Here is a 230686-nt window from a genome sequence, read left to right as displayed (position 1 = left end):
CGTACCGGCCTGCCTTGCCGACTGTGCGGAGCATGCCGTCCGTGTCGCGTTGCCGAGCCGCGCCAGGACGTGCTGGCGCCGTGCCGGTTTTGGGCAGCGGCTGCGCCTGCCTGCCGGCGGCGCCCCAGCCTTGCCAGCCGCTCTACGTCAGCACCGGACTGCGCAGGCCCCACACGCCCGCACCTGCCTTGCAATACGCGTCGATAAACGCCTGCTGCGACGGCATCTGCTCCACCGCGTGCCGGATCGGCTGGGCGATGCCGTCCAGCAGGCGACGCAGGTCGCGATCGGACAGCGCACGCGCCAGTGGGTGATGCTGCTCGGGCAGGATGCCCTGCCCTATCAGCACATGGGTCCAGGAGTCGACGCGGAACAGTTCATCGGCCGCTTGCCAGGCGTGTGCGCGTTCGCGCCAGGCGCGCAGGCGCAGCGCCAGCGATTCGGGCAGCTCCATCGCGCGGCATTGCCGCCATAGCGGTTCCTCGCGCTGGGTGGCGTGGTAATGCAGGATGATGAAGTCGCGCACATGTTCCATTTCGGCGCGGCTGATGTCGTTGAACAGCTCCACCTGCGAGGGCGCAATGCCATCGGCCGGGAACAAGCTGATCAGGCGCACCACGGCGGCGATGGTGAGATGGATGCTGGTAGATTCCAGCGGCTCGATAAAGCCGCTGGCCAGGCCCAGCGACACCACGTTTTTGTTCCAGGCCTTGAGGCGGCGGCCGGTGCGGAACGGCACCAGCCAGGGGTCTTTCAGCGCAGGCGCGGCCACATCGCGTAGCAACTTGGCATGCGCCTCGTCGTCGGACAGGTGTTTGCTGGAAAAGACCAGACCATTCCCGACGCGATGCTGCAGCGGGATATGCCAGCGCCATCCGGCTTCGTGCGCGATGGCGCGGGTGTACGGCACCGGCGGGCCAAGCGCGTCGGTCTGCACCGCAACGGCGCGATCGCACGGCAACCAATGGCTCCAGTCTTCGTAACCGGTGTGCAACGCCTGCTCGATCAGCAGGCCGCGAAAACCGCTGCAATCGATGAACAGGTCGCCCTCGAGCACCTGCCCGTCTTCCAGCAGCAGGCTGGCGACATCGCCACTGTCCGGCTGCAATGTCACCTGCTGGATCCTGCCCTCGATACGCCTGACGCCACAGGCTTCGCTGCGCGTGCGCAGGAACCTGGCATACAGCGCGGCATCCAGGTGATAGGCATAGTTGACCACAGGCTCGCGCAGCAAGGCGAAACGGTCGACGCGCGAAGCCACGGTTTCCAGGCAGTAATCGCCAAAGCTGCCCGGCATGCCGCGGCGCTGGCTCTCCAGCCACAGATGGTGGAAGGCGCACACCAGCGTGCTTTGCCCGGTGATGCCGAACGGATGGATATAGCGCTCGCCCTGGCGGCGCCAATGCTCGAAGGAGATCGACAACTTGAAGGTGCCGGCCACCGCGCGCAGGAACTCCTGCTCGTCGATCTGCAGAAAGCGATGGAAGCTGCGGATCGGCGGCACGGTGGATTCGCCCACACCCACGGTACCGATCTGCTCGGACTCGACCAGGGTGATCTCCAGCAGCTCGCGAAATTGATGCGACAGTGCGCAGGCGGCGATCCAGCCAGCGGTGCCGCCGCCGGCGATGACGATCTTGCGAATCGGGGCCTGGCTCACTGCGCGCTCCTGGGTGATGGATCCGGGGTGAGGTCTTGATCGATCGTCTGGACAACGCGGGTGGCCCGCAGGGAGCGGAACGCGCGCGTGGCGCCTGCCAATGCCGCACATCGGCCCTGCCCACCCGGCAGCTGCGCAGTTGTCCGGCCAGTGGCCTTGGAGCCGATCGCGCGCATCAGCGGTTGAGCCTGCCGAGCAACAGCGCGCGCAGCTGTCGCGCCAGCGTGGGGTCGATCGGGCCCAGCGCATGCCGTGCCTGCTCGGGCAGGTGCTCGCCCGCGCGCTCGGCAGGGCCGAACACGTAGTAGTCGAACAGGGCGCGCCAGGCCTCCTTCTCCGCTGCCGGGCGGTCGCGGATGGCCCACAGCGCGTGATACAGCGCGGGCATCGGCGACGGCAGATGCGCGGGCACACTGCTCCACCAGTAGTTGACCAGCACGTTGAATGGCTGCAGCGATTGCACGTGATGCCACCACATGCCGGGAATGAACACTGCATCGCCCGGCTCCAGCACAACGGTGCGCGCCTGCGCCAGCGCCTGGGCAAAGCGTGGATACCGCAGCAGATCCGGATTGGCGATATCCACCATGCTCACGACCTGCCCGCCCGGCGTGGGATCCAGCGGGCCGGGATACAGGTTGGCCACCTGCTCGGGCGGAAACAGCGTGAAGCGACGTTGCCCCACCGCGCAGCAGGCCAGGTTGTTGGGCGCATCGTAATGGCAGGAAGCAATGACGCGATTACCGATCCAGATACTCGGCTGCACCGCGATGCCGCTGGCGGCGAAATCCAGATCATTGCCTGCGCGCAAGCCCGGGAGATTATCGTCAATAGGCAACGACGCCAGATAATAGGTAGGCGGCTGCGGGTCGTCGCGATGCGTCACGATCGCCTCCAGCAAGCTGCTCAGGCTACCGCGCTGCACCTCGAAATTCAGCGCACTGCAATCGTCGGTATAGAACGGCCGGCCGGCGATCTCCGGGCCGCCGCGGGAATACTGCAGGGGGCGTCCACTATCGTGCGCGCGCAGCAGCGCCATCGCCTCCTCGGGGCTGCGCAGCCCGGCCTGCACCAGCGACCAGTCGCGTGCGACGCCACGCAGCACCACCGGCTCGGCGGCATCGCACAGCGCGGCAAGCGGCAGTGCGTCGGGGTGGCAATCGCTGCGCTCGGCGACGGCCGCGAGTGAGGAGAAGGCTGCGCCGGTCGTCATGCGCTCAGGCGAACGCAGCAGTCGCAGACGCAGTGTGCGCCTGCTGCAGGCGGCGCTGCTTCTCGGCCATCAGCCGACGCACGTTGTGCAGCGAGGCCAGCATCAGGAACGCAGCCTCCAGATAGCCGGCCCGATGCAGTTGCTGCAACGAGGACGCATCGAGTGCGGCAAGCCGCTCGCGGTCGATGGCGAACAGGCCTTCCAGCTTGGTGGCGTGGGTGGCATCCAGCGTGACATCCAGCTGCACCGGCTGGATCAGCCCCAACGCATCCAGTGCGGCCGCCATCGCCTGGCCGGCATCCACACCGTCGCGGATGCCGCGCAATACACCGATGATGTGCTCCAGGTACGGGCTATGGCCGCCCTGCGGAAGAAAGACCGCCTCGCCTTCGTGACGGCTGATGCGCGGGTGCTCCAGATCGACGTGGATCACCGGCTCCTGCACCAAGGCGCCCTCGATGCGCTGCTCCTGGAAGCCGATCAGAAACGGGCCCTTGGCGACGATGCCGGGCAGATAGCTGGCAGTCCAACGGCCGTCCTGCAGAAACAGATTCTCGTCCTGTGCAAAGCCCAGCAGCGCCACCGACTGGTAGCCGCCGGTGGCTGGATCCTTGCGAAAGAACAGCGGGTACTCGCGCTGCAGCTCGGCGTATTCGGTGACGAATGCCGGCACCAGGCCGAGCGCATCGCCGAACTCGGCACCGAAGCGCAGCACGACGCGTAGATCGTGATGCGCCACATTGTTGAGCACTGCGTATCGCGTCATCTGAAACTCCAACGGTGCTCCGCCACGGAGTACCGCATTGCGTGGAATGCGTCGATCGCGCGGCCAGGTACCGCACTTGCTGGTGGCGAGCATTGCCAAAAAGCGGCAGACCGGCAAGCGGCACAGCAGCATCGGGACCAGGCCTGCAGCAACCTACATCGCCGGGGTGACCCGGCGGCGGCCGTGTGTGGGTGCAAGCAAGCGCCGCGTGTGCCGGCGACACCAAGGGATGCGCGGCGGCATCCAGCTCGCGCCTGCGGTTGCGGCCGCCGGACCGGTGCCACGCAGGCTGACGACTCGATGCGGCCACGTGGCGCAGCCAGCGAACGCTCGCCGGCCGCCTTCGAAAAAGCGCGCGACTGGCCCGCACCAGCCCGCACGTCGGCATCGGCCCCACCAGGCACCGGCTGCGCTCACCGGGAGGGAAGTGAGCGCAGCCGGTGGGTCAGAACGCGTAACGCACACCCAGCGTGTAGCGTGGCTGCTGGTCGATCAGGCGGATGATCTGCTTGTCCGAGCGCCCATGCCAACGCACGTCTTCGCCGGTGAGGTTGATCGCCTCAAAGCCCACGGAAAGTTGCTTGCTGAAGCTGTAGCTGACGCTGAGGTCCCACTGCTGATACGCCTCGACGTAGTACGGATTGCGGTTGGCATTGTCCTGGTTGGCGGCGATCAGATACTCGTCGCGCCAGTTCCAGGCCAGGCGCGCGCTCCAGCCGTATTTTTCGTACATCAGCATCACGTTGGCGGTGTCGCTGAGGCCAAGCAGCGCGAACTGGTCGCGATCGATCACCGTGTTGTCGAAGCCCACATCGCCTTCGACGATGGTGTAGTTGGCGTAGATGCCGAAGCCGGTGCTGTCGAAGAAGTACTGCCCGCCCAATTCCCAGCCGTGGATGTTGGCCTTGTTCTGGTTGACCGGGCGCGACACGTCGAACTGATACAGCGGATCGGAGGCATTGCCGACGATGTCGTAGGCGTTCTCCAGTGCCAGGCTCTGCGCCGAGCTGCCGTTGTAGGCGGCCAGCCCGCCGGTGGCAGCGGCATTGCGCAGCAGCGCCATCGCCGCAAACAGTGAGGTGTCGTTGGCCGAGCACGCCGCCGCGACGTCGTTGCCGGAGGCGCCCACCTGCGCCGCACAGGCGCCGCTCTGCAGGAACGCCAGCGCGGCCTGCGCGTCAGGACCGGAGGTGGGATCGCTCAGCCCGTACAGGGATTCGCGCGAGACCGTGTTGCCGATGAAGTTGCTGACGCGCTTGTTCCAGAACGTGGCCGACACGTAGCTGGCATCGGCGAAGTACCACTCCAGCGCCAGATCGAGGTTGTCCGATTCCAGCGGGTCCAGTTGCGGGTTCTGCGAGCTGCCGCCGGCGCGGTTGGAGGGGTTGATCAGGATCGAGCCATTGGGCGTATTCGGCGTCGGGCCGGCGATCAGGTTGTTGTAGGGCGCGCGTGCGATGGTCTGGCCGAACGAGGCGCGCCCCTTCAGCTGATCGGAGATGTCGATGCTGAAGTCCAGATTGGGCAGGATGTAGTTGTAGCTGGTCTTCTCGCTGAAGGGCTGCTGCTCGGTGGAGCGCAACAGCTGGAAGTCGTTGTTGGCTTGCCACAACAACGCCGTGGGCGTGGCCACCTGCGAGGTGGATTCCACATCGGTGCGCTCGTAGCGCAAGCCCAGCCGCGTATTGGTGGTCATGCCGGAGATGTCGCCCTTCAGTTCCAGCTGCACGTAGGCGGCACGGGTCTTCTCTTCCACCTGGTTGTCGGCGCTGTATTGGGGGTTGTAGCGGGTGGTGGCGCCGTACTGGCTGCCACCCCACAGCGCCAGCTGATCGGCATCGCCGCGCCATGCATTGGGCGCGGCGCCATTGGCGTTGAAGTCCTTGAACATGCCGGTGATGCTCACCGGCCGCAGCAGCGCCTGCATGCCGGGCTCGTTGCCGGCGTTGGCCACGCCCCAGTCACCCAGCGTGGAATTGGTGTCGCTGGTAAGCCGGTTCATGGTGGTATTGGCGGTACTCACGCCGAACTGGAAGCGCCCGTCCTCGAAATCGAAGGTGCCGTCCATGCGGCCTTCCTTGATCTCGGTGACCTGCGATTGATAGAAGATGCGCAGGACCTGCGAGCCAAGCTCGGCGGGGGTGAAGTCCGGGTTGAGCACGCCGTTGGTGCCAGCCAGGGAATCGGCCGCGGTGGGATACCAGGTGCGTGCGCCGATCGGCAGGCCATTGTTGAAGCGCAGCTCCTGCCCCCATTGACCGCCGCAGGACGGGCCGTTGCTGCAGTTGTTGGTGCCGGCGAAACTGAAGTACGTGGCGCTGCCGCCGGTGACCGGGTCGTTGGGCAGGCTCTTGGTCTTGGAGTTGTGCGCATCGAAGGACAGCTGGAAGCGGTCGCTCACCTGCCAGTCGGCATTGAAGCCGAGCGAGCCGAGCGTGTACTTCTGCTCGTTGCGCTGCTGCTCCATGCCGAAGTCCTTGGCGCCGTTGGGCACGTCGCGCAGATACACCGGGGTGGCCACCGCCTGGCCGGTGTCGAAGGTCAGATCGGTGAAGCTGTTGGCGCGCTGCAGCCAGATGCCCTGCTCGCCGCGCTCTTCGCGGATTTCGTTGGACGAATAGGTGTAGTCCAGGGTCAGGGTCAGGCTGTCGCTGGGCGCGAACTGCATCACCGCCTGGCCATTGGTGCGCTCGCGCTGGAAGTCGGCAAAGGCATAGCGCAGATCGTTGGGCATGCCGTATAGCTGACCGATCGCCGGTGCGTTGGTCACCACCGCATCCGGGCGCAGGGCCGGGTCGGTGCCGGTCCAGCGCTGGATGTTCCAGGTGTTTTCGGTGGCCTGCACCGAGCCGCCGTGGCGCTTCTGGTAACTACCGCTCAGGCCGATGCCGAAGGTCTTGTCGGGATTGGTATAGCTGAAGATGCCGGAGACTTCAGGAGTGAGCGAATCGCCGAACGGCTGCGAACGATCCGACACCATCTTGGCGCCGGCATTGGCCACCACGCCTTCGTGATTGAACGGCTTGTCGGTCTGGATGTTGATGGTGGCGCCGATGCCGCCGCTGGGCGCGGTGGCACGGCTGGTCTTGAACACCTCGATGCCGGTGATGGCTTCGGAGGCGAGCTGGGCGAAGTTGAACGCGCGCGTGCCCACATCCACACCACCGATCGGAGTCTGGCCCGGCGCACCGAACGCATCGGCACCGGGAATCAGGCGGCCGTTGAGGGTGACGGTATTGAACTGCGGGCCGAAGCCGCGCGCGGTGACCTGCGCGCCTTCGCCATCGCGGCGCTCGATCGAGATACCGGTGATGCGTTGCAGCGACTCGGCCAGATTGGTATCGGGAAATTTGCCGATGTCTTCGGCGCTGATCGCATCCACCACGCCGGCAGCATCGCGCTTGATGCCCATCGACTGATCCAGGCTGCTGCGGATGCCGGTGACATTGACCGCATCCAGGGTGGTGGCGGTTTGGGCGCCGGACTGCGGTGGCGGCACCTGCTGCGCGGCAACGTCCTGCGCAAAGGCGGGGTTGATCACCAGGATGCCACCGACGAAGGTAAACATGGCCTTCGACTTGAACTTGCTCAACGTACGACGCATCGATCTATCCTCGGGTCTGGAGTCCAACACCCACGGCCGTGGTCGCGGAATGCGACGCGGCGCTTGCCTGACCACGCGCCTGGACGGCACGCGACATACATCCCTGCACAGCACTTGCTCTGATCCGCCGCCTCGACTGCCGGCGCATCCCCCCTGATGCAAGCCATGTGCGTGCCACGTCCTCACGGACGCGCCGTGCACCTGGCGCTCTACCGCACCTGCGACTGCCTTCCCAACCAGTACGCTTGCACCACGTGTCTCGCCCTGCGCCTCTGCATGCAACCGCGTACCAGCGGGCAATGCAGGACTGATAGCGCTAACACGGGACGCAGCCTAGTCACGCGTGGCGGGGCTTGTCACCGTGCGTTGCAGCAAACACACCAAGCCACATGCAGGCACAAAACACCGCGTGCGCTTGAGTCCGTAGCGCGAAAGTAGGCGCAGCGTGGCTGTAAGCGTTACCAGCCAGTGGTGGCGATAACTACGCCGCAACGGCGCAGTTGCATGCCGTCGCCTGGCCGCAGCAACACCATACGAAGCAGTTGCGCAAAGCAGCGCGAGAATCGCAGCGCGGCCGCCTTCAACGGCGATGTACTGAGGCGCACACGCGTGGCAGTGGACGCCGATGCGAGCACGTCATTGCGCGCTTGCGCGCGACATCGGACTGCAGGGCGCAACGAAAAAACGGCGCAATCGCTGCAATCGATTGCGCCGTTGGTGACGGTAAGTCGCGTGTACTGAAGGCCCGCAGCATCTACGCCATTGCAGCGCAGATGCCTGCATCGACAGCCGCTAGCCGATCGTATCGACCTGGTTGTCGCCACGCTGGGCATCGGGCAATGCATGGTCCGGATCCAGCGTCACGTGCAGCACTTTCTGCGTGGTCGGCAGCGTCAGCGTGGGCGCGGTGTTCTGCAGCCAGGTTTCCACCGGCACGCGGCGGTCCAGATGGCTGCCGTCGGCCAGGTCCACCCGCACGGTGACCGGCATCACCAGTTTCTGGCGGCTGCGCAGCGTGAGTTGCAGGCCCTTGGCGGGATCGTGATCGACGTAATGGGCCTCGCTGATCCCCATGTCCAGCTGCCAGTTGTTGAGATACCAGCCGCGCCACCACCAGGCCAGATTCTCGCCGCTCTCGCTTTCCATCAGCCGGAAGAAATCCGACGGCGTCGGGTGCTTGTAGGCCCAGGTCGCGATGTACTTGCGGAAGGCCGGGTCGAAGCGCTCCGGCCCCAGGATCTGCTCGCGCAACAGCACCAACCCCAACGCACCCTTGAAATAGGTCAGCGAATGCCGGTAGGTCTCGCTGGTGGAATCGGCGTTGTCCATCAATGTCGGCGCACCGGCATCGGCCAGCAGCGGCAGGATTTCGTCGACCGGGTTGCCGCCCTTGGGCGCATATTCCGAATCGCGCTTGGGCGCGTACTCGCCCTTGTTGAAGGCATCGGATGCATAGACGTCGATGAAGGTGTTGAAGCCTTCGTCCATGAACGCGTGGCGGCGCTCGTTGGAGCCGACGATCATCGGGAACCAGGTGTGTCCGATCTCGTGCGCGGTGATCCAGAACAACTCCTTGCCGCTGTCTTCGAAACCGTCGAAGACGATGCCCGGATACTCCATGCCCGCACCGTACCCGCCCAGGTTGATCGCGGCCGGCCACGGATACGGGTACCACTGCGAGAAATGTTCGATCGCGCCCTTGACGTATTCGGTGGAGCGGTTCCACTTGTCCGCGCCCACGCCCTCCAGCGGATACACCGACATCGCCAGCGACTGCTTGCCGCCCGGCAGCTTGATGCGCGCGGCATCCCACACGAACGCAGGCGAGGCGGCAAACGCGACATCGCGGGTGTTGTCCATATGGAAGCGCCAGGTGCGCGTGGCGTTTCCCGCAGGTTTGGCAGCGCGCGCGCTTACTTCCTCGGGCGTGCGGATCAGCACCGTACGATCGCTGCTGCGTGCCTGCTGCAGGCGTTGCTGCTCGCTGCGGCTGAGCACCTCGGCCGGATTGGTCAGCGCGCCCGAACCGGCGACCAGGAAGCCCTCCGGCACGGTCACCGCGTAGTCGAAGTCGCCGTACTCCAGATAGAACTCCGAGCCCAGATACGGCTGCGTGTCCCAGCCGCGCAGATCGTCGTAGACGGCCATGCGCGGATACCACTGTGCAATCTCGTAGATCTCGCCCTGCTTGCTGGCACTGACCGCAGTGCGCCCGCCCCAGGTGCCCGGAATCGTGTAGCGGTAGCGGACATGCACGGTCAGCGCCTTGCCCTGCCCGGCCAACGGCTGCGGCAGGTCCACCCGCATGCGGGTGTCGTCGACGACGAAATGCGCAGGCTGGCGACGCCCTCCATCGTCGATCTCGACACTGGCGATCTGCATGCCGTCGGTGAACTGGGTGCGGCGCGACGGCCGGCTGGCGGCAGCGCGCGCATCGGCGCGGTAGATGTTCTGGTCCAGCTGCAGCCACAGCACGTCCAGCGTGTCCGGGCTGCGGTTGGTGTAGTGGATCGCCGCCTCGCCCGTGAGCGTGTGGGTCGCCGGGTCGATGCTGGCGTTGAGGCTGTAGTCGGCACGGTTCTGCCAGAACAGCGGGCCGGGGACGCCGCTGCCGCTGCGGTAGGCGTTGGGTGCGTCGGGCAATTGCAGCGGTGCGAACAAGGCCAGCGGATCGAAGACGCTTGCCGGCGCGGCGGCACTGGCGGCGGGCGCGGCATGCGCGGACGAGGTGATGCATGCCAGCGACAGCGCAACGGCGAGCGATCGGCGCAAGGTGGGGAACATGCGTGAAATCCTGCGGCGGAGGGGATCCCCATCCTACGGTCGCCCTTGCCCGGCACGGCACTGCCATTGGTCCCGGTTGCGGCATCGAACTTCTCGACGGTGACAGGCTGTCCGGGGCGCAGAGGCCGCGGCCCGCGCGCGATCTGCAGATGCCGATCGCACCAGCCCTGCCCTGGCGGCGGCTAGCCCGCGCTTGCCACCTCAGTCGGCAGCAAGCCGCGACAAGCGCAACGCGCCATCCCCACCCTCGGCCAGCGCATCGCCCGGGTTGCTCAACCGGCAGCGGCGCAGCGACAGACAGCCGCAACCGATGCAGTCGGTGAGCTGGTCGCGCAGGGCCTGCAGCTCGGCGATGCGCGCATCCAGTTGCGCGCGCCAACGTGCCGACATGCGTGCCCATTCCGCACGCGTGGGCGTGCGCTGGTCCGGCAGCACCGAGAACGCATCCAGCACCTGCTGCAACGGCACGCCGAGCCGTTGCGCCACGCGAATCACGGCGATGCGCCGCAGCACGTCGCGCGCATAGCGGCGTTGATTTCCGGCAGTGCGCAGGCTGCGGATCAGCCCCTTGCGCTCGTAGAAATGCAAAGCCGACACCGCCACGCCACTGCGCTTGGCCACCTCGCCCACGGACAACTCACGCTGCATTGCCTTGACCTCAACCTTGGTTGAGGCAGGATGCTGCGCGGCCATGACCGGTGCAAGCCCCGTGGTCATGGCTCTACACATTTCAGTTTCTGGATGCTCGATGCCCGCCGATACCGCCCTGCCCGCCACGCCACTCAATGCGGCCCAACCCACTTCCATCCTGGCCGCGCCGTATCGCGCCGCAACGCTGGGCATGGTGGCACTGGTATCGCTCAATGCCTTCGAATCGCTGGCGGTGGCCGCCGCCATGCCGACCGTCGCGCGCGAATTGAATGGCTTGCCGCTGTATGCGCTGGCGTTCGGCGGCACCCTGGCGACCAGCGTGGTCGGCATGACCGCCGCCGGGCGCTGGAGCGACCGGCGTGGCCCCGGCGGCGCGCTGGCTTACGGCCTGCTGTGCTTCGTGATCGGCCTGCTGGTGGCAGGGCTGGCGCCGAGCATGCCGGTGCTGATTGCCGGCCGCCTGCTGCAGGGCCTGGGGGCCGGCGCGTATTCGGTGGCGCTGTACGTGATCGTCGGGCGTCTGTATCCGGAAGCCTTGCGGCCCCGCGTGTTTGCTGCGTTTTCGGCCGGCTGGGTGGTGCCGTCGTTGATCGGGCCGGGCATCAGCGGATTGATCGTGCAGCACGTGGGCTGGCGCTGGGTGTTCCTGTCGGTGCCGCTGCTGGCGATACCGGCCGGGCTGATGCTGTGGCCGGCGATCCGCGGGCGCACCTGGTCCAGCGACACAGCCGGCGCGTCGCGTTCCGCGTTGCGCTGGGCGGTGGGTGCGGCCTTGGGTGTGCTCGGCGTGTATCTGGGCGGGCAGCTGCACGGCACGAGCGCGTTGCTGGCGATGCTGCCGGCACTGGCGCTCACCGGGTACTGCGCCTGGCAGCTGTTGCCTGCCGGCACGCTACGGCTTGCGCGCGGGCTGCCCAGGGTGATCGCGCTGCGCGGCATCGCGGCGGCGGCCTTCTTCGGCTTCGAGGCGTTCCTGCCGTTGCTGCTGTCGCGCGAACGCGGCCTGTCGCCGCTGCTGGCCGGCGTGGCGCTGAGCGTCGGCGCGCTGGGCTGGTTCAGTGGCTCCTGGTACCAGGGCCATAGCCGCGCCGGCTGGTCGCGCCCACGCCTGCTCAAGACCGGTGCGTGCTTCATGTCGCTGGGCATCGTGATCAGCGCGGGAGCGGTGTGGCCGGTCATCCCGGTGCCGGTGGCGATTGCCGGCTGGGCGCTGACCGGCCTGGGCATGGGCCTGCTGTATCCGAGCCTGTCGGTGTTGACGTTGTCGCTGTCGCCGCCGGCGCAGCAAGGCGCCAACAGTTCGGCGCTGCAGTTGAGCGAGGCGATTGCGGTGGCCGGCATGCTGGCGCTGGCCGGCGCCTTGTTCGCCGCGCTGCTGGCCTCGGCGACTGCGGCCGCCTACCTGAGCGTGTTCGCCCTGGCATGGCTGCTGGCGGTGGCGGGCCTGTTGGTGGCGCGGCGGGTGTAATGGGTGAGCGGTGTGCGCGGTGTATCGAAGCAAGAGAACACTGATCGCGAGGCTGACGTGTCGCGCTCAGTCGATGTGTATCGCCCGCATCGCATGCAGCGCGCGTACGGTCTGCACGATTTGCTGGATCCGCCTGCTCGGCACGTCGCGTTGGCATGACGCAAACCCGGCACATCTCATCGCCCACAGCGCAACCGACTTTGCCGATCCTGTCGAGATCGCTGCGATCGGGACCGGAAAAACGTATCCGCGAGCGGCTGGTCATTTTTTCGCCACCCATCTTGACAGCGTTGCAGGCCGGGGCCTGCACCCACTTGTCCACAGCCTTGTGCAAGTTCCATCCACAGGGGGTGTGGAAAACCTGCGCTGCGCGGCAGGCAGCGCAGGGCTTGCGCGTCACTGCAGCATGTGTCACGCAATACGGGGCAACAGCTGCCTCATACAGCGCGGGCCGTTACGTACAACCCGGCCATGCGGAAGCAGCGCTTTACTCACGACCACATGCAAGGGCGATCACGCCACACGGCAGCGCCGCGTTGCAGCGGCGCTGCCTCACCCGCTGCTGCATCAGTTCACGATCACGTGCGGCACGAAGCGCGAGGTGTCGCGGGTGATCGGACCATCGTCGTCGCGCATGCCCAGCCCGGCCGGACGATCGGCCACCACCCAGCTGCCGACCAGCGCATGCCGGCCATCGAACACCGGCAATGGATGATGCGCCTGCAGGATCGCCGGCCCGTCCACATACGGGCCATCGGTCTGCGCAGCGTCGCCCTGTGCGCTGACCAGGGAAATATTGGCGCCCTCGCGCGACAGCAGCGGCTTGCGTACCCAGCCTGCCGTGGGCGCTTCGCCGGCTTGCGCAAAGCGCGCCGGCAGCAGGTTGGGATGGCCCTGATGCCGCTCCCACAACAGCGGCAGGATGCCCTTGTTGCTCAGCACCGATTTCCACGCCGGCTCGATCAAGCGCACGCGGTTGGCGCACAATGCCGGGCCGAAGCGCTCTTCCATCATGAATTCCAGCGGATACAGCTTGAACAGCGTGTGGATCACCCGGTCCTGCTCATCGGTAAACCAGCCATCGGCGCTGAGGCCGATGTCTTCGATGGCCACTTCCTCGGTGCTGATGCCCACCTGATGCGCGCAGTCGCGCAGGTAGCGCACCGTGGCGCGGTCTTCCAGCGAATCGCGCACCGCGGAGAAATGCATCTGCGCACCGATCGCGCCATCCACCGCCAGCGCGCCCAGGGTTTCGCACAGCAGGTCCTGGATCAGGTTGTACTGATCGGTGCCCTTGGGCAGCGCACCGGCGGCGATCTGCTGTTCCAGCCACAGCCACTGGAAATATGCCGATTCGTACAGCGAGGTCGGCGTGTCGTAGTTGAGCTCATACAACTTGGCCGGGCCGTTGCCGGCATAGGCCAGGTCCATGCGGCCGTATAGATGCGGGTCGCGGTTCTTCCATGAGGTGGCGATCCAGTCCCAGTAGAACGGCGGGATCGCCAGCTGCATCATCAGCTGCTCCGAGCCCACCACCTCGTCCACCAACTGCATCGCCATGTCGTGCAGTTCCTGCGTGGGCGCCTCGATGTGGTCTTCGATCTGCTGCAGCGTAAACGCGTAATACGCGCTTTCGTCCCAGTACCGCTCGCCGTCGATGGTGTGGAAATGGAAGCCGAGCGACTCGGCCTGCTCGCGCCAGTCCGGGCGCTCGGCAATTGCGATCCGTTGCATGTCAGCCGCCGTATCCGGAGCTGCGCCCGCCGCTGCCGAACGAACTGCGCGCCGCCGCACTGGAGCCGAAACCCGAGCGCGACACGGTGATCGCCCGCGACGGCATGTCGATGGCGCCGCTGCGCCCGCGGACGGTGCCGACGCGGTTGCTGGCCAGATCGCCGTTGGGCTTGTAGTACCCGCCGCTGCGGTAATCGCGGTACAGCGGAATCGAGCCGCCATAGCGGTAGCCGCCACCACCGGTCATGTTGCCCAACGCGTAGCCCAGCAGGAACCCGCCCATCGGCGGGATCCAGCTCTGCTGGCCCTGCGCCGTCTGCACCGCCGTGCAACTGCCGAACTGCTCGTCGCACTCGTAGCGCGTACTGAAGCGCGGCGCGGCCTGTTGGTGCTTGGTCACCGCCTCGTCGTAGGCCTTGAGGCATTGCTGGATGTCGGTCTGTTCCTGCTTGATCTGGTAGCAGTCGGAGGCCGACTGCAGTACCACGCCGGTTTCCGGTTCGGAGCCGCAGCCGGTGACGAGGGCGGCCGGCAATGCGGCCATCAGGGTGAGCTTGAGATTGCGTGATCGCTTCATGCCTGCGCTCCGTTACGGCGTGATCGCCGCGGCATTGATCAGCCCGACCGCGATCGACACGCCGGCCGAAAAGATGCCGGCGGCGGTGACGTTGTCGGTGATCTGCCGCGAGATGCGCCCGGCCACCAGGTTGGCCAGCAGATACGCAACGACCTGGATGCCGCAGGCGACCGCGCCCCAGATCAGCGCATCGACCAGGCTCACCGAATGGGTGATGGCCGAATGCAGCGGCAATGCCACACCGATCAGGTTGCCGGCCAAGGCGGTGGCCGCAGCCACGTTGCCCTGCCGCAGCAGGGTGAAATCCTTGTGCGGGGTGACCAGGGTCACCAGTACCACCGCCACGATCAACACGCCCAGGCCGGTGCCGAAGTAGGAAAGAAACGCGAGAAAACTCTGCAGGTTGATCGGGTTCATGACAGGACCAGGGTAAGTGGAGGACGAGCGCGCACGCTCAGGTGATATCCAGATCGGCGACGGTGACATCGATGCCGACCGCATAGGTGACGCAGAACTCGTTGGGGCCGGAATCCTCGCCGGTGACCAGCAGGAATTCCTCGCGCTGCAGCTCCGGTACATCGCGGCTGTAGAGCATGGCGTAGTGGGTCAGATCGCCATCGCGGCGCGGCGGCTGATAGCGGTACAGCACCTCGTCGTAGGCAATCGGCGGGATGCGCGCGGCATCGTCGGTGGACTGCGTGGCGCGTTGCCAGCGCTTGCCGGCGTACTCGATCTGCGCCGCACCCAGATGCGGATGCTGCATCACGAACTCCTGAAACGCCTGCTTGCTGGGCGGATTGACCGTCTCGCAATACACGAAGGCTTTCATCGCCTCCAGATCGCCGCCAACCGTGGTGACCTGCAGGAACGCGTCGTCGTCCAGATAGAAACGATGCAGGGCATAGCCATCGCCCAGATTGACGTGGCCGTAGCACGGAATGCCTTGATGCCCGCCCGGCAACTCGGCGGTCATGGCCTCCGGTGCCATGCGGTACAGCGTGGTATCGATCTCCAGCTGCCCACCCACGCGCAAGCCCAGCGGCAGCGCATGACCGATGGCGCCAGTGCCGGAGTTGGGCAACGGCGGTGGTTGTGGTTGACCGAACAACTTGCTGAAAAAACTCATCGTCATGCACCTTGTGGCGATGGGGAACGGGACACCGGCTCAGCGCGCAGGGCCTGCCAGGCGATGGCAGGCACGGGAACGCGCTGTTGGGCCAGGTAATACAGCATGGCACCGGCCGGCACCGCGGTGTGTGCGGGCGGGTTCAAGCGCAGCGCGCCATCGGGCGCGCGCAGGCCCAGCAACAGGGCGCCGCGCTGGCCGAAATCGGCGGCCAGCAGGCGGTAATCCAGCGGGTCGACATCGGCAGGAACCGCCAGGCTGAACTGGGTCGGGCCATCGTCCACCGACAGCAGTTCGGCCGTGATCGCCGCGCTGCCCGGATCCTGCGCCGCGCGGGCCAGGATCTCGGCGGTCATCGGCCGCGTGCATTCGATCGCCGGATAGTGGCAATTGACCAGCCGCGCGGCGCTGCCCGAGTCGAAGTGCGCCACGACGTGCGCACGCGGCGCATGCGCCATCAGCGCGAACACCGCCGCCAGGGTCTGGTCGTCCGAGGGCGGGTTGACGATCACCCGCGCCGCACCGGCGATGCCGGCACGCAGGTAGACCTCGGTATGCGTGTACGACTCGGCGGCGATGAAGCGCATATGGTCGGGCATCGGGTTCTCGGCCACGCCCTCGGCGATCAGCACCACGCCTTCGTCGTCGGTAGCGGTATCGGACAGCAGTAGTTCCAGCAAGCGTGTGGACGCGGCGCCCTGCCAGCCGATCAGGATGGTGTGCCCGCGCAGATCGGCGTAAGCCATCTTGCCCATGTGGTGGCGCCTCCAGAAGGTGATGAGCACGCCGCTGGTCTTGGCCAGCACCGTGGCGAACAGCGCCACCGCGCCCGGCATCAGCACGAACGCGGCGATATAGCGCCCGGCCACCGAACCCGGCGACAGGTCGCCGTAGCCGATGGTGGTGGCGGTGGTCATGTAGTAGTACGGAAACGCGTCCAGGCCAACGAGCTTTTGCTCGCCGGCCAGCAGCAGCAACACCCAGCTCAGCCCCATGTGCGCCAGCAATGCCAGCGCCACCATGCCCCAGCTGACGCGGCGCACGTGGCGCCGCACTATCCGCAACAGCTTTCCGACGATGATCATGGCGCGTCCTGTGCCGTGCGGCGGATCAGCTGTCGCTGCGCGGAACCTGCTGCACGTCGCGCACCTGGCCGATCAGCGGCGCGCTGCCGCCGGCGGTATCGTGGCCGAGCTGGGCCGGCTTCTTGAAGCGTGCCAGCACTGCGGCGGCGTTGGACTCGCCTTCCATCAGGCCGGCCGCAGCCAGACGCCGATTCAGATCGCCGTCGCCACTGGCTGCCTCCAGCTCTTCGGCCGATTCGATGCGTGCGGAGGTCTCGGCCTGACGCGCCTTGATCCGCTCCAGCGATTCCAGTGCCGAGCCCATCTTGCTGCTGGCACCGGAATGGCGCGCGGCAATCGCCGCCTGCGCCTTCTGCACCGCATCGGTGGCCTTGACGGTGTCGATCTGCTGGCGCATGCCGCGCAGCTGGTTCTCGGTCTTCTGGATGGTGGCCTTAAGCGTCACCACCGACTGGTCCAGCGAGCTCTTGGAGGCCTTGTCGCCGGCGTCCTCGCTTTCCAGCGCCGCCAGCTTGACCGCCACGTCGTGCGCCAGTGCCTCGTCGTTCTTGGCCAGCGCACCTTCGATATAACGCGTGTATTCGGCCATCTTGCCGGCGCGCGCGTCGATCTTCTGCTGGGCGAGCTTGCTCTGCGCCATCAGCTTGGTCAGCTCCTCGCGCGAGCGCGTGAGCTGGGCGCCGGCATCGCGCATTTCCTGGTCCAGGATGCGCAGCGCGTTGGCGTCGACCGCCTTCTGGCCGGTTTCGTGTGCAGTGCCACGCAGCAGCGTGATCAGCTTTGAAAAGATACTCATGACAACACGCCTTTAGGAAAAGAACGGCTTGAGAGATTCGGCGGCATCCAGCGTATTGGCCGCCAGGGTCTGGATTTCCTCGTCAATCTGGTCGAGCGTGGACGACGCCGACAGTTCGCCGAAGACCACATAACTATCCTTGCCGTCGACCTGCACCAGGCCCAGGTTGGACAGAGGATTGAGCGGGTTGAGGCGCAGGCAGGCGTCGTTGAACGCCGCGCGGTCGCTGACCTGGTCGGCATTGGCCAGCAGGGTGGAAACGAACACCTGCGAGCCGGAGGCGGCGACCTGGATCTGCATGTCGCCGTGGTCGGCCAGGGTGAGGTTGATGGCCGGCTCCAGCCCGTCGATCAGCTCGACCTCGATCGGCTGGTCGCGGTAGCGCTCGGCCAGCAGGCCGTGCAATTCGACAGTGGTGTACTGCGTCATACGATGTCCTGTCCTTTGGTCATGCAGCGGTGGTGATGCAGTTGCCGCTGCGGTGATGCAGCAGCGGCCGTGCAATGGGCGGACATACTACAGACTGTCCGCGACCGGCAGAAAGGGCCAGAAGTCAGCCGGTCAGGCCAGCTGCAGGCGGTAGTAGACCACCCGTTCAGTTGGCTCGAAGCCGCATGCCGCATGCGCCGCCTGGGCGCCGCTGTCGTCCAGCCGCGCATCGGAGGCCAGCTCCGCGCAGCCCTGCTCCCGCGTCCACGCCACTGCCGCGGCCACCAGCGCGCGACCGAGCCCGCGGCCGCGCCAGGCCGGACTCACATACCAGCCTTCCAGAAAGCCCACCGGCGTGCTCTCGGTGCCATTGACGTAGTCGTGGCGCACCGACACCTCGGCAAACCCCAGCGCCGCATCCGCGTCGTCCACCGCCAGCAGGTGGCTGGCGTCTGCCTGCGCCAGCGCGGCCTGCAGCTCGGCGAGGCCATCGTCGGCATCGGGCCACAATGCCAGGCGCAGGGCCAGCAAGGCCTGCGCATCTGCGCCCACCGCCGCGCGCACCCGCCAGCCGGCCTGTGTGCTCACGGATACAGCATCCGCTTGCTCCAGTGGCTGGCCGCATCGGCCTCGTAACGCCAGCGCTCGTGCAGGCGGAACTTGGCGCCGTACCAGAACTCGAATGCCTGCGGCACCACCCGGAACCCGCCCCAGCCCTCCGGGCGCGGCACCGCGCGGCCTTCGAAGGTGGCTTCGACCTTGGCGATGGCCGCGTCGAACTCCTCACGCGAGCCCAGCGTCTGCGACTGCAGCGAGGCCCAGGCGCCGATCTGGCTCATGCGCGGGCGCGAGGCGAAGTAGGCATCCGATTCCTCCGCGCCGACCAGTTGCACGCCGCCCTCGATGCGCACCTGGATGCCGGCCTCGCGCAGGCTACGCCACAGGAACAGCAGGGCGGCCTGCGGATGGGTCTGCAGGTCGCGGCCCTTCGCGCTGTCCAGGTGGGTATAGAACACGAACCCGCGCGCATCGAAGGCCTTGAGCAGCACGGTGCGCGCGCTCGGCCGGCCGTCCACGTTAGCAGTGGCCACGGTCATTGCGCTGGCTTCGAGTTCGGCGCCGGCCTGCGCCTCGGCGTACAGCGCGGTAAAGGTGGCAAGGGCTTCTGCGTACAGATCGGTCATGACGGTGCGAGGGCAGCAAGATTGACGCCTATTGTGGGCGCATCGGGCCTGCTTCGCCTATGCGCAGCGGTCGACAGGCCTGCGCCGCTGCCAGGACCTGCGGCTGATGCCTGAAAAGCAGGTCGCGCGCATGCTCTTCGGCGTCTTCGCGTCACTGACGCTGGCTGCCAAGCACTCGCCACGGGTTGCGTGCAGCCACTCCATCTTCAGCGGTCGTCCCAGCCGTTGTCCGCGCAGCGTGGGTGTCGATGCTGCTGCGCGCAGCCGGCGGTCGCCGCGCCGGAATGGTTTCAGTCCATGCCGATCGGCCCGATGCGCGGGCCCGAATGCTACGATCCCTGCGCATGAACCCCGCTTCCAATCTCGTGATGGTCGGCCCGATGGGCGCCGGAAAAAGCTGCATCGGCCGCCGTCTGGCCGAGCGCTTCGGGCTGGAGTTCGTCGACGTGGACCAGGCCATCGTCGAGCAGGTCGGCAGCAGCATCCCGGCCATTTTCGAACAGCACGGCGAAGCGCGGTTCCGGCAGCACGAGGTCCAGACCCTGCAGACGCTGCTGGAGCAGGACAACAAGCTGATTTCCACCGGCGGTGGCGCGGTGCTGGATCCGCTCAACCGCCAGCGCATCCGCGCGCGCGGCTTTGTGGTGTACCTGCACGTCAGCGTGCCGGCCCAGCTCACCCGGCTGGCGCGCGACCGCAACCGGCCGCTGTTGCAACGCGCCGACCGCGAGCAGGTGCTGCATGCGATGGCCGCGCAACGCACCCCGCTGTACCAGGAGGTCGCCGACCTCAGTCTGGAAACCGATCACTTCTCCCCCGCCGAGGCCACCGCGCAGCTGGTGCTGCGCCTGGCCGCGCAATGGCGCATGTCGAGTCCCCCCGCATGACACTTCCCCGTTCCTCGCGCAGCGTCGATGTCGACGGTGCGCAGCCGTACACCATCACCATTGCGCCCGGCCTGCTGGCCGATGGCGCGCGCCTGGCCAGCCATGTGCGCGGCCGCCACGTATTGCTGCTCAGCGACTCGCAGGTGGCCCCGCAGTATGCCGCCGGCGTGCGCAAGGCGCTGCTGCAGGCGCGCCCGGACCTGCAACTGGGCGAGCTGGTGATCGCCGCCGGCGAAGCCTCCAAGACGCTGGACAATTTCGGCGCCGCGATCACGGCATTGGCCGAGCTGGGCGCCACCCGCGACGCCTGCGTGTTCGCACTCGGCGGCGGCGTGGTCGGCGACCTGGCCGGATTCGCGGCGGCGTGCTGGATGCGCGGGGTGGACTGCGTGCAACTGCCCACCAGCCTGCTGGCGATGGTGGACTCCTCGGTCGGCGGCAAGACCGCGGTGGACATCCCGCAGGGCAAGAACCTGGTCGGCGCGTTCCGTCCGCCACGCGCGGTGATCGCCGATACCGACACCTTGCACACCCTGCCCGCGCGCGAGCTGCGCGCCGGGCTGGCCGAGGTGATCAAGTACGGCGCCATCCGCGACCCGCTGTTCTTCCAGTGGCTGCATGCCGAACGCCGCGCGCTGCTGGAGCGCGACGCCGACGCGCTGGCGCAGGCGATAGCGCGCAGCTGCGAGCACAAGGCCGACATCGTCGCGCGCGACCCACTGGAAAAGGGCGAGCGTGCGCTGCTCAACCTGGGCCACACCTTCGGCCATGCGATCGAGACCGAACAGGGCTACGGCGCGCCCGGCAACGACAACCTCAACCATGGCGAAGCGGTCGCGGTGGGCATGGTGCTGGCCGCGCGGCTGTCGGCCGCGCTGGGCATGAGCGATGCGCAGGACACCGACGCGCTGCGCGCGCTGCTGCATGACTTCGACCTGCCCACCGACATTCCGCCCGGCCTGTCCCCGCAGGCCCTGCTGGGGCGCATGCGACTGGACAAGAAGAACATCGCCGGCCGCCTGCGGCTGGTGTTGTGGCGCGGCATCGGCAAGGCCGAGGTGGTACCCGATGTCGACGAGGCGGCAGTGCTGGAGATCCTGGCGGGCTGAGCAACGCCGCTTGTCTCCGGCACATTCGTAGGAGCGCCCCCGGGCGCGACAGGGCTTGCCGGTAAATCCCCGTCGCGCCCAGGTGCGCTCCTACGCCATCCCTGCTTGCCAACGCTGCCTTCGCAAGCGGAGCAACCCGGCGCGCCCATTGCCCCCAGCCTTCAGCACCGCCCGGCTACAATCGGCGCCATGCGCATCCACTTGCAACACGATCCTGGCGGCAACGCGCCGCTCCGCTACGTCCAGCTGACCCTGCAACCGGATCTGTTCGGCGGCTGGGAGCTGCTGCGCGAAAGCGGCGAGATCGGTGGACGCTCGCAGTTGCGACGCGACCAATACCTGCTGCAGGACGAAGCGGACCGGGCCTTCGACAAGGCGCGCGACACCCACCTCAAACGCGGCTTCCAACTCATCACCGGCGGCGCCGACGCGCCGCGCTGAGGACACACCTCCCATGCTCAAGAACGATCGCCTGCTGCGCGCACTGAACCGTCAGCCTGTGGACCGCACCCCCGTGTGGCTGATGCGCCAGGCCGGCCGCTATCTGCCGGAATACCGCGCCACCCGCGCGCGCGCCGGCAGCTTCCTCGGCATGGCCAAGAATCCCGAAATCGCCTGCGAAGTGACGCTGCAGCCGCTGCAACGCTTTCCGCTGGACGCGGCGATCCTGTTCTCCGACATCCTGACCATTCCCGATGCGATGGGCCTGGAGCTGTATTTCGTCGAAGGCGAAGGCCCCAAGTTCCGCCACCCGGTGCGCGATGCCGCCGCGATCCATCGGCTGGGCGTGCCGGACATGGAGACCGAGCTGCGTTACGTGATGGATGCGGTGCGCCTGATCCGCCGTGAGCTGGATGGCGCGGTGCCGCTGATCGGCTTCTCCGGCAGCCCGTGGACACTGGCCTGCTACATGATCGAAGGCGGCGGCAGCAAGGAATACGCGCGCATCAAGGCCATGGCCTTCAACGCGCCGGAGGTGCTGCATCACCTGCTCGGCACCGTCACCGATGCGGTGATCGCCTACCTGTCCGCGCAACGCGCGGCCGGTGCACAGGCGTTGCAGGTGTTCGACACCTGGGGCGGCGTGTTGTCGCCGGCGATGTACCGCGAATTCTCGCTACCCTACCTCACCCGTATCGCGCGCGAGCTGGAACGCGGCGACGGCGCCGAGCGTACCCCGCTGGTGTTGTTCGGCAAGGGCAACGGGGCCTACGTGAGCGAGCTGGCCGCCAGCGGCGCCGAAGCGGTAGGCGTGGACTGGACCATCGCGCTGGCCGACGCCGCCCAGCGCGCCGGCGGCCGCGTCGCGCTGCAAGGCAACCTGGACCCGGCCACCCTGTACGGCTCGCCCGACGCGATCCGCGCCGAGGTCGGCAAGACCCTGGACAGCTACGCCCAGGGCAACGGCGGCTCGCGCGAAGGCCATGTCTTCAACCTCGGCCATGGCATGTCGCCCGACATGAATCCCGACCATGTGGGCGTGCTGGTGGAAGCGGTGCAGACGCTGAGCAAGCGGTAATCCAAGGCATGGGTCGACAGCGCACCGGTGTGCTGTCGACCGCCGCTCAGCGCGCGCGCCCGGGGAGTGCACGCTGAGCGTGATGACGGGCGGTGGCTGCATCAGCAATAGATCGGCAGCACCGCCGATACGTATGGGATGCTGCCAGGCCGCGCCAGGCACGCGGCACAGTGACGAAGGCAGTCTTCAGCGATAGCAAGACCAGCCTCCATGCCGTCACCCGGATCACGTCTGCATCCGCTCCAAACACGGCCCTCCCGCCTCGTTCCGTTGAACATGATCTCGCCACTCCAGTGATGTGCGCAGTGAGCGCCCTGCCGACGTCACTGCGACGTGATGCGCGCCGAGCTCAGCCGCAACGCGGTCAATCATCGATGCGCGTGGGCTCCGGTTTCGCAGGGCACCGACAGCGTACCGGCCGGCCATTGACTTGCCGCAGAGAGTCGCCAAGCGGACGCGAGCTTTGCTGCCTTGCGTCAGCAGCAGCCTGTGCTCGCCTGTTCTGCATGGTCCTTCTGTTACTCCCTTTGCGATTCACCACGACATTCCCCGCACGCGGTTCCAAAACGCGTCATTACATCGCATGCCGCCCTAAAGCGGATCGGCTTCACGTCGATAAGCCCGGCATTGCCGTCGTTTAAACCAATTTTCCCGGAGCAAGGAGATTTACTGTTTCTCCACGGTGATGCGGTGCCACTGAAACACATCTCCGGACAGGCAGGCCGCCTGCCGAACCTCGACATCGTCACGTTTGTTCAAACGCTCCACTCATTCGAGAACAGGGAGAAACGCATGGCATTTCCAACCGCCGTCAACGACCAGATCACCGACTCCGTCACACAAGCCAATACCAAGGTGCTGGGCGATGCCCCCGCCATCGCCATGGGCAATCTGTACCAGGCCACCGCGCAGGCACTGGCCAATGCCGCCCATAACGCGACCAATGCGCAGCAGCAGAGTTATGTCACTGCGCAGTCGGCCACCACCATGGGCGTGGCCACCCTCTATTCCATCGACACCGCCACCACCGGGGTTGCGACCAAGCAGGTTCTGAGCACCGGCATAAAGGGCCTGGGCTAAGCCGACCGTGATTTCTGGCACATAAGGAGCAAGCAATGGCATTTCCGACCGCAGTCAATAATCAGATCACCGATTCCGTCACCCAGGTAAATACCAAGGTCCTGGGCGACGCACCGGCGATCGCGATGGGCAATCTGTATCAGGCAACCGCGCAAGCGCTGGCCAATGCCGCCCACAACGCCACCAACGCGCAGCAGCAGAGCTACGTCACTGCGCAGTCGGCTACCACGATGGGCGTGGCGACGCTGTACTCCATCGACACCGCCACCACCGGCGTCGTCAGCAAGCAGATCCTGGGCGTCTGACGGCCCGGCTAACGCCAAGGACATTCGCCAATGGCATTTCCCACCGCCGTCAACGACCAGATCACCGACTCGGTTACCCAGGCCAATCTGCAGGTATTGGGAAGCGCTCCAGCCGCAGCCATGGGCAATCTGTACCAGGCCACCGCGCAGGCGCTGGCCAACGCGGCCCACAACGCAACCCTCGCGCAACAGCAGATGTATGTCACCGCACAGGCAGCAACCACGATGGGCGTTTCGCTGCTGTATTCGCTCGATACCGGCACCACGGGTGCCGCCACCAGGAAGATCCTCGGCTAACCGCTAACGCCGCAGCGTCTTCGTTGTTTCCCTACCTCAAGGAGCTATCACCATGGCCTTTCCGACCGCCGTCAACAGCCAGATCACCGATTCCGTTTCCCAGGTCAACACCAAGGTCCTCGGCGATGCGCCGGCGATTGCAATGGGCAACCTGTTTGTTGCCACCAGCCAGGCGCTGTCCAATGCCGCCCACAACGCCACCAACAACCAGCAGCAGTCCTACGTGACGATGCAGGCGTCGACGACCCAGGGCGTGTCCACGCTGTATTCGATCGATACCGCGTCCGATGGCGTCGCCACCCGGGAAATCCTGAGCGCCGGTCTCCGGTAATCGGCAGCCAGGCGCCGCTGTCACAGCGAGAGCGGCGCCTGGTTCGATACGCGAAGCCTTTGCAACCACCACGCAGTTCGCTGGCCGAATCGAGAAAGGACGCCTCATGCTGCAACTACGTCATATCCCTACGTCCAACACCCTGGATGTTGTCGTCAGACTGATCCGGGGCCGCACCATCGTGGCGACATTCGCGCCGCATCAAAAGGCGGTGATCAACGTCGAGTTCGACGGCATCCTGCCTGTGATTCCCGGAGCGCAGCCGTTGGTCTATCGCCGGAAGCTGGACAGCGTGATCAACGTGCCGCAGGGCAATTTTGCATTCCTGGAACGCGTGCCCGATGGCGTGGCCTTGCAGTACGCGTGCAGACACGAACCACAGAACACCGTGCTGTTCTCGGCGTCGGCTGGCGTTGAACAGCGCAGGCCGTCGTTGGCCTAGGACACTGATGCCAGTGCCCCGTCATGGAGCCAAGCGCGCAGGCTGCAAGCGTCGCCAACCTGATCGGTACCGCCGCTACAGGTGCGGCGATGGCGATCGGCCAGGCGCCGGCCCTCGCGATGGGGGCGACCTATCTGGCGCTGTCGGATTCCATCGCCCTCGCAATGGAAAACGCAGTCGCCAACCAGCAGCGCGGACAGGTGCTTGCCGATGCAGCCCTTACTCAAATCCTTGCCTTAATCATCCAGAAGGGAGCGACTTCGTCATGATCGACGACAGTAGCGTGAACAGCCAGGTCGTCGATTCGGTGAGCAGCATCGTGACGCTGACCACCGGTCAGGCGCCCGCACAGGCGCTCGGCATGCTCGATGCCGTGATGCTGGAGACGCTGGGCATGGCGATGCACAACGCCGTCAACCGGCAGCAAGGCGCCGGCATGATCAATGCAGCAGCGATCACCGCCGCCTGCGCCAAGATGATCTCGGCACCGTTCCCGGTTGCGCCGCCACCACCGCCTGCACCACCCGGACCACCACCGATGGTCGCGCCGTTGCCCGGCCCGCCCCCCGTACCGCCCCCGCCTGCAGCGCTCATCGCCGCCGCAGCGGCGGAAGCCAAGGTGGCCGTCGACGTGCTGAAAACGCAAGCGCAAGGCGCCTCGGCAGATGCCGCGACCGCAACCGCCGACCTCTTGGAAGTGCATGCGCTGAGCGTACCGCCGCCCCTGCCCGCTACTCCCCCCGCCTCCGGTGCCGGCCCCGATGATGCTGCCACTTCTGATGCTCCTGCTGCTGCAGCCGCAACTTCACCCGCAGCTGCAGCTACAGGCACACCCCCTGTCGTTGCTGCATCTGCATCTGCTGCTCCTGTTGCACCTGCATCTGCATCTATCCCTGCACCTGCACCTGCGCCGCCTGCTCAGTCATAGGGCGTCCGCAGAGATGAGGTCAGCCCCCCCCTACCACTAGGCCTCATTGAAAGGCGGCCGATCATTCCATGGGAATCAAGATGGAACCGACAAAGGTCAATGCGCAGGTCATCGATGTCATCAACCAGGTGCAGCTGGCGACCATGAGCCCGCAGGTCGTGCTGACCAGCGGAGCCGGCAAAGCCTACCAATCGGTGGCGCAGTCCACTGCCATTGCGGTGCAGGACGCCACCGACGCGTTGCGCAATGTCTCCACGATCGCCACCACGGCCGTTGGCGTCGCGATGGCGCAGTACCTGGCCACCGGCGATGACAAGTACGTCACTGCACTTAGCAAGGCGCAGGAGCTGATGCAGGGCGCCACCGACGACTTCGCCAGGATCGGTTCGGCGGCCGGGCTGGTGCTGAAGAATTTCCCCGCTGGTTAAACTCACAAGGAGTCATGCAATGTCCGTTTCAATCGCAGGCCGCCTGATCTCGATGCCGACGATGCTCTCGACGCTGGGCAGGCAGTGCCTGGCCTTCATCGATGGAGGCACCCAGTGGCTGGCATGGGCGATCCAATCGCCCGGTGTGCGCTACGATTTTCCCGACGAGAGCAGCCTGCTCGACGAAGTGCAGCAAGGCCTGCACGGCTCGCGCCTGGCCTTGTTGCCGCAGCTGGAGCTGAAGGTCAGCCCGGTCAAGCTGATGACCTTGAGTCTGACCGACCTTGGCACGCTGGCGCAGGCCGAAGCAGGCGACACCGGCTCGGTGGTCAAGGCGCAGCTGCAGCGCATCTTTCGCGACAACGCCCTGTACACCGCAAGCGACCTGGCCGCAGGCCGCAGCCTGCTGACCCAGTTGAAGGTCGATGGCGCCGGCGTGTTCCAGTCGCTGGACCTTGAAGAAAGCCTGGCGCTACGCCAACTGGCCGCCGAAGCGCCGCCAGCCGACGTCACGCCAGCACTGCAGCAGGAGGCAGCAGCATTCGCCATCGAGCAGGCGCGCACGCCGCTGGAATTCTGCGATTACTACCGCTTCTATCTGGCCTGCACTTCCACGATCACAGCTGTGGACGAACGTGCGCATGCGGCGGCCTCGGCACTGCAGACGCTGTTGCCGCAGCTGTTCACCACCCTGGATTGCCCACAGGTGCAGGGGCTGCCTTCGCCCAACGAGGTCGAGCGCAGCGTTGCCGAATGGCTGGCACGCGGTCGCCAGATCGGCTTCGCGCGGCTATCGCTGGCGGCCCAGCAGATCGTCCAGCACACCCGCTACCGAGGCGACGGCGACGACCAGGCGGCGAGCGATGCGATCCGCCTCTACCTGCAGTCGGCGCAGGCCTTCCTGGCGGCCAACCGGCCCAGCCGCGGGGTGCTGGGCCAGGATGGCAGCAGCTGCGTGTTCACCATGCAGAACGACGCCCTGGCTGCACTGCTGCAGGTCAACGGCGGCATCATCTCGCTGCGCGACTTCGGTGCCGCACCTGCGTCACCCACCACCTCGCAAGACACGGATGCGGAGGTCACGCAGTGAGCACACCGCCCCCGCCTGCTGCGGCCGGCGACCAGGCCCCGCTTGCGACCAGCGCCGCCGACGCGGCGCGCGAAGCGGTGCATGCAGGTCGCGCCGCTGCCCTAGCGGCCGCACGCCTGGGCATGGCGCAGGCCGAAAACGCACTGGGTGAGAGGCTGCGCGCGCTTGCAGCGCAGCGCCCAACCGAAACCGCACCACTCGCCGCGCCGATGCGACCATCGCGTGCCGATGCCGTCACCCCGCTCCATTCCGCGTCCACTTCAGGAGATACCAGCATGTCCGACTATACTCAGCCCACGCCCCCATACCAGACACCAGCCTCCATTGCGCAATCGTCAGGATCCTCGCAGATCGAAGCGGCGCTGAAAGCGGCGCAAGCCCAGATCGATCAGGCGATGGCGGCCAGCGATAGGGCAGTACGGGCGGCCATGCAGGCCGCAACCGCCGCGACCACCGCAGCTGGCAATGACCAGGCGATCGATAGCGCAAACCAGGCACTTCAGCAGGCCGAACAGGCCGCCGCTGCGGCGGTGACCGCCGCGCAGCAGCAGACCGAGCAGGCAATGGCGGCGACGTCGCCGGCCACTCCGAACGCCGACGACGGAATAGCCAGCTGACGGAGCGATGCGTTTCGGCGTTGCGATGAAGCCGGTCTCGCGATGAACCCGTCCGGCCTCATTGGCGCCGGTCTGCCGGCTCCCCGCCGCCACGTTGATCCAGCAGCGCAGCCCCACTTGCCGCGGCCATCTAGCCCCGGCCCAGCCAACGCCCGATCCGAAGGAATTCCGACATGACCTTCTACACAGGCTTCGACACCGATCAATTCCCCGGATTGCCCGCCCTTGACTGGCTCAAGACCCAGGCCGAGCTGGCGTGGTGCGGCTACTACCTGGCACCGGCGCCAAGCCATGCCGACACCGGCTGGATGGGCCAACGCGCTGCGTTGATCGCACAAGGCTGGGGCCTGGCGCCCGTCTACCTTGGTCAGCAGACGATCGGCCCCGGTTCGCACGACGTCACCGCCCGGCAGGGCAGCCTCGATGGTGCACAGGCCGCAGCGCTGGCACGCGCCGAAGGCTTTCCCGATGGCGCGGTGGTCTATCTCGACTGGGAAGATGGCGGCAGCCCGCCACAGGCAGCCATCGACTACATCCGTATGTGGATCGCCGCGCTGTTGGGCAATGGTTTTTCGCCCGGCCTGTACTGCTCGCACGCGCGCGCAGTGGAACTGCTGTCGCGGATAGGCCCCTGCCCCTCCCCGCGCGTCTGGGCCTGGCGGGTCTCCACGGCAGGGCGTCACCTCTACGCCGGCGACATCCGGCACGTCCAGCCCTCCGATCCGGCCGGCTGCGGCTATTCCCAGGCCATGCTCTGGCAATACGAACAGGATGCGGTGCTGTCGCTTCCTGGTACGCCGTGCGATGGACTGGAAGTTGACCTCAGTTATTCGAGTTTAGCCGATCCGAGCTCGGCGTGATTGCGCGTATTTCCTGCATCGGGAAAAAGCAGGAACCCATAAACTCCAGCAATGCATGAAGATCCCTTGCAACCAACCCGACACTCCCTGCATCGATAGACGACACCACGCGTCACCCCACTTTCCCCCGCACTGATTCAATGCATTAAACGACCGGATAAGCGCATCACCTGCGTCAATCAATCCGCCAACGCACTCGTCGAAACCAGGCCAAAGCCGAATCCGGATCAACGCCTGGTGCGGACCTAGCTCCATGGAATCACATCAATATTCCATAGCAACCCTCGCCCAAAGGGACCTGCAACGATTGGCTAGCGCCCTCGGAAAGAATAATAACTGTGATTTTCCCCAATAAATTATAGCTAAATCGGCGGTATTAAAAAACGCTCCGACACCCCTGTCCAAGAGCCCACGTCTGTATCGAGCGTGCATGCGCGTATCCCCGCAGACCGGGATCATGCCGATCTCACCGCATAAAACCTAGCGCCTGCAGCAGCCAGCCCACGAGTACGCATTACCGCAGCGGCAAGAGAACTCCGCCATCAGGTCGCTCGATCTCGGTACGGCATATGCCGGCCTGCACCTTCTGCCTCGAAAGGAGATGTGAAATGACAGTAATAGTTGATTTGATGTCAGAACAAACCAATTCCGTCGGCATCGCAGGCATCTCACGACACCAAGGACGTTGGAGGCACCGGCCAGACATGCGCTATGAAGTCGACCCCGACCCGACCTTGATCGCTTGGACCGAGCAAAACATGGGAATCGGATCCTCAAGATTATCGCGCTCCCCCCTGTTACAGCAATTTACAGGTCATACGGCCGTTCTGTCTCGTCTTCGCGGGCGGGTCCAGTTCGTCAGGGGACTGGTACCGAATGTGTCGGGTTATCCATGGGCGTTCTTTGGCCAAGGCGGTGGAGGCCACTGGCAAGATGATAGCGCCATGCTTGACGACCCGACCTGCGTCAGTTTCGAGATACCTGTAACAGAGGAGGATGCCGGAAATTTCCCGCGATGGTTCCGTGCTGTGGCTCCGGAAATCAATGTCTTCGCACTGAAGAATGGTGACGGATTCAATAGCTTCAATTGCGTCCTAGCCTCTCTCACGCTGCTCATCAACTACCTTCTCGAGTCGGAGAACGACTATTCCTCCTATGTCATCCAACTGACAAAAGTACGCGACTCGCTTCAAGGCCATTTGATGCAAAACATCATGGGTGGATTTATATAAATCCACCACATGACACGCCCGCCGCAATCACAACCCCGGTCAACAGCAGTGCATTGAATAATCACGCAACTCGACTACAGCGAAAGTTTAGCAGCAAAAGCCACATTTCACTCCGCGAATGCATCAAGAGTCCACCCTCATACCACCGTAGTGCACGAGCCCCGTAATCCACACATAGATTAATACAGCGACCCAACCACCCGAGATTCTGGAGACATCAAGAATGTCAACATTCACAGTATTTTTTTGCGGGACAGGATCGAACAGCCTGGATTACGACAGTGCAAACTACAGCGAAGGACAGCTTATCTCCACATTGGCACGCAACCATCTCGGGGTGGAGTTCGATGATTGGCTCATAGCGGATGGACCGGGCAGCGGGAATCAACAAGAAAACGATAAATGGACACTCCCGGGGAACTACACTGATGCTCGGGGTACTACTTTTGGCTCGGGCTGGGAGGAGAACGTCAAGCACGCGATTGCGGTGATCAAGAAGGACCCCAGCCATATGAGGACCTTAATGACAGATGCGGAAATACGCATCCTACAAAGGGAAAAGGCAGCTGCCGAAGCAGCTGGACTTGAGCCGCAGAACACTTTTGGTGGCTGGACCCCTGCCAATAAGCACCGAAAAATCGTTCCCCAAGCCTTACAAAAGGCGCGAGCAAAAGTCCTGCGAACACCACTGCCTGACCGCGTCAACCTCATTGGCTGGAGCCGTGGCGCAGTTACCTGCCACATGATGGCCAATGCAATGTATGCCGACCCGCAGCTCCGCCACATCTGCGTCAACATTTTTGCGATAGACCCGGTACCCGGTCCTTTGAATTTCCAGTTAAACAGGACAACACTGAATACCAACGTGCTGGAATACCGCGCCGTATACGCACGCGATGAGAGGGCGCGCGGCTTTACTCCGATCATCCCGGACGTAAAAGTAAAGAAGGAACTAATCCTCATGCCTGGTGCCCATGCGACCCTTGTCGGAAACGCATCCAAGAATGGCAAGGGCGGCGGCAACCAGATCTTTCCGGAACCAGGACAAATGGTGCGGCATCTTGCGGAGACATTCCTGCGGGATAATGGGACGCAGCTCGGCTCATGCCTGAATCTGAAGGATACCGGCTTATTGGAACTCTACGAACAAATTCTCAAGGACGATAGAAGCTACATCGCAATGCGGCAACTGGGCTACGGCATGGGATGTGTGGAAACGGAAAGCGGAGACCGATGGGCAGCCGTGGGTTCCGGTGCGGTTGTTGCGGGCCTGACATCGCTACCGATGCTGCACCCCGATCCGATCTTTGTAAATTGGCACCATCGCAGTGTTTACATCAAGCACTATGCCGATCTGACAGGAAGGCCGGAGGCCATTGAAAGGGACTTGCTGGCTCAGTGGTTCCCGGTAACCACAGGGCGGTTTATTAGTCGTCCCTGAAAGACGTCACTCGCCCGACCGCCCCAATGCGTTACAGGCAGCCCAACCGTGCCACAACTGCGCTTTTTCGCTACGCTGGACCTGATCGCTAGCAATCCGGGACCATCCTTGCACTGCCGTACCCGTGGCGGAATGATGCCAGCTCGTTGTCGGCAGCGCAGGAGTGAAGCGGGATTGGACGGATTGCTGACGCACGCGATCGATGCCGCGCATGTAGTAGAGGTAGAGACAGCCGATGGGCACGACCCGGCGCGGGCGATCTTTTCGGGCGCCGCAAGTCGGCCACCCCAACCAATCGGTGCTTGAATAGAATTTTTTCTGAGAGGCGGCGCATTTGTAAGCAACCGCATGCTGGGCCCAGCCGATGAACCCAGCACGAAGTTGGGGCCTCATATCTGACGGTCAATCCTGGCCATAGACCCTACGGAACTCACGCGGACTCACCCCAACCAGCCGTCGGAAGCTCTTTTCGAAATGGCTCAGGTCGCCGAAACCGACCTTCAGCGCCACTTCGGTAATGCGCAGCTTGCGCTGCTGATGCAAAAGCTCCTTGGCCTTTTCGATCCGTAGCTGCTGCAGCATCGGTTTGAACGGGGTGCCGAGTTCGTCGCGGAACAGAAAGCCCAGATGCGACTGGCTAACGTGCGCCTGCCGGGCCAGATCGCCCAGGGTCAGCGGCTCGGCATAGTGCTCGCCCAGATGCACCAATGCGCGCCGCAGTGCGTCGTGCAGGGTGGCGAGACGTTGCCCGGGGCGATGCGGAAGGCCGTCGATCCAGTCGACAGGCGTTCCCGGCGGCGTGGGCTCAGTCGGAAGATCGGCCGGTTGCGACATCGTCGCGCATGCATCGCGCTGCGCTCCCTGCACCCGGCCTTCCAACAGACGCGGTGCGTGGCGCTGGATGTCGGCGCTGCCGATCGGCCTGCCGGCTGTCATGACCGCCAGGCGCAGCACCACCCGCTCCAGCTCCTGGAGGTTTTCCGGCCATGGGTAGTGGGTCAGGGCGTCCATCAACACCTCGGTGACCACCTGACCGTGATCCAGGCCATGCCGATCCAGCACATGCTCGACGTGAAAGCCGATATCTGTCCGTCGCTTGCGCAACGGGGTAAGTTCGATCGACAGGACATCCAGTTGCGACAGCAGCGCCCGCGAGAAGCGTCCGGCACGTACGCGGCGCGACAGATCAGCGGTCGTGGAGGCGACCACGCGTGGCGAGTCCTCGCCGTCCACGGCGGACCATGGCCCGCCGAGGCCACAAAGCTGCCCTGCCAACTGGCGCTGTAGCGCGTCGTCGAGCTCGTCCACGCTCTGCAGAAATAGCGTTCCCCCGGCCCCGCGCTTGAACCATGCCGCCGGTGCGTCGCCGGGAGCGGCGCAGTCGATCGCAACGAACGGCCCCTCCCGCCAGGGTGCAGCTGCATGCAGCAAAACGGCCACCGTTTCCTTCTCGGTTCCGAACTCGCCGCGAACGATGACCGGCAAGCGACTGTATGCGCCGTGCTCGACAAATTCGTCGATCGTCAAGACCTCTTCGCTCACGCCCACGATCGACAGCGCGCGACCAAACCGGTCTTGCGCGAACGCCCGCGCGGCATCGCGCTTGATCAGGTACGCACAATACTTTGCGATCTGCTGGCACAGCGTCATCGCCTCCGGGGTCATTCGTTCTTGAGCCGGCGTGACATTCAGTGTGCCGAGCACTTGCCGGCCGTGCTGGACGGGAAAACACTGCGTGGGCGGGGGCTGGATTTCTGCCAGAACCGGGCCCGGTGGACCGTGATGCTCCACCGCGACAAACTTACATGCCGCGCCGCTCGTGATCGCGCTCTGCGACAGTTGTGCAGCGATCTTTCCCAGCATTTTCTTCAAGGGATCGCCTGGGAAATAGGCGTGCTGCACTACATCAAAGACTTGCTTTTCCATGGATGCTTTCGACCTGATCTACTGGCGCGCTCGGAAGGCGGCCAGACCCAAGTCGCGCCATCCCTGACCAGACCGTCGGCAAAGCTCCAAGCGTGCATTCCGCTTTTTCTACGAACGCTCCCCTCGCCCGCCCTCGGTCGATCCACCCTGATGTGAGACAACGCTCGCTTGCGGTGACTGGACGGTGGCAGGCGCAAAACGATTCGCCAGCAAAGCAACCGCTTGGTGCAAGCCAGATCTGGCATTAGCACGCCGCCACAGCCCGTTCCCGACGATTCGTAGCATCGGGCTTGTCCGCAATTGGATTGGGTGCGGCGCGTCTCACTCGTTGCCGCTGCGGCGATGCGACGCTGCGACGGGCTCAAGCAATGGCGTCGTATATAGTGTTGCGACGTTCTGCACGCGCGCGCAGGGATAATGCGCTGTCTTCCCGATGGCGATGCTCATGTCCCAACCCGTGCCCACCTTGCGCGCCTACGACACCATCAAGCCGCTGCTGTGGCTGGTGTCGCTGGCGATCTTCATGCAGATGCTGGATGCGACCATCGTCAATACGGCGCTGCCGTCGATGGCGCGCAGCCTGCACGAAAGCCCGCTGCAGATGCAGTCGGTGGTCTTCAGTTATGCACTGGCGGTGGCGATGTTCATCCCTGCATCGGGCTGGATTGCCGACCGCTTCGGCACCCGGCGCACCTTCCTGGCGGCGATCATCGTGTTCACGCTGGGCTCGCTGCTGTGCGCCGCCGCGCAGCAGCTGCCGCAGCTGGTGGCGGCGCGCGTGGTGCAAGGCATTGGCGGGGCGATGCTGCTGCCGGTGGGCCGGCTGGCAGTGCTCAAGACCGTGGCGCGCGCCGACTTCCTGCGCGCGATGAGTTTCATCGCGATTCCCGCATTGATCGGCCCACTCGTCGGCCCCACGCTGGGCGGCTGGCTGGTGGAAGTCGCCTCGTGGCACTGGGTGTTCCTGATCAACCTGCCGATCGGCGTGATCGGGTTCATCGCCGCGCTAAAGATCATGCCCGACCACTACGGCGATGCACGCCAGCGCTTCGATTTGATCGGCTATCTGATGCTGGCGTTCGGTATGGTGGCACTGTCGCTGGCGCTGGACGGCATCTCCGAGCTCGGCCTGCGCCATGCCTTTGTCATGCTGCTGGCCATCGGCGGGCTGGCCGCGTTGGCCGGTTACTGGCTGCATGCGGCCAGCACGCCGGCGGCGTTGTTTCCACTGGCCTTGTTCAAGGTGGCCAGTTATCGCATCGGCATCCTGGGCAACCTGTTTGCGCGGGTGGGCAGCGGCTCGATGCCGTTCCTGATTCCACTGTTGTTGCAGGTTGGCCTGGGCATGAGCCCGATGAATGCCGGGCTGATGATGGTGCCGGTGGCGCTGGCCGGCATGGCGGCCAAACGTGCTGCGGTGAAGCTGGTCGGTCGCTTCGGCTATCGCCGCGTATTGATGCTCAATACCGTGCTGGTGGGCCTGGCGATGGCGAGCTTCGCGCTGGTCGATGTCGGCCAGCCGCTATGGCTGCGGCTGGTGCAGCTGGCCTGCTTCGGCGCGGTGAACTCGCTGCAGTTCACCGTCATGAACACCGTGACCTTGCGCGACCTGGATCGTGAGCAGGCCAGCCCCGGCAACAGCCTGCTATCGATGGTGATGATGTTGGCCACCGGGTTCGGCGCGGCGGCAGCGGGCAGTCTGCTGGCCGCCTTCAACACACATCTGGGCGACAGCCACGGCGCCACTGCCGCATTGCATGCGACCTTCCTGTGCGTCGGTGGCATCACCTTGTCGTCGACGCTGATCTTCTGGCAGTTGGCCGAGACGCGGCCACATCCCAAGCAGGTGGAAGAAGTCGCCGAATGACGCGGCCGCTGCGCCATTGACCAGCGCCGCGCGCCAGCGCAGCGCCGTGTGCGATTTCAACTGCGGTGCACGGCTCTAGATTTGCTCGCGCGGGCGGCCGCGCCGCAATGCCTCGGCGATGGTGTCAGCCAGCATGTCGCCGGTGAGCGGCTTACGCAGGAAACTGTCGAACCCGGCTTCCTGCGCGGTGGGCTCTGCCTCTTCGTCCGAGCGTGCGGTCACCGCCACCAGCGGCATGTCGTAACCGAACACGCGCAGCTGCCGCGCCAGGGCGAAGCCGTCCAGCCCGGGTAGGTCCAGATCCAGCAAGGCCAGGTCGAAAGGGTTGTCGGCCGCTTCGGTCAGCGCGGCCAGCCCGTGCGGCGCATGCACCACCGAGTGCCCTTGCGAACGCAGCAGGCCAACGATGACCTCGGCGACGGTGGGGTCGTCTTCCACCAGCAGGATACGCTGCGGGGCGACCGTGCCGCCGGTGCGCGCCACCTCGCCACCGAGCGTGGCGTTGGAAGCGACCCAGCGCAGCGGCAGATCCACCACGAAGCGCGTGCCCGCGCCGAGCCGGCTGATCACTTCGATATGCCCGCCCATCGCCATCGCCAGTTCCTGGCAGATGGCCAGGCCCAGGCCGCTGCCGCCATAGCGCGAAGTGGTCTTGGCGCCGTCACCCTGTTCGAAGCGCTGGAACAGGCGCGCTTTCTGGTCGGCGTTGATGCCCGGGCCGGTATCGGCCACTTCGAAACGCAGCCCCTGATACGAGCCCAGCGTGGTCAGCTTGAGCCCGACCACGCCGCGCTCGGTGAACTTGATCGCATTGCTGAGCAGGTTGAGCAGAATCTGGCGAATGCGGGTGACATCGCCACTGGCGGTGATGTCGCCAAGCAGCCCTACTTCCAGGCTGAAACGCAGGCCACGCTCCTGCGCCAGGGGCGCCATCAGGCCTTCCACCTCGGCCACCAGCTGGCGTACCGAGAACGGCTCCAGATCCAGTTCCAGACGGCCGGATTCGATCCGCGCCAGGTCCAGCGCATCGTTGACCAGGCGCAGCAGATGCGCGCCGGCACGACGGATCGATTCGGTATAGCTGCGCTGCTTGTTGTCCAGCGAGGTCTTGAGCAACAGCTCGCTCATGCCCAGCACGCCGGTCATCGGGGTACGTACCTCGTGGCCGAGCGTGGCCAGAAAGCGCGTCTTGGCCAGCGACGCCTGCTCGGCCAGCTCCTGCTTGTGCACGGCCAGCTGCCAGGCGTTCAAACGCCGCAGGCGGCGGCGATACAGCAACACCGCCGCGGCGATGGCGCAGAGCGCGAGCACGCCCAGAAACACCAGTCCCCATGGCGACAACCACCAGGGCGGCAGCACCTGAAAACGTAGCGTCTGGCTGGCCGACCAGATGCCGTCGGCGGTGCGCCCCTGCACTTCCAGCGTGTAATGCCCCGCAGGCAGCCGCGAGAACTGCCGCTCGCCGCTGGGACCGACATCGATCCAGTCCGGATCGTAGCCACTCAACCGAAATCGGTAGCTGTTGGATTCGGAATCGGCCAGGCTGAGCAGGCGCGCGACGATATGCAGATCGCGGTCGCCATCCTGCATCGTCAGCGGCTCTTGCCCGGTGATATCCAGACCACGCTCCCCGCGCCGCAGGCCCACGCGTTCGATGATCAACGGCGGCCTGCGGGTGCTGGGGCGCATCGTGGCCGGGTCGAACACCACCACGCCGTCGGGCGATGCGGCGACGATGCGCCCGCTGCCGGCCTGCACCAGCGTGTTGATCTGCAACTGCTGGTTGGGCAGCCCATCGTGCACGCCGTACACCCGCACCAACCTGCTGCCGGGATCGATCCGGATCAGCCCGCGTTGACTGGACACCCACGCCACGCCCCTAGCGTCGACCACCAGGCCGTTGGGTGCCACCAACGGAAACTCCTGCTCCTTTCCGACCGTGTCCAGGTGCTTGAGCCGCTTTCCGTCCCACAGATACCGCCGGATCTCGCCGGCCAACCCGGTCCAGACCACGCCCCCCTCTCCCAGCCGGAACAGATAGGTCGGCAGGGACGGTGTACCGTCGACGGGGACAAATCGGTCGGCGGCGGGGTCCCAGCGCCGCAGGCCGGCGTTATTGCTCAGCCATATCTGACCATCCGGGCCGAGGCGTAGGTCCAGGATGGTCAACACCTCCAGTCCATGACTGCCATTGACGATGGTCCGCAGCAGTTGCCCCTCCTGGTTGCGGATTTGCAGGCCATATTCCAGCACTGTCACCCACAGGCGGCCCTGCGCGTCCTCAGCCATCCAGCCCGGACGGTCCGCCGCACCATCCGGATCAGGCTCGACGTCCTCACGTAGCTGCAAGCGTTTGACCTGCCCGCTCTGCGGGTCATACCGGACCAGTTTTCCTTCGACGCCGATCCAGACCAACCCGCGCCGGCTTTCGAGCATGGAGTCGGGCGGACGGGCATCGATTTGCGTCAGATGCGTCTGCAATTGGCCGGTCGCCGCATCGAGATAATCCAGCGCATGCCGCGAGCCAGCCAGCCAGACACCGCCCGCAGCCGAAGACGCCGTCGCCAGCACCGACGGATTGGTCAGCGACTGTGGATCAGCACCGTGGTGGGCCAGTACCGCAAAGGTGTCCCAATGCGGAGGCAGGTGCCACAGGCCACCTTCAAGCGCCGCAAACCACAGCCCGCCCTCCCGATCCTCGTAAGCGGTAATCCAGTTGCGCCTGACCAGGCCATGCGCCGACAGGCTGTAGACCGGCACGCTGCTGATGTCGGTTCCTGCGGTGGACAGGCCCAGGCCGCTCTCGGTGTCCAGCCAATAGCGCCCGCTGCGGTCGTGCAGCAACACTCCCATCACCCGCCGCTTGCTCACGGCCTTCTGCCACGGCTGGGGCCGCGCCTGGCCGTCGGCGTCCACGCGAAACGCATCGCCGACCACATCCGAGACCCATAAGGTGTTGCCGCTGCGCTCCATGTGCAGCCGGTTGACCGCCTGCGTTGTTCCGGGCAACGACACCCGCTGAAAATGCGCGCCGTCCCAGCGCGCGAGCCCGCCATGGGTCCCGATCCACAATGTTCCGTCGGGCGCGACCTCGAACCCGATCACGCTGTCGGACGGCAGGCTGGTCGGGTCGCTGGGCACGTTGGAAAAGCGCTGCATGCTGCCGTCGGGACGTCGCCGATACAGCCCGTGGGCCGCAGTACCAAGCCAGATATCGCCGTTCGGGGTGTAGGCCAGCGCCCACACCGTGATTTCGCGCAGCTCCGGAAACTGCGGGTTCTCCAGCCGCCTGAACGCGCGCGTCTTGGGCTCCAGAAAACCGGCTCCGCCGTTCTCGAATCCCATCCACACCCGATTGTCGCGATCGACGCAGATGGTCCAGATCGCGTTGCTGGTCAAGCCGTCTTCCATCCGCCAGATGCGGTAGTTGCGCCCATCGAATCTGGCCAGGCCGTCATCGCTGGCGATCCAGAGATAGCCCTGCTGATCTTCGGCCAGCTCACTGACGGTGTCCGAGGGCAGCCCGTCGGCGACCGTGACCTGGCTGGGCACCGGCGTGAGCAGCGCGCCCGTGGCCGCCCGCGCAGGTGGCACCGTGACGTACACACACAGCGACACCGCTGCGATCAACCAGTAGGAAAAACACGAAAAAAGGCGCACGGGACAGGTTTCACGACAAGTCGCCGCATAGTGCGGGCCGCACGCGGTGCGAGCAAGCCCGAGCGGGCTTGTCGCGTCGCTCGTCCGTTTTCACCTCCCGTCCCGAACCAGCGCATGCAGGGGGGCCTCGATCCGGTTCAACGCTGTTGCATCGGCGCCAGGCGGCAACCGTACGACCGGGCAAGCGATGACAGCTCAGCCGACGGCCGGGACGTCATGCGCAGCGGCGGCGTCGGCCAGCACACCTGCCAGTGCCTGTGCCAGCAACTCGCCGGTGACCGGCTTGCGCAGGAAGCCATTGCAGCCGGCGGCCATCGCCTGCGGTTCTGCGTCGGCATCGGCACGTGCGGTAACCGCGACGATCGGAAAGCGCACGCCGCGCGCGCGCAACTGCGCCACCAGCGCCGCACCGTCGATGCCCGGAAGGTCCAGATCGCACAGCCCCGCGTCGAAGCGGCGCGTACTCACCTCGGCCAACGCCGCCAGACCATGCAGGACATGGGTGACCTGATGGCCACGCGTCTGCAACAGGCCAACGATCACCTGCGCCACGGTCGGGTCGTCTTCGACCAGCAGCAACTGCAATGGCGCCTGTGCCTGCGGCGAGCTTGCCCGTGCAGGCGCAGGCACTGCGGGGAGCGCGCTCACCCAGCGCAGCGGCAGCTCCACCACAAAACACGCCCCTTGCCCCAGTTCGCTGCTGACCGTCACCGCACCGCCCATCGCCGCTGCCAGTTCGCGGCAGATCGCCAGGCCCAGGCCGCTGCCGCCATGCCGGGCCAGCGTCACGGCGCCTTCGGCCTGCTCGAAGCGCTGGAACAGGCGCCCGCGCTGTTCTGCACTCATGCCCGGGCCGGTGTCGCACACTTCGATCCGGATGCCTTGCCCGTGGCTTTGCGGCACCACCCCCACACGCAGGCTGACGCTGCCACGCTCGGTGAACTTGACCGCGTTGAACAACAGGTTGAGCAGGATCTGTTGCACCCGGCTGGCATCGCCATGCAATGCAGGCGGCAGCGCGTCATCCAGCTCGCAGGCGAAGGCCAGCCGCTTCTGCTCGGCGCTCGGGCGCACCAGCTCGGCCACCTGCCCGATCAGCTGACGCAGATCGAAGTCGCGGTAATCCAGCGGCAGCTTGCCGGCCTCGATCCGCGCCAGATCCAATGCATCGTTGACCAGCCGCAGCAGATGCTTGCCGGCCAGCTGGATCGCGCTGGCATAACCCTGCTGGCGTCCGTCCAAGGGCGTCTGCAGCAGCAACTCGCTCATGCCCAACACACCGGTCATCGGCGTTCGCACTTCGTGCCCCAGGGTCGCAAGAAAGCGTGTCTTGGCCAACGATGCCTGCTCGGCCAGCTCGCGTTTGTGCTGGGCCAGCTGCCACTGCGCGCGCATGCGCACACGGCGGCGGTAGGCTGCCGCAAGCAATGCGCCCAGCAGCAGCACAAGCAGGCAAATGAGCGCGATGCCTGCGTCACTGCGCCACCACGGTGGATTGACCGAGAACCGCAGCGAGCGCATCTGTGAGCGATTGCCCAGCGGATCCACCCCCTGCAGCGTGAGTTCGTAGCTACCGGCAGGCAAGCTGGCGAATTCCCGGATTCCCGCGTTGCCCGAGGTCTGCCATTCGGTGTCGAAGCCTTTCAAGAAACTGCGATAACGATTGGACAGCGGGTCGCTGTACGACAGCAGACGGCTGACGATCTGCAGCTGCCGATCTCCAGGGCCAAGCTGAAACGGGCGATCCATTGGCAGCGCGACGCGTGCACCATTGCGTAGCACACTGACATGTTCCAGCTGCAGTGCCGGAACAAACGGTGCGATATCGGGCATTGCGGTATCCAGCAGCACGGTGGAGCCATCGCTGGTCGCCCCGATCAGGCTATCGCCCGCCATCAGCAGACAATGCTGAATGAACTCCTGGCTGGTCAATCCATCGCGTGTACCGATATTGCGTAGGCGTGCCGGCGTCACCGAAGGGTCGATCCGCCATAGCCCGCGCAAGCTGGAAATCCAGACCCTGCCACGCGGGTCGATCCGCATTGCGGACGCATCGAACCCGGTCAGGCCATCCACCTGGCCCACCTGACGCACGCGCACCCAACGTGTTGCGGTTTTTTTCCATTGTTCTGCACCGACGGCCCGATACACCCACACCATCTCCGGCGATTGGCTGGCAAACGCCTGGATCTGCGTCCCTTCCAACCCTGGGACCGGCACGAACTGGTGTGACGCTTCGTCCCAGGCAAACATGCCGCCTTCGCCTGCAACCCAGACGCGCCCGTCCGGGCCCTGTTCCAGCTGCTGTACGGCGATATCGCGCAAACCGTGCAAGTCCTGCTGCGTGATGCGCTGCAAGACACGACCGCTACGCAGATCGCGCTGCTGCAGCATGTCAATGAAGGCCATCCACACCGTATCGCCATGCTCGATGATCCAGTCAGGCGCCGATAGCGCCGACGCCGGTTCGGGGCCATCGGACGGCCAGTGGATGAATTCACCGGTCCGCAGGTCCATGCGGGAAAGGCCAAAGCTCAAATTGCCTAGCCAGACACGTTGCAGGCGATCCTCCAGCGCCGACACCAACTCCATGTCCTTGAGTTGCGACGACTGCAACCCTGTCTGAAACGTGTCGCCAGTGCTTGGATCGACGCGCAACAAGCGACCTTCCGCATCGACTTGCCACAGACCACCGGAACGTGTGGCAGGGGCCAGGTTGCAATAGATGGCATCACCCGTCGGCACCGCGGGTTTGAGCACGGCAGTGCGCTTCCAGTCTGCCGGCAAGTACCCAAGGCCGGTGCCATGCATCGGAACCCATAGCCCGCCATCAGCGGCTCCAAGCAGGCCAATGACATTCCGGCGTGACAAAGCCCCCTCTCCGCTGAAGGCAGGGACCGGTGGACGCTCGCCGCGGGTCCGCCACAGACCGCGTCCGCTTCCCAACCAGAATTCGCCGTCCGGGGCAGCCACTGCACCCCAGAATTCGTTGCCGGTGCCGAACATCGTCCCCCAGGGAAGCGGCTGCCATCGATCGTCGGATCCCATGACGTGCAACCCCGACTCGCTGCCCAGCCACAGACGGTCGCCCGCCCATTGCAGACCGAAGATGGCAGACTGCCGGTTGGGCTCGTCCGGGACATAGACGCGATGCAGACGTTTTCCGTCGTAATACGCCAGTCCACTGGTGGTTCCGATCCACAGCCGCTGCCGGTTGTCTGCCGCAAGATTCATGACCATGGCCTGGTCAAGGTCGCCATCGAGCGTACCCAGATCCACCGACGACATCACGCCGGAAGTATCGAGGCGAATCAGCGCGCCGGTCGTGGTTCCGGCCCAGATATCGCCGTCGAACGCAGTGATGCTGTAGATCTCGCCGTCCTTCATCGACGGATAGTCAACCGCGCGGTAGTGCCGAAAATGGCCTCGTCCGGCATCCATGACGCTCAGCGTCTTGCCGCAGCCGATCCATATCCTGTCAAGCGCGTCGATGTGCAGCGCCTGGATCGCGTTGCAGGGCAACGATGTCGGGTCGGAAGGATCATGTCGCCAGGTCCTGAATCCTGCGCCGTCGTACCGCACCAAACCATCCAGGGTGCCAAGCCACAGATAGCCAGCGCGATCCTGGTGGATCGCAACCACCATGGTCGATGGGAGTCCGTCGCTGGGACCCACGATCCGGAAACGCGGAATCTCCGGAATCTTCGCCACACAGGGCATTGCGCCCAGCAGCAAGACCAACAAAACAGCAAGCGCACGCATGTGGGCATCCTTTCCACGTCCAGCCCGCATGCTCGCAACGGATCGTTGCGAGCGCAAGCCAAGCGCGGTGCAGCGGGATATGTCTAGAATCCGCCCATGACAACCCTCGCCCGCCTGTTGCTGCTTCCCGCCCTGGTCGTGACCAGCCTTGCCGCGACCGCCGCGCCGGTGCGTTACGCGCTGGATCCGGTGCACACGCGGGTGCTGTTCGCGGTCGAACATGCCGGCTTTTCCAAGGCGTTGGGCACCGTTTCCGGAACCAGCGGCACGCTGGTGTTCGACCCGGACGACTGGGCCTCGGCACGGCTGGACGTGACCGTGCCGCTGCACCGCACCGACCTGGGCGATGCCAAGTGGAACGAGGCCACCCTGGCACGCAACCTACTCGACGCCGAGCACTTTCCCGACGCGCATTTCGTCTCCACGCAGGTGGAAGCCAGCGGCGAGAACCACGCCAAGGTCACCGGCAACCTGACCCTGCACTGGGTCACCCGCCCGGTCACCCTGGACGTCACCCTCAATGCGCTCAAACGCCATCCATTGCCGCCGTTCCGCCGCACCGCCGGGTTTTCCGCCACTGCCACGCTGAGCCGTGCGGAGTTCGGCATCGACGCGTGGAAATCGATGATCGGCGATACGGTGGAACTGCGCATCGAAGCCGAAGCCGTGCGCGAAGGCCGCGCCGACGACGACACGCCGCAACCCCAAAACGCACCCGCCGCCCCTGACGCTGCGCCCAGCCCGGAATCCTGAGCATGACCCTGAAGAACATCGAACGCTGGGGCGGTGTCAGCCAGACCCTGCACTGGCTGATCGCACTGCTGATCCTGGTGCTGGGCATCGTCGGCCTGACCATGGGCGAATTGCCCAAGACACCGAAATACTTCTGGGTCTACACCGCGCACAAGTCGGTGGGCCTGACCGTGTTGGCACTGGTGATCGTCCGGCTGGGCTGGCGCCTCTATGCGGGCGCGCCGCCGCCGGTGGCCGGCACCCCACGCTGGCAGGAACGCATCGCCGGGCTGACCCACTGGCTGCTGTACGCGATGATCTTTGCGATGCCGCTGTCGGGCTGGTTGTACGACTCCACCAGCGGCCTGCGCCCGTTCCGCTGGTTTGGCCTGTTTGCCGTGCCCAAGCTCAGCCCGCCGGACGAACAATTGCGTGCGGTTGCGCACTTCATCCACGAGTGGGGCTTCTGGCTGTTGATTGCCGTGGTGCTGGCGCATGCCGGCGCTGCGCTCTACCACCACCTGTTCCAGCGTGACGCCACCTTGGTGCGGATGTTGCCGCGTGGCTGGCTCTCTTCCAAACCCTAAAGGATTCCCCATGTCGTCCAGGTTGTTCGCCTCTCCCCTGCTGGTCGCCGCCTCGCTGGTGGCCACGTTCGCCACCGCCCCGGTCCTCGCTGCCGACTACGTGCAGGCGCCCGGCTCGTCGCTGGTGTTTGCCAGCAAGTACGACGGCGAAGTGTTTACCGGCAAGTTCCCCGGTTTCGACACCACGCTGAGTTTCGACCCGGCCAATCTTGCCGGCGCCAAGCTCGATGTGCGCATCCCGCTGGCCAGTGCCCTCAGCGGCAACAACGACCGTGACTCGACCCTGCAGGGGCCGGACTTCTTCAATGTCGCCAAGTTCGCCACCGCGCGCTACCGCGCCGACAAGTTCCGTGCACTCGGCGGCAACCAGTACGCGGCCGACGGCACGCTGGAACTGCGCGGCGTCAGCAAGCCGGTCACGCTGACATTCACATGGACACCCGGCACGCAGCCGGTGCTGGCCGGCAAGGCGCTGGTCAAGCGCCTGGACTTCGGCGTCGGCGGCGGCGACTGGGCCGATACCAAGACTATTCCCAACGAAACCGCGATCAGCACCAAGGTCGTGTTCAAGGCGAAGTAACGCCACCGGCCGCAACCGGACGCGGCCATTGAACGGCGGACTACCTCGTCGGGTCCGCCGTTTTTTTGTGCCTGGCGGCCGGATGATACCGCGCGACAGCTAGACTCGGCATCCATCCCAGGGACGCCGCCGATGCGCACGCATGGAACCTTGACCCGCTGGAATACCGATCGCGGCTTCGGCTTCATCACGCCGGCGCAGCCGGGGGATGATTTGTTCGTGCACATTTCAGCGTTTCCACGCAGCGCGGACGCACCACGCATCGGCGAGCTGATTTCCTTCGAGATCGAACCGGGCAAGGATGGGCGACGGCAGGCAGTGCGCGTGATGCGCGGCGGCCAGCATGCAGCCGGACGTGGCGCACGCCGGCAGCATGCGGCAGCGCGATCACCATTGCCCCATCGCTCGCTCGGGCTGGGCAAGGTCATGTTGCTGCTGCTTGTGGCAGGTGCTGGCGGCTATGCATACCTCAATCGGGACGCACTGCTGCCAGCCCCTGCACCCACTGAAACTCCGTCTGCAGCTCCGGCGCGGGCGCCCGCAAACAGGACGCAGCCAGGCCGCGCAACGCTCCAGAGCTTACCCGCACGAACGGCAGCTGCAGCAGCAGGCACAACATCGGCCACACCCGCACCCACGCCGCACCACAGCTGCGGCGGCCGCAAACACTGCTCGCAGATGACCTCCTGCGACGATGCCACCTGGGTGTTGCGCAACTGCCCCGACACAACGATGGACGGCGACCACGATGGCGTGCCCTGCGAGCAGCAGTGGTGCCATTGAATCAATACGGCTGACACCTTGAACGGGCGGCCGACACGATTCGTTTGTTAGCCCCATCATGTTGGATGCAGTCAAAAGCCGAGGTTAAACGCTGAGTCGGTCGAAGGCGCGGTGCCCTCACCAGACAGATGCCGGTTGTGTTGTTGAAAACCATACACACCGACCAGCTCGACGGGTCCTTGTCCGCCCACCGTCACGGCAACTTACGCGGCATGGGTGCCGCGTAAGCGCCTACACGGACGTACTTGCGGCGTGTCCCGCGAGGGTGAGCGGGCAAGCGCCCTGCAGCCAAGCAGCAGGTCGGCCGCCTTACAGCGAAGGCCCAGATCATCTGCACCAGACCGGCACGAAGCCGTTTTCAGCCAGTCCAGATCCAAAATCTGGCGCGTACCGGAGGCGAACACGCCGCTTCATCGCGTGCCGGCATTCAACCACTCGCGCAACCGCCGGCTGTCGAATGGCCAATCCAGCTCGCGCCCGTGCGCATCGCCCACCACCGGCACGCGCTCCCCGTAAGCGGCCTCAAGCGCCGCATCGCCGTCGATGAAGACGCTGCCGAACTCGCCTGCGCGTGCCTGCGCCAGCACTTCCACGGCCTGGTCGCACAGGTGGCAATCGTCGCGCTGGTACAGGATCAAGGCCATCGGGAGCTCCCATGCTGCGCTGCAGCCGTGCTGCAAGCGCCGAGCGACTAGAATAGCCGCCTTTACGCTCACCTCTCCGGCAAGCATGGCTGTCAGCACGTTCGACCTGTTCAAGATCGGCATCGGTCCGAGTTCCTCCCACACCGTGGGGCCGATGCGCGCGGCCGAGCGCTTCGTGCATCGTTGGCTGCTGGATGCCGGCCGCCTGCAGGATGTGGTGCGCATCCGCGCCGAGGTCTTTGGCTCGCTGGCCCTGACCGGCCGCGGCCACGGCACCGACAAGGCCGTGCTGCTCGGCCTGGAAGGCCACCGCCCCAACCTGATCGACCCGGACATCATCCCGGCCACGCTGGAGCGCATCCGCACCAGCAAGCGCATCAGCCTGATGGGCCAGCACGTCGTCGCTTTCGACGAAAAGCGCGACCTGCCGATGAACAAGCGGCAGAAGCTGCCCTACCACACCAACGGCATGCGCTTCACCGCCTACGATGCCGATGAAGCGGTGATCGCCACGCGCGACTACTACTCGGTCGGTGGCGGCTTCGTGGTCAACCAGGACGATGCCGCCGACGACCGCATCGTGGCCGACGAAACGCCGCTGCCCTACCCCTTCCTCAGCGGCGACGAATTGCTCGCGCAATGCGCACGCAGCGGCCTGAGCATCGCCGCGCTGATGTTCGAAAACGAAAAGAGCTGGCGCAGTGAGGACGAGATTCGCGCAGGCTTGCGCGAGCTGTGGGCGGCAATGCAATCCTGTGTGGAGCGCGGTATCCGCCAGGAAGGCACGCTGCCGGGTGGCCTGAACGTCTCGCGGCGCGCACCGGCGTTGTACCGCGAGCTGTCGTCCAAACCGGAGGCGGCAATGCGCGATCCGCTGACCACACTGGACTGGGTCAATCTCTACGCACTGGCCGTCAACGAGGAAAACGCGGCCGGTGGTCGCGTGGTCACTGCACCCACCAATGGCGCGGCCGGCATCATTCCGGCGGTGCTGCATTACTTCGACCGCTTCTGCCCCGGCGCATCCGAGCAGCGTATCTTCGACTTCCTGCTCACCGCTGCGGCCATTGGCATCCTCTACAAGGAAAACGCCTCCATTTCCGGCGCCGAGGTCGGCTGCCAGGGCGAAGTGGGCGTGGCTTGTTCGATGGCCGCCGGCGGTCTGGTCGCCGCGCTGGGCGGCAATCCGGGGCAGATCGAAAACGCCGCGGAAATCGGCATGGAGCACAACCTGGGCCTGACCTGCGACCCGATCGGCGGCCTGGTGCAGATCCCCTGCATCGAACGCAATGCAATGGGCGCGGTCAAGGCGATCAACGCCAGCCGCATGGCCATGCGCGGCGACGGCAAGCACAAGGTGTCGCTGGACAAGGTCATCAAGACCATGCGCGACACCGGCCGCGACATGCAGGACAAGTACAAAGAAACCAGCCGCGGCGGCCTGGCGGTCAACGTTATCGAATGCTGAGCCGGGCGCGGCCCCGGGCCGCGCCATGTATTGCAGTCACTCTCCAGGCATCGCGAAACTGGGCAATGCGTCCAACGGCAGCGGCCGCCGATGCAGTCGCATGCCAGCGCTGTACGTCCCCACCACATGCCGCCATGTACCGTCTGACGCTGGATTCCGACGGAGATCGCGATGCGACAGCTTGCCTGCACTCTCGCCCTGGCCCTGGCCTGCGGCCCTCTGATGGCACAGGAAGCCAGCTACGGCCCGCGCCTGGAAGGCTTCGACTACCCCTATCCGGTCGAGACCTTTGCGTTCACCTCGCAACGGCAGCCGCTGGAAATGGCGTACCTGGATGTCGCGCCCACCGGCAAACCCAACGGGCACACCGCCGTGCTGCTGCATGGCAAGAACTTCTGCGCCGCCACCTGGGAACAGACCATTGCCGCGTTGAGTACCGCCGGCTACCGCGTCATTGCGCCTGACCAGGTGGGCTTCTGCAAATCCAGCAAGCCGGCCGCCTATCAGTTTTCCTTCGCGCAACTGGCCGACAACACCCAGGCGCTGCTGAAGAAGCTGGGTATCGAACGTGCGGTGGTGGTCGGCCATTCGATGGGCGGCATGCTCGCCATCCGTTACGCGCTGATGTATCCGCAGGCCACCGAGCACCTGGCCTTGGTCGACCCGATCGGCCTGGAAGACTGGAAGGCCGAAGGCATTCCGTGGCGCAGCGTCGATGCCTGGTACGACAACGAACTGAAGATCAGCTTCGAGCGCATCAAGAAGTATCAGATGGAGGTCTATTACGCCGGCCAGTGGAAGCCCGAGTTCGAGCGCTGGGCCCGCATGCAGGCCGGCATGTCGCTGGGCAACGGCAGGCAGGCAGTTGCCTGGAACCAGGCGCTGACCTACGACATGGTGTTCAACCAACCGGTGGTCTACGAACTACCCAAACTCAGCGTGCCGACCACGCTGTTCATTGGCCTCAAGGACCGCACCGCGATCGGCAAGGACACCGCACCGCCCGAGGTCAAGGCGCGTGTCGGCGATTACACCAAGCTGGGCAAGCATGCGGCCGCGGCGATTCCGAACGCGAAGCTCGTCGAGTTCGCCGACCTCGGACATTCTCCCCAGGTGCAGGACCCGACACGGTTCAATGCCGCATTACTGAAGGCGATTGCGCCGTAAGCAATGCCAGCGGCGGTGCGATTGGCATGACCAACGCAGCCCAGGAAGCTGCAGCTTGCGCAAGGGCGAGCTGCAGCTGAGCCGTTTGCAAGGTGCAGAACACCCGGCAGGCCATCAACACGCGGGCGATCCAATCGACAGCGCGCGCACCCACAGCCGCGCTCAAAGAGCGCCGGCGCCTCTCCATGTCCTTAACCGGCTACCCAGCCACAATCCGCAACACATCATCCAGCAACGCCGCCGCCGTGACCTCGGCACCCGCGCCCGGCCCCTGGATCAGCAATGGCTGCTGGCGATAGCGATCGCTGCTGATGGCGACACGGTTATCGGTGCCGGCGCCGCCGGCCAGCGGGTGATCCAGCGCCAACTCGCGCAAGCCGACGCTGGCACCATGTGCGTCCACACGGCCGACGAAGCGCAGGCAACGCCCCGCGGCACGTGCCTGCTGCCAGCGCGCGCCGACCACCGCATCCAGCGCGCCCAGTTGCGCATCCAAGGCGTCAAGCGGCAACCGCGCAATGCTTGCGGGCACCAGCGATTCCACATGCACCTGTTCGGCTTCCAGCTGCCAGCCCGCCGCGCGCGCCAGGATCAGCAACTTGCGCCGCACGTCCTCGCCCGACAGATCGATGCGCGGATCCGGCTCGGTATAGCCAGCCGCCATCGCCTCACGCACGCAATCGGAAAATGCGCCGGTACCGTCGTAGCGATGAAACAGCCACGCCAGCGATCCGGACAACACCCCTTCGATCGAATGGATATGGTCGCCACCTGCCACCAGTGCGCGCACGCTGCTCAGCACCGGCAGCCCCGCCCCCACGGTGGCGCTGTCGCCGTAGTGCGCACCGCTGGCGTGACGCGCCGCGTGCACGGCCTGCGCGCGCGACAACGCGGTGCCCTGGCCTAGCTTGTTGGCAGTGACCACGTGTACGCCACGCAGCAGCCATTCCGCATGCCAGTCGGCAACGACCTCGCTGGCGGTCGCATCCACCAGCACATCGCCGGCACGCAAGGCCGTGGTTTCCGCCCACGGCTGCAGCACGGCCTGGCCCCGCGGCGCGGCATTGGCCTGGTGCAGGGCCTGTGCGGCGCTGGTGCCGCAATCGTGGGCAATACGCGAGTTGGCCAACCAGTCAAAGCGCGGCAACTGCAGCTGGCGCTCCTGCAGCGCGGTGTAGCGCGCCACGAACGCGCGCCCCACCGTCCCGGTGCCCAGCAAGGCCAGCCGTGGTGTCGGCGTCACCGCTGCCGCCGAAGCGCGGCGCGAAACAGGCAGCACGGTGCTCACGCGTCGACCTGTTTGCGGCTTGCGCTGGTCAGCGTCGCTTCGGCACGCGCCAGGCCGGCGCGCAGATCGATCAACAGGTCTTCTGCCGATTCGATACCGATCGACAGCCGCAGCAGGCCATCGGAAATCCCGGCGGCAGCGCGGGCTTCGGCGGTCATCGCCGCATGCGTCATCGAGGCCGGATGCGCGATCAGGCTTTCCACACCGCCCAGCGACTCGGCCAGGGTGAAATAACGCAGACCATCGACAAACGCGCGCACCGCAGCCTCGCCACCGTCGAGCTCGAAACTCATCATCGCGCCAAAGCCCTTCTGCTGGCGCGCAGCCAGTGCATGACCCGGGTGCGACGCCAGGCCGGGAAAATACACCTGGTTGACCACCGCATGCCCGTCCAGCAGCTCGGCGATGGCGTCGGCGTTTTCCTGATGCACGCGCAGGCGCGCATCCAGCGTGCGCAGACCGCGCAAGGTGAGGAAGGCATCGAACGGCGAACCGGTCAGGCCCAGCGCATTGGCCCACCACACCAGCTGCTGATGCAGTTCGGCATCGCGCGCGACCACCGCACCGCCCACCACATCGCTGTGGCCGTTGATGTACTTGGTGGTGGAGTGCAGCACCAGGTCCGCCCCGAACTCCAGCGGCTTCTGCAGCGCCGGCGACAGGAAGGTGTTGTCCACCACGGTCAACGCGCCAGCCTTCTTCGCCGCCTCGATGACAAAGCGCAGATCGGTGATGCGCAACAGCGGGTTGGACGGGGTTTCGATCAGCACCAGCTTGGGCGACTGCGCCAAAGCATCGGCCAGCGAACGCGGGTCGGTGAGGTCGGCGGTGATCAACGCGAAGTGGCCCTTCTTGGCCAGCGCGTTAAACAGGCGCCAGCTGCCGCCGTAGGCATCGTGCGGCACCACCAGGGTGTCGCCCGGCTGCAGCAACGCATTGAGCACCAGGTTGATCGCGCCCATGCCGGTGGAGGTGATCACCCCGCCCGCACCGCCTTCCAGCTCGGCCAGCGCTTCGCCGAGCAGATCGCGGGTCGGGTTGCCGCTGCGCGTGTAGTCGTACTGGCGCTTGTTGCCGAAACCATCGAAGGAGAAGTTGGACGACAGCACGATCGGCGGCGTCACCGCACCATAGGCAGTGTCGCGATCGATACCGGCGCGGACGGCGGCGGTGGCGGCGGTACAGGGGGCGTCGGCGGGGTCACGAAAGCTCATGCGGTTTCTCCGGTGATGCGAAGGGCAGTGGCGAGGATCGCGTCGATGCGATCGATTTCTTTCAGGAAGGCGTCGTGGCCATACGGCGAGCGCAGCACGCGCAGACTGCCGCGCGGCCCCAACCCTTCGACCAGGCTGACCAGGTCGGCCAGCGGCACCAGGCGATCGCCCTCCACCGCAACGACGACGGTGGGCACGCGCACCTGGGCCGGGTCGATGCGGTGCAGGTCGATGGATTCGGACAGCCGCAAGTAGGCGGTCACCGGCGTGCGCGCGACGTACTGCGCGCCGGCGGCATCCAGGTAGTCTTCGGCGGCCACGCGCACGCGGCCATTGATCACTTCCGGCGGCGCGTCGAAGCGCTCGCTGAATTCTTCCGGGGTGCGGTAGCTGAGCATGGCGAACTGCCGTGCCAGCGCCAGCCCATGGTTTTCGGCACATTGCAGCTGGCCCAGCGCCACCGCGCGGCGCTGCAGTGCACGCCAGGCGGCGGCATAGGGATGGGCGCGATGCGCGCCACTGACCGCAACCAAGGTACCGACACGAGCGGCATGGCGGGTCGCGAACTGCAAACCGACCAGCGCGCCGTACGAGTAGCCGACAAAGCCATGCAAACGCGCGATACCCAGCGCATCCAGCAGGGCGGCGATCGCATCGGCCTGGTCGGCGGTATCGATCGGCGCATCCAGCGTGCCGTCGGCACCGAGAAAGTCGAACGCCAGCAGGCGGCGCGATGCCGGATCCAGCGCGCGGCCGGCGCCCACCAGGCCATCCACCCAGCCCTTCTCGGGGAACAGGTCGCTGGCGGCCAGATGGCGATGCGCGGAAATCCCGCCGGCCACGAACACCACCGGCGCATTGGCGGCGCCGATCAGTTCATAGCGCAGCCGCAGCTCGCGCATGCCGGCATGGCGCATCGGCAAGGCAATGACACGCTCGCCGCGTACGGCAATCAAGCCGTCATCGGTGGTGGCGGGTGTCTCGGCGTAATCGGTCGGTGATGGCGATGCTGTATTCACGAGGCTCATGGCGATATCCGGGGTGGATCGGCCATCGAGCTTCGCGGGAGCTCGCGTTCGACGTGCGCAAGGCACGATTCGAACCATCTTTCGGCGGACGCGGAGGTCCCCGCAGGATTTGGCACCAAACGCGGGCGCTTACGCGCTCCGCTGGCTGCCCCGGCATCAAAGGGCCTGTCCCTCCGCCGGTCTCGATGGTGAAGCCAAGATGCCACCACTTTTTTGCGGTGTCAATCTCTTCATGCGGATGGAAAGATATATTTTCATCCGATACCACTGCGACCTGTGATGGACCGCATACTTGAGGCTCCTTCGTTCGAGCCGATCGCGTGCCCGACCACGTGTCTCGCAGCGCCCTGCCCGCCCTCGCCCGGCCTTTCTTGCTCGCGGTTCTGGCGTGTGCCGCACCCGCCAACGCGCAGCAACGCTGGCATTGGCCCGGTGCCGCAAACACGGCTGCGAGCTCGCCATCAGTCGCAGCGGCACAGACGGCGCCCGCATCGCCCGGCACCGGCCCCTCATTGCAACTGGAATGGCAGGCGCCGGCCTACCTGGCCTGGGTCAGCAACCCGCTGGGCGGGCCCGCACAGGTGCAACTGAGCGCACCGCCCAGCGAGGATTACCGCGCCGTGCCGCAGTTGCCGCTGACGGTGCAACTGGCTGCGCACGAGCGACGCCTGCTCGCCCGGCTGTATCCGGTCAGTAACCAGCGCAGCCTGGGTGGGCTTGGACTCAAGCTCGACCTGGTGCCCGGCGATCCGCAGGCCCGCCCGCAGCAGCAAGTGCGCTACCAGCTCCCGTTCCGCGATGCGCCGATCCAAGTGGACCAGGGCTTTGGCGGGACCTTCAGCGATACCGATACGCCCAACTGGTACGCGGTGGACTTCGCGCTGCCGCAGGGCACGCCGGTGCTGGCGGCGCGCGCGGGCACGGTCATGGAGGTGCGGCGCGATGTGAGCGAAGGCGGCCCGCATGACCAGGCCGCCGGCGCCGGCAACCTGGTGCGGGTGCTGCACACCGACGGCAGCATGGCCATCTATGCCCACCTGGCGCCCGATGGCGTGGCAGTACGCCCGGGCCAGGTGGTGCGTATCGGCGAGCGCCTGGGCACCTCGGGCAGTACCGGCTTCAGCACGGCCCCGCACCTGCATTTTTCGCTCCAGCGCAACGCGGACATGCGCCTGATCTCGTTGCCATTCCGGATGCTGGGCCCGCAGGGCGAGTTGCAGTTCCCCTCGCCGGCACCGTAAGTGGCGGCACCCGGGAGCGCCAACCTGCCGCCCGGAGAGCCCCTGACCGGCGCTACAGAGGCCGGCTGCGGCGAAGCCGCTATAATCTCCGGCTTCCTCAGTTTCCGCAGGCGTCCGACCGGGCGCGCTCAGCCCATGTCCGACGTCTCCAACGAAGCCGCGCGCCGCCGCACCTTCGCCATCATCTCCCACCCCGATGCGGGCAAGACCACGCTGACCGAAAAGCTGCTGCTGTTCGGCGGTGCGATCCAGATGGCCGGCTCGGTGAAGGGCCGCAAGGCCGCCCGTCACGCCACCTCGGACTGGATGGCGCTGGAAAAGGAACGCGGCATCTCGGTCACCTCCTCGGTGATGCAGTTCCCGTACGAGGGCAAGATCGTCAACCTGCTCGACACCCCCGGCCACGCTGACTTCGGCGAGGACACCTATCGGGTGCTGACCGCGGTGGACTCGGCGCTGATGGTCATCGACGTCGCCAAGGGCGTGGAAGAACGCACCATCAAGCTGATGGAGGTCTGCCGCCTGCGCGACACCCCCATCATGACCTTCATCAACAAGCTCGATCGCGAGGGCAAGAACCCGATCGATCTGCTGGATGAAGTCGAGACCGTGCTCGGCATCCAGTGCGCGCCGGTGACCTGGCCGATCGGCATGGGCCAGCGCCTGAAGGGCGTGGTGCACCTGATCACCGGCGAGGTACACCTGTACGAACAGGGCCGCAACTTCACCCGCCAGGATTCGACCATCTTCCCGTCGCTGGATGCGCCCGGCCTTGCCGAAAAGATCGGCGCGCAGATGCTGGCCGAGCTGCGCGACGAGCTGGAACTGGTGCAGGGTGCCAGCAATCCATTCGATCTGGACGCCTATCGCGCCGGCCAGCAGACCCCGGTGTTCTTCGGCTCGGGCGTCAACAACTTCGGCGTGCAACCGCTGCTGGATTTCTTCGTCGAGCACGCACCGCCGCCGCAGGCGCGCGACACCACCGGCCGCCGGGTCGAGGCGACCGAAGCCAAGCTCAGTGGCTTCGTCTTCAAGATCCAGGCCAACATGGACCCGCAGCATCGCGACCGCGTGGCCTTCATGCGCGTGTGCTCGGGCAAGTTCACCGCCGGCATGAAGGCCCTGCATGTGCGCAGCGGCAAGGACGTCAAGCTGGCCAACGCGCTGACCTTCATGGCCTCCGACCGCGAAATCGCCGCCGAAGCCTGGCCGGGCGACGTGATCGGTATCCACAACCACGGCACCATCTCCATCGGCGACACCTTCACCGAAGGCGAATCGCTGTCGTTCACCGGCATTCCCAACTTCGCACCGGAGCTTTTCCGTCGGGCACGCCTGCGCGACCCGCTCAAGCTCAAGCAGTTGCAAAAGGGCCTGGCGCAGCTGTCCGAAGAAGGCGCCACGCAGTTCTTCCGCCCGTTGATGAGCAACGATCTGATCCTCGGCGCGGTAGGCGTGCTGCAGTTCGACGTGGTGGCCTACCGACTCAAGGACGAATACGGCGTGGATGCGATCTTCGAGCCGGTCAGCGTCACCACCGCACGCTGGGTACATTGCGACAACGCCAGGAAGCTGGAGGAGTTCCGCGAGAAAAACGCCGGCAACCTGGGCATCGACGCGGCCGGCCAGCTGGTGTATCTCGCACCCACGCGTGTGAATCTGCAGCTGGCGCAGGAACGTGCGCCGGACGTGCGCTTCTCTGCCACGCGCGAACACGCGCATGCCAAGGCGATCGATTGACCGCGGCTTGAACCGGCGCCTGCGACCGCACTTGCCGGCGATGCGAATTGCTCGCAATTGCGGTACCTTTTTGGCATGAACGCAGACGCCTCCCCCTCGACCGACCTGCGCGACGAGATAGCCAGCGCCGTGACCCACGGCCTGGGTGCCATTGCCGCACTGGCCGGTGGCTCGGTGCTGATCACGCTGGCCGCCGTCTATGGCGACGGCTGGCAACTGGCCACCTCGATCGTGTTCAGCGCCACCCTGGTGTTGCTATACGTCGCCTCCACGCTGTTTCATGCCATCCCGCACCCGGGCGCCAAGGCGCGCCTGCAGGTGCTCGATCACTGCGCGATCTATCTGTTGATCGCCGGTACCTACACCCCGTTTACGCTGATCAATCTGCGCGACTCCTGGGGCTGGGGATTGTTCGCCGCGATCTGGGCGATCGCCGCCGCCGGAGTGGTCTTCAAGCTGTTCTTCACCGGTCGTTTCCGCCTGCTGTCGACGGTGCTGTATCTGGCGATGGGCTGGCTGATCGTGGTGGCGATCCAGCCCTTGCTGCGCTCGGTCGATACCTGGTCTCTGTGCTGGCTGCTGGCCGGCGGACTCTTCTATACCCTTGGCACGTATTTCTACCAACGCGACACCCAGCGCTATTTCCACGCGATCTGGCACCTGTTCGTACTGGCCGGCAGTGCCTGTCACTTCGTTGCGGTGATTGCGCAGGTGATGTGAGACGCGATCTGCGGTGCGTTCGCGCGCCGTGCACGAGGCATCGCCAACCATGGCCCGCGTGAACAACGTGACCGACACCTCAGCTACACCATCGCCCCCCACCCCACGTCGTCGACGCTGGCTGGTCGGGCTTGCCATCGTCGCTGCCGCCGTGGTGATCTTCGTGCTGCTGTTCCAGTGGAACTGGCTGCGCGGTCCGGTCGAGCGCGTGGTCAGCGCCAAGACCGGTCGCCAGTTCCATCTCGGCTATCTGGACGTGAAGCTGGGCCGCACGACCACCGTGCGCGGCAATCGGCTGAGCCTGGCCAACGCAGCATGGTCCAAGCGCGGGCCGATGGCCGAGCTCAACTCGGCCGAGATCGATGTCGAGTTGTGGCCACTGCTGCGCGGCAAGGTGCGTCTACCGGAAATCCGCCTGGATCACCCAACCCTCTTGCTGGAAGCCGGCGACGACACCCATCCCGGCAACTGGGTATTCGATCAGGACAGTGGCGATGGCACCATGCCGCGCCTTGGCCGCCTGCTGGTGAACAACGGGCGCCTGCAGTACATCGATGCAGCCAATCGCTCGAACGTGGATGTAGCGATCAACAGCCTCGCACCACCGAGCAGCGACCAACGTGCAGCGCCGATCGGCATCGACGGCAAGGGCCGCTGGAAGGGCTATCCCTTTACGCTCAAGGGCAATACTGCCTCGCCGCTGGAACTGAGCCAGAGCGAGCACCCATTCCGCATCGATCTGCGCGGCAGCGCCGGCGCCACCCGCACCCACGTGCGCGGCACCTTGACCAACCCGTTCCAGTTCCAGGTCTTCGATCTGCAAATGGCGCTCAGCGGCCAGGACATGCAGGACCTGTATCCGCTGACCGGCGTGGCCATGCCGTCGACGCCGCCATACAAGCTAGACGGTCATTTGCGCCGCAACGGCCAGCTCTGGCGCTACGAAAAGTTCACCGGTACCGCCGGCGACAGCGATCTGTCGGGCACTGCAGAAGTGGACCTGCGCAACAAGCGTCCGTTCCTGCGTGCCGATCTGGCGTCCAAACGCCTGGACTTCGACGACCTGGCAGGGTTCATCGGCGCACCACCGAAGACCGGCGCGGACGAGTCGGCAAATGCCGAACAGAAAAAACAGGCGGCACGGCTCGCGGCCAGTGCACGCGTGCTCCCCAGCACCCCGTACGACTTGTCGAAGCTACGCGCGATGGATGCGCAGGTACGCTGGCGCGCGCAGCGCATCAATGCGCCATCGTGGCCGCTGGACGACATGGATGCCTCGCTGACATTGAAGGACGGCTTGCTGCAGCTGGACCCGTTGAACTTCGGCGTTGCCGGTGGCGATATCCGCTCCATCATCCGCATGGATGCGCGCAACGAGGTGATCACCACGCACCTCAAGGCAGGTCTTCGCGGCATTCGGCTGGATCAGCTCTTCCCCGATACCGCCCTCGCCAAGCAGGCCTCGGGTGCCATCGGTGGCGAATTCGATCTGCGTGGACGCGGCAACTCGATCGGCGCGATGCTCGGTACCGCCGACGGCACGATCGGCGTGGGCATGGGCCGCGGCCATGTCGGCAATCTGATCATGGAGCTGGCCGGGCTGGATATCGCCGAGTCGCTCAAGTATCTGGTCACCAAGGACCGACAGATTCCGGTGCGCTGCATCTTCGGCGACTTCGGCGTACAGGACGGCCTGATGCAATCGCGTGCGCTGGCCTTCGACAGCACCGACACCATCATCATTGGCGAAGGCAGCATCAGCTTGAAGGACGAGACGCTGGACCTGCTGCTGCGCCCACGCCCGAAAGATCGCAGCATCCTGAGCCTGCGCTCGCCATTGCGGATTGGCGGCAGCTTCAAGGACCCGACCTTCCGTCCGGACTTCAAGGCATTGGGTCTGCGCGGCGCGCTTGCGGTCGGCCTGGGCATGATCGCTCCACCCGCCGCCTTGCTCGCAACCTTCGAACCGGGCCCCGGCAAGGACAGCGACTGCGGCGGCAAGTTCGCAAAGTAAGTTCACTGCACGACCTTGCGCCGTTAGCAAACCTGTCGACCGCTGTAGCGATAAAGGCAAGATGTCGATTGCATGCAAGTGCATTGTCGGATGCAGTGATCCCGAAACCTGCAGTGATGGCCGGATCAACAGGAACTGATCAGACCGCAGTCCTCGAACGACCGCACGGCCTGCACTGCTTGCACCATGCAGACCGACCTTCTCGACGGGTCCTTGCCCGCCCACCATCGCGGGACCTTAGGCGGCATGGATGCCGCGTAAGAGCCTACAAGGACGTACTTGCGGCGTGTCCTGCGATGGTGGGCGGGCAAGGGCCTTGCAGCAAACTCCTAGCGTCGAAAACACCGCACCAGAGAGTTTGCTGACTGTTTTATCGAGAGCGATGCACCCCGACCATCTCAACTGACCCTTGCGACCAGGCCGCAGATCGAACGCTCCAAAGCTGATCTATCTGCTCGCCACACTTCTCGAGCTATGTCGATCAACAGCGTTCAGGACAAGACGCAGGGAACTTAGCCGGCACGGCACTAGCTGGCGATGTAACGCTGCAACTGATCGATATCGCGCTGCTGGTTCTCGATCACCGCCTTGACCAGATCGCCGATGGAAATCACGCCCTGCACGCGGCCGTTGTCGACCACCGGCAGATGCCGGAAGCGTCCGTCGGTCATCAACTGCATGCAGCGCTCCACCGTGTCCGACGGCGACACTGTCACCACCTGAGTGCTCATGATGTCGGCAACGCTGGTGGTCGATGAGGCGCGATCGCGCAGCACCACCTTGCGCGCGTAATCGCGCTCGGACACGATGCCGACCAGGCGTGGCCCGTCCATCACCAACACCGCGCCGATGCCTTTGTCGGCCATCAGGCGGATCGCCTCGATCACTGCAGCGTCTGCCGCTACCGCGAATACCTCAACCTGTTTGGTCCCCAACAGCTGTCGTACGGTCTGCATGGCCCGCTCCGCGCTTGGTCTGGTGGTCGCAGCCTACTCCCACCGCGCCGCAGTGGGTATCGACCAAGTAGAGCGGACGCTGCTTGGCCTCGTCGTACAAGCGGCCCAGGTATTCGCCGATCAGGCCCAGGGCGATCAGCTGGATGCCGCCCAAGAACAGGATCACCGACATCATGGTCGGCCAGCCGGCCACCGGGTCGCCCATCAGCGCCGCCTTGATCACCACCCAGCCACCGAACAGGAATGCCACCAGCGCGGTGAGCAAGCCCAGATAGGTCGCCACGCGCAGCGGCACGGTGGAAAAGCTGGTGATGCCATCCAGCGCGAAGTTCCACAGCCGCCACACGGTGAATTTGCTGCGCCCCGACAGCCGTGGCGCACGCCGGTACGGCAATGCCACCTGGCGAAACCCGACCCAACCGAACAGCCCCTTCATGAAACGGTGGCGCTCGCGCAGCTGCTGCAAGGCTTCCACCACCCGCGGCGACAACAGCCTGAAATCCCCCGTGTCGGCCGGAATCGGCGTGCGCGACAACTGCCGGATCACCCGGTAGAACGCATGCGCCGCACTGCGCTTCAGCCAGCTCTCGCCCTCGCGAAAAATCCGCGTGCCGAAGATGTTGTCGTAACCGGCGCGCCACAGCGCAACGAACTCGGGGATCAACTCCGGCGGGTCCTGTCCATCGGCATCGAGCAGCACCACCGCACCGGGCAGCACATGGTCCAGGCCTGCAGAAATCGCGACCTCCTTGCCGAAGTTACGCGACAGCCGCACCGCACTCACCTGCGCATCGGCATCAGCAAGTGCCTGCAACACGCTCCAGGTGCCATCGCTGCTGCCATCGTCGACATACAGCACATGCGTCTGCACCCCACTCAGGCCCGCCAGCACTGCGCACAGGCGCGGGTGCAGCTGTGGAATGCTGGTCTCCTCGTTATAGGCTGCAATCACCACCGTCAGGCGGTCTCCTGCCACCGGCAGCTGCACGGGTCCGGACGTGCGCATGCTCACGGCGCCTGCAGATACGCAGGGCCACCCAGCTGGCGCGCCTGCCGCTGGATCCATGCCGTCCGCCGTTGCACATAAGCGCCGGGACGACGTGCGTCATAGCGGCGTGGCGAGGGCAGCACCGCCGCCAGGCGCGCCGACTCGGTCGGTGACAACCCAGCCGCATCCTTGCCCCAGAACTGCCGGGCAGCGGCCTGCGCGCCATACACCCCGTCACCGAACTCGGCCACGTTGAGATACATCTCCAGAATGCGCTGCTTCGGCCACAGCAACTCGATCAGCACCGTGTACCATGCCTCCAGACCCTTGCGTACCCAACTGCGGCCCTGCCACAGGAACACGTTCTTGGCGACCTGCTGACTGATCGTGCTGGCCCCGCGCACGCGTCCACCGCGCGCATTGTGATCGCGCGCCTTTTCGATCGCCTGCAGGTCGAAGCCGTGATGCACCGGAAACTGCTGATCCTCCGCGGCCACCACCGAAATCGGCAGGCTGGCGGCGATCCCGTCGTAGTCGCGCCATTGCTGGTGCAGCGAAAAATCCCAATCGCCCTCGCCCCAGGCTTCCAGATAGCGCCCGATCATCATGCTGCTGATCGGCGGATCGACCACCCGCAGCACCAGCACCTGCAGCACGCTCGCGGCGGCAAACAGCAGCGGCGCTGCCAACAGCCAACGCAGCCAGCGACCCGCGCGCCGCGGTGGCGCCACCTGCTTGCCATCCAATGCATCCGTCCCCATTGTTCGCTACGACCTTTCATCCCGATGCTCGTTGCATTATCCGGCAACCGGCGTCCCTTACGTCCGATGTTCCCATGACCGATCACGATCAGCTTTCCCGTTTCCTGCTGCCTGCTGCCGGCGTGCGCGGCGTCCATGTCCGCCTGACCCAGGCCTGGCACGACATCCAGGGGGCCGCCGACTACCCGCCCGCCGCACGCCAGTTGCTCGGCGAGGCGGCGGTGGCCGCCGCCCTGTTCACCGGCCACACCAAGGTCGACGGGCGTCTGTCGGTGCAGCTGCGCGGCAACCAGACGCTGCGCACCCTGTTCGCCGAATGCACCGCGGCCGGCACCTTGCGCGGCATCGTGCAGCTGGCCGACGGCGCCGATGCGCCCGCCGACCTGCGCGAACTGGGCGAGGCCGCGCTGCTGGCCATCACCATCGAGAATCCCGGCCTGGACCCGCGCGAACCGCAGCGCTACCAGAGCCTGGTCGGCATGCAGGCGCCGGATCTGGCCGAAGCGTTCGAAACTTATTTCCAGCAGTCCGAGCAACTGCCGACCCGCCTGCTGCTGGCCGCCGGCCCGGATCAGGCCGCTGGCCTGTTGCTGCAAAAGCTGCCCGGCGACGAGGGCGACACCGATGGCTGGACCCGCATCGGCGCGCTGTTCGACACCCTGGGCGCACCGGAATTGCTCTCGGTCGCCAGCGAGGACCTGCTGCACCGGTTGTTCCACGAGGAAGACACCCAATTGCTGGGCAGCAAGCCGCTCAGCTTCGGCTGCTCGTGCTCGCGCGAGCGGGTCGCCTCGATGCTGCAGTCCCTGGGCGAAGACGAGGCCCGTGCCGCTGCCGAGGCGACCGGCGAGGTCGAGGTCCGCTGCGAGTTCTGTGGGCGTGAGTATCACTTTCCGTTGACCGCACTGGACGTACTTTTCAGCGAGGCGCGCCCCCTGCAGGAGGCGCCGGAACGGTTGCAGTAGAAAGGTTTGACAGGTGCGATCCGGGGATCGTGAGTACTTGTTAAATAATCATAAACACCCTAGCATTCCGACTGCCCGCTTCCGGGAACTTAACAACTGCCGCTGGGTCTGAACTCTGGTATGCGACACCTACTGCGCCTTCCGCTTGCTCTGATGGTTGCCCTTGCGGCGGCTACGGGCGCGCATGCGCAGTCGACCCAGCAAGTACGTGAAAGCACCATCCTGCCGGTGTGGAACAAGGGCAGCGGCAAGGTCGAAGCCTTTCTGTACCTGGAGCCCACCGGCGAGCAGAGGGCCGGTGCACGCTGGCACTTCGGCCGCAACTCGCTGGACGCGGCGTTCGGCCTGACCTCCGGCGATTCGCTGGGCCTGATCTGCAACAGCAGCCGCGGGACCAACATCAACGGACTCGCCAGCCACTGCCTGCTCGCAGGCATCGGCGATGACGAAGAAGACAGCGCCGCCGCATCGCGCCGCGTGTCGGCAACCCTGGGCTTCAACCGTGGCGGCGCACGCGCCGGCGTCACTGCCGGTACCGGCCGCGATACCCTGCCGGCCTGGTTGATCGGCGCCGGCAAGGCACCGCTGACCCGCGTCGAACAGAACGACCTGACCGTGTTCGGGCAGAAGAACATCGGCCGCGAAGGCTTCGTTTCGATCGGCGGCACCTATGCGCGCGCGCGCCTGGTACCGCTGGCCGACGTTTCGCCGGCGATCGCCGACCAGTGGGACAGCAAGACCCTGAGCGTCGGAGGCGGCTACGGTGCCTTCAGCGCCAACGTCATCGGCCGCGTCGTCGACGTCCCCGGCCAGCCGGAAAAGTGGGAAGGTCTGGGCCTGGGTCTGACCTGGCGCACCCCCTGGAGCGGCCAGCTGACCGTCGGCGCAGAGAACGTCATCTCCCGCGGCAAGAACCCGTTTGCGCCGAGCAACGAGAGCAACAGCGACGGCACGATCCCGTACGTCCGGTACGAGCAAGACCTCTAAGTAATTGATTTTAAATTATTTTACCTAACGCCACCGGTTTGCAGCCGGTGGCGTTTTGCGTTCCAGCACTCTGCCTGCGGCAGCCTTTCACGTCTTTCTTCTTTTTCGTTAACGGGACTTTAATTTCTCGCATAACGCATATACCATCGGTTCACCCTGACGTTTTGGATCCGCTTCTTTCGGACCCCCGACAGGCAAACAACCCTTGGCAGTACCCAAGATCACTTGGAGAGAGAGCTAATGAATTGCAAGTCCAACAAGCTGCGCGATGCAGTCGTCCTCGCGCTTGTCGTGGGCGTCGGCGGTACCGGTACCGCCATCGCTCAGGAAGCCGGCACCACCAACCTCGACAAGATCGAAGTGACCGGTTCGCGCATCAAGAGCGCAGACGTTGAAACGTCGCAGCCCGTTCTGACGCTGACCCGTCAGGACATCGGCAAGCAGGGCGTCACCTCTGTTGCCGATGTGTTGCAGCGCGTGGCAGCCAACGGCGCGGCGCTGAACCGCACCTTCAATAACGGCGGCGACGGCAGCTCAGGCATCGCGCTGCGCAACCTCGGCAGCGCACGTACCCTGGTGCTGGTCAACGGCCGCCGCTGGACCACGGGTCTGGATGGCAGCGTCGACCTCAACACCATTCCGACTGCGATGGTTGAGCGCATCGACATCCTGAAGGATGGCGCGTCGACGATTTACGGCTCCGATGCCATTGCCGGCGTGGTGAATATCATCACCCGCAAGAACTTCGACGGTGCCGAGGCAGGCGTCAACGTTGGCCAGTACAGCGATGGCGATGGCCAGCGCCAGGCCTATGACTTCACGATCGGCACCACCACCGATCGCGCAAGCCTGCTGCTGGGCGCTTCGTACGTGCAGGAAGAGTCCGTCATGGCGGGCGATCGGCAGATCTCCGCTGGCGGTCCTCCGTTCTTCAGCGGCCAGAGCGGCACCGGATTTCCGGGTTCGTATGTGCGCAACGGTGCACGCCGCATCCTGATCAATGGTGTCGAAACGCCTTACGTGGCCAATGTCCACGGTTACAACACCGCGCCGGACAACTACCTGCTGACCCCGCAGGAACGCACCTCGCTGTTCGCTCAAGGTACTTTCAACTTCACCGACAACGTGACGTTCCGCACCGAGGCGATGTACAACGAGCGCAAGTCGGAGCAGTTGCTGGCGGCAATGCCGGTCACCGGCCTGACCTTGAGCGCCGACAGCCTCTACAACCCCTTCGACCAGAACCTGACCAGCGTCAACCGCCGCTTTATCGAAACCGGTGGCCGCTCGTTCAATCAGAACGTCAAGAACTGGCACTTCTACGGTGGCCTGGAAGGTTTCTTCGAATTTGCCGACCATAGCTTCGACTGGGATGTGGGCTATCGCTACGACAAGTCCGATCAGAACGATCTGACCTACGGCCTGTTCAACCTTGCCAACCTCAACAACGCCTACGGCCCCTCCGAGCTGCGTGGCGGCGTGCCGGTCTGCGTCACCGCACCCGGTGGCGACGTGATTCCCGGATGCGTCCCGGTCAATCCGCTGGGCCCGCGCGGCTCGATCAGCCAGGCGGCGCTGGATTACACCGGTTTCACCGCGCACGACTCGTCCTCGGTTGAATCCAAGGGCTACACCGCAAATCTCAGCGGCGACATCGTCGACCTGCCGGCTGGCCCGCTGGCCTTCGCGGCCGGCTACGAATACCGCAAGGAAAGCGGCCAGTTCGATCCGGACGCCTTCATTGCGGCGGGCCTCAGCACCGGCAACGGCGCACGCCCGACTGCAGGCTCCTACAGCCTGGACGAGTTCTATCTGGAACTGTCGGTCCCGGTGCTGGCCGATCTGCCGGGCGCCCAGCTGCTGGACTTCAGCCTCGCGACGCGTTACTCGGACTACAGCAACTTCGGCGACACCGTGAACAACAAGTTCGGCTTCCGCTGGAAGCCCATTCAGGACTTGATGATCCGCGGCAACTACAGCGAAGGCTTCCGCGCGCCCAGCATCAACAACCTGTTTGCCGGTAACGCCGACTCGTTCGAAACCTACGCCGATCCCTGCTCGATCCAGGCTGGTCAGCTCAGCAACCCGGTCGTGGCACAGAACTGCACCGCAGCCGGCGTGCCTGCCAATTTTGTGCAGCCCGGTGCAGGCACCGGCGCCAAGCAGACGCTGGAGCCGTTCACCTACACCTCCAACGAGCAGTTGCAGCCGGAAACCTCGACCAGCCGCACCCTGGGCCTGGTGTTCAGCCCCGGCTTCGCGCAGGGCTTGAATGTCACCTTGGACTGGTGGCAGATCGAGATCGAAAACGCGATCACGCGTCCGGAAGCACAGTTCATTCTGGACAAGTGCTATGGCGGCAGCGCCGGCGAGCAGGCTGAATATTGCGGTCTGATTACCCGTGACCCCAACTACAGCGATGGTGCCTATACCGTCACCAACATCAATATGCCGCTGTTGAATCTGGCGTCGTACAAGGTGGAAGGCTGGGATCTGGGTATCAACTACCGCTTGCCGGAGACGGCGTTCGGCCAGTTCACCATCAGCTGGGATTCGACCTACCTGTCGAGCTGGGAAACCAAGGCGACTGCCGATTCCGAACTGGAGCAGTTCCAGGGCCGTTACCTGAATCAGGATCCGTACTGGCGCATTCGTTCCAATCTTTATGTCGATTGGTCCCTCGGCGATTTCGGCATCAACTGGGGCATTCGCTACAAGTCCGGCATGGAAGAAGTCTGCCCCCTGTCTGCAGCGCTGGCCCAGGCGTATTGCTCGGAGCCTGATCGCGTCACCGCCGACGGCGCATCGCCGCGTAACCACATCGGCGCGACGACGTATCACGACATCCAGGTGCGTTACAACACGCCTTGGAATGCAACCGTGTCGGTCGGCCTGAACAACGCGTTCGACAAGGATCCGCCGGTCGCGTACAGCACGTCCTACAACATGTTCGATCCGCAATACGATCTGCCGGGCCGCTACATGTACATGCAGTACCGCCAGCGCTTCTGATAGAGCCTGCGGCGTAAAACAACTACGGCCCCGAATGGGGCCGTAGTTGCGTCTGGAGTTTAAAAACCGGGAACCGGACGCGGCATCCAACGCGTGCCGGTCACCCCGGAATCAAGGTCTGGATCACATGCTCGACATAGGCCTCGAAGTCTTCGCGGGCCTGCTTGGGTTGCTGCAGTTGCAGCGAGAGCTGCAGGAAACCGACGTAGGCAGCGTAGGCCAGCCGGGCGCGGTGCTGGGCATCGGTGCGGCTCAGGCCGGCCTGGCGGAACGAGGCGATCAGGTAGTCGAGACGGCGCTGCGAGACGCGGTCGATGACCGGGCGCACGGCCGGGTGGTCGAGTGCCTTGAGCAGTTCGCTGTAGATGACGTGCGGCTTGACTTCGTGCGCGACCAGTTGAAACAGCGCGCGCAGGCGTGCGCTGGGGTCGGGCACGTCCTCCAGGCTGCCGAACACTTCCTTCTGTTCGAAGATTTCCCAGCGTTCCAGGGCTGCCTGCAGCAAGGCATCGCGCGAGGGAAAATGCCAGTAGAAGCTGCCCTTGGTCACCCCGAGACGGCGTGCCAGTGGCTCCACCGCGACGGCACCCACCCCTTGTTCGGCGATCAGGTCCAGTGCGGCCTGCGCCCAATCGTCCGCGCTGAGGCGGTTGCCGCGACCGGACGTGGCGCGGGGCGTGGTGAGGCTTGGGTCGGTGATGTCATTCATTGCCGCGATTTAACCATACGCTTGAGTCAGTTGCAGTATGCATCACAAAAAGGACATACAACTGCCACGATTCAATGGCTTAACCGTCCATACGAAGGAGTATTGACAGCCGCATAGGCAGATCCATACCATGAGGTATGGTCACCTCTTCTCCTAGCCTCGCCCAACGTGTGTCTACCTCGCGCATCGACGCTGGCGAGACATCGCTTGCGGTGTCGGTGCGGGGCGCGGACCACACGCCGACGGTGCTGCTGGCACATGGCTTTGGACAAACCCGGCACGCGTGGGAAAGCACTGCGGCCCGACTGGCCGAAGCTGGCTACCGGGCGCTGGCCTACGATGCGCGCGGCCATGGCGATTCCGGTTTCAACGACGCAGACCTGCCCTACTCGGCCACGCAGTTCACCGATGACCTGATCGTGCTGGCAGGCGAGCAGGCCGAGCCACCGGTGCTGGTTGCCGCATCGATGGGCGGCTTGTTCGGCCTGCTTGCCGAGGCGCGCTGGCCAGGTCTGTTTCGCGCGATCGTGCTGGTCGACATCACGCCGCGCTGGGACACCGCGGGCGTGGAGCGCATCCTGCGTTTCATGACCGCACATCCGGATGGCTTTGCATCGCTGGATGCCGCCGCAGATGCGATTGCCGCCTATTTGCCACAGCGCCCACGCAAGACGGCCGAACAGTTGCAGGCCTTGCTGAGGCAGCGCGCAGACGGGCGCTGGCACTGGCACTGGGATCCGCGGCTGGTCGATGAACTGGCGGGACAGGATCCGCACGCACAACAACAGACCTTGCTGGACGCCGCCGCGCGGGCGCGTTGCCCGATGTTGCTGATCAGCGGCGGTCGCAGCGACCTGGTCACGCCGGACACCATCAAGGAATTCCTGTCGATCGCGCCGCATGCGCAGCACGTGCATCTGCCCGATGCCACGCACATGCTGGCCGGCGACGACAACACCACGTTTACCGCAACCGTGTTGCATTATCTGGACGCACTGCCCCCGGTTGGCACCATCGCAGCGTCCAACATTACCGAGCATGTCACTGGAGCAAGACCATGAGCATCGTTGCACCGTTTCTCCTCGTCATCCTGGCGGCGGGCATCGCTGCCTATCACCGCATGCGCCTTGCCACCTGGGTCGCGCTGAGCGCCTGTGTGCTGGTGGCCTGCTGGTTGCTGGGTGCCAATCTCACCGCAACCATCGTCGCTGCCGTGCTGGTGGTGCTGGTTTCCGCACCGGTGCTGTTGCCGTTCCTGCGCAAGCCGCTGCTGACCACGCCGCTGATGGGCTTCTTCCGCAAGGTGCTGCCGCCGCTGTCGCAGACCGAGCGCATCGCGCTGGAAACCGGCTCGGTGGGCTTTGAAGGCGAACTGTTCACCGGCGACCCGGATTGGCAGAAGCTGCTCAACTATCCCAAGCCGCAACTGAGCGCCGAAGAGCAGGCCTTCCTGGATGGCCCGGTCGAAGAGCTGTGCAGGATGGTCAACGACTGGGAGATCACCCACGTCCACGCCGACCTGCCGCCGGAGCTGTGGGAATACATCAAGAAGAACAAGTTCTTCGGCATGATCATTCCCAAGCAGTACGGCGGGCTGGGCTTCAGCGCGCTGGCGCATCACAAGGTGATCCAGAAGCTGTCCTCGATCTCCAGCGTGGTTAGCTCCACCGTCGGCGTGCCCAACTCGCTCGGGCCGGGCGAGCTGCTGCTGCATTACGGCACGCCGGAACAGAAGGATTACTACCTGCCGCGCCTGGCGGTCGGCGCAGAAGTGCCGTGCTTCGGCCTGACCGGTCCGTTCGCCGGTTCCGATGCGACCTCGATCCCCGACTACGGCATCGTCTGCAAGGGCGAGTGGAATGGTGCCAACGTGCTCGGCGTCAAGCTGACCTTCGACAAGCGCTACATTACCCTGGCGCCGGTGGCCTCGCTGATCGGCCTGGCATTCCGCGCCTACGATCCGGATGGCCTGATCGGCGACAAGAAGGACATCGGCATCACCCTGGCCCTGTTGCCGCGCGAGACCCCCGGCGTGGAAATCGGCCGTCGCCATTTCCCGCTCAATTCGCCGTTCCAGAATGGCCCGATCCACGGCGAGGAAGTGTTCATCCCGCTGAGCCAGCTGATCGGCGGCGTGGAGATGGTCGGTAAGGGCTGGAACATGCTCAACGAGTGCCTGGCGGTGGGCCGTTCGATCACCCTGCCCTCCACGGCCAGCGGTGGCAGCAAGTATGCCGCCGTGGTCACCGGCGCGTATGCGCGTATTCGCAAGCAGTTTGGCCTGTCGGTCGGACGCTTCGAGGGCGTCGAAGAAGCGCTCGCGCGGATCGGCGGCAAGGCCTATGCCATCAGCGCGTTGTCGCAGGCCACCGCTGCGGCGGTGGACCGTGGTGATGTGCCATCGGTGCCGTCGGCGATCGCCAAGTATCACTGCACCACCATGGGCCGCGAAGTGGTCAGCGACATGATGGATGTGATCGGCGGCAAAGGCATCATCCTGGGGCCGCGCAACTTCGCCGGCCGTGCCTGGCAGGCGGCACCGATCGGCGTGACCGTGGAAGGCGCCAACATCATGACCCGCAGCCTGCTGATCTTCGGGCAGGGCGCAATCCTGTGCCATCCGTGGGTGATGAAGGAAATGCAGGCGGCGCAGGATCCGGACACGCGTCGTGGCCTGGAAGAGTTCGACCAGAGTCTGTTCGGGCATATCCGCTTCGGCATCTCCAATGCGGTGCGTTCGTTCTGGTTCGGGCTGACCGGTGCGCGCATCGGGGCAGCGCCGGGCGATGCGTACACGCGGCGCTTCTTCCGCAAGCTGGATCGTTATTCCGCCAACCTGGCGCTGATGGCCGACGTGTCGATGCTGATGCTCGGCGGCAAGCTCAAGTTCAAGGAATCGCTGTCCGGACGTCTGGGCGACGTGCTGAGCCACATCTACCTGACCAGCGCGATGCTCAAGCGCTATCACGACGAAGGCGCGCCGGCGACCGATCAGCCGCTGCTGGCCTGGGCGTTCCATGACAGCGTGCACAAGATCGAAACCGCGCTGTCTGCGGCGCTGCGCAACTTCCCGATCCGTCCGGTGGGCTGGCTGATGTGGGTGCTGATCTTCCCGCTGGGCCGTCGTGCCGAAGCACCGGGCGACCGGCTGGGACACCGCGTGGCATCGATCCTGATGACACCGAACGAAGCGCGTGACCGTCTGGGCCAGGGCGTGTTTCTGACCCCCTGCGCCAACAATCCGGGCGGACGTATCGCCAGCTATCTGGCCAAGGCCGTGCTGGCCGAGCCGGTGGAGCGCAAGTTCCTCAAGGCGCTCAAGACCAAGGGCATCGAGGCGCTGGATTTCACCGCGCAGCTGGACGAAGCCGTGGCCGAAGGCGTGATCACCGGCGACGAGCGCAGGCAGCTGGAAGAGTTGCGCGAGATGATGATGGACACCATCACCGTGGACGATTTCGACCCGCACGAACTGCGTGCGGCCAGCTACTACGACAAGCCGCAGGCCCAGCAGCCGCGCGAAGCGGCGTAGGTCTCAGGCCGAGGTGACAAGCAGACAGCGGCGGGCTTCGGCCCGCCGTTGTCGTTTGTGGAGATTGGCTACTGTAGAGACCGACCATCTCGCAGTTGCATTGGCTGTCGCCGTCACCTTCAACCAGTTCGCGACACCTGCAATTCCAGCGAGCCGCCTGGTAGGAGCGGGCTTGCCCGCGATGAAGCTCTACCGGTAACGCCCCATCGCGGGCAGGCCCGCTCCTACAGGAAGCGAGCACACTGCCTCAGCGCGGCAACAACAGCAACGCCAGGGCAATCAGCGCGGGCAAGGCCTGCACGAAAAAAATGCGGCGGTTGACGCTGTAGGCGCCATAGCAGCCTGCCACGACGACACAGCCCAGAAAGAAGCCCAGCACGTCGGTGCGAGCCTGCAACGCGCCCCAGAACAGGCCCGCTGCCAGGAAGCCGTTGTACAGGCCCTGATTGGCCGCGAGCACGCGCGTGGCCTGCGCCTTCTCGGGAGTATTGCGGAAGGTCTTCAGGCCCAGCGGCCGCGTCCACAACGCCATCTCCAAGACCAGAATGTAGACGTGCAGCAGAGCGACGCACAGGCCGGCAACGATGGCGAACAGGGACATGGCGGATCGGCGTGATGGATGTGGCGACCAGCATAGCTGCGATTGCGGCCCTGCTGCTCGGAACAGGCGACGGAACCCGGCGCGCCGGCAAGAGACGGGGGATGTGCAGGACCTGCATGCATGATCGGAGCGTCGCGATTGCGGACATCGGCGGCGTGTCCTGCAATGGCCTGATCTATCTGCTCGCCACGCTCTCCCAAAGGCAAAAGCGGCTAGTTCAAACAGCGGCATCGCTAATGCATGTCATGCCCTGCTTGCCTGTGCACACCGACCATCTCGACCGGTCCTTGCCCGCCAACCGTCGCGGGACCTTACGCGGCATGGATGCCGCGTAGGGTCCTATAAGGACGTACTTGCGGCGTGTCCCGCGAGGGTGGGCGGGCAAGGGCCCTGCAACCAGGCCATTTGTTGACCGCTCCTAGTCGGAGACCTGATTGCCAGTCTCCGCATCGCGCTCTGCCGGCAGTTTGCGCGCCTCGCGCAGCAGGCCGAACGCGCCCAGGGTCATGCCCGATGCCACCAGCAGACCGACGCCGAACACTGCGCTGGAGCCGAATGCCGACACCAGCTTGTGCACCCAGACGAAGGTGAGATCGCCACCGCGGTAGATCACGGTATCGATCGCCGCGCCGGCCTTGTAACGCCATTCCCGATCCACCCGCGTGTACAAGGTCTCGCGCGCCGGCTTGGCCAGTGCGAACTCGCTGGAGCGGGTGATCACCTGCACGATCGCAAGCATCATCGGCAGCGGCGAGGCCGTCAGCACGGCGTAGCCCAGCGTGATCGCCACGCCCGGAATCAGCAGCGCCGGAGCGATGCCGAAACGCGACAGTAGCGCGCGCGTCACCAGCAGCTGCAACACCAGGGTAAGCGCGTTGATCGCCAGGTCGATGCTGGCGTAATAAGCGGTGGCCGCCGCTGCGTCCGTGTAAAGCCGGCGTACCAGCGCTGCCTGCTCGTTGTAGAGCAAGGTGCCGACGCCCACTCCGAACAGCACCATGAAGGCCAGCCAGCGCAGCAACGGCTCGCGCACGATCAGCTTGAGCCCGCCCAGTACATCGCCGCCCATCGGCACCTCGCCGGAGCCCAGCTGTCGCTCCTGCTCGCGCGCAACCGCCCACAGGCGCAGACGCAGCACGCAGACCACGCACACGGTCAGAAACCCGGCCGACACCAGCATCAAATGTGCGATGCCGATGCGCTCGACCAGCGTGCGGGTGAGGATCGGCCCGAGAAACGCGCCCAGCGTGCCGGCCGCACCGATGTAACCGTAGTAATTGCGCGCTTCGGCATTGCTGAAGACGTCGGCCATGAAGCTCCAGAACACCGCTACCGCAAACAGGTTGAAGACGGTCACCCACAGGAAGAACGCCAGGCCGCGCCCGGGCACGCCGCTGTCGAACAATACGTAGAACAGCAACAGGGTCGCGATGAAGAAGCCATACACCGCCGGCAGGAACACCCGGCGCGGGTAGCGGCTGACCAGCGCGCCGTAGACCGGCTGCAGCAACACCATGATCAAGAAGGTGCAGGTAAACAGCACCTGCAGGGTGAAATCCTTGAGCGGTATGCCGTGCGTGGCAAAGAAGGCGATCATGCCGGTGGGGAAAATCGCTTCCACATCCGCCGACGCACTCATCGCCTCGCGCACCGGGCGCAGCACGTAGTAGCCGCTGAGCAGGCAGAAGAAATACAGGAACGACCACGCCAGCGGCGGCGAGCTGCGCAATGCCACGCTCAGACGGCCAGCCGCAGAGCGCGGCGAAGACAGGCTGGTCATCGGGTAAGGCTCGCTCGCATCGACGAGCGCGACAGCAGGGACATGGCAGCGGCAACACCCGCGAAACAAGCGCGCAAGTTAGCCGATGCCGCGCTGCATCACCAGCAGCAGCGGGCGGCACCGACTAAATCGATTGCCTGCGGAGACGGCACGCCGCTTGCAGCTGTCTCCGCACAGGCTCCCGATCGCGTTGTACTGGGTCCTGGCAGTTCGATTTATGAACCTAAAATCATCAATAGGATCAACACGATGCCCATTCATCTTCCGGCAGTTTGTGCTATTGCAAAGCGCGGCGCTAGAATCGTCGGAGGCAGTGGAACAGGCGGGACAACCATGACTCAAATGCGCAGGCGCCGACGGTTCCGACCGTTGGCCATCGGGCTGCTCGGGGCGTTATTGCCTCTGGCCCTCTCTTCCACCGCGCAGACACCCGCGCCGGCTGCTTCTGCGCTGCAGCCGGCCACCGTCGTGCAGTCGCCCACCGCCCCGCTGCAATACCGTGCATCGCTTCCGGCCAGCCAGGTGCTGGCCCCGGCGGCCGGGTTCGATGTGGCCGCGTTCGAATCGATGGCCAACCAGTTGACCTACGGCAATCGCCTGCCCGGCATGGCGATGGCGATCGTGCAGGGCGGCAAGGTGCTGAGCGCGCGCGGCTATGGTGTCACCGACGTCAATCACCCGCAGCCGGTCGATGCGCATACCGTGTTCCGTCTGGCATCGCTGTCCAAGGCCTTCGCCGGCACCATGGCCGGGTTGCTGGTCAACGACGGCGTGCTGCGTTGGGACAGCAAGGTGGTGGACTACGTGCCCGGGTTCCAGCTCAGCAATGACGTCGCCACCCGGCAGCTCACCGTCGCCGAGGTGCTGAGCCACCGCGTCGGGCTGACCCGCAACGCCTACGACAACGATATCGAATCCAACGTCGACTACTACTCGCTCAGCCACAAGCTTGCCGCCGCACCGTTGCGCTGCGCGCCCGGCGATTGCTATGCGTACCAGAACGTGGCTTTCAGCCTTGTCGGCGATGTGGTGTTCGCTGCGTCCGGCAGCTTCTACGAGCAATCGGTGGAGCGCCGCATCTTCAAGCCGCTGGGCATGAACGATGCGAGCATGGGTCTGGCCGGTATCCAGGCCAGCCCGCGCTGGGCGCGCCCGCATGTGCGCAGCCGCAATGGCTGGGTGTCGCTGACGCCCAAGCCGACCTACTACCGTCTGGCCCCCGCTGCCGGCGTCAATGCCAGCGCCAGCGACATGGCGCAGTGGCTGCTCGCGCACACCGGCCACCGCACCGACGTGCTGCCTGCGCCGCTGCTGGCGACGCTGCACGCGCCGCTGATCTCCACGCCAGGGGAGATGCGCTCGGGTTGGCGCCACGAGCGTGTTGACGCTGCCAGCTACGCGCTGGGCTGGCGCGTGTTCGACTACGCCGGCCATCAGGTCGTCTTCCATGCCGGCGCAGTGCAAGGCTATCGCGGCCTGGTCGCGCTGCTGCCCGAACGTGATCTCGGCATCGCGATCATGTGGAACGGCGAGAGCGGCCTGCCCTCCGGCATGCTGCCGACCATTCTGGATCGGGCGCTGGGTCTGCCCGCCAAGCGTTGGCTGGATATCGATGTGGATGGCGACTTCGGCAGCGAGAACATGCTGGCCGAGCGCCCCGATCCTGCCGGCAAGGGCGCCTCGTCGGGCAAGTCGGTGGCATCGCCGCGCTGAGTTGGCGTTGCGGCGACCTCGCACACAGGCGGCTTCGGCCGCTTGTGTCGTTTCCGGCCTGCAGGATCGAGTCGGGCGTGTCGACATCGGTGGCCGGAAGCCGGGCATCGCTCCATGCCATGCGATGACGATCATGGCAGGCGCAGATCTGAGTCACCTTGTCGGGTAAGCGCGTCAGACCTGACTGAAAAGCGAGAGCGTGGCTGCCCACGATGCGGCCCAATGCATCTACTCCCGCTTGGCACGACCAACACACCGCACCGCTACGCCAATCGATGGCGGCACGACCGATCGGGACAGACGATGGTCAGTTGGGCGGGCGGCGCAGCGGCCCAGCCCACTGCTAGCGTTGGACCGGAGAAAGCGGGTGGCGGGTGGCAAGCGGCGATAGTGCGGCGATAGCTACAACGTCCCGGCCTGACATCCCGTCACGCATAGCGCAGCGCATCCGGCGGCGATAGCTTCGGCTGCCTGCGTGCGACCGGGACTTCCTCGATCACGGACGCCCTGGGCACGTCAATAAAAAAGCTCCCTCCCCGCTGGGCGTCGGGGAGAGAGCTCGATGTTTACGGCGATCGGGTGGTGCGGATCAGATCAGCGGCGCCGGGGTTGCGGGCAGCGCGACCGGAGCGGCCTTCTTCTTGCGAACGGCCGGCTTCTTTTTGGCGACCTTCTTCACAGCAGGCTTCTTGGCGGCAGTCTTCTTGGTGGCGGACTTCTTGGTCGCCTTCTTGGCAACTGCCTTCTTGGCGGTCTTCTTTACCGCTTTCTTGGCGGTCTTCTTGACGGCCTTCTTGGCGGCGGTCTTCTTGGTCGCCTTCTTTGCAGTCTTCTTCACTGCCTTCTTGGCGGCAGTCTTCTTGGTTGCCTTCTTTGCAGTCTTCTTCACTGCCTTCTTGGCGGTTGCCTTCTTTGCAGTCTTCTTGACGGCCTTCTTCGCAGCAGTCTTCTTCACTGCCTTCTTGGCGGTTGCCTTTTTGGCGACCTTCTTGACTGCCTTCTTGGCGGCAGTCTTCTTCACTGCCTTCTTGGCAGTGGGTTTCTTTTTCGCAGCTTTTGCAGTGGCCATGTAATTGGCTCCTCGTCAGTGAACTATGGAGGTGAAACGCCCAGTTGAAGCAAACCCCGCAACGGCACGCCGTCGTCGGGAACCGTCCGCAGGTAATGCGCGACGGGACGGATACAGAAACACCCGCATCGAACAGCGACGCGGGTGCGTGATCGGAGCGACTGCTGCTTTTTCGGAGAGAAGCGGACCCAACTCCACCGTGGATAGCGCTTCGGTGGACATCGGGAACAAGCGTGTCGGCTTGATGTCGATTCTGCTCACTCTCTTTCGCAGCAACGTCTGCTGGGCGAAACCTAATCACGCTTTTTTTTACTGTCAACACTCTTTTGCATTTTTTTTTCAACGCCTCGTCGCGGCGCGTCCCGTCGAGCGTGTCCAAAGACGCCGTGCGATGGCGCGCGCCGCTGACCTTGGCATGCAGCGGCGCAACGACGTTTTCAAAAAAGCACTTCTTTTGTGCTGTTTTTTTTTTGCGATGCAGACGCGCACGCTGTTGCCCACTGCACCGACGTAGCAGCGCACGCCTGCTCGCCGCGGTACGCGCCGCCTGTCCGCCAGCTGAAAATTTTTTATCGACCAAGCTTGCCCAAGGCCTCGCACAAGCAAAAATGCGCAAACTTATTGCGCATTTTTCGACCCACGCGTGCATCCGCGTGCACTGCCAACGGCATGCATTGCGCACCGTGTCCAAGGTTGGATGCAGGCGACGCTGCAAATATTTTTCACCGGCTGCACGCCATCTCCTCACGACCGGCTCACGTCGGAAATCCGACACCACGACGGTCGCAACGCAGTCGACGATGTCGCGCGCGCATGCCGCTGGCGAGTGCACGGTCGTCGAACATCGGCAAAGGCTTCGACTGCGAGCGACAGCCGGCACCGGCCAGACGCGTGCAGCGCGGCAGGACGCACGCCATCGGCAGGCGGGATCGGCGCGCGGCCATCGCCACGCAGACAAAAAAATGGCCGCTCCAACGAGCGGCCATCCGGGTGTGCGACGGGCGAGGCGCGGTTAGTGCGCGTCGTCTTCCAGCAGCTCGGCGTAGTCGTCCGGCGACAGCAGGTCGTTGAGCTCTTCCTTGTCGTCGAGTTCGACCACGAAGATCCAGCCTTCGCCGTAGGCGTCTTCGTTGATGGTTTCCGGCTTGTCGCTGAGTGCGCTGTTGACCTCAACGACGGTGCCGCTGACCGGGCTGTACACGTCGGAGGCGGCCTTGACCGACTCCACCACCGCCGCGCCGGTACCGACCTGCACGGTGTCGCCGACGCCGGGCAGTTCGACGTAGACCAAGTCGCCCAGCAAGCCCTGCGCGTGGTCGGAGATGCCGACGGTCACGCGGCCGCTGCTTTCGACGCGGGCCCACTCGTGGGATTTGAGGAACTTGAGGTCGCCAGGGATCTCGCTCATGGGTGTGCTCCGGGGAAACTGTTGGGTTGGGGACAGGTGGCTAGTTTAGACCGCACGACAACACAGGTGCACGCGCGTATCGGCCGGCGGGTGGCGATGGATGTCGCACGCTGCCGGACGTTTGCACGCCCGGCAGAGGTCTGACTCATTCGCCAAGGACGCCGGGCTGCGCCTGGCCGTCGCGCACGAACGGAAACTTCACCGCGCGCAACGGCACCTGCTTGCCACGGATGTCCACGCGCAACGCGTCGATGCTGCCGGCCGGCACGCGCGCGAACGCGATCGCCTTGCCGAGCGTGGGCGAGAAGGTGCCGGACAGGATCTCGCCTTCGCCGCTGGCGCTGAGCACGGTCTGGCCATGCCGCAGCACGCCCTTCTCGTCCATCACCACACCGATCAGCTGACGCGGTGCGCCCTGCGCCTTTTGCGACTCGAGCACGGCGCGACCGATGAAGTCGCGACCGTCGTCCAGGGCGATCGTCCAGGCCAGCGCGGCCTCGTACGGACTGACCGTGTCGTCCATGTCCTGACCGTAGAGATTCATGCCGGCTTCCAGACGCAAGGTGTCGCGTGCGCCCAGACCGGCCGGCTTGACGCCCTGCGCGAGCAGCGCGTTCCAGAACGCCACTGCTGCCTCCTGCGGCAACACGATTTCGAAACCGTCTTCGCCGGTGTAGCCGGTGCGCGCAAGGAACAGTTCCACGCCATCGCGCGAACGCGTCTGCAGCGCAGCGAAACGGCCGAGCTTGCTCGCCGCTACGGTATCGGCCGGATCCACCAGTTCGATCACCTTGGCGCGCGCGTTGGGGCCTTGCACGGCGATCATCGCAAAGTCGCCGCGCTCTTCCACGCGCACCTGGAAGGCTGCGGCCTGTTCGCCGATCCACTGCAGGTCCTTTTCGCGGGTGGCGGCGTTGACCACCAGGCGGAAGAAGTCCTCGCGCAGGAAGTAGACGATCAGATCATCGATCACCCCGCCCTGCGGGTTGAGCATGCAGGTGTACAGCGCCTTGCCGGAGACCTTGAGCTTGTCCACCGAGTTGGCCAGCAGGTAGCGCAGGAACTCGCGCACGCGTGCACCGTGCAGGTCGACCACGGTCATGTGACTGACATCGAACATGCCGGCGTCGCGACGCACCTGGTGGTGCTCGTCCAGCTGCGAGCCGTAATGGATCGGCATGTCCCAACCGCCGAAGTCGACCATCTTGGCGCCGAGCGCACGATGGGTGTCGTTGAGGATGGTCTTCTGGGTCATGCGCACCGGTCCAAGGGAAAGAGCACCATTATCGCCGCCCGGCCGTGCTTGGGGGAAACGGCGCAGGCGCTGCGGCAGCGCGCCGCCGACCGCCGGACCTGGCCGCGCTCTATCGCGCCGCGCTGCAGCATCGCTGCATGGGCACGATGCGCGTGCCCTGCCCGATCAACCGGCCGCCTGCACCTGCAAGGTCATGCCATCGACACCGACAATACGCACCGGCGCGCCGGCCGGAAGGTCCGGGCCGCTGACCACCCAGAACGCATCGTCGACCTTGGCACGGCCGCGTCCCTCGTGGATCGCCTGGTCGAGCACCACGCAGCGACCGATCAACTGCTCGGCACGTCGGTTGAGCAGGGGCCGATCACTCTGCCGGCCCTTGCCGCGAAACCAGCTGCGATACACCTGCACCGATACGAAACTCAGCAGCACGAAGGCAACGATCTGCAGCAGCAGCGACATGCCCGGCAACGCGAGCACCAGCACGCACACCGCTGCGGCGGCAATGCCCATCCACAGCAGGAACGCGCCGGGCACCAGCGTCTCGGCAGCAATCAACAGCAACGCCAGCACCGCCCAGGCCACCACGTCCCAACGCATGGCTCAGCCTCCCACGCGCGGGGGCATCGGCGGCACGCGCACATGGCTCGCGTCGGGTTTGTTCAGCGCTTCCTTGGCCAGCTCGGCGATGCCGGCGATCGAGCCGATGACGCCGCTGGATTCCATCGGCATCAGCACGAACTTCTGGTTGGGCGCGGTGGCCAGCGCCTTGAACGCCTCCACATACTTCTGCGCGACGAAGTAATTGATCGCCTGCACGCTGCCATTGGCGATCGCATCGGAGACCATCTGGGTGGCCTTGGCTTCGGCCTCGGCCAGTCGCTCGCGCGCCTCGGCGTCGCGGAACGCGGCTTCCTTGCGGCCTTCGGCTTCGAGCACGGCGGCCTGCTTCTCGCCTTCGGCGCGCAGGATTTCCGACTGGCGCGAGCCCTCGGCTTCGAGGATCTGCGCGCGCTTCTCGCGCTCGGCCTTCATCTGCCGCGCCATCGAGTCGATCAGGTCGCGCGGCGGCTGGATGTCGCGGATCTCGATGCGCGTGACCTTGATGCCCCAGGGATTGGTGGCCTGGTCGACCACGCTGAGCAGCTGCGCATTGATGGTCTCGCGCTGGCTCAGCGATTCGTCCAGATCCATCGAGCCGATCACGGTGCGGATGTTGGTCTGCACCAGCGCGATCGAGGCGATCTCCAGGTTGGAGACCTCATAGGCGGCCTTGGCGGCATCCAGCACCTGGAAGAACACCACGCCATCCACGCGCACCACCGCGTTGTCCTTGGTGATGACGTCCTGGCTGGGGACGTCGAGCACCTGCTCCATCATGTTGATCTTGCGCCCCACGCCGTAGACCACCGGCACCAGAAAGTGCAGACCCGGACTCATGGTGTGGGTGTAGCGGCCGAAGCGCTCCACCGTCCACTGGAAGCCCTGCGGCACCATGCGCACGGTCTTGAACAACACGATGACGCCAGCGACCAGAACGGCGATGGCCAAGAAAGAAGTCGGAAACATGAGCAGCCCCTTGCGATGACGAGTCGATCCTTGGCTGGAGTATGCCCTAGCCACCGGTCCGCACTGCGCGCCCTAGCTTCGGCGACGGCGGCCGCGACCCTGCATGCGGCGCTGTGGCTGACCACCTCGGGCAGCGTGTCGGCGTTGCGCAGCTCGCCGCAACGCGCAGGCGACCGTGCTTTGTAAAGTGCAGACGTTGCTGCGAGCGCGCGCTCAGGCGCCGCGCGGCGAGAACATGATGATCGCCATGCCGAGCAGGCAGCAGGCTGCGCCCAGCAGATCCCAACGCGTCGGCGTCACCCCGTCCACCCACCACAGCCACAGCAGCGCACTGGCGATATAGACCCCGCCATAGGCGGCATACACCCGGCCGCTGGCATCGGGATGCAGGCTCAACAACCAGACGAAGACGGCCAGGCTCAGCGCCGTCGGCAGCAGCAACCAGATGCTGCCGCCCTTGCGCAGCCACAGATACGGCAGGTAGCAGCCGACCAGCTCGGCGACGGCGGTGGCCGCGAACAGCAACAGCGTGGTCGGTGCAGCAGTCATGCGCGGCCGGGCTTGTCGACGCCTTGCTTGCCAACGTCGGCCTGCTGCAGCTCCGCAGTGTCGCGCACCTGATCACCGGCCGCGGGCGCGTCAGTGACAGGCGTCGCGGCAGCTTGCCCCAGAGCGGACGGATCACCGCCGCGTTCGCCGCGCTTGACCCGTTGCCACAGCGCCTCCTGCTGCTGCAGCGACAGCGCGGCCAGGGAGGTGCCGTCCGCCTGCGCCTGCGCCTCCATCGCGCGAAAGCGGCGCTCGAACTTGAGATTGGCATGACGCAGCGCCGCACCCACGTCGACCCTGGCATGGCGCGCCAGGTTGGCGCAAACGAACAACACATCGCCGACCTCGTCTTCCAGCCGCGCCTGGTTGTCGGCGACCGGGCCACGCGCGAACTCCACGCGCAGTTCCTCGATTTCTTCCTGCAGCTTTTCCAGCACCGGGGCCGGGCCGGGCCAATCGAAGCCGACCCGCGCCGCACGCGCCTGCAGTTTGGTGGAGCGTTGCCATTCCGGCAGGCCGCGTGCGATGCCGGCAAGTGCGGAGTCGTCTTGATGGCCGGCCGCGCGACGTTCGTCGCGCTTGATCTGCTCCCAGTTGGCGCTTACCGCCTGCGCATCGTCGGCGCGTTGCTCGGCAAACACGTGCGGGTGGCGACGCACCAGCTTGTCGCTGAGCGTGGCGACCACGTCGGCGAATCCGAACGCGCCCTGCTCGGCGGCCATCTGCGCATGGAAGACCACCTGCAGGAGAAGGTCGCCCAGCTCGTCGCGCAGAGCCGGCAGGTCGTTGCGATCGATGGCGTCGGCAACTTCGTAGGCTTCTTCGATGGTGTACGGCGCGATGCTGGCGAAGGTCTGCTCCACATCCCACGGACAGCCGTGCTCACGATCGCGCAGGCGCGCCATCAGCTGCAGCAGGCGCTGGAGGTCGCCGGTCGGCGGGGACTGAGACATGGTGTGTTCCTGGCAGGTGTGGTGCAGTGGAGTGGCGTGCCCGGGCGATGCCGCAGGTACGTGCCGCGTCACCTGGCGGCAGACGATGCGCAGGGACCGCATTGGACGTGACTGCATCGGGATTGCGCGCAGCCGCAGGATCCAACCGGCGAGCGCGCAAGCGGCGGTCGGCCGTGCTCACACCAGCCAGCTGCGCCACGGCAGATTGGGATCGCCCAGCGCGATGAAGTCGCCATTGAGCAAGGTGTCGCGGCGGTTGTAACGGAACGGTTTGCCGGTGCCGCCGGCCAGCAGCACGCCGCCGGCGGCGTGCAGCACGCACTGGCCGGCTGCGGTGTCCCACTCGGAGGTGGGGCCGAAGCGCGGATACACGTCCAGGTCGCCTTCGGCGATGCGGCAGAACTTCAACGACGAGCCTTGCGCGACCACATCGATCTCGCCCATGCGCTCCAGCGCGGCGGCGGTGCGCGCGTCGCGATGCGAGCGACTGGCCGCGACCCGCAGCGGCGTGGCCGCCGGAGTGCGCGTGTGCAGCATTTCGTCGCGGTCGCCATCGCGGCGGTAGGCGTTCTCGCCCCGTGCGGCGTACCAGACCCGCCCATCGACCGGCGCCTGCACCACGCCGAGCACCGGTGCGCCCATATGGATCAGGGCGATGTTGACGCTGAACTCGCCGTTGCGCTTGACGAACTCGCGGGTACCGTCGAGCGGGTCGACCAGCCAGTAGCTGGTCCAGAACTGGCGGTCTTCCCAGGCCACGTGCGCGGATTCTTCCGACAGCACCGGCACGTCCGGGGTGACCCGGCGCAAGCCTTCGACGATGACACGGTTGGCGGCAAGGTCGGCCTGGGTCAGCGGGCTGGCGTCGTCCTTGATCTCCACCGCGAAATCCTGCGCATAGACATCCATGATCGCCGCCCCCGCCTCGCGGGCGATGGCGATCACGGTTTCGCGCAGTTCCATCGGGATGCGGATCATGGGTTGCGCTCCAGCCACTCGCGCGCAATGAACAAGGCGGCCAGCGAGCGGCCTTCGGAAAAATCTTCGCGCAGCATCAATTCGTCCAGACGGGCGATCGGCCAGGGCACCACCTCCATCTCTTCCGGCTCGTCGCCCACCAGGCGCTCGGGATAGATGTCACGTGCCAGCACCAACCAGGATTGGTGACTCATATAAGTAGGAGCGAGCGTCATCGCACGCAGCACCTGTACCTGGCGCGCGCCGTAACCGGCTTCTTCCTTGAGCTCGCGGTCGGCCGCCTGCTCCGGCGTTTCGCCGGCATCGATGCGGCCCTTGACCAGACCCAGCTCGTAGCGATGCACGCCGGCGGCATACTCGCGCACCAGCAGCACGGTCTGCGCGTCGAGCATCGGCACCACCACCACCGCGCCGTGGCCCTGGCTGAGCTGGCGCTCGTAAAGGCGACGCTCGCCGTTGGAAAATTCCAGATCCAGCTGCTGGCGACGGAACGGCCCGTCGCCCAGATCGGTGATCTTGTGGATGGTCGGCAGGCGCGGGCTCATGCGTCGCACGCAGCGGCGGGGCCGACCGATAGAATAGGCGTATGCATCGACATGTTCATGAGCCCGAAATCCTAGCAGACCCGGCAGCCTCCCAAGCTGACGAACATTGGCGGCAACGCGATCTTGCCGTGCTGTGGCACCCCTGCACGCAGATGCGCGAGCACCCGCACACACTTCCGCTGGTACCGATCGCGCGTGGCGACGGTGCGTGGCTGATCGGCCACGACGGTCGCCACTACCTGGACGCGGTCAGCAGTTGGTGGACCAACCTGTTCGGCCATAGCGAACCGCGCATCGGCGCGGCCATCGCGCGCCAGGCTGGCGAACTGGAGCAGGTGATGCTGGCCGGCTTCACCCATGCGCCCGCCGTGCAGCTGGCCGAGCGCCTGTTGGCGATCGCGCCGCGCCAGGCCGGCCGCGCGCCGTTGTCCAAGGTGTTCTATGCCGACAATGGCTCGGCCGGCGTGGAAGTGGCCTTGAAGATGGCCTTCCACTATTTCCATAACCGCGGCGAGCACCGCCGCACGCGTTTCGTCGCGCTGGAAAACGGCTACCACGGCGAGACCATCGGCGCGCTGTCGGTCGGCGACATCCCGCTGTATCGGCGCGTGTATGCGCCGTTGCTGCTGGAGTCGATCTTTGCGCCCTCGCCCGATGCCTACCTGGCCGAGCCCGGACAGAGCGCAGAAGACTACGCACTGCAGGCGGCCGATGCGCTGCAGGCGGTGTTCGAACACTCGCCCGGCGAAATCTGCGCGCTGATCCTGGAGCCGCGCGTGCAGTGCGCAGGCGGCATGCGCATGTATCACCCGGCCTATCTGCGCCGCGCACGCGAACTGTGCGACGCGCATGGCGCGTTCCTGATCGCCGACGAGATCGCCACCGGCTTCGGCCGCACTGGCAGCCTGTTCGCCTGCGAACAGGCCGGGATCATGCCCGACCTGTTGTGCCTGTCCAAGGGGCTGACCGGCGGATTCCTGCCGCTGTCGGCGGTGCTGGCCACGCAGCAGTTGTACGACGCGTTCCTGGACGACTCGCGCGAACGTGCGTTCCTGCATTCGCATAGCTACACCGGCAATCCGCTGGCATGCGCCGCCGCGCTGGCAACCCTGCAGATCTTTGCAGACGACGATGTGATTGCGCGCAACCAGCGCACCGCCGCGCACATGACCACGCTGGCTGCGCAGATCGGCGAACACCCCGCGGTGGCCGACGTGCGCCAGGCCGGCATGATCGTGGCGTTCGAACTCACGCAGGGCGGCAACAAGCACACGCCATTCCCGTCTGCGGCGCGGGTGGGCCTGAAGGCCTATCGCGCCGCACTCGACAAGGGCGTGGTGCTGCGCCCGCTCGGCGACGTGCTGTACTGGATGCCGCCGTACTGCGTGGACGACGCGCAACTTGCGCTGCTTGCTGCGACCACCCGCCACGCCATCGAGGAGGCCGTTGCATGCGCCTGACCCGCTCCCATGTCGCACTGCCGCTGCACTGCGACCAGGAGGTGACGCTGCCGGAAGAGTCGGCCAATCACCTGCTGCGTGTGCTGCGACTGCGCGAGGGCGATGCCTGCGTGCTGTTCAACGGCGACGGCAGCGACTACCACGCGCGCATCACCCTGGCCGGCAAACGCGAGGCGCGCGCACTGGTGGAACGTGCCGAGCCGCTGCGCAACGAGTCGCCGTTGTCGATCACCCTGATCCAGGGCATTGCGCGCGGCGAGAAGATGGATCTGATCCTGCAAAAGGCCACCGAACTGGGGGTAACGGCGGTCGTGCCGGTCAATGCCGAGCGCACCGAGGTCAAGCTGGATCCGGCGCGCATGGAAAAACGTCTGGCGCATTGGCGCAGCGTGGTGGTGTCGGCCTGCGAGCAGTCCGGGCGTGCGCGCATTCCCACGGTCGCTGCGCCGCACGGCCTGCAGGACGCGGCGCAGGCCAGCGACCCGCAGGCGCTACGGCTGACGCTGGACCCGCACGGCGAGCATCGCCTGGGCAGCCTGGCGCTCGGCGCGCAACCGCATGTAATCGTGGCGATCGGCCCGGAAGGCGGCTGGTCGCCGCGTGATCGCGCCACCCTCGCCGAGGCCGGTTTCAGCGGCCTGCAACTGGGGCCACGCATTCTGCGCACCGAAACCGCGGGGCTGGCGGCAATTGCGGCGCTGCAGTCGCGGTTCGGTGACCTATAGCGCCACGACATCGTAGGAGCGCACCTGGGCGCGACCGGGCGTTATCGAGAATGCCTCGTCGCGCCCGGGTGCGCTCCTACGGGGATGTGGAGTTGACCGGCGTTGCGTCGTCCGCTGCATGTTGATGGCTCCGTCCACAGCGTCCCGGCCCTAGACCCGCGCCGACTCGTAGGAGCGCACCTGGGCGCGACGGGGCGTTATCGGGAATGCCTCGTCGCGCCCGGGTGCGCTCCTACCGGATGTGGAGTTGATCGGTTTGGTGCAGCCAGACTGCTGCACCTGGCGCTGCGCGGGCGCTCAGCGGCCGTGCTGCAGGAACCAGCTGGCCGCGCCGATCACACCGAGCTGGCCGTGCTCGACGATGCTGACCGGCACCTGCTCCAGCGCCGGACGCAATGCGCCCTTGTCGAGCAGACGTGCGACGAAATCGCTTGCGGCCACGAATGCGGCGATCTGCGGCAGGAATCCACCCGCCAGATAGACACCGCTGCGCACGCCATAGAGCAGCATCATGTCGCCGACCACGCTGCCCATGAAGCCGCAGAACGCCTGTAGCGCATCGCGTGCCAGCACGTCCTCGCCAGCCAGCGCGGCGGCGGTGACATCGGCCGGGCTGGCATGCAGCGCCGGCACGCCACGCAGCGCGGCCAGTGCGGTGTACAGATTCAACAGGCCCGGGCCGGAGAGCAGGTGCTCGGTGGCCACATGCGTGCGGGTGCGGCGCAGCTCCTGCAGCAAGGCCACTTCCAGATCGCTGGCGGCAGCAAGCGCGGCGTGGCCGGCCTCGGTCGGCAACACCACCGGGGTGGCGCCGTTGGGAATCCACAACGCCGCGCCCAGGCCGGTGCCCGGGCCCAGGATCAGCGCCGGACCCGGCGCACCCTGCGGCGGGCCGGACAACTGCAGGACCTGATTGCCGACCATGTAATTGGCCGCATGCGCCACCGCTTCGAAATCGTTGACCAGATGCAATGCCTGCATGCCGAGCTGGCGGCGGATCTGCTCGGGCGCCAGCACCCACGGCAAGTTGGCGGTGATCACGCTGCCGTCTTCCAGCGCATACCCGGCACTGGCGATGACACCACGCTGCACCGGCGCGCAGCCCAGCTCCGCAAAGAACGCGGCCATGATCTCGGCCAGGCCCGGGTAGTCGGCACACCGGTACTTGCGGTAGTCCAGCACCGTGACCGGTTGGCGTGGATCGGGGCTTTCGCACACCAGCGCCAGACGCACATGCGTCCCCCCCACGTCTGCGGCAACGAAGGTGTCGGGGCGCGGAAAGGCCACCGCTTCCATTGGACTGCTTGCGCTCACGCATTCTCCTGATAAGTGGCCGCGGGCTGGCGTCATGCCCATTGTCCGACGAACGGTAACGGGGTAGACAACGTTGTCAGTAATCGCCCTGTAACGCAACCGTGGCGATCACGATTTAAACAGGATGCCGCCAATTTCATCATTCACTCAAATTCCACGTTTGCGACAGCGATTTCAGCACAAAACGGCACCCGCCATTTGCACAAGCACCATTCCCCATAGAAACAGCTGATCAAAACCGTGAGCCGCCGACGGTGCATTGCGCAACGGTATCGGCGCAGTGCATGGCATCGCGGAGAAATGCTGCATTGCAGCGCAATCGCAGCCGCTTCAGAGATCTGTGACGATGTGTTGACAACGCTGTCAACGCTACGCGAGACTCGATCCAAATCGGGGTTCTGGCAGGAGGGGCCATGGACTGTTCGGTACTCAGGAACGGGCTACTCCCTCGCCGGTGCATTCCAGATTCGTGAGCGGGACATCACCCGATGTTCGACTCGCTGAAGTCGCATTCGCTCTACCGCTTCACCACACGGGGGACACCTCCTCTACCACGCGAATCACCCGGGCCCGCCTCTTGCGACGCGTGCCAGTGTGATCACCGCGATCGGTCAGGGCGTGTTGTTTTGCCGGCCACGCCGAGCGCGTGACGCCTTCCAGAGGCGGCGCGCTCACAGCACTAACCAACGAGGTTTAGCCATGCACAGCCGCACCACGACGTTAGCACTCTGTATTACCGCCGCTCTGTACTGCTCCGGCTCTGCAATGGCTGCCGGACAAGAACAACAGGCTCCTGCCGCCACGCCGTCGGCGACCACCGAGCTGGATACCATCACCGTCACCGGTTATCGCGCATCGCTGGAGAAGAGCCAGTCAGTCAAGCGCTCGGCCAACTCGATCGTCGATGCGATCAGCGCCGAAGACATCGGCAAGTTCCCGGACATCAATGCCGCCGAATCGCTGTCGCACCTGCCGGGCATCAGCGTCGACCGCCAGTTCGGCGAAGGCGAAAAGGTCAGCATCAACGGCACCGACCCGGCCTTGAACCGCGTGCTGCTCAACGGCCAGACCATCGCCTCGGGCGATTGGGGCGGCAACCCGACCGACACCAGCGGCCGTACCTTCAACTACACCCTGCTGTCGCCGGAAATCATCGGTCTGATGGAGGTCTACAAGACCCCGGAAGCGCGCATCGACGAAGGCTCGATCGGCGGTACCGTGATCGTGCACACCCGCAAGCCACTGGACCTGCCCAAGAACACCATCCGCGGCTCGGTCGGCTACAACTACAACGACCGTTCGGAAGAAGGCAATCCGCGCGGCTCGGCGCTGTGGAGCTGGAAGAACGACGACGAAACCTTCGGTGCGTTGATCTCCGCCACGCATGACAAGCAGGACCTGGCACGCGCCGGTATCGAATACTTCGGCTACACCACCGGCGCCAACATTCCCGCCAGCGCCACCATCACCGGCGACGGCAGCGATGTCGCCACCGCCCGTGTACCGGCCGGCATCAACAGCGCATTCTTCCAGCAGACCCGCGAACGCAGCGGCGTGCAGGGCGCGTTGCAGTGGAAGCCGAACGAGCAGAACGAATTCAACCTGACCGGCCTGTACATCAAGGGCAAGTACAACAACTTCAGCGAATCGCGTTACGTCTGCCCGGCGTGCAACAACGACCTGCAGAAGGTCACCAGCGCCAATGTGCAGAACGGCGTGGTCACCTCGGCGACCTTCGGCGATGGCGCCGCGGGGCAGCCGTACGCTCAGCTGGACGCGAACTACCGCGAGAGCACCGTCACCACCAAGAGCCTGAACCTGCGTCACGACTGGTCGGGCGAGAAGTGGGTGTTCACCACCCAGGTCGGCGACACCAAGGCCACCGGCGGCAAGAACCCCGAGTACCTGATGAAGTTCCTGATGACCGACGGCGGCTATAACTACGCCTTCGATGGTCAGAACACCGCGGTGAACTACGACAACGGCGGCGCCTCGAACTGGACGCTGCCCGGTTCGCCGGCCGGCCTGCCCGCCGGTTCGCAGGACTCCAGCGCAATGCAGGCCGGCGGCATCTTCTATCAGAAGAGCACCGACGAAGAGAAATACTTCCAGTGGGATGCGGCCCGCGATCTGGAGCTGGGCCCGTTCACCAAACTGCTGTTCGGCTACAAGTACATCAACCACAACAACGGCGTGGACGCACGCGGCAATCGCATCAATACCACCGATGCGATCTCGCTGACCCAGTTCAACCCGGGCACCACCCCGAGCGGTCTGTACGACGGCCTGGGCGCAAGTGGCGACCTGACCACCTGGCCGACCGCCAGCCTGAACTCGATCCGCAACTATCTGCTGTCGCAGCCGCAGGGTCCGTACCGTCCCGATTACGGTTCCTCGTTCGAGGTGAAGGAGATCACGCAGAACTTCTACACCCAGTTGAATTACGAGACCGGCAAGTGGCGCGGTAACGTCGGCGTGCGCCTGGTCGACACCACCGACAAGTCGCTGTACTGGCAGACCGCCGATGGCGGCACCAACTACTCGCGCGTGGCCGAGACCAACGACTACCGCAAGGCGCTGCCGAGCTTCAACATCGCCTACGACATCACCGACGACGCCGTGCTGCGTTTCTCGGCTGCCAAGGTGATCGCACGTCCACGCTATGGCGATCTGGCCGGCACGTTCAGCATCAACAGTGCGAACGGCAACTTGACCGCCGGTGGCGGCAACCCGGACCTGAAGCCGTACGAGTCCACCAACTACGACCTTGCTGCGGAGTGGTATTTCGCGCCGTCCAGCATGCTGTCCGGTGAAGTGTTCTATCGCGACATCAGCTCCTACATCGTCAACACCACCAGCCAGCAGCAGTTGACCGATCCGATCAGCGGCAACTCCGGCATCTACACGGTGACCTCGCCGATCAACGTCTCCGATGCCAAGGTCAAGGGCGTGTCGGTGAACTACCAGCAGTCGCTGGGTCTGGGCTTCGGTGTGCAGGCCAACTACACCTTTGCCGAATCCGATTCCAGTTCCGGTCTGAACCTGCCGTACCTGTCGCGCGACACCTACAACATCATCCCGTACTGGGAGCATGGCGACTGGATGGTGCGTGTGAACTACAGCTTCCGTTCCAAGTACTTCACCCAGATCGGCCGCCTGGCCTCGCAGGACTTCGCAGACAGCTACAAGCAGCTGGATCTGACCGCCTCGTACCAGATCACCGATTACATGGGCATCACCTTCGGCGCGACCAATCTGCTGGATTCCACCTACCGGCTGTTCAGCAACACCCGCTCGACCCCCACGGCGTTCTACAAGAACGGCCGCGGTTATCAGGCCCAGCTGAACTTCAAGTTCTGATGTAGCACCGGCGCGCCACCGACCCTCCACGGTGGCGCGCTTTTTTTTGAGCGGTGTGTTGCATGCAGTGCACCGCTCGATGTTGTACCAAGGAGTGGTACTGGCCACGCCCCTTCGCGGTTGAGGGAGCATGGCCAGGCCCGCTTTTGCCATCCACGTGCCGGCTGCGCTGCAACCGACACGTCTCGCTTGAAGGAGTGCAGTTCCCATGACGACCGATAGCCGCCCTGCGGCTCCATCCCGCCGCCACGCCGGAGCTGCACCCAGAACGCGAATGCTCGCGCTCGGTCTGCTGCTCGCGTTGCCTGCTGCCACGCTCAGCGCGCAATCGGCCACCGCGCCCACCGCCACCACGCTCAGCCCGGAACAGATCGACCAGCAGTGGCTCAGCGCCACCGCCAAGTACGCACCCGAGCGCGAGCGCCTGGTGCGCGAAGCCGAGGCCGGCGCACGCAAGGGTCCGTTCCGCCCCGACTGGGCTGCACTCAAGGCCTATCAATCGCCGGCGTGGTACGACAACGCCAAGTTCGGCATCTTCATCCATTGGGGCGTGTTCTCGGTGCCGGCGTTCGGCAGCGAGTGGTATTCGCGCAACATGTACCTGGAGGGCTCCAAGGAATTCGCCCATCACGTGGCGACCTATGGCCCGCAGGCGCGCTCCGGCTACAAGGATCTGATTCCCAAGTTCACCGCGCCCAAGTTCGATCCGAATGGCTGGGCCAAGCTGTTCCGGCAATCCGGCGCGCGCTATGTGGTGCCGGTGGCCGAGCACCATGACGGCTTTGCGCTGTACGACTCCCGGTTGTCGGACTGGACTGCGGTCAAGATGGGCCCCAAACGCGACCTGCTGGGCGAGTTGTCCAAGTCGATCCGCGCGCAGGGATTGCACTTCGGGCTGTCCTCGCACCGCGCCGAGCACAACTGGTTCTTCGATGGCGGGCGCAAGTTCGATTCGGACGTCAACGACCCGCGCTATGCCGCGCTGTATGGCCCGGCGCAGGTCCGCCTGCCGGGCAAGGACGACGCCGATGTGGCCAACGACTGGACCCCGGTGTCGCAGGCCTGGCTGGACGACTGGCTGGCGCGTACCACCGAGCTGATCGACACCTATCAGCCGGACCTGATCTATTTCGACTGGTGGATTGCCCACCCCACCTTCCGCAGCAGCCTGCCGACCATGCTGGCCTACTACTACAACCAGGGCGCGGCGCGCACCGAAGCCGATCGCGGCGTGGTGGTGAACTACAAGCTGGGCGCGTTTCCGGAAGGGGCCGGCACGCTGGACATCGAGCGCGGCCAGCTCACCGGCATCCATCCCACCCATTGGCAGACCGACACTTCGGTGAGCAATGCGTCGTGGGGCTATATCGAAAACGACACCTACAAGTCGCCGACCTTCATCATCCACATGCTGGCCGATGTGGTGGCCAAGAACGGCAACCTGATGCTCAACATCGGCCCGCGTGCCGATGGCTCGATCCCGGATACCGAGCGCGGCATCCTGCTGGCGATCGGCAAGTGGCTCAAGACCAACGGCGGCGCGATCTACGACAGCAAGCCGTGGCGCGTGTATGGCGAAGGCCCGACCGAGGTGGTCGGCGGCACCTTCCAGGACGTCAAGACCAAGCCCTACACCGCCGAGGATTTCCGCTTCACCACGCGCGATGGCGCGCTGTACGCGATCGAACTCGGCTGGCCGGCCGGCGGCAAGGCGGTGATCCGCTCGCTCACACCGGCCGACGGCGTGCGCGGCGTGACGCTGCTGGCCAACGGCAAGAAGGTGCCGTTCGAGCAGCAGGCCGACGGCCTGCATCTGCGCCTGCCGGCCAAGCCGGTCGGCGAGCACGCCTACGTGCTGCGCATCGATCTTTCTTCTTCCTCCACTCCCTGACGGATGCTGTTTTCATGAGCAAGCGATTGACCTGGATCCTGCTGGCGCTGGCGCTGGTGTGCGCGCCGGCCCTGGCAAAAACCCCCACGGCGTTGTTCTATCTGATGAACACGCAGAAATCGACCAACTCGTTCTTGGCCAATGTCGACAAGATCGACGTGGTGGTGCCGACCTGGTACGGCGTCGACCAGAACGGCCTGGTCAATGGCACACCCAACATGTACCTGTACGACATCGCCAAGCAGAAGAACCTGCGGGTGATGCCGATCCTGTCGATGACCACCGGGCGCGACGGCTTCCACAAGCTGATGCACGACGAGGCCGCCAAGAAGCGCATGATCGAATCGCTGCTGATCCACGGCAAGCAGCACAAGTACTACGGCTTCCAGTTCGATTTCGAGAACATTGCCTGGACCGACCGCGACGCCTACACGCTGATGGTCAAGCAGACCGCCGATGCGCTGCACAAGGCCGGCTTCAAGATGTCGGTGGCGGTGGTGCCCAACGCCCCGGGCCATGCCGAAGGCGGCCAGTTCTCCAAGTGGATGTGGGAATACTGGCGCGGCGCGTACGACCTCAAGGCGCTGGGCCAGGCCGTGGATCTGGTCAGCATCATGACCTACGACCAGCACACCCGCTGGACCACGCCGGGCCCGGTCGACGGCATGGTGTGGATGAAGAAGCACCTGGATTACGCGATCACCCAGGTGCCGAAGGACAAGCTCTCGCTCGGCATCGCCACCTACGGCTACCGCTGGTACACCGGCAATCCGGTCAAGGAAGACGGCACCGAGGCGTCGAACATCTCCGCCACCTATATCGATGCCGACGAATCGTTCCCGCTGGCGATCGAGCAGAACGCCACCGTGCAATGGGATCCGGTCGAGCAGGAATCGTGGTTCTTCTTCTACCGCGACGACATGCGCGAGTGGGTGTTCCGCCCGGATGCGCGCAGCTTCAAGGCACGCTACGACCTGGTGAAGCAGTACGGCCTGGAAGGTTTCAGCTGCTGGGTGCTGGGCGCCGAAGACCCGAAGGTGTGGGACGAGTTGCCGACCGCGCAGCGCTGACCGCGTCATCGCACTGCTGCACGACAGGACGGGCGCAGTCGGTGTTCGCATCGGAGTGCATCCACTGCAAGCCGATGCGTGCACTGCCCGCGCCCGTTCTGCACCACGCCATGCGGAGCGCGGGCGCTGCGCGACACCACACACCGCGCACCCCGACGAAGCGTGCGCCAGTCCCTGCGCCATCCGGCACGGCTTTGCTACTGTGCGTGGCTGCCGTATCTCCCCCGCCATACCGGGATGTGATTGCATGATGTCGAACTCCGCACCGAGCCTGCGCTCACCGTTATCCGGGCCGCCGTCGCCGCGCAGCCTGTCGTCGCGCCTGCTGTCATCGCACCGACGCTCCTCGTGCCTGCTTGCGATGGCGCTTGCGGCAATGGTGCTGGCGGGCTGCGGCCAACGCGATGCAGCGACCGCACCTGCAGCCAACCCCGGCACCACCGCAACACTGCCTGCGACCAACGCACCGCTGCCCCTGATTCCCGCCCCGGCCGAAGCCAGGCGCGGCACCGGCAGTTTCCGGGTCGGCACCGGCACGGTGATCTCCATCCCCACCGGCAACGCCGAAGTGCGACGCAGCGCTGAGTCGCTGGCCAGCCTGTTGCAACGCACCCGCGGCCTCACCCTGGAAGTGCGCACCGAAACCAGCGCCTCGCCGCACAGCATCCGCCTGGAGCGCACAGCGCAGGCGCCGGTGGCACACAAGGAAGGCTATAGCCTGGATGTGGACGGCAACGGCATCCGCATCACCGCGCGCGATGGTGCCGGCCTGTTCTATGGCGCGATCAGCGCCTGGCAATTGATGACGCCGGATGCGGGCAAGGGCGATGTCACCGTACCGGCGGTGGCGATCCGCGACTGGCCGCGCTTTGGCTGGCGCGGCCAGCATCTGGATGTGGCCCGCCACTTCCACGACGTGGACACCGTCAAGCATGTGCTGGACGCGATGGCCGCGCACAAGCTCAATGTGCTGCATTGGCATCTCACCGACGACCAGGGCTGGCGCATCGAAATCAAGCGTTACCCCAAACTCACCGAGGTCGGTGCCTGGCGCACCCCGCCCGGCGCCGGCCAGCATGGCACGCCCGAGCGCTATGGCGGTTTCTATACGCAGCAGCAGATCAGCGAGATCGTCGCCTATGCGGCGCGCCTGCACATCACCGTGCTGCCCGAGCTGGACATGCCCGGGCATGCGCAGGCCGCAGTGGCCGCGTATCCGGAAGAAGTCGGCGTGCCCGGCCAGCGCACGCAGGTGGGCGTGGACTGGGGCGTCAACCCGTACCTGTTCAACACCAGCGAACGCAGCCTGAGCTTCATCACCAACGTGCTGGACGAGGTGCTGACCTTGTTCCCGTCGGCGTATATCCATATCGGTGGCGACGAGGCGGTCAAGGATCAGTGGGAAGCCTCGCCCGCGGTGCGCGCGCAGATGCGCAAGCTGGGCGTCAAGGATGCGCACGCGATGCAAGGCTGGTTCAACGAACAGCTTGCGGCCTACCTCACCCAGCACGGCCGGCGCATGATCGGCTGGGACGAAATTCTCGAAGGCGGCGTGCCGGCCAGTGCCTCGGTGATGTCGTGGCGCGGCACCGACGGTGCGGTGACCGCCGCCAGGCAGGGCCACGATGTGGTGCTGGCGCCAGGCGACTGGCTGTACCTGGACAACCTGCAGACCACCCGCAGCGACGAACCCAACGGCCGCCTGACCGTACTGCCGTTGTCCAAGGTCTACGCCTTCGACCCGGTGCCCGACACACTGACCGCCGAGCAGTCCACGCATGTACTCGGCGCGCAAGGCGCGTTGTGGTCCGAATACATTCCCTCGCGCTGGCATGTGGATCACGCGCTGTTCCCGCGTCTGTCCGCCATCGCCGAAGTGACCTGGTCGCCGGTGGCTGCCCGCAACTGGAAGGATTTCCTGGCGCGCCTGCCGGCGCAGCTGCAGCGCTACAAAGCGCTGGGCATCGACTACAGCGACGGCGCCTTCGCCGCCGATATCGCACTGGAAAGCGGCCCCAACCCGGTGCTGGCCGGTGGCCCGGCCAAGGTGGCACTCGGCACCCAGGCCGGTGCGGGCACGCTGCACTACACCGTCGACGGCAGCGATCCCACGCCGGCATCGCCACGCTACGCGGCGCCGTTTACGATCCAGCTGCCGACCACGGTCAAGGCCACCGCCTTCGATGCCGGCGGCGCCGCGCTGGCGACCACGCGCAGCCGTACTTTCGATCGTGCCGGGTTGTTGCGCGTGGACACCCAGGGCCTGCGCGATTGCGTGGACACCGGTGCGCTCGGCCTGCGCCTGCCGTTGTTGCCGGAGCTGACCGGCGCCGACACGCCGGTCTACAACGTCGACCTGTTCCATGCCTGCCGGCTGTATCCGCAGGCGCGCCTGGATGGCGTCGGCGCGATCCGGATCGAGGCCGCACGCCTGCCGAACAATTTCGGCCTGGCCCACGAACAATCCAAGGTGGTGCAGTACCCCGCCAAGACGCGCCGCGGCGAGCTGGAAGTGCGCCTGGGCTGCGAGGGCGAGCTGATCGCCAGCGTGCAATTACCCAACAGCGCCACGCTGGGCGAACAATTCACGCTGGAAACCGCACTGCCTGCACGCACCGGCATCCACGATCTATGCCTGCGCTTCACCGCGCCGATTCGCGGCCCGCTGTACGCCATCGGCGCCGTCCAGTTGATTGAAACCACCGCGCAGGCGCCCCCCGCCGCCACGCGCTGATCCATCCAAGGAGAGTCATCCATGCCCCTGTCCCGTCATCGTTGCGTTCCCGCCCCCGCCCGCCTCGGGCTTGCCCTGGCCTTTGCCATCTCGCAGGCCTGGGCCGCGCCGCCCACCGCGACGCCGCTGGACAGCGGCTGGCAGGTGCGGCTGGTGCCGGGCCAGGAGCAGGCCAGGACCTATCCGAAAGCGGCGGCGTGGTTGCCGGCGCAGGTACCGGGCGCGGTGCAGACCGATCTGATCGCCGCCAAGATCGTGCCGGACCCGTTCTATCGCGACAACGAAGGCAAGATCCAGTGGGCAGGCCTGAGCGACTGGCAATACCAGACCCGCTTCAACGTGGATGCGGCCACGCTCAAGCGCGAGCATGTCGAGCTGGTGTTCGACGGCCTGGATACGTTTGCCGAGGTCACCCTCAACGGCAAGCCGCTGCTCAGCGCCGACAACATGTTCCGGCAGTGGCGCGTGGATGCCAAATCCCTGCTCAAGCGCGGCGACAACGTGCTCGAGGTCAAGCTGTTCTCGCCGATCAAGAAGATCCAGCCGTGGCTGGCCAAGCAGCCGTACGCGCTGCCGGGCGCCTACGATTCCGCCTTCGGCGACGAGCCCGAATCGCGCCACAGCTCCACCTACGTGCGCAAGGCGCCGTACAACTTCGGTTGGGACTGGGGCCCGCGCATGGTCAATGCCGGCATCTGGAAAGACGTGCGCCTGGAAGCCTGGGATGCGGTGCGCGTGGACGGGCTGCATATCGCCCAGCAACGCGTGGACGCCGACAGTGCGCAGTTGCAGGCGCAGCTGGAACTGCAGGCCGGCCGCAGCGGCCCGGTGCAGGTGACGCTGGACGTGCTGGGCCCGGATGGGCAGAAAGTCGGGCAATTCACCCAGCAGGCGGTGGTCGACCCCGGCCAGAACCGCATCGATCTGCCGGTGCGCATCGCCAAGCCCAAGCGCTGGTTCCCGGCCGGCTACGGCGCGCAGGACCGCTACACCTTCGTGGCCAGCGTGCGCGATGCCGATGGCGACAGCCAGCAGATCAAGCGGGTGACCGGCCTGCGCTCGGTGGAGCTGCGGCGCGAGAAAGACAAGTACGGCAAGAGCATGGAGATCGTGATCAACGGCATCCCGATCTTCGCCAAGGGGGCCAACCTGATCCCGCTGGATGCGTTCCCCGCGCGCGTGAGCCCCGAGCGCATGCGCAGCACCTTGCAGGATGCGCGCGATGCCAACATGAACATGCTGCGCATGTGGGGCGGCGGGCACTATCAGGACGACCGCTTCTACGAGGTGGCCGACGAGCTGGGCATCATGATCTGGCAGGACTTCATGTTCGGCGGCGCGGTGCCGCCGTACGACGTGGAGTTCCGCGAAAACACCCGGCAGGAGGCGATCGAACAGGTCAAGCGCCTGCGCGACCATCCCAGCATCGTGCTGTGGTGCGGCAACAACGAAGTGCAGACCGGCTGGGAAAACTGGGGCGACCGGGTCAAGTTCAAGCAGTCGGTGGACCCGGAGGAACGCAGCCGCATCGAGCGCGGCATGACCACCTTGTTCGGCACCGTGTTCCGCGAAGTGGTGGCCACCTACGACAGCGACGTGCCGTACTGGTCCACCTCGCCGGGCACCAACTTCGACGGCGCCGCCGACCAGGCCAACGATGGCGACATGCATTACTGGAAGGTCTGGGGCGGCCCCGCGCTGCCGGTGACCGAATACCTCAACGTCACCCCGCGCTTCATGTCCGAATACGGCCTGCAGTCGTTCCCGGACATGCGCACCGTGCGTGCCTTCGCCGAACCCGGCGACATGGATCCGGAATCGCCGGTGATGCGCGTGCATCAGAAGTTCGACAAGGGCAACGGCAACAAGCGGCTGATGCTGTACATCCGCCGCGAATTCGGCGAGCCCAAGGATTTCGAGAGCTTCGTCTACCTGAGCCAGCTGATGCAGGCCGAAGGCATCAACCTGGCCGCCTCGCATCTACGCGCCTCGCGCCCGCAATCGATGGGCTCGTTGTACTGGCAGCTCAACGATGTGTGGCCGGGTGCGTCGTGGTCCAGCGTGGACTACTACGGCCGCTGGAAGGCGCTGCACTACCACGCCCGCCGCTTCTACGCGCCGGAGCTGATCGCCGCATTGCGTAACGACAAGGGCCAGACCGAGGTGTCGCTGGTCTCCGACCGCACCACCCCGCTGGCCGCGCGTTGGCGCATGCGGGTGATGAACATGGACGGCAAGCTGCTGAGCAAGCGCGAGGAAAAGGCCACCGTCAAACCGCTCAGCAGCCTGCAGGTGGGCAACTTCAGCGACAAGCAGTTGCTGGGCAGCGCCGACCCCAAGCGCAGCTACGCGGTGTTCGAGTTGTTCGACGGCGACAAGCTGCTGTCGCGCGAGGTGGTGTTCTTCGCGCCGGCCAAGCAGCTGGCGTTGCCGGCCGCCAAGATCGACAGCCAATGGCGCGCCGATGGCGATGGCTACGCGCTGACGCTGTCCAGCAACACGCTGGCACGCGAGGTCTGGCTATCGTTCGGCGATGTGGATGCCACGCTGTCGGACAACGCGTTCGACCTGTTGCCGGGCGAGCCGTTGACCGTCCACGTGAGCAGCAAGGCCGCGCTGGCACAGTTGCAGTCCACGCTGCAGGTGCGCGATCTGGCGAGCACGCTGGCCGGTGCACCGCCGGAGCCGGCCGAGACGAAGTAAGCCGCGCCGGGAGCAGGCGTCAGGCGATGGCGCAGCGCTCGTCTCAGGGCGCTGCGCCATTGGCCAAGCCGGCGCGTGGCGCAGTGACTGCAGTCCCGGTCGCAGGTCTCGTATCTGATCCGCGCCTGATCGGCGGCAGTCACCAACCCGAGTGTCACCAACCGCTGCCCGCGGTATCGCTGCGGGCAATCCAAGAACAACGCGTGACGGCCACCCGCCGCCACGCAGGAGTGAGCAGATGTCGTTGTCCGTGTTTCCATGCCGCCTGGCGGTCGCGCTGAGTCTGGGTCTGGGCCTGCCGCTGGTCGGCGCGCCGGCGCTGGCCGCAACACAACCCGATGCGACGCCGGAGCAACGCGCCGCCGCGCTGGTCGCGCAGATGAGCCGCGAGGAAAAAGTCGCGCAGGCGATGAACGATGCACCGGCGATTCCGCGCCTGCGCATCCCCGCCTACGAATGGTGGAGCGAGGGCCTGCACGGCATTGCACGCAATGGCTATGCCACGGTGTTTCCGCAGTCGATCGGCCTTGCCGCCAGCTGGAATACCGCGTTGATGCAGCAGGTGGGCACGGTGGTGTCGACCGAGGCGCGCGCCAAGTTCAATCAGGCCGGCGCCCCGGGCAAGGATCACAAGCGCTATGCGGGCCTGACCATCTGGTCGCCCAACATCAATATCTTCCGCGACCCGCGCTGGGGCCGTGGCATGGAAACCTACGGCGAGGATCCCTTCCTCACCGGGCAGCTCGCAGTCGGCTTCATTCGCGGGCTGCAGGGCGACGATCTGGAACACCCGCGCACCATCGCCACGCCCAAGCACATCGCGGTGCACAGCGGCCCGGAGCCTGGCCGGCACAGCTTCGATGTGGACGTGTCGCCGCGCGATGTGGAGGCGACCTATACGCCCGCCTTCCGCGCCGCCCTGATCGACGGCCAGGCCGGCTCGGTGATGTGCGCCTACAACTCGCTGCACGGCACGCCGGCCTGCGCGGCCGACTGGTTGCTCAACGGCCGCGTGCGTGGCGACTGGGGCTTCAAGGGCTTTGTGGTGTCCGACTGCGATGCGGTGGACGACATGACCCAGTTCCATTACTTCCGCCCGGACAATGCCGGCTCGTCGGCTGCAGCGCTCAAGGCCGGGCACGATCTCAATTGCGGGCATGCCTATCGCGAACTCGGCACGGCGATCGAACGTGGCGAAGTGGATGAAGCCCTGCTCGACCAATCGCTGGTGCGCCTGTTCGCCGCGCGCTACCGGCTGGGCGAACTGGAAGCGCCGCGCAAGGATCCGTATGCAAAGCTCGGTGCCAAGGATATCGATAACGCCGCCAACCGTGCGCTGGCGCTGAAGGCCGCTGCCGAATCGATCGTATTGCTCAAGAACGAGGCCGGCGCACTACCGTTGAAGGCCGGCACGCGGCTGGCAGTGATCGGGCCGAATGCCGATGCGCTGGCAGCGTTGGAAGCCAACTACCAGGGCACCTCGTCCACGCCGCTCACCCCGCTGCTTGGGTTGCGCGAGCGCTTCGGCGCGCAGCAGGTGAGCTATGCGCAAGGTGCGCCGCTGGCCGCGGGCGTACCCGGCATGATTCCGGAAACCGCGCTGCGCAGCGACGGCAAGCCGGGCTTGCGTGGCGAATATTTCGATAATGTCGAGCTGGACGGTGCGCCGCGCACGGTGCGGCAGGATCGTACGGTGAGTTTCAACTGGGATCAGGTCGCCCCCGCAAAGGGCGTGCCGGCCGATCGCTACGCGGTGCGCTGGAGCGGCGAACTGCTGCCGCCGAGCGCGGGCGACTACACGCTGGCGGTGCGGGTGGCGCGCTGCTTCGACTGCGCCGGCCACGACCCGGTGCGGCTGTACATCGACGACAAGCTGGTGGTCGCCGGCAATGCCGAAGACAAGCACGTGCCGGCCGGCATGCACAACGCCGACGGCCGCAGCGTGGAAACCGTGCTGCACTTCGGCGACACCCGCCCGCGCAAGATCCGCCTGGAAATGGAACACCGCGGCCAGGACCAGGGCGTGCGCCTGGAGTGGCTGGCACCGGCGGCCGCGCAACTGGCCGAGGCCGAGCAGGCGGTGGCGCAGGCCGATGCGGTGGTGGCCTTCGTCGGCCTGTCACCAGATGTGGAAGGCGAGGAACTGCGCATCGATGTGCCCGGCTTCGACGGCGGCGACCGCAACGACATCGCCCTGCCCGCCCCGCAGCAGGCGCTGCTGGAACGGGCCAAGGCCTCCGGCAAGCCGCTGGTGGTGGTGCTGATGAGCGGCAGCGCAGTGGCCCTGAACTGGGCCAAGACGCATGCCGATGCGATCGTGGCGGCGTGGTATCCGGGCCAGTCTGGCGGCACCGCGATCGCGCGCATGCTGGCCGGCGACGACAACCCCGGCGGGCGCCTGCCGGTCACGTTCTATCGCTCCACCAAGGACCTGCCGCCCTACGTCAGCTACGACATGAAGGGCCGTACCTACCGCTACTTCAAGGGCGAGCCGCTGTTTCCGTTCGGCTACGGCTTGAGCTATACCAGCTTTGCCTACGGCGCGCCGCAGCTGTCCACTGCAACCCTGCAAGCCGGCAGTCCGTTGCAGGTGACCACCACCGTGCGCAATACCGGCACGCGTGCCGGCGACGAAGTGGCGCAGGTGTATCTGCAATATCCGGATCGCCCGCAGTCTCCGTTGCGCAGCCTGGTCGGCTTTCAGCGTGTGCACCTGAAGCCCGGCGAGCAGCGCACGTTGCGCTTCACCCTGGATGCGCGCGCGTTGAGCGATGTGGATCGCACCGGGCAGCGTGCGGTGGAAGCCGGCGACTACACGCTGTTTGTCGGCGGTGGCCAGCCCGGCACCGGCGCGGCTGGCGAGGCCGCAGCGTTCTCGATCTCGGGGCGTTCGCCGTTGCCGAAATAAGTGCGGCATCTGCGCAACATGCAACAGGCGTCGGCTGTCATGGCCGGCGCTCGGCAGCAGCCACCTGGACGCCTGCAAGGCGTTGCTGATACGCCCGGCGGTCAGCGCGTAGCATGCTGGCCGAGGTGGTCCGGGCGGCATGCGCAGGACGATGGCCACTGCGCGGTGCCGGTCTAGCCGCGCGGACATGCGGCCGGTTGAAAGCCGGTGCCGCGCGACCGCGGAGGACGCGGACCAGCCACTGCCGCCATGGCCGCAGGCCACGCGTACGGCGCCGAATTGTGCGGGCGCACTATGCACATTCGGCGCACACGTTGTATGGTCATCGGGAATTGGTCATGCAGAGGTCTCATCATCGGCTCGGCACCAGATGCCGCCGCTGCAAGGATGTCCGCTGCGTCGACCGCTTGCTGAAATCCCAGGGAGCTCCAGGTCATGCACACCCGCCGCGACATCCTCCAATTGCTGGGCGCCAGCGCGGGCGCCGGCCTGCTCGCCGGCGCACTGCCCGCCTTCGCCGCCCCCGTTGCCGGCACCTCCACGGCTGCCGGCAACTTCGTCAGCAAGCGCCCGCCCAAGGCGCAGCGCCGCTTCGTCAGCAAGGCGGTCGAGCAGCAGATCGTGCAGATCAAGGCGCGCATCGCCGATCCCGAGCTGGCCTGGCTATTCGAGAACTGCTACCCCAACACGCTGGACACCACGGTGGAAACCGGCACCCGCAACGGCAAGCCGGACACCTTCGTCATCACCGGCGACATCCACGCGATGTGGCTGCGCGACTCCTCCGCCCAGGTGCACCCGTACGTGCCGCTGGCCAGGCGCGACCCTGCCTTGCGGCGCATGTTCCATGGCCTGATCCAGCGCCAGGCTGCGTGCATCCGGCTGGACCCGTATGCCAACGCCTTCCTGCCCGATGGCCAGACCCAGCGCCTGAAGTGGTCGCTCAACGACATCACCGAGATGAAGCCCGGCGTGGGCGAGCGCAAGTGGGAAATCGATTCGCTGTGCTACCCGATCCGCATCGCGCACGAATACTGGCGCGCCACCGGCGATGCCGCCCCGTTCGACGACGACTGGCGCGCAGCGATGCAGGTGGTGGTCAGAACCTTCCGCGAGCAGCAGCGCAAGGACAACCGCGGCCCCTACGTGTTCCAGCGCCCCTCGCCGCTGGCGACCGAGACCCTGGTGCTGGAAGGCTACGGCCAGCCGACCCGGCCCAACGGCATGATCCACTCGATGTTCCGCCCCTCCGACGATGCCTGCGTGTATCCGTTGTTCGTGCCGGCCAACCTGTTCGCGGTGGCCTCGCTGCGCCAGCTGGCGACGATGAGCACGGCCCTGCATGGTGATGCCGCGTTCGCCGCCGACTGCACCGCGCTGGCCGACGAAGTGGAAGCGGCGACACGCAAGTTCGGCCAGCAACGCGACGCCGATGGGCAGGCCTACTGGGCATTTGAAGTGGACGGCTACGGCAACCAGTTGTTCATCGACGACGCCAACGCCCCCGGCCTGCTCAGCCTGGCCTACCTGGGCTGCTGCGACCGCGCCGACCCGGTGTTCCTGCGCACGCGCCAGCTGGCCTGGAGCGAACGCAACCCGTATTTCTCGCGCGGCAGCGCGGCCGAAGGCGTCGGCAGCCCGCACAGCGGCATGGGCACGATCTGGCCGATGTCGATCATCCAGTACGCGCTGGTCAGCGACGACGACGCACAACTGCGCCAATGCCTGCAGTGGCTCAAGACCACCCATGCCGGCACCGGCTTCATGCACGAGGCCTTCGACAAGGACAACCCGGGCAGCTTCACCCGCGACTGGTTCGCCTGGGCCAACACTTTGTTCGGCGAACTGATCATCGACCTGCACCAACGCAAACCCCAGCTGCTGCGCAGCGCCTGATTTTGCGAAGGGCCCGCCCTTCCAACGCGGACCTGCAGAGCGCTTGATCTTCCCTTCTCCCGCCGGGAGAAGGTGCCCGAAGGGCGGATGAGGGTACGGCCCGCCCCACTTCGTGACATCCAAGAGCACATCACCATGGCAACACGACGCGGTTTTCTCCAAGGCGCCATCGCGGCGGCACTGCTCGGCAGCGCCGGCCTCTCCGGGCTTGCACGCGCACGCGCCGGCAACTACGCACTGCCGGCCGATGCGCGCACCCGCGCCGAGCTCACCCGCCACGTCGATGTGTTCATCGGTACCGGCGGCCATGGCCACACCTTCCCCGGTGCGACCCTGCCGTTCGGCATGGTGCAGCTGAGCCCGGACACCTACAACGCGGTATGGGATTCGTGCTCCGGCTATCACGAGTCCGACGGCTCGATCATGGGCTTCTCGCACACGCACCTGTCCGGCACCGGCATCGGCGACATGCTGGATTTTCTGCTGGTGCCCGCCACCGGCGAAGTGAAGCTGGTGCCCGGCGCACTCGACGCGCCCGACAGCGGTTACCGCTCGCGCTACGACCATGCCGACGAAGCCGCCTCGCCCGGTTACTACCGCGTGCGGCTCAAGGACAGCGGCGTACATGCCGAACTCACCGCCACCGCACGCGCCGGCCTGCACCGCTACCACTTCCCGAAGGGCAAGCCGGCGCATGTGCTGCTGGACCTGTGCCACGGCATGCAGGACAAACCCGGCATCCCCACCCGCATCACCGACGCGCAACTGCGCGTGGTCGACGACCGCACGCTCACCGGTGGCCGGCGGGTCTATCAATGGGCGCAGGGGCGCTACATCTATTTCGCCATGCGGCTGTCGCGGCCGTTCAAGCAGGTGCAGCTGTACAACGAAGACCAACCGCTGGCCGCAGGCACGCGCAACGTGGACGGCGTGCACCTCAAGGCCGCATTGCACTATCCCGACGCAGCCGACGCACCGCTGCTGATCAAGGTCGGCATCTCCGCGGTCAGCGCCGACAATGCGCTGGCCAACCTGGATGCGGAACTGCCCGACTTCGACTTCGCCCGTGTGCACGCACAAGCCGTGGCCGCCTGGGAGAAGGAACTGGCACGCGTACGCATCGACAGCGATGACGACGCGCAACGCCGCATCTTCTACACCGGCCTGTATCACAGCCTGCTCGCGCCCACCCTCTTCAGCGATGTGGATGGCCGCTACCGCGGCATGGACCTGCAGATCCACACCGCCCCCAAGGGCTATCACAACTACAGCACCTACTCGCTGTGGGACACCTACCGTGCCGCGCATCCGCTGCTCACCCTGGTGCAGCCCGAGCGCGTACCGGACCTGCTGCAATGCCTGGTGCGCGGCGCCAACGAATGCCCGGACGGCGTGGGCATCTGGCCGCTGCAAGGCGTGGAAACCGGCTGCATGATCGGCTACCACTCGGCGGTGGTGCTGGCCGAGGCGCATGCCAAGGGTTTCACCGGCATCGACTACACCGCCGCCTGGCCGGCCTACCGCAAGCGCGCCATGGACGACACCACCCATGGCCTGGCGTACTACCGCAAGCTCGGCTATATCCCCGCCGACAAGGTGGACGAAGCGGTCAGCCGCACGCTGGAATACGCCTACGACGACTGGGCCTGCGCGCATCTGGCACAGGCCGCCGGTGCCACCGACGATGCACGCGCACTGCGCGAGCGCTCGCGCAATTACCGCAACGTGTTCAATCGCGACAGCGGCTTCGTACAGGCGCGTCTGGAAGATGGCAGCTGGGCCACGCCGTTCGACCCGCGCGGCATGGGCCATATCAGCAAATGGCGCGACTTCACCGAATCCAACGCCTGGCAGGCCAGCTTCCTCAATCAGCACGATCTGTACGGTTACATGGACCTGTACGGCGGCCGTGACGGCTTCGTCGCCAAACTCGACGAGCTGTTTTCCACCAGCTCCGAACTGCCCGCCGATGCGCCGCCGGATATCGACGGCCTGGTCGGCCAGTACGCGCACGGCAACGAGCCAAGCCACCACGTCGCGTATCTGTTTGCTTACGCCGGCCAGCCTTACAAGACCCAGGCGATGGTGCGCCGGCTGCTGCGCGAGCAGTACCACGACGCACGCAATGGCCTGTCCGGCAACGAAGACTGCGGGCAGATGAGCGCCTGGTTCGTGCTCAGTGCGCTCGGGCTGTATGCGGTGGACCCGGTCAGCGGCAACTACGTCCTCGGCAGCCCGCTGTTCAAGCGCGCAGAACTCGATGTCGGCAACGGCCGCACGCTGCGCATCGTCGCCAACCACAGCAGCGCGCAGAACGTGTATGTGCAGTCGCTGAGCTGGAACGGCAAACCGACCAACCGCAGCTGGATGCGGCATGCCGACCTGGCCGCTGGCGGCACGCTGGAATTCACCATGGGTGCCAAACCAAATCCGGCCTTCGGCGCGAACAAGGAGGATCTGCCACCTTCGTTTGCTTGATGTTTGTCCTTGCTCGTCACTCGTCACTCGTTACCGCCGAGAATCGCCCATGTTGCGCAGCACCCTCAGCCCCCTCGTCCTGGCCCTCGCGCTGGCGCTTCCCGTCGCCGCCAGTGCCGCCGACACCCACAGCTGGCCCAGCTTCGGCACCCAGGGCACGCAGTTCGTGCGCGACGGCAAGCCGTATCAACTGCTCTCCGGCGCCATCCATTTCCAGCGCATCCCGCGTGACTACTGGAAAGACCGCCTGCAGAAGGCGCGCGCACTGGGCTTGAACACGGTGGAGACCTACGTGTTCTGGAACCTGGTCGAGCCGCAGCAGGGCCGGTTCGACTTCACCGGCAACAACGACGTGGCCGCGTTCGTACACGAGGCCGCCGCGCAAGGCCTCAACGTGATCCTGCGGCCCGGCCCCTACACCTGCGCCGAGTGGGAAGCCGGCGGCTACCCCGCCTGGTTGTTCGGCAAGGACAACATCCGTGTGCGCAGCCGCGACCCGCGCTTCCTCGCCGCCAGCCAGGCCTATCTGGATGCCGTGTCCCAACAGGTGCGTCCGCTGCTCAATCACAACGGCGGGCCGATCATCGCCGTGCAGGTCGAGAACGAATACGGCTCCTACGACGACGACCATGCTTACATGGCCGACAACCGCGCCATGTACGTCAAGGCCGGCTTCGACGACGCCTTGCTGTTCACCTCCGACGGCGCCGACATGCTCGCCAACGGCACCTTGCCGGACACCCTGGCGGTGGTGAACTTCGCCCCCGGCGAGGCCAAAAGCGCGTTCGACAAACTGATCAAGTTCCGTCCCGACCAACCGCGCATGGTCGGCGAATACTGGGCCGGCTGGTTCGACCACTGGGGCAAGCCGCACGCCAGCACCGACGCCAAACAACAGACCGAAGAACTGGAGTGGATCCTGCGCCAGGGGCATTCGGCCAACCTCTACATGTTCATCGGCGGCACCAGTTTCGGCTTCATGAATGGTGCCAATTTCCAGGGTAATCCCAGCGACCATTACGCCCCGCAGACCACCAGCTACGACTACGACGCCATCCTGGACGAAGCCGGCCGCCCCACCCCCAAGTTCGCGCTGATGCGCGACGCCATCGCCCGCGTCACCGGCGTACAGCCGCCCGCGCTGCCCAAGCCGATCGCGATCGCGGCGCTGCCGGAGACGCCGCTGCGCGAATTCGCCTCGCTGTGGGACAACCTGCCCGCCCCGATCGCCATCGACACCCCGCAGCCGATGGAGCACTTCGGCCAGGACTACGGCTACATCCTCTATCGCACCACCGTCACCGGCCCGCGCAAGGGGCCGCTGTACCTGGGCGAGGTGCGCGATGTGGCGCGGGTATACGTCGACCAGAAGCCGGTCGGCAGTGTCGAGCGCCGGCTGCAGCAGGTCTCCACCGATGTGGATATTCCGGCCGGCCAGCACACGCTGGATGTGCTGGTCGAAAACAGCGGCCGCATCAACTACGGCCCGCGCATGGCCGACGGCCGCGCCGGGCTGGTCGACCCGGTGCTGCTGGACAACCAGCAGCTCACCGGCTGGCAGGCCTTCCCGCTGCCGATGCGCTCGCCCGACAGCATCCGCGGCTGGACCCGCACCCCCGTCGCAGGCCCGGCCTTCCACCGCGGCACGCTGCGCATCGGCACACCGACCGACACCTATCTGGACATGCGCGCCTTCGGCAAGGGCGTGGCCTGGGCCAACGGCGTCAACCTGGGCCGCCACTGGGCCATCGGCCCGCAGCGGGCGTTGTATTTCCCGGCCCCGTTCCAGCGCAAGGGCGACAACGCCGTGGTGGTGTTCGACCTGGACAGCACCGCCAAGCCCGGCGTGCGCGGCCTGCAGCAGCAGGTGTGGATCACGCCGAAGGAGTAACCGGCACGCGGGTGGCGGGCCGCTGGCGATCGCGCACCGGTCCGGGACGGCGATCGCAAGCCGCACGCCCATCCCCCGTCGACGCCCAACCCAACCGCCAGGCAACCCGCCGGGCGCCCCCGGAGCGCCCCCCCTTCAGACCGCCGCGCGCCCGCCGCTATCTGGAGGTCCGCTGCCCGCGCAGCGTCTGCTACCAATTGTGGTATCGGACCGATCGCATTCCAGGCAAGATCACCGGCTCACGCCGTTGTGGAAGGCAGTGGCGCATTCCCGTCGTCCTATCGGGCGACGGTCAGATCGTGAGTTCCAGGAGCGTTTCATGTCGTCGTCCACCGTTACGCAAGACCCTGTCTCCGCGGTTCCGGAGCAGACCCAGCACGCCTTCGCCGAACACGTTCACAGCAAGCCCGCGCCCAGCCAGCCGATCGGCAGCACCGAAGCGGCGCACCTGATGACCTTCCTGTGCCAGACCCACTCGGCCAAGCAGCCGCAGATCCTGTTGCCGCCGCAGGCGCGCGACGACGACGCGGCCTGAGTGCGACGACGCTCGCGTCAGCAATGGCAATAGCAACATTGGCGACAGCACTGCCGCTGTCGCCAGCCGCCATTATTTGCTGGTGTTGAACGCATTGAGCACGGTGAGCAGACTGGTCAGATTGTCGGCGATGCCCGCCTGCGCGATCTTCTCGACATCCGCCGCCGAGGCGGTCGTATCAAGGCTGTAGATCTGCATCACGCCCTGGTTGCTGGCGGCCTGCGACAGCGTGTTTTGCTGCTGTTGCACCGATACCGCATTCTGAAACAGGATGCCGCTCGAATGCGCCATGCTGTGGTAGATCGTGCTCGTCGCCATTGCAGGCGCCTCGCCAATGACCTTGACGTTGGATTGCGTGACAGCATCGGTGATCTGGTCGTTGACTGATGTTGGAAAAGCCATACGTGTGCTCCTGAGTGGACGGATACACGGCGCTGCGCGTTATTGCACGCCAATCGGCCCTGACAGCCGGTCGCAGCTGTTTACCGCGTCGCAGTGCGCCGACCAAGCGCCAGGCACACCGCACACCGTGTCATCTCGATAACGGCCTGCTCGCGTACGACTGAATCCTCGCAACGCCGCTTCGCGATGGACGTCGCAGGCGCAGCAAAGTCCTGCGTCATGGCGGTGGGTAGGGTCAACGCGGTCAGGCCGAGTGCGGCCAGCCAGCGCAACGGGGAAAGCGGGTGCGACGACATCGCGGGTCCTCAGTGTGGTGGGCAACGACGGCCCCCTGGGATGAACAGAGCGCGTGGTATTTAATAGATAATAAATAGGTATCTTTAAAATCCGCACAGGACTTCACCCCGATGCTCCCGTCACGCCTGCTGACCTGTCTTGTTGCGAGCCTTGCCGCTTGCGCAGTTCAAGCCGAATCGCCCATGCCGCCGCCCTCGCCCATCGTGCTCAGCGAGTTCATCGCCGACCCGGCACCGACACCGCAGGCGCATGCTTCCACGCTGCTGGAAACCCGCGACGGCACGCTGCTGGCGGCGTGGTTCGGCGGCGCGCACGAGGGAGCGGCCGATGTCGGTATCTGGCTCGCACAACGCGGCGTGCAGCACTGGCAGTCGCCACGACGCATCGCCGACGGCGCGCATGCCGGCACGGATGGCGCCGCGCTGCCGGCCTGGAATCCGGTGCTGTTCCAGTCCGGCACCGGCACGGTGCAGCTGTACTACAAGCTCGGCCCAAATCCGCGCGATTGGTGGGGCCTGCGCACCACCTCCGATGACGACGGTGCGCACTGGTCGCCGCCGCAGCGCCTGCCCGACGGCATTCTCGGCCCGATCAAGAACAAGCCGGTGCAATTGCCGAACGGACGCATCCTGGCACCCAGCAGCAGCGAAGACCGCGGCTGGCGCGCGCATCTGGAATGGAGCGACGACGACGGCGCGCACTGGCAGCGCGGCATGCCGCTCAACGACCCGAGTGTGATCGGTGCGATCCAGCCCAGCGTATTGCTGCACGCAGACGGGCGCGTGCAGGTGCTCGGGCGCAGCCAGCAGAATAGGTTGTTCAGTACCTTCTCGCAGGATGGCGGTCTGCATTGGCAACCGATGCAGTTGCTGGATGTGGAGAACCCCAACTCCGGCACCGACGCGGTGATGCTGCACGACGGCCGCGCCCTGCTGGTCTACAACCCCGGTATCGCCGGCAAGGACTGGTGGGATGGTCGCGGCACACTTGCGGTGGCGCTATCGACCGACGGCGTGCATTGGCAACGCGCCCTCACGCTGGAAAACAGTGCAAAAGACGAGTTCTCCTACCCAGCCGTGATCCAGACCCGCGATGGTCTGGTCCATATCAGCTACACCTGGAAGCGCCAACGCATCAAGCATGTCGTCCTGGATCCGACACGACTTGGCAGCGAGGCAGATGACATGAAATCGCCGCAGTCATTGCCCGGAAGTGTGCAATAGATCGAACGGTCGAGGGCGCGATTCCCTCGCCGCTTGCGGGATACGCCGTAGACCCGTCCACTGGGGGCTCGGTGGCGGCATCCATGCCGTCACACGATCCCGCAACCGGCGAGGACACCGCACCAGAGAGTTGGTCGATTGCTTTGTTTAAAACCTTGCGCACCGACCATCTCGGCTGGTCCTTGCCCGCTCACCGTCGCGGGACCTTACGCGGCATGGATGCCGCGTAAGAGCCTACAAGGATGTACTTGCGGCGTGTCCTGCGATGGTGGGCGGGCAAGGGCCCTGCAACGAAGCACCAGATCAGACGCTTTGCCCTCGCTTCTTCCACAGCGCCCGTTTGAGCTCAACACAAGAGCATTGCCGCCGTTTCAACGCAGCAAAGCCTGGTGGTCGTGCACTGATGGAATTGCACAAGCAACTCGCCGACCACCGCTCCTGCTCTTGTCCACGCATACCGACCATCGAGACTGGTCATTGCCCGCCCACCGTCGCGAGACCTTACGCGGCATGGATGCCGCGTAAGAGCCTACAAGGACGTACTTGCGGCGTGTCCTGCGATGGTGGGCGGGCAAGGACCAGCAGCCAAGCTACAGCTCACATGCCACGTCTTCGCTTCACCTAAATTGCCCAGCCATAGCGTGCAAAAAGGTCCAGCTCACGTGCTCCACAATCGGCACACGCGCCTCACAGCTCCTGCAGCAACCCCACGATCCGCCGCACACGCGCCACATCGGTACGCTGGTAGTCGCCGCCCAGATCGGAGATGTACGCGTGCGGCGCATGCACCTGCGCCGCAACCGGCCCACGTGAGGAGGCATGGAACTCGCGCGCGCCGGTGTTGGCACGCAGCGCACGCACATTGCTTTCGGACACGCCCGCACCCGGCATGATGCTGATGCGGTCGCCCGCCTGCCGTACCAATGCGGCAATGGTGTCGACACCTTCAAGCGCGCTCGCACGCGCACCGGAGGTCAGCACACGCTCGCAACCCAGCGTGATTGCATCTTCCAGCGCGCGCGACGGATCGGCACTGACATCGATCGCACGATGAAAGGTCACGCCCAGCGAACCGGCTGCGGCGATCAACACCCGCATCGTGCCCATGTCGACCTGCCCGTGCGGATCCAGCGCGCCCAGCACCACGCCATCGCATCCCAGCCGCACGCATTGCTCCACATCGCGCCGCATCACCTCGACCTCCGCCGCGTCGAAAACGAAGTCGCCTACGCGCGGACGGATCAATACGTATAGCGGAATCTGCAATCGCTCACGCACCACTGCCAGCGTGCCGAACGATGGCGTCAGCCCGCCGCCATCCAGGCCCCCGCAGAGTTCGACCCGCATCGCACCGCCTTCCTGCGCCGCCAATGCCGACCCCACCGAATCGGCGGCCACTTCCAGCCCCAACACACTCATGCTGCAGGCTCGGTGGTGTAGTGGCTTTCGCCAGGCACCAGCAGATCCTGCCGCTGCGCATCGCAGACCGCGTAACTGAAACCCTTCTGGATCGCAAACGCACCCACCTCGCCGCGCTTGTTCATCGCCAGAAATCCTACCTGCAAGGTGCGGGTGAGTTCGGGCTTGCGCCGGATCAGCCGCATTACCACCTCGCGGCAGGCATCGGCCGGCGACTTGCCCTGGCGCATCATTTCCACCACCGCAAAACTGCCGACATTGCGGATCACCTCTTCGCCGACGCCGGTCGAGGTCGCACCGCCCACCTCGTTGTCCACATACAACCCCGCGCCGATGATCGGGCTGTCGCCGACCCGGCCGTGCATCTTCCACGCCATGCCGCTGGTGGTGCACGCGCCGGACAGGTTGCCGTGCGCATCCAGCGCCAGCATGCCGATGGTGTCGTGATTGTCCTTGCCGCCTGGCAACTTTGCATCGCGCCAGGCACGGTTTTCGATATTGGCTTCCGGCGAATACTTCGAGGTCTTCAACCACTCTTTCCACGCCGCTTCCGAGCTAGGCGTGAGCAGCTTGGTCTGCGGAAATCCCTGCTCCAGCGCGAACTGCCGCGCGCCATCGCCGACCAGCATCACATGCGGGGTTTTTTCCATCACCGCGCGCGCCACCGAAATCGCATGCACCACATCTTCCAGTGAAGCAACCGAGCCGCAATTGCCCAGGTGATCCATGATGCAGGCGTCCAGCGTCACCCGGCCATCGCGGTCCGGATAGCCACCCAAGCCAACAGTCGGATTACTCGGGTCTGCTTCCGGCACGCGCACGCCGGCTTCCACCGCATCCAGTGCGATACCGCCGCTGCCAAGGATTTTCCAGGCCGCCTGATTGGCGGCAATGCCGAAATCCCAGGTGGAAATCACCCGCGCCGCGCCGCGCGGCAGCGCGGTAACGCGTCCGGCCGTGCCGGCACCGGCGGCGGCCTGCGCACGTGCGCCCCACCCGGCCAAGCCGGAAGCGATCGCACCAAGCGTGGCGCTCTTGAGGAAGTGACGACGTTGGATCATCCGGGCGAACTCCATGCAGGAAGAAGACAGGCAACCGCAGTGCGCGGCCATAGCCTTCCATCATGCGGCAGCACCGCGCGCGGATAAACCGCCTTGCGGCGCCCAGCAGTGCGGATTCGCGCATAACGCGCAGCAATGACTGTAAAGCCCCTGTCCCACAGCGGCGAGAAGGCACGGCTTGCGCGCGGGCCTTGGAGCGCCCGCGCTGCTGGCGCGGGCCGGGACGCAGAGCGGAGGTCGGGGTGAGGGTACGGGGCGAACGGCACCGCCCTGCAGCGCCGTGCCCTCATCCGGCGCTAGGCGCCACCTCCTCCCAATGGGAGAAGGGAAGCATCAAGCCCCTCTCCAACGGGAGAGGGGTTGGGGTGAGGGTACGCAGACAAGTGATGCCCATCGCCCAGCCCTCCCCGCAGCGGGCACTGCACACAGCACTCAGCAGCGATCGAAAAAATCTTCACCCCAGTTAACCCCGTTTGCCGCACTGGCCCGTTTACTCAACAGAGGCGCAGTGCACGGCGACCTCGGGCGGTCCGTTGTTCACCCATCCCTCTTCGCCACGCAAAGGATTCCCATGCCCCGTCACAGCCTTCTTGCGCTCGCCTTGCTGCTGAGCGCCTGCTCGCACGAGCCGACCGAGCCGAACAGCGACAGTTCGCGCACCACCGTGCTGCCTGCCACCGCGCAGCCATCGCCACCCACCGCTTCGACACCCGCGCAGATCGAGGGCAGTCTCGCAGCGCCTGCCCCCGCCCACCCCATGCAGCCGCCGTCTTTGCCGAGTCCAGCACCGGCACCATCTCCATCCGCGATGCCGATGCCAATGCCGATGCCAGCAGCGCCCATCGCACTTGAGGCCTCGGTTGCACAGCGGGCGCCAAGCGCCAAGTGGGTCGCACAACGCCCAATACTCGACAACCGCATGCCGATGCCGCTGGTCCTGCCGGCACCGGCCGAAGACCGCGAAACCTATCAAACGCTGCGCGACAACCCGATCGTGCAGACCGCGGCGAATCTGGTCTCCACCTTCAGCATCGATGTGGACACCGGCAGCTACAGCAACGTGCGGCGCTTCCTGAGCGCAGGCACGCTGCCGCCGGTGGACGCCGTGCGTGTGGAAGAGCTGATCAACTACTTCCGCTACGACGACCCCGCACCCACCAACGGCCAACCGTTCGCCGTGCGCACCGAACTGGCGCCCACGCCCTGGAACAACGACAGCCTGCTGCTGCGCGTCGGCATTGCCGGCCGCGACATCGCCAGCGCCGATCTGCCGCCGGCCAACCTGGTGTTTCTGGTCGATGTCTCCGGCTCGATGGACTCGCCCGACAAACTGCCGCTGCTGCAATCCTCGCTCAAGCTGCTGGTGCGTCAGTTGCGGGCGAAAGATCGCATCACCCTGGTGACCTATGCCGGCAACACCGCAGTCGTGCTGCCGCCCACGCCTGGCGACCAGCAGGGCCGCATCATCGAAGCCATCGACAGCCTGCAATCGGGCGGATCCACCGCCGGCGCCAGCGGCATCGAACTGGCCTACAGGGCTGCCCAGCAAGCCTATCTGCGCGGCGGCATCAACCGCATCCTGCTCGCCACCGATGGCGACTTCAATGTCGGCGTCACAGACTTCGATCAGCTCAAGGGCATGGTCGCCGAGAAGCGGCGCTCCGGCGTGGCGCTGTCCACGCTCGGCTTCGGCACCGGCAACTACAACGACACGCTGATGGAACAGCTGGCCGACACCGGCAACGGTGCCTACGCCTACATCGACTCGTCGCTGGAAGCACGCAAGGTACTGACCCATGAGCTCGGCGCCACGCTGGCCACGATCGCGCGCGACGTCAAGATCCAGGTCGAATTCAATCCGGACACCGTCAAGGAATACCGCCTGATCGGCTATGAAAACCGCGCACTGCAACGCGAGGACTTCAACAACGACCAGGTCGATGCAGGCGAGATCGGCGCCGGCCACACCGTCACCGCGCTGTATGAAATCACCCCGACCGACGGCCACGCATCGGTGGACCCGTTGCGCTATGCCAACACCCCCACACCTCGAAAAGTGCGTGCAATCGACAGCGAACTGGCACACGTCAAACTGCGCTACAAACTGCCCAATGCACAACGCAGCCAGTTGCTCGACACGGTGGTCCGCAGCAATCAGCGCCGGGCCTTGAACGCCACCAGCGATGCCTTCCGCTTTTCCGCCGCAGTGGCCGGGTTTGGCCAGCGCCTGCGCGGCGGCACTCAGCTGCACGGCTGGGATTATCCGCAGGTGCGTGCCCTGGCCGCGGCCAGCCTGGGCAGCGACCGCTTCGGCTACCGCGCCGATTTCCTGCAGATGGTGCAGCAGGCCGATGCACTGAGTAGCCGGCCAATTGCAACCACCGACTGATGCGCGCGGCACCTGCCTATACTGCGCGCATGCAACCTGCCGACCTTGCGCATCTTCCCGACGAGGAGCTCATGCTCCTCGTCGCCAATGGCTTTGTCGAACAGCCGGCCACCGAGTTGTTCACGCGTCACAACCGCGCGCTGTTCAACTTCCTGGCCTGGTTGTGCGAAGGCAACCTGAGCGAAGCCGAAGACCTCGCGCAGAAGACCTGGGTCAAGCTGATGACCCGCTGCAGCGACTACCGCCCTGGGCAGGCCGCCTTCACCAGTTTTCTGTTCCAGATCGCGCGCAACGGCTGGATCGACACCCGTCGCAGCGCCTATCACAGCACCTCGGTGGCGCTGGACGACGTGCATCTGCAGCTGCCCGATGACGACCTGTCCACCGAGCAGCTGGCCATGCTCGGCCAGCAACACCATCGCGTGCGCGCCGCGGTGATGGCATTGCCCGACGCACAACGCGAAGTGGTGGTGCTGCGCTTCTTTGCCGAGCTCGGCGTCGACGAAATCGCCCATGTGATCGGCGAAGGTTTCGAGACCGTCAAGAGCCGGCTGCGCTATGCATTCGCAAAGTTGCGCCTGAGCCTGGACGCGACCCGATGAGCCAGTCCTTCGAACGGTTTGTCGCCGGCAGCGATGGCCTTGCCGCACTGCTGCGTGCACTGCCGGCGCATACGCCGCCGGCGTCGATGCAGGCGTGGTTCGCACAGGCCGCACGCAACGCCGATGCCGAACGCGCTGCAGTGCATCCAACGCAGGACACCTTGCAGTTCGAAGCACCCGCCACGATGGCGGCGATGTTTGCGGCGGCCGCCGCGCAGGCGGAGCAGGCGCAGGCCGTACGGCGTGCTGCCGTGCAGGCGCGTCTGGCACAGGGCCAACCTCTCGATCAGGCCGGGACGACGAATCTGAGCGAGTCCGCGCGTGCGTGGATCGCCGCGCAACCGCCACACGCCGATATGGCAGAGCTGCGTCCGACCGCGCGTGTGGCCGCAGCAGCAGCTGCGTCGCTGGCTACGGCGGCACCGGCATCTGCGCAGGAAGCCGGAGCTGCCGCGCTTCCCGGGCCTGATAGCGCGTCCACATCCACCTCCGATGCATCGGCGCAGGCGCAGGCATCAGCAGCCACAGCAAGCTCAAACCCTGCCCCTGCCGGCAACCCAGCCGCCCGCCGGCGCAGCAGCCGTCGCCCGCGCTGGATGCCGACGCTGGCCTTCGCTGCATCGATCACCCTGGTGGTCGGCATCGGATTGCAGTGGCAGGCCGGTCAGCCCACTGCGGAGGCGCCGCCAGCGGCTGCAGTCGGGACGGCAGTCGTCGAACCGTCGACAGTTCACCAAGCCAGGCGCGCGCCTGAGCAGCTCGATCCCGGCGCAGAGCATGCGTTGGTTTTGCCTGCGATGCCGGCACCGGCGGATGCCGAAGTCTCCGAAACCGCAGCGCGCCCGAGCGCGGCAGCGCCCTCCCCGCCGCCAGCGCCGTCCCCCCTGCCATCGCTAGCCTTGACCCCGGAACCAGTCAGTGCAGCGGCGCCTGTAGCGCCTGCGCCGTCATTCGACTCCGCACTCGCCGCCGACCCCACGCCAGGCACTGACCTGCAATCAGCCGACGCCCAGCCACCCGCGGCGCCTGCACCAGCTCCAGCCCCGATCGTCGCACTCCCTGAGGATGCGTCGGTGACTGGCTCGCTCGTAGCCAGTGCCCGGCCCAGCGCGCCTGCGGCACTTGCTCCCATCCCGCCCTCGCCCGCACCGGCCCCGATGCCGGCGACCGAGCAGGCGCAGATCGTCATCAGCGCAACAGACGGCACGCTGCAATCACGCGCGCCTGGCGCAGGCCAGCCTGCACCGCTGCGTGTGCTCCATGCGCCGTTGGCGCAGACGGACGCCGCCCGCGCAACACCGCCAACCAGCCAACCAGCCTTCAGCACCACGGCGGTCGACGCCGGGATGTCTCGAGTAAAATCTGCCCCGGTGCGCATCGCGCCGATAAAGCGCGCCATGCCCCCGGCCGACTGGCTTGCGCGCCACGCCGCTGCCGACGATCACGCGCCGGCTCGGATCCGCATCCTGGCCGCCACACCCGATGCACCCGAGGTGCAGGACTGGGCCACCCAACTGCGCGCGCGCCTCCGGCAACGCGGCTGGTCAACACAGGTGGAGGTCTTGCAGGATGCAGGGCTCGAAGCCGACCAACTGCGTGTCGAGCCGCTGACCGCCATGCCTTAGGTCACCGCACCGCGCGCATCGCTGCACTCGGCTGCGCAACCGGGCTCACGCACCCGCCGCCGGAGCGTCGTCGCGCAATCTGCTGGTCAATACATGGTCGCGCCAGACGCCGTTCAATTGCAGGTAGCAGCGCGCATAGCCTTCGATCTGGAAGCCCAGCCGCTGCAGCACACGCGCACTGCGCAGGTTGTCGGGGACGTATTGCGCCATCACCCGATGCAGGCCAAGCGGGCCGAACGCAAACCCGATGCCCTGCGTGGCCGCCCACTGGATCAAACCGCGTCCCTGCTGCTGCGCATCCAGGCCATACCCGAGATGACAGCCCTGGAAGGCACCGCGCTGGATCTGGGTGAAGCCGACCGTGCCGATCACCTGTGCATCGCGCAGCAACACAAGTTGCAACTCGCGCTCGCCCGGCACTGCGGTGCGGTAGGCGATGCTCAGCCGGCGCCAGCCCTCGGTGGTGTAGAACGCCGGTGGCCGCAGCGGCATCGCCGCGGCCAGATGCGCGCGATTACGGCTGTGGTAATCGGCCATCGCGGCCGGATCGACGATGGCCAGATCGCACAGCAGCACACCGTCGGCGTGCTCGACCGGCGCGAAGACGGGAAGACTCATGCCAGCCGCGGGCGCGCCTTGCGCGCGTCATGCGTGTTGTGTGGAGCAGGCTGACACATACGGATCACGCCCCCGCAAACGGTTGCCCTACGGCAGCAAGACATCCCAGCCATCTGCCGTGTCGGCATGCACTGCACGCAGCAAGGCGGCACTCGTCCGGGCAGCGCAGCCCGCGTTCCGACCCTCATCCCGGCACTGCCCGCAACCGGGCAGCGTCGTCGCCCGGCAATGGCGCTTTAGGCGGCAACCGCCGCAAGCGCCTGCGCAACCTGTGCCTCGATCGCATCCAGGTTCGGCAGCAATGCGCTCTGCTCGCCCAGCAGCACGCGCATGTGCACGCCGTCGGGCAGCGCATCTTCAGAAGCGTCGGCCAGCAGGCCGTCGCGCGGCACCGAGATCAGCTGCGGGAACGAGGCGGTGAGCAAGGCGAAATACGGCAGCACAGGATTGCCGCCCAGCGCCTTGAGCACGATCACCTTGTTGTTGACCGCCGTAGGCTCCTCGCCCATGCCGCTCAAGCGCGCGAACGACAGCAGCGGCACCTTCCAGCCGTACCAGTCGATGCGCCCGACCACCCAGCGCGGCATCTCGGGCATCGGCTCGACCGCCACGCGCGACATCACCTCGGCCACCGTGGCGTTGGGCAGCAGCACGCGCTCCTGGCCCGCCTGGATCAGGACGCCGCGGATTTCGTCATTGTTGGCGTAGCTCATCGCACCTGTTCCGTTCTTGAGAGGAAGCGCCCGGCTTACGCCGGCCAGCGCTGCGCCAACGCCTGCGCCAGCTGCGCAGGGTCGCCGGTCAGAATGCCCTGGCGCGCCAGACGTGCCGCCGCGGCCGGGTCGTAGCAGCCGTCGGCGGATTGACCGGCCAGCCAGCCGCCCTGCTCGGCCAGCGCCAGCGCGGCCTCGACCAGCGCCTCGTTGGCGCCGCTGAGCATCAGCACCGCACTGTCGGTCGGCGGCAACGCGGCCACCAGCCCGGCCGGATCGGCCTGCGCGACAAACGCCAGCGCGCCGGCATGTTGCTGCACGCCGATGTCGTCGGACAGCACGTAGACCTTGCCCGCTGCGATCACCTGGCCGGCTTCGCCCAGTTCGACCGGCAACGCCGACACGCGTCCCATCTGCCGCACCAGGTTGCCGTACTGGCCGCCATCCAGGGTCATGCGCACCAGCACGGCGCGCGGAAACTCCGGCGGCAGCGCGGACAGCAGGCGACGGATCGCATCCGGGCCGCCGATACCGGCCAGTACCAGCACAGCACCGGTGGTGTCACCGGCCTGATCCAGCTCCACCAGCGACAGTCCGCCGGTCGACAACGCGTCCATGTTCAATTCGGCACGCGGGCGCACCACCACCGCGACCTCGTCGACCAGGCCCCAGGTACTGGAATCGCCCAGCGTCAGGCCCGGCGTGTCGGCCGCGGCCTCGGACGTGTCCACGCCCCGTGCGAACAAGGCATCGCCGGGCACGCTGTCGAATGCGTGCGCGGCTGCCTGCAGATGCTGGTCCAGCTGCAGGTCCGAATGCTGCCGCGGCGCCAGTTCCAGGCCCGGTTCGGGCTGCAGCGACGGCTCGCTCTCGGTGCCTGGCGGCAGTACGTCGGCATGGCCATGCAGCTTGGCGGCCAGATGGCGCACCCAGCGCTGCGCTTCCCAGCCCTCGCGGCGCACGGTCAGCTCGGCCTCGTCGAAGATCACCGTGACGCCGGGCATGTTGAAGGCCGGCTCCAGCGCTTCGAGCGCGTCTTCGATCGACGGCTCCAGCGCGACCAGCACCGCCACCGGCTCGGCATCGCGCAGCATCTGCACATCTACCGCGGAGGGCTCGTCTTCCAGCACCACGTGGGCGCCGGCCAGGCCGAGCGCTTCACGCAGGCGCTCGCGCGCCTGCCCGGGCCGGCCCAGCAGGGCGACCGGAGTTCCCATTGCGCCATTATTCTCGGACACGGGCGATCCCCAGCAGGTCATACACGTTTCGCATCAGATCCAACTCTTGGTAAGGCTTGCCCAGGTAACGTTGCACGCCGATCTCGAAGGCGCGCTGGCGATGCTTCTCGCCGCTACGCGAGGTGATCATCACGATCGGCACCGCTTTGAAGCGCGGGTCGGCACGCATCGCGGTCGCCAGCTCGTAGCCGTCCATGCGCGGCATTTCGATGTCCAGCAGCATCAGGTCGGGCACGCGCTCCTGCAGCAGTTCCAGTGCCTCGACACCATCGCGTGCGGTGGTGACATCCAGATTATGGCGTTCCAGCACGCGGCTGGTGACCTTGCGCATGGTCAGCGAATCGTCCACCACCATCACCAACGGCACCTGGCGCTGCGATTCGGCCGGGGTTTCCGGCGCCGGACGCGCCGGCTGGCTGAGATAGCGGCGCACCAGCGGGGCCACGTCCAGGATCACCACCACGCGGCCATCGCCGGTGATGGTGGCACCGTAGATGCCCGGCACCGAAGCGATCTGCAGGCCCACCGGCTTGACCACGATTTCGCGGTTGCCCAGCACCTGATCGATCGCCACCGCCGCGCGCAGGTCGCCCGCACGCACCAGCAGCAACGGCACCTGTGCCTGACCATCGGCACGCGCGGCGGCCTGGCCGACCAGCGAGCCGAGATCGTGCAGCACGTACTCCTCGCCGGCGTAGTGGTAGCCGCCCTCGCCCGACTCGTAGCGGCTGCGCGAGATGCGGCCGATACCGCTGACCGACGCCACCGGCACCGCGAAGGTGGTGTCGCCGATGCGCACGAACACCGCCTGGGTGACCGCCAGCGTCTGTGGCAGGCGCAGGGTGAAGGTGACGCCCTGGCCGCGTACCGAGTGGATGTCCACCGAGCCGCCCAGCTGACGCACTTCGTTGCGGACCACGTCCATGCCCACGCCACGGCCGGCCAGCTGGCTGACCTGCTCGGAGGTGCTGAAACCGGAGGCGAAGATCAGCCCATCCAGTTCGGCCTCGCTGAGTTCCTGGCCGGGTTCGATCAGGCCGCGCTGCTCGCCGCGGCGACGGATCGCCTCGCGGTCCAGCCCGGCGCCGTCGTCGGCCACTTCCAGCACGATTTCCGAGCCTTCGCGGCGCAGACGGATCGCGATGCTGCCCTCTTCCGGCTTGCCCGCGTCGCGCCGTTGCTCCGGCGCTTCCAGGCCATGTGCCACCGAGTTGCGCAGCATGTGTTCCAGCGGCGCGACCATGCGATCAAGCACGTTGCGATCGAGCTCGCCTTGGGTACCTTCCAGCAGCAGATGCACATGCTTGCCGGTATCGGTGGCGGCCTGGCGGACCACACGGCGCAGACGCGGCACCAGGCCGTCGAACGGCACCATGCGCGCACGCATCAGGCCGTCCTGCAGCTCGGAGCTGACGCGCGACTGCTGTTGCAGCAGGCCGTCGTATTGGCGCGAGAGATCTTCCAGCACGCCCTGCAGACCGCCCAAGTCGGCGGCCGATTCGTTCAGCGCGCGGCTGAGCTGCTGCAGGGTGGAGAAGCGGTCCAGTTCCAGCGGATCGAAGGTGCGATCGCCCTGATCCTGCTCGCGCTGATAACGCGCCACGATCTGCGCTTCGGTTTCCAGATCCAGACGACGCAACTGGTCGCGCAGACGGGCGTTGGTGCGATCCAGTTCGCCCATGGCGCCGCGGAAGGCGCCCATCTGCTGTTCCAGCCGCGAGCGGTAGATCGCCACTTCGCCGGCGTGATTGACCAGGCGGTCGAGCAGGTCGGCACGCACGCGCACCTGTTCCTGCTGCGTGCGCGGCAGCAGTTCTTCCTCGACCTGGCCGTCGACCGGGATGGGCGCCGACAGCGGTGCCGGTTCCACCGACGCCTTGGCGATCGCACGCACATCGGCGTCGCTGGGCTCTGCGGCATTGCGGCCACGGGTACGGGTTTCGAAGGCTTCCACCAGGTCGGTCGGCATCGCCACGGCGCGGTGCATGCCGGTGCGGGTCAACAGCTGATGCAGGCGGTCGAAGCCGCGCTCGAACAGGCGCACGTCGTCGCGGTCGATGTCGGTCCGGTTGGCCGCCACCGCTTCGAGCAGCGATTCGATCGCATGGCCGAGGTCGCCGATGGCGTTGATGCCGGCCATGCGCGCGCCGCCCTTGAGCGTGTGCAGGTCGCGCTGCAGTCCGTTGAGGACCTCGCGGTCTTCCGGCACCTCGCGCATGCGGGCGATCAGACCATCGCAATGGTCGAGCAGGTCGCGGCCTTCCTCGACGAAGATGTCGACCAGTTCGCCATCGAGCTGGTCGAAGTTGAGCGGGCCGGTATCGAAGGCTGCGCCCACATCGCTGGCGGCGCTATCGGCCGCTGCGGCGTCTTCCACCGGCGCGCTGAAGGCCACGGCGGCGGCGGCGTCGTGTTCGCTTGCGGAGTCGGCAGATTCGACTTGCTCTGTGTGTCCGACTTGTTCGGCATGCTCGGGATACTCGACTTGTTCGGTGTATTCGCCTTGCTCGGGATGCTCGAAAGGATCCGTTGCGTTGATAGCCTCGAGCGTCTGGTCTGCGTCTGCGTCTGCGTCTGCGTCTGCGTCTGGATGCTGCGCGTGGACCTCGGCATCGGCACGGGGATCCGCCTCGGCGTCAGCAGCGACGTCCGAATGCAGCTCCGGCGCAATGTCCGACTGCGGATCACCGGTCTCTTCGACCTGATCAGCCACCTGCGCCATCTCGAAGGCTTGCACCGACTCGATGGTGTGTTCGGGTAGCGCTTCGGCAGCCTGCTGTGCGTCTGCAGCGTGGTCTGCGTCTGCGGGCTGTTCCACCTCTGCAGTATGTTCTGTCTCTGTAGCCTGCTCTGCTTCAGCCTGCTCTGCTGCTGGGGTCTGCTCTGCTTCTGCAGCGTGCTCGGCTTCCGCAACGTGCTCGACTTCGTCGGCATGCGCGTGCGCGTCCAGGTGTTCCTGCTCGTCCGAATCGACATGCGCTTCCGATTGCGCAGCCTCGTCCGTATGCACAGGTTCCTGCAGGTGCACCTGCTCGCCCGACAGCGCATGTTCTTCGGAAGACGGATGCTCGCCCAACTGCGCGGTGTCTTGCACCTGCAACTGGTCGCCAAGCTGCGCGTCGGCATCCTGCGGCAACGCGGCATCGCTGTGCTGCGCTGCCTGGTCGGCGGGCGGCTGCGCGTGCGCACCGATAGCCTCGTCGTGCGGAGTGGACACGTGGTCGCCCTGCCCGGTCGACTCGCCGTCCAGCGCCGCGCTGTTCGGCGCCCAGTCTTCGCCGGTCGCCGCATGCGTGTGGTCGGCCAGCGGGGCCTGCGCATGCACCGCTTCCAATGCCTCGATGGTCTCGACAGGCGCTTCGTCCGTGGACGCCGCGTCATCGCTCAATGCGACGTCGGCATCCTGCGCGCTTGCGTGGCCCTCGCGCTGCTCGAGCTTCTCGTGCTCAGCAGCGTGCTCGCCCGGCGACTGCTGCTCGGCCTCTGCACGCTCGGCATCAATTTCCCCGGCTTCGGGTGCGGCGAGCGTCTGCGCATCGCCCAATGCGGCTTCCGCGTCGGACAACTCGTCCACTGCCACGTGCTCGCCAGCTTCCGGCACGTCGCCTGCGTGCCCATGCGATACCGCATCGACATGGCCAGCCTGCTGCAATCCGGTCGCATCCCAGGCATCGGCGTCGACCACCGGCTCATCGGCCGGCGTGTCGTGCGCATCGACGCCAGGCGACTCGGCCTCGGCTTCGTGCTGGTGCTGGGCAGCATCGCCATGCGAGGCCTCGGCGAGCTGCTCCGCTCCCGCATCGGAGGCGACTGCATCCCCGGCCGGGGCCTGCGCAGTCTCGACCGAATCAGCAACCTGCTCCTGCTCCAGCGCAGCAACCTCAGCCGTCTGTGTCTGTTCGTGCGGTGCCGGTGCGTCCAGCGCAAGCGACGAGGTGTCTTCAGCCTCGGCCTCGGCCAGCTCGTCCACCGCGATCGCTGCGTCGGCATCGGCGTGCGCATCGGCATCCGCTGCGTCATCGGCGGCATGCACGGGCGCGCTGTGATCGCTCGTATCCGACGGCAGCGCGCTGGCGTCCAGATACTGCGACAGATCCTGCGCGCCGGTCAGCTCGACCGCCGACTCGCTGCTGACCGCCATCTCGCCCGGCGCATCCAGATCTTCCAGCTCGTCCAGGAACGCCTGCGGTGGCCACTGCGCTTCCGGCAGCGTCTCCACCAGCGCGCGCAGGCGTTCGCTCAACGGCGCAAACGACGGAATCAACGGCGCATCGGCGCGCAAGGCGGTCACGGTGGTGGCGATTGCCGACGCCGTTGCGGCAATGGCGTCGATGCCCTCCTGCGAGGGGAGCAGCGACGCGGCAAGCAGACGCTTGACGTAGCTTTCGGCCGGCGTGGTCACCAGCGTGATTTCCGGCACGTCGGTCATCGCAAACGCGCCACTCATGGTGTGCACCGCGCGCAGCAATTCTTCGCTCGCCAGCTGCGGCTCGGCCTGGTTGGCCTGCAGCCATGCGTTGACGGTTTCCAGGTGGGTGGCGACTTCGGCTTCCAGGATCTCGCGCAGCACGCTGTCCACCGAGGCCGGTGTGCCACCGGTCGCCGCGAACACGCCTGCCGCTGCCGGAATGAAGGCGACATCCGCAGCCACCGGCGTCGCCGGCGCGGCCACGTAATAGACTTCTTCGCCCGCGGCCACACGCTCGGCAACTGCCTGGATGTCCGGCAGATCGGCGCTGATGCGGCCCTGGTCGCGCAATGCGGCGTTGAACTGCGGCAGCACCTCGTAGGCCAGCTCGACCATCGCCACCACCGCCGGGCTGGCCGGCCGCGAGTTGTCGAGCACGCGGTTGAGCATGCTCTCGATCTTCCAGCTGAACTCGCCGAGCACCTGCGCGCCGACCAGGCGACCGCTGCCCTTCAAGGTGTGGAAGACGCGGCGGATCGGGCGCAGGTTGTCCTGGCTGTGTGGCGCGGCACGCCAGACCGGCAGCAGCTGACCCAGATTGACCAGCTCTTCGTCGAATTCCTCCAGGAATACGTCGCGGATGTCGTCGTCGATATCGCTGTCGCCAAAGCCGCCGAAGATGCCGGCATCGGCACTGGCCTGGGCCGGTTCGCTCGCTGCCGGCTCGGGCGCTGCCTTCGCAGTCTGAGTGTCGGCATCGGTCGTGTGCTGTACCTGCGGACGCTGCACATCGAACTGCGCGGCGGCCGCGTCGAGCTGGGCCAAAAACGCCGTCGATGCGGCGTCCAGTTCGAACTCGCTGACCACCGCCTGCTGCACGCGCGGTGCGCTCTGCTCGGCGGCGTCGTCGGCCGGGGCTGGCTGCGGTTCGGGCGCGGAGTCGACGAACGGGTCGTCCAGCTCTTGCGGCGCCACGGGCGGTAGCGGCGGCGGCGAAAACGCATCCTCGATGCTGGTCTGCGCGCGGCCGGTCTGGGCCTGTGCGATGAAGTCCAGCGGTGCCTCGCTCTGGTCGGCATCGCCAGGCAACTCGATCTGCTCGATCTGCAGCGGCGCCGGTTCGGCAACCGCCGGCGTGGCGCTGTCGTCCTGCTCCAGCGCACTCAGATCCACGGTGTAGCTGACCTGCGCGGCATCGGCCGACACGCTGCCGTCCTGCTCGGCCAACACCGGGTCGAACACCGAGGTGGCGATCGGTGCGGCGTGCTCGGTGGTTTCCAGCTGCCAGTCGCCGGGCGCCTGCGCGCCATCGTCAGACAGGTCCAGCGGCGCAACCGTAAACGGCACGTGCACCTGGCCGGAGACGGTTTCCTCGGCGGCGACCGGGTCGAACGAAAACACCGTGTCGGTAGCGGCAGCGCCGGTGTCGTGCACCACGCTGGCGGCGAACGGCGCCTCGACCACGGTTTCGTTGGCCCATTCAAGCGACGGCGTCGGCGCAGCGTCGTTGGCCGCCAGCGCCGGGGCAGCGGCCTGCTGCGCGAGCGATGCGGCGAGCTGCTCGGCCACGCTGCCCGGCTGGTCGGCACCGACCGGCAGGTCGGACGGCTGGCCCGAGGGCAGCGGCCAGTAGCGCAGCGTTTCCAGACTGTTGCGGGTGATATCCAGGATTTCTTCGCGGCCGGGACGGCGCTCGCGCAGGGCTTCCAGGTAGTACTCCAGGCTGGCCATCGCATCGGCCAGGGTGTCCAGCTGGCGCCCGCTGGGCACGCGCTGCTTGCCGATCAGTTCCAGATCGACATAGCGGCGCACGCCTTCCAGGTAATCGGCCGCCTGCGGCAGCTCGAGGATGCGCAGCGCACCGCCGACTTCGCCGAGCAGATGCGGCACGTCGGCCAGGCGGGCGTGGTCCCAGTTGGTCTCGATGAAGGCGACGAAATGCTCGCGCGCCGCACCGAAATTGGCGATCGCCTCCTGCGCCAGCACGTCCACCGTGCGCCGCACTTCCGAGGAGGTGGCGCTGTTGCTGGCTTCATTGCCGTCGCCGACATCGGCGCCCAGGCTGGCGACTTGGTCATCCAGCGAGGCATCGACATACAGCAGCGCGCCGGCGATATCCAGCAGCACGCCTTCGTCCATCTGCACCTGGCCGTCGACCACGCGCGCCAGCGCATCGCGCTGCTGCACGACCACATTGCGCGCCACGCCCAGGCCCATCATGCCCAGGGTGTCGGCAACGCTGCCGAGATCCTTGACCTGGGTCTGCAGCTCGGCGATCTCGCCGCCGGTACGCAGGTGCAGGTCCAGCGCGTCCTTGACGCGCAGCAATTCTTCCTTGACCGCGTTGCCGACGGTGTCGAGCAACTCGCGATTGCGCCCGCTCAGGCTGCCGCGCGCGTGATCCAGCTCGGCCTCGGTGGCGACGCCGGCCTGCGGATCGAACGCGAACAGCACGCTTTCGCTCAGACCGGGTTGACCACGCGTGGCACGGATTTCATTGAGCAGCGGCAGCAGCACGATCGGAATGTCGCGGTGACCGTTCTGCAGGCGCTCCAGGTAGTCGGGCAGCAGCACGGTGCCGCGCATCAGCATGGCGCAGGCTTCGTCGCGGTCGGCCACCTCGCCGACCTGCACCGCCTGGGCCAGCAGCTCGAGTTCTTCGGCCACCATCGCCGGGGCGTACAGCTCCACCATGCGCAAGGTGCCCTGCACCTGGTGCAGATAGCCGGCGCAGAAGCGCATCCGACTGGTGTCGGACGGTTCTTCGGCAAAGTACTCGATCTCGTTGCGCGCCTGGCGCAACGTCTCGTCCAGCTCCGGCTTGACCCAGCCCAGCGCGGCGTGACTCATCGCATCGCGAAGCGCACTCATTGCAGCCCCCTGCCTACGGCCGGGGTACCGCCGAGGCGGCCACCGGTCTGTTCCTGCATCGACGTAACGCTACTACGCGCCATCTGTTGATCCTTTCCCGTTCCGCGTCGTGCTCACGCCGGCAGCTTGAAGTCGGCGACCGAACGGCGCAGATCGGCAGCGAGCTGAGCCAGGTTGCCGATCGACTCGGCCGTCTGCTCCGCACCCTGCGATGTCTGGCTGGTGATCTGACGGATCACGCCCATGGTCTGTGTGATATCCGTCGCTGCGGCCGACTGCTGGTGCGCGGCGATGGAGATGTTCTTGATCAGGTTGTTCAAGGCGTTGGACACGCGCTCAATTTCGGTCAGCGCGGTGCCGGCGTCTTCGGCCAGGCGCGCACCGGACACCACTTCGGAGGTGGTCTGCTCCATCGAGCTGACCGCCTCGTTGGTATCGGCCTGAATGGTCTGCACCAGGCCTTCGATCCGCCGAGTCGCGCCGGAGGTGCGTTCGGCCAGGCGCTGCACTTCGTCGGCCACCACCGCGAAACCGCGACCGGCCTCGCCCGCCGAGGCGGCCTGCACCGCGGCGTTGAGCGCCAGGATGTTGGTCTGCTCGGAAATGTCGTTGATCAGTTCCACGATCGAGCCGATCTCCTGCGAGGATTCACCCAGGCGCTTGATGCGCTTGGAGGTTTCCTGGATCTGGTCGCGGATCTGGTCCATGCCCTGGATGGTCTCGCGCACCACGCCGGCACCTTCGGCGGCGATCACCACCGAGCGCTGCGCCACTTCGGCCGACTCGGTGGAGTTGCGCGACACCTGTTCGATGCTGGCGGCGATTTCGCTGATGCGCTCGGAGGCGGTGGTGATCTGGTTGGCCTGCTGGCCGGCGGCGTCGGCCAGCTGCATCGCGGTGGCCTGGGTTTCCTGGGTCGACACGGCGACCTTGGCCGAGGTGTCGTTGATCGTGGTCACCAGGTGGCGCAGCTCGTCCACGGCGTAGTTGATGGCGTCTGCAATCGCGCCGGTCATGTCCTCGGTCACCGAGGCCTTGACGGTCAGGTCGCCCTCACCGAGCGAGCTGATTTCGTCCAGCAGCCGCATGATCGCCTGCTGGTTGCGGCTGTTGAATTCCACCTGCGCCTGGTAACGCACGTCCTGCTCGCGCGAGCGTACCCGCACCGAACTCCAGACAAAGCCGATGATCGCCAGCAGCGCCAGCAGGCCGGACACCACGCCCAGCCAGAAGTTCGGAAACAGGCGCGTGTCGCGCACCGAGCCGAACGCCGAGAACGCATCGAACAGCTTCTTGCTGTCGTCCAGCATCTTGTTCGAGCCGGCGGTCAGCGCGGCGGCCGAGGACTGCGCGGCGAACAGGTTGCGCGAGCTGGCCAGGATGGCGTCGACGTCCTTCTTCATCGTCGCCCACTGCGCCTGCGACTGCTCCAGCGCCGACAACGCGGCCGGGTTGCGCACCGCGGCGATGCCCAGTTCGTCGTTGCCCGCGCGCAGGCCTTCGAGCATCTGCGTGAACACCACCGAGTCGCGTGCCAGCGCATCGCCGGAGGCGGCGGCATTGGCGCCACCGGCGCGCATTTCGGTCACCCGGCGCGCCATGGTGCCGGCGACCACGACCTGCTGCAGCGTGTTGTAGATCTGCGAGGCGGGCGCGCCGCTGACCGTCATCGCGCGCACCACTTCGTTCAACTGCGCCTGCAGCTGCGGCACGCTGCCGGAGAAGCGTTCGGCGTTGCCGGACAGACCCAGCACCGCCGGTTCGCTGGCGATGACCTGATCTGCGTTCTTGCTCAGCGGCACCCAGGTTGCCTTGAGCTGGGCCATCGAGCTGGCGACCGAGCCTTCCTGGCCGTAGCGGCCATCCAGTTCGCTGACCGTGCTGTCGATGCGCGCCTTGGTCTCCTTGAACGCGGCAAACGCCTTGGGGTCACCGGAGACCGCTTCGCGGCCCTGGTTGGCCAGCTGCTGCGACAGCACCTGCAGATCGGCCGCGCCGGTGCCGGCACCGGCCAGACGACTGCCCTGCCAGGTGGCGACGCCGGTATTGGCGCCGAACACGATCATCGACAACACCAGCAAACCAAGCCAGAAGCTGGTGCTGACGCTGCCGAGCTTGTTGGTCTTGCGGGCGTCCGGGGCGGTACTCATGGTTCGACCTCGATCTGTATGACGTGGCGGGGTCGCGGCTTAGGCCGCGGCCTGCCGGAATTCAGGAGTGCGCGACAGCAACGCCAGGGAGAACACACCCCAGTCCTGCGTCTCGTTGCGGAAGGCACGGTCGATGAAGTGGGCATAGCGGCCTTGCGCCAACTCGCCGGGTTCGACCGCCTGGACCTGCTCGAAGCTGCGCTGGCCGTACAGCTCGTCGATGGTCAGCGCGACGTCGCCGCCGCTCTGGCGCATGATCAGCACGCGCTGGCCTTCCTGCAGCACCGTCCGCCGGCCCTCCAGGAACTGCTTCAGATCGATCACCGGGAACAGGTTGCCGCGCAGGTTGCCCACGCCCAGCAGCCAGGGCTGTGCGCCCGGCACCGGGGTGACCGGCGGCATCGGCACGATTTCCGCGACTTCGCGAAAATCCGAGACCAGCCGCCGGGTGCCGACGCGATAGCCGACGCCGCGCCAGATGTCGGCCGAGAACTGGCGTTCCGGCAGCGGCGTGGCGTGCGCAAGACTACGACGCTCGTAGTCTTCGAGAATGTCGAATGGAGAACGCATCAACGCACCAATTGTTTGATGCGGGCGATCAGATCGTCTTCGCGCGGCGGCTTGACGATGTAGTCGCTGGCACCTTGCCGCAAACCCCAGGCCTTGTCGGTTTCCATGCCCTTGGTGCTGACCAGCAGCACGGGGATGTCCTTGGTGGCCTGGTCGCGCGCCAATGCACGCGTTGCCTGGAAACCGCTCATGCCGGGCAGCACCACGTCCATCAGCACCAGATCGGGCGCCTGGCTGCGAATCAGCGCAAGTCCCTCTTCGGCATTGTCGGTGGCGACGACCGTATGGCCTGCTTTTTCCAGCCATTGACTGAAGACTGCCCTGTCGGTGGGCGAGTCCTCGATCAATATAATTCGAGCCATGTTGCCTTTCCCCCTGGTCAGGCGTGGACGTACGTGCGAATCGCGCTCAGTAGTTCTTCACGGGTGAACGGCTTGGTCAGATATTGCTCGGAGCCGACGATGCGGCCGCGTGCCTTGTCGAACAGGCCGTCCTTGGACGACAACATGATCACCGGCGTCGACTTGAAGAGCTGGTTGCCCTTGATCAACGCGCATGTCTGGTACCCATCCAGACGCGGCATCATGATGTCGACAAAAATGATCTGAGGTTGCTGGTCGGCAATCTTGGCCAGTGCCTCGAAACCATCGGTCGCTGTCACTACTTCACAGCCTTCCCGCTTCAGCAGCGTTTCGGCGGTGCGGCGAATGGTCTTCGAATCATCGATCACCATCACCTTCAGTCCTGCGAGTTCCCCACCCGCAGCAATGTTTTCAGTCATGCAAATATCCCCGGACGCGCGACGCTTCTTCCCTGCCGGCGTCGCTACGAAACTGCATGTATATCCCAAGACCCGCATTGACTGTCAAGGGTACGTTGCCGGGGGCCCGCCAGGCGGACGTTCCGACCGTGTGCAGCTGCGGGCCGAGCGGCAAGTCGCGCATTCACGACCGGCCGGGCGCGCCATCGCCACCGCTTGAAGTTACCATCGGCAGCCTGTTCTAAAGGTTTAGCTCCCCATGTCGCTCGACGTCGTTGTGGTGATGGATCCCATCGCCTCCATCAAGATCGCCAAAGACACCACCTTCGCCATGTTGCTGGAAGCGCAGCGGCGTGGTCACCGCCTGCAGTATGTGCGTCCGGGCGGACTCAGCCTGCGCGAGGGACGCGCGGTGGCACAGGTCGCGCCCTTGAGCGTGCGCGAGGACAAGACCGGCTGGTTCACCCTGGGCGAGTTCGCCGAACTGGAATTCGGCCCCGGCCAGGTGGTGCTGATGCGCAAGGACCCGCCGGTGGATGCGGAGTTCGTCTACGACACCCAGGTCCTGAGCGTGGCCCTGCGCGCCGGCGCGCAGGTGGTCAACGACCCGCAGGGCCTGCGCGACTACAACGAGAAACTGGCCGCGTTGCTGTTTCCGCAGTGCTGCCCGCCGACCCTGGTCAGCCGCGATTCCGCCGCGCTCAAGGCGTTCGTGCTCGAACACGGCCAGGCCGTGCTCAAGCCGCTGGACGGCATGGGCGGGCGTTCGATCTTCCGCAGCGGCACCGGCGACCCCAACCTCAACGTGATCCTGGAGACGCTGACCGACGGCAATCGCAAGCTGACCCTGGCGCAGCGCTTCATCCCCGACATCAGCGCCGGTGACAAGCGCATCCTGCTGGTCGATGGCGAGCCGGTGGACTACTGCCTGGCACGGATTCCGCAGGGCGACGAATTCCGCGGCAACCTGGCCGCCGGCGGACGTGGCGAAGGCCGGCCGCTGTCCGAGCGCGACCGCTGGATCGCCGCGCAGGTGGGCCCGGAAATGCGCCGCCGCGGCATGCGTTTCGTCGGCCTGGACGTGATCGGCGATTACCTGACCGAGGTCAACGTCACCAGCCCCACCTGCGTGCGCGAGCTGGATGCGCAGTTCGGCCTGAACATCGCCGGGCTGCTGTTCGACGCGATCGAGGCCGGCGCGGCGCAATGAGCGCGGCCGCGGCACTGCCGGCTCCCATGGACGAGCGCCGCCGGCTGACCGCGACGCTGGTGATCTCGCTGCTGCTGCACGGCGTGCTGATCCTGGGCGTGGGGTTTGCGGTCAGCGAGGACGCACCGCTGGTGCCGACGCTGGATGTGATCTTCAGCCAGACCAGCACCCCGCTGACGCCCAGGCAGGCCGATTTCCTGGCCCAGGCCAACCAGCAGGGCGGCGGCAATCACGCCACCGCGCAACGCCCGCGCGACAGCCAGCCCGGGGTGGTACCGCAGGACCGCAGCGGGCTGGCACCGCAGGCGCAGCGTGCGACCACGCTGCAGGCGCCGGAGCCGACCCAGACCCGCGTGGTGGCCAGCCGCCGCGGCGAGCAGGCCGTGCCCACCCCGCAGCCGAATCCGCAGACCGACCTGCCCTCGCCCACCGATGCGCAACGCGTGCAGCGCGACGCGGAAATGGCCCGGCTCGCCGCCGAGGTGCATCTGCGCTCGGAGCAATATGCCAAGCGCCCCAATCGCAAGTTCGTCTCGGCCAGTACCCGCGAATATGCCTATGCCAACTACCTGCGTGCCTGGGTGGACCGCGCCGAGCGCGTCGGCAATCTCAATTACCCGGACGAGGCGCGCCGGCGCCGACTCGGCGGCAAGGTGGTGATCAGCGTGGGCGTGCGCCGCGACGGCAGCGTGGAAAGCAGCCGCGTGCTGGTCTCCAGCGGCACCCCGGCGCTGGATGCGGCAGCGCTGCGGGTGGTGCAGCTGGCGCAGCCGTTCCCGCCACTGCCCAGGACCAAGGACGACGTGGATATCCTGCAGGTCACACGCACCTGGCTGTTCCTGCCCGGCGGCGAGCTGCACGACGATCGTTGAGCCGTGGCGCGTCCCGACAGGGACGCGTCTTTCTGCGGCATGCCTTCCCGGCGGCCCGCGTTGCCCAGTGCGTTGCGCGCGGCCTTTATGCGGCCTGCGCGGCTGCGTACAGCCGGTCGGCCAGCTCGACGATCGCGTCCGCGTCCTGCACGCGCGCGCGCCAGGCGGCGGGAATCCCGTCGATGCCATGGAATGCACCGGCCAGCTGACCGCAGATGGCCGCGGTGGTGTCGGCATCGTCGCCCAGGTTGGCCGCACGCAGCACCGCATCGGCGAACGTGTCGGTGGTGGCGAAGCACCAGAGCGCCGCCGACAGCGCATCGACCACATAGCCGGTGCCGCGGATCCGGGCGGCGGGAACTGCCGCATGGTCGCTCACCGACAACGCACGCAGCGCCGGTGTCGACAGCCCTTCGCAGCGGGTCTGCAACACCTGCTGGCGCTCGCCACCGAGCAACGCGGCACGCAACTGGAAGGCGAACAGCCGGCAGGCATCCAGCGCTTCGTCGGCGGCATGCGTGGTGCGCGAACTGTCGGCGGCGCGCTCGCCCAGCTCGGCGGGGCGATGCGCGTAGTACATCGCCACCGGCGCCAGCCGCATCAGCGAGCCATTGCCGGCCGAGCGTGGATCGGTGCTGCCGCTGAAGGCCGGGCCGCCATCCAGATAGCGCTCTAGTGCCTGCCGCACGGTCGCGCCGATATCGAAGCAGCTGCCGGTGCTGCTGAGGTAGCCGTGCTGGTACCAGTTGCAATAGCGGTTCATCTGGTCGGCGGCGTCGAAGCCCTGCCGATACAGCAGGCTGTGCGCCAGGCACAAGGCCATCGAGGTGTCGTCGGTCCACTGGCCGGCGCGCAGCGCGAACGGGCCGCCGCCGCGCATGTCGTCGATCGGCGTGAAGCTGCCCGGCGTGCAGAATTCCAGCGTGGTGCCGAGCGCATCGCCCACCGCCAGGCCCAGCAGGCAGCCGCGGAAACGCGCGCGTTGCAGGTCGTCGGTCATGGCGCGGCGCCGGCGGCCTTGGCTGCGCGTGCGGCCTGCTGCTCGAGCAGGGTCAGCGCCACGTTGTCGCGCAGATAGGCCGGTTCCACCCGCTCCGGCGCCACGCCTTCACCGCGCAGCAGCGCCGGCACGGCCAGCGTCAGCAGGTCGGCGGCATGCGGCAATGCGGCGGCATCGATGCTGCTCAGCCGGGTCGCAAATCGTTGTTGCAGCACTGCCTCGGCAGCGGCGAACCCGCTGCCGACACCGGCAAAGCGCTGCAGCGTGTCCGGCACGACGCATTCCTGCGGTACGCAGACCACTTCCGGCATCAGCTCGCGCAGCGTATCGCCAGCGCGCGCGAAGACGCCGGCATACACCTCGCCCATGCGCGCATCGATGCAGGCCAGCACCTGCGTCGCCTCGGCGGGCGCGCGCAGGGCCAGCACCTGCAGCGTGGACACCGCCAGCACCGGCACGTCCAGGCCCAGCGCGATGCCCTGCGCAATGCCGATCGCCAGCCGCACACCGGTGAAGGCGCCCGGGCCACGACCGACCGCAATCGCGTCGAGCTGGCGGCGCGCGATGCCGGCGTCGGCCAGCAGTTGCTCGGCCCATGGCAGCGCCAGTTCGGCATGGCGACGCGGCGCCAGTTCGAAGCGCTCCAGCACGCGGCCATCCACATGCAGTGCGACGGAACAGGCTTCGGTGGAGGTCTCGAACGCGAGGACTTTCATGGCAGGACCGCAGGCAGGAAGGAGAAAGCTCAGTCGTCGCCGAACGGCAACGCGAGCACGTCATTGTCGCCCACCGGCTCGGCGACGCCAAAGAATGCGCGCACGTCGCCGATCTCGCGGGTGCGCGCAAACGGCGGCAGCGACTGCATGAAGGTGCGGCCGTAGCCCTTGTTCACCAGGCGCGGGTCGCACAGCACCAGCACGCCACGATCGGTCTCGCTGCGGATCAGCCGGCCCACGCCCTGCTTGAGCGCGATCACCGCCTGCGGCAACTGCTCGTCGCGGAACGGGTTGCCGCCGTCGCGGCGGATCGCATCCAGGCGCGCTTCGAACACCGGGTCGTCGGGTGCGGCGAACGGCAGCTTGTCGATCACCACCACGCTCAAGGCATCGCCGACCACGTCCACGCCCTCGCGGAAGCTGGCCGAGCCCAGCAGCACGCCGTTGCCGGAAGTACGGAAACGCTGCAGCAAGGTGGCACGCGGCGCCTCGCCCTGCACGAACAGCGGCCACGGCGCGCCGCGCAATGCGTCGGCCGCTTCGCGCAGCGCGCGATGCGAGGCGAACAGCAGGAACGCGCGGCCATTGGAGGCGTCCAGCACCGGCATCAGCGCCGCGATCAGCGCCGTGCCGAATCCGCGTGCGGCAGGATCGGGCAGGTGCGGCGGCAGGTAGCACAGCGCCTGGCGCGCCCAATCGAAGGGGCTGGGCTGCAGCAAGGTCACCGGATCGCTCAGGCCCAGGCGCTGCGCGATGTGGTCGAACTCGCCCCCCACCGCCAACGTGGCCGAAGTGAAAACCCAGGCCGCATGCGATTTTTCGCGGTGCTCGCGCAGCGGGCCGGACACATCCAGCGGCGTGCGCTGGCAGCGGAACCCGCGCGGGCTGAGCTCGTACCACAGCACATCGTTGTCGACGGTTTCCGGCAGCTCCTGGTCGAAATCCGGCACCGGCGCATCCTCGCCCAGCCACCGCGACAGCCGCGCCAGCGCTTCCTGCGCACGTGCACAGCAGCCATCGAACCCGGGCGATGCCTCGCGCAACGGCAGCAGGGCCTCGCCCAGCCGCGCCAGCGACGACAGCACCGCATCGAAACCCTCGCGCACCTGCGGCTTGGCCAGCGCGCGCCATTGGGTGCCGCGTGACGGCAGGCCCTCCATGCCCGCACGCAGGCCGCGCAGAGCCTCGTCCAGGGCGAGGATCGGCTCCTGCAGGCTGGCCTGCGCACCGGCGACCAGGCGCGCTTCGACCATGCAGTCGCGCGCCAGTTCCTGCCACGGCCGCATGCCGAAACTCTCGCCGAAGAAATTCGCCGCCAGCTCCGGCAGCTGATGCGCTTCGTCGATGACGAAGGCCTGCGCGCCGGGCAGGATCTCGCCGAAGCCTTCCTGCTTGAGCGCCAGATCGGCCAGCAGCAGATGGTGGTTGACCACCACCAGATCGGCCGCCTGCGCGCGCTGGCGCGCCTGCACCACAAAACACTCGCTGTAGAACGGGCATTCGGTGCCCAGGCAGTTGTCGACGGTGGAGGTCACCAGCGGCAGCAGCGGTGAGTCGTCCGGCAGGGCTTCCAGCTCGGCCATGTCGCCGAATTGGGTACGCCCGCTCCAGGCCACGATGCGCTGGAACTGCGAGACCTGCTCGGGCGTGGCAAAGCGCGGCTCACCACGCGCCTGCTGGGTGCGGTACTTGCACAGATAGTTCGCGCGGCCCTTCAGCAGCGCGCTGCGCAGGCCGATGCCGAGCGCGGCGCGCACGCGCGGGAGGTCGCGATGGAACAACTGGTCCTGCAATGCGCGTGTGCCGGTGGAGACGATGGTCTTCAGCCCCGACAGCAATGCCGGCACCAGGTAGGCGTAGGTCTTGCCGGTACCGGTGCCGGCTTCGGCCAGCAGCACATCGCGTGCCTCGAACGCCTCGGCAATGGCGCCGGTCAGGCGCAACTGCGCGGCACGCGGCGCGAACGCATCGAGCTGACGCGCGAGCGCCCCGCCCTCGCTGAGCGCCTCGATGCTGGCAGTGGCAAGTTGGGACATGGGACCGGAAGCTGGAGCAGGAAGCGCGACAGCCTAGCGCGTGCGCGCTGCCGCTGCCTGGATTACGCCGGTGGGCCGGTGGCGGCACTGGCCGCGCAGCCGGCGTTTACGCGTCAGGATGCGCGGCGTGGCGCCGCTGGCGGTCGCGCGCGGGAACGAACGGCTCGCGTCGAAGCAGATGGGCGCAAGCAACGCAGGCCGCATCACGCTCGCCGCGCCTGTCGTGCAGCAGGCGCAGCCAGCGGCGTGGCCGTGCTCAGTAGCGTTTCACGCCGGGCACCGTGCACCCGGCAATCTGCGACTTGGCCGAAGCGGCGTTTTCCTTCTCGCCACGCGCCAGCCGCGACTGCTCGATGGTGGCCCAATGCCGGCGGCACAGCGGCCCGGTCTTGGAGCCCAGCTCAATGGCCTGTTTGGCGAAACGCTCGGCGGCGGGCCAGTCGGCCTGCAGCACCGCCACTTCGGCACGCTCCTGCAGGATGGCGGGATCGCCGGAAACCAGGCCCACGGCCTGATCCAGCGACGCCGCCGCGCCGGCCAGGTCGCCGGCCTGGCGCTTGCTCTTGGCGGTCTCGCGCAGGTCGTCCACCTGCGGGTCGCGCAATGGTTGTACCGACAGCTCGGTATCGTCAACGCCGGCCTCGCGTTCGATCAGCAGCAGCCGCTGTGTCGGCGTGGTCGGGTCCACCGGGACCGGCGGTGGCGCAGGCGGCGCGCTGACGCAGGCGGTGAGTGCGGCAGACACGCCAGCGAGGGCAAGCAAACGGTGCAGTCGGTTCATCGGGTCACTCCAGTCAACGTGCAGGTGCAGCCGCGGCGGGTGCCGGCGCGGGGTCTTCCGGCTTCTTTTCCAGACCGAAGAAGCGACGCCAACCACCACCGCTGGATTGCTCGGCCGGCGCGGATGCATCGCCGGGCACGCCTTCGATCGACGGTGCATTGCCGGCACAGGGGGCGTAGGCCGGCGTGAAGCCGACCACGAACGGGAACTGGCGCGCGCCCGGGCAGCCGGCATCGGTCACGCCGGTACCGGCCGCGTCCACCCACTGCCAGTCCAGGCCCTTGCCGCTGACCTTCAACGGCGCACTCGGCAGCCGCGCGAAGATGCTCGACCATACCCGCATCGCGCCGGTGGCACCGTACAGGCCGGTCTGCTCGTTCTGGTCGTTGCCCATCCAGATCACCGCTAGGTGGTCGCCGGTATAGCCGGCATACCAGCTGTCGCGGCCGTCGTTGGAGGTGCCGGTCTTGCCGGCCGGCGACAACCGGCCCAGGCCATCGCCCAGCAACTGCCGCGCAGTGCCGCCGCTGACCACCTGCTGCAGGGCGATGCTGATCAGGTTGGCCGCCACCGAATCGCCCTCCTGCGCCGGCGCCGGGGTCTTGTCGTAGCGCTTGAGCAGCTTGCCCTGCGGATCGAGCACGCCGCGCACCGCGTGCAGCGGCTGGATCTCGCCACCGGCGGCCAGGAACTGATACAGCTGCGCCATGCCGTACGGGCTCTGGTCAGTGGCACCGAGGATCAGCGAGGGATTGGTGTCGGCCTTGATGCCGGCCAGTACCTGGATCAGCTGCGCGATGCGCTCCGGGCCGACCTGCATGCCCACGCGCACCGTGGCCTGGTTGTAGGAATGCGCCAGCGCATCGATCAGCCGCACCGTGCCGTGACTGCGGTTGTCGGAATTGCCCGGCGACCAGGTCTTGCCGCGGCTGAGCTGTACCGTCACCGGTGCATCGTCGACCCAGCTGGACAGCGCCCAGCGGTCCGGCGAGGCCAGCGCCAGCAGGTAGACGAACGGCTTGAGCAGCGAGCCGACCTGCCGCTGCGCTTCGACCGCGCGGTTGAAGCCCGGCTTGGCCACGTCGCGGCTGCCGACCACCGCCAGCACGTCGCCGTTATGCACGTCGGTCAGCACCAGGCCGGCCTGCAGCGGTGGGCGCTTCTTGTTGTCCAGCCGCTTGATGGTGCCGGTCACCGCGCCTTCGGCATAAGCCTGCGCGGACGGCGACATGCCGGTGAGCACGCTCATGCCGGCGCCCTGCAGCACGCCTTCCGGGTAGTCGTGCGCCAACTGGCGCCGCACCAGATCCACATAGGCCGGGAAGCGGTTGGCCGCGACCAGGCCCGGCTCGGTGGGCACGCCCAGCGGTGCGGCCAGCGCGCGCTTGTATTCAGCCGCATCGATCAGGTTGTTTTCGTGCAGCTTGCCCAGCACGAAATTACGCCGATCCAGCGCGCGCTCCGGGTTGCGCCGCGGGTCGTAGTAGGACGGCCCCTTGACCAGCCCGATCAGCAAGGCGATCTGCTCGGTGGTCATCGAATTGAGCTCGCGGCCGAACCACAGCTCCGCGCCCGAGGACACGCCGTGGATCGCCTGCCCGCCACGCTGGCCCAGATAGACTTGGTTGAGATAGGCCTCCAGGATGGTGCGCTTGTCGTAACGCGCCTCCATGATCACTGCGTAGAGAATTTCGTTGAACTTGCGGGTGACGGTCTGTTCCTTGCCGATGCCGAGCAGGCCGCTGCGCGCCAGCTGCTGGGTCAGGGTGCTGGCGCCCTGGCGAACCTGGCCGCCGGAGCGCGCCATGATCCAGGCCGCACGCACCATGCCGCTGAGATCGATGCCGTGGTGGCTGTTGAAGTCGCGATCCTCGACCGCCTGCAGGCCGGTGACCAGCAGCTCGGGCACTTCTTCCATGCGCACCAGGCGGCGCTCTTCCTGCTTCTGTCCGTACAGCGTGGCGATGCGCGCCGGGTCCAGCCGCGCACTCTTGAGCGCCTTGCGGTCGCTGGCGTCGCGCAGGCTGGCCACGCGCCCACCGGAGAGGCTGACTTCCACCCGCCGCGCAGGCACGCGCCCATCCACATCGATATAGCCGCGGCTGGCGATGGTGAAGCGGCTGCCGTCCTGCTGGTAGGTGCCGGCCAGCTTGGCTTGCCCGTCGTCACGGTACGAGGCGGCGTCCAGCTCGGTCTTCAACGTGGCCGCATCCAGCGCATTGCCCGGTGCCAGCACCAACGGCCGCCCGTACACGCGGGTCGGGATCTGCCAACGCAGCTCGCCAAACCGCTGGGTGACCTGCTTGTTCAGATACACCGTGTAGGGAATCAGAAAACCGAGCGCCAGCGCGAATGCCGCAAAGGCCCAGACAATCAGCCTGCGTTGCCAGCGGGAACCTTGCTCGGTGGAGTCGTCCTCGAAATCGTCGGGAGCGTCGTTGTCGTGGCGTCGGGGCACAGGAATGCGAGAATGTAGAGTCCGGCGAGTCTAGCGCAGCGCTGTCGTGGTTGTGGCCGGCCGGCCCCTCTGACTTAAGAGCGGCTAACAAAACGGCCACGCTCACCGTCAGCGGGCACGGACCGTCTCCGGCATCTGCGGGTACCCTGCGTCCCCTGCGCTTGCCTTGCGCCGTCCTCGCCGCTTGACGACTGCTCGCCGGGTTTTCTTCGTCACGCCACGTCTGGAGTTCCAACGGAATGTCGATGTCACTGGCCGATGCACGCTATCTGTTCAATCGCGTGCTTGGGCTGATTCACCGCAGCGTGGCGAGCATGCGCACACGCGGCTGGCGCGCCACCTGGCAGCGCATTCGCGTGCATACGCAGGCACCACCGGTGGCGCTCGGCACGCCGCTGTGGTTGCCGGAAACGGCGCCGTTTGCCGCGTTTGCGGTTCCGCACAGCGACACCCCGCGCGTGACGCTGGTGATTCCGGTCTACAACCACATCGCGCACACGCTGGCGTGCCTGCGCGCACTGGCGGCACATCCGCCGCTGCTGGAGGTGGAGATCATCGTCGTGGACGACGGCAGCAGCGACGCCACGCAGGCGCAGCTGCCGCAGGTGCAAGGGCTGCACTACCACCGGCGCGCCAGCAATGGCGGTTTCATCGCCGCCTGCAACGACGGCATCGCCCTGGCGCGCGGCGACTACGTGGTGCTGCTGAACAACGACACCATCCCGCAACCCGGCTGGTTGGATCGGCTGATCGACACGTTTGCCCAGCACCCCGGCGCCGGGCTGGTCGGCGCGCAACTGGTGTACCCGGATGGACGCCTGCAGGAATCCGGCGGCGTGGTGTTCGCCGACGGCAGCGCCTGGAGTTACGGCCGTTTCGAATCGGCCGACGACCCGCGCCATGCCTATGTGCGTGCGATGGACTACTGCTCCGGCGCGGCGATCGCGCTGCCACGCGCGCTGTTGCAGACGCTGGGTGGGCTGGATCGCCGCTACATGCCGGCGTACTACGAAGACACCGATCTGGCGTTTGCGGTGCGTGCCGCCGGCTACCGGGTGCTGGTGCAGCCGGCCAGCGTGGTGGTGCACGACGAGGGCACCAGCAATGGCACCGACACCCGCACCGGGGTGAAGGCGTACCAGGTGCGCAACCAAGGCGTGTTCGCCGACAAGTGGCAGCAGGCGCTGGCAATGCAGTTGCCGGTCGGCACGGTCCCCGGGCCTGCGCTGCTGCATCGTGGCCAACGCCAGGTGCTGATCCTGGACGAATGCGTGCCGCAACCGGACCGCGACTCGGGCTCGTTGCGGCAGTTCAATCTGATCCGCCTGCTATGCGAAGAAGGCGCGCACGTGGTGTTCGTGCCGACCCGCCGCGAACACGCCGGACGGCACACGCAGGCGCTGCAGCAACTGGGCGTGGAAGTCTGGTACGCGCCGTTCCTGGACGGCATCGGCAGCTGGCTGCGCACGCACGGCCCGCGGTTTGCGGTGGTGCTGCTGGTGCGTCACCACGTTGCGCATGCCTGCCTGCCGCTGCTCAGGCAATACGCCCCGCAGGCGCGCACCCTGTTCGACACCGTCGACCTGCATTACCTGCGCGAGCGCCGCGGCGCCGAGCTGGCCGGCGATGCCAACCTGTTGCGCGCGGCCGAACGCACCCGCCTGCGCGAGCTGGAGATCATGGCCGCCACCGATGTCACGCTGCTGGTCTCGGCAGCCGAGCAGGCGCAGCTGCAGGCGGACGCACCGCAGATCCGCACCGCCCTGCTCTCCAACCTGCATGAGGTGGCCGGCAGCGGCCGCCGCTTCGAGCAACGCCACGACCTGGTGTTCGTCGGCGGCTTCCGGCATCCACCCAATGTGGATGCGGTGCAGTGGTTCATCAGCGCGATCTTTCCGCAGGTGCGCGCGCAATTGCCGCAGGTGGTCTTCCACTGCATCGGCGCGGACATGCCGGAGGCGCTGACACTGCTGGCCGACGAATGCCCCGGCGTGCAATTGCACGGGCATGTGCCGGATCTGCTGCCGTTCATGGAGAACGCACGCATCGCGGTGGCACCGCTGCGCTTCGGCGCCGGCGTCAAAGGCAAGATCAACCTGAGCATGGCGCACGGGCAGCCGGTGGTCGGCACCACCTGTGCGGTGGAAGGCATGCATCTGCGCGACGGCGAGGATGTCTGCGTGGCCGATGACGCCGATGCCTTCGCCGCAGCGATCGTGCGCCTGTATCGCGATGCGACGCTGTGGCAACGCCTGGCCGACAACGGGTTGCACAACGTGGCCCGGCATTTTTCGCTGGATGCGGCGCGTGGCACGGTACGCGCGCTGTTTATCGCGGAGTGAGTGTGCGCCGGGCGCTCGGGGATGGCGCTGTGAGTGGCGCCGTCGAGAACAACCGCTGCGTCAACGCTGCTCGGTCACGGCCTTGACCCGGCGCGTGAACTCGGCCAATTCCGGCAGCCCAGGATCCAACTGGTGCGCCTCGTCCTGCGCGCGTCGTGCAAAGGCGGCGTCTTCCTGTCCCAGGCGTTCGCTGCCCACCGCAACCCAGCGTTGCGCAAGCCGTCGACGCGCGCCGGCCAGTGCATCGCCGTTGGGCGTCAGCGCCTGCCAGGCATCCAGACAGCCGCGCGCGGCACGCAGGCGGTTGTTGCGTAGCTCGTCCTCGAAGCAGCGCTGACTGGCCGGCACCACACGTGCGGCGGCCTGCAGCACGCGTGGATCGCGCGGCGCCAGCGCCTGCGCGGCACGCACCGCGTCGTAGGCACTGGCGCCGGGCGGCGTCATCCACTGCTGCTGCGCTTCGGCAGCTACCACCCGTTGCAGCAGCGCGCGCAGGCGGCGCTCGCGGGTACCGCGCGACAGCCCGGTCTCGGGGCTGCGCTGGGCATCGCGTGCACGCGCAATCGCCTGCTCGGCCTGCGCAATCGCGGCGGCGCCGGGCAGCAAGGTCTTGGCTTCCTGCAGCGACTGCAGCGCGGCGTCGAACTGGAAGTCTGCCGCCTGCCGGCCGGCTTGCGCGGCATATTCGCCTGCCACCTGCTCCAGCCCACGCTGGGCGGCCGCATCCGCCGGCTCGGCTGCCAGCACTGCGGTGAAATCGCGTGCGGCCGGTGCCAGCCGGCCACGCCGCAACAGGCCCTGCGCGCGCTGACGGCGCTGGTCCAGCACACGGTGGTAGTGGCCCTCGGTCAGCGGTACATCGGCATGCCCGGCGTCATAGCGTTTGGCCGCGGCCAGCAGCATCGCCGCATCGGCCAGCGCATCGCGCGCCAGGGCCTGGCGTGCCTGCGCCAGCAGATCGGTCAGGGCGTCCTCGCGCCCTTCCAGCGCATCGGTGCGGTCCGGTGCCAGGGTCAGGATGCGCTGGTACAACGGCAGCGCGCTGTCCGGGCTGCCATCCAGGCGCCCTTGCTGCTGCGCGGACACCGCCTGTGCGAACAAGGCGTCCAACCCGGCCCGACGCGCCTGCAACTGGCGCAGGCGCAGTGCCACCGGTGCGATCTGCGCCTGCGGCACCTCCAGCGCGCCCGCCAGCGTCAGCGCGCGCTGCGCAGCAGCGGCGTCCCCGGCCGCAATCGCCGCGCGCGCCTGCACCACGGCAGCGGCACCGGTGCGCGCCAGGCCGGCGCGGGCTTCGCCACGATCGCTGTCCAGCGCAAGCGCAGCAGCGAACAGTTCGCGCGCGCCGTTGCCATCGGCCGCACTGAGATGGCCACGCGACAGCGCCGCATCGCCCCGCTGCAGCAGTTGCTGGATACGCGTGTCCGGCCACAGCCAATCGGCCAGCGGCTTGCGCAGCACGACCGTGGCCAGCAAGAGACACGCGCACAACGCCAGCACCACGCGCCATAGCGCGCGGCTGCGCAGTGGTGCCCAGAGGCGAGGCGATCTTGCCCAGCGCGGAAGCGGGAGCATGCGGTGGCGTCCGTCCTTGGCGCGACCTGACGGGGACGCGTTCACCCCGTCATGGTAGCTGTCTGCTGCGAAGACGATGTGGGCTTGGGAAGCGGGAAGCGGGAAGCGGCAGGCGGCAGGCGGCAGGCGGGCACAGCTTGCTTGCTGTGGGTGCCGCCTGTTTCAAGGCGATTGGCGCCGGCGGGCTGCGGCGCACTCAACCGAGTCGCCGCACCTCGCTCACCCCAGGCAAGGCATCCAGTTTGCCGAGCAGGCTGGACAGCTGGTCGTAGTCGCTGACCTTCAGGCGCAGGCGCAGTTGCGCCCTGCCGGTGTCGCGCACGTTGTCGCTGTTGATTTCCAGCACGTGCGCGTCCTCCTGCGCGATCAGGTTGGTGATGTCCTTGAGCAGCCAGCGGCGGTCGACCGCGCGCACCTGTACATCCACCTCGTAGCCGCTGCCGGCCTGGCCCCACTCCACCGGCAACACCCGCTGCGGATGCGCCGCGGCCAGACGCGACAGTGCCGCGCAATCGGTGCGGTGCACGGTGATGCCGCGGCCGCGGGTCAGATAGCCGGCGATCGGCTCGCCCGCCACCGGCTGGCAGCAGCGCGCCAGCTGCACCAGCAGATTGCCCACGCCCTGCACGGTGAACTTGGATTTACCCAAGCCCTCGCGGCGCGCGGTGGGCCGTGGCGGCGCCGGCACCGCCGGCTGCGAAGCGGCCCGCTCGGCTTCCAGCAGCGCGCGGCTGACCTGGTTGGGCCCGGTATCGCCCAGCGCCACCTGGATGTAGAGGTCATCGACATTCTCGGCGTGGAACTTGCGCGTGGCCACGCCCAGATCGGCGTGCTGCAGGCCCAGCCGCTTGAGCTCGCGATCGAGCAGGTCCTTGCCGGCCTGTACGTTGCGCGCGCGGTCGAGCTTGTGGAACCACGCGCGCACCTTGTCGCGCGAGCGCCCGCTGGCCAGAAAGCCATTGGACGCCAGCAACCAGTCGCGGCGTGGGTCGGCCTCCTTGGCGGTCATGATCTCCACCCGGTCGCCGCTGCGCAGCCGGTAGGTCAGCGGCACTATGCGGTCGTTGACGCGCGCGCCGCGGCAGCGATGCCCGACCATGGTGTGCACGTGATAGGCGAAATCCAGCGGCGTGGCGCCTTGCGGCAGATCGATGACCTCGCCCTTGGGGGTCAGTGCATACACGCGGTCTTCGATCAGCTCGGCGTCCAGCGCACCGGCCAGTTCGCCGTGGTCGCCTTCCTGCACCTGCTCCAGCAACTGGCGCATCCACAGGATCTTGCGGTCGAAGGCTTTTTCGCCGCCCTTGCCGCCTTCCTTGTATTTCCAGTGCGCGGCCACGCCGAGCTCGGCCTGCGCGTGCATCTCGTGGGTGCGGATCTGGATTTCGATCGTGCGCCCTTCCGGGCCGACCACCGCGGTATGCAGCGAGCGGTAGTCGTTGGCCTTGGGCCGGGCGATGTAATCGTCGAACTCGCTCGGCACCGGTGCCCACAGCGAGTGCACCGCCCCCAGGGCGGCATAGCAGGCGGCCACGTCGTCGACCATCACCCGCACCGCGCGGATGTCGTACAGCTGGTCGAAGGACAGGCGCTTCTTCTGCATCTTTCGCCAGATGCTGTAGATGTGCTTCGGCCGCCCGCTCACCTCCGCGCGCAGGCCCTGCTGGGCCAGCGTCGTCGACAGGGTGCGCTTGACCGCGTCCAGATAGCGCTCGCGCGCCACGCGGGTTTCGTCCACCTCGCGGGCGATGCGGCGGTAGGTGTCCGGCTCCAGATGCCGGAACGCCAGGTCTTCCAGCTCCCACTTCACCTGCCAGATGCCCAGCCGGTTGGCCAGCGGCGCATGGATGTCGCGGGTGAGCTGGGCCAGTGCGCGGCGCTGCTCTTCGCTCAGGCGGTCGGCCACGCGCATGCGCGCCAACTGCCGCGCCAGCAGGATCGGCACCACCCGCAGGTCGTGGATGATGGACAGCAACAGCCGCCGCAGACCTTCGCTGTTGCGCCCGGCCTCGCGACCGGCATGCAGGGCCCAGACCTGGTCGGCCGCATCCAGCCCGTCCAGCAGGCCTTCGACCGCCACCCGGCGCTCGGCCGGCTGCCATGGCAGGCCGGCGATCGCGCCGCGCAATGCCGGCAGGTCGAACAGCAATGCCGCAATCAGGGTGGCCTCATCGGCGGCCAGCAGCGCCAGCGCGTCCAGCGTGTCGGCCAGCAGCGTCCAGGCTACGTCCTCGCTCGGCGCCGGCAACTGCTGCCAGGCCTGCGCCAGGGCATCACGCAGATCCGGCGCGATCGACGCGATGGCGGGACGCTGCAGCAAGGCATGCAGGCGCTCGAGTGAGGAACTGGTCACAGCGGTGGACACGGCGATGGGCAACAACGGGGGGCTGACAGCTACGGTAACGTGCGCGTCACCTTCTCCACAACGCGCAATCGCTGCATCGTCGGCGCGATCCCGCACGCTTGCGCTTATGGTCGGTTCACCCGCCAACGTCTTGATTCGCAACTGCTGTGCGTCGCAAGTGCGGCAACGCTGCAGGCCAATCGGCACGCTCAATCGGGTTTTTACGTGCTTTTTACAACTCGCCCAAACCGCCTGCCTATCCTCCAGTGGCGTTGTCGCTGCGTCCTGCCGCGGCCACGTCATTCCAACCAACTGCGAGGTAGCCGATGAAGACCTGGAAGAAGCCTGTCGTTCGTGAAGTCAATTGTGGCGCCGAGATCAACTGCTACGTCTCCGGCGAATTCTGAGCTCACCTGCCGCCCCTCCTCCCGATGCATGACCGGCACGCGCCGGCAGATAGGTAACAGTTCTCCATGCGCATCATCGTTCTGGGATCGGCGGCCGGCGGTGGGCACCCGCAGTGGAATTGCCACACACCCGCCAGCAGGCGGGCATGGCAACAAGCCGATGGTGCCCAGCGTCGTACCCAGGCCAGCATCGCCGTCAGTGCCGATGGCCAGCGCTGGGTCCTGATCAACGCCTCCCCCGACTTCCGTCAGCAAATCCTTGCAACGCCCGCACTCTGGCCGCAGCGTGACTTGCGGCATTCGCCGATCGAAGCGGTGCTGCTGACCAGCGGCGAGATCGACCATATCGCCGGATTGCTGTCGATGCGCGAGAGCCAGGCGTTCTCGCTGCATGCCAGCAGCCGCGTGCTGGATCTGCTGTCGCAAAACCCCATCTTCGATGCGGTCAATCCCGCCTACGTGCAGCGCCAGCCATTTGCGCTGGACACGCCGGTGTCGCTGCTGGGCCTGCAGCTCACGCCATTCTCGGTACCCGGCAAGGTGCCGCTGTTCATGGAGTCGCGTAGCGGCGGCGACCTGGCCGGCTCCAACGAGGAAACCCTTGGGCTGACCATCGACGATGGCCAGCACCGCGTACATTACATTCCCGGCTGCGCAGCGATGACCGATGCCTTGCGCGCGCGCCTGCAAGGCGCCGAACTGGTGTTCTTCGACGGCACGCTGTGGCGCGACGACGAGATGGTGCAACTGGGCATCAGCCAGAAGACCGGCCAGCGCATGGGCCACATGAGCATCGACGGCCCCGACGGCACGATTGCCGCGTTCGCCCCGCTGGAGGTGGCGCGCAAGATCTTCATCCATCTCAACACCACCAATCCCGTGCTCGACACCCACTCGCCGGAGTACGCCAGCGCGCGTGCCAGCGGCTGGGACGTCGCGCACGACGGCCTGGAGATCACCCTGTGACCACCCTGCTCACCCCGGACCAGCTGGAAGCGGACCTGCGTGCCATCGGCGCCCGCCTGTACCACGACCAGCATCCCTTCCACGCGCTCCTGCACGAGGGCAAACTCGATCGCGGCCAGGTCCAGGCCTGGGCGCTGAACCGCTTCGAATACCAGCGCTGCATTCCATTGAAGGACGCCGCGATCCTGGCGCGCATGGAAGACCCGGCGTTGCGGCGGATCTGGCGGCAACGCATTCTCGATCACGACGGCAACAGCCCCAGCGATGGCGGCATCGCGCGTTGGCTGCACCTGACCGACGCGCTCGGCCTGGAGCGCACGCTGGTGGAATCCGGCCGTGCGCTGCTGCCCGGCACCCGTTTCGCGGTGCAGGCCTACCTGCAGTTCGTGCGCGAAAAAAGCCTGCTCGAGGCGATCGCCTCCTCGCTGACCGAGCTGTTCGCCCCCAACATCATCGGCCGGCGCGTGGCCGGCATGCTCAAGCATTACGACTTCGTCTCGCCCGAAGCGCTGGCCTATTTCGAGCATCGCCTGACCGAGGCGCCACGCGATTCGGATTTTGCGCTGGACTACGTCAAGCAGCACGCCGATACCGTCGAAAAACAGTCCCTGGTCAAGGCCGCGCTGCACTTCAAGTGCTCGGTGCTGTGGGCGCAGCTGGACGCGTTGCACGTGGCCTACGTCGCCCCGGGCATCGTGTGGCCGGATGCGTTCGTGCCCGACCGCGACGCCGGCCGGGCCGCGGCGTGAGCAGCATCACCCGCGACAGCCAGCCGGCCCTGCGCGCAGGCGTGCGCCTGCAGCACGACCGCGCGCGTGACCAATGGGTGCTGCTGGCGCCGGAACGCGTGGTCGAGCTGGACGAGATCGCACTGGTGGTGGCGCAGCGCTACGACGGCACCCGCTCGCTGGCGCAGATCGCGCAGGAACTGGCAGGCGAATTCGATGCTGACGCGGCCGATATCGAGGTCGATGTGATAGAACTCACCGCCACGCTGCACCAGAAGCGTCTGCTGCGGCTATGAGCATCGCCCCGCCGCCACTGTCGGTGCTGCTGGAGCTGACCCATCGCTGCCCGTTGGCCTGCCCGTATTGCTCCAACCCGATCGCGTTGGCGGCGCTGCGCGAGGAAATGGACACCGCCGGCTGGCGCTCGCTGCTGCAGCAGGCTGCCGACATGGGCGTGCTGCAGGCACACTTTTCCGGCGGCGAGCCGATGCTGCGCAAGGACCTGCCCGAGCTGGTGGCGCATGCACGTGCGCTCGGGCTGTACAGCAACCTGATCACCTCCGGCGTGGCCGGCGGCGAGCCGATGCTGGACCAGTTGCAGGCCGCCGGACTGGAGCATGTGCAGCTGAGCGTGCAGGACGTCGACCCGGCCGGTGCCGACCGTATCGCCGGCTATCGCAACAGCCTGGCGAAGAAGCGCGAGTTCGCCGCCGCCGTGCGCGCGCGCGGCCTGCCGCTGACGCTCAATGCGGTACTGCATCGCCATAACGCCGAGCGCGTGCCCGGCATGATCGCGCTGGCGCTGGAATGGCAGGCCGAACGCATCGAAGTGGCGCACACCCAGTACTACGGCTGGGGCCTGCGCAATCGCGCCGCGCTGATGCCCAGCCGCGAGCAGCTGATGGCCACGATTGACGCGGTGGAAACCGCCCGCCGCGAGCTCGGCGACCGCCTGGCGATCGACTTCGTCACCCCCGATTACTACGCCCGCCAGCCCAAGCCGTGCATGGGTGGCTGGGGCCAGCGCTTCGTCAATATCTCCCCGCGTGGCGATGTGCTGCCCTGCCATGCGGCCGAGACCATCGACGGCATGCGCTTTGACAACCTGCGCGAGCGGTCGCTGGCCGACATCTGGAACAACGGCGAGGCCTTCGTGCGCTTCCGCGGCACCGCCTGGATGCCGGAGGTCTGCCAGGGCTGCCCCAAGCGCGAGATCGACTGGGGCGGCTGCCGCTGCCAGGCGCTGGCGCTCAGTGGCGATGCCGCCACGCTGGACCCGGTCTGCGAACGCTCGCCGCGGCACACCGAGGTGCGCGCTACCGCCGAACGCGAGGCCGCCGCCCCGCCGCCGGAGTTCGTCTACCGCCGCCCCGGACGCGCGGCATCGGCCAGCACAGAGGCACGAGCCGCCGACGCGCCATAGCCGGCTGCGTCATGCGCGGGCTAGCGTCTACACTAGCCGCCTCTTCTGATCGGATGGCATCCATGTCGCTCGCACGCCGCATTCCCTTGCTGGTCTGCCTGACCCTCGCCCTGAACGCCGCTCCGGCCCTCGCGCAGCGCGCGGTGCAGGGCGACCTGCAGTCGCAGATGAGCGCCGAACAGTTCAAGGCCGCCGGCCTGGACAAGCTCGATGCCGGAGAACTGGCCGCGCTCAACGACTGGCTGCAGGGCAAGGTCGCCAAGGAAGCCGCGGTCGTGGTCGAACAGGCCAAGGAAGCCGGCCGCCAGGAAGTGATCGTCAAGAACCGCGGCTTCTTCGATTTCGGCAGCAACGAGCCGATCGAGAGCAACATCGTCGGCGAGTTCAAGGGCTTTTCGAAGGGGCGCGTGTACACCCTGGCCAATGGCCAGGACTGGGAGCAGACCGACGCTGCGACGTTGTCGGGCGTGCGCAAGGCGTCACCCAAGGTCAAGATCAAGCCGGGTCTGGTCGGCGTGTGGTATCTGCAGATCGAGGGCTACAACACGCAGGCCAAGGTGCGCCGGGTCAAGTAAGCGCGTCCAGGCATTGCCGGCCCGCCACCGCAGATTGAGCAGGCGACGGAGAACACGCATGCGTTGGATGCCATGTTGCAGCCTGGCATTGCTGGCGTCGCTGGCCTGGTTCGCAGGCGTTGCGCCTGCCGATGCGGCCACTGCGCCCACCCTGTCAGCGCAGCAGTGCGCCGATGCGCCCGAGGTCGGCATCGACCAGGCGCTGGTGTGCTATCACGATGCCATCGAGCGCCAACCGCTGGTCTACCGGCGCGTGGCCACCCGCACGGTGGACGGTGTCGAAAGGCGCGATTACCTGCTGACCTCGCAGCAGTGGTCGCCGGAGGAGCTGGTGCAGCCGGCCAGCTGGCAGCACGATGTGGCGATCTACGTCCCGGCAGATGCGTTGCCGACGCGTGCGCTGCTGATCTCCACCAATGGCACCCGCCAACCGGCCGATGGCGGCGCGCCACAACCGTCCAGCGAATTGCCACCCGAGGCCCTGGCCGCATTGGCGCGGCGCAGCCGCACCGTGGTGATCGCGCTCGGCGATCTGCCCAGCCAGGCACTGACCTACCGCAACGATGGCACGCCGCGCCGCGAGGACGACAGCGTCGCCTACAGCTGGTCGCTGTTCCTGGCGTCGCCGCAACGACGCAAGACCATGCCGCTGCACGTACCAATGGCCGCGGCGATCGCGCGCACCATGAGCCTGGCCGAACGCGAATTGGCGCCGTTGCAGATTCATCGCTTCATCCTCGCCGGCGCCTCCAAACGTGGCTGGGCGAGCTGGCACGCCACCATCGCCGATGCGCGCGTGGAGGCTGTGGTGCCGTTCGTGATCGACATCCTCAATCTGCCGGCCGTGCTCGATCACATGTCCCGGGCCTATGGCGGCAACTGGCCGATCGCATTCGGCGCCTACGCCAGGCAGGGAATCACCGCGCAGCTGCACACGCCGGCATTTGCGCAGCTGGTGCAACTGCAGGACCCGCTGAGTTATCTGCACACGCCGCAGCGCAAACGCCTGGCCGTGCCCAAGTACATCGTCAATGCCAGCGGCGACGATTTCTTCCTGCCGGACAACACGCAGTTCTTCTACGACGCGCTGCCCGGCAGCAAGGCGCTGCGCATGGTGCCCAACAGCGCGCATAGCGGCATCCGCGCCTCCATCGTCGACAGCCTGGTGCCCTTCGTGACCCGGCTGCAGCAGCAGCGTGCATTGCCAAAGGTGCGCGATTCCCTGCACACAGGCGAACACCCGCAGATCCGCTTCCAGTCGTCCGAGCGCCCTGCGCAGTTGCGTCTGTGGCAGGCGCGCAATCCGGCGGCGCGCGATTTCCGCTATGCCTGCGGCATTCGTTACAGCGCCACGCCGATCGCGCCTGCACGCGGCAACACGGCATCGGTACCAGTGCAGATTCCCGATGCCGGCTGGAGCGCGTACTTCGTCGAGGCCACCTACGCGGACGGCTTCGTCGCCACCAGCCAGACCTACGTGCTCGGCAAGCAGCGTTACCCGACGCAGGCGCCACCCAGCGACGGCGCGGCCTGCAGCACCTTGCCGGGCGCTGTCTCTGCGGCGGCTGCGCGCTGAGCTGGCGACTGCGCGGAGCACTGACGTAACCAGACCTGGCGGTAGCGACCGCCGAATCCAGTGTCGATGTCGCGAGGGCGATGTCAGCACCGCTCAGTGTCCAGACGGCGACAACAGACGCGACCGTTGCGACAGCGCGTGCGCACGCTTCCGCACTGCGCAATCACGCCCATGCAGACAGCCCTGAAACGGGCGATTTTGCACTTGAGTCCGCCAGCAAGATCGATCCAACCCGACTGAACCATTGACATCGTTGTCACCAACTTCTACACAGGCCGCTACTCGCCGATCGCATTGGCCGCTCGGACGACTCCAAAGGACTGCACGTGGCTGCGACTTCGCGTTCTGCTCTCGCTTCTGGCTTGCCCACAGCACCAGTTGCCACCGGCTTCATCGCGGCCGATGTGGGTGGCACGCATGTGCGGGTCGGCCATATCGCGCGGGCAGGTACCGCTGCGACCAAGTTGTCGCATTACCGCACCTACCGCTGCGCCGAACACGCCAGTCTGGACGCCATCCTTGCCGACTTCCTGCAGCCACGGCACGACGTCGAGGCGGTGGTGATCGCCAGTGCCGGGGTGGCGCTGGACGATGGCAGCTTCATCAGCAACAACCTGCCGTGGACGATTTCGCCTGGCCGCATTCGCGCCGCGCTTGCCGTGCCCAGCGTGCACCTGGTCAACGATTTCGAAGCGGTGGCTTACGCCGCACCGCTGATGGAACAACGTGCCGCGCTGCAACTGAGTGGGCCGACGCCGCGGCATGCACGCGCCAGCGGCCCCATCCTGGTGGTCGGCCCAGGCACCGGGCTGGGTGCGGCGGTCTGGATCGATGCCAGGCCACGCGCGATCGTGCTCGCCACCGAGGCCGGCCAGGTCGCCCTGGCCAGCAACGACGAGATGGAACTGCAGGCGCTGCGGATCCTGCTGCGTGGCGAGCGCTATCTGCCGCTGGAACATGTGCTGTCCGGGCCAGGCCTGCTGCATCTGTACAACGCCCTGTGCGAACTGCAGGGCGCCACGCCCCGCCATCGGCTGCCGGCCGCGATCACGCATGCCGCGCTGCACGAAGACGATGCATTGGCACGCGATTGCCTGCAGGTCTTTTGCGCCATCTTGGGCAGCGCGGTCGGCGACATGGCGCTGGCCTACGGCGCCGCCGGCGGCATCTATCTGGCCGGCGGCTTTTTGCCGACGATCGGGCCGTTCCTGCAGAACAGCCGTTTTCGCGAGCGTTTTCTGGCCAAAGGACGCATGCGCGCGGTACTCGAACGCATTCCGGTCAAGCTGGTCGAGCACGGGCAACTGGGCGTGCTCGGCGCGGCCAACTGGTATCTGCAACACCACGCTGACCTGACGTAAGCGATCCACCACGCGCCCGGTCCCGAGCGCGCGTCTGCAAGACCCCGCATCCGGCGAGCAGCAGCCCGCCGTCCATCCCCGTGCGTGATGAGGAGAGACATCATGAAATACAGCACCACCCTGCTGTCCAGCGCGATCGCGTTGTCGCTGGCATTCGCCGCCCAAGCCCAGGACGCAGCCGACCAGGCCACCGATCTGGATGCCGTGCAGGTGGTCGGCATCCGTGCCAGCCTGGAAAAATCGCTCGATACCAAACGCAACAACGCCGGCATTTCCGAAGCCATCACCGCCGAAGACATCGGCAAGTTTCCAAGCACCAACGTGGCCGAGGCGCTGTCGCAGATTCCCGGCGTCACCCTGGACCGGCGCTTTGGCCAGGGCGAGCGGGTCAGCATCGACGGCACCGACCCCAGCCTCAATCTGTCCTTCCTGGACGGCCACCCGGTGGCGCAGGCGATCTGGCTCTACGGCGAACAACCCAGCCGCGGATTCGACTACACCTTGCTGGCGCCGCAGATCCTGGGCCGCGCGGAAATCCTCAAATCCTCCGAAGCGCGCCTGACCGAAGGCAGCCTGGGCGGCACCGTGTTGATGCACACCCGGCAACCGCTGGACCTGGACGTCAACGAGGTGGCCGCCTCCATCGGCTACAGCTACAGCGCGCAGGCCAGCGAGGGCAAGCCGAACGCGGCACTGCTGTATAGCTGGAAGAACGCGGCCGACACCTTCGGCATCGCGGTGTCGGCGCAGCATTACGAAGAACGCGTCGATCGTCGCGGTATGGAAGTGTTCGGCTATGCGCCAGCCAGTACCTTCGCCAATGCCGCAGGCGGCGTGCCCGCCGATGCGGACGTGCCCAACTCCATCAACGCGGCCTGGTTCCAGCAGGATCGCGAGCGCGACAGCGCCGTGGTCAATCTGCAGCTCAAGCCCAGCGAGGCGCTGGAATTCAACCTCAGCGGCCTGTACATCAACGAGAACTTCGACAACTACAACCAGTCGATGTACAGCTTTTTGACCTGGAATGCCGGCACGGTGGCGGCGGTGAACCAACTCGGCGGCCTGCGCAATGGCGTGGTGACCAGCGGGCATTCCGGCGCCAATGCCGACCCGCTCGGCGGCACCGTGATCTACGACAACAACGTGCGCGAATCGGAAGTCACCACCAAGGGCCTGGACTTGCGCGGCGCATTCCGCGGCGATGGCTGGGGATTGAATGGGCAGGTGGGCCAAAGCAGATCCGAGAACAAGGACCTGTCGCAGTATTTCATCGAGCCGTTCTACAACGGCGGCTTCAGCTGGGACACGCGGCGCGGCATCCGTTTCGACGATCCGGCGCGCGCGCGCGATCCGGCCAACTGGGGCTCGGCTGGCGGCTGGTTCGGCAATAACGGCATCTTTTCCACCGAAAGCAAGGACACCTACGGCCAACTCGATCTGAATCTGCAGTTCGACAGCGTGTTCAACCAACTGCTGCTGGGCGTGCGCCATGGCAAGCATGAGGAGCGCTTCGAGCTCAACGTCTATGGCGGCGTGACGCCGGGCACGCTGGCCGACGTGGGCACCATCGGGCTGACCGATCTGCAGGATTTCTATCCGGACCACGGCCGGCATGTGCAGGCAGGCCGCAACAATGTGCTGAACTGGATCCGCAACAGCCCGGTCGACTACGGCGCGCCGGATCCGGCCAGCTACCTCAACAACACCTGGGCGCTGCAGCAGACCAATAACGCCGCCTATGCCCAGTTGAACTTCTCCGGCGGCGGCCTGCGCGGCAATCTCGGGCTGCGTTATGTCGATTCGAAAACCGAGGGCAGCGGCTTCGTCTACAGCGGCACGCCCACACTGCAGAACGCCGACAGCCTGTGGCAGACCCGCACGCGCAAGGAGGATTTCCTGCTGCCCTCGCTCACGCTGTCCTACGAGGCCGCTGACGATTGGGTATTCCGTTTTGCCGCAGCCAAGGTGATCGCCTGGGCACCGTACAACCAGATGGTCAACAACACCTTCCTCAACGACACCACGCTGACCGGCAGCGGCGGCAATGCCGAGCTATCGCCGTACGAATCCTGGAACTTCAACCTGTCGGCCGAGTATTACTTCGCGCAGCAGTCGGTGGTGGCGTGGTCGCTGTTCTACAAGAAGATCGACAACTACATCGACACCAGCGCCAGCGTGGAGCGCCAGTACAACGCGCTGCGCGATACCGCGCCGCAGAGCTGGGCGCAGTTGCTCGGCAGCAACGGCTGCAGCGCCGATGGCTATTGCGATTACAGCATCCAGCGGCCACGCAATGCCGGCGATGGCAAGGTCAAGGGCTTCAACATCGCGTTCCAGCAGCCGTTCGGCGACAGCGGCTTTGGTTTGACCGCCAACTACACCTACGCCAATGGCGAAAACAACACCGGCGATGCCCTGCCCTACCAGTCGCGCAACAGCGTTGCAGTCAGCCCGTACTACGAAAAAGGCCCGCTCAACGCACGGCTGACCTACAACTGGCGCGACAGCTATCTGGCCGGCGGTTACGTGGCCGGCGCCGCGCCGGCAAGCGTGGATGACTACGCCGAACTCGGCGCGAGCATCGGCTATGCGTTCAGCCCGAACTGGTCGCTGCAGATCGACGCGCAGAACCTGCTGGACGAGCAATACCTGCAGTATCTCGGCGACACCGACCATCTGGCCGGCCGCTACAGGAGCGGGCGCCGCTACATGGCGAGCCTGCACATGAAGTTCTGACAGCGGCTGGCAACCGGACGGCGCGCACCGCCAGGCGGTGCGGCCAATGTCCGGAACCGGCATGTACCGGGCGTACACGCCGGTTCCGCGCATCGTCCACGCCCAGCTGACCACTGCGCGCTGGGTCGCGTTCACCGCTCAAGGCGCAGTGCTTGGCCTGAGTGACCAGTCGGTGGCAGGAGCAGCGCCTCCGACACAACGCGATGGCGATGGCGGCAAGCCGTCGTCACCAGCGCCTCCGGCTCCAGTCAGTTGCGCAACGCGGCCACCCGCTGTGACAGCTTCTTCGCCGACACGCCCGACTTGGCACCCAGCTCCTGCGCGAATACCGATACGCGCAATTCCTCCAGGTCCCAGCGCAGCGACTGCCATTCATCACGTTGCTGCAGACCGCGCGCAGCCGCCTGGTCCAATGCGTCCACGAACGGCTTGAGTTCGAGCATGCGCGCCTGGTCGCGGGCCGGGTCGCGTTTGGCGCGCTCGGTTCGCAGGATCATCGCCTTGAGATAGCGCGGGTAATTGGCCAGCGCCTCGGCGGGTGTCTCGCGCAGGAAGCCGGCGTGCACCAGCGCGCGCAGCTGCTGCTCCATATCGTCCAGGTTGCCGCGCGCCCAGCCCATCAACGGCGCTTCCAGCAGGGGCTTGAGCTCGGCCACCGCAGCGAGAATGCTTTCGGCCAGCTTCAGCCGGTCCATCGCCTCGCCGAACAGGCGCTTGATCGCCTCGTCGCGGCGCTGCGCAAAGGCGCTGGGGTCGCGGATCGCGCCCAGACCATCGGCCAGCACCGCGTTGAGCGCGGCATCGACCAGATCGCCGCGCAGGCGCTCCTGCGACTCGATCGCCGCGTACAGCAGCCCGGTCTTGGGCGACACCGGCAACTGCTTGCGCGCCTGCTTGATCTTGTCGGCCAGCGCGATTTCCAGCAGCCGGCGCACGCCGCGCGGATGCGCCTGCGCCGCCTCGTTGCGGTCGGCAAAGATGCGCAACGCCGCGTCGTCGCCCTGATCCACCAGCGCCGGATAGGCCGGCACGCCGGCTTCGCCGGCAACCTGTTCGGGAATCGGCGTGGACGGAAAATCGCGCAAGCCCTCGGCAGCCAGCGCGCGCCCTGCACGCGCGGCGAAGGCCTGGCCGGCACGCTCGCCAAAGCGGGCGCGCAATCCATCCAGATCGCGCGACTCGGCCAGCACCTTGCCGTCGTCATCGCGCAGGCGCAGGTTCATCAGCAGATGCGTGTCCAGCGACTCTTCGTCGAAATCCAACGCCGCCACCTGCGTACCGGTGGTCTTGGTCAGAAAGCGCGACAGCTCGCCGCGGATGTCGTCGGCCGAGGCGATGCTGTAGGCCTCGTAGAACGCGCGCCCGAAATCCGGGGCCGGCACATAGTTGCGCCGCTGCGCCTTGGGCAGGCTGCGAATCAAGGCCGATGCCTTGTCGGCAACGAAGCCCGGCGCCAGCCACGACAGCCGTGCCGGATCCAGCGCGTTGAGCAGGTGTAGTGGCACGTCCAGCGTCACGCCGTCATCGATGGCGCCCGGCTCGAAGCGGTAATGCAGTGGCAACCGCGCATCGCCCAGCGGGAAATACTTCGGGAAACGATCGGCCTCGCTGCCTTCGCCCGGCAACAGATCGTTCAATGTCCAGTGCAGGCTGCGGCGCTTGTCCGGCGGCAGGGTTTTCCACCACGCATCCAGCCCGCTGGCCGAATGCAGTTCGGCCGGGATGCGGTCCAGATACCAGCGCGCCTGCCAGTCCTCGTCGGCCACGATGCCGGCCCGGCGCAGCTTGGCTTCTTCTTCGCGCGCCTGTTCCAGCACCTTGAGGTTGTCGGCGATGAATGCCGCACGCGTGTTGATCTCGCCCGTGACCAGGCCCTGGCGTACGAACAGGTCATGCGCGCCGGCCGGATCGATCTTGCCGAAATGGACCGGCTTCTTCGGTGCCAGCACCAGGCCGAACAGGCTGATCTGTTCGGACGCCACCACCTGCCCCTGCGCACGCGACCAATGCGGGTCGAAGTGCTTGCGTGCCAGCAGATGTCCCAGCTCGGCGATCGCCCAGTCCGGCTCGATCGCGGCATTGGTCATGCCCCAGACTTTTTGCGTGTCCAGCAGCGTGGCCGCGAGAATCCACGGCGGCGGCTTGCGTGCCAGTGCCGAGCCGGGGAACGGCACGAACCGGCGTTGCCGCGCGGCGAGAAAGTCGCCTTTTTCGGTGCGATGGCCGATCTGCGTGGGCAGGCCGGCCAGCAGCGCGCGATGCAAGGCCTGATACGCCGCTGCACGCTCGCGCTCGCTGGTGCGTGCCGCCGCTTCGGCCGCTTCGGCCTGCCTGGCGGCAGCAGCAGAGGCGTGTTGTGCAGGTGGCGCGTTCGGATCCGGCTTGCCTTCGCGCGCCAGCCGCGCAGCGCGATGCAGCTGCCCGCGCGTGGGCCGGTTGGCGTTGTGCCCATCCTCGCGCGCAGGCGCGCTGGCACCGGCCAGCAATGGCGCCAGCATCGCGGTGGCCGGCTCTTCGCTCCAACCCAGCTCTTCGCACAACAGGCGCAGCTGCCGATGCAGCTCGCGCCATTCGCGCATGCGCAGGAAGCCGAGAAAATGCCGGTTGCACCAGTCGCGCAGCTTGGACTGGGTGAGATCTTCGTGCACCTGTCGGTAGGCCTCCCACAAGCGCAGGATGCCGACGAATTCCGAGCGTGCATCGGCAAACAACGCATGCGCGTTGTCGGCCGCTTCGCGTGCCTCGGGCGGGCGCTCGCGTGGATCCTGGATGCCCAGGAAGGCGGCGATGATGATCATCTCGCGCAGGCAACCATGCTGTTGCGCAGCCACCAGCATGCGCGCCAGCTTGACGTCCACCGGCAGGCGCGCCATCTGGCGGCCGGTCGCGGTCAGGCGGCGGTTGCCGTCGATCGCGCCCAGCTCCAGCAGCTGCTGCCAGCCATCGGCGACCGCGCGCTCGTCCGGCGCTTCCAGGAACGGGAAATCCTCGATCCGCCCCAGCCCCAGTTGCAGCATGCGCAGGATCACGCCCGACAGCGACGAGCGGCGGATTTCCGGATCAGTGAATGCCGGCCGCGCGGCAAAGTCCGCTTCGGCATACAGGCGGTAACAGATGCCCTCGGCAATGCGCCCGCAGCGGCCCATGCGCTGGTTGGCGCTGGCCTGGGAGATCGGCTCGATATGCAGCCGGTCCAGCTTCTGGCGCGGGCTGTAGCGCTTGATCCGCGCAAAACCCGGGTCCACCACGTAACGGATGCGCGGCACCGTCAGCGAGGTCTCGGCCACATTGGTGGCTAGCACCAGGCGCCGACGCGGCCCCGGGTTGAACACGCGGTCCTGGTCGGCCGCCGACAGCCGCGCGTACAGCGGCACCACTTCGGTTTCGCGGTACTTGCGCCGTTCCAGCGACTGGTGCGCATCGCGGATCTCGCGCTCGCCGGGCAGGAACATCAGCACATCGCCACGCGGATCGATGCGGGTGATCTCGTCGATCGCCGCCACGATCGCATCGTTGACGGTGCGTTCGCCATCGCGGCCATTGCCACGCTCGCCGTCGCCAGTGTCGTCGGCCCCGCCGGCCTCGCCTTCGAGTGGCCGGTAACGCACTTCGACCGGGAAGGTGCGGCCTTCCACATTGATCACCGGCGCATTGTCGAAATGCTGGGCGAAGCGCTCGGTATCGATGGTGGCCGAGGTGACGATCAACTTGAGATCGGAGCGTTTTTGCAGCAACTGCTTGAGATAGCCGAGCAAAAAATCGATGTTGAGGCTGCGTTCGTGCGCTTCGTCCACGATGATGGTGTCGTAGGCCGACAACCAGCGGTCGCTGGCGATCTCGGCCAGCAGGATGCCGTCGGTCATGAACTTGATCCGCGACTGCTCGCCGACCCGGTCGGTGAAGCGCACCTGGAAGCCCACCGTGGTGCCCAACGGCGTCTTCAGCTCCTCGGCCACCCGCGCCGCCACCGCGCGCGCGGCGATCCGGCGTGGCTGGGTGCAGCCGATCATGCCGGCCGCACCACGCCCGGCCGCCAGGCACAGCTTGGGCAGCTGGGTGGTCTTGCCCGAGCCGGTTTCGCCGGCGATGACAACCACTTGATGGTCACGGATCAGCGCGATGATGCGCTCAGCCTCGCGCGCGATCGGCAGTTGCTGATCCAGCGTGATGGCCGGCTGCTGCTCGGCGCGCGCCTGGCGTTGCGCCTGCGACGCCGCCAGCGCCTGCTCGAACGCCGCGCGCACCTGCGGGTTGCCGGGCTTGCCTTGCCAGCGCGACCATAGACCGAGCAGCCGGCCCCTGTCGCGGCTCATCGCGCCATCGACGGCGCGGCGGCGCTCACGCAAGGTGTTGGCAAGGTCGGTGTCGATAGCGCTCATTGATGGAAAAATGTGAAAGATTGAATGACAACAGATCCTTTAGCCTGTCTATTGTGACCCGATATCAGGTTCCTCAGGAGGACCATTCCCATGTCCAAGAAAAAGAACGCCAACAAGCCCGTCGTCATCAATGAAGCAGCGGGTGCACTGCCGGTCGCCGCAGCATCGGCGCCACACATCGATATCGGGATCAAGGACGGCGATCGCAAGCAGATCTCCGACGGTCTGGCCCGCTACATGGCTGACGCCTTCACCTTGTATCTGAAGACCCACAACTTCCACTGGAATGTCACCGGGTCGATGTTCAACTCGCTGCACACCATGTTCGAGACCCAGTACACCGAGCAGTGGGCCGCGCTGGACGAAGTGGCCGAGCGCATCCGCGCGCTGGGCTACAACGCACCGGGCTCCTACAGCGAGTTCGTCGCCCTGACCTCGATCCCGGAAGAACAGGGGCTGAGCGACAGTGCCGACTGGCGTGAAATGGTGCGCCAGCTGGTCAGCGGCAACGAGGCGGTCTGCCGCACCGCACGCAAGGTGCTGGGTACCGCTGACGACGCCGGCGACGATCCGACCGTGGACCTGCTGACCCAGCGCCTGCAGACCCACGAGAAGTACGCCTGGATGCTGCGTTCGCTGCTGCAGTAACCCCCTTGGCGTCACCCCTGCGGGTTTGCCCAAGGTTTCGCTGCGCCGAAACCTTGGGCCCCTGCTCCATAAGTTAGACACACAGCCTCTCTCCCCTCGGGACGAGAAATGACAGCTTGCGCGCCATGGGCGCGCGTGCCTTGGAGCGCCCGCGCCACAAGCGCGGGAAGGGGCACGGAGCGGGGGTTGGGGTGAGGGTACGGAGCGAAGCTCCAGTCGCCTCAGGCAACGCTCGGCCACCGGCCATTTTTCACGCCGCACGCCCCCCCTATCCAGCAACGTCCGCATCAGCACTCGTGGGCGCACCCGCCACATCGCGGCAATCCCCGACGCACCATTGCGCAACACCGCCGGCCTGACACCGACCATGGCTTGGCCCGCGCGGTATCCTAAGCGGATGTCTTCCCCCGCCCACGAACTGCTCAGCCGCGTCTTCGGTTACGACGACTTCCGCGGCCCACAGCAAGCCATTGTCGAACACGTCGCTGCGGGTAACGATGCCCTGGTGCTGATGCCCACCGGTGGCGGCAAGTCGCTGTGCTATCAAGTGCCAGCGCTGTTGCGCGACGGCATCGGTATCGTGGTCTCGCCGCTGATCGCGCTGATGCAGGATCAGGTCGAGGCCTTGCGCCAGCTCGGCGTGCGCGCCGAATTCCTCAATTCCACGCTGGACGCGGAGAACGCCCAGCGGGTCGAACGCGCCCTGCTGTCGGGCGACCTGGACCTGCTCTACGTCGCCCCGGAGCGCCTGCTGAACCCGCGCTTCCTGTCCTTGCTGGAACGCAGCCGCATCGCGCTGTTCGCCATCGACGAGGCGCATTGCGTCTCGCAATGGGGCCACGATTTCCGCCCCGAATACCGCCAGCTCACGGTGCTGCACGAACGCTGGCCGCATATCCCGCGCATGGCGCTGACCGCCACCGCCGATCCGCCGACCCAGCGCGAGATCGCCGAACGCCTGGACTTGGTCGACGCGCGCCACTTCGTCAGCTCCTTCGACCGCCCCAACATCCGTTACACCGTGGTGCAGAAGGACAACGCGCGCAAGCAGCTGCAGGAGTTCCTGGGCCGCCACCGCGGCTCGGCCGGCATCGTCTATGCGATGTCGCGGCGCAAGGTCGAGGAGACCGCGCAATATCTGTGCTCGCAGGGCTTCAACGCCCTGCCTTACCACGCCGGCCTGCCGGCCGAGGTGCGCGCGGAAAACCAGCGCCGCTTCCTGCGCGAGGACGGCATCATCATGGCCGCCACGATCGCCTTCGGCATGGGTATCGACAAGCCGGACGTGCGCTTCGTGGCGCATGTGGATCTGCCCAAATCGCTGGAAGGCTACTACCAGGAAACCGGCCGCGCCGGCCGCGATGGCGACCCCGCCGAGGCCTGGCTCTGCTATGGCCTGGGCGATGTGGTGCTGCTCAAGCAGATGATCGAACAGGGCGAAGCGGCCGAGGAGCGCAAGCGGCTGGAGCGCGCCAAGCTCGATCACCTGCTCGGCTACTGCGAATCGATGCAATGCCGCCGCCAGGTGCTGCTGGCCGGCTTCGGCGAGACCTATCCCAAGCCCTGCGGCAACTGCGACAACTGCCTGACACCTGCCGCCGCCTGGGATGCCACCGTGGCCTCGCAGAAGGCGCTCAGTTGCGTGTACCGCAGCGGGCAGCGCTTCGGTGTCGGCCATCTGATCGACATCCTGCGCGGCAGCGAGAACGAGCGCATCAAGCAGCTCGGCCACGACCAGCTGAGCACCTACGGCATCGGCCGCGACCTGGACGAGCGCACCTGGCGCGGGGTGTTCCGCCAGCTGGTGGCCGCCAGCCTGCTGGAGGTCGACAGCGAGGGCCACGGCGGGCTGCGCCTGACCGATGCCAGCCGCCAGGTGCTCAAGGGCGAGCGCCAGGTGATGATGCGGCGCGAGAACCCGGCTGCCGGGCGCGAGCGCAGCGCGCAGCGGACCGGCCTGCCGGTGCAGCCGCAGGATCTGGTGCTGTTCAATGCCTTGCGCGGCCTGCGCGCGGAGCTGGCCAAGGAGCAGAACGTGCCGGCCTTCGTGATCTTCCACGACAGCACGCTGCGCAATATCGCCGAACAGCGGCCGACCAGCATCGATGCACTGTCGCGTGTCGGCGGTATCGGTGGCGGTAAACTGGCCCGCTATGGAGCGCAACTGATCGAGATCGTGCGCGAGCAGGGCTGATGCAACGGTATGTGTCATTGCGGTGGCGGCGCTGGCACAAAAATCCGCAGAATCGACAGCGCGCATTCAATCAGCCGTTGCTAGTTTCACAAGGCGATCTGGCACGCGCTGTCAGTCCCTCTTGAGTAGAGTCCACCCATGAAACGCAGCCTGCTTCTCCTGGCCACTCTGTTTGCCGCCGGCAGCGCACTCGCCCAGGCCGGCGAGAGCAGTGCCGAGCCGGGGTCGGCGCGGTCGCTGGACCTGAGCGTTCCGCAAGCCCCGGTGCAGTACCGCTCCGATCCCGAATACAGCACCGACCCGCCGGGCACCTTCTACGGCGACAAGAGCGGCCCCAAGCCTGCGTTGAGCCGCCCCAGCGCGGCCTCACTTGCCGCCGAACGCGCCGAACAATGCCAGGGCAAGCTGCATGGCGCAGTCGAAACCGGCATGGGCTATTCCAACCGCGGCGGCAACAGCAACTGGCAGGCCGTCAACCTGAATTCCTGCAAGACCTATTACGACGACGACGGCAAGGCGCACCAGATCGGCGTCAGCATCAGCGTCGGACGCGGCGAAGGCGCACTGTTTGGGCCGCGCTACGGCCCCGGCGGCTATGGCCCCGGCCCGTTCGGCTGGTAACCGTACGGCTCCGTCTGCGTTGACAGAGGGTTCACTGCCGCATCGCTGAGAATGTGGCCTGCCTTACGAGACGTGCTCATGTCACAGAACAAGGAACGGCCAGTTGTATTTGTCGTCGAAGATGGCGATGGCACCCGACAACTCAGCTGCCTTGTGCTGGAAAGCTATGGTTTTACCTGCCGTAGTGCAGGCTCGGTCGAAGAAGCGCTGACCCTGATCGAAAGCGACCCACGCGTGGATGTGCTGTTTTCCGACATCCATTTCCCGGGCGGCCTGACCGGCGTGGACCTGGCGCTCAAGACGGCGCACGCGCCCTACAACCTGCCGGTGCTGCTGACCTCAGGCCTGGCGGTCGAATATGTGGAAGAGATCCTGCCGGACGGCGTGGCCTTCCTCGAGAAACCCTATACCCCTGAGCAGTTGTTGAGTGCGATCCGCAGCGTGATGGCCAAGCACCGGGTGCTCTCCACCCCGGTTGCATGACGCAGACGGTCGCGACTGGACGGCGACCCACAATCCCGGTATGAAGTGGCGGCCGGCGCGATGCGTCGGCAACGGGGATTGATCACGACACGGTTGTGCCAGGGACGCGGCGCCATGCCCAACTGGCCCGACCATGTCTTACGCCAGGGGACAACATGAAACACCTAGTGACCGCAGCCATTGCCATGGCTGCGTTGAGCGGTTGCGCGACGGTCATGAACGACGCGACCCAGCCCATCCGTGTGGATACCAAGACCGCCGACGGGCACGTCATCGCTGGCGCCGACTGTGCGCTCAGCAACGACAAGGGCCGGTTCACCCTGAAGTCCGGGCAGACCGTGCAGGTACATCGGTCCTCGCGCGATCTGGAGGTCAGCTGCGTGCTGCCCGGTCAGCGCGATGCCGCCGGCCGCTCCATCTCGCGCGCCAACATCGGAATCTGGGGCAACATCTTGATCGGCGGCGCGATTGGCGCCATCGTCGACCACAGCAAAGGGACCGGCTACACCTACCCGAGCTGGATCCAGCTGGTATTCGGACAGACGCTGAGCTTCGACCGCCACCGCGAGGACCGCGGCCAACCGTTGCAGGGCGACAACGCACAAGGGCGGGCTGTCGCAGCAACCGATTCCAGCGGCGGCAATTCGCCCGGTGGAGCGGTCACGCTGCCGCTGGCAGGCGATGTCGCCCCGCCTGCACCGGCCAGCGCAGCAGCACCAGCCGGCAACGCCGCAGCCACCGTTGCACCTGCAGGCCCGGCGATGTCTACCGAATCGGCCGTGACGCGCGCGCAGGGCATCAGCACTGGCCTGAGTTGCGGCGCGGTGCAGGCGCGCAGCGCCACGCGCTTCACCGCCAGTTGCACTGGCGGCAGTACGGTGCAGATCGATTGCGCCGGCTTCCGCTGCAGCGCGAGCTTCCCGTGACCTGACAAGGCTGCGCCCGGGTGCGGGTGCAGCCGGACCGCACGACACTTGTCGGGGATGACCCGACAAGCTGTCGGCGCGGCCCCGATTTACGTGATGCACACCTCATTTAGACTGCAGCCACCGGACGCGAGGCCTGTTGGGCCGCTCAACTCGCGGGGCGCTGAGCACGCCCCTGCCGGGACATTGCCGGCACCGGGCAAGCGGCTCCCACATCGTGGTGAGTTGTTCGTCCATCAGCCTGGCTACGCGCGCTTTACTCGGACAAAGAGTCATTCGCGCAGGCGCAGACGGCTCACTTGGGTTTGCAGTCGAACTGCTCGGTGACCTGCCGGCCCTGTGTCCGAGCTCCAACGTTACGGACGCTCCAACCCAGCAACTCGATCCGTGCTGATGCTGGTTATGGCTGGCTCACGCGCTGGCCTTGTCTGCGCATTGAATTGATCACCTGCACAGCGATCTCCAAACGCTGCTGCCTATGCGCTTGCGACTTGAGACTTGAGACTTATCGGTTTGCGGTTACCGCCAGCACAGCATCATTGCGCCGGTATTCCCACGGCAGCACCGGCAGGCAGATGCCGAGCAAGCGCACTCGCAGCTGTAGCGTGCTCTTGCGCGGATGGCGATGCACCGCTGCTGCCAGGGACGAATGCAGTGTATTTCACGCCATCAAGCGGGCCGCTCGCTAGGCTGATGTCAGTGCAGCACTTGGCTGCGAAGACTTTCAGGAAATTCCCATGGGCGACAATTCGTTTCTGTCACCGGCCTTCGTCATTCTGGTTATCGGCGTGATTGCCGTGGTGTTCTGGCTGGTGACCCGCGCCAAGAAGAAGCGCAACAAGAAGTAAGCAACACAGGAAGCGCGCCAGACATCGAGATGCGACTTAGCCTGCGCTCGATGCGCACTTACCCTGAGTTGCTGATACCGGGCGCCGTGCCAGGCCGGCCTCTGCCTGGCACGGCTAACACACACTACTTCCGGCGTAACAGCGCAGCAGTGCTAACGCTGTCTGGAAAACGAGGCCCCGCAGCGACATCGCTGCGTTGAGGCCGAGCGGCATTTGATGCATGTGCCGTGTCACCAGCACGTGTCACCAGCATCTGCAGACGACCGCGTTGCGACTAGGCGCGCAGAAAAAACCGACGCCGATCAAAACCGCTCGCCTGTCGGCAGATAGCGCCACTCACCGATGGCCAGCTTGCCCAGCGATACACGGCCCACGCGCAGGCGTCGGATGCTGACCACCTCCAGCCCCACCTCAGCGCACATGTAACGCAGCTGGCCGGGTTGCACATGCTTGATCGCAAACCGCAGGCGCTCCTCGTTCTGCCAGCTCACCTTGCAAGGCGACAGGCTGCGCTGCTGGTACACCAGACCATGCGCAAGCCGCGCCATGCCATACGGGCGCAGCTCACCACGCACCTCCACCAGAAATTCCTGTTCGATCGAGGTCGCATCGGCACTGAGCCTGCGCAGCACGCGGCCGTCCTGGCTCAGCACCAGCAAGCCGCTCGCCTCGTCCTCCAGCGGCAGCGGCGCGTTCAAGCGCAGGAAGTGCCGCTTCAGCACCCGCATTTCGAGCTGGTCCAGTGCGCTGCGCGTTGCCGGCGTGACCAGTGCCAACGCCGCTTCGGCGCTCATGCCTGCCGGTTTGTGCAGCAGCAGCGTGGCAGGCTCGGCAGCTGCGAGCACGGCGTCTTCCGCCAGCGTCACCTGCGCTGCAGTGGCCAAGGCTTGCGGCTCTTCGACCACGGCCCCGTCCACACTGACCCAGCCGCCTTCGATGTATTGCTGCGCCTCGCCACGCGAGCAGCCGAACAGCGCGGCCACGCATTTGTCGAGACGGATCGGATCGGACATCGGGCGAGCTCGGTTTCAGGGCACGGCAGTGTACGTGCTGGGTCGATGGATGCGTGAGGCCGGCTTCTGCACCGCCCGACAACATGGGAAACTGGACGCTCACATAGGAGATTGCAGATGTTCATCAAGTTCGGCACCACCCGGGTCCGCCTCAACCATATCTCCGTCATCAGCGACCCCTTCAATGCAGGCGAAAACTTCGGCTCGTATTGCCACTCGGTCCGGGTCGGCCTGCTCTCCGGCGAGGAAATCTTTGCACGCTTCAATACCGAAAGCGGCGCCGAGCAGCTGCATGCAGAGGTGCTCGCTGCACTGGAAGGTTGAGCGCAAGACCCACAGTGCCGTCACGCGCGTGATGCCTCACGCGCGATGGGCGTTGCCGGCAGAGCAGCCAGCACGTGCGGGCCCGCAAATCGCTCGCGGCAACGTGGGCTTGTCGCACCGCATCACGGCCGATCCAAGCAGCTGAGCACTCGGCAGCAATGGCGCCGCCGCTGCTTGAAGACAAGCGCATTGCCGGTATCGCGACACGGAATGAATTGCACCCTGTCCCAGCAACGTCTTTGCCCTGGGTGCATCGCCACCTGTCATCAGAACGCCGGAAAATCGTTCCGCCGTTGGCACGCTTCGATCCAGCCATAACGCAATAAACAAGCAATTTCTGCGCGTATGTCAGGCCGCTGCGGACGGCTGTCGGGAAATTTCTTCCATCCGATGAATTCAATATAAGTAATTTCAAATACGAGCCTTTAGCCCGTCGCGATCCGGCCGCTAGCTGGGGCAAGACGCTCTGGTGGATGCCCCATTCATCGAGCCCCTCAGTTGCACTACCTGGATGCGGTCATGAATACATATCTGCAACGCCTCAATGTCGGCCGCCGCTTGGGCATGGCCTTTGGCATCTTGATCCTATTGTCGGGCCTGCTTGTGGCCACCGGCCTGGTCACCATGTCCAACGCGCGTTTCGAACTGGACACCATCGTCAACAGCAACATGGAGAGGATCCAGCTGTCCTCGGAAATGCTCGACGCCAACACCAACGTGGCAATCGGCCTGCGCGACATCGTCATGGTCGCTGGCGACGCGGCCAATCGCCGTGCGATGGACATGATCGAGAAGAACCGCGCACGCTACAAGCAGGCACACGACGCCCTGGCCGCACTGCCCAGCAGCGTGCCTGAAAAACAGGCGCTCGACCTGGTGCAGGAAAAGCGCGACATCTCGGTCAAGCTCAATAACCAGATTCTCGAATACGGCCTCCGCGACCAGAACCAGGAAGCGCAGGCCTTGCTGCAAGGCGACGCCGCAGCGGCCATGGATGCGCAGCAGACGGCGATCCGCGAGAACGCTGCACTGGAGCGCCGCCTCAGCAAGGAAGCCTATGCGGCCGCGGTTGCATCGATGCATCGAGGGAAGATCACCCTGGCCACCGGCGGCATTGCCGCACTGGTCATCAGCGGCCTGCTCGCGTGGCTGATCACACGCAGCCTGACCCAGCCGCTCAGCCAGGCCACACGCACCGCAGAAGCCATCGCGGCCGGCAACCTGCACAACGATGTGCACACCAACGCCAACGATGAAACCGGCCGTCTGCTCAAGGCCATGGACAAGATGCAGCTGCAGCTGCGCAACCTGATCGCCGCGCAAACCGACATGGCCAGGCATCATGACAACGGCCAGATCAGCTTCCGCATCGATGCGGCAGCATTCCCGGGCGACTATGGGCGCATGGCCAACGACACCAACCTGCTGGTTGCCTCGCACGTGGCGGTGCAGACCGATCTGGCACGCATTATGGGCCGGTATGCGGTTGGCGAACTCTCCGAAGACATGCAGCCGCTGCCCGGCGAAAAGGCTGTTTTCAGCGACACCATGTCGCAGGTCAAGCTCAACCTGTCGGCGATGAACCACGAGATCAAGCATCTCGCCCAGGCCGCCGCCAATGGCGACTTCAGCGCGCGCGGCGATGCCGAGCGCTTCCAGTTCGACTTCCGCATCATGGTCGAAAGCCTCAACCACCTGATGTCCACGGCCGACGGCAATCTGCAGTCGCTGTCGTCGTTGCTGCAGTCCATCGCCGCCGGCGACTTGACCGCACGCATGAGCGGCGAATTCCGCGGCGTGTTCGCACAGATGCGCGATGACGCCAACACCACGGCCAGCCAGCTGGCGCAGATCGTCGGCAACATCCAGGAGTCGGCCGTGTCGATCAACTCCGCGGCCAGCGAAATCGCCGCCGGCAACCAGGACCTGTCGCAACGCACTGAACAGCAGGCAGCCAACCTCGAAGAAACCGCAGCATCGATGGAAGAGCTGACCTCCACCGTCAAGCAGAATGCCGAAAGCGCACGCGAGGCCAACCAGCTGGCGATCGGCGCCGCACGCGTTGCCTCGCAAGGTGGCGACGTGGTCGGCAAGGTGGTGGACACCATGACCGGTATCGAAGCCTCGTCCAGGAAGATTGCCGACATCATCAGCGTCATCGACGGCATCGCCTTCCAGACCAATATCCTGGCCTTGAACGCGGCGGTGGAAGCCGCCCGTGCCGGCGAGCAAGGCCGCGGCTTTGCCGTGGTGGCCTCGGAGGTGCGCACGCTCGCGCAGCGGTCCTCCGGCGCCGCCAAGGAGATCAAGGACCTCATCGACGACTCGGTGCAACGCGTGGCCGAGGGTTCGGCACTGGTGCACAGCGCCGGCAAGACCATGGGCGATGTGGTGGCCAGCGTGCAACGCGTCACCGACATCATGGGCGAGATTTCTGCAGCCTCGCAGGAACAGTCGGCCGGCATCGAGCAGGTCAACCAGACCATCACGCATATGGACGAAACCACCCAGCAGAACGCCGCGCTGGTGGAAGAAGCCACTGCCGCCGCGCGCGCGATGGAAGAGCAGGCGGTGCAGCTCACCGATGCGGTGGCGATCTTCAAGATCGACGCACGCCAGACACGGCAGTCCGCTTCGCGCGTAGCGGCACCGGTCGCACAGCTGCTGAGCAAGGTCCGCAACGCCTGAGCCAGCAGCCGGCACTGCGCCGTCGACCGGGTCGTCGGTGCAGGCACGCTGATGCAACACCGCGGATGTGCCCGCAGCCATTGATGCCATCGCACACGCAGAAAGCGCCCGCCAGGGCGCTTTCTGCGTTTATCCCGCACGCTCACCGACATTCGGCGCAAACAGCTCAGGCACCCGCAACGCGCGCGCAGTGCCCACAAAATAACCTGGAAAACAAGCACGCAAGCCACTCAAAAGCGCTTGTTTCCGGCGCCATGCCTGGTTACGCTGCGCCGGTCGAAAGAGAGCAGGCCGGATGGTAGCCCGGCCACCGTCTGCAGCGCAGGGGGCATCTTAGCCATCGGTACCCACGACATCCGCAGCCGGCGATGCCGGCACTGCAGGTGTGTCCGTGCGTGCTCTCGTCACCGCTCGGCACGCCTTCTCAACCAGGAAGGATCACCCGTGAATACCAGTAACGACAGTTACGATCTGCGTCACCCAATCAACGATGAGCATGCCAAAGTGCATGCTTGCGCATACGCAGCGGATGCAGACGCAAAGCCATACGACGATGCCTTATCGCACTGGCACCAAGCCCCTCTCGACACGCGCGTGATCTGGCGGCGGCAGCTCATGCTCCAGGATGGCATGTCGGTGCTGTTGGCAGCCTGGCAGATGCCGCATTCGCCGCGCTGGGAGTGGGAGGCCATCGACCTGCGGCAGGATCGGCACCTGTGCGGCGGCAACTGCGATTCATCGCTGGCGGCAATGCGCGCTGCCGATGCATGGCCGGCACTGTGCGGTGACGAGGTCGCAGTGCTCGCCTAACATCATCCAGCGCGGCAGCGCGTTGAACCGTCCTTCTGCCCCGACGCAGTGCCATGCCGGTACGGCCACGCAACAGCCGGCCCGCCGCGCTAGCGCATGTAGGGGCCGGGACGATAGCGCTCCATCAGCGACTGCGGAGCCAGCGGCGGCGTGAAGCCGTAGCGCGCATAGAGACCATGCGCATCGCTGGTGGCGAGGCTGAAACGACGCAGCCCCTGCAGATCGGGGTGCGCCATGACCGCGTCCATGATTGCCTTGCCATAGCCCTTGCCCTGATGCTCGGGCAACACGAACACATCGCCCAGATAGGCGACGGTTGCATAGTCGGAAACCACCCGCGCAAACGCGACCTGCCCGCCCTGCAGAAACCCGCCGAAGCACAGCGAGTTGGCGATGGAGCGCTGTACCACCGCAAGCGGGATGTCCCTGGCCAGCTGCTGTGCTGGGCCAGGTAGCGATGGACCAGCGCAACATCGAGTTCGGAGTGATCGATGGAAACGCGCAGCGGCGACATGACGACAACTCCGGCAACAGTGGGCCTCAGGGTAGTGCCTGCGCAGGCAGCAGCAACAGTGCGCACAGCACCAGCATGAATCCTGCGATCACCGCATCCAGCACACGCCATGCGCGCGGATCGCGGAAGGCCGGCTGCAACAAGCGCGCGCCATAGCCCAGAGCGGAAAACCAGGCAATGCTGGCCAGGCACGCACCCGACGCGAATGCCCAGCGCAGCTGGCCCGGGTAGCGCGCGGCCAGGCTGCCCAGCAGCAGCATCGTGTCCAGATAGACATGCGGGTTGAGAAAGGTAAATGCCAGGCACGCCAGCATGGCGCGCTGCCAGCGTTGCGCACCGGCCTGCGACGGCGCCAACCCGCTGGTGCCACACCAGGCCCTGCGCGCAGCCAGCGCGCCATATGCCGCGAGAAATGCAGCTCCCGCATAGCGAAGTCCCTGCAGCAGCTCCGGCCATTGCGTCACCAGTACGCCGATCCCGGCCACGCCCAGCACGATCAGCGCGATATCGCCGAACGCGCAGATCGCCACCACCAGACCGACATGCTGGCGCTGCAGTCCCTGCCGCAGCACGAATGCATTCTGCGCACCGATTGCGATGATGAGACCTGCGCTGGCGATGAAGCCAGAGATTGCAGCTTGAGGTAACACGAGCACCTCCCGGATCACAGGTGCCAATGCTGGGCGTTTCGCGGCAATTAGGAAAACTAAATCTTCTGTATCCTGCTTAGAACTTCTAATCCTGCCGAACGCCATGGATCTTCTGCATCCGCAACTGGCCGCATTCGCTGCCGTTCTTGAGGAGGGCAGCTTCGACGCCGCTGCGCAGCGGCTGTCGGTGACGCCGTCGGCGATTTCGCAGCGGGTCAAGGCGCTGGAAGACCGGCTCGGCCAGGTGCTGGTGATCCGCAAGGCCCCCTGCCGCCCTACCCCGGTCGGCGAGCGCCTGCTGCGCCGGGTAAAGCCGATGCAGGTCCTGGAATCCGAAGCGATCGCCGACCTCCTCCCTGGCGACAGCAGCGCCGGGCATCCGCGCACGCTGGCCATCGCCGTCAACGACGACTCGCTGCAGACCTGGTTTCTGGCGGCGCTGTCGGCGCTGCACCGGGAGCACGGCGTTCTTTTCGATGTGCAGATGGACGACCAGGACCACACCCTGGAGCTGTTGCGCTCCGGGGCGGTGCTCGGTGCCGTCACCGCCGAGCGCAAGCCGCTGCAGGGCTGCAATGTGCAGGCGCTGGGAGTGATGCGTTACCACGCCATCGCATCGGCCGCATTCGTTGCGACGCATTTCAAGCAGGGCTTCAGCGCAGCGGCCCTGGCCCACGCACCGATGCTGGTGTTCAACCGAAAGGACACGCTGCAGACCCGCTTCGTCCGCCGCATCACCCGCACGCAGGTGGCGCCGCCGATCCACTACCTGCCGACCTCGACCGGCTTCGTCGAAGCGGCCGCACGCGGACTCGGCTGGTGTCTGGCGCCGGAATCGATGGTCGTGCCTGCCGTGCGCGACAGGCAGGTGGTCATCATCGACCCGACACGCTGGCTCGATGTGCCGCTGTACTGGCAATGCGCCGCGGTGCGCTCGAGCGCCCTGCAGCAGCTGGGCCAGGCCCTGCGCAAGGCCGCGGCTGCGAGCCTGCGCTGAGAGCGGCCGTGCCGCACCGACGCCGGCAAAACACGATACCCAAGGCGCGCAACTGCCGGCAGGCTATCGCACCGAATTGACGTGCAGATGCGGTCGCTGCCCTGCCCGCGCGCACTTGGCCCAGCCGCGTTGCCCGGCATCCGGCTGCCGCCGCAGCGACTGCCGGGTCGCCGTGCCACGCCGAGCCTGCTAGCCTTTCCGCCTATTCCGTTGTGATTGCCGATCCGTCATGAAAAAAGCCGTTGTTCTGTTGTCCGGGGGCATGGATTCCGCTGCCGTCATCGCGCTTGCGCAGGAGCAGGGCTTTGCCGTGCATGCCTTGAGCGTGCGCTACGGGCAGCGCCATACCTCCGAGCTGGACGCCGCCGCGCGCGTGGCCGCGGCGCAGGGCGTCATCGCGCACAAGGTGGTGGACGTGGACCTGCGCAGCATCGGCGGCTCGGCGCTCACCGACGACATCGACGTGCCCGCTGCCGGTGGCGACGGCATCCCGGTCACCTACGTGCCGGCGCGCAACACCATCATGCTGTCGCTGGCACTGGGCTGGGCTGAGGTGATCGGCGCCAACGACCTGTTCTGCGGCGTCAACGCGGTCGATTATTCGGGTTACCCCGACTGCCGGCCCGAATTCGTGCGCGCCTTCGAAGTGCTGGCCAACCTGGCCACCAAGGCCGGCGTGGAAGGCGCCGGCCTGCGCGTGCACGCACCGCTGCAGTTCCTCAGCAAGGCCGACATCGTGCGTGAAGGCGTGCGCCTGGGCGTGGACTTCGGCCTGACCGTGTCCTGCTACCGCGCCGACGCCGACGGACGCGCCTGCGGCCACTGCGACGCCTGCCGCCTGCGTGCCGCCGGTTTCGCCGACGCCGGCGTCGCGGACCCCACCCACTACGCCATTTCGCCTTGACGCCGCTGTAGGGTAGAATGCGCACCCCGGCGCACTGCCGGGACAGTGGGCCGTTAGCTCAGTCGGTAGAGCAGAAGACTTTTAATCTTTTGGTCGATGGTTCGAATCCATCACGGCCCACCAATCAAATCAGCAACTTGAAGAGCGCCGAAGGCGCTTTTTTTGTGCCCGCCGGAAAGTTGCCGGGACGTGCGTTGCCAGGGACCCTGCGTCACGGCCGCGGAGTCGGATGGCATCCACCATCTGCCGCGACTGGCGCGCCGCCGTCAACGCCGGCTCCTCTTTTGCCGATCGCGCGTGTCATCTTGCAGGTCGTGGGCCGGCGCAGGCGGCCGTGGCGTTCTCGCCAATCACGTGGCTCCCGTCTTCTGGATACGCGATTGCACGCGCCGCGTTCGTCGCGCAGCTCCTGCGGCGCGTGCCTGCTTGCGCAGCCAGCTGAGGACGTCCACTGCAGCGTCCACACGCATGCAGACATGCAGGCGGCCCAGCACAACGCTCTGTGCATCGCCGCCCGGCAAAATATCGTCAAAGCCGGTGGCTTCGCAGGCGATCAGGACCGGCGAGGCATCGGGCCGCGCGTCGGAATGCAGCATGGCCAGCACATAGCCCTGCATCATCTCGAAGCTAAGGACGACGCCCGTGCAGACGCGGAACTGTTTGCCCAGGCTCATCGCTGCGGCTCCGTCAACGCGCTATCGACGCTAGCGATTGCATCGGCGCCGGCAAGCGTGAGCGCATGCACAGCCTTACCTGCGACGCCGAGATGGGCATTAGGGCTTCGCCAGGCGGCACGCGTCCCTTCGCGGGCATTGAAGATCGGCCCCACATCATGGACGACCGGGTACGCCACAAATGTGGGTGCTTCATGGGTGTCGTGAGACATGCTGGATTCCTTTTGTGTTTTGGAATCCGCCACCCAGACACCAATCGGGGTGGCGGACGGTACGCGGTTGGCGTGCCGGCCAAAAGGACCCGGTGGGCCTTGCGGCCCCCGCGCACCGCCCGCCATAAAACTGGCCGGCATGCGCCCGCGACGATGCGGGCGATAAAAAAGCGCCGTGCATCGGTCGATGGGCGCTGGTGCGCCTTTTGGTTCGGGACGCCAATCCCGGTCGCCGATTGTGCGGCGACGTTGGCATACTCGCGCCGCCGCTTGGCGCCTGTCAATGCAGAACGTGCAACGCGGCGGCTTCAGCCGCGAAGAAACGCGGCGAAAGCACTGCCCGCGTAGCCAGCAAAACCTGAAACTCCAGCACATCCCGCCGGACGATCGGCCCGGGGCGCTGCGGCTGCGCCCATATGCCACAAGCCCTGGCGGCAGTGGACTGGCGCCGCGGCAAATGCGAATTCACATGCCGCGCCACGTTTCCTATCGTTGTTGGCTCAACGACACGCGAGCGCCACGCCATGACCAACATCGAAAAAGCCGGAACGTTTCTGCTTGGAGACCGCAAGCTCACCCGCATCGGCTACGGCGCAATGCAGCTGGCGGGGCCTGGCGTGTTCGGCCCGCCCAAGGACCGCGACGGTGCGTTGGCGGTTCTGCGCGAAGCCATCGCGCTGGGCGTCAACCATATCGACACCAGCGATTTCTACGGGCCGCACATCACCAATCAGCTGATCCGCGAGGCACTGCATCCCTACCCGCAGGAATTGACCATCGTCACCAAGATCGGCGCCGCGCGCGGCACGGATGGTTCCTGGCTACCTGCCTTCTCGCCGCAGCAGCTGGTCGAGGCGGTGCACGACAATCTGCGCAACCTGGGGCTTGAAACGCTGGAGGTGGTCAACCTGCGCGTGATGTTCAAGGCGCAGGAGCCGGCAGAAGGCTCGATCGCCGAGCAACTGGCGGCCTTGATCAAGCTGCAGCGCGATGGCCTGGTGCGGCACATCGGCATCAGCAACGTCACCGCGACGCAGGTGGCCGAGGCACGCGCCATGACCGACATCGTCTGCGTGCAGAACATGTACAACATCGCGCATCGACACGACGACGAAATCATCGACACGCTCGCGCGCGACGGCATCGCCTACGTGCCGTTCTTCCCGCTCGGCGGCTTCTCGCCATTGCAATCGTCCACGCTTGCCGCTGTTGCCCAGCGCCTGGCCGCAACCCCGATGCAGGTGGCACTGGCGTGGCTGCTGCAACGCTCGCCCAACATCTTGCTGATTCCGGGGACCTCGTCGGTGGCGCATCTGCGCGCCAATCTGTTCGCGGCGGAACTGAAACTGCCGGCCGATGCCGTCGAAGAATTGAACAGGATCGCCGCGTAAACGCAGGCGGCTGCCTCCTGGCTCGCCTTGCACGGGGGACCGGAAGCAGCCAACAAAGTGTCGCGGGTGGTCTTCAGGTGGGTGCGGACAGCATGCCGGCAAACGCAACGGATGCGTGACACACGCCGATTGCGGGCAACCGGCCGCGCCTGCCTTTCTTGAGTGAGCGCGGTCGCTCTATCGCCCGGGCTTAGCGCTCGGGCTTAGCGCCCCGGCTCATCGTTCCACAGCAGCTTGTGCAGCTGCATCTGGAAGCGCACCGGCAGACGATCGGCCACGATCCAGTCGGCCAACTCCCGCGGCGTGACTTCGCTCTTGCTGGGCGAAAACCACACCGTGCAGCGGCGGTCCAGCGCATGCGCGGCGACAATCTCGCGCGACCATTCGTAATCGGCGCGGCTGCAGATCACGAACTTGATCTGGTCGCGTGCGGTCAGCAGCGGCAGATTCTCCCAGCGATTGCGTTGTTCCTCGCCGGAGGCCGGCGTCTTGATGTCGACCACGCGCGAGACGCGCGGATCCACGGCCGACACGTCCAATGCACCGGACGTCTCCAGCGAAACATCGAAGCCGGCATCGCACAGTTTCTGCAGCAGCACCAGGCAGCGCTTCTGCGCCAACGGCTCGCCGCCGGTCACGCAGACATGGCGCACGCCGTGGCTAGCCACCTCGGCAACGATCGCATCGATGTCATGCCATTCACCGCCGTGGAAGGCGTAGGCGGTATCGCAGTAATGGCAGCGCAGCGGGCAACCGGTCAAACGCACGAACACGGTCGGCCAGCCGGCGGCCTCGGCTTCGCCCTGCAGGGACAGAAAGATTTCGGTGATCTTCAATCGCGGCAACGGCGACTGGACGATCTCGCTGGGGACGGCGGCGGCGTTCATTGGCAAAGTATGCGTCACGCCCGAAGGCGCGCACGCGCGGGCTCAGCGCAGTTGCTGGCCGAGACGGATGGACTGCAGACGCTCCTGGGCCACGCGCGCTGCGTCGGAGCCGGGATACTGCGATGCGACCTGCTGCAGGGTCTGCTGGGCCTGATCGTTCTTGCCTTCGCCATACTGCGACAGGCCAAGCTTCAACAGGCCGCCAGAGGCCTTGTCATGCGTGGGATAGCGGCTGACGAGATCGCGGAACTGCGCCTCGGCCAGCTGGAAATTTCGGGTGGCGTAGTAACTCTCGCCCAGCCAGTACAAGGCATTGGGGGTGTAGACGCCGTTTGGATACAGCTCCAGAAAACTCAGGAACAACTGCGAGGCATCGTCGTACTTGCCGTTCTTCAATGCATCGAAGGCGACGTTGTAAGCAGTGCGTTCCTCATTGCTGACGGCCAGGGTGCCTGGGTCGCCATGCACGCTGGGCGGCTTCTCGGAAGTTGCCGCCGCTGTAGGCCGCGCGGCCGGAGCCGGGGCGGGTGTGACGCTGCCGGTGGGAGATGGCAATGGCGGGGTTGCGCCACCTGCACCTTCCAGCCGATTCAGGCGTCCGTCCAGATCCAGATACTGATCCTTGGACTGCTGCTTGAGTTGTTCGTTGTCGTGCTGCAGCTGCTCCACGGTCGCTCGCAAGCCCTGCAGGTCCGAACGCGCCTGCTGCAGCTGGTTGAGGAGATCGTTGTTGGCCTGGCTGTTGGCCTGCTGCTGCTCGAGAACGGCAACACGATCAGCGAGACTGGCTCGCTGCGCGTGTGCCGGCGCGGCGACCACAAGGGCCGCCGCGACGAACAGGGATGTCACTCGAAAGCGCATCGCTTCTTACTGAGCCGTGTACACGATTTCGACGCGACGGTTCTGCGACCAGCAGCTTTCGCTGGTTTCGGTGCAGACCGGACGCTCTTCGCCGTAGCTGACGACGGTCAGCTGGCTGGCGGAACCGCCGGCAGCCTGCAGCGACGACGACACGGCATTGCCGCGACGCTCGCCCAGACCCATGTTGTACTCACGCGAACCGCGCTCGTCAGCATTGCCCTGCAGGGTGATGCGCGAGGAAGGACGGTCACGCAGGTACTTGGCGTGGCACGCCATGATGGCCTGGAATTCCGGCTTCAGGGAGTCCTGATCCAGATCGAAGTAGACGACGCGCTGACGCAGGCAGGCATCGGTATCCAGGTCGCCCGGGCCGTACAGGCCAGAGGTGGACGGGCCGGTGGGAACGGAGGAACCAGCGGTGGTGTCAGTCGCAGGAGGCGGAGTTTCCTTCACCTTCTTCGAACAACCGGCCAGCACGGCAACGGACAACAGGGAGACAAGCAAGACGCGGGTGGACTTGTTCATGGGATACCTATGGAGGCTCTGGGCCAATGAGTGGTTTAACGCAGCGAAATATTAACATTAATGCGCGGTTCGGTAAGGCCCCCACGAAGGTTCTCTCACATCTCCATCCGCCAGAACCAGACGCTGGCGGACACGAGCGTCGGCGGACACGGCATAGAGCACGCCACGACCACCTTCACGTGCGGCGTACAGCACCATGCTGGCGTTCGGCGCAAAGCTCGGCGACTCGTCCAGCGACCCCGGCGAGAGCGTGCTCCAGCTCGGCGAACCCAGGCTGCGGTCCATCATGGCGATGCGGTAGCTGTTGCCGCTGCCCTGTGCCACGGCGATCTTCTTGCCGTCGAACGAGACGCTGGCGGTGGCGTTGTAGTTGCCCTGGAAGGTCACGCGGTTGGCGCTGCCGCCGCTTGCGGCCACCTGGTAGATCTGCGGGCGACCGCCGCGGTCGGAGGTGAAGTAGATGCTGCCGCCGTCCGGCGCCCAGGTCGGCTCGGTGTCGATGCCGAAGTGATTGGTCAGCTGGGTCAACTGCTTGCTGCCCAGATCCATGACGTAGATTTCCGGGTTGCCGCTGCGCGACAGTGCCAGCGCCAGGCGGCGGCCGTCCGGCGAGAACGACGGCGCACCGTTGATGCCGCGGAAGCTGGACACCAGCTCACGCGCGCCGGTGGCGATGTCCTGCAGGTAGATCGAGGAATTGCCGCGCTCGAAGCTCACATAGGCCAGCTTCTTGCCGTCCGGGCTCCAGTTCGGCGACAGCAGTGGCTCGGCCGAGCGCACGATGGTCTGCGGGTTGTAGCCGTCCGAGTCGGCCACCATCAGTGCATAGCGCATGGCGCCGCCCTTGCCGCTGGCGGTCACATAGGCGATCCGGGTCCAGAACGCGCCACGCACGCCGGTGATCTTTTCGTAGATCGCGTCGGCCATCTGGTGCGAGACATCGCGCATCGCATTGGCACGTGCGGTCATGGCCAGGCCGAGCAGACGCTCGCCCTTGGCCACGTCGAACAGTTCGTACTCGACGCGGTAAGCGCCTTCGCCGGCATCCATCACGCGGCCGACCACAATGTAGTTCTGCTTGAGCGTACGCCAAGTCTGGAACTGCACCTCGGTGCCGCGGGTCGGCTTCTCGACGATCTGCGCAACCGGCAGCGTGCGGAACTGACCGGAACGGTCCAGGTCGGCGCCGACGACGGCAGACACATCGGTCTGCGGCGCAGTGCCGGAGCCCTGGTACGGCATGGGCACGACGGTGATCGGCGTCGCCGAAGCGCTACCGCCGACGATATCGATGGTGAGCCCTTGCTGTTGCGCGAGCGCGCTCAGCGGCAACAACAGGGCGGTCAAGGCAGCTAGCCAACGCAGCGGTTTTTTCATGGACGGCTCGGATCGGGCAGGAAAAGTGTGCAAGGGATACCAATCAGCGAGTGAACATACTCGCAATCGTGAACGAGACAGCGTGAAAGTGGAGCGAGTGGTCAACCATCGGGCGTTCCATCGGCCAAACCGGCGAGCAGGCGTGCGGTGGTGCAGCACGACCTACCCGGCAGAACTACGCCAGGCAGCCGGCCACACCCCGCAAATCTACATCCGGACCGAGGCGCAGCGCAGGTCATGCGGCCGCGCGCCCGATCTGGGGCTTGCTAGTCCTGCGGGGTGAACACAAATGTCAGGTTGCGCTGGAACACCGACTCAAACCCACGGTACGGCAATGGCTGCGCGCTCAGCACCGCGGCCTCGATCGAGCGCTGGCCGGCCTCGTCGTAAGGGCAACCCGGCGCCACCTTGGCCTCCATCACGGTGCCACCCGGCAACTGGCGGATGTTGATGCTGCATTTCTGGCCCGGCGGCACCGACGGCGGGCGCACCCACTGCGCCAGCACCTTCTGCTGGATCGCCGCGGCGTACTTGGCCGACAGATCGGTGTTGGTACCGCCCTGCCCTGCGGTCGGCTGCGCGGTGGCGGCGGCAGCCGACGAAGCCTGCTGCGCACGCGCGGCGGCGACCTGGCGCAGTTTCTGCTCGGCCAGCGCGGCTTCCTTGGTGGCCTGTTCGCGCTGGCGGCGGATGTCTGCGATCTTCTTTTCGCGTTCGGCATCGGCGGCAGCCTGCTGCGCCGCGGCCTGCTTCTTCTTGGCGTCGGCTTCTTCCTGCTGCTTGGCCAGGCGCAGTTTCTGCTCGGCCTCTTCCTGGCGTTTGCGCTCGGTCAGGTCGATCTGCTCCTGACGGCGCTTGGCCTCCTGTTCCTGCTTGGCCTTTTCCGCCGACAGCGCCAGCGCGTCGACGCGGTCCTGGTCGACCTTGTCCGGCTGCGCGACACGTTCCTGCGCCTGCGCCTGTTGCGGCGTGGGCGCATCCTGCGGACGCGGTTCGGGAATCGGCTGCGGCGGCGGCACGGTGTCTTCCGGCGCCGGTTCGGGCAGCGGTGCCGGCGGTGGCGGCGCCTCCACCGGCGTGGCCTTCAGCGCCTGGCGCGCAACGCGCGCTTCGGCGGCGGACACGTCCAGCGAGGCTTCCATGCTGGGGTCGCCCGCGGCCGGCTCGACCGAGCGTTCGGGCGACCACAGCCAGCCGGCGATGAACACCAGCGCGACCAGCACGTGCACGACCAGGGCCAGCACGACTGGCCGCAGCCAGCCATCCTCGCGCGCCGTCTGAGTGGGGAGTGCGTCAGCGTGCATCGCTGCCTGCAGTGCCGCCGGAGTCGGAGATCAGGCCGACCTTCTCGACCTTGGCCTGCTTGAGCACGTCGATGGCGTCCATGATCTTTTGATACGGCGCGGCACGATCGCCGGCCACGACCACGCGCGCGTCCTTGTCCTGCGCCACGATGGCGGCCAGTTGCGCCTGCAGCGCCGCCACGTCCATCGCCTGCGGCTTGCCCTTGGGCAGCTGCAGTGCGAGCTGGCCGTCGGCGGCGACCACCACCACGACCGGATCCTGCTTGCTCTCCAGCGCCTTGGCGCGCGAGCTGGGTAGGTTGACGTCGGTGCTCAGGGTCAGCAGGGGCGCGGTCACCATGAAGATGATCAGCAGCACCAGCATCACGTCGATATACGGCACGACGTTGATGTCGGATTTGAGCTTGCGCTTCTTACGGCGGGAAATACCGGAAATCATCGCGGAACGTTCCTATTGATCCCCCGCACATGGATGTGCGGGCTCTTGCGAGGGACTCGCCCATCCAATCCATCGCACATGCGTGTGCGCGCTGTCGCGAGGGGCTTGCCTGTCCAATCCCTGCGCCACGCCAGACGCGCATGTGCGAACGCCGCACCTGCCACGTCCACGCAGCGGGATGTGCGTGCCGTGATGGGGCATTCGCCTGGCTGCCGGCTGTCGCAGGGCACGCGCATTACTCGTCCGCGCCGGCCTGGCGCTGCAGGATCGAGCTGAACTCGTCGGCGAAGGTCTCGTAGCGCACCGACAGCCGTTCCACGCGGGTGGTGAAGCGGTTGTAGGCCCACACCGCCGGGATCGCCACGAACAGGCCGATGGCGGTGGCGAACAGCGCTTCGGAAATACCCGGTGCGACCGCAGCGATACCGGCCTGCTCGCCGCTGCTGACCATGTCGTGCATGGTCACCATGATGCCGAACACGGTGCCGACCAGGCCGACGTACGGCGCGGTGGAACCGATGTTGGCCAGCAATTCGAGATTGCGCTCGAGCTGGTCGACTTCGCGGGTGAAGGCGGTGCGCATGGCGCGCTGCGCGCCTTCCAGTTGCACCCGCCCGTCCAGCCGGCGACGGTCGCGCAGCCGCGAGAACTCGCGGAAGCCGCTCTCGAACATCGACTCCAGGCCGCCGACGGTGCGGTTACGGTCGGTGGCCGACGCGTAGAGCTTGGCCAGATCGGCGCCGGACCAGAAGCGGTTTTCGAACTCGTCCGCCTCGCGGTTGGCCTGCTTGAAGGCGCGCGCCTTGCGGAAAATGATCACCCAGCTGATGAACGAGCCGATCAGCAGCAGCAACACGATGATCTTGACCGGGATACTCGCCCGCAGAATCAGATCGACATAGTTGATGCTGCTGTTGTGCGCCACGCTGGCGGTCTGTGCCGCAGCGGCGGCAACGTCCTGCGGTAGTGCTTCCACTACCGTGTCCTGCAGGGCCAGGAGCAATGCAATCGACATCCGTTTGTTCCTCAGTAATCGGATTCTGGGGTTTCTAGAGCTTTCAACACGTCATACAGCGCATCGTCCATCCCGCGCGGGCGGAAGTCGCTGGTACCGAGTGCGGCAATGCGCACCTCGGCGGTCAGCAGCACTTCGCCCTCGCGACGTACCGACTGCGCAAACAGCAGGCTGGCCCGTTTGCATCGCAGCAGTACCGCCGACACTGACAGCGCGTCGTCGAGCCGGGCCGGCTTGAGGAAATCCAGTTGCATCGAGCGGACCGCGAACACCAGATCGTGCTGCTGGCGCATGCGCTCCTGCCCGTAGCCGAGTGCGCGCATCCACTCCGTGCGCGCCCGTTCCATGAAAGCGACGTAGCGCGCATGGTAGACCACGCCCCCGGCGTCGGTATCTTCCCAGTACACGCGTGTCGGCCAACTGAATACAGGCGGGGATTGGGGAATCGGGAGTCGGGACTCGGCGGTCATGGGCACGGAGTGTTGGTCGAGACGGCCTGGGCGCGCGATGAACGGAGCATCATCAGAACAGCTCTCCCGGCTCGCCGAATCCTGGCGCGCGGTCCCGTGGCGGTTTCAGGCCCAGGTGCATGTAGGCCTTGTGGGTGGCCATGCGGCCGCGCGCGGTGCGGATCAAAAAGCCCTGCTGGATCAGGTAGGGCTCGATCACGTCTTCCAGCGTGCCCCGCTCTTCCGACAGCGACGCAGCCAGCGACTCCACCCCAACCGGGCCGCCGTCGAAATGATCGACGATGGTGCGCAACATGCGGCGGTCGAGCTCGTCGAAGCCTTCCGGGTCGACCTTGAGCATCTGCATCGCCGCCTGCGCCACCGGCAGGTCGATATGCCCCGCCGCCTTGACCTGGGCAAAGTCGCGCACCCGCCGCAGCAGCCGGTTGGCGATACGCGGGGTGCCGCGCGCGCGGCGGGCGATCTCGGCCGCACCCTCGGGCGTGCAGTCGATGCCCAGGATCGCCGCGGAGCGGATCACGATGCGGGTCAGTTCCTGCGGCGAATAGAACTCCAGCCGCTGCACGATGCCGAAGCGGTCGCGCAGCGGCGCGGTCAGCAGGCCGGCACGGGTGGTGGCACCGATCAGGGTGAACGGCGGCAGGTCGATCTTGATCGAGCGCGCGGCCGGGCCGTCGCCGATCATGATGTCGATCTGGAAATCTTCCATCGCCGGATACAGCACTTCCTCCACCACCGGCGAGAGGCGATGGATCTCGTCGATGAACAGCACATCGTGCGGCTGCAGGTTGGTCAGCAGCGCGGCCAGATCGCCGGCCTTCTCGATCACCGGGCCGGAGGTCGAGCGCAGGTTCACGCCCAGCTCGTTGGCGATGACATGACTGAGCGTGGTCTTGCCCAGACCGGGCGGGCCGAAGATCAGCACATGGTCCATCGCCTCGCCGCGCGCCTTGGCCGCTTCGATGTAGATCTCCATCTGCTCGCGCACCGGCTGCTGGCCCAGATAATCGGCCAGGCGCTTGGGCCGGATGCTCGCATCGGCGGCATCGTCTTCGCGGGTGGCACTGCTGGCGATGATGCGCTGTTCGGTCATCCCGCCATCTTCGCATGCCGCGTGCGGGCGGCGCAGCATCTAGCAATCAAGATCGGCCTGCCGCAGCACACTGAAGAACGCGTCGAAGCTGGGCGCGCGCCAGGTGGGGACCAGCCCCTCCCAGCGATCGAAATACACCACGTCCGGCTCGCACTGCGGGCCGCGCGCGCGATAGTCCAGGCACAACAGACAGTCAATGTTATGGCTTGACAGCACCAGCACCCGATCCAGGCCGGCGTGCAGGCAGGCCGCCGCGCTGAAGTCGTCGGGGTCTTCGATGGCAGCGGCCAGATCCAGCAGGCTGCCGATCTTCGCCAGCGGCGACAGATACCGATCCACCAGCACGCATTCCCAATCCACGTAAAGATCGGAGGGAAAGCGGGTCCGCGGCACCCAGCACCAGCCGGTGTCGCCGCCGTCCTGGACACTGTAGAGCTGCTTGAACAACGCCGGCAGGCGCACGCCCAGGCGCGCTTCGGTGGCAGCCAACACAGAGGCGTCCGCAGCGGCCCCGCCGTCGTTCCAGTACCCGGCGCCGCTCCAGAACGTGGTCAACGCGGGCGGCTGCGGCTGCCAACGCACCACATCCCCATCGTGCTTGGCCTGCAGGGCGGGCGACCAGTAGTGGACATCGACCAACTGCGACAGCAGAGCGTCCACGTTGGCGAACTCCGCCAGCCTGCGATTATTGCCTGCGTCGACATAGACCACGGTGGGCTCAACATCGGATACGGAGTAGTCCAGGCACAGCGCGCGGCTGGGCGTGCGGTCATCGGCGGCAATGACGATCAGGCGGCCGTCATCGCTACCGGCAGCCAGACCGGCAAATGCGTCATCGCGGTAGTCCTCGCGAGCGCGCACCTGTGCGAAGGAAAACAATTCCGCACTGCCAAGCAGGCGTGCACGCGGGATCAGCCATTCGGCCTTGAGCCAGTTGTCCGGTTCCTCAAGCGACTGGCCACGCGCCATCTGCACAGCGCCGCCGTCATAGCGTGCATACAGGCTGCGCAGCCACGCCGGCAGACGTACACCGAGCCGCGCCTGCGCCGCTGCGATGGCGGCCTTGCTCGCCGGCACGCGCCCGAGGTTGAGCGCTTCGTCCCAGAAGGTGGCCAGGCTCGGCGAACGACCGTAGATCATCCACTTGAGCGCTGCCATGCTCAGATCTCCACTTGTGCGCCCAGCTCGACCAGGCGGTTGCCGGGGATGCGGAAGAAGCCGGTGGCCGGGGCGGCGTTGCGATGCATCAGCGCGAACAGCTTGTCGCGCCAGATCGGCATGCCGCGGTTGGCGCTGGCCACGATGGTCTCGCGGCTGGCGAAGAAGGTGGTGTCCATCGGGTCGAAATGGATGCCGCCCTGGTCACAGGAACGCATCAGCGCCAGCGGCACGTCCGGCGTTTCCATGAAGCCGAAGCGCACATAGACGCGGTAGAACTCGTCGCCGATCGACTCGATCTGCAGGCGCTTGTCCGCCGGCGCGTACGGGATCGGCAAGGTGTCGACGTTGAGGAAGATGTTGCGCTCGTGCAGCACCTTGTTGTGCTTGAGGTTGTGCATCAGCGCATGCGGCACCACCATCGGGTCGGCGGTGAGGAACACCGCCATGCCCGGCACGCGCGCCGGCGGGGCCAGCATCAGTCCCGGCAGGAAGCTGTCGATGCGGATGCCGTCCTTGCGGATTTCCTCGCGCAGCAGCGCGCGGCCGCGGCGCCAGGTGCGCATCAGGGTGAACACCACGATGCCCAGCGCCAGCGGGAACCAGGCACCCTGCAACAGCTTGGCGCCGTTGGCGATGACGAAGGCCAGCTCGATGAAGAAGAACACCACGCACAGCGGCAGCACCCAGTTGCGCCAGCGCGGCCACAACGAGCGCGCCACCAGCGCCAGCAGCAGGGTGTCGATCAGCATGGTCATCGACACCGAGATGCCGTAGGCCACCGCCAGATTGGTGGAACTGCGGAAGATCAGCACCAGCGCGATCACCATCACCATCAGCAGCCAGTTGATGCCGGGCACGTAGATCTGGCCGATGGTGGTGCGCGAGGTGTGCTTGATCAGCATGCGCGGGATGTAACCCAGCTGCATCGCCTGGCGGGCCACCGAATAGGCGCCGGTGATGACCGCCTGCGACGCGATCACGGCCGCCAGCGTGGCCAGGATGATCATCGGATACAGCGCCCAGCCCGGCACCGCTTCGAAGAACGGGTTCTTCAGTGCGGAGGGGTGATTGAGCACCAGCGCGCCCTGCCCCAGGTAGTTGAGCAGCAGCATCGGCAACACGAAGAAATACCAGCCATGGCGGATCGGCTTGGCGCCGAAGTGGCCCATGTCCGCGTACAGCGCCTCGCCGCCGGTCACCGCCAGCACCACCGCGCCCAGGATGAACACCCCGTGCCAGCCGTGCTCCATGAAGAAGCGGATCGCCCACCAGGGATTGAAGGCCTTCATCACTTCCGGTGCGTCGACGATGTTCCAGGCGCCGATCGCCCCCAGCGACAGGAACCACAGGCAGGTGATCGGGCCGAACACCTTGCCGACCTTTTCGGTGCCGAAGCGCTGCACCATGAATACCACCAGCAGCACGATCACGGTGATCGGCACGATGAAGGGATGCAGGCTGGGCGCGGCGATTTCCAGGCCTTCGACCGCGCCCATCACCGAGATCGCCGGGGTGATCACGCCATCGCCGAAGAACAGCGAGGCGCCGAAGATGCCGAGAATGCCGACCACGTACGCCGAGCGCGACCCGCTGCGCAGGGTGCGCTGGGTCAGCGCCATCAAGGCCATGATGCCGCCCTCGCCCTCGTTGTCGGCGCGCATGATGATGGTGACGTACTTGAGCGTCACCGTGACCATCAGCGCCCAGAACGCCAGCGACAGCACGCCCAGCACGGTGTCGTGGTCGCTGGTCAGCCCGTAGTGCGGCGAGAACGCCTCCTTGAGGGTGTACAGCGGACTGGTGCCGATATCGCCGAAGACGACGCCGATGGCGCCGATGACCAAGGCCATATGGCTATTGGCAGGCGCATGGCCGTGGCCAGCTGCGGAAGTGGGGGTCTGGGACATGAAGTGGGCAGGGTATCGCCAAGTGGCGTGAAGGAGAGGAGGACGGCGCGGCCTAACGCAGCGCGGCCTGGAGGGCCTTGCGAATGACCGTGGCGACTTCGTCGCCTTCTGCCCCGGCCTCGCGTGCCATGCGTGCGGCCTCGGCCGGCTTGTAACCCAGTTGCTGCAAGGCCACCGTGGCCTCGGACACCGCATCCGGACCGAGCTGGCCGGTGATCGGCGCGCCACTGCTGAAGTCGGCGGCGCGGTCGCGCAGCTCCACCACCATACGCTCGGCGGTCTTCTTGCCGATGCCGGGGATGCGGGTCAGCGCGGTGATGTCGCCGCTGGTGATCAGACGGGCGAACTCGTCCACGCTGACCCCGGACAGCACCGCCAGCGCGATCTTGGCGCCGATGCCGGTGACCTTCTGCACGTCGCGGAACAGCCTGCGCTCGCCTTCGCGCAGGAATCCGTACAGCGACACGCTGTCTTCCTTCTGCGCGTAGTGGGTGAACAGGATCACGTCGCGGCCGACATCGGGCAGGTCGTAGAAGGTGCTCATCGGCGCCTCCAGCTCATACCCCACCCCACCGACATCGATCACCAGCCACGGCGGCTGCTTGTAGGCCAGCAGCCCGCGCAGGCGGCCGATCATTGGGCACCTCCAAGGAGATGCCGGGATTGGGCATTGGGGATTGGGGATTGGTTAGTTCCCTCGCGGCCGCTGACAACGGCCGCGTACAGCCCGATCAGCTCAGCGCGAACGGACCTGCCGTTGCCAATCCCCAATCCCGACTCCCGACTCCCGATTCTCATTTCTTGCGGCTCCAGGCCTGTTGGGTATTGACGCCCAGGCGCTGCGCGGTGGCGCGCACGTGGGCGTGAGTGATGGCGACCGCCAGTGCGTCGGCGGCGTCGGCCTGCAGCTTGCCTTTCAGGTTGAGCATGATGCCGACCATGTGCTGCACCTGCACCTTGTCCGCCCCGCCCTTGCCGACCAGCGCCAGCTTGATCTCGGTGGCAGCGTACTCGTGCACCGGCAGATCGCGCAGCACCACCGCGCAGATCGCCGCGCCGCGCGCGTGGCCGAGCTTGAGCGCGGAATCGGCGCTCTTGCCCATGAACACCTTCTCGATCGCCACTTCCTGCGGCCGGTAGGTCTCGATCACCTCGCCCAGCCCGTGCAGCAGGCGCTTGAGCCGCTGCGCGAAGTCGCCCTCGCCCAGCAGCACCAGCGGCGCATGATAGACATGCCGGCTGCGACCGCTCTCATCAACGTCGATGATGCCGAGCCCGGTGCGCTGGGAGCCGGGATCGATGCCGAGGATGCGGGTCATCGAAACGCCGGGATTGGGGATTCGGGATTCGGGATTGGTGACGCACCTGCCGTGCGGCGATCGCATTGCTGTTGCGAATCCCGAATAACGAATCCCGCCATCCCGGCCATCATCAGGCGCCAAGCGCCGCTTGATCGACGTTCGAATAGACGTCCTGGACGTCGTCCAGGTCTTCGAGCATGTCGAGCAGCTTGCGGACCTGCACGGCGGTGTCGCCGTCGACGGCGATGTCGTTTTCGGCGCGGAAGGTGATTTCGGCGTGTGCCGGCTCCAGGCCGGCGGCGGTCAGCGCCTGCTTGACCTGGGCGAAGGCGTCCGGGGCGGTCAGCACGTCGATGGCGCCGTCTTCCGGGTAGACCACCACATCGTCGGCGCCGGCTTCGATCGCCGCGTCGGTGAGGGTGTCTTCGTCGGTGCCGGCGGCAAAGCTCAGCACGCCCAGGCGCTTGAACATGAAGGCCACCGAGCCATCCGTGCCCATGTTGCCGCCGCACTTGCTGAAGGCATGGCGCACGTCGGCCACCGCGCGCACGCGGTTGTCGGTCAGGCAGTCCACGATCACCGCCACGCCGCCGGGGGCGTAGCCCTCGTAGCGCACTTCCTCGTACTCCACGCCTTCCAGCTCGCCGGTGGCTTTCTTGATGGCGCGCTCGATCACGTCCTTGGACATGTTCGCCGACAGACCCTTGTCCACCGCCACGCGCAGGCGCGGGTTGTTGGACGGATCGCCACCGCCGCCGCGCGCGGCGACGCTGATCTCGCGAATGATCTTGGTGAACATCTTGCCGCGCTTGGCGTCGGAGGCGTTCTTGCGGCCTTCGATGGAGGGGCCTCTACCCATGGGTGGTTCCAGACTGGCTTGGATGACAGGGCGCGGATTTTACCTGATTGCTCGCCCGCACCGGGGCGGCGGCGTTCAGTGGCGGAACCGGCCCTGGCGCAGGAAGCGCAGCACCTGCTGCGCGGCCTCGGGCGAGCGCAACAGGCCGCTGTGGCTGGCCTGCACCACGCAATGGTCGCGCAGCCCGGGCAGGCGGGTTTCGGCCAGCGCCACGGTGCCGTCCGAGCCGCCGTCCAGCGGCGCCAGCCATTGCCCCACCCCGCGCGCGACGGTGCCGGCGATCTGGCCGATCTCCGCCTCGCCCTGCCATTGCACGACACCGTGCTGCAGCAAGGCCGCGCTGCGCCCCAGCGCCCAGCGCCCGCCGCGGCGGGCCAGGCCGCGCGCGGCGGCGCTGCCGCACAACGGCGAGCCCAGACAGACCACGCGGCGCACCGGCAATTCGGGCGCGGCGCGCAGGGCCTGCAGCGCAACCAGGCCGCCCAGGCTGTGGCAGACCAGCAATTGCGCGCCGGTCGCCTGCAGGCGTTCGATCAGCCGTGGCACGGCACGTTCGGGTCCGCCGAGCACGCTGGCGTAGCCGAACAGCGCCGGCGCCAGGCCCTCGGCACGCAGCCGGCGCGCGAGCGGCAACAGCCAGTGCGCGGTGTTCCAGATGCCGTGCACCAGCAGCACGTCGGCGGTCGCGGCGCTCGCCCGCTCACGCAGGATGCGTTGGGAGTGACCCGGGATGAACGAGGATGCGCCGGACGCGGACGTCATGACCGCGACTTGGCGCCGGCTTCAGGTGAGCGCGACGGCGTGCCGGATCTGCAGTGAGTCAGGTGCGCGCGAATCAACGCCACCCGCGCCGGGCCGGCAGACCGGCAACCGATTGGCGCCGACGGCCGTGGTCGCACGCCACACAAGCCGGGCATCGGCGCGCCGTTCAATCGGCCGCAATGCGCGGGGTGCGGCGCAGGATGAATTCGCGGTCGAGGATCTTGCCGACCGGGAAATCGTATTCGCCGACCTTCTCGAACCCGTAGCGGGCGTAGAAGCGCTGCGCGCCGAAATTCTCCGACCACACGCCGATCCACAGCGTGCACGGGCCGTCGCGTTCCAGCCAGTCCAGCGTGGTTTCGAACAGGCGGCTGCCCCAGCCGCTGTTCTGGTAGTCCTTCAACAGATACAGCCGCTTGAGCTCACCGTCGCCGGGACGCACGTCCTGATGCGGCAGCCCGCAGGGGCCGGCGGCAGCGTGGCCGACCAGCAGGTTGTCCATCTCCAGCAGCCAGATCGCATAGTCCGGGTGCGCCAGCACGATGCGCGCGCGCTCGACCGCATAGGTCTCCTGCAGGAAGCCGTGCAGATCCTCCTGCGGGTAGAGATGCCCGAAGGTTTCGGTAAAGGTCTGCGCAGCCAGCAGCGACAAGGCTTCGGCATCGTCCGGTGTGGCGCGGCGGATGCGGGTCATGCGGGCTTCTCTTGCCGGGTGGACGTGGCAGCTTCGCGCATGCGGTGGTGGGGTCGCAAGCGGGGATTCGGGATTCGGGATTCGGGATTCGGGATTCGGGATTCGGGAATCGGGAATCGGGAATCGGGAATCGGAAGAGCATCTGCGATCCGATACGCGTTTGCGGGCCGGCGCGGCGTGGACTGCGCGCAGTGCGTTGTTGAGGGCGAGCGCGGGGCAAGGCCCTGCGTCGCGGCTGCGGCAGACGCCGCCGGCGTGGGCATCGATCGTTGAGCGGGGGCGCGATGCGCCCGCGCCATCCCTGCATGCGACACGCTGCGCGGCGCAGCGTGCCGGATGCACGGCCACGCTGGGGTGGCCGTGTGGGCGGCAGGTCAGACCTGCTTGGGGCGTACCTGCACGTGCACTTCGGCCAGCTGATCGGCGGCGATCGGCGACGGGGCGTCGGTCATCAGGTCCTGCGCGCCGGTGGTCTTGGGGAACGGGATGACGTCGCGGATGGAGTCGGTGCCTGCCATCAGCGCCGCGATGCGGTCGATGCCGAAGGCGATGCCGCCGTGCGGCGGCGCGCCGTAGTTGAGCGCATCCAGCAGGAAGCCGAACTTGGCGCGCGCTTCCTCGGCGCCGATGCCGAGCAGTTCGAACACCGCGCTCTGCATGTCCGGGCGGTGGATACGGATCGAGCCGCCGCCGATTTCGTTGCCGTTGAGCACCATGTCGTAACCGCGCGAGACCGCCGTGCGGGCATTGGCGCGCAGGTCGGCGATGTCGTCCACCGCCGGCGCGGTGAAGGGGTGATGCAGGGCGACGTAGCGCTGCGCCTCCTCGTCCCACTCGAACATCGGGAAATCGGTGACCCACAGCGGCGCCCAGCCATCGGCGATCAGGTTGAAATCCTTGCCGGCCTTCAGGCGCAGCGCGCCCATGAAGTCGGACACCTTGTTGTAGCCGCCGGCACCGAAGAACACGATGTCGCCGTTGCCGGCCCCGACGTGCTTGAGCAGCGCAGCGAAGGCGTCTTCGCTAAAGAACTTGGCGATCGGCGAGCTGACTTCGCCACTCTCCGACAGTTTGACGTAGGCCAGGCCCTTGGCGCCGTACTTGGCAGCGTGGGCGGCGTATTCGTCGATCTGTTTGCGCGACAGCGTGGCGCCGCCGGGGATGCGCAGCGCGGCCACGCGGCCGTCGGCATCGTTGGCGGCGGCGGTGAACACCGGGAACTCGCTGGTCTTGACCAGTTCGGCCACGTCGACCAGTTCCAGCGCGATGCGCAGGTCCGGCTTGTCCGAGCCATAGCGACGCATCGCCTCGGCCCAGGTCATGCGCGGGAACTGCGCGGCCAGTTCGACGTCCACCACTTCGGCGAAGATGGCACGGATCATGTCTTCGACGAAATCCTGCACGTCGCGCTCGCGCACGAAGGCGAATTCCATGTCGAGCTGGGTGAATTCCAGCTGGCGGTCGGCGCGCAGCGCTTCGTCGCGGAAGCAACGCGCGATCTGGTAATAGCGGTCGAAGCCGGCCACCATCAGGATCTGCTTGAACAGCTGCGGGCTCTGCGGCAAGGCGTAGAACTCGCCCGGATGCATCCGCGCCGGCACCAGGAAGTCGCGCGCGCCTTCCGGGGTGGCCTTGGTCAGGATCGGGGTTTCGATGTCCTGGAAATCGCGTGCGTCCAGGTGCCGGCGCAGCGCCTGCACCAGCTTGATGCGGGTGCGCTGCATGCGCTGCATTTCCGGACGGCGCAGGTCCAGATAGCGGTACTTCAGGCGCGTCTCCTCGCCCGGGTTCTCGTGCGCGTGGAACGGCAGCGGCGCGGCCTTGTTGAGGATGCTGATGCGGGTGGCGATCACTTCCACCTTGCCGGTGCGCAGCTTGTCGTTGACCGCGTGCCGCGCACGCACCACACCTTCGACCTGCAGCACGTCCTCGTAGCCAAGGCTAGCGGCCACCTTGAACAGCTCGGCGCTGGCGTCGTCGCCTGCGACCGGTTCGACCGTCACCTGCACGATGCCTTCGTGGTCGCGCAGGTCGATGAAGCACACCCCGCCCAGGTTGCGGGCCACGTCGGTCCAGCCGGCGAGAGTGACGGTTTGGCCGATCAAGGTCTCGTCGACCAGGCCGCAGAAGTGGGTACGCATCGAAAGCTCCGCTGAAAAACCCGACACAGGACAGCGCCGGAGAGCCGGATATTCTGGGGCCGGCGGGCGGCAGGAGCAAATCTGCTGGCGCTCATGGCCGCTTAAGTCAGTGCCCGGCTGAATAGGCGCCAGACCCTTCCGCACCAAGGACGCCACGATGCTGCGCACCGCCCTGCTGCTCTCCGGCTTCGGCCTGATCACCCTGACCGGCCTGCTGACCAGCGCGCCTGCCGCTGCGCAGGACCGCGGCTGGAACGGCCCCAGCATCACCTGCTCCAGCAACGACAACCGTCGCCGCGAGTGCGATACGCCGTTCCGCGGCCGCGCGGTACTGGTCGAAAACATCTCCGGCACGCGCTGCATCGAAGGCCGCAACTGGGGCAGCGAGCGCGGCCGCGTCTGGGTCGACAACGGCTGCCGCGCGCGCTTTGTCGATGGCCGCAACGGCGGCGGCTGGGGCGGCAACGGTGGACCCGGCGGCGGGGTGGCCGGCACGGTGCGCTGCGAGAGCAACGACCAGCGCCAGAAGATCTGCGACACCGGCTGGCGCCGCGCCATGCTGGTGCGCCAGCTGTCCAATGCGCCCTGCGTGGAAGGCCGCAACTGGCGCCAGGACGGGGGCCGGATCTGGGTGGACGACGGCTGCCGGGGCGAGTTTGCACAGGCACGCGGCGGCGGCTGGGACCGGGGTGACGGCGGCTACGGTGGCCGCGACGACCGCCCGCGCAACGATTACGCCATCACCTGCGCCAGCGACGACCGCCGTCTGCGTACCTGCGGCTGGGATGGCCGCTATGGCCGCCCGGTGCTGACCCGCCAGCTGTCCGACACCCGTTGCGAAGAAGGCCGCAGCTGGGGGTACGACGAGCGCCGCGCGACGGTGTGGGTCAACGATGGTTGCCGGGCACGCTTCGAGGCGCGTTGAAGCAGCGAACAGGCGCGCCGCGCGCGGCTGGGTCCAGGGGTTGGGACTTCCGCCCTGCCAGCGGCTGCGGCGCGCTGGTCCGGCTCAGGCGGGGTCGGCCGCGGGCTTGGCAGCAGGCTTGCTCTCGGCGGCGGCCGCCGGCTTGGCATCGCCACCGGCGCTGCTGCTCTCGGTGAGGTTTTTCTTCTTCTCGCCCGCCGACTTGAAGTCGGTCTCATACCAGCCGCTGCCGGACAGACGGAACGAGGGCGCGGTGATCTGGCGCTTGATCGTGGCCGCCGCGCAGGCAGGACAGGTCTGCGGATCGGGGTCGGCCATCTTCTGCAGGCGGTCGAAGGCGTGACCGCAGGTGGTGCACTGGAAACCGTAGATGGGCATGGCAGGATCAGCTGAAGACGATGCGGGGCGCAGATTCTAGACGGATGCGGGCGGGCAGGTGCAGTGGGCCGTCTGCGACCCTGCACGCGCGCGAACATCTTGCGGGTGAGAGACATCGATCGATGGTGGCTGGGTGGCGCTTGCGCGCCAGGTGCGCTCGCTCGACATCGCCGTTCCAATCGGCAGAAACACGAGGTCGGAGTGTCGCGCGCGTATCGAAGGTAGCAGCCTACGCATCGAGCAGTCATCAAATCGGCGTGATCTCGCGAACCGCGCAGAGAGATGAGGCAACCATCCCGCACGCCACAAACTCACGCTTTGCATCGGCCTGACCTCACACCGGCCGCTATCGAGAGCCACTGAGCCAGGTCGTTTCGATCAAGCCGCACAATCCGGGCTGCTACACTCGAACACGTGATCGACGCGCCTCTCCCCCCACGAGGACCGCATCCATGTTGCGGCTGACTGCCTTATTGCTGGGCGTTGCCCTGTTGCTAACCGGCAGCGGGCTGCTCGGCACCTTGCTTGCCGTGCGCGGTGGCCAGGCCGGTTTCGATGCGCGTGCGCTGGGCCTGATCATGTCCGGGTATTTCGCCGGCTTCTTTCTCGGCACCTTTTTCGCACCGCCGCTGATTCGGCGTATCGGGCATATCCGCGCATTCGCCTTTTACGCGGCGCTGGCGGCGATTGCCGTGTTGCTGCATCCGATCTGGTTGAACGCCTGGGGCTGGGGCCTGCTGCGCCTGGTCACCGGCGCGGCACTGGTCGGTCTGTACACGGTGATCGAAAGCTGGCTCAACGCCGAGCCGGACGCGCGTCGGCGCAGTCGGGTGTTCTCGGTGTACATGGCGATCAACCTGTCGGCGTTGGCGCTGGGCCAGATCCTGCTCACTGCAGGCGATGCGGGCGCACCGGCGATGTTCACGCTGACGGCAATCCTGATCTGTGCGGCGGTGATGCCGGTGATGACCACGCGCCTGATTCCGCCCGAAGTGCCGCACGTCTCGCGGCTGCGCCTGAAAACGCTGTATGCGTTGGCGCCGGTGGCGACCATCGGCGCGGGACTGTCGGGCCTGGCGATGGGGGCGTTCTGGGGCTTGTTGCCGGTGTACGCCAACCGCATCGGGCTGGATGCCGATGGCGTGGCGATGTTCATGCTCACCGCCATCATCGGCGGCGCGGTGTTGCAGTGGCCGATCGGGCGCATCAGCGATGGCCATGACCGGCGCATCGGCCTGGTCACGATCAGCGTGCTGGCAGCCGGCATTGCGATCGCCGCCGCGGTACCGATGGTGCAGGCACAGACACACCTGTTGTTCGTGCTGTTCTTCGTCTACGGCGGGTTGGCGTTCTCGCTGTATCCGTTTGCGGTGGCGCACATGCTCGACTACCTGCCGCGCGAAGATCTGCTCTCCGGCTGCAGCAGCCTGCTGCTGGTGCATGGCGTGGGCGCAGCGATCGGTCCGGCCCTGGCCGGCGGCGCAATGCAGAAATTCGGACCAGCGGCACTACCGGTGTATTTCGCGGTGATGCTGCTGGCGCTGTCCGGATTTACGCTGACCCGCCTGCTGCGCTTCACGCGCCGCCGCACCCATCCGATCTCGTTCCGCCCGATGCTGCGCACCACGCCATCGGCGCTGGAGTTGATGCCGGAAACACAACAGGCCGAAGCACCGCCGCACGTCAAGGGCGGCTGACACACCTGTTTCGCCGTCGTCAGTCGCTGCGCTGCTAATCATGTGATCTGCGGCGTTGCTGCAGGGGCGCCCTTGCCCGCCCACCATCGCGGGGGCGCCGCACGGCGGAGCAGCTGGTGGAGGACTTTTTGGATGGATCAGCTATCGAGCGGTCTATCTGTTGCTTGGCTGCAAGGCCCTTGCTCGCCCACCATCGCGGGACACGCCGCAAGGCAGAGCAGATGGTGGAGGACTTTTTGGATGGATCAGCTATGGAGCGGTCTATCTGCCGCTTGGCTGCAAGGCCCTTGCCCGCCCACCATCGCGGGACACGCCGCAAGTACGTCCTTGTAGGCTCTTACGCGGCATCCATGCCGCGTAAGGTCCCGCGACGGTGAGCGGACAAGGACCAGTCAAGTTGGTCGGTGTGCATGGTTAAGAGCAGTGCGTGATGCGCGTTGCTCGATACTGGTGTGCCGCTCGAAGCCCGACACACGTGCGACGACCGACTTTTCAAGCGACTACCAACCAACTTCCTGGTGCGGTGTTCCTTACCGGTTGCGGGCCCCTCGGCGGCATGGATGCCGCCAAGGGGCCTCCACGGACGGATTCACGGCGTGTCCCGCAAGTGGTGAGGGCACCGCGCACTCGACTTACCAGGCTCTTGACCTGAGCACTTGAGTGCATCTACAACAACGCGACGACTCGAAACCGCTTGTCTTGAAGTGGAGACAACGCCGCGACACGAAACTCCGGGTGTCTTGCAACAGCGCGGCCCGGAAACATCCAGACAGCGCTGAATCGCCATCGTCCCGACGTTAGGACTTCCCAAGTCCATCTGGTGATCCCGGCCACACCTTTAGCGCGGTCATCATCACGCAATGCAAGCGCGGCAGTCTTTGCGGACCCTCCCCGCTTGTTGGATTGCAATGGATTCGACGTCCTCCTCGCGCGTGCGCCGTCCGGCCACGCTCGCCTTGTTGCTGGTTCCGCTCACCCTGCCCGCTTATGCGCAACAAGTCCCCGATGGCGCAGCGTCTGGCCCGGCTGCGGCCGAACCGGGTAGCGCTGGCGAACAGGTGTCCACGCTGGACCAGGTGCAGGTGGTCGGCCAGGCGATGACGTATTCCAAGACCAACGTCAGCAAGGAAATGCTGGACCGCCAGTTCGTGCTCGGCAGCGTCAACGATGCGCTCAACGAACTGCCCGGCGTGGTGGTCACCGAGGCCGATGCCTTCGGCTCGTCGGATTGGGGCACCCAGATCAGCATGCGCGGCTTTGTCAGCAACCGCGATACCCAGCAGATCGGCACCACCATCGATGGCGTGCCCAATGGCGGTTCGGCGTATGGCGGCGGCTCCAAGGCCAACCGTTTCATCGACATGCCGGACCTGGAAACGGTGGAAGTCAGCCAGGGCACCGCTGACATCGCCTCGCGCTCCAACGAAGCGCTGGGCGGCACCTTGAACTATCTCACCGGCGAGCCGCTGGAAGAGCAGCGCGTGCGCGTGATCGGCGGCATCGGCGACAACCAGGCGCGCAAGTATTACGCGCGCTACGACACCGGCCTGCTCGGCGGCAACACACGCGCCTGGGTCAGCGGCTCGTCCGCACGCAACGACGATTGGATCGACGGCAGCGGCCACACCAGTCGCGATCACCTGGCCGGCAAGTTCGTCAGCATCCTGGACAAGTGGACGCTCAGCGGCTACGCCTCCTACGACGATGCCGACGAATCCGAATACACCAGCGTGACACCCGAGCAGTTCGCGCGCGACCCCGAGCACGATCTGTTGACCGGCACGCTCACCGGCATCCCGTACCTGGACCAGAACTACCGCTCCGGCTCGCGTGCGCTGCGCAAGAACACCTTTGGCTACCTGCGTGGCGCCTTCGATGGCGGCAACGGCTTCAAGACCACGCTGACCGGCTATGCGCATCGCATGCAGGGCCGCGGCGACTGGATTCCGCCGTATCTGGTCGATGTCACCAACGATGGCGCCGGCGCGCCGGAATCCGAAGCGCGCGGCGGCAACACCGTGTACGCCGGCAGCGACCTGGGCAAGCTGTATTACCTCACGCCCGGCGGCGCGGCCGCGACCATGCTGGCCGGCTGCGCCGGCAGCGATGCGGTGCCGGCCGAATCCAACCCGGCGTGCTATCCGGCCGGCTCGGTGCCGGTGCAGTCGTATCGGCACAGCCACTACGACAACCACCGCGCTGGCGCGATGGCCGATGTGGAATGGCGCGCCGATCTCGGCGCCATCGACAACACCGTGCGCGCCGGCGCCTGGCTGGAGCGCTACGACCGCAGTGTCACCCGCGACTGGCATCGCCTGCTCAACGTCGGCACCAACATCAGCTTCGATCATCAGCCGTACTGGGTGCAGTTCAAGGACAACTACCAGACCGACGAGCAGATGTATTACGTCGAGGACGTGATGCGCTACGGCGCCTTCGCCTGGCGCGTAGGCGTCAAGCAGTTCTTCGTCGACCAGACCCGCGACCGCCGCATCGGCGATGCGCAGCATGTGGAATCGGATTCGCATTCGGACCCGCTGCTGTCGGCCGGCCTGACCTGGACCACACCGGTGCAGGGCCTGGAAGCCTTTGCAGGTTACTCGCAGAACTTCGCTGCGATTCCGTCCGGCGTGCTCGGCGAGACCGACCCGGTCGCACTGAGCCGCGTGCAACCGGAGACCGCCGACAACGTCGAACTCGGCCTGCGCATCAGCCGCTGGCCGTTGACCGGCAGCGTGACCCTGTACGACATCCGCTTCGACAACCGCATCGTCTATGTGCCGGCCAACTTCGTCACCGGCATCGACTACCTGGGCGAAACCGACGGCGTGTACGAGAACTTCGGCGGCGTGCATGCGCGCGGCGTGGAAGCGGCACTGGGCTATGGCTGGGACAACGGCTGGCGCATCAACGGTGCCTACACCTACAACAAGGCCGATTACCTGGGCAGCGGCGACGCCGCACGCGATACCGCGCTGGAGATCACCCCGGGCGCGCAGGTGATCGGCCAACCGCGCAACACCCTGGTGATGTCGGCGGACTGGCGCGGCCAGGCGTGGCGCTTCGGTGTGTCCGGGCGCTATCTGGGCAAGCGCTACCTGGATGCCTCCAACCGCGCCGCACTCGATGGCGTGACCACCTTCGATGCCAACCTCGGGGTGGAGCTGTCGCAGCTGTCGTCGCAGCTCAAGGGCCTGCAGCTGGCGCTCAACGTCAGCAACCTCACCGACAAACGCTACCTGGAAGGCGTGGACGGCAGCGACAGTGCCTTTATCGCCGCGCCACGCACGGTCGGGCTGACGTTGACGCTGGATCTCTAACGTCGGCGGCGCATTGCCGACCTGCGCGGGATAGGCTTTGCGATGTACTGGAGCGGATCGGGCTGAAGACACGCCACCCGATCCGCCCCCTGCATCGCCTGCCACACAGGTGCAAACGGAGAGGATCGGCGGTGTTGCAAGCGCAAGACAATAAAGCCGCTGACGCGTCGGTTACGCTCAGCCCGCTCCAACGCAGACAGGATGGGAGCGCCAACCAGGTGACACGATGATCGACCTTCCCCGCCGCCGCGTTCTGCAGACCGGGCTTGCCAGTGCCGCCGCCGCGCTGCTGCCCCCCAGCATCGCGCGGGCCGCCGCCATCGCGCCGGACCGCCGCACCGGCACGCTGGAGGATCTGCAGCATGTGGTGATCCTGATGCAGGAAAACCGCGCCTTCGATCATTACTTCGGCAGCCTGCCCGGCGTGCGCGGGTTCGGCGATCGTTTTCCGATTCCCGCACCGCCGCTACCGGGCGCGCCCGCGCGCACGGTGTGGCTGCAGCCCAGCGAGGACGGCCGCCAATGGCTGACGCCGTTCGCGCTGGATACGGCAGCGCAATTCGGCTTCATGCGCGTGCAAGGCACGCCGCATAGCTGGGTGGATGCGCAACGCGCCTGGGATCACGGCCGGCTCGGCCACTGGGCCGCCGCCAAGCACAACCATGCGCTGGGCTATTACCGGCGCGCGGATATTCCGTTCCAGTACGCGCTCGCCGACGCCTTCACCATCTGCGATGCGTACCACGCCTCGATCCAGACCGGCACCAATTCCAATCGCGTGTTCCTGTGGAGCGGCGGCAACGACCCGCAGGCGCGTGCCGGTGGCCCGGTGATCGGCAACTCGCACGACAACTTTGCGGAGCTGGGCGGTTTCCCCGACTCCTACCGCTGGACGACCTACGTCGAGCAGCTACAGAACGCCGGCGTGTCCTGGCAGATTTATCAGGACATGCGCGACAACTTCACCGACAACCCGCTGGCGGGCTTTGCGCCATTCCGGCAGGCCTTCACTGCCGCGCCCGGGCACGATGCGCAACTGCGCGCGCGTGGCGTGAGCACGCGCGGTGTCGAGCAGCTGCGCGCCGATGTGCTGGGCGGGCAACTGCCATCGGTGAGTTTCATCATTGCCGATGCGGCCGGCAGCGAACACCCTGATCCCTCCAGCCCAGCGCAAGGCGCAGCCTACACTGCACGCGTGCTGGATGCGCTCACCGCCGACCCGCAGGTATGGAGCCGCACCGCACTGCTGCTGATGTTCGACGAGAACGACGGCTTTTTCGATCACATGCCGCCGCCGGCGCCGCCGTCGCCGGACCCACGCGCGGCCGGCGGCCTTGCCGGCGCATCCAGCATCGCCACCGACGACGATTACCACCGCCACCCGGCACCGGGCGAACAGAAAGTGGATCTGCCCGAGCTGCGCGGCCGCCCCTATGGCCTGGGTCCGCGCGTGCCGCTGTACGTGATCTCGCCGTGGAGCCGCGGCGGCTGGGTGGACTCGCAGGTGTACGACCACACATCGGTATTGCGGCTGCTGGAACGCCGCTTCGGCGTGCCCGCACCGGAGATCACACCGTGGCGGCGCGCAGTCTGTGGCGACCTGGTCAATGCGTTCGATTTCCGCACGGCCGATGCGCGCCCGTTCGCCGCGGCGCTGCCCGATGTCAGCGCGACCGCAGCGCGCGCGGCAGCCCTGCGCGAACACGCACTGCCGCCCTTGCCTGCCGCGTTGCAACCGCCGCAGCAGCCCTTGGGTACACGCCGTTCGCGGGCGCTGCCGTATCGCCAAAGCGTGGAACTGGCCGCGTTGCCCGAGCGTGGCCAGGTGAAGCTGCGCATGTCCAACGCGGGCGCTGCGGTGGTCCTGCATGTCTACGACCGCTTCGATCTTGCGGCGATTCCGCGCCGTTACACCGTAGGGAGCGGCGCAGCAGTGGACGCCACGTGGACCACCGACGATGGCCGTTACGATCTGTGGTTGCTCGGCCCCAACGGATTCCATCGTCACTACCGTGGCGATCTGAGTGCACCGTTGCTGGTGACCGAGATCACCCCGGATGCAAACGATCCCGCGGCTGTGTTGTTATCGCTGCGCAATGCCGGCAGCACTGTCGTGCAGGTGGAGCTGCAACCGGCCGCATATTCAGCCGCGCAGCCGCACGAGCGCCTGAGCGTTGCACCCGGCACCACCGAGCGGCGCCGTTGGAAAGCGGCGGCAACTGGCGGCTGGTACGACCTGTGGGTGCACCACGACGGCTCAGCCCAGCGTCTGGCCGGACGTATCGAAACCGGTGCAGACAGCGTCAGCGATCCAGCCATGGGCGGGCCGGCGCGGCTGCAGCAAGACCTGCCTTTGCCGTTCGGCGCACCCGGCTGAGCCTTGCAGTGAGAACGCAGGCTGCTGCGTGCTCAGCATGCTTGCGCACGGTGCCGCTCAGTGCGCGTCGTCCGCATCCAGCATGCCAATCGTTCCCAACCAGGTTTCCACCACATGCGGCCATTGCGTGATCGGCAATGCGCCCGCGCGCAGACCGAACGCGTGGCCACCTCGGCATAGAGATGCCATTCTGCCGGTACGCCGGCTTGCTTGAGCGCCACGTAGTAGGCCAGCGATTGACTCACGCCAATGCACCGCATCGTCCTCGGCCTACGGCAAGAAGGTTGGCGGCGTCCGCGCAGTGACGGTGCTGTCTGGCCGCAGCGACAGATGGGTAGGATCGCGTGTGGCGCGGTCGTCGTCGTGCGCCCACAGATGGCCCGGATAGACGGCGATGGCAATGACACCCCCTGATGCGCACTGTCGTACCTCGAACAGCTGGCAGGAAACCGTAAGCAGCTTGCGGACTCACACGCGACATGGATCGCGGGAGGCAGCGGGTCGTTGCGCTCACCCCACCATGCTGTCGCGCACCGCGGCCGCCACCGCCTTCAACGCCGCATCGCGCGCATCGCTGTCGACGCTGGCGCCATTCAAGTACGCGGTGAGCAGCAATGGCGCCTTGCCTGCCGGTGGCCAGATGATGGCGATGTCGTTGCGGGTGTCGCTGCCGTTGCTGCCGGTCTTGTCGCCGATCTTCCAGCCGCGCGGCAGGCCGGCGCGCAGGCAGGTATCGCCGGTGCGGTTGTCGATCATCCAGTCGGCCAGCTGCTTGCGCGAGGCCGGTTGCAGCGCGTTGCCGAGCAGCAGGGTGCGCAAGGTGGCGGCCATTGCCGCCGGCGTGGTGGTGTCGCGCGGGTCGCCAGGGGCAAACCGGTTCATCTCCGGCTCGCGGCGGTCGCTGCGGGTGTGCGCATCGCCGATGCCGCGCAGGAAGGCGGTCAGGCCGGCCGGGTTGCCGACCAGCGGAAACAGCAGGTTGGCGGCCGGATTGTCGCTGTAGATCATCGTGGCCCGGCAGAGCTCGGCCACGCTCAGCGCCCCGCCGACATGGCGCTCGGTGACCGGGGCGTGCTCGAGCATGTCGGAGGCGCGGATCTTGACCCGTTGCGCCAGCGTCAGCTTGCCCTGGTCTACCCGCTGCAAGACTGCCGCAGCCAATACAAATTTGAAGGTGCTGCACATCGGAAAGCGCTCGTCTTCGCGCTGGCCGAGGCCCTTGCCGGTGGCGCTGTCGAGCAGGCTGATGCCCAGGCGGCCGCCGGTGCCACGTTCGATTTCCGCCCACTGTGCCCGCAGCACATCGTCCACCGTCATCGCCGGGGTGAGTGCCCATGCAGGTCTGGAGGCCGCAAGCAGCACGCCCGCGCCGGTTGCGTACAAGAATTGTCGACGGTTCAACATGCAGCAGCCTCCCGGTGAGAGCCCGCAGTATCGGCGCATGCCGGCCACCGGACTATTGCGATGTTTCGATCCCTGGCATGAATTGAACTAATCTCTGTGCATGCCCCGGCCCCGTCTTCCGCTCAATGCCCTGCGCGCCTTCGAGGCCGCCGCGCGCCACCAGAACCTGACCCGCGCCGCGAGCGAGCTGTGCGTCAGCCAGGCCGCGCTCAGCCACCAGATCAAGGCGCTGGAGCAGCAACTGGGCAGCAGCCTGTTCCACCGCCTGCCACGCGGTGTGGCGCTCACCGACGAGGGCGCGGCGCTGGCACCGGTGCTCGGCGAGGCCTTCGACCGCATCGCGGCGACCCTGGAGCGCTTTGCCGACGGGCGCTATCGCGAGGTGCTCAGTGTCGGCGTGGTCGGCACCTTCGCGACCGGCTGGCTGCTGCCGCGATTGCCAGCGTTTCATGCCGCGCATCCGGAGATCGAGCTGCGTCTGTCGACTCACAACAACCGGGTCGATCTGGCTGGCGAAGGCCTGGATCTGGCGATCCGTTTCGGCGACGGCGACTGGCAGGGCCAGATCGCCCATGCGCTGATGGAGGCGCCGTTTGCGCCGGTGTGCGCGCCCAGCATGGCGCGGGGCCTGCGCACACCGGCCGATCTGGCCCAGCTGCCGTTATTGCGCTCGTACCGTCTGGACGAATGGCCGCAGTGGTTTCGGGCGGCGGGCGTGGCCGAAGTCGTCGCACGCGGGGCGATGTTCGATTCGTCGTTGACGCTGGCCAGCGCGGCGGCCGCCGGTGCCGGCGTGGCGTTGTTGCCGTTGCCGATGTTTCGCCAGGATCTGGATGCCGGGCGCATGGTCTGCCCGTTCCCGATCCAGATCGACGCCGGACGCTATTGGCTCACCCGGCTGCGCTCGCGCCCGGAAGGCGATGCCGATGCGCGATTGCGCGACTGGCTGACAACGGAGCAACAGCGCTCCGGTTGAGCGAGCCCGCCGCTGCGCTCAGCGGCGCGCGGATGCCGCGATCCCCTGCACCGCCACGCGGCGAAACGCCTCGTAGTGCGCCCTGTCGGCGAACCAGTGCGGGGCGAACAGCTCGAACAAGCGGTCGTTGTGATACAGCAGCAGCACCCGCTCGTTCTCGCGGTAGCGGATGTAATCGGACCAGGGCCGGCGCAGTCGCCCGTCTGCCCAGGTGATCTCCAGCCCGGTCTCGTCCCACGCAAAGGTGTAGGTATGCCGCAGCGCGGCCTGCTGCGCGTGCAGGCGTTTGATCTTCCGCGGCAAGCCCCAGACGTGCAACACCACCAGGCCGATCAAGCCGCCGCCTCCGGCACCGATCAGCATCGGGCCGATGATTTCGCCGGCCCCGATCAGTTGCAGCAACCCCGCCCCGATCAACAGCAGGACCACCAGGATCACAATCAACAGCTTGGCCGTCTGTCGCGCATGCAGGCGCTGCGCGGCTAGATGGTCTTCCAGACTGATGGTGGCGCTGATCATGTTGCCTACCTCCCTGTGCTTGGCCCCACGCGCATCGTAACGCCTGCGCGCTACGCGCCTTCGATCAACTCCATCCAAGCCGCCTCGGCGGCGGCCAGCTGCTGCGCCGTCGCTTCGCGGTCGCGGCCCAGCACCGCCATCTTGTCACTGTCGGCATAGTTGCCGGGGTTGGCCAGTTCGCGGTCCAGTGCCGCCAGCGCCGCTTCCAGTTCGCCGACGCGCTTTTCCGCGCTGGCCAGCTTGTGCGGGTTGACGGCTTTCTTCGGCGGCAGCGGCTTGGTCGGCGGCGGCGGGGTCGGCGCCACTTCGGCCATCTTCTGCTTGGTGCCCTGGGCGGCCGGGCGGCTGCGCAGCCAGGCGGCGTATTCGTCCAGATCGCCAGCGAACGGCTCGACCACGCCATCGGCCACGCGCCAGAAACTGTCGCAGACCAGACCGATCAGATGGCGGTCATGCGAGACCATCACGATGGCGCCTTCGAAGTCGCTCAGCGCTTCGGCCAGTGCCTCGCGCATCTCCAAGTCCAGATGGTTGGTCGGTTCGTCCAGCAGCAGCACGTTGGGCTGCTGCCAGGCGATCAGCGCCAGCGCCAGACGCGCGCGCTCGCCGCCGGAGAACCCATCCACCACTTCGAAGGCGCGGTCGCCGGCGAAATTCCATTTACCCAGGAAATCGCGGAACGCCTGATTGGAGCCATCCGGCGACAGCTCGCGGAAGTGATCCATCGGCGACTGGCCCTCGTGCAGCGATTCAACCGTGTGCTGGGCGAAGTAGCCGATCCGCAGATCCGGATGCGCACTGCGCTCGCCCGACAGCGGCTGCAGCTCGCCCACCAGCGTCTTGACCAGCGTTGACTTACCCGCACCATTCGGCCCCAGCAAACCAATCCGGTCACCCGCCTCCAATCCGAATCCGACATCGTGCAACACGGTAATCGCATCGCTGGACCCACGCTTTTGCGATTCCCCATTCCCGATTCCCGAATCCCGCGGCGCAGCCGCATACCCGCAAGCAGCGTGATTCAGCCGGATCAACGAAAACGGCAAGCGATTGGGCTGGGCGAACTGGATGCGGAATTCGCGCTCGGCGCGTACCGCCTCGGTGCCGGCCATCTTGGCCAGCCGCTTCATGCGGCTCTGCGCCTGGGTGGCCTTGCTGGCCTGCGCCTTGAAGCGGTCGATGAAGCTCTGCAGATGCGCGCGCTCGGCCTGTTCCTTGTCGTGGGCGATCTGCTGCTGACGCAGGTGCTCGATGCGCTGGCGCTCGAAATCGGTATAGCCGCCGACGTACAGCTTGGCGGTGCCGCCGTGCAGATGCAGCGTATGCGTGGCCACGTTGTCGAGGAACTCGCGGTCATGCGAAATCAGCAGCAAGGTGCCCGGGTACTTGAGCAGCCATTGCTCCAGCCACAGCACCGCATCCATGTCCAGGTGGTTGGTCGGTTCGTCCAGCAGCAGCAGGTCGCTGGGCATCATCAGCGCGCGCGCCAGATTCAGGCGCACCCGCCAGCCGCCGGAGAACGAGGACACCGCGCGGTGATGGGTGTCGGCCGGGAAGCCCAGGCCGTGCAGCAACTTGCCGGCACGCGCCTCGGCATCGTAGGCGCCCAGCTCGGCCATCTTCTGGTGCGCGTTGGCGACCGCTTCCCAGTCCTCGCGCGCGGTGGCTGCGGCCTCTTCCTGCAGGATCGCCGAGACCTCGATGTCGCCGCCGAGCACGAACGACAGCGCCGGATCGGGCAGCGACGGGGTTTCCTGCGAGACGCTGGCGGTGCGCACCTTGCCGGGCAGGTCGACATCGCCCTTGTCCGCTTCCAGTTCGCCCTTGACCGCGGCGAACAGGCTCGACTTGCCGGTGCCATTGCGGCCCACCACACCGACGCGGTAGCCGGCATGCATGGTCAGGTCGACGTTGGACAACAGCAGACGCTCGCCGCGTCGCATGGAGAAGTTGCGCAGGGAAATCATTGATGGACAGTCCGATAGAACGAAAAGGAATGAGCAGATGAGCAGCACTCCTGCGACGCCATTCTAGCGTTAACGAATAATTAGCGCCTTCGGGCTGGCCGTCGTTCCCTTCGCATCGCCGCGACCAGACCCCGCCCAGCCTTGCTGGTCCTGCCTGGCCCCCCGTTCGGAGTTGTCATGAATTACCCGTTGTCCACGCTCGCAACCGCCGTCGTTGCGGCGCTGCTCGCCTCCCCCGCCTTCGCCCAGACCGCCACCCCGGCCAGCGCGCCCGCCAATACGCTCGATACCGTCATCGTCACCGGCACCCGCGTCTCCGACCGTACCGTGGCCGAGTCGCAGTCGCCGATCGACATCATCAGCGCCGAGTCGCTGCAGGCCACCGGCACCTCGGAGCTGGCCACCGCGCTGGCCCGCGCGCTGCCGTCGCTGAACTTCCCGCGCCCGGCCCTGAGCGACGGCACCAGCGCGATCCGCCCCGCGCAGCTGCGCGGCTTGTCGCCGGACCAGGTGCTGGTGCTGGTCAACGGCAAGCGCCGCCACACCTCCTCGCTGCTCAACCTCAACGGCACCATCGGCCGTGGCGCCGCGGCAGTGGACCTGAACACCATTCCGGTGGCGGCGATCGCGCGCGTGGAAGTGCTGCGCGACGGCGCCTCGGCGCAGTACGGCTCCGATGCCATCGCCGGCGTGGTCAACATCGTGCTCAAGGGCGCGGAGAAGGGCGGCAGCCTGCAGGCCGGCTTCGGCCAGTATTCGGCCGGCGACGGCAGCAACTACGAGCTGTCCGGCGACACCGGCGTGGCCTACGGCAACGAGCGCGGCTGGCTGCACGTGGCCGCCCAGCTCAACCAGCAGGACCCCACCGACCGCGCGCGCGGCTATGCCGGCGCACCCAGCGCCTCGCAGCCGGCCGTGGGCCAGAAGGCGTTCAAGATCGGCGACCCGGACGTCAACGCGCAGGCGGTGTCGGCCAATACCGAGTTCGCCTTCAGCGACAGCATCACCGGCTACGCCTTCGCCACCGCCAGCAACCGCGACATCACCTCGTTCGCGTTCTTCCGCGCGCCGGGCAGCAGCCAGAACATCCTGTCGGTGTATCCGCAGGGCTTCCTGCCGGAAATCCAGACCTACGCCAAGGACCGCTCGCTGGTGACCGGCGTGCGCGGTTCCACCGCCAGTGGCTGGGACTGGGATGCCAGCTACAACTACGGCTACAACAAGATCGATTTCCACACCCGCAACACCCTCAACGTCAGCCTGGGGCCGAGCTCGCCGACCTCCTTCTACGATGGCGCGCTGGAGACCACGCAGAACATCGTCAACCTGGACGTCAAGCGCGGCTTCGACTGGGGCCTGGCGTATCCGGTGACGGTGGCCTTCGGTGCCGAATACCGCAACGAGAAGTGGAACCAGTCGCCGGGCGAAGTGGGCTCGTATTTCCAGGCCGGCACACTGGCCGGTGGCGCGCAGGGCTTTGGCGGATTCGCGCCCAGCGTGTCCGGGCGATACTCGCGTGACAGCTACGCGCTGTATGCGGACCTGGAAGCCGATTTCACCGACAAGTTCTCCGCCGGCCTGGCCGGGCGCTACGAAGACTTCAACGACTTCGGCAGCCAGGCATCGGGCAAGTTGTCCGGGCGCTATGCGTTCACCGACAAGATCGCGCTGCGCGGCACGGTGGCGTCGGGCTTCCGCGCGCCATCGCTGGCGCAGCAGTATTTCCAGTCCACCAGCACCACCTTCCTGGCCGGCAATCCAAATCCGTTCGAGATCCGCACCTTCCCGGCCGACAGCAACGTGGCGCGCGCGCTGGGCGCAGAGCCGCTGGATGCCGAGACCTCGCTGTCCTACAGCCTGGGCCTGGTGCTGCAGCCGACCGATGCGCTCTACCTCACCGTGGATGCGTACCAGATCGATGTGGACGACCGCATCGTGCTGTCGTCCAACCTCACCGGCACCGGCGTGCGTAACCTGCTCGAAGCGCAGGGCATCTTCGGCATCAACGGCGGGCGCTACTTCACCAATGCGGTGGACACGCGTACGCGCGGCGTGGACGTGGTCGGCAGCTACCGCTGGCAGCTCGCCGCCAGCAGCGTGGACCTGACCGCCGGCTACAACTATTCGGAAACCGAAGTGCGCAGCGTCGCCGCCAACCCGGCTGCGTTGTCGGCCAACGGGCTGAGCCTGGAGCGCATCGACCGCACCGAACGCGGTCGCATCGAGGAAGGCTTCCCGCGCGACAAGTTCCTGGTCAACGGTAGCTGGAACCTGGAGCACTGGACGCTGGCATTGGGTGCCACGCGCTATGGCAAGTACAGCACGCGTCCGGCCGCGGCGACCAACGACCAGACCTTCGGCGCCAAGTGGGTGGTGGATGCCTCGGCCAGCTACAAGATCGATCGCTGGACGCTGACCCTGGGTGCGGACAACCTGCTGGACGAGTACCCGGACGAGAACAACTTTGCCAACTCCACCAGCGGGCAGTTCCCGTACAGCAATCTGTCACCGTTTGGCTTCAACGGTGCCTACGTGTACGGCCGCATCAACTATCGCTGGTAATCAAGACAGCGCTCCACACTGCTGCGGTGTTGCCACGCGTTGGTTGCTGACGCGCGCAGCACGGTCGCATCCTGACGCCTGACCACACGCCCCGGCCTGCCCGGGGCGTGTGCGTTTTTGCCCGTTGTCCGTGCGGCGTTTGATGCAGCCATCCAGGCGCGGGCATCGATGCGCCGTGAAGAGTTGCCGGCGGCCGCGGTGGTATCAACACCGCTTCCATCCTGCCGGAGCACCCACCATGGACGCAGCGCAGCTCTCACGTGGCCGCCTGATCGATCACCTGCATCTGGTCGTCCACGACCTGGCGGCGAGCCGACGTTTCTACCAGGCGGTGCTCGATGTGCTGGGCATTCCGATCGGTGGCGAAGGCGAGGGATTCTTCTGGGCCGACGAGCTGTTTGTGTCCGATCGCGACACGATGGCGCAAGGCGAACTCACCGGCCGCCACCATCTGGCCTTCCAGGCGCACGACGTGGCCATGGTGCATGCATTCCATCAGACCGCCCTCGCCCACGGCGGCCGCGACAACGGCGCGCCGGGCGTGCGCCCGTATCACCCCAGCTACTACGCTGCGTTCGTGCTCGACCCGGATGGCAACAACATCGAAGCGGTGTTCCATGGTCCTGCGCAACGCAGTGCCGATGCGGTGCAGATCACGTTCTGATGCAGAAGTTTCATATCTGGTATCGATGTCCATGATGGTGCAGGCAAACGGCTGATACCGCAGGTCTGGTGCAAACCACGCATCACTTTGGTGCACGATGACAACGATGGCAGTAGCACGTCATACATGACAGTTACTTGCGCAACGTAACCAAAATTTGACATGCGGTTACACGTGGTTAATGGTTGGGAACGCACCGCAGCTGCCGCAACGGACGCGGCCCGGGAGGGGGCCCCTGCGATGCATCCGTTCCCCACTCGGAGTTGTCACCGCATGAATTGCAAGACCAGTCCACTCGCAGTTGCCGTTGTTCTTGCACTGTCGTTTTCCGCTTCAAACGCGTCCGCGCAGTCACAGGCTCCCACCCAGAAAACGCTCGATACCTTGATCGTGACCGGCACGCGCGTGGCCGATCGCACCGTGGCCGAATCGGCATCGCCGATCGACATCATCTCGCCACAGGCACTGGAATCGACCGGCACCACCGAGCTGGCTACCGCGCTGTCACGCGCGATCCCCTCGTTGAATTTCCCGCGCCCGGCCATCTCCGACGGCTCGGACGCAGTGCGCCCGGCGCAGCTACGCGGCCTGTCGCCCGACCAGGTGCTGGTGCTGGTCAACGGCAAGCGCTATCACAGCACCGCGTTGATCAATCTCAACGACACCCAGGGCCGTGGTTCGTCGCCGGCCGATCTCAACACCATTCCGATCGCCGCAGTGGAGCGCATCGAAGTGCTGCGTGACGGTGCATCGGCGCAATACGGTTCGGATGCGATTGCCGGCGTGATCAACATCGTGCTCAAGGGCAGCGGCGAAGGCGGCAGCGTCAATGGCCGCTACGGCAAGTACAGCGCAGGCGATGGCGAGCAGTATCAGCTGTCCGGCGATGCCGGCTTCAGCTTTGCCGGCACCGGCAAGGTGCATCTGGCCGCACAGGCCGGGCATTCGGATCAGACCAACCGCGCACTGCCATTCCAGGGCCGCGTGGAGCAGCGTTACGGCGATCCGGACATCGACCAGGGCGCCATCTCCTTCAATGGCGAATACAGCCCCACCGACTACCTGACCTTCTACTCGTTCGGCATGGTCAGCCGCCGCGAAGTGCTCTCCAACGGCTACTTCCGCTTTGCCGGCGACAACCGCAACCGCCCGGAAATCTATCCGGACGGCTTCCTGCCGCAGATCTACAACGTCAGCAAGGACGTGTCGTGGGTGGGCGGTTTGAAGACCTCCACCGAAGGCGGCTTGAACATCGACCTGAGCTACAACTACGGCCAGAACAATCTCACCTTCGATGTGCGCAACAGCTTGAACAACAGCCTGGGCCTGGCCAGCCCGACCGACTTCCATGCCGGTACGCTGGAAGTGACCCAGAACGTGCTCAACGCCGACTTCACCAAGACGCTCGACTGGGGCCTGGCGTATCCGGTCACGCTGGCCTTCGGTGCGGAATGGCGCGGCGAGAAGTTCAACCAGTCGCCCGGCGATGCGGCATCCTCGGCCAATGGCGGCATTCCCTCTGCGGCAGGCACACTGATCCCGGGCGCACAGGTGTTTCCCGGCTTCAAACTCTCCGACGCCGGCTACTACAACCGCAACAGCCATTCGGCGTACGTCGACCTGGAAGCGGATCTGACCGAAAAGCTTTCGGCGGGTCTGGCCGGGCGCTACGAGAAGTACAGCGACTTCGGCGATACCGCCACCGGCAAGCTGTCGTTGCGTTACGCATTCACCGACAAGGTGGCCGTCCGCGCCACCGCCTCCACCGGGTTCCGTGCGCCGTCGTTGCAGCAGCAGAACTTCCAGTCGATCGCTACCCAGTTCCTCAACGTGGCCCAGCCCAATGGCACGGTCACTGCGATCCCGTTCGAGATCGGCACCTTCCGTACCGACAACCCGGCCGCGATCGCACTCGGCGCCGAGCCGTTGAAGGCCGAGGAATCCAAGAACTACGGTCTTGGCGTGGTGCTGCAGCCGATCGAAAACCTGTACATCACGGTCGATGCCTACCGCATCGATATCGATGACCGCATCGTGCTGTCGGAAAACCTCACCTCCAATGCGGCGCGCAATTATCTGCAGGCCAATGGCTTCCCGGGCATCGGTGGCGGGCGCTACTTCACCAACGCGGTGGATACCAAGACCCAGGGCGTGGATGCGGTCGGCACCTATCGCTGGAACCTGGACGGCGGCAGCGCGGAGCTGACCTCCGGCTACAACTACAACAAGACCGAAGTGGAACGGGTCGCCGACAACCCGGCAGCGCTGGAAGCGATCGATCCGGGTGCGGTGCGCATCGGCCGCGCCGAACTCGGTCGCATCACCGAAGGCACGCCGCGCGACAAGTTCTTCCTGGGCGGCACTTGGTCGCCGGGCAACTGGTCGTTCACCGGCACCGCCACGCGCTGGGGCGAGTTCAGCACCTTCGGCACCAACGCCGGCAGCGACCAGACCTATGCGGCCAAGTGGACGCTGGACCTGGCCGCCTCCTACAAGTTGAACGACTGGAACTTCACCATCGGCGGCGACAACGTGCTCAACGAGTATCCCGACCGCCAGGAAGCCGGCCTGGGCACGCGCACCTACCTGCCCTACAGCAGCGCCTCGCCGTTCGGTTTCAACGGTGCGCTGGTGTACGCCAACGTGAGCTACAAGTGGTAAATCGCCGCGTGCCGGTCGGCAGCGACCGGCATGTCGATCGCCTCGTCCCGCCTCGCTGAGACGGGGCAGCACGCCCCGCAGCATCGCTCGCCCTTTCCGATTTTCGCGAAAGGGCGAGTTCCCCCCTCTTTCGCAAGGATGCGCCACGCAGCAGACGCTGCGTCGCAGTCTGCTGTCTTGCTGTGCACGTCGCCTTGCCAGCGCACACGCGCTGCGCGCAGGCAACCCGGATCACGCAGTCCGCCGTCGTCTTCCCCCGGCAATGCGCGCAGCGCATCGCTGCGTCCACCATCCCCTTTGAGTCTTCATTCCCATGCACACCTCCAACGCACTCTCGCTTGCGATCTCGGTCGCACTCACCGTCTGTACGTTCGCCGCCAGTGCGCAATCGCAGCCTGCCCAGCCGCAGAAGACCTTGGACACCCTGATCGTCACCGGTACCCGCGTCAGCGACCGCACGGTGGCCGAATCCGAATCGCCGATCGACATCATCACCGAGCAGTCGCTGCAGGCCACCGGCGCCACCGACATCGCCACCGCGCTGGGCAAGCTGCTGCCGTCGCTGAACTTCCCGCGCCCGGCGATCTCCGACGGCAACGATGCCGCGCGCCCGGCCACGCTGCGCGGCCTGTCGCCGGATGCGGTGCTGGTGCTGGTGGACGGCAAGCGCTATCACACCTCCTCGCTGATCAACTACAACCCGTACGTCGGCCGCGGCTCGGCGCCGGCCGACCTGAACTCGCTGCCGATGTCGGCCATCGCACGCATCGAAGTGCTGCGCGACGGCGCCTCGGCCCAGTACGGCTCCGATGCGATCGCCGGCGTGGTCAATATCGTGCTCAAGCATGGCGCCGATGCCGGCAGCAACAGCGTGTCGGTCAATGGCGGCATCATGGACAAGGGCGATGGCGAGCAGAACGGCATCGACGGCTCGGTCGGCCTGCCGTTCGGCGGCAGCGGCGGCGACACCGCACCGGGCTGGGTGCGGCTGTCGTGGAACTACCAGAACACCATGAGCACCAACCGCGGCGAGAACACCAACCGCGCCACAACCGTGCCGGGCACGCCCAATCCGGGCGGTGTGCCCTACCAGCGCCACGGCGACCCGGCCTCCACGTTCTATCAGGGTCTGGCTGCATTCGGCTACGCGTTCTCGCCCAACCTGGAACTGTACGGCCATCTCAGCATGAGCCGTCGCGAGGTCACCTCCAACGGCTATTACCGCGCCGCCGACAACACCGCGCGCAACGTGCAGGCGATCTACCCGAACGGCTTCCTGCCGCAGATCTACAACCCCACCAACGACCGCTCGGCGGTGCTGGGTTTGAAGGGCAGCACCGAGAGCGAATGGAACTGGGACGTGTCGGCCACTTACGGCAAGAACGACATGACCTTCAACATCCTCAACAGCATCAACACCAATCTGTACTACACCACCGGCAGCTCGCCGACCAACTTCAATTCCGGTGGCTTCGAAACCGAACAGGGCACGATCAACCTGGACATCAACAAGTCCTTCGACTGGGGCCTGGCGTATCCGGTCAATGTGGCCTTCGGTGCCGAGCATCGCCAGGACCGCTACCAGATCACCGCCGGCTCGCCGGAGTCGTACTTCTTCGATCCCAACACCATCAATCCCGACGACGGCGCGCCGTATCCGGGCGGCGCGCAGGTATTCTCCGGCCTGGAGCCGACAGTGGCCGGCAAGTTCGGACGCCACAGCAATGCGGTCTACGCCAACCTGGAAGCGGACATCACCGACAAGCTGTCCGGCGGCATCGCCGGGCGTTATGAAAACTATAGCGACGCCGGCTCCACGCGTTCGGGCAAGCTGTCGGCACGCTACGCCTTCAGCGACACCTTCTCGCTGCGCGGCACCATCTCCAACGGCTTCCGCGCACCGTCGCTGGCCCAGCAGAACTACGCCTCGGTGGTGACGCTGATCCAGAACGGCGAGCTGGTGCAGGTCGGTACCTACCGCACCTCCGACCCGGTCGCGGTGGCGCTGGGCGCCGGCCCGCTGAGCCCGGAGAAATCCACCAACTACGGCCTGGGCGCTGTGTGGCAGCCGACCGCCAGCTTCACTTCCAGCCTGGACGTCTACCAGATCCGCATCTGGGACCAGATCCTGTATTCGGACCAGCTGCAGCTGGCGCAGCCGATCGGCCAGGTGGCCGCGGTGCAGTTCTTCGTCAACGGCGCCACCAGCCGCACCCGTGGCGTGGACTGGATCAACAGCTATCTCGCCGACCTGGGCAGCTACGGCAAGCTCAATCTCAGTGCCAGCGCCAACTACAACAAGACCACGATCCTGGAACTGTCCAACCCCAACTTCGGGCGCGCCAGCCAGGGCCTGCTCACCGACGCCACCCCGCGCACCAAGTACATGGCGGCGGCGGACTGGACGCTGGGCGGCTTTGCGCTGAACTTCAACGCCACCCGCTACGGATCGATCAAGCGCATCAGCGACCCGGCCGATGGCAGCCAGGACCAGACCTACGACGCGCGTTGGTTGTTGAACCTGGCCGCCAGCCAGACCTGGAACGCGTTCACCTTCACCGTGGGCGCGGACAACCTCACCAACCAGTATCCGACCAAGGCGCAGCTGACCACCGCCTACGACGACCGCGCCGGCGGCCTGCAGTATTCGTCGCTGTCGCCGTTCGGCTTCAACGGCCGCTACTGGTACGGGCGGGTCACCTACCGGTTCTGACCGGCGGGTTTCGAGCGGATCTGACGATCCGTACATGCGTCCACGCAAACACCGTCGAGTGATCGGCGGTGTTTGTCGTTGTGGGCTTCGATTCGCCAGCAGCGGCCGTGCGTCATCTGCCGCGGTGATTGCCAGCGCTATGACTGCCGCAACACTGCGTGCCGGCCTGGCGCCTCACTGCGCCGCCTGGCCGTAGCTCACCAGGAGGCGAGCAGCGCGTCCACACCACGCAGGTTGGCGCGATCGTTCCAGCTCAGCGTGTCCAGCTGCTCCAGCCGAAGCGCCGGCAGACGCGCCAGCAGGCAGGCCAGCGCGGCTTCCATTTCGATCAGCGCCAGCCGATTGCCCAGGCAGTGGTGAATGCCGCCACCGAACGACAGCGCGCGACCCTGCTGGCGGCGGATATCCAGCAGCTGCGGGTCGGTGAACTGCAGCGTGTCGTGATTGGCCGCGCCCAGCATCAGATACAGCATGGCGCCCTGGGGAACCGCCACGCCCTCGATCTCGACATCCTGCAACGCCGTGCGCGTGGCGATCTGCACCGAGCTGTCGTAGCGCATGCATTCGAGCACTGCATTGGGCAGCAGGCTCGGGGTTTCCTGCAGCAGGCGCAATTGCTGTGGATGCCGATGCAGCGCGACCAGCGCATTGCAGATCATGTTGGAGGTGGTCTCGTGGCCGGCAAAGAACAGCAGGATCACGTTGGAGACGATCTCCTCGTCGCTCAGGCGGCGGCCGTTGTCCTCGGCCTGGATAAAACGCGCGATCAGATCATCGCCACCAGCGCTGCGACGTTGCGCGATCACGCCGTGGAAATATGTCGCCAGCCGGTCGTACGCAACGCTGGTGGCCTGCAGTTCTTCCGCCGTCATCATCGGATCGAAGACTTTTGCCAGCGCGCTGGTCGCGTGGCTCAACGCGGTGACATCGGCGGCATCGATATCCAGCATCCGGCAGATGATGGCGATCGGCAGCGGGAACGCGAACTCGGTCAGCAGATCGCAGTGGCCGTTTGCCTGAAAGGCATCGATCAACCCGGCAGCAGTATCGCTGGCCACTTCACGCATGGATTCCATCTGCCGCGCACCGAAGGCCTGTGTCATCAGTCCGCGCAACTGGGTGTGCAGCGGCGGGTTGAGCAGCAGGAACATGCGGCTCATGCCCTGAAACAGCGGCAGGTGCACCGCCGCCTCGCCGTAGCGCAGACGAATGCTTTGCAAATAGTCGCGGCCGACCCGGCGGTCGCTGAGCAGGCGATCGACCACGGCATAGCGGCCGGACATCAGCCGCCCGTCTGCCACCTGCACCAACGCGCCTTCGGCGCGCAGGCGCGCGTAGGTCGGATAGGGATCGTGCCGGAACTGGGGTGTTGCCAAATCGCTGAGATGCATGGCCTGGCTCGTGTGGCGTCACCCGCAACGGGGCGATGCGTGCGTGGGCCTGCCGAACGACGCAGGCGCTCCACTGGGAGCCCGGATTGTCGGCCGGCGCCGCGCTGCGACCTTGCGCAGGGGCGAAGCGGTGTCGTCAATGTTGAATCGGCGTGCCGGACTTGCGCCCTGCGTCGCAGCTCGCACGCGCAGGCGCGGGCCACGGCGGTTTACGCGCGGCGTCTGACGCATGGATCGGCCTGCGTGCATGCGCTGCGTGTCGCATCGCGTTAATCAAGCGCTGTGTACTATGGGCGTCCGGCCAACCGGACCAGCAACGCGGTCCCGGTTCCCCCGCGCCGGACCCCAGCCATGACCACGCAATGCCCGCAGGCGACGCCCGGCGCAGTGCCGTCGGCTGGTCGCGCCCGCGACGCTCTCTCGGACACTCTCACAACGGATTGGAATGCATCACGACACCAGCCTCATCGACATCATCGCCGTCGGCCTCGCGGTCGCTTTCGTGCTGGGCACGCTCGCACAGAAAGTGAAACTCTCGCCGCTGGTCGGCTATCTGCTGGCCGGCGTCTGCGTCGGGCCGTTCACGCCCGGCTTCGTGGCCGACCAGACCATGGCCAACCAGCTGTCCGAGCTGGGCGTGATGCTGCTGATGTTCGGCGTGGGCCTGCACTTCTCGCTCGACGATCTGATGGAAGTGAAATGGATCGCGATTCCGGGCGCGTTGGCGCAGATCGTGGTCGCCACGCTGCTTGGCTGGGCGCTGGCCTGGAGCATGGGCTGGCCGCTGATGCATGGGCTGGTGTTCGGTCTGGCGCTGTCGGTGGCCAGTACCGTGGTGCTGCTGCGTGCACTGGAGGAACGCCGCCTGCTGGAAACCCAGCGCGGCCGCATCGCGGTGGGCTGGCTGATCGTCGAAGACCTGGTGATGGTGATCGCGCTGGTGATGTTGCCGGCCCTGGCCGAGGTGCTGGGTACCGCCGCGCCGGCCACGGCGCATGCCGGCGAATCCACCTCGCTGCTGGCCGCGCTGGGCCTGACGCTGTTCAAGATGGTGGCGTTCGTGGCGGTGATGCTGGTGGTCGGGCGGCGGGTGATTCCGTGGTCGCTGGAAAAGGTCGCCGCCACCGGCTCGCGCGAGCTGTTCACCCTGGCCGTGCTCGGCATCGCGCTGGGCGTGGCGTTCCTGTCGGCCACGCTGTTCGGCGTGTCGTTCGCGCTGGGCGCGTTCTTCGCCGGCATGTTGCTGAAGGAATCCGAGCTCAGCCACAAGGCCGCCAGCGATTCGCTGCCGTTGCGCGATGCGTTCGCGGTGCTGTTCTTCGTCTCGGTGGGCATGCTGTTCGACCCGATGATCCTGGTCGAGCACCCGTGGCAGGTACTGGCCACGTTCCTGACCGTGACCCTGGGCAAGTCGCTGGCCGCATTTGTGATCGTGCGTGCATTCGGCCACCCCACCGGCACCGCGTTGACCATTTCCACCAGCCTGGCGCAGATCGGCGAGTTCTCCTTCATCCTGGCCGGGCTGGGCGTGCAGCTGGCGATCCTGCCGGAAACCGGGCGCGACCTGATCCTGGCCGGCGCGCTGCTGTCGATCATCGCCAACCCGTTCCTGTTCTCGTGGCTGGACCGCTGGCAGGCCAGGCAGGCGCAGGACGCTCCGGCCGCGGTGGAGCCGGAACTGCCGCCCGGCCCGCCGCTGCCGCTGGACGGCCATGCCATCGTGATCGGCTATGGCCGCGTCGGCAGCGCGCTGGCGCAGTTGCTGCGTAGCCGCGGCGTGCCGGTGCTGGTGATCGACGACAACAGCGATCATGTGGCCAAGGCGCATGCGGCCGGCATTCCCGGTATCCGCGGCAGTGCGGCGGCCGACCGCGTGCTGGCCGAAGCCCGCCCGGAGCACGCCAAGATCGCGATCCTGGCGATCCCGCAGCCGCTAGAAGCCGGCGAGGCGCTGGCCAAGCTGCGCGCGATCAACCCCTCGCTGACGCTGCTGGCGCGCGCGCACAGCGACACCGAGGTCAAGCACCTGCTCGAACACGGCGCCGACGGCGCGGTGCTGGCCGAACGCGAGCTGGCCTATTCGCTGGCCGAGATGGTGATGTCCACCCCGCCGTATCGGGCATTGCGCGTACCGGCGTCGTAACCGCAAGGCGGGGCGACGCAGCGCTGCACGACACGAAAACCCGCCGGCGGCGCCTGCGGGTTTTTTTTTGTTGCCTGCAGGTGGTTCAGTGCGAAACGGCTTGCAGCCGTGCATTGATCGAACTGCGACCAGGGCACCGAAAAATGCCCACCAAATCCACTTGATAATCATTCCCATCCGGAGCAGGATGAGCGCCCGTTTCCTTGGCGGCCTCATCCATGACGTTTGCGGTTGGCGTTCTCAACGCAGTGCCAAGCGTGCAGTTGTGCGAGCTGCTGGGCCGCATCGGCTACGGCTTTGTGGTGCTCGACCTGGAACATGTGCTGCGCGCGCCGGACGAACTGGAACACGCCATCCGCGCCTGCGAGCTGTCCGGCTGCGAGGCCTGGGTGCGCGTGCCGGAGGTGGACGAAAAACTGATCGGCCGCGTGCTGGATGCCGGCGCGCGCGGGATCGTGATTCCACGCGCCGAATCGGCCGCGCAACTGGCCGATGCCATCGCCGCGGCACGGTTTCCGCCACTGGGCCGGCGCGGCATCACCGGCGGGCGCGTCACCGGTTTCGGCAATGTCGACCTGCCCACGTATATCGCGCAGGCCAATCGCAATATCCGCATCGTGCCGATGATCGAAAGTGCCGCCGGCATTGCGGCAGTGCCCGAGCTGCTGGCGCTGCCCGGCGTGGCGCTGGTGATGGAAGGCGCGCTGGATCTTGCGCTGGATCTGGGCCTGGGCCCACAACCGACCCATCCACAGGTGTGGGAACTGCTACTGCAACTGCATGCGCACTGCGTTTCGGCCGACGTGCCGTTCTGCCCCAATCCGCGCACCGACGCGCAACGCGCGCACTGGCTGCAACAGCCGGACCTGCGCTGGATGCTGGCCGGCGAAGACCGCGCGCTGATTCAACGCGCACTGCGCGGCCACCTGGCCAGCTTCGCCGCACCCATTCCACCACCCGCCTGCAGGAGCACGCCGTAGATGTCGACGTTCCGTTTCCACGCCCTGACCATCGCCATCGCTGCGGCCACCTGGGCCCTGCCGCCGTTGGCGTTCGCCACCGAGTCACCGGATGCGGTAGCCACCGATGCGCAGACGCCGATCCGTGCGCTGGACACGATCCAGGTGCAAGGCAGCCTGCTCGGGCGTTCCAGGCCCGACGACGTGCAGCGCTATGCCGGCAGCCGCCAGGTGATCGACCGCGAGCAACTGCGCAATGGCGGCAACCGCTCGCTGGACGATGCCCTGCAGCGCGTGCCAGGCATCAAGATCTTCGACGAGACCGGCACCGGCGCGTTGCCGCAGCTGATGCTGCGCGGCCTGTACGAAAGCCGCAGCGGCCGCGTGCAGGTGCTGGAAGACGGCATTCCGCTGGCACTGGCGCCGTACGGGCAGACCAGCCTGTCGTTGTTTCCGGTGGGGCTGAACCAGATCGACCGCATCGACATCGTGCGCGGTGGCGCGGCCGTGCAGTACGGGCCAAACAATGTCGGCGGGGTGATCAATCTGGTCAGCAAGGAGATCCCCAGCGAGTGGAGTACCACGCTGGCGCACAAGGTCACCGCCGGCGGCCAGGGCCAGTTCCTGCAGGACAGCGCGCTCAGCAGCGGCGGCTACCTCACCGACAACCTCGGCCTGCAGGTCGATGCCAATCGCACTTACGGCGAGTACTGGCGCGCGCACAGCGATACCGACATCAGCAATCTGCGCGTGCGTGCGGAGTGGTGGCTGGACGACACCAAGTTGATCAAGGCCAGCGTGCAGCGCTATCTGGTCGACATGGATCTGGCCGGCGCGCTCAGCCCCGACGATTACCGGCGCGACCCGCGCCAGTCCACCCGCCCGCTGGACAGCTTCAATGGGCGTACCACGCGTGCGTCGTTGAGCTACGAGCAGTTGTTCGGAGACTGGGGCCCGCTGAAAGACGTCCGGTTGTCCTGGACCAACTTCAGCGCGCGCAGCAGCCGCAACTTCATCGTCGGCATGCGCCAGGCCGCCACCGAAACCTGGCGTTCGGACCTGCCGCCGCAACTGCGCCAGACCGCACCGCGCGACTTCCGCGTGGTCGGCAGCGAGCCGCGGCTGAGCTGGAGCATGGGCGATGCCGGTGGCGTGCGTCAGCAGTGGACCGCCGGTGTGCGCGCGGTGCACGAGGACATCGACTTTTTGGTCGGCAATCTGCGCCTGCGCGATGGCCTGTTCACCAGCGTGCGTGACTGGCAGTTCGAAGACCGCGCCCTGGCCGCCTACGTCAGCAATGCGATCACCCTGCCCGACGAACGCCTGACCATCACCCCGGGCCTGCGCTACGAGCGGCTGGATTCGCGCTATTTCAATCGCGCCACCGGCCTGCGCACGCGCAACCAGACCCGCGATGTATTGCCGGGGTTGACGGTGGGTTTCCAGGCCAACGCAGAATGGTTCTTCTACGCGGACGGGCAGCGCTCGCTGCGTGCGCCGCAGGTCACCCAGATCATCTTCGGCAACAACCTGGATGCCGAACTGGCATGGAATTACGAAGCCGGCACGCGCTACCAGCCCAACGACCGCACCCGCATCCAGCTCGGTGCCTATCTGATCGATTTCGATCAGCAGATCCAGCTGGACAACACCACGCGCGTGTTCCGCAACCTCGGCAAGACCCGCCATCAAGGCGGCGAGCTGGAACTGCAATGGAGCCCGGAAAACCTGCGCGCGCTCACCCTCAACGCCGGTTATGCGTATCTGGATGCCAGCCAGGAATCGGGTGCATTCCGCGGGCTGCGCGTGCCCTACACCTCGCGCAACCAGATCACCCTGGGCGGCAACTACACGCTCGGTCACACCACTGTCGCACTGTCGAGCTACTACTTCAGCAAGGCCTACAGCGATGCGGCAAACACCGTGCAGGAGAACGCGATCGCCTCGGTCGGCGAGTTGCCGTCGTACTGGGTATGGAACACGCAGGTGAGCCATACGCTGTTCGAACGCGATGGACAAAAATTCAGCGCGTCGCTGGCGATCAACAACCTGTTCGATCGGCAGTACTGGTTCCGCGGTGTGGATACCAGCCCGTGGGGCCGCCAGGCCGCACCGTCGCGCACCGTCACCGCCGGGCTGGAGTACACGTTTTAGGCCTCCCACCCGGCACATGCCGTAGCAACCGACGTACAGGGGCGTCGGTCGGCTGACGGCAACGGCGCTCGCGCTGGCGGGCGCCGCAGACAACACGGCGTGCATGACGCACGTCTCCCTGCCGCAGCATGCGGCATGCGATCACCGTATCGCAGGCCACCCAACGCCCCTGCGGCTCCAGGCAGCCCGTTTCAGTACCGGTTTTTTCCACCGTCCTGTTGAACGAGAGCTGCCATGACTGCGACATCCGCTGCACCGTTGGTGATCCTCACCCATGTCTGCCATCCGGCCATCACCGAAGGGTTTCTTCCGGCCGCGCATGCGCTCGGCCTGCCGGTGTGGCTGCTGACCGACCACCGACTCGATCACCTCAGCCATTTCCGCGAGCATCCGGCGCATGCGCCGCAACGGGTGATCGAATGCGATGTGTTCAATCCGCTCGGCGTGCTGGATGTACTGCACGACGCCGATGTATCGCCGCGCGCGGTGTTCAGCAACAGCGATCATCTGCAGACCAGCACCGCGCTGGTCGCAGCGGGTCTCGGCCTGCCCGGCAAGGACTGGCAGGTCTGCTACGCGGCCAAGAACAAGGCGGCGATGCGTCAGCGCCTGCGTGCGCGTGAACTGCCATCGCCGTGGTTCTGCACGCTGGCGCCGGGTGCTGCATTGCCGGCCGACATTCCGTGGCCGGTGGTGGCCAAACCGCGCGAGGGCGTGGCCAGTCTGGACGTGCGCCACTGTGCAGATACCGCGCAGTTGCAGGCCTATCTGGACGATGTGTGGCAGCGCCATCCGCAGCGCACCGTGCTGCTGGAAGGCATGCTGGAAGGGGCGCTGTTCACGCTGGAAACGCTGGGCGACGGCCAAACGCTGCAGGCGCTGGGCGGCTTCAAGGTGCGCTTGTCGCCACCGCCGCACTTCGTGGAATGCGAGGCGCAGTGGGATGCCCGCGTGGACACGCCGGTAATTGCGCAGGCGCTGCAACAGCTGCGCAGCTTCGGGGTCGGCTTCGGGCTATGCCATAGCGAATTCATCCTCACCAGCGACGGCCCGGTGCTGGTGGAGATCAACTACCGCAGCATCGGCGACCGCCGCGAGTTCCTGCTCGACGAGATGTTCGGCAGGCAATGGTTCACCGCCGCGCTGGCACCGCATCTGGGCCTGCCGCTGCCGCAGCTGCGCTGCGATCGTGCCCATGCCTTGCTGCGTTACTACGTCGCCGAGCAGGACGGCGAGCTGGTGACCGCCAGCGAAGATCGCCGCCACCACGATGCGCACAGCGATGTGCAGTACCGGCGCATGCGCGCGCCCGGTGAACGCATCCGCCTGAGCCATTCCAACAAGGATTACCTGGGTGTGCTGAGCGCGGTGGCCAGCGATGCACAGGCGCTGCAACAGGCGGTGGTGCATGCCGAAGCGGGGCTGCAGTGGCGGATCGATGGCGCGGAGCTGCGCGCATGAGCAGTGCCGCCGACCAACGCTATATCGCCACCCGCATCATCGATGCCTGCCTGCGCGAGGACCTGCGCGGCATCGCCACCCGCGGCAGCGCCGCAATACCCGAGGCAGGCGTGCTGGCGGCATGGACCGACCCCAGCCCGGTGGAGGGCTGGTGGCGCATCGCGCATCTGCCCGACGGCACGCTGTGGTTGCCGATCCATCGGCAGGGCTATCTGCAGGACATCAGCGCCTGCGGCGACAGCTGGATCGTGCAGGGCGCCGATGGCGCGCATGTCGAACGCGGTGCGCAGGCCTGGCTGCAACGCATGAGCGCGCAGCTGGACAGCGAGACGCAACAGCTGCATCGCGCCTACGCCGAAGAAGCCGAGTGCGCTGCCGCCCACCTGGGCCTGGCGCGCCAGGCCTACGACGCGCAGGCACCTGCGCTGCTCAACGCCTTGCAGCATGCAGATGCGGCCGAGCGTGCATACCGCTGCGATCAACTGGCCAGCTACCGCGATCATCCGTTCTATCCCACCGCACGTGCCAAGGTCGGGCTGGATGCCTCGGAACTGCGCGATTACGCACCGGAATTCGCCCCCACCTTCGCGCTGCGCTGGCTGGCGGTTCCGCGTGCGCAGGTCAGCTGCACCACCGCCACGCCGGCCGAGTTGTGGCCGGACTTCGCCACGCTGGGCCTGCCGCCTGCGCTGGCCGACACGCATGTCGCCTGGCCGGTGCATCCGCTGGTGTGGGCGCGGCTGGAGCAGGACGGGTTTGCACTGCCGCCAGGCACACTGCGCGCGCCGCAGGCCTGGCTGGAGGTGCGCCCCACCCTGTCGGTCCGCACGCTGGTGCCGCTGCAGCATCCGCAGCTGCATCTCAAGCTGCCGATTCCGATGCGCACGCTGGGCGCGCTCAATCTGCGCCTGATCAAGCCCTCCACGCTGTACGACGGCCACTGGCTGGAGCGCGCACTGCGGCGCATCGATGCGCTGGATCCGGCCCTGCGCGGCCGCTGCGTGTTCGTGGACGAATCGCATGGCGGGCATGTGGGACAGACCCGTCATCTGGCCTATCTGCTGCGGCGTTACCCACCGCTGGACGCCACCACGCTGGTGCCGGTGGCCGCGCTGTGCGCGCGGTTGCCCGATGGCCGGCCGATGGCGATCCATCTGGCCGAGCGCTTTGCGCAGGGCGATGTGCTCGGCTGGTGGCGCGCGTACACCGAGCTGATGCTGGCGGTGCATCTGCGCCTGTGGCTGCGCTACGGCATCGCGCTGGAAGCCAATCAGCAGAACAGCGTGCTGGTCTACGCCGATGGCCAGGCGACGCGGCTGCTGATGAAGGACAACGACGCCGCGCGTATCGCGATGCCGCAGTTGCGCGCGCAGCTGCCGGATCTGGACGCGTTGGGCCCGCTGCACGATGCGCGCATCGCGGTGGACCAGCCGCAGGCCCTGGCGCAGATGTTCTGCACCATCGTGCTGCAGCTGGATCTGCAGGCAGTGCTGGAAGGCCTGGTCGAATGGCAGCCGGCGCTGCGCGCACCGCTGTACACGCAGTTGCAGACGCAGTTCGCCTCGACGCTGGCGCAGCTGGACGTCGATGGCATCGATACCGCTCCCGCGCGTCGCCTGCTGGCCGCACCGCGGCTGCCGGTGAAGTACCTGCTCAGCGCCGGCAGCCTGCTCAGCAAGCAACTCACCGGTGCGAGCGACATCAACAAGTTCTACGGCGATAGCGCGCCCAATCCCTTCGGCGACGCCTTCGCCGGCGCGCAGCAGAGGCCGCGTCGGCAGGCGGGTGCCCAGCGATGAAGCGCATCCTGGGCCCGGTGCTGGCCGCGCATTACCTTGCCGCCTTCACCGCACTGGGCATGCCGCTGTTTCTGCCGCAGGTGCTGGCCGAACTGGCGCCCTCGGCGGCGGTTGGCTGGAGCGGCGTGCTGTACGTGTTGCCGACGCTGTGTACCGCGTTGACGGCCGGCACCTGGGGGCGTCTGGCCGACCGCTATGGACGCAAGCGCTCGTTATTGCGTGCGCAACTGGGGCTGGCGCTGGGCTTTGCGATCGCCGGCTTCGCGCCGTCACTGAGCTGGCTGGTGATCGGCCTGATCGTGCAAGGCACCTGCGGCGGCTCGCTGGCGGCGGCCAATGCGTACCTGGCCAGCCAGCCGCAAGCCGGCCCGCTGGCACGTGCGCTCGACTGGACGCAGTATTCGGCGCGCCTGGCGATGGTCAGCGCGCCTGCGTTGCTGGGCCTGGCCGTGGCGCTTGGCCCGGCGCAGTCGCTGTATCGCGCGCTTGCACTGCTGCCGCTGCTGGCGTTCGCGCTGACCTGGCGTCTGCCCGCCGACCGGCCTGCGCCGCGGCTGACCGCGTCCACTGCGCAGTCCGCGCCCTCCGGGCATGCGGCTGCGTCGGCGCCATCGGCGTCAGCACCGGCCAGCGCACTATGGCCTGCGTTGCTGATCGCGCAGTTCCTGTTCTGCTTCGCGATGGTGGTGACCTTCCCCTACTTCATCCCGTATGCGCTGGCGCGCGGCGCCGGCCACGACGCGCTGGCCGGCCTGCTCTACAGCCTGCCGCACCTGGTCTATCTGGTGGTGTTGCCGTGGTGGCGGCGCGGCGATGGCGAAGCCTGGCTGGTGCCCGGCCTGGCGCTGTTCGCGCTGGCCTGCCTGTGGCAGGCGCTGCTGCACGACGCCGCCGCATTGGCAGCGGCACGGCTGCTGTTCGGGTTCGGCATGTTGTTCGGCCTGCGTGGGCTCAACCGCAGCCTGGCGCTGGTCGCCAGCGGGCATGGCGCCGGGCGCCTGTTCGGCCGCTTCGATGCCTGCGGCAAATGGGCCGGCGTGTTCGCCGGTGCCGCTGCCGGCGCGCTGGCCCAGGCGGCTGGCCCTGCCACCCCCTTCCTGGCTGCCGCGCTGGCTGCGGCGGCCGCTGCGCTCACCGTTCTGGTGCGCTTCCCTTCGAGGAGATCCGCCGATGTCGCCGCACACGATGCATGACCCCTGGTACGACAGCATGGCCGACGCGCAGGCCTGCAGTTGCTGGTTGAACTGCTACCTGCGCGAGTTCGCAATTCCGCAACGCACAGTGGACTTCGATTACCGCGGGCTGGATCGCCCCGGCCCGCGCGTGGCCGAGCAGCGCTGGCTGCGGATCGCGCTGGGCGATACCGGCACGCTGTGCGTGCGCATTGCCTATGCCGATCGCCTGGGCCGCTGCCGCTTTGCCTCCACGCCGTTTCTCAAGGGCGCCGGCCAACCGTGGCAGAGCCTGGACGCGCATGCCTTGGTGCGTTGCCTGCTGCAGGCGCTGGGCAGCACGCAGGCGGTCAACCCGGAACTGCTCGCGCAAAGCGCCAACAGCGTGGCGATCACTGCCGCACTGCTGCGCCAGGCACAGGGCACCGCCGCGACCGGCGAGGCGATGATCGACGCCGAACAATCGATGCTGTGGGGGCATGCCTTGCATCCCACGCCCAAGAGCCGCGAAGGCGTCGATCTGGCGCAGGTACTGGCCTGCGCGCCGGAAGCGCGCGCCGCGTTCCAGCTGTTCTGGTTTCGCATCGACCCACGGCTGCTGCGCATGCAGGGCCGCGATGTGCGTGCCAGCCTGCGGCAGCTGTCCGGCAGCGACGCGCTGTATCCCTGTCATCCGTGGGAAACGCAGCGCCTGCTCGACGACCCGCTGCTGCGCACCCTGCAGGCGCGCGGGCTGATCGAGCCCGTCGGCATGCTGGGCGAGGCACTGCGGCCCACCTCGTCGGTGCGCACGCTGTATCACCCGGAACTGGATTATTTCCTCAAATGCTCGGTGCATGTGCGGTTGACCAACTGCGTGCGCAAGAACGCCTGGTACGAGCTGGAAAGTGCGGTCGCGCTTACCGAGCTGCTGGCACCGAGCTGGCGTGCGCTGGCCGTGCAGGTGCCGGGCTTCGATGTGATGCTGGAGCCTGCGGCCACCTCGCTGGAGGTCGCCCAGGTCGATCCCGCCTTGCACGACGCCGACCCGCTGGCGGCGCGTGGCCTGTCGGAGAGCTTCGGCATCCTGTACCGGCAGACCCTGCCCGCCGCGCAACGCGCGCGTTGGCAACCGCAGGTGGCCGCCGCGTTGTTCACCTGCGATGCGCAGGGCAACAGCGTGTGTGCGTCCAGGCTGCAGGCACTGGGCGGCGCGCAGATGGATCGCCACACCGCCACGCTGCTGTGGTTCCGCGCCTATGCCGGCTTGCTGCTGGACGGGGTGTGGAGTGCCCTGTTCCAGCACGGCATCGCGCTGGAACCGCACTTGCAGAACACCGTGATCGGGTTTGCCGATGGCTGGCCGACGCGGGTATGGATCCGCGACCTGGAAGGCACCAAGCTGCTCGCACATCACTGGCCCGCCACGCGCTTGCAGGGCGTGGGCGAACGCGCCCGGCAATCGCTGTACTACACGCCGGAACAGGGCTGGAATCGCGTGGCGTATTGCGCGCTGGTCAACAACCTGGCCGAGGCGATCTTCCATCTGACCGAAGGCGATGCCGTGCTGGAGGCGCGCCTGTGGCAATGCGTGGGCGAGCTCGCCGCACGCTGGCAACAGCGCCATGGCACGCAAGCCGCGCTGCAGGGCCTGCTCGACGGCGCGCCGCTGCCTGGCAAGAACAACCTGGGCACGCGGCTGTGGCAACGCGCCGATCGCCAATCCGATTACACCGCGCTGCCCAATCCGATGCCACGCATCGCAGCGGCACGGCGGGTGGCGGCATGAGCCTGCGCATCGATATGGACGCAGTGATGCAGGCATTGCCGGGCATCCGCGGCCAAAGCGATGGCCCGCTGTGCGCCTACGTCTACGACCTGGCCGCCCTGGATGCGCACGCGGCCTGGATGCGCGCGCAACTGCCGGCCGACTGCGAGCTGTTCTACGCGGCAAAAGCCAATGCGGAGCCGCCGATCCTGCACACGCTCGCCCCGCACGTGGATGGCTTCGAGGCGGCCTCCGGCGGCGAACTGGCCTGGCTGCATCGGCAACAACCCCAGGCCGCGTTGTTGTTCGGCGGCCCTGGCAAGCTCGATGGCGAACTGGCCCAGGCCGTCGCGCTGCCCGACTGCACCGTGCATGTGGAAAGCCTGGGCGAACTGGAACGCCTGGCCGCGATCGCGGCGCAGGTCGGCCGCTGCGTGCCGGTGTTCCTGCGCATGAACATCGCCGTGCCCGGCGCGCAGAGCACGCGCCTGATGATGGGCGGGCAGCCCTCACCGTTCGGCCTGGACCCGGACGATCTGGACGCGGCGGTCCAGCGGCTGCGGGCCAGCCCTTCGCTGCGGCTGGAAGGCTTCCATTTCCATCTGATGTCGCACCAGCGCGATGCCGGCGCGCAGTTGCATCTGATCGCCGCCTACCTGCGCACCGTGCAGCAGTGGCGGCAGAGCTACGGACTCGGCCCGTTGCGGGTGAATGCAGGCGGCGGCTTCGGTGTGGATTATCTGGCGCCGGAATCGTCGTTCGACTGGGCCGGCTTCTGCGCCGGGCTGCCCGCGCTGTTGCACGAACACGGCAGCGCACTGCGCCTGCGCCTGGAGCCGGGCCGCTACGTCAGCGCCAGCTGCGGCTGGTATCTGATGGACGTGCTGGACCTCAAGCGCAGCCACGGCGCGTGGTTTGCGATCGCCCGCGGCGGCACCCATCACTTCCGCACCCCGGCCGCGCAAGGCCACGATCATCCGTTCCGCGTATTGCGTGGCAGGCACGCGCCGGTGCTGCGCGACACCCCGGTCACCCTGGTCGGGCAACTGTGCACGCCCAAGGACGTGCTGGCGCGCAACCAACCTGTCGCAGCGCTGGCGCCAGGCGACTGCCTGGCCTTCCCGCTGGCCGGCGCGTATGCGTGGAATATCTCGCACCAGCAGTTCCTGATGCATCCGCCGCCGCAGATGGTGTTCCTGCCGGTTGCGGCTCAGGCGGCGGCATCGGCGTGCGTCGCGGGCCGGACCGGCACGCGAATGTCTGCACGCAGCTCTGCCTCTGCCACCGCTTCGGGGTCGTCCAGGTAGAGATAATGCAGCGGCGCATCGCGCAGCACGTAGCCGCTGTCGGGCAGCCATTGCGCGAGCACGCGATCGAGCGCGTCTTCGATACCTGCATAAGAGCCCACATGGCGCAGCACCGCGTGCGCGCCGCCGTCGAGCTGGCGCAGTTGCAGCGGCGCCGGCGGCGACAGTGCGGCGTCGAAGACCATGCCGCATTCGAATAGATGCCGATGTGCCGGCACATCGCGGTGGTCGTGGAGTGGCAGGCCGATCAAGGTCTGCAAGTGTTCGATTGCACCGGCGCGCTCGGCCCAGGCCGCGATGCGGCCGAAGCCACGGTCCAGATCGTCGAAGGCGCCGCGCTGGCGCAGCACCACCACTTCCAGCGGATCGAGCATTTGCACCAGCACCTGCAAGGGTGCGCCGGATATCTGCGCCGGCAGCGAGGGCATGGCCAGCTGTTGCAGTTTCTGTGCGCGCACAGCGGGCGCGTTGCGCAAGCTGCTCGGGCTGGCCTGCAACAGGCTGCGGAACGCGCGTGCCAGCGCCTGCGGGGTCTGATAACCCACCGCCAGCGCCACCTCGGTCACCGTGCTCGTCGGCTCGCCCAGCAGATGCAGCGCATAACTCAGACGCAGCCGCGCGATGGTCTGCCCCAGGGTTTCGCCGGCCAACGCGCGATAGACCCGATGGAAATGATGCGGCGACTGCTGCGCCACGGCCGCCAATGCGGCCAGGTCCGGCAGCGGTTCGCCGACGCGGATGCTGGCCTGCAGATGGGCGACGACGCGCTCGACGCTGCGCTGGCGATTGAAGACGACCGAAGCGGCTGCTGGCATGGGGCGACTCCTGTTGGACAGCCCCAGCATCGCGCAGATCGGCTGGGCCTGCGGTCCCGATCTTGCGCAGTGTCGCTGGCGCGTCCGGCTGCATACAACCCGGTGGCGAACCAGGCGCAGGTGTTACAGCGTCGAGGCCACCACCGCGTCCCATGCGCCATCGGCGGTGGCCGCGCGCAGTTGCTGCCAGCCAGTTAAGCGAGCGGGTCGTCGAGCTGACCGCGGTCGCTGCGCTGGCCGGTGTCGCCGTGCCACAGCAGGCTGATCTGCACACTCATGCGTCGGACACGCCGGCTTCGGCAAAGGTGGCCATGCCGTTGTGCAAGGCGCAGGCGTGACGCAGCAGCGGAATCGCCACCGCTGCGCCGCTGGCCTCGCCCAGACGCAGGTCCAGCTGCAGCAAGGGTTCGGCATCGAGCGCGCGCAGCAAGGCGGCGTGGCCGCGCTCCTGCGAGCGATGGCCGAACAACAGCCATTCGCGCACGCCGCCATTGAGATGGGTGGCGACCAGCGCCGCGGCGGTGCTGATGAAGCCATCCACCAGCACCGGAATCCCGGCCTGCGCAGCGGCGATGTAGGCACCGACCAGGGCGGCGATCTCGAAACCGCCCAGCCGGCGCAACCGCTCCAGCGGCGTCGCAGCATCGGCATGCAGGGCCAGCGCACGGGTGATTACGGTGGCCTTGTGGGCGATGCCCTCGGCATCCAGCCCGGTGCCGGCGCCGGCCATCGCCTGCGGAAACTGCGACAGCAGCGCGCAGCCCAACGCCGCGGCCGAGGTGGTGTTGCCGATGCCCATTTCGCCGCCGACAAACAGCTGCGTGTCGCAACTCTTTGCCTGGGCGACGCTTTCGGCGCCCGCGGCCAACGCGTCGCGCAGCTGGGTGGAACTCATCGCCGGCTGCTCGCAGATGTTGGCACTGGCCGGGGCGATCCAGGCACGCCGCACCCGCGGCAACTCGCCCGGGTCGTTGACCACGCCGAGATTGACCACTTCCAGGCGCGCACCGAGCTCGCGCGCCAGCACCGCAATGGCGGCGCCACCGCGGGCGAAATTGCGCACCATCTCGCCGGTGACCGCCTGCGGAAACGCAGACACGCCCTCGGCGGCGACGCCATGGTCGGCGGCATACACCGCGATCCAGACCCGCTGCACGGTGGGGTGCTCATTGCGCTGCCAGGCCGCCAGCTGCACTGCCAGCTGTTCCAGCCGGCCCAGCGCGCCGTGCGGCTTGGTCAGTTGCTCCTGCCGCGCCAGCGCAGCCGCGCGCACGCGCGCGTCCGGCACCGCACAGGCACCATGGATCCAATCGCTCGTCACACCGCCTCTCCCGTCAGAACCATCGGCAAACCTGCCACCACCAGCACCACACGCTCGCACTGTAGCGCCAATGCCTTGTGCAGCCGGCCGGCCTGTCGACAAATCGAGGCGTGAGTTCGCTCAGCGGCACGACGCCCTGCCCCGCTTCGTTGCGCGCTCACCCCACAGTGCGCATGCCCGGCGCAACAGCCGCGCTTACTGCGCGGCCTGATAACGCAACGTCAGCAGATAATTGCGCCCGGGCTGCGCGTACCAGCGTGCGGTTTCGTACTGGCGATCGAACACGTTGTTGGCGGTGAGCGATACCTTCCAGTCCGCAGTCACGGCATAGCTCACGCGCAAATCCAGCAACCCGTAACCGGCCAGCTGCT

The 230686-nt window shown here is 66.4% G+C and carries 179 protein-coding genes, 1 tRNA gene, 1 other RNA gene, 6 pseudogenes and 1 riboswitch (1 of these 188 only partly in view); of the genes and pseudogenes, 95 read left to right on the top strand and 92 right to left on the bottom strand.

All coding sequences use genetic code 11. The features are described 5' to 3' along the window. Positions 1–142: 142 nt before the first annotated feature. The 6 genes from ABQ137_RS12150 to soxR all read right to left on the bottom strand — a co-directional run bounded on the left by ABQ137_RS12150 (position 143) and on the right by soxR (position 10675). The gene (locus ABQ137_RS12150) at positions 143–1660 is read right to left on the bottom strand and encodes a tryptophan halogenase family protein (protein WP_349782644.1); all 1518 of its coding nucleotides are present in this window, start codon (positions 1658–1660) and stop codon (positions 143–145) included. A gap of 175 nt (positions 1661–1835) precedes the next feature. Then, positions 1836–2873: a cupin-like domain-containing protein gene (locus ABQ137_RS12145; RefSeq protein ID WP_349782642.1), complete on the bottom strand. Its 1038-nt coding sequence runs from the start codon at positions 2871–2873 to the stop codon at positions 1836–1838. Positions 2874–2877: 4 nt separating this feature from the next. Continuing rightward, entirely contained in the window at positions 2878–3639 is a 762-nt protein-coding gene (locus tag ABQ137_RS12140; protein ID WP_046346016.1) for a SapC family protein, read from the bottom strand. 445 nt (positions 3640–4084) lie between these two features. Next, positions 4085–7243, bottom strand: a complete 3159-nt coding sequence (locus ABQ137_RS12135) for a TonB-dependent receptor (RefSeq protein WP_024938719.1) — start codon at positions 7241–7243, stop codon at positions 4085–4087. 792 nt (positions 7244–8035) lie between these two features. Beyond that, positions 8036–10027: a M1 family metallopeptidase gene (locus tag ABQ137_RS12130; RefSeq protein WP_349782640.1), complete on the bottom strand. Its 1992-nt coding sequence runs from the start codon at positions 10025–10027 to the stop codon at positions 8036–8038. 201 nt (positions 10028–10228) lie between these two features. Next, positions 10229–10675, bottom strand: a complete 447-nt coding sequence (gene soxR, locus ABQ137_RS12125) for a redox-sensitive transcriptional activator SoxR (protein WP_065032607.1) — start codon at positions 10673–10675, stop codon at positions 10229–10231. Between the two features lie 100 nt (positions 10676–10775). On the opposite strand from soxR, the gene ABQ137_RS12120 reads away from it, so the two are divergent. Beyond that, positions 10776–12146 carry an MFS transporter gene (locus ABQ137_RS12120; RefSeq protein ID WP_349782638.1) on the top strand — a complete coding sequence of 457 codons (1371 nt, stop codon included), beginning with the start codon at positions 10776–10778 and terminating at the stop codon, positions 12144–12146. A 567-nt stretch (positions 12147–12713) separates the two neighbouring features. Here ABQ137_RS12120 and ABQ137_RS12115 read toward each other — a convergent pair. The 9 genes from ABQ137_RS12115 to pdxH form a co-directional block, all read right to left on the bottom strand. Further along, positions 12714–13880 carry a glutathionylspermidine synthase family protein gene (locus tag ABQ137_RS12115; RefSeq protein WP_349782636.1) on the bottom strand — a complete coding sequence of 389 codons (1167 nt, stop codon included), beginning with the start codon at positions 13878–13880 and terminating at the stop codon, positions 12714–12716. A gap of 1 nt (position 13881) precedes the next feature. Beyond that, the gene (locus ABQ137_RS12110) at positions 13882–14457 is read right to left on the bottom strand and encodes a DUF1190 domain-containing protein (RefSeq protein WP_016904951.1); all 576 of its coding nucleotides are present in this window, start codon (positions 14455–14457) and stop codon (positions 13882–13884) included. 12 nt (positions 14458–14469) lie between these two features. Next, positions 14470–14874 (bottom strand): DUF350 domain-containing protein, encoded by a 405-nt coding sequence (locus tag ABQ137_RS12105; RefSeq protein ID WP_005995053.1) that lies wholly within the window; start codon positions 14872–14874, stop codon positions 14470–14472. A gap of 37 nt (positions 14875–14911) precedes the next feature. Further along, the gene (locus ABQ137_RS12100) at positions 14912–15589 is read right to left on the bottom strand and encodes a YjfK family protein (protein WP_349782633.1); all 678 of its coding nucleotides are present in this window, start codon (positions 15587–15589) and stop codon (positions 14912–14914) included. Next, the gene (locus tag ABQ137_RS12095; protein ID WP_065032600.1) at positions 15586–16668 is read right to left on the bottom strand and encodes a potassium channel family protein; all 1083 of its coding nucleotides are present in this window, start codon (positions 16666–16668) and stop codon (positions 15586–15588) included. The genes ABQ137_RS12100 and ABQ137_RS12095 overlap by 4 nt, the downstream gene beginning before the upstream one ends. Positions 16669–16693: 25 nt before the next feature. Further along, positions 16694–17464 carry a PspA/IM30 family protein gene (locus ABQ137_RS12090; RefSeq protein WP_024938711.1) on the bottom strand — a complete coding sequence of 257 codons (771 nt, stop codon included), beginning with the start codon at positions 17462–17464 and terminating at the stop codon, positions 16694–16696. 12 nt (positions 17465–17476) lie between these two features. Then, positions 17477–17893 (bottom strand): YjfI family protein, encoded by a 417-nt coding sequence (locus ABQ137_RS12085; protein ID WP_005995044.1) that lies wholly within the window; start codon positions 17891–17893, stop codon positions 17477–17479. Between the two features lie 132 nt (positions 17894–18025). Next, entirely contained in the window at positions 18026–18481 is a 456-nt protein-coding gene (gene aac(6') / locus ABQ137_RS12080; RefSeq protein WP_005995042.1) for an aminoglycoside 6'-N-acetyltransferase, read from the bottom strand. Beyond that, positions 18478–19077 carry a pyridoxamine 5'-phosphate oxidase gene (gene pdxH, locus ABQ137_RS12075; protein WP_005995039.1) on the bottom strand — a complete coding sequence of 200 codons (600 nt, stop codon included), beginning with the start codon at positions 19075–19077 and terminating at the stop codon, positions 18478–18480. The genes aac(6') and pdxH overlap by 4 nt, the downstream gene beginning before the upstream one ends. Before the next feature lie 344 nt (positions 19078–19421). On the opposite strand from pdxH, the gene ABQ137_RS12070 reads away from it, so the two are divergent. The 17 genes from ABQ137_RS12070 to ABQ137_RS11990 all read left to right on the top strand — a co-directional run bounded on the left by ABQ137_RS12070 (position 19422) and on the right by ABQ137_RS11990 (position 31643). Further along, complete coding sequence (locus ABQ137_RS12070) at positions 19422–19964, top strand: shikimate kinase (RefSeq protein ID WP_005995037.1); 543 nt, start codon at positions 19422–19424, stop codon at positions 19962–19964. Next, positions 19961–21073, top strand: coding sequence for a 3-dehydroquinate synthase (gene aroB / locus ABQ137_RS12065; protein WP_349782631.1), 1113 nt, complete (start codon positions 19961–19963; stop codon positions 21071–21073). The genes ABQ137_RS12070 and aroB overlap by 4 nt, the downstream gene beginning before the upstream one ends. 189 nt (positions 21074–21262) lie before the next feature. Next, the gene (locus ABQ137_RS12060) at positions 21263–21514 is read left to right on the top strand and encodes a WGR domain-containing protein (protein ID WP_006449079.1); all 252 of its coding nucleotides are present in this window, start codon (positions 21263–21265) and stop codon (positions 21512–21514) included. Between the two features lie 13 nt (positions 21515–21527). Beyond that, entirely contained in the window at positions 21528–22592 is a 1065-nt protein-coding gene (gene hemE, locus ABQ137_RS12055) for a uroporphyrinogen decarboxylase (protein WP_154832403.1), read from the top strand. Positions 22593–23384: 792 nt separating this feature from the next. After that, entirely contained in the window at positions 23385–23672 is a 288-nt protein-coding gene (locus tag ABQ137_RS12050) for a RebB family R body protein (protein WP_024938706.1), read from the top strand. A gap of 35 nt (positions 23673–23707) precedes the next feature. Then, a complete protein-coding gene (locus tag ABQ137_RS12045) occupies positions 23708–23977 on the top strand; it encodes a RebB family R body protein (RefSeq protein ID WP_024938705.1) in 270 nt (89 codons plus the stop codon). Positions 23978–24007: 30 nt separating this feature from the next. Continuing rightward, positions 24008–24274, top strand: a complete 267-nt coding sequence (locus ABQ137_RS12040; protein WP_054591479.1) for a RebB family R body protein — start codon at positions 24008–24010, stop codon at positions 24272–24274. Between the two features lie 52 nt (positions 24275–24326). Next, complete coding sequence (locus tag ABQ137_RS12035) at positions 24327–24605, top strand: RebB family R body protein (protein WP_022973268.1); 279 nt, start codon at positions 24327–24329, stop codon at positions 24603–24605. Between the two features lie 106 nt (positions 24606–24711). Then, positions 24712–25047, top strand: coding sequence for a hypothetical protein (locus ABQ137_RS12030; protein ID WP_102585034.1), 336 nt, complete (start codon positions 24712–24714; stop codon positions 25045–25047). A 23-nt stretch (positions 25048–25070) separates the two neighbouring features. Continuing rightward, entirely contained in the window at positions 25071–25316 is a 246-nt protein-coding gene (locus tag ABQ137_RS12025; RefSeq protein WP_349782628.1) for a RebB family R body protein, read from the top strand. Then, positions 25313–25975, top strand: coding sequence for a RebB family R body protein (locus ABQ137_RS12020; RefSeq protein ID WP_349782626.1), 663 nt, complete (start codon positions 25313–25315; stop codon positions 25973–25975). The genes ABQ137_RS12025 and ABQ137_RS12020 overlap by 4 nt, the downstream gene beginning before the upstream one ends. Before the next feature lie 80 nt (positions 25976–26055). Further along, positions 26056–26403, top strand: coding sequence for a hypothetical protein (locus tag ABQ137_RS12015; RefSeq protein WP_054591492.1), 348 nt, complete (start codon positions 26056–26058; stop codon positions 26401–26403). A 19-nt stretch (positions 26404–26422) separates the two neighbouring features. Beyond that, a complete protein-coding gene (locus ABQ137_RS12010; RefSeq protein ID WP_349782624.1) occupies positions 26423–27493 on the top strand; it encodes a hypothetical protein in 1071 nt (356 codons plus the stop codon). Between the two features lie 122 nt (positions 27494–27615). Beyond that, positions 27616–28110: a hypothetical protein gene (locus ABQ137_RS12005; RefSeq protein WP_349782622.1), complete on the top strand. Its 495-nt coding sequence runs from the start codon at positions 27616–27618 to the stop codon at positions 28108–28110. Between the two features lie 173 nt (positions 28111–28283). Continuing rightward, the gene (locus ABQ137_RS12000) at positions 28284–28970 is read left to right on the top strand and encodes a glycoside hydrolase domain-containing protein (RefSeq protein WP_054591483.1); all 687 of its coding nucleotides are present in this window, start codon (positions 28284–28286) and stop codon (positions 28968–28970) included. 608 nt (positions 28971–29578) lie between these two features. Continuing rightward, on the top strand, positions 29579–30202 hold the full coding sequence (locus tag ABQ137_RS11995; RefSeq protein ID WP_223293132.1) for a hypothetical protein: 624 nt from the start codon (positions 29579–29581) through the stop codon (positions 30200–30202). A 223-nt stretch (positions 30203–30425) separates the two neighbouring features. Further along, positions 30426–31643, top strand: a complete 1218-nt coding sequence (locus tag ABQ137_RS11990; protein WP_065032612.1) for a hypothetical protein — start codon at positions 30426–30428, stop codon at positions 31641–31643. A 402-nt stretch (positions 31644–32045) separates the two neighbouring features. Here the strand turns inward: ABQ137_RS11990 and ABQ137_RS11985 are convergent, their stop codons facing one another. Then, positions 32046–33569 (bottom strand): helix-turn-helix domain-containing protein, encoded by a 1524-nt coding sequence (locus tag ABQ137_RS11985; protein WP_349782619.1) that lies wholly within the window; start codon positions 33567–33569, stop codon positions 32046–32048. 445 nt (positions 33570–34014) lie between these two features. On the opposite strand from ABQ137_RS11985, the gene mdtD reads away from it, so the two are divergent. After that, positions 34015–35436 (top strand): multidrug transporter subunit MdtD, encoded by a 1422-nt coding sequence (gene mdtD, locus ABQ137_RS11980; protein WP_102580883.1) that lies wholly within the window; start codon positions 34015–34017, stop codon positions 35434–35436. Positions 35437–35511: 75 nt separating this feature from the next. Here mdtD and ABQ137_RS11975 read toward each other — a convergent pair whose 3' ends face one another. Further along, positions 35512–39048 carry a hybrid sensor histidine kinase/response regulator gene (locus tag ABQ137_RS11975; RefSeq protein ID WP_503021219.1) on the bottom strand — a complete coding sequence of 1179 codons (3537 nt, stop codon included), beginning with the start codon at positions 39046–39048 and terminating at the stop codon, positions 35512–35514. Between the two features lie 243 nt (positions 39049–39291). Beyond that, positions 39292–42858: a hybrid sensor histidine kinase/response regulator gene (locus ABQ137_RS11970; RefSeq protein WP_349782615.1), complete on the bottom strand. Its 3567-nt coding sequence runs from the start codon at positions 42856–42858 to the stop codon at positions 39292–39294. Between the two features lie 96 nt (positions 42859–42954). On the opposite strand from ABQ137_RS11970, the gene ABQ137_RS11965 reads away from it, so the two are divergent. The 4 genes from ABQ137_RS11965 to ABQ137_RS11950 all read left to right on the top strand — a co-directional run bounded on the left by ABQ137_RS11965 (position 42955) and on the right by ABQ137_RS11950 (position 45540). Then, complete coding sequence (locus tag ABQ137_RS11965) at positions 42955–43611, top strand: YceI family protein (protein WP_349782613.1); 657 nt, start codon at positions 42955–42957, stop codon at positions 43609–43611. A gap of 2 nt (positions 43612–43613) precedes the next feature. Then, positions 43614–44177 (top strand): cytochrome b, encoded by a 564-nt coding sequence (locus ABQ137_RS11960; RefSeq protein WP_054591487.1) that lies wholly within the window; start codon positions 43614–43616, stop codon positions 44175–44177. A gap of 10 nt (positions 44178–44187) precedes the next feature. Beyond that, entirely contained in the window at positions 44188–44757 is a 570-nt protein-coding gene (locus tag ABQ137_RS11955; RefSeq protein WP_349782610.1) for a YceI family protein, read from the top strand. A 150-nt stretch (positions 44758–44907) separates the two neighbouring features. Continuing rightward, positions 44908–45540 carry a cold shock domain-containing protein gene (locus ABQ137_RS11950; RefSeq protein WP_349782608.1) on the top strand — a complete coding sequence of 211 codons (633 nt, stop codon included), beginning with the start codon at positions 44908–44910 and terminating at the stop codon, positions 45538–45540. A 410-nt stretch (positions 45541–45950) separates the two neighbouring features. Here ABQ137_RS11950 and ABQ137_RS11945 read toward each other — a convergent pair whose 3' ends face one another. Next, a complete protein-coding gene (locus ABQ137_RS11945) occupies positions 45951–46184 on the bottom strand; it encodes a glutaredoxin family protein (RefSeq protein ID WP_024939239.1) in 234 nt (77 codons plus the stop codon). A gap of 85 nt (positions 46185–46269) precedes the next feature. On the opposite strand from ABQ137_RS11945, the gene ABQ137_RS11940 reads away from it, so the two are divergent. Next, positions 46270–47652, top strand: a complete 1383-nt coding sequence (locus ABQ137_RS11940) for an L-serine ammonia-lyase (RefSeq protein WP_047126978.1) — start codon at positions 46270–46272, stop codon at positions 47650–47652. 171 nt (positions 47653–47823) lie between these two features. Then, the gene (locus tag ABQ137_RS11935; protein WP_349782606.1) at positions 47824–48819 is read left to right on the top strand and encodes an alpha/beta fold hydrolase; all 996 of its coding nucleotides are present in this window, start codon (positions 47824–47826) and stop codon (positions 48817–48819) included. A gap of 199 nt (positions 48820–49018) precedes the next feature. Here the strand turns inward: ABQ137_RS11935 and ABQ137_RS11930 are convergent, their stop codons facing one another. The 3 genes from ABQ137_RS11930 to metX are packed head-to-tail and all read right to left on the bottom strand — an operon-like array spanning position 49019 to position 52349. Beyond that, on the bottom strand, positions 49019–50107 hold the full coding sequence (locus tag ABQ137_RS11930; RefSeq protein ID WP_167709316.1) for a homoserine dehydrogenase family protein: 1089 nt from the start codon (positions 50105–50107) through the stop codon (positions 49019–49021). After that, entirely contained in the window at positions 50104–51321 is a 1218-nt protein-coding gene (locus ABQ137_RS11925) for an O-succinylhomoserine (thiol)-lyase (RefSeq protein WP_039519681.1), read from the bottom strand. Before ABQ137_RS11925 ends, ABQ137_RS11930 begins: the two co-directional genes overlap by 4 nt. Beyond that, a complete protein-coding gene (gene metX / locus ABQ137_RS11920) occupies positions 51318–52349 on the bottom strand; it encodes a homoserine O-succinyltransferase MetX (protein WP_046343729.1) in 1032 nt (343 codons plus the stop codon). Before metX ends, ABQ137_RS11925 begins: the two co-directional genes overlap by 4 nt. Before the next feature lie 71 nt (positions 52350–52420). Then, a riboswitch (SAM riboswitch) is annotated at positions 52421–52541 on the bottom strand. A 128-nt stretch (positions 52542–52669) separates the two neighbouring features. On the opposite strand from metX, the gene ABQ137_RS11915 reads away from it, so the two are divergent. The 4 genes from ABQ137_RS11915 (at position 52670) to ABQ137_RS11900 (ending at position 58064) form a co-directional block, all read left to right on the top strand. Next, positions 52670–53590: a M23 family metallopeptidase gene (locus ABQ137_RS11915; protein ID WP_349782603.1), complete on the top strand. Its 921-nt coding sequence runs from the start codon at positions 52670–52672 to the stop codon at positions 53588–53590. Positions 53591–53725: 135 nt separating this feature from the next. Further along, positions 53726–55330: a peptide chain release factor 3 gene (locus ABQ137_RS11910; RefSeq protein ID WP_046343732.1), complete on the top strand. Its 1605-nt coding sequence runs from the start codon at positions 53726–53728 to the stop codon at positions 55328–55330. Between the two features lie 75 nt (positions 55331–55405). Beyond that, entirely contained in the window at positions 55406–56050 is a 645-nt protein-coding gene (gene trhA, locus ABQ137_RS11905) for a PAQR family membrane homeostasis protein TrhA (RefSeq protein ID WP_184518283.1), read from the top strand. A 49-nt stretch (positions 56051–56099) separates the two neighbouring features. Continuing rightward, positions 56100–58064, top strand: a complete 1965-nt coding sequence (locus tag ABQ137_RS11900; protein WP_184518280.1) for an AsmA family protein — start codon at positions 56100–56102, stop codon at positions 58062–58064. A 527-nt stretch (positions 58065–58591) separates the two neighbouring features. On the opposite strand, the gene ABQ137_RS11895 is transcribed toward ABQ137_RS11900, so the two are convergent. Genes ABQ137_RS11895 through mtgA form a run of 3 tightly spaced genes read right to left on the bottom strand, consistent with a single transcriptional unit; the run spans position 58592 to position 60769 of the window. Then, the gene (locus ABQ137_RS11895; protein ID WP_065032624.1) at positions 58592–59020 is read right to left on the bottom strand and encodes a CBS domain-containing protein; all 429 of its coding nucleotides are present in this window, start codon (positions 59018–59020) and stop codon (positions 58592–58594) included. Continuing rightward, positions 58980–60026 carry a glycosyltransferase family 2 protein gene (locus tag ABQ137_RS11890; protein WP_102251543.1) on the bottom strand — a complete coding sequence of 349 codons (1047 nt, stop codon included), beginning with the start codon at positions 60024–60026 and terminating at the stop codon, positions 58980–58982. Before ABQ137_RS11890 ends, ABQ137_RS11895 begins: the two co-directional genes overlap by 41 nt. A 2-nt stretch (positions 60027–60028) precedes the next feature. Continuing rightward, positions 60029–60769 (bottom strand): monofunctional biosynthetic peptidoglycan transglycosylase, encoded by a 741-nt coding sequence (mtgA, locus tag ABQ137_RS11885; RefSeq protein ID WP_349782599.1) that lies wholly within the window; start codon positions 60767–60769, stop codon positions 60029–60031. A 74-nt stretch (positions 60770–60843) separates the two neighbouring features. Between mtgA and hslO the strand changes: the two genes are divergently transcribed. From hslO to ABQ137_RS11870, 3 genes are all read left to right on the top strand, one after another. After that, positions 60844–61734 (top strand): Hsp33 family molecular chaperone HslO, encoded by an 891-nt coding sequence (hslO, locus tag ABQ137_RS11880; RefSeq protein WP_024939249.1) that lies wholly within the window; start codon positions 60844–60846, stop codon positions 61732–61734. A 153-nt stretch (positions 61735–61887) separates the two neighbouring features. Beyond that, positions 61888–62721 carry an XOO1806 family protein gene (locus ABQ137_RS11875; protein WP_181142413.1) on the top strand — a complete coding sequence of 278 codons (834 nt, stop codon included), beginning with the start codon at positions 61888–61890 and terminating at the stop codon, positions 62719–62721. Between the two features lie 240 nt (positions 62722–62961). After that, positions 62962–65733: a TonB-dependent receptor gene (locus ABQ137_RS11870; RefSeq protein ID WP_349782596.1), complete on the top strand. Its 2772-nt coding sequence runs from the start codon at positions 62962–62964 to the stop codon at positions 65731–65733. Between the two features lie 100 nt (positions 65734–65833). On the opposite strand, the gene ABQ137_RS11865 is transcribed toward ABQ137_RS11870, so the two are convergent. Then, positions 65834–66442 carry a TetR/AcrR family transcriptional regulator gene (locus ABQ137_RS11865; RefSeq protein WP_016902764.1) on the bottom strand — a complete coding sequence of 203 codons (609 nt, stop codon included), beginning with the start codon at positions 66440–66442 and terminating at the stop codon, positions 65834–65836. Positions 66443–66579: 137 nt separating this feature from the next. Here ABQ137_RS11865 and ABQ137_RS11860 point away from each other — a divergent pair, with 137 nt between their 5' ends. Both ABQ137_RS11860 and ABQ137_RS11855 read left to right on the top strand, forming a co-directional pair. Next, on the top strand, positions 66580–67503 hold the full coding sequence (locus ABQ137_RS11860; protein ID WP_349782594.1) for an alpha/beta fold hydrolase: 924 nt from the start codon (positions 66580–66582) through the stop codon (positions 67501–67503). Next, a complete protein-coding gene (locus ABQ137_RS11855; RefSeq protein WP_024939254.1) occupies positions 67500–69974 on the top strand; it encodes an acyl-CoA dehydrogenase in 2475 nt (824 codons plus the stop codon). Before ABQ137_RS11860 ends, ABQ137_RS11855 begins: the two co-directional genes overlap by 4 nt. Positions 69975–70221: 247 nt before the next feature. Here the strand turns inward: ABQ137_RS11855 and ABQ137_RS11850 are convergent, their stop codons facing one another. Beyond that, a complete protein-coding gene (locus ABQ137_RS11850; RefSeq protein ID WP_104568145.1) occupies positions 70222–70575 on the bottom strand; it encodes a DUF1304 domain-containing protein in 354 nt (117 codons plus the stop codon). Between the two features lie 14 nt (positions 70576–70589). Here ABQ137_RS11850 and ABQ137_RS11845 point away from each other — a divergent pair, with 14 nt between their 5' ends. Beyond that, positions 70590–70910 (top strand): hypothetical protein, encoded by a 321-nt coding sequence (locus tag ABQ137_RS11845; RefSeq protein WP_181097651.1) that lies wholly within the window; start codon positions 70590–70592, stop codon positions 70908–70910. A gap of 83 nt (positions 70911–70993) precedes the next feature. Here the strand turns inward: ABQ137_RS11845 and ABQ137_RS11840 are convergent, their stop codons facing one another. Beyond that, on the bottom strand, positions 70994–72355 hold the full coding sequence (locus ABQ137_RS11840) for an NTP/NDP exchange transporter (RefSeq protein WP_104568144.1): 1362 nt from the start codon (positions 72353–72355) through the stop codon (positions 70994–70996). A gap of 333 nt (positions 72356–72688) precedes the next feature. On the opposite strand from ABQ137_RS11840, the gene ABQ137_RS11835 reads away from it, so the two are divergent. Further along, the gene (locus tag ABQ137_RS11835; RefSeq protein ID WP_039813429.1) at positions 72689–74068 is read left to right on the top strand and encodes a serine hydrolase domain-containing protein; all 1380 of its coding nucleotides are present in this window, start codon (positions 72689–72691) and stop codon (positions 74066–74068) included. Positions 74069–74657: 589 nt separating this feature from the next. Here the strand turns inward: ABQ137_RS11835 and ABQ137_RS11830 are convergent. Continuing rightward, positions 74658–75137 carry a hypothetical protein gene (locus ABQ137_RS11830; RefSeq protein ID WP_039519650.1) on the bottom strand — a complete coding sequence of 160 codons (480 nt, stop codon included), beginning with the start codon at positions 75135–75137 and terminating at the stop codon, positions 74658–74660. Between the two features lie 244 nt (positions 75138–75381). On the opposite strand from ABQ137_RS11830, the gene ABQ137_RS11825 reads away from it, so the two are divergent. After that, a complete protein-coding gene (locus tag ABQ137_RS11825; protein ID WP_154832423.1) occupies positions 75382–75651 on the top strand; it encodes a hypothetical protein in 270 nt (89 codons plus the stop codon). Between the two features lie 498 nt (positions 75652–76149). On the opposite strand, the gene gcvH is transcribed toward ABQ137_RS11825, so the two are convergent. From gcvH to nudE, 8 genes are all read right to left on the bottom strand, one after another. Beyond that, positions 76150–76545, bottom strand: a complete 396-nt coding sequence (gene gcvH / locus ABQ137_RS11820; RefSeq protein ID WP_024939260.1) for a glycine cleavage system protein GcvH — start codon at positions 76543–76545, stop codon at positions 76150–76152. A gap of 145 nt (positions 76546–76690) precedes the next feature. Continuing rightward, the gene (gene gcvT, locus ABQ137_RS11815) at positions 76691–77800 is read right to left on the bottom strand and encodes a glycine cleavage system aminomethyltransferase GcvT (protein ID WP_102251535.1); all 1110 of its coding nucleotides are present in this window, start codon (positions 77798–77800) and stop codon (positions 76691–76693) included. Between the two features lie 165 nt (positions 77801–77965). Further along, positions 77966–78400 carry an NfeD family protein gene (locus ABQ137_RS11810; protein WP_349782589.1) on the bottom strand — a complete coding sequence of 145 codons (435 nt, stop codon included), beginning with the start codon at positions 78398–78400 and terminating at the stop codon, positions 77966–77968. A gap of 3 nt (positions 78401–78403) precedes the next feature. Beyond that, positions 78404–79369, bottom strand: a complete 966-nt coding sequence (locus ABQ137_RS11805; RefSeq protein ID WP_024939263.1) for an SPFH domain-containing protein — start codon at positions 79367–79369, stop codon at positions 78404–78406. Positions 79370–79582: 213 nt separating this feature from the next. Next, entirely contained in the window at positions 79583–79918 is a 336-nt protein-coding gene (locus ABQ137_RS11800; protein WP_024939264.1) for a YnfA family protein, read from the bottom strand. Beyond that, positions 79915–80871, bottom strand: a complete 957-nt coding sequence (mazG, locus tag ABQ137_RS11795; protein WP_349782587.1) for a nucleoside triphosphate pyrophosphohydrolase — start codon at positions 80869–80871, stop codon at positions 79915–79917. The genes ABQ137_RS11800 and mazG overlap by 4 nt, the downstream gene beginning before the upstream one ends. A gap of 177 nt (positions 80872–81048) precedes the next feature. Then, positions 81049–81849, bottom strand: coding sequence for a 3'(2'),5'-bisphosphate nucleotidase CysQ (gene cysQ / locus ABQ137_RS11790; RefSeq protein ID WP_016905000.1), 801 nt, complete (start codon positions 81847–81849; stop codon positions 81049–81051). Continuing rightward, a complete protein-coding gene (gene nudE / locus ABQ137_RS11785; protein ID WP_349782585.1) occupies positions 81846–82394 on the bottom strand; it encodes an ADP compounds hydrolase NudE in 549 nt (182 codons plus the stop codon). The genes cysQ and nudE overlap by 4 nt, the downstream gene beginning before the upstream one ends. Before the next feature lie 41 nt (positions 82395–82435). On the opposite strand from nudE, the gene bioA reads away from it, so the two are divergent. Beyond that, positions 82436–83854 (top strand): adenosylmethionine--8-amino-7-oxononanoate transaminase, encoded by a 1419-nt coding sequence (gene bioA / locus ABQ137_RS11780; protein WP_349782583.1) that lies wholly within the window; start codon positions 82436–82438, stop codon positions 83852–83854. Continuing rightward, positions 83845–84579 carry a 16S rRNA (uracil(1498)-N(3))-methyltransferase gene (locus ABQ137_RS11775; protein WP_046343762.1) on the top strand — a complete coding sequence of 245 codons (735 nt, stop codon included), beginning with the start codon at positions 83845–83847 and terminating at the stop codon, positions 84577–84579. The genes bioA and ABQ137_RS11775 overlap by 10 nt, the downstream gene beginning before the upstream one ends. Before the next feature lie 297 nt (positions 84580–84876). On the opposite strand, the gene ABQ137_RS11770 is transcribed toward ABQ137_RS11775, so the two are convergent. Continuing rightward, positions 84877–85875: a glucokinase family protein gene (locus ABQ137_RS11770; RefSeq protein ID WP_184456977.1), complete on the bottom strand. Its 999-nt coding sequence runs from the start codon at positions 85873–85875 to the stop codon at positions 84877–84879. Between the two features lie 717 nt (positions 85876–86592). Between ABQ137_RS11770 and ABQ137_RS11765 the strand changes: the two genes are divergently transcribed. The 10 genes from ABQ137_RS11765 (at position 86593) to ABQ137_RS11720 (ending at position 107359) form a co-directional block, all read left to right on the top strand. Beyond that, entirely contained in the window at positions 86593–89253 is a 2661-nt protein-coding gene (locus tag ABQ137_RS11765) for a TonB-dependent receptor (RefSeq protein ID WP_065032635.1), read from the top strand. Positions 89254–89461: 208 nt separating this feature from the next. Beyond that, the gene (locus ABQ137_RS11760; RefSeq protein WP_349782581.1) at positions 89462–91144 is read left to right on the top strand and encodes an alpha-L-fucosidase; all 1683 of its coding nucleotides are present in this window, start codon (positions 89462–89464) and stop codon (positions 91142–91144) included. 14 nt (positions 91145–91158) lie between these two features. Beyond that, the gene (locus tag ABQ137_RS11755) at positions 91159–92214 is read left to right on the top strand and encodes a glycosyl hydrolase family 18 protein (RefSeq protein ID WP_349782579.1); all 1056 of its coding nucleotides are present in this window, start codon (positions 91159–91161) and stop codon (positions 92212–92214) included. Positions 92215–92461: 247 nt separating this feature from the next. Continuing rightward, complete coding sequence (locus ABQ137_RS11750) at positions 92462–94948, top strand: family 20 glycosylhydrolase (protein ID WP_503021214.1); 2487 nt, start codon at positions 92462–92464, stop codon at positions 94946–94948. A 21-nt stretch (positions 94949–94969) separates the two neighbouring features. Then, positions 94970–97651 carry a beta-mannosidase gene (locus tag ABQ137_RS11745; protein WP_349782577.1) on the top strand — a complete coding sequence of 894 codons (2682 nt, stop codon included), beginning with the start codon at positions 94970–94972 and terminating at the stop codon, positions 97649–97651. 238 nt (positions 97652–97889) lie between these two features. After that, the gene (locus ABQ137_RS11740) at positions 97890–100559 is read left to right on the top strand and encodes a glycoside hydrolase family 3 C-terminal domain-containing protein (RefSeq protein WP_349782575.1); all 2670 of its coding nucleotides are present in this window, start codon (positions 97890–97892) and stop codon (positions 100557–100559) included. 435 nt (positions 100560–100994) lie between these two features. After that, a complete protein-coding gene (locus ABQ137_RS11735) occupies positions 100995–102455 on the top strand; it encodes a glycoside hydrolase family 125 protein (protein ID WP_349782573.1) in 1461 nt (486 codons plus the stop codon). Between the two features lie 135 nt (positions 102456–102590). After that, positions 102591–104933 carry a GH92 family glycosyl hydrolase gene (locus ABQ137_RS11730; RefSeq protein WP_349782571.1) on the top strand — a complete coding sequence of 781 codons (2343 nt, stop codon included), beginning with the start codon at positions 102591–102593 and terminating at the stop codon, positions 104931–104933. A gap of 49 nt (positions 104934–104982) precedes the next feature. Continuing rightward, complete coding sequence (locus ABQ137_RS11725; RefSeq protein ID WP_349782569.1) at positions 104983–106824, top strand: glycoside hydrolase family 35 protein; 1842 nt, start codon at positions 104983–104985, stop codon at positions 106822–106824. Between the two features lie 319 nt (positions 106825–107143). After that, positions 107144–107359, top strand: coding sequence for a hypothetical protein (locus tag ABQ137_RS11720; RefSeq protein ID WP_016904393.1), 216 nt, complete (start codon positions 107144–107146; stop codon positions 107357–107359). A 72-nt stretch (positions 107360–107431) separates the two neighbouring features. Here ABQ137_RS11720 and ABQ137_RS11715 read toward each other — a convergent pair whose 3' ends face one another. Then, entirely contained in the window at positions 107432–107761 is a 330-nt protein-coding gene (locus ABQ137_RS11715) for a RebB family R body protein (protein ID WP_349782567.1), read from the bottom strand. A gap of 407 nt (positions 107762–108168) precedes the next feature. Between ABQ137_RS11715 and ABQ137_RS11710 the strand changes: the two genes are divergently transcribed. After that, positions 108169–109281: a sialidase family protein gene (locus ABQ137_RS11710; protein WP_349782565.1), complete on the top strand. Its 1113-nt coding sequence runs from the start codon at positions 108169–108171 to the stop codon at positions 109279–109281. 687 nt (positions 109282–109968) lie between these two features. Here the strand turns inward: ABQ137_RS11710 and ABQ137_RS11705 are convergent. The 3 genes from ABQ137_RS11705 to ABQ137_RS11695 form a co-directional block, all read right to left on the bottom strand. Further along, positions 109969–110700, bottom strand: a complete 732-nt coding sequence (locus ABQ137_RS11705; protein WP_349782563.1) for a copper homeostasis protein CutC — start codon at positions 110698–110700, stop codon at positions 109969–109971. After that, on the bottom strand, positions 110697–111761 hold the full coding sequence (locus tag ABQ137_RS11700) for a glycosylasparaginase (RefSeq protein ID WP_024940206.1): 1065 nt from the start codon (positions 111759–111761) through the stop codon (positions 110697–110699). Before ABQ137_RS11700 ends, ABQ137_RS11705 begins: the two co-directional genes overlap by 4 nt. 579 nt (positions 111762–112340) lie before the next feature. After that, entirely contained in the window at positions 112341–112604 is a 264-nt protein-coding gene (locus tag ABQ137_RS11695; protein WP_349782560.1) for a hypothetical protein, read from the bottom strand. 76 nt (positions 112605–112680) lie between these two features. Here ABQ137_RS11695 and ABQ137_RS11690 point away from each other — a divergent pair, with 76 nt between their 5' ends. The 3 genes from ABQ137_RS11690 to ABQ137_RS11680 all read left to right on the top strand — a co-directional run bounded on the left by ABQ137_RS11690 (position 112681) and on the right by ABQ137_RS11680 (position 116377). Further along, on the top strand, positions 112681–114150 hold the full coding sequence (locus ABQ137_RS11690) for a vWA domain-containing protein (RefSeq protein WP_349782558.1): 1470 nt from the start codon (positions 112681–112683) through the stop codon (positions 114148–114150). Positions 114151–114179: 29 nt separating this feature from the next. Continuing rightward, on the top strand, positions 114180–114752 hold the full coding sequence (locus tag ABQ137_RS11685; protein WP_349782556.1) for a sigma-70 family RNA polymerase sigma factor: 573 nt from the start codon (positions 114180–114182) through the stop codon (positions 114750–114752). A 1157-nt stretch (positions 114753–115909) separates the two neighbouring features. Continuing rightward, positions 115910–116377, top strand: coding sequence for a hypothetical protein (locus tag ABQ137_RS11680; protein ID WP_349782553.1), 468 nt, complete (start codon positions 115910–115912; stop codon positions 116375–116377). A 45-nt stretch (positions 116378–116422) separates the two neighbouring features. On the opposite strand, the gene ABQ137_RS11675 is transcribed toward ABQ137_RS11680, so the two are convergent. The 9 genes and pseudogenes from ABQ137_RS11675 to pilG form a co-directional block, all read right to left on the bottom strand. After that, positions 116423–116995 (bottom strand): GNAT family N-acetyltransferase, encoded by a 573-nt coding sequence (locus ABQ137_RS11675; protein ID WP_349782551.1) that lies wholly within the window; start codon positions 116993–116995, stop codon positions 116423–116425. A gap of 236 nt (positions 116996–117231) precedes the next feature. Beyond that, the gene (locus tag ABQ137_RS11670) at positions 117232–117708 is read right to left on the bottom strand and encodes a chemotaxis protein CheW (protein WP_104576424.1); all 477 of its coding nucleotides are present in this window, start codon (positions 117706–117708) and stop codon (positions 117232–117234) included. A 35-nt stretch (positions 117709–117743) separates the two neighbouring features. After that, positions 117744–118925, bottom strand: a complete 1182-nt coding sequence (locus ABQ137_RS11665; RefSeq protein WP_024940326.1) for a chemotaxis protein CheB — start codon at positions 118923–118925, stop codon at positions 117744–117746. 7 nt (positions 118926–118932) lie between these two features. Further along, positions 118933–121722: pseudogene (locus tag ABQ137_RS20685) on the bottom strand (hybrid sensor histidine kinase/response regulator); the annotation flags it as partial. Between the two features lie 1536 nt (positions 121723–123258). After that, positions 123259–126204 (bottom strand): annotated as a pseudogene (locus ABQ137_RS20680) (Hpt domain-containing protein); the annotation flags it as partial. 134 nt (positions 126205–126338) lie between these two features. Continuing rightward, complete coding sequence (locus ABQ137_RS11655; RefSeq protein WP_016904289.1) at positions 126339–128375, bottom strand: methyl-accepting chemotaxis protein; 2037 nt, start codon at positions 128373–128375, stop codon at positions 126339–126341. A gap of 39 nt (positions 128376–128414) precedes the next feature. Next, positions 128415–128945: a chemotaxis protein CheW gene (locus ABQ137_RS11650; protein ID WP_003482487.1), complete on the bottom strand. Its 531-nt coding sequence runs from the start codon at positions 128943–128945 to the stop codon at positions 128415–128417. Next, positions 128945–129307, bottom strand: coding sequence for a response regulator (locus ABQ137_RS11645; protein ID WP_024940328.1), 363 nt, complete (start codon positions 129305–129307; stop codon positions 128945–128947). The genes ABQ137_RS11650 and ABQ137_RS11645 overlap by 1 nt, the downstream gene beginning before the upstream one ends. Positions 129308–129324: 17 nt before the next feature. Then, complete coding sequence (pilG, locus tag ABQ137_RS11640; protein ID WP_024711139.1) at positions 129325–129726, bottom strand: twitching motility response regulator PilG; 402 nt, start codon at positions 129724–129726, stop codon at positions 129325–129327. 238 nt (positions 129727–129964) lie between these two features. Here pilG and gshB point away from each other — a divergent pair, with 238 nt between their 5' ends. Together gshB and ABQ137_RS11630 are read left to right on the top strand one after the other, a co-directional pair. Continuing rightward, positions 129965–130915 carry a glutathione synthase gene (gshB, locus tag ABQ137_RS11635; protein ID WP_184632304.1) on the top strand — a complete coding sequence of 317 codons (951 nt, stop codon included), beginning with the start codon at positions 129965–129967 and terminating at the stop codon, positions 130913–130915. After that, positions 130912–131787 (top strand): energy transducer TonB family protein, encoded by an 876-nt coding sequence (locus ABQ137_RS11630; protein WP_065032655.1) that lies wholly within the window; start codon positions 130912–130914, stop codon positions 131785–131787. Before gshB ends, ABQ137_RS11630 begins: the two co-directional genes overlap by 4 nt. Before the next feature lie 85 nt (positions 131788–131872). Here ABQ137_RS11630 and ABQ137_RS11625 read toward each other — a convergent pair whose 3' ends face one another. The 5 genes from ABQ137_RS11625 to mrcB all read right to left on the bottom strand — a co-directional run bounded on the left by ABQ137_RS11625 (position 131873) and on the right by mrcB (position 138778). Further along, the gene (locus tag ABQ137_RS11625) at positions 131873–132787 is read right to left on the bottom strand and encodes an ADP-ribosylglycohydrolase family protein (RefSeq protein ID WP_349782545.1); all 915 of its coding nucleotides are present in this window, start codon (positions 132785–132787) and stop codon (positions 131873–131875) included. Beyond that, the gene (gene tsaB, locus ABQ137_RS11620; RefSeq protein WP_349782543.1) at positions 132784–133503 is read right to left on the bottom strand and encodes a tRNA (adenosine(37)-N6)-threonylcarbamoyltransferase complex dimerization subunit type 1 TsaB; all 720 of its coding nucleotides are present in this window, start codon (positions 133501–133503) and stop codon (positions 132784–132786) included. Before tsaB ends, ABQ137_RS11625 begins: the two co-directional genes overlap by 4 nt. A gap of 29 nt (positions 133504–133532) precedes the next feature. After that, positions 133533–135539, bottom strand: coding sequence for a DNA repair helicase YoaA (yoaA, locus tag ABQ137_RS11615; RefSeq protein WP_349782541.1), 2007 nt, complete (start codon positions 135537–135539; stop codon positions 133533–133535). Positions 135540–135795: 256 nt separating this feature from the next. Further along, the gene (locus tag ABQ137_RS11610; RefSeq protein WP_104568123.1) at positions 135796–136320 is read right to left on the bottom strand and encodes a tetratricopeptide repeat protein; all 525 of its coding nucleotides are present in this window, start codon (positions 136318–136320) and stop codon (positions 135796–135798) included. 13 nt (positions 136321–136333) lie between these two features. Then, positions 136334–138778, bottom strand: a complete 2445-nt coding sequence (mrcB, locus tag ABQ137_RS11605) for a penicillin-binding protein 1B (RefSeq protein ID WP_102251495.1) — start codon at positions 138776–138778, stop codon at positions 136334–136336. A 239-nt stretch (positions 138779–139017) separates the two neighbouring features. Between mrcB and ABQ137_RS11600 the strand changes: the two genes are divergently transcribed. Further along, positions 139018–141120 carry a glycosyltransferase gene (locus ABQ137_RS11600; protein WP_349782539.1) on the top strand — a complete coding sequence of 701 codons (2103 nt, stop codon included), beginning with the start codon at positions 139018–139020 and terminating at the stop codon, positions 141118–141120. Between the two features lie 60 nt (positions 141121–141180). On the opposite strand, the gene ABQ137_RS11595 is transcribed toward ABQ137_RS11600, so the two are convergent. Beyond that, a complete protein-coding gene (locus tag ABQ137_RS11595; RefSeq protein ID WP_104553569.1) occupies positions 141181–142695 on the bottom strand; it encodes a hypothetical protein in 1515 nt (504 codons plus the stop codon). A 196-nt stretch (positions 142696–142891) separates the two neighbouring features. Beyond that, positions 142892–145075, bottom strand: a complete 2184-nt coding sequence (locus tag ABQ137_RS11590) for a RelA/SpoT family protein (RefSeq protein ID WP_349782536.1) — start codon at positions 145073–145075, stop codon at positions 142892–142894. A gap of 290 nt (positions 145076–145365) precedes the next feature. Here ABQ137_RS11590 and pqqA point away from each other — a divergent pair, with 290 nt between their 5' ends. The 10 genes from pqqA (at position 145366) to ABQ137_RS11540 (ending at position 154947) form a co-directional block, all read left to right on the top strand. After that, positions 145366–145446 carry a pyrroloquinoline quinone precursor peptide PqqA gene (pqqA, locus tag ABQ137_RS11585; protein WP_002812057.1) on the top strand — a complete coding sequence of 27 codons (81 nt, stop codon included), beginning with the start codon at positions 145366–145368 and terminating at the stop codon, positions 145444–145446. A gap of 66 nt (positions 145447–145512) precedes the next feature. After that, a complete protein-coding gene (pqqB, locus tag ABQ137_RS11580) occupies positions 145513–146412 on the top strand; it encodes a pyrroloquinoline quinone biosynthesis protein PqqB (protein ID WP_115042428.1) in 900 nt (299 codons plus the stop codon). After that, on the top strand, positions 146409–147161 hold the full coding sequence (pqqC, locus tag ABQ137_RS11575) for a pyrroloquinoline-quinone synthase PqqC (protein ID WP_102251493.1): 753 nt from the start codon (positions 146409–146411) through the stop codon (positions 147159–147161). Before pqqB ends, pqqC begins: the two co-directional genes overlap by 4 nt. Then, complete coding sequence (pqqD, locus tag ABQ137_RS11570) at positions 147158–147436, top strand: pyrroloquinoline quinone biosynthesis peptide chaperone PqqD (protein ID WP_047129146.1); 279 nt, start codon at positions 147158–147160, stop codon at positions 147434–147436. The genes pqqC and pqqD overlap by 4 nt, the downstream gene beginning before the upstream one ends. Then, positions 147433–148563, top strand: coding sequence for a pyrroloquinoline quinone biosynthesis protein PqqE (gene pqqE, locus ABQ137_RS11565; RefSeq protein WP_104568118.1), 1131 nt, complete (start codon positions 147433–147435; stop codon positions 148561–148563). Before pqqD ends, pqqE begins: the two co-directional genes overlap by 4 nt. A gap of 62 nt (positions 148564–148625) precedes the next feature. Beyond that, positions 148626–149138, top strand: coding sequence for a hypothetical protein (locus tag ABQ137_RS11560; protein ID WP_054591015.1), 513 nt, complete (start codon positions 148626–148628; stop codon positions 149136–149138). Between the two features lie 58 nt (positions 149139–149196). Further along, complete coding sequence (locus ABQ137_RS11555; protein ID WP_349782533.1) at positions 149197–150714, top strand: PhoPQ-activated pathogenicity-related family protein; 1518 nt, start codon at positions 149197–149199, stop codon at positions 150712–150714. A 326-nt stretch (positions 150715–151040) separates the two neighbouring features. Next, positions 151041–152075, top strand: coding sequence for a glucokinase family protein (locus ABQ137_RS11550; protein WP_349782531.1), 1035 nt, complete (start codon positions 151041–151043; stop codon positions 152073–152075). Positions 152076–152177: 102 nt separating this feature from the next. Next, positions 152178–154811, top strand: a complete 2634-nt coding sequence (locus ABQ137_RS11545) for a TonB-dependent receptor (RefSeq protein WP_102251489.1) — start codon at positions 152178–152180, stop codon at positions 154809–154811. Positions 154812–154872: 61 nt separating this feature from the next. Continuing rightward, positions 154873–154947, top strand: a non-coding RNA gene (locus ABQ137_RS11540) — sX9 sRNA. Between the two features lie 112 nt (positions 154948–155059). Here ABQ137_RS11540 and hrpA read toward each other — a convergent pair. Next, positions 155060–159190: an ATP-dependent RNA helicase HrpA gene (gene hrpA / locus ABQ137_RS11535; protein WP_349782528.1), complete on the bottom strand. Its 4131-nt coding sequence runs from the start codon at positions 159188–159190 to the stop codon at positions 155060–155062. A gap of 90 nt (positions 159191–159280) precedes the next feature. Between hrpA and ABQ137_RS11530 the strand changes: the two genes are divergently transcribed. The 5 genes from ABQ137_RS11530 to ABQ137_RS11510 all read left to right on the top strand — a co-directional run bounded on the left by ABQ137_RS11530 (position 159281) and on the right by ABQ137_RS11510 (position 164062). After that, positions 159281–159838 carry a Dps family protein gene (locus ABQ137_RS11530; RefSeq protein WP_024939933.1) on the top strand — a complete coding sequence of 186 codons (558 nt, stop codon included), beginning with the start codon at positions 159281–159283 and terminating at the stop codon, positions 159836–159838. A gap of 397 nt (positions 159839–160235) precedes the next feature. Beyond that, the gene (gene recQ / locus ABQ137_RS11525) at positions 160236–162032 is read left to right on the top strand and encodes a DNA helicase RecQ (protein WP_039519542.1); all 1797 of its coding nucleotides are present in this window, start codon (positions 160236–160238) and stop codon (positions 162030–162032) included. A 138-nt stretch (positions 162033–162170) separates the two neighbouring features. Further along, a complete protein-coding gene (locus tag ABQ137_RS11520; protein ID WP_102585078.1) occupies positions 162171–162653 on the top strand; it encodes a hypothetical protein in 483 nt (160 codons plus the stop codon). Between the two features lie 78 nt (positions 162654–162731). Beyond that, the gene (locus tag ABQ137_RS11515; protein WP_039816233.1) at positions 162732–163136 is read left to right on the top strand and encodes a response regulator; all 405 of its coding nucleotides are present in this window, start codon (positions 162732–162734) and stop codon (positions 163134–163136) included. A 155-nt stretch (positions 163137–163291) separates the two neighbouring features. Continuing rightward, positions 163292–164062, top strand: coding sequence for a hypothetical protein (locus ABQ137_RS11510; protein WP_260400476.1), 771 nt, complete (start codon positions 163292–163294; stop codon positions 164060–164062). 1150 nt (positions 164063–165212) lie between these two features. On the opposite strand, the gene ABQ137_RS11505 is transcribed toward ABQ137_RS11510, so the two are convergent. Continuing rightward, positions 165213–165923 carry an rRNA pseudouridine synthase gene (locus tag ABQ137_RS11505; RefSeq protein WP_065032669.1) on the bottom strand — a complete coding sequence of 237 codons (711 nt, stop codon included), beginning with the start codon at positions 165921–165923 and terminating at the stop codon, positions 165213–165215. 117 nt (positions 165924–166040) lie between these two features. On the opposite strand from ABQ137_RS11505, the gene ABQ137_RS11500 reads away from it, so the two are divergent. The 3 genes from ABQ137_RS11500 to ABQ137_RS11490 all read left to right on the top strand — a co-directional run bounded on the left by ABQ137_RS11500 (position 166041) and on the right by ABQ137_RS11490 (position 169745). Then, entirely contained in the window at positions 166041–166247 is a 207-nt protein-coding gene (locus ABQ137_RS11500) for a hypothetical protein (RefSeq protein ID WP_016904346.1), read from the top strand. 519 nt (positions 166248–166766) lie between these two features. Then, a complete protein-coding gene (locus tag ABQ137_RS11495; RefSeq protein ID WP_184518195.1) occupies positions 166767–168935 on the top strand; it encodes a methyl-accepting chemotaxis protein in 2169 nt (722 codons plus the stop codon). Positions 168936–169379: 444 nt separating this feature from the next. Next, the gene (locus ABQ137_RS11490) at positions 169380–169745 is read left to right on the top strand and encodes a hypothetical protein (RefSeq protein ID WP_184378994.1); all 366 of its coding nucleotides are present in this window, start codon (positions 169380–169382) and stop codon (positions 169743–169745) included. An 89-nt stretch (positions 169746–169834) separates the two neighbouring features. Here ABQ137_RS11490 and ABQ137_RS11485 read toward each other — a convergent pair. Together ABQ137_RS11485 and ABQ137_RS11480 are read right to left on the bottom strand one after the other, a co-directional pair. Next, positions 169835–170259: pseudogene (locus tag ABQ137_RS11485) on the bottom strand (GNAT family N-acetyltransferase). Positions 170260–170285: 26 nt separating this feature from the next. Further along, complete coding sequence (locus tag ABQ137_RS11480; protein ID WP_184378996.1) at positions 170286–170909, bottom strand: LysE/ArgO family amino acid transporter; 624 nt, start codon at positions 170907–170909, stop codon at positions 170286–170288. 103 nt (positions 170910–171012) lie between these two features. Here ABQ137_RS11480 and ABQ137_RS11475 point away from each other — a divergent pair, with 103 nt between their 5' ends. The 3 genes from ABQ137_RS11475 to ABQ137_RS11465 all read left to right on the top strand — a co-directional run bounded on the left by ABQ137_RS11475 (position 171013) and on the right by ABQ137_RS11465 (position 172933). Further along, on the top strand, positions 171013–171906 hold the full coding sequence (locus tag ABQ137_RS11475; RefSeq protein ID WP_184378998.1) for a LysR family transcriptional regulator ArgP: 894 nt from the start codon (positions 171013–171015) through the stop codon (positions 171904–171906). Positions 171907–172135: 229 nt separating this feature from the next. Further along, complete coding sequence (gene queC / locus ABQ137_RS11470; protein ID WP_102251482.1) at positions 172136–172810, top strand: 7-cyano-7-deazaguanine synthase QueC; 675 nt, start codon at positions 172136–172138, stop codon at positions 172808–172810. Between the two features lie 47 nt (positions 172811–172857). Next, positions 172858–172933, top strand: a tRNA-Lys gene (locus ABQ137_RS11465). 227 nt (positions 172934–173160) lie between these two features. On the opposite strand, the gene ABQ137_RS11460 is transcribed toward ABQ137_RS11465, so the two are convergent. Next, a complete protein-coding gene (locus ABQ137_RS11460) occupies positions 173161–173484 on the bottom strand; it encodes a hypothetical protein (protein WP_184379000.1) in 324 nt (107 codons plus the stop codon). Further along, a complete protein-coding gene (locus tag ABQ137_RS11455; protein ID WP_184379002.1) occupies positions 173481–173696 on the bottom strand; it encodes a hypothetical protein in 216 nt (71 codons plus the stop codon). Before ABQ137_RS11455 ends, ABQ137_RS11460 begins: the two co-directional genes overlap by 4 nt. 524 nt (positions 173697–174220) lie before the next feature. Between ABQ137_RS11455 and ABQ137_RS11450 the strand changes: the two genes are divergently transcribed. Next, entirely contained in the window at positions 174221–175087 is an 867-nt protein-coding gene (locus tag ABQ137_RS11450; RefSeq protein ID WP_184518193.1) for an aldo/keto reductase family oxidoreductase, read from the top strand. Between the two features lie 203 nt (positions 175088–175290). Here the strand turns inward: ABQ137_RS11450 and queE are convergent, their stop codons facing one another. The 17 genes from queE to aspS all read right to left on the bottom strand — a co-directional run bounded on the left by queE (position 175291) and on the right by aspS (position 191883). Next, positions 175291–175974, bottom strand: coding sequence for a 7-carboxy-7-deazaguanine synthase QueE (queE, locus tag ABQ137_RS11445; RefSeq protein WP_024939946.1), 684 nt, complete (start codon positions 175972–175974; stop codon positions 175291–175293). A gap of 42 nt (positions 175975–176016) precedes the next feature. Beyond that, on the bottom strand, positions 176017–176835 hold the full coding sequence (gene ybgF / locus ABQ137_RS11440) for a tol-pal system protein YbgF (RefSeq protein WP_184518190.1): 819 nt from the start codon (positions 176833–176835) through the stop codon (positions 176017–176019). Between the two features lie 6 nt (positions 176836–176841). Further along, complete coding sequence (gene pal / locus ABQ137_RS11435) at positions 176842–177360, bottom strand: peptidoglycan-associated lipoprotein Pal (RefSeq protein ID WP_016904129.1); 519 nt, start codon at positions 177358–177360, stop codon at positions 176842–176844. Positions 177361–177417: 57 nt separating this feature from the next. Beyond that, positions 177418–178737 carry a Tol-Pal system beta propeller repeat protein TolB gene (gene tolB / locus ABQ137_RS11430; RefSeq protein ID WP_024939948.1) on the bottom strand — a complete coding sequence of 440 codons (1320 nt, stop codon included), beginning with the start codon at positions 178735–178737 and terminating at the stop codon, positions 177418–177420. Between the two features lie 266 nt (positions 178738–179003). After that, entirely contained in the window at positions 179004–180041 is a 1038-nt protein-coding gene (tolA, locus tag ABQ137_RS11425) for a cell envelope integrity protein TolA (RefSeq protein ID WP_024939949.1), read from the bottom strand. Next, a complete protein-coding gene (tolR, locus tag ABQ137_RS11420; protein WP_016904126.1) occupies positions 180031–180480 on the bottom strand; it encodes a protein TolR in 450 nt (149 codons plus the stop codon). The genes tolA and tolR overlap by 11 nt, the downstream gene beginning before the upstream one ends. Positions 180481–180715: 235 nt before the next feature. After that, on the bottom strand, positions 180716–181495 hold the full coding sequence (gene tolQ / locus ABQ137_RS11415; protein WP_016904125.1) for a protein TolQ: 780 nt from the start codon (positions 181493–181495) through the stop codon (positions 180716–180718). Positions 181496–181506: 11 nt separating this feature from the next. Next, positions 181507–181965, bottom strand: coding sequence for a tol-pal system-associated acyl-CoA thioesterase (ybgC, locus tag ABQ137_RS11410; RefSeq protein WP_104542742.1), 459 nt, complete (start codon positions 181963–181965; stop codon positions 181507–181509). A gap of 52 nt (positions 181966–182017) precedes the next feature. Beyond that, on the bottom strand, positions 182018–183058 hold the full coding sequence (gene ruvB, locus ABQ137_RS11405) for a Holliday junction branch migration DNA helicase RuvB (protein WP_046346028.1): 1041 nt from the start codon (positions 183056–183058) through the stop codon (positions 182018–182020). Positions 183059–183097: 39 nt separating this feature from the next. Further along, positions 183098–184216: an SMI1/KNR4 family protein gene (locus ABQ137_RS11400; RefSeq protein ID WP_184518187.1), complete on the bottom strand. Its 1119-nt coding sequence runs from the start codon at positions 184214–184216 to the stop codon at positions 183098–183100. A 2-nt stretch (positions 184217–184218) separates the two neighbouring features. Further along, positions 184219–186126 carry a potassium transporter Kup gene (locus ABQ137_RS11395; protein WP_026064726.1) on the bottom strand — a complete coding sequence of 636 codons (1908 nt, stop codon included), beginning with the start codon at positions 186124–186126 and terminating at the stop codon, positions 184219–184221. A gap of 52 nt (positions 186127–186178) precedes the next feature. Then, positions 186179–186763, bottom strand: a complete 585-nt coding sequence (gene ruvA, locus ABQ137_RS11390; RefSeq protein ID WP_016904121.1) for a Holliday junction branch migration protein RuvA — start codon at positions 186761–186763, stop codon at positions 186179–186181. Positions 186764–186920: 157 nt separating this feature from the next. Continuing rightward, entirely contained in the window at positions 186921–187445 is a 525-nt protein-coding gene (gene ruvC / locus ABQ137_RS11385; RefSeq protein ID WP_016904120.1) for a crossover junction endodeoxyribonuclease RuvC, read from the bottom strand. Between the two features lie 112 nt (positions 187446–187557). Further along, a complete protein-coding gene (locus tag ABQ137_RS11380) occupies positions 187558–188286 on the bottom strand; it encodes a YebC/PmpR family DNA-binding transcriptional regulator (protein WP_024940614.1) in 729 nt (242 codons plus the stop codon). A gap of 75 nt (positions 188287–188361) precedes the next feature. Beyond that, positions 188362–189048 carry an alpha/beta hydrolase gene (locus tag ABQ137_RS11375; RefSeq protein WP_104600142.1) on the bottom strand — a complete coding sequence of 229 codons (687 nt, stop codon included), beginning with the start codon at positions 189046–189048 and terminating at the stop codon, positions 188362–188364. Between the two features lie 166 nt (positions 189049–189214). Continuing rightward, positions 189215–189742 (bottom strand): GNAT family N-acetyltransferase, encoded by a 528-nt coding sequence (locus ABQ137_RS11370; RefSeq protein WP_126966252.1) that lies wholly within the window; start codon positions 189740–189742, stop codon positions 189215–189217. A gap of 374 nt (positions 189743–190116) precedes the next feature. After that, complete coding sequence (gene aspS / locus ABQ137_RS11365) at positions 190117–191883, bottom strand: aspartate--tRNA ligase (protein WP_102256041.1); 1767 nt, start codon at positions 191881–191883, stop codon at positions 190117–190119. Between the two features lie 157 nt (positions 191884–192040). Here aspS and ABQ137_RS11360 point away from each other — a divergent pair, with 157 nt between their 5' ends. Beyond that, positions 192041–192808 (top strand): DUF3011 domain-containing protein, encoded by a 768-nt coding sequence (locus tag ABQ137_RS11360; protein ID WP_349782517.1) that lies wholly within the window; start codon positions 192041–192043, stop codon positions 192806–192808. 84 nt (positions 192809–192892) lie between these two features. On the opposite strand, the gene ABQ137_RS11355 is transcribed toward ABQ137_RS11360, so the two are convergent. Beyond that, entirely contained in the window at positions 192893–193186 is a 294-nt protein-coding gene (locus ABQ137_RS11355; protein WP_016904137.1) for an FmdB family zinc ribbon protein, read from the bottom strand. A 452-nt stretch (positions 193187–193638) separates the two neighbouring features. Here ABQ137_RS11355 and ABQ137_RS11350 point away from each other — a divergent pair, with 452 nt between their 5' ends. From ABQ137_RS11350 to ABQ137_RS11340, 3 genes are all read left to right on the top strand, one after another. Continuing rightward, a complete protein-coding gene (locus tag ABQ137_RS11350) occupies positions 193639–194883 on the top strand; it encodes an MFS transporter (protein WP_184518184.1) in 1245 nt (414 codons plus the stop codon). Between the two features lie 908 nt (positions 194884–195791). Next, complete coding sequence (locus ABQ137_RS11345) at positions 195792–198203, top strand: TonB-dependent receptor (RefSeq protein ID WP_184518181.1); 2412 nt, start codon at positions 195792–195794, stop codon at positions 198201–198203. Between the two features lie 226 nt (positions 198204–198429). Continuing rightward, positions 198430–200580, top strand: a complete 2151-nt coding sequence (locus tag ABQ137_RS11340; protein ID WP_184518178.1) for a phosphocholine-specific phospholipase C — start codon at positions 198430–198432, stop codon at positions 200578–200580. 57 nt (positions 200581–200637) lie between these two features. On the opposite strand, the pseudogene ABQ137_RS11335 reads toward ABQ137_RS11340, so the two are convergent. Next, positions 200638–200979, bottom strand: a pseudogene (locus ABQ137_RS11335) (alpha/beta hydrolase); the annotation flags it as partial. Between the two features lie 111 nt (positions 200980–201090). Then, the gene (bla, locus tag ABQ137_RS11330) at positions 201091–201984 is read right to left on the bottom strand and encodes a class A beta-lactamase (RefSeq protein ID WP_184518175.1); all 894 of its coding nucleotides are present in this window, start codon (positions 201982–201984) and stop codon (positions 201091–201093) included. Positions 201985–202084: 100 nt separating this feature from the next. Here bla and ampR point away from each other — a divergent pair, with 100 nt between their 5' ends. Further along, positions 202085–202960 (top strand): LysR family transcriptional regulator AmpR, encoded by an 876-nt coding sequence (gene ampR / locus ABQ137_RS11325; RefSeq protein ID WP_184518172.1) that lies wholly within the window; start codon positions 202085–202087, stop codon positions 202958–202960. Positions 202961–202978: 18 nt separating this feature from the next. Here ampR and ABQ137_RS11320 read toward each other — a convergent pair whose 3' ends face one another. Both ABQ137_RS11320 and ABQ137_RS11315 read right to left on the bottom strand, forming a co-directional pair. Beyond that, on the bottom strand, positions 202979–203479 hold the full coding sequence (locus tag ABQ137_RS11320; RefSeq protein WP_046343867.1) for a YcxB family protein: 501 nt from the start codon (positions 203477–203479) through the stop codon (positions 202979–202981). A gap of 50 nt (positions 203480–203529) precedes the next feature. Further along, complete coding sequence (locus ABQ137_RS11315) at positions 203530–205446, bottom strand: ABC-F family ATP-binding cassette domain-containing protein (protein ID WP_349782513.1); 1917 nt, start codon at positions 205444–205446, stop codon at positions 203530–203532. Positions 205447–205623: 177 nt separating this feature from the next. On the opposite strand from ABQ137_RS11315, the gene ABQ137_RS11310 reads away from it, so the two are divergent. The 4 genes from ABQ137_RS11310 to ABQ137_RS11295 all read left to right on the top strand — a co-directional run bounded on the left by ABQ137_RS11310 (position 205624) and on the right by ABQ137_RS11295 (position 214046). After that, on the top strand, positions 205624–208008 hold the full coding sequence (locus ABQ137_RS11310) for a TonB-dependent receptor plug domain-containing protein (RefSeq protein ID WP_349782511.1): 2385 nt from the start codon (positions 205624–205626) through the stop codon (positions 208006–208008). Positions 208009–208246: 238 nt separating this feature from the next. After that, entirely contained in the window at positions 208247–208672 is a 426-nt protein-coding gene (locus ABQ137_RS11305) for a VOC family protein (protein ID WP_039512313.1), read from the top strand. A 273-nt stretch (positions 208673–208945) separates the two neighbouring features. Further along, complete coding sequence (locus ABQ137_RS11300; RefSeq protein WP_024940250.1) at positions 208946–211333, top strand: TonB-dependent receptor plug domain-containing protein; 2388 nt, start codon at positions 208946–208948, stop codon at positions 211331–211333. Between the two features lie 313 nt (positions 211334–211646). Beyond that, a complete protein-coding gene (locus ABQ137_RS11295; RefSeq protein WP_184379023.1) occupies positions 211647–214046 on the top strand; it encodes a TonB-dependent receptor plug domain-containing protein in 2400 nt (799 codons plus the stop codon). 197 nt (positions 214047–214243) lie between these two features. Here the strand turns inward: ABQ137_RS11295 and ABQ137_RS11290 are convergent, their stop codons facing one another. After that, the gene (locus ABQ137_RS11290) at positions 214244–215437 is read right to left on the bottom strand and encodes a cytochrome P450 (protein ID WP_349782508.1); all 1194 of its coding nucleotides are present in this window, start codon (positions 215435–215437) and stop codon (positions 214244–214246) included. Between the two features lie 445 nt (positions 215438–215882). On the opposite strand from ABQ137_RS11290, the gene ybaL reads away from it, so the two are divergent. From ybaL to ABQ137_RS11250, 8 genes are all read left to right on the top strand, one after another. Continuing rightward, the gene (gene ybaL / locus ABQ137_RS11285) at positions 215883–217580 is read left to right on the top strand and encodes a YbaL family putative K(+) efflux transporter (protein ID WP_024940253.1); all 1698 of its coding nucleotides are present in this window, start codon (positions 215883–215885) and stop codon (positions 217578–217580) included. Between the two features lie 218 nt (positions 217581–217798). Continuing rightward, complete coding sequence (locus tag ABQ137_RS11280) at positions 217799–218560, top strand: HpcH/HpaI aldolase family protein (protein ID WP_154832478.1); 762 nt, start codon at positions 217799–217801, stop codon at positions 218558–218560. After that, positions 218561–220693: a TonB-dependent receptor family protein gene (locus ABQ137_RS11275; RefSeq protein ID WP_349782505.1), complete on the top strand. Its 2133-nt coding sequence runs from the start codon at positions 218561–218563 to the stop codon at positions 220691–220693. A 234-nt stretch (positions 220694–220927) separates the two neighbouring features. Further along, a complete protein-coding gene (locus ABQ137_RS11270; RefSeq protein ID WP_349782503.1) occupies positions 220928–222154 on the top strand; it encodes a siderophore biosynthesis protein PvsA in 1227 nt (408 codons plus the stop codon). Beyond that, on the top strand, positions 222151–223953 hold the full coding sequence (locus ABQ137_RS11265) for an IucA/IucC family protein (RefSeq protein WP_349782501.1): 1803 nt from the start codon (positions 222151–222153) through the stop codon (positions 223951–223953). The genes ABQ137_RS11270 and ABQ137_RS11265 overlap by 4 nt, the downstream gene beginning before the upstream one ends. Continuing rightward, complete coding sequence (locus tag ABQ137_RS11260) at positions 223950–225146, top strand: MFS transporter (RefSeq protein WP_349782499.1); 1197 nt, start codon at positions 223950–223952, stop codon at positions 225144–225146. Before ABQ137_RS11265 ends, ABQ137_RS11260 begins: the two co-directional genes overlap by 4 nt. Continuing rightward, positions 225124–226893: an IucA/IucC family protein gene (locus ABQ137_RS11255; RefSeq protein ID WP_349782497.1), complete on the top strand. Its 1770-nt coding sequence runs from the start codon at positions 225124–225126 to the stop codon at positions 226891–226893. The genes ABQ137_RS11260 and ABQ137_RS11255 overlap by 23 nt, the downstream gene beginning before the upstream one ends. Continuing rightward, the gene (locus ABQ137_RS11250; RefSeq protein WP_349782495.1) at positions 226890–228179 is read left to right on the top strand and encodes a type III PLP-dependent enzyme; all 1290 of its coding nucleotides are present in this window, start codon (positions 226890–226892) and stop codon (positions 228177–228179) included. The genes ABQ137_RS11255 and ABQ137_RS11250 overlap by 4 nt, the downstream gene beginning before the upstream one ends. Here the strand turns inward: ABQ137_RS11250 and ABQ137_RS11245 are convergent. The 5 genes and pseudogenes from ABQ137_RS11245 to btuB form a co-directional block, all read right to left on the bottom strand. Further along, entirely contained in the window at positions 228083–228994 is a 912-nt protein-coding gene (locus ABQ137_RS11245; RefSeq protein ID WP_349782493.1) for an AraC family transcriptional regulator, read from the bottom strand. The two genes, ABQ137_RS11250 and ABQ137_RS11245, sit on opposite strands and share 97 nt — an antisense overlap. Positions 228995–229070: 76 nt before the next feature. Then, positions 229071–229272: pseudogene (locus ABQ137_RS11240) on the bottom strand (histidine phosphatase family protein); the annotation flags it as partial. After that, on the bottom strand, positions 229269–230315 hold the full coding sequence (cobT, locus tag ABQ137_RS11235) for a nicotinate-nucleotide--dimethylbenzimidazole phosphoribosyltransferase (RefSeq protein WP_024940845.1): 1047 nt from the start codon (positions 230313–230315) through the stop codon (positions 229269–229271). The gene cobT and the pseudogene ABQ137_RS11240, both read right to left, overlap by 4 nt. After that, positions 230312–230466: pseudogene (locus ABQ137_RS11230) on the bottom strand (bifunctional adenosylcobinamide kinase/adenosylcobinamide-phosphate guanylyltransferase); the annotation flags it as partial. The gene cobT and the pseudogene ABQ137_RS11230, both read right to left, overlap by 4 nt. Before the next feature lie 44 nt (positions 230467–230510). Beyond that, on the bottom strand, positions 230511–230686 hold the end of the coding sequence (gene btuB / locus ABQ137_RS11225; protein ID WP_184608744.1) for a TonB-dependent vitamin B12 receptor. The gene runs 1702 nt beyond the window's last position; the window shows 176 of its 1878 coding nt (coding positions 1703–1878); the start codon falls outside the window, past its right edge; its stop codon occupies positions 230511–230513.

Source organism: Xanthomonas sp. WHRI 8393, assembly GCF_040203315.1.
GTDB lineage: Bacteria > Pseudomonadota > Gammaproteobacteria > Xanthomonadales > Xanthomonadaceae > Xanthomonas > Xanthomonas arboricola.
The sequence above is the reverse complement of the archived record's forward strand: the minus strand, read 5'-3'. Positions and strand labels throughout refer to the sequence as shown.

Excerpts from the sequence above, each read along its gene's own strand:
- ABQ137_RS12145 (WP_349782642.1), bottom strand. The coding sequence starts at position 2,873 with ATGACGACCGGCGCAGCCTTCTCCTCACTCGCGGCCGTCGCCGAGCGC.
- ABQ137_RS12140 (WP_046346016.1), bottom strand. The coding sequence starts at position 3,639 with ATGACGCGATACGCAGTGCTCAACAATGTGGCGCATCACGATCTACGC.
- ABQ137_RS12135 (WP_024938719.1), bottom strand. The coding sequence starts at position 7,243 with ATGCGTCGTACGTTGAGCAAGTTCAAGTCGAAGGCCATGTTTACCTTC.
- ABQ137_RS12130 (WP_349782640.1), bottom strand. The coding sequence starts at position 10,027 with ATGTTCCCCACCTTGCGCCGATCGCTCGCCGTTGCGCTGTCGCTGGCA.
- soxR (WP_065032607.1), bottom strand. The coding sequence starts at position 10,675 with ATGCAGCGTGAGTTGTCCGTGGGCGAGGTGGCCAAGCGCAGTGGCGTG.
- ABQ137_RS12120 (WP_349782638.1), top strand. The coding sequence starts at position 10,776 with ATGCCCGCCGATACCGCCCTGCCCGCCACGCCACTCAATGCGGCCCAA.
- ABQ137_RS12115 (WP_349782636.1), bottom strand. The coding sequence starts at position 13,880 with ATGCAACGGATCGCAATTGCCGAGCGCCCGGACTGGCGCGAGCAGGCC.
- ABQ137_RS12110 (WP_016904951.1), bottom strand. The coding sequence starts at position 14,457 with ATGAAGCGATCACGCAATCTCAAGCTCACCCTGATGGCCGCATTGCCG.
- ABQ137_RS12105 (WP_005995053.1), bottom strand. The coding sequence starts at position 14,874 with ATGAACCCGATCAACCTGCAGAGTTTTCTCGCGTTTCTTTCCTACTTC.
- ABQ137_RS12100 (WP_349782633.1), bottom strand. The coding sequence starts at position 15,589 with ATGACGATGAGTTTTTTCAGCAAGTTGTTCGGTCAACCACAACCACCG.
- ABQ137_RS12095 (WP_065032600.1), bottom strand. The coding sequence starts at position 16,668 with ATGATCATCGTCGGAAAGCTGTTGCGGATAGTGCGGCGCCACGTGCGC.
- ABQ137_RS12090 (WP_024938711.1), bottom strand. The coding sequence starts at position 17,464 with ATGAGTATCTTTTCAAAGCTGATCACGCTGCTGCGTGGCACTGCACAC.
- ABQ137_RS12085 (WP_005995044.1), bottom strand. The coding sequence starts at position 17,893 with ATGACGCAGTACACCACTGTCGAATTGCACGGCCTGCTGGCCGAGCGC.
- pdxH (WP_005995039.1), bottom strand. The coding sequence starts at position 19,077 with ATGACCGATCTGTACGCAGAAGCCCTTGCCACCTTTACCGCGCTGTAC.
- ABQ137_RS12070 (WP_005995037.1), top strand. The coding sequence starts at position 19,422 with ATGAACCCCGCTTCCAATCTCGTGATGGTCGGCCCGATGGGCGCCGGA.
- aroB (WP_349782631.1), top strand. The coding sequence starts at position 19,961 with ATGACACTTCCCCGTTCCTCGCGCAGCGTCGATGTCGACGGTGCGCAG.
- ABQ137_RS12060 (WP_006449079.1), top strand. The coding sequence starts at position 21,263 with ATGCGCATCCACTTGCAACACGATCCTGGCGGCAACGCGCCGCTCCGC.
- hemE (WP_154832403.1), top strand. The coding sequence starts at position 21,528 with ATGCTCAAGAACGATCGCCTGCTGCGCGCACTGAACCGTCAGCCTGTG.
- ABQ137_RS12050 (WP_024938706.1), top strand. The coding sequence starts at position 23,385 with ATGGCATTTCCAACCGCCGTCAACGACCAGATCACCGACTCCGTCACA.
- ABQ137_RS12045 (WP_024938705.1), top strand. The coding sequence starts at position 23,708 with ATGGCATTTCCGACCGCAGTCAATAATCAGATCACCGATTCCGTCACC.
- ABQ137_RS12040 (WP_054591479.1), top strand. The coding sequence starts at position 24,008 with ATGGCATTTCCCACCGCCGTCAACGACCAGATCACCGACTCGGTTACC.
- ABQ137_RS12035 (WP_022973268.1), top strand. The coding sequence starts at position 24,327 with ATGGCCTTTCCGACCGCCGTCAACAGCCAGATCACCGATTCCGTTTCC.
- ABQ137_RS12030 (WP_102585034.1), top strand. The coding sequence starts at position 24,712 with ATGCTGCAACTACGTCATATCCCTACGTCCAACACCCTGGATGTTGTC.
- ABQ137_RS12025 (WP_349782628.1), top strand. The coding sequence starts at position 25,071 with ATGGAGCCAAGCGCGCAGGCTGCAAGCGTCGCCAACCTGATCGGTACC.
- ABQ137_RS12020 (WP_349782626.1), top strand. The coding sequence starts at position 25,313 with ATGATCGACGACAGTAGCGTGAACAGCCAGGTCGTCGATTCGGTGAGC.
- ABQ137_RS12015 (WP_054591492.1), top strand. The coding sequence starts at position 26,056 with ATGGAACCGACAAAGGTCAATGCGCAGGTCATCGATGTCATCAACCAG.
- ABQ137_RS12010 (WP_349782624.1), top strand. The coding sequence starts at position 26,423 with ATGTCCGTTTCAATCGCAGGCCGCCTGATCTCGATGCCGACGATGCTC.
- ABQ137_RS12005 (WP_349782622.1), top strand. The coding sequence starts at position 27,616 with ATGGCGCAGGCCGAAAACGCACTGGGTGAGAGGCTGCGCGCGCTTGCA.
- ABQ137_RS12000 (WP_054591483.1), top strand. The coding sequence starts at position 28,284 with ATGACCTTCTACACAGGCTTCGACACCGATCAATTCCCCGGATTGCCC.
- ABQ137_RS11995 (WP_223293132.1), top strand. The coding sequence starts at position 29,579 with ATGACAGTAATAGTTGATTTGATGTCAGAACAAACCAATTCCGTCGGC.
- ABQ137_RS11990 (WP_065032612.1), top strand. The coding sequence starts at position 30,426 with ATGTCAACATTCACAGTATTTTTTTGCGGGACAGGATCGAACAGCCTG.
- ABQ137_RS11985 (WP_349782619.1), bottom strand. The coding sequence starts at position 33,569 with ATGGAAAAGCAAGTCTTTGATGTAGTGCAGCACGCCTATTTCCCAGGC.
- mdtD (WP_102580883.1), top strand. The coding sequence starts at position 34,015 with ATGTCCCAACCCGTGCCCACCTTGCGCGCCTACGACACCATCAAGCCG.
- ABQ137_RS11970 (WP_349782615.1), bottom strand. The coding sequence starts at position 42,858 with ATGCGTGCGCTTGCTGTTTTGTTGGTCTTGCTGCTGGGCGCAATGCCC.
- ABQ137_RS11965 (WP_349782613.1), top strand. The coding sequence starts at position 42,955 with ATGACAACCCTCGCCCGCCTGTTGCTGCTTCCCGCCCTGGTCGTGACC.
- ABQ137_RS11960 (WP_054591487.1), top strand. The coding sequence starts at position 43,614 with ATGACCCTGAAGAACATCGAACGCTGGGGCGGTGTCAGCCAGACCCTG.
- ABQ137_RS11955 (WP_349782610.1), top strand. The coding sequence starts at position 44,188 with ATGTCGTCCAGGTTGTTCGCCTCTCCCCTGCTGGTCGCCGCCTCGCTG.
- ABQ137_RS11945 (WP_024939239.1), bottom strand. The coding sequence starts at position 46,184 with ATGGCCTTGATCCTGTACCAGCGCGACGATTGCCACCTGTGCGACCAG.
- ABQ137_RS11940 (WP_047126978.1), top strand. The coding sequence starts at position 46,270 with ATGGCTGTCAGCACGTTCGACCTGTTCAAGATCGGCATCGGTCCGAGT.
- ABQ137_RS11935 (WP_349782606.1), top strand. The coding sequence starts at position 47,824 with ATGCGACAGCTTGCCTGCACTCTCGCCCTGGCCCTGGCCTGCGGCCCT.
- ABQ137_RS11925 (WP_039519681.1), bottom strand. The coding sequence starts at position 51,321 with ATGAGCTTTCGTGACCCCGCCGACGCCCCCTGTACCGCCGCCACCGCC.
- metX (WP_046343729.1), bottom strand. The coding sequence starts at position 52,349 with ATGAGCCTCGTGAATACAGCATCGCCATCACCGACCGATTACGCCGAG.
- ABQ137_RS11910 (WP_046343732.1), top strand. The coding sequence starts at position 53,726 with ATGTCCGACGTCTCCAACGAAGCCGCGCGCCGCCGCACCTTCGCCATC.
- trhA (WP_184518283.1), top strand. The coding sequence starts at position 55,406 with ATGAACGCAGACGCCTCCCCCTCGACCGACCTGCGCGACGAGATAGCC.
- ABQ137_RS11900 (WP_184518280.1), top strand. The coding sequence starts at position 56,100 with ATGGCCCGCGTGAACAACGTGACCGACACCTCAGCTACACCATCGCCC.
- ABQ137_RS11895 (WP_065032624.1), bottom strand. The coding sequence starts at position 59,020 with ATGCAGACCGTACGACAGCTGTTGGGGACCAAACAGGTTGAGGTATTC.
- ABQ137_RS11890 (WP_102251543.1), bottom strand. The coding sequence starts at position 60,026 with ATGCGCACGTCCGGACCCGTGCAGCTGCCGGTGGCAGGAGACCGCCTG.
- mtgA (WP_349782599.1), bottom strand. The coding sequence starts at position 60,769 with ATGGGGACGGATGCATTGGATGGCAAGCAGGTGGCGCCACCGCGGCGC.
- hslO (WP_024939249.1), top strand. The coding sequence starts at position 60,844 with ATGACCGATCACGATCAGCTTTCCCGTTTCCTGCTGCCTGCTGCCGGC.
- ABQ137_RS11875 (WP_181142413.1), top strand. The coding sequence starts at position 61,888 with ATGGTTGCCCTTGCGGCGGCTACGGGCGCGCATGCGCAGTCGACCCAG.
- ABQ137_RS11870 (WP_349782596.1), top strand. The coding sequence starts at position 62,962 with ATGAATTGCAAGTCCAACAAGCTGCGCGATGCAGTCGTCCTCGCGCTT.
- ABQ137_RS11865 (WP_016902764.1), bottom strand. The coding sequence starts at position 66,442 with ATGAATGACATCACCGACCCAAGCCTCACCACGCCCCGCGCCACGTCC.
- ABQ137_RS11860 (WP_349782594.1), top strand. The coding sequence starts at position 66,580 with ATGGTCACCTCTTCTCCTAGCCTCGCCCAACGTGTGTCTACCTCGCGC.
- ABQ137_RS11855 (WP_024939254.1), top strand. The coding sequence starts at position 67,500 with ATGAGCATCGTTGCACCGTTTCTCCTCGTCATCCTGGCGGCGGGCATC.
- ABQ137_RS11850 (WP_104568145.1), bottom strand. The coding sequence starts at position 70,575 with ATGTCCCTGTTCGCCATCGTTGCCGGCCTGTGCGTCGCTCTGCTGCAC.
- ABQ137_RS11845 (WP_181097651.1), top strand. The coding sequence starts at position 70,590 with ATGGATGTGGCGACCAGCATAGCTGCGATTGCGGCCCTGCTGCTCGGA.
- ABQ137_RS11840 (WP_104568144.1), bottom strand. The coding sequence starts at position 72,355 with ATGACCAGCCTGTCTTCGCCGCGCTCTGCGGCTGGCCGTCTGAGCGTG.
- ABQ137_RS11835 (WP_039813429.1), top strand. The coding sequence starts at position 72,689 with ATGACTCAAATGCGCAGGCGCCGACGGTTCCGACCGTTGGCCATCGGG.
- ABQ137_RS11830 (WP_039519650.1), bottom strand. The coding sequence starts at position 75,137 with ATGGCCACTGCAAAAGCTGCGAAAAAGAAACCCACTGCCAAGAAGGCA.
- ABQ137_RS11825 (WP_154832423.1), top strand. The coding sequence starts at position 75,382 with ATGTCGATTCTGCTCACTCTCTTTCGCAGCAACGTCTGCTGGGCGAAA.
- gcvH (WP_024939260.1), bottom strand. The coding sequence starts at position 76,545 with ATGAGCGAGATCCCTGGCGACCTCAAGTTCCTCAAATCCCACGAGTGG.
- gcvT (WP_102251535.1), bottom strand. The coding sequence starts at position 77,800 with ATGACCCAGAAGACCATCCTCAACGACACCCATCGTGCGCTCGGCGCC.
- ABQ137_RS11810 (WP_349782589.1), bottom strand. The coding sequence starts at position 78,400 with ATGCGTTGGGACGTGGTGGCCTGGGCGGTGCTGGCGTTGCTGTTGATT.
- ABQ137_RS11805 (WP_024939263.1), bottom strand. The coding sequence starts at position 79,369 with ATGTTTCCGACTTCTTTCTTGGCCATCGCCGTTCTGGTCGCTGGCGTC.
- ABQ137_RS11800 (WP_024939264.1), bottom strand. The coding sequence starts at position 79,918 with ATGACTGCTGCACCGACCACGCTGTTGCTGTTCGCGGCCACCGCCGTC.
- mazG (WP_349782587.1), bottom strand. The coding sequence starts at position 80,871 with ATGTCTCAGTCCCCGCCGACCGGCGACCTCCAGCGCCTGCTGCAGCTG.
- cysQ (WP_016905000.1), bottom strand. The coding sequence starts at position 81,849 with ATGATCCGCATCCCGATGGAACTGCGCGAAACCGTGATCGCCATCGCC.
- nudE (WP_349782585.1), bottom strand. The coding sequence starts at position 82,394 with ATGAGCCCGCGCCTGCCGACCATCCACAAGATCACCGATCTGGGCGAC.
- bioA (WP_349782583.1), top strand. The coding sequence starts at position 82,436 with ATGCATCGACATGTTCATGAGCCCGAAATCCTAGCAGACCCGGCAGCC.
- ABQ137_RS11775 (WP_046343762.1), top strand. The coding sequence starts at position 83,845 with ATGCGCCTGACCCGCTCCCATGTCGCACTGCCGCTGCACTGCGACCAG.
- ABQ137_RS11770 (WP_184456977.1), bottom strand. The coding sequence starts at position 85,875 with ATGGAAGCGGTGGCCTTTCCGCGCCCCGACACCTTCGTTGCCGCAGAC.
- ABQ137_RS11765 (WP_065032635.1), top strand. The coding sequence starts at position 86,593 with ATGCACAGCCGCACCACGACGTTAGCACTCTGTATTACCGCCGCTCTG.
- ABQ137_RS11760 (WP_349782581.1), top strand. The coding sequence starts at position 89,462 with ATGACGACCGATAGCCGCCCTGCGGCTCCATCCCGCCGCCACGCCGGA.
- ABQ137_RS11755 (WP_349782579.1), top strand. The coding sequence starts at position 91,159 with ATGAGCAAGCGATTGACCTGGATCCTGCTGGCGCTGGCGCTGGTGTGC.
- ABQ137_RS11750 (WP_503021214.1), top strand. The coding sequence starts at position 92,462 with ATGATGTCGAACTCCGCACCGAGCCTGCGCTCACCGTTATCCGGGCCG.
- ABQ137_RS11745 (WP_349782577.1), top strand. The coding sequence starts at position 94,970 with ATGCCCCTGTCCCGTCATCGTTGCGTTCCCGCCCCCGCCCGCCTCGGG.
- ABQ137_RS11740 (WP_349782575.1), top strand. The coding sequence starts at position 97,890 with ATGTCGTTGTCCGTGTTTCCATGCCGCCTGGCGGTCGCGCTGAGTCTG.
- ABQ137_RS11735 (WP_349782573.1), top strand. The coding sequence starts at position 100,995 with ATGCACACCCGCCGCGACATCCTCCAATTGCTGGGCGCCAGCGCGGGC.
- ABQ137_RS11730 (WP_349782571.1), top strand. The coding sequence starts at position 102,591 with ATGGCAACACGACGCGGTTTTCTCCAAGGCGCCATCGCGGCGGCACTG.
- ABQ137_RS11725 (WP_349782569.1), top strand. The coding sequence starts at position 104,983 with ATGTTGCGCAGCACCCTCAGCCCCCTCGTCCTGGCCCTCGCGCTGGCG.
- ABQ137_RS11720 (WP_016904393.1), top strand. The coding sequence starts at position 107,144 with ATGTCGTCGTCCACCGTTACGCAAGACCCTGTCTCCGCGGTTCCGGAG.
- ABQ137_RS11715 (WP_349782567.1), bottom strand. The coding sequence starts at position 107,761 with ATGGCTTTTCCAACATCAGTCAACGACCAGATCACCGATGCTGTCACG.
- ABQ137_RS11710 (WP_349782565.1), top strand. The coding sequence starts at position 108,169 with ATGCTCCCGTCACGCCTGCTGACCTGTCTTGTTGCGAGCCTTGCCGCT.
- ABQ137_RS11705 (WP_349782563.1), bottom strand. The coding sequence starts at position 110,700 with ATGAGTGTGTTGGGGCTGGAAGTGGCCGCCGATTCGGTGGGGTCGGCA.
- ABQ137_RS11700 (WP_024940206.1), bottom strand. The coding sequence starts at position 111,761 with ATGATCCAACGTCGTCACTTCCTCAAGAGCGCCACGCTTGGTGCGATC.
- ABQ137_RS11695 (WP_349782560.1), bottom strand. The coding sequence starts at position 112,604 with ATGGGCGCTGCTGGCATCGGCATTGGCATCGGCATCGCGGATGGAGAT.
- ABQ137_RS11690 (WP_349782558.1), top strand. The coding sequence starts at position 112,681 with ATGCCGATGCCGCTGGTCCTGCCGGCACCGGCCGAAGACCGCGAAACC.
- ABQ137_RS11685 (WP_349782556.1), top strand. The coding sequence starts at position 114,180 with ATGCAACCTGCCGACCTTGCGCATCTTCCCGACGAGGAGCTCATGCTC.
- ABQ137_RS11680 (WP_349782553.1), top strand. The coding sequence starts at position 115,910 with ATGCCGGCGACCGAGCAGGCGCAGATCGTCATCAGCGCAACAGACGGC.
- ABQ137_RS11675 (WP_349782551.1), bottom strand. The coding sequence starts at position 116,995 with ATGAGTCTTCCCGTCTTCGCGCCGGTCGAGCACGCCGACGGTGTGCTG.
- ABQ137_RS11670 (WP_104576424.1), bottom strand. The coding sequence starts at position 117,708 with ATGAGCTACGCCAACAATGACGAAATCCGCGGCGTCCTGATCCAGGCG.
- ABQ137_RS11665 (WP_024940326.1), bottom strand. The coding sequence starts at position 118,925 with ATGGGAACTCCGGTCGCCCTGCTGGGCCGGCCCGGGCAGGCGCGCGAG.
- ABQ137_RS11655 (WP_016904289.1), bottom strand. The coding sequence starts at position 128,375 with ATGAGTACCGCCCCGGACGCCCGCAAGACCAACAAGCTCGGCAGCGTC.
- ABQ137_RS11650 (WP_003482487.1), bottom strand. The coding sequence starts at position 128,945 with ATGCGTTCTCCATTCGACATTCTCGAAGACTACGAGCGTCGTAGTCTT.
- ABQ137_RS11645 (WP_024940328.1), bottom strand. The coding sequence starts at position 129,307 with ATGGCTCGAATTATATTGATCGAGGACTCGCCCACCGACAGGGCAGTC.
- pilG (WP_024711139.1), bottom strand. The coding sequence starts at position 129,726 with ATGACTGAAAACATTGCTGCGGGTGGGGAACTCGCAGGACTGAAGGTG.
- gshB (WP_184632304.1), top strand. The coding sequence starts at position 129,965 with ATGTCGCTCGACGTCGTTGTGGTGATGGATCCCATCGCCTCCATCAAG.
- ABQ137_RS11630 (WP_065032655.1), top strand. The coding sequence starts at position 130,912 with ATGAGCGCGGCCGCGGCACTGCCGGCTCCCATGGACGAGCGCCGCCGG.
- ABQ137_RS11625 (WP_349782545.1), bottom strand. The coding sequence starts at position 132,787 with ATGACCGACGACCTGCAACGCGCGCGTTTCCGCGGCTGCCTGCTGGGC.
- tsaB (WP_349782543.1), bottom strand. The coding sequence starts at position 133,503 with ATGAAAGTCCTCGCGTTCGAGACCTCCACCGAAGCCTGTTCCGTCGCA.
- yoaA (WP_349782541.1), bottom strand. The coding sequence starts at position 135,539 with ATGTCCCAACTTGCCACTGCCAGCATCGAGGCGCTCAGCGAGGGCGGG.
- ABQ137_RS11610 (WP_104568123.1), bottom strand. The coding sequence starts at position 136,320 with ATGAACCGACTGCACCGTTTGCTTGCCCTCGCTGGCGTGTCTGCCGCA.
- ABQ137_RS11600 (WP_349782539.1), top strand. The coding sequence starts at position 139,018 with ATGTCGATGTCACTGGCCGATGCACGCTATCTGTTCAATCGCGTGCTT.
- ABQ137_RS11595 (WP_104553569.1), bottom strand. The coding sequence starts at position 142,695 with ATGCTCCCGCTTCCGCGCTGGGCAAGATCGCCTCGCCTCTGGGCACCA.
- pqqA (WP_002812057.1), top strand. The coding sequence starts at position 145,366 with ATGAAGACCTGGAAGAAGCCTGTCGTTCGTGAAGTCAATTGTGGCGCC.
- pqqB (WP_115042428.1), top strand. The coding sequence starts at position 145,513 with ATGCGCATCATCGTTCTGGGATCGGCGGCCGGCGGTGGGCACCCGCAG.
- pqqE (WP_104568118.1), top strand. The coding sequence starts at position 147,433 with ATGAGCATCGCCCCGCCGCCACTGTCGGTGCTGCTGGAGCTGACCCAT.
- ABQ137_RS11560 (WP_054591015.1), top strand. The coding sequence starts at position 148,626 with ATGTCGCTCGCACGCCGCATTCCCTTGCTGGTCTGCCTGACCCTCGCC.
- ABQ137_RS11555 (WP_349782533.1), top strand. The coding sequence starts at position 149,197 with ATGCGTTGGATGCCATGTTGCAGCCTGGCATTGCTGGCGTCGCTGGCC.
- ABQ137_RS11545 (WP_102251489.1), top strand. The coding sequence starts at position 152,178 with ATGAAATACAGCACCACCCTGCTGTCCAGCGCGATCGCGTTGTCGCTG.
- hrpA (WP_349782528.1), bottom strand. The coding sequence starts at position 159,190 with ATGAGCGCTATCGACACCGACCTTGCCAACACCTTGCGTGAGCGCCGC.
- ABQ137_RS11530 (WP_024939933.1), top strand. The coding sequence starts at position 159,281 with ATGTCCAAGAAAAAGAACGCCAACAAGCCCGTCGTCATCAATGAAGCA.
- recQ (WP_039519542.1), top strand. The coding sequence starts at position 160,236 with ATGTCTTCCCCCGCCCACGAACTGCTCAGCCGCGTCTTCGGTTACGAC.
- ABQ137_RS11520 (WP_102585078.1), top strand. The coding sequence starts at position 162,171 with ATGAAACGCAGCCTGCTTCTCCTGGCCACTCTGTTTGCCGCCGGCAGC.
- ABQ137_RS11515 (WP_039816233.1), top strand. The coding sequence starts at position 162,732 with ATGTCACAGAACAAGGAACGGCCAGTTGTATTTGTCGTCGAAGATGGC.
- ABQ137_RS11510 (WP_260400476.1), top strand. The coding sequence starts at position 163,292 with ATGAAACACCTAGTGACCGCAGCCATTGCCATGGCTGCGTTGAGCGGT.
- ABQ137_RS11505 (WP_065032669.1), bottom strand. The coding sequence starts at position 165,923 with ATGTCCGATCCGATCCGTCTCGACAAATGCGTGGCCGCGCTGTTCGGC.
- ABQ137_RS11500 (WP_016904346.1), top strand. The coding sequence starts at position 166,041 with ATGTTCATCAAGTTCGGCACCACCCGGGTCCGCCTCAACCATATCTCC.
- ABQ137_RS11495 (WP_184518195.1), top strand. The coding sequence starts at position 166,767 with ATGAATACATATCTGCAACGCCTCAATGTCGGCCGCCGCTTGGGCATG.
- ABQ137_RS11475 (WP_184378998.1), top strand. The coding sequence starts at position 171,013 with ATGGATCTTCTGCATCCGCAACTGGCCGCATTCGCTGCCGTTCTTGAG.
- queC (WP_102251482.1), top strand. The coding sequence starts at position 172,136 with ATGAAAAAAGCCGTTGTTCTGTTGTCCGGGGGCATGGATTCCGCTGCC.
- ABQ137_RS11460 (WP_184379000.1), bottom strand. The coding sequence starts at position 173,484 with ATGAGCCTGGGCAAACAGTTCCGCGTCTGCACGGGCGTCGTCCTTAGC.
- ABQ137_RS11455 (WP_184379002.1), bottom strand. The coding sequence starts at position 173,696 with ATGTCTCACGACACCCATGAAGCACCCACATTTGTGGCGTACCCGGTC.
- ABQ137_RS11450 (WP_184518193.1), top strand. The coding sequence starts at position 174,221 with ATGACCAACATCGAAAAAGCCGGAACGTTTCTGCTTGGAGACCGCAAG.
- queE (WP_024939946.1), bottom strand. The coding sequence starts at position 175,974 with ATGAACGCCGCCGCCGTCCCCAGCGAGATCGTCCAGTCGCCGTTGCCG.
- ybgF (WP_184518190.1), bottom strand. The coding sequence starts at position 176,835 with ATGCGCTTTCGAGTGACATCCCTGTTCGTCGCGGCGGCCCTTGTGGTC.
- pal (WP_016904129.1), bottom strand. The coding sequence starts at position 177,360 with ATGAACAAGTCCACCCGCGTCTTGCTTGTCTCCCTGTTGTCCGTTGCC.
- tolB (WP_024939948.1), bottom strand. The coding sequence starts at position 178,737 with ATGAAAAAACCGCTGCGTTGGCTAGCTGCCTTGACCGCCCTGTTGTTG.
- tolA (WP_024939949.1), bottom strand. The coding sequence starts at position 180,041 with ATGCACGCTGACGCACTCCCCACTCAGACGGCGCGCGAGGATGGCTGG.
- tolR (WP_016904126.1), bottom strand. The coding sequence starts at position 180,480 with ATGATTTCCGGTATTTCCCGCCGTAAGAAGCGCAAGCTCAAATCCGAC.
- tolQ (WP_016904125.1), bottom strand. The coding sequence starts at position 181,495 with ATGTCGATTGCATTGCTCCTGGCCCTGCAGGACACGGTAGTGGAAGCA.
- ybgC (WP_104542742.1), bottom strand. The coding sequence starts at position 181,965 with ATGACCGCCGAGTCCCGACTCCCGATTCCCCAATCCCCGCCTGTATTC.
- ruvB (WP_046346028.1), bottom strand. The coding sequence starts at position 183,058 with ATGACCGAACAGCGCATCATCGCCAGCAGTGCCACCCGCGAAGACGAT.
- ABQ137_RS11400 (WP_184518187.1), bottom strand. The coding sequence starts at position 184,216 with ATGGCAGCGCTCAAGTGGATGATCTACGGTCGTTCGCCGAGCCTGGCC.
- ABQ137_RS11395 (WP_026064726.1), bottom strand. The coding sequence starts at position 186,126 with ATGTCCCAGACCCCCACTTCCGCAGCTGGCCACGGCCATGCGCCTGCC.
- ruvA (WP_016904121.1), bottom strand. The coding sequence starts at position 186,763 with ATGATCGGCCGCCTGCGCGGGCTGCTGGCCTACAAGCAGCCGCCGTGG.
- ruvC (WP_016904120.1), bottom strand. The coding sequence starts at position 187,445 with ATGACCCGCATCCTCGGCATCGATCCCGGCTCCCAGCGCACCGGGCTC.
- ABQ137_RS11380 (WP_024940614.1), bottom strand. The coding sequence starts at position 188,286 with ATGGGTAGAGGCCCCTCCATCGAAGGCCGCAAGAACGCCTCCGACGCC.
- ABQ137_RS11375 (WP_104600142.1), bottom strand. The coding sequence starts at position 189,048 with ATGACGTCCGCGTCCGGCGCATCCTCGTTCATCCCGGGTCACTCCCAA.
- ABQ137_RS11370 (WP_126966252.1), bottom strand. The coding sequence starts at position 189,742 with ATGACCCGCATCCGCCGCGCCACACCGGACGATGCCGAAGCCTTGTCG.
- aspS (WP_102256041.1), bottom strand. The coding sequence starts at position 191,883 with ATGCGTACCCACTTCTGCGGCCTGGTCGACGAGACCTTGATCGGCCAA.
- ABQ137_RS11360 (WP_349782517.1), top strand. The coding sequence starts at position 192,041 with ATGCTGCGCACCGCCCTGCTGCTCTCCGGCTTCGGCCTGATCACCCTG.
- ABQ137_RS11355 (WP_016904137.1), bottom strand. The coding sequence starts at position 193,186 with ATGCCCATCTACGGTTTCCAGTGCACCACCTGCGGTCACGCCTTCGAC.
- ABQ137_RS11350 (WP_184518184.1), top strand. The coding sequence starts at position 193,639 with ATGTTGCGGCTGACTGCCTTATTGCTGGGCGTTGCCCTGTTGCTAACC.
- ABQ137_RS11345 (WP_184518181.1), top strand. The coding sequence starts at position 195,792 with ATGGATTCGACGTCCTCCTCGCGCGTGCGCCGTCCGGCCACGCTCGCC.
- ABQ137_RS11340 (WP_184518178.1), top strand. The coding sequence starts at position 198,430 with ATGATCGACCTTCCCCGCCGCCGCGTTCTGCAGACCGGGCTTGCCAGT.
- bla (WP_184518175.1), bottom strand. The coding sequence starts at position 201,984 with ATGTTGAACCGTCGACAATTCTTGTACGCAACCGGCGCGGGCGTGCTG.
- ampR (WP_184518172.1), top strand. The coding sequence starts at position 202,085 with ATGCCCCGGCCCCGTCTTCCGCTCAATGCCCTGCGCGCCTTCGAGGCC.
- ABQ137_RS11320 (WP_046343867.1), bottom strand. The coding sequence starts at position 203,479 with ATGATCAGCGCCACCATCAGTCTGGAAGACCATCTAGCCGCGCAGCGC.
- ABQ137_RS11315 (WP_349782513.1), bottom strand. The coding sequence starts at position 205,446 with ATGATTTCCCTGCGCAACTTCTCCATGCGACGCGGCGAGCGTCTGCTG.
- ABQ137_RS11310 (WP_349782511.1), top strand. The coding sequence starts at position 205,624 with ATGAATTACCCGTTGTCCACGCTCGCAACCGCCGTCGTTGCGGCGCTG.
- ABQ137_RS11305 (WP_039512313.1), top strand. The coding sequence starts at position 208,247 with ATGGACGCAGCGCAGCTCTCACGTGGCCGCCTGATCGATCACCTGCAT.
- ABQ137_RS11300 (WP_024940250.1), top strand. The coding sequence starts at position 208,946 with ATGAATTGCAAGACCAGTCCACTCGCAGTTGCCGTTGTTCTTGCACTG.
- ABQ137_RS11295 (WP_184379023.1), top strand. The coding sequence starts at position 211,647 with ATGCACACCTCCAACGCACTCTCGCTTGCGATCTCGGTCGCACTCACC.
- ABQ137_RS11290 (WP_349782508.1), bottom strand. The coding sequence starts at position 215,437 with ATGCATCTCAGCGATTTGGCAACACCCCAGTTCCGGCACGATCCCTAT.
- ybaL (WP_024940253.1), top strand. The coding sequence starts at position 215,883 with ATGCATCACGACACCAGCCTCATCGACATCATCGCCGTCGGCCTCGCG.
- ABQ137_RS11280 (WP_154832478.1), top strand. The coding sequence starts at position 217,799 with ATGACGTTTGCGGTTGGCGTTCTCAACGCAGTGCCAAGCGTGCAGTTG.
- ABQ137_RS11275 (WP_349782505.1), top strand. The coding sequence starts at position 218,561 with ATGTCGACGTTCCGTTTCCACGCCCTGACCATCGCCATCGCTGCGGCC.
- ABQ137_RS11270 (WP_349782503.1), top strand. The coding sequence starts at position 220,928 with ATGACTGCGACATCCGCTGCACCGTTGGTGATCCTCACCCATGTCTGC.
- ABQ137_RS11265 (WP_349782501.1), top strand. The coding sequence starts at position 222,151 with ATGAGCAGTGCCGCCGACCAACGCTATATCGCCACCCGCATCATCGAT.
- ABQ137_RS11260 (WP_349782499.1), top strand. The coding sequence starts at position 223,950 with ATGAAGCGCATCCTGGGCCCGGTGCTGGCCGCGCATTACCTTGCCGCC.
- ABQ137_RS11255 (WP_349782497.1), top strand. The coding sequence starts at position 225,124 with ATGTCGCCGCACACGATGCATGACCCCTGGTACGACAGCATGGCCGAC.
- ABQ137_RS11250 (WP_349782495.1), top strand. The coding sequence starts at position 226,890 with ATGAGCCTGCGCATCGATATGGACGCAGTGATGCAGGCATTGCCGGGC.
- ABQ137_RS11245 (WP_349782493.1), bottom strand. The coding sequence starts at position 228,994 with ATGCCAGCAGCCGCTTCGGTCGTCTTCAATCGCCAGCGCAGCGTCGAG.